The sequence below is a fragment of the Paenibacillus sp. PastM-3 genome (genome assembly GCF_029893965.1).
GTDB lineage: Bacteria > Bacillota > Bacilli > Paenibacillales > Paenibacillaceae > Paenibacillus_AQ.
The window spans coordinates 1-185,204 of record NZ_JARXXP010000011.1 but is presented as its reverse complement, the minus strand read 5'-3'; the positions used below and the strand labels follow the sequence as shown (position 1 = coordinate 185,204).

Annotated in this window: 171 protein-coding genes, 1 tRNA gene, 1 other RNA gene and 2 pseudogenes; 126 read left to right on the top strand and 49 right to left on the bottom strand. The window is 51.4% G+C overall.

Features of this window, described 5'->3' with window-relative positions; translation table 11 throughout:
- Positions 1-191: 191 nt before the first annotated feature.
- The 4 genes from M2108_RS17255 to M2108_RS17240 form a co-directional block, all read right to left on the bottom strand.
- Positions 192-1,562, bottom strand: a complete 1,371-nt coding sequence (locus M2108_RS17255) for an MATE family efflux transporter (RefSeq protein WP_277470609.1) — start codon at positions 1,560-1,562, stop codon at positions 192-194.
- 120 nt (positions 1,563-1,682) lie between these two features.
- Positions 1,683-2,909, bottom strand: coding sequence for a putative glycoside hydrolase (locus M2108_RS17250; protein ID WP_277470608.1), 1,227 nt, complete (start codon positions 2,907-2,909; stop codon positions 1,683-1,685).
- Between the two features lie 238 nt (positions 2,910-3,147).
- Entirely contained in the window at positions 3,148-3,342 is a 195-nt protein-coding gene (locus M2108_RS17245; RefSeq protein ID WP_068727877.1) for a hypothetical protein, read from the bottom strand.
- A 163-nt stretch (positions 3,343-3,505) separates the two neighbouring features.
- A complete protein-coding gene (locus tag M2108_RS17240; RefSeq protein WP_277470607.1) occupies positions 3,506-4,339 on the bottom strand; it encodes a YitT family protein in 834 nt (277 codons plus the stop codon).
- A gap of 314 nt (positions 4,340-4,653) precedes the next feature.
- Between M2108_RS17240 and cshA the strand changes: the two genes are divergently transcribed.
- The 4 genes from cshA (at position 4,654) to M2108_RS17220 (ending at position 8,222) form a co-directional block, all read left to right on the top strand.
- Positions 4,654-6,300 carry a degradosome RNA helicase CshA gene (gene cshA, locus M2108_RS17235; protein WP_277470606.1) on the top strand — a complete coding sequence of 549 codons (1,647 nt, stop codon included), beginning with the start codon at positions 4,654-4,656 and terminating at the stop codon, positions 6,298-6,300.
- Between the two features lie 186 nt (positions 6,301-6,486).
- The gene (locus M2108_RS17230; RefSeq protein WP_277470605.1) at positions 6,487-7,335 is read left to right on the top strand and encodes a YesL family protein; all 849 of its coding nucleotides are present in this window, start codon (positions 6,487-6,489) and stop codon (positions 7,333-7,335) included.
- 104 nt (positions 7,336-7,439) lie between these two features.
- Positions 7,440-7,632: non-coding RNA, 6S RNA (gene ssrS, locus M2108_RS17225), on the top strand.
- 200 nt (positions 7,633-7,832) lie between these two features.
- A complete protein-coding gene (locus M2108_RS17220; RefSeq protein WP_068727867.1) occupies positions 7,833-8,222 on the top strand; it encodes a DUF1499 domain-containing protein in 390 nt (129 codons plus the stop codon).
- A gap of 159 nt (positions 8,223-8,381) precedes the next feature.
- On the opposite strand, the gene tpx is transcribed toward M2108_RS17220, so the two are convergent.
- Positions 8,382-8,900, bottom strand: a complete 519-nt coding sequence (gene tpx / locus M2108_RS17215; protein WP_277470604.1) for a thiol peroxidase — start codon at positions 8,898-8,900, stop codon at positions 8,382-8,384.
- Positions 8,901-9,011: 111 nt separating this feature from the next.
- Between tpx and M2108_RS17210 the strand changes: the two genes are divergently transcribed.
- Both M2108_RS17210 and gltC read left to right on the top strand, forming a co-directional pair.
- Positions 9,012-9,638 carry a rhomboid family intramembrane serine protease gene (locus tag M2108_RS17210; protein WP_277470603.1) on the top strand — a complete coding sequence of 209 codons (627 nt, stop codon included), beginning with the start codon at positions 9,012-9,014 and terminating at the stop codon, positions 9,636-9,638.
- A gap of 13 nt (positions 9,639-9,651) precedes the next feature.
- Entirely contained in the window at positions 9,652-10,563 is a 912-nt protein-coding gene (gltC, locus tag M2108_RS17205) for a glutamate biosynthesis transcriptional regulator GltC (protein WP_221795724.1), read from the top strand.
- Between the two features lie 48 nt (positions 10,564-10,611).
- On the opposite strand, the gene M2108_RS17200 is transcribed toward gltC, so the two are convergent.
- Both M2108_RS17200 and M2108_RS17195 read right to left on the bottom strand, forming a co-directional pair.
- A complete protein-coding gene (locus tag M2108_RS17200; RefSeq protein ID WP_277470602.1) occupies positions 10,612-11,277 on the bottom strand; it encodes a zinc metallopeptidase in 666 nt (221 codons plus the stop codon).
- A gap of 33 nt (positions 11,278-11,310) precedes the next feature.
- Positions 11,311-11,742: a MerR family transcriptional regulator gene (locus tag M2108_RS17195; protein WP_277470625.1), complete on the bottom strand. Its 432-nt coding sequence runs from the start codon at positions 11,740-11,742 to the stop codon at positions 11,311-11,313.
- A gap of 615 nt (positions 11,743-12,357) precedes the next feature.
- Between M2108_RS17195 and M2108_RS17190 the strand changes: the two genes are divergently transcribed.
- From M2108_RS17190 to M2108_RS17180, 3 genes are read left to right on the top strand one after another with little or no spacing between them, the layout of a single operon-like run.
- On the top strand, positions 12,358-13,752 hold the full coding sequence (locus M2108_RS17190; RefSeq protein WP_277470601.1) for an ammonium transporter: 1,395 nt from the start codon (positions 12,358-12,360) through the stop codon (positions 13,750-13,752).
- A 35-nt stretch (positions 13,753-13,787) separates the two neighbouring features.
- Positions 13,788-14,861 carry a DUF294 nucleotidyltransferase-like domain-containing protein gene (locus M2108_RS17185; RefSeq protein ID WP_277470624.1) on the top strand — a complete coding sequence of 358 codons (1,074 nt, stop codon included), beginning with the start codon at positions 13,788-13,790 and terminating at the stop codon, positions 14,859-14,861.
- Positions 14,858-15,607, top strand: a complete 750-nt coding sequence (locus M2108_RS17180; protein ID WP_277470600.1) for an exonuclease domain-containing protein — start codon at positions 14,858-14,860, stop codon at positions 15,605-15,607. The genes M2108_RS17185 and M2108_RS17180 overlap by 4 nt, the downstream gene beginning before the upstream one ends.
- Here M2108_RS17180 and M2108_RS17175 read toward each other — a convergent pair.
- Positions 15,589-16,065 (bottom strand): M67 family metallopeptidase, encoded by a 477-nt coding sequence (locus tag M2108_RS17175; RefSeq protein WP_277470599.1) that lies wholly within the window; start codon positions 16,063-16,065, stop codon positions 15,589-15,591. The two genes, M2108_RS17180 and M2108_RS17175, sit on opposite strands and share 19 nt — an antisense overlap.
- A gap of 135 nt (positions 16,066-16,200) precedes the next feature.
- On the opposite strand from M2108_RS17175, the gene M2108_RS17170 reads away from it, so the two are divergent.
- Positions 16,201-16,758, top strand: a complete 558-nt coding sequence (locus M2108_RS17170; RefSeq protein ID WP_277470598.1) for a TlpA family protein disulfide reductase — start codon at positions 16,201-16,203, stop codon at positions 16,756-16,758.
- 101 nt (positions 16,759-16,859) lie between these two features.
- Here the strand turns inward: M2108_RS17170 and cimA are convergent, their stop codons facing one another.
- Positions 16,860-18,479 (bottom strand): citramalate synthase, encoded by a 1,620-nt coding sequence (gene cimA, locus M2108_RS17165; protein WP_277470597.1) that lies wholly within the window; start codon positions 18,477-18,479, stop codon positions 16,860-16,862.
- Between the two features lie 298 nt (positions 18,480-18,777).
- Here cimA and M2108_RS17160 point away from each other — a divergent pair, with 298 nt between their 5' ends.
- The 3 genes from M2108_RS17160 (at position 18,778) to M2108_RS17150 (ending at position 22,096) form a co-directional block, all read left to right on the top strand.
- Complete coding sequence (locus M2108_RS17160) at positions 18,778-20,070, top strand: DNA polymerase IV (protein ID WP_277470623.1); 1,293 nt, start codon at positions 18,778-18,780, stop codon at positions 20,068-20,070.
- 159 nt (positions 20,071-20,229) lie between these two features.
- Complete coding sequence (locus M2108_RS17155) at positions 20,230-20,472, top strand: ferredoxin (RefSeq protein WP_039872044.1); 243 nt, start codon at positions 20,230-20,232, stop codon at positions 20,470-20,472.
- Between the two features lie 178 nt (positions 20,473-20,650).
- A complete protein-coding gene (locus M2108_RS17150; protein ID WP_277470596.1) occupies positions 20,651-22,096 on the top strand; it encodes a L,D-transpeptidase in 1,446 nt (481 codons plus the stop codon).
- Here the strand turns inward: M2108_RS17150 and M2108_RS17145 are convergent.
- Positions 22,093-22,230 carry a hypothetical protein gene (locus tag M2108_RS17145; protein WP_167360562.1) on the bottom strand — a complete coding sequence of 46 codons (138 nt, stop codon included), beginning with the start codon at positions 22,228-22,230 and terminating at the stop codon, positions 22,093-22,095. The genes M2108_RS17150 and M2108_RS17145 overlap by 4 nt on opposite strands.
- 210 nt (positions 22,231-22,440) lie before the next feature.
- Between M2108_RS17145 and M2108_RS17140 the strand changes: the two genes are divergently transcribed.
- From M2108_RS17140 to M2108_RS17115, 6 genes are all read left to right on the top strand, one after another.
- On the top strand, positions 22,441-23,535 hold the full coding sequence (locus M2108_RS17140) for a quinone-dependent dihydroorotate dehydrogenase (protein WP_277470595.1): 1,095 nt from the start codon (positions 22,441-22,443) through the stop codon (positions 23,533-23,535).
- Positions 23,536-23,563: 28 nt separating this feature from the next.
- On the top strand, positions 23,564-24,376 hold the full coding sequence (gene yjbM / locus M2108_RS17135) for a GTP diphosphokinase (RefSeq protein WP_277470594.1): 813 nt from the start codon (positions 23,564-23,566) through the stop codon (positions 24,374-24,376).
- A complete protein-coding gene (locus tag M2108_RS17130) occupies positions 24,366-24,818 on the top strand; it encodes a DUF309 domain-containing protein (protein ID WP_277470622.1) in 453 nt (150 codons plus the stop codon). Before yjbM ends, M2108_RS17130 begins: the two co-directional genes overlap by 11 nt.
- Positions 24,819-24,917: 99 nt before the next feature.
- Positions 24,918-26,435 (top strand): RsmB/NOP family class I SAM-dependent RNA methyltransferase, encoded by a 1,518-nt coding sequence (locus M2108_RS17125; protein ID WP_277470593.1) that lies wholly within the window; start codon positions 24,918-24,920, stop codon positions 26,433-26,435.
- A gap of 2 nt (positions 26,436-26,437) precedes the next feature.
- On the top strand, positions 26,438-27,208 hold the full coding sequence (locus M2108_RS17120; protein WP_277470592.1) for a pseudouridine synthase: 771 nt from the start codon (positions 26,438-26,440) through the stop codon (positions 27,206-27,208).
- Between the two features lie 122 nt (positions 27,209-27,330).
- Entirely contained in the window at positions 27,331-28,128 is a 798-nt protein-coding gene (locus M2108_RS17115) for an HAD family hydrolase (protein ID WP_277470591.1), read from the top strand.
- 917 nt (positions 28,129-29,045) lie between these two features.
- Here the strand turns inward: M2108_RS17115 and M2108_RS17110 are convergent.
- Together M2108_RS17110 and M2108_RS17105 are read right to left on the bottom strand one after the other, a co-directional pair.
- On the bottom strand, positions 29,046-29,135 hold the full coding sequence (locus M2108_RS17110) for a sporulation protein YjcZ (RefSeq protein ID WP_197073075.1): 90 nt from the start codon (positions 29,133-29,135) through the stop codon (positions 29,046-29,048).
- A gap of 117 nt (positions 29,136-29,252) precedes the next feature.
- Positions 29,253-30,650, bottom strand: coding sequence for an RsmF rRNA methyltransferase first C-terminal domain-containing protein (locus M2108_RS17105; protein ID WP_277470590.1), 1,398 nt, complete (start codon positions 30,648-30,650; stop codon positions 29,253-29,255).
- A 185-nt stretch (positions 30,651-30,835) separates the two neighbouring features.
- On the opposite strand from M2108_RS17105, the gene M2108_RS17100 reads away from it, so the two are divergent.
- The 3 genes from M2108_RS17100 to M2108_RS17090 are packed head-to-tail and all read left to right on the top strand — an operon-like array spanning position 30,836 to position 36,531.
- Entirely contained in the window at positions 30,836-31,972 is a 1,137-nt protein-coding gene (locus M2108_RS17100; RefSeq protein WP_277470589.1) for a glycosyltransferase family 4 protein, read from the top strand.
- A 6-nt stretch (positions 31,973-31,978) separates the two neighbouring features.
- Positions 31,979-33,367 (top strand): metallophosphoesterase family protein, encoded by a 1,389-nt coding sequence (locus M2108_RS17095; protein ID WP_277470588.1) that lies wholly within the window; start codon positions 31,979-31,981, stop codon positions 33,365-33,367.
- Positions 33,364-36,531, top strand: a complete 3,168-nt coding sequence (locus tag M2108_RS17090) for an AAA family ATPase (RefSeq protein ID WP_277470587.1) — start codon at positions 33,364-33,366, stop codon at positions 36,529-36,531. The genes M2108_RS17095 and M2108_RS17090 overlap by 4 nt, the downstream gene beginning before the upstream one ends.
- Positions 36,532-36,537: 6 nt before the next feature.
- Here the strand turns inward: M2108_RS17090 and M2108_RS17085 are convergent, their stop codons facing one another.
- Positions 36,538-37,653 carry a YkvI family membrane protein gene (locus tag M2108_RS17085; RefSeq protein ID WP_277470586.1) on the bottom strand — a complete coding sequence of 372 codons (1,116 nt, stop codon included), beginning with the start codon at positions 37,651-37,653 and terminating at the stop codon, positions 36,538-36,540.
- A gap of 190 nt (positions 37,654-37,843) precedes the next feature.
- On the opposite strand from M2108_RS17085, the gene M2108_RS17080 reads away from it, so the two are divergent.
- From M2108_RS17080 to M2108_RS17070, 3 genes are all read left to right on the top strand, one after another.
- Positions 37,844-38,416 carry a xanthine phosphoribosyltransferase gene (locus M2108_RS17080; protein ID WP_277470585.1) on the top strand — a complete coding sequence of 191 codons (573 nt, stop codon included), beginning with the start codon at positions 37,844-37,846 and terminating at the stop codon, positions 38,414-38,416.
- A 106-nt stretch (positions 38,417-38,522) separates the two neighbouring features.
- Complete coding sequence (locus M2108_RS17075; protein WP_068728180.1) at positions 38,523-38,840, top strand: hypothetical protein; 318 nt, start codon at positions 38,523-38,525, stop codon at positions 38,838-38,840.
- Positions 38,841-38,925: 85 nt separating this feature from the next.
- The gene (locus M2108_RS17070) at positions 38,926-39,144 is read left to right on the top strand and encodes a hypothetical protein (RefSeq protein ID WP_277470584.1); all 219 of its coding nucleotides are present in this window, start codon (positions 38,926-38,928) and stop codon (positions 39,142-39,144) included.
- Between the two features lie 74 nt (positions 39,145-39,218).
- Here M2108_RS17070 and M2108_RS17065 read toward each other — a convergent pair whose 3' ends face one another.
- A complete protein-coding gene (locus M2108_RS17065) occupies positions 39,219-39,674 on the bottom strand; it encodes a YhjD family protein (protein ID WP_277470583.1) in 456 nt (151 codons plus the stop codon).
- 179 nt (positions 39,675-39,853) lie between these two features.
- Here M2108_RS17065 and M2108_RS17060 point away from each other — a divergent pair.
- The 3 genes from M2108_RS17060 (at position 39,854) to M2108_RS17050 (ending at position 42,468) form a co-directional block, all read left to right on the top strand.
- Positions 39,854-39,937: transfer RNA gene (locus M2108_RS17060), tRNA-Leu, on the top strand.
- 187 nt (positions 39,938-40,124) lie between these two features.
- Positions 40,125-41,150: an ROK family protein gene (locus M2108_RS17055; protein WP_277470582.1), complete on the top strand. Its 1,026-nt coding sequence runs from the start codon at positions 40,125-40,127 to the stop codon at positions 41,148-41,150.
- 118 nt (positions 41,151-41,268) lie between these two features.
- Positions 41,269-42,468: an MFS transporter gene (locus tag M2108_RS17050; protein ID WP_277470620.1), complete on the top strand. Its 1,200-nt coding sequence runs from the start codon at positions 41,269-41,271 to the stop codon at positions 42,466-42,468.
- 11 nt (positions 42,469-42,479) lie between these two features.
- Here the strand turns inward: M2108_RS17050 and M2108_RS17045 are convergent, their stop codons facing one another.
- Positions 42,480-43,346 (bottom strand): SDR family NAD(P)-dependent oxidoreductase, encoded by an 867-nt coding sequence (locus tag M2108_RS17045; protein ID WP_277470581.1) that lies wholly within the window; start codon positions 43,344-43,346, stop codon positions 42,480-42,482.
- Between the two features lie 131 nt (positions 43,347-43,477).
- Between M2108_RS17045 and M2108_RS17040 the strand changes: the two genes are divergently transcribed.
- Complete coding sequence (locus tag M2108_RS17040; RefSeq protein ID WP_277470619.1) at positions 43,478-43,942, top strand: MarR family winged helix-turn-helix transcriptional regulator; 465 nt, start codon at positions 43,478-43,480, stop codon at positions 43,940-43,942.
- A gap of 218 nt (positions 43,943-44,160) precedes the next feature.
- Here M2108_RS17040 and M2108_RS17035 read toward each other — a convergent pair whose 3' ends face one another.
- Entirely contained in the window at positions 44,161-45,006 is an 846-nt protein-coding gene (locus tag M2108_RS17035; RefSeq protein ID WP_277470580.1) for a YihY/virulence factor BrkB family protein, read from the bottom strand.
- 154 nt (positions 45,007-45,160) lie between these two features.
- On the opposite strand from M2108_RS17035, the gene M2108_RS17030 reads away from it, so the two are divergent.
- A complete protein-coding gene (locus M2108_RS17030; protein WP_277470579.1) occupies positions 45,161-46,087 on the top strand; it encodes a hypothetical protein in 927 nt (308 codons plus the stop codon).
- Between the two features lie 113 nt (positions 46,088-46,200).
- Here M2108_RS17030 and M2108_RS17025 read toward each other — a convergent pair whose 3' ends face one another.
- A complete protein-coding gene (locus M2108_RS17025) occupies positions 46,201-47,070 on the bottom strand; it encodes an SDR family NAD(P)-dependent oxidoreductase (protein WP_277470578.1) in 870 nt (289 codons plus the stop codon).
- A 221-nt stretch (positions 47,071-47,291) separates the two neighbouring features.
- On the opposite strand from M2108_RS17025, the gene M2108_RS17020 reads away from it, so the two are divergent.
- From M2108_RS17020 to M2108_RS17010, 3 genes are all read left to right on the top strand, one after another.
- The gene (locus M2108_RS17020) at positions 47,292-47,798 is read left to right on the top strand and encodes a MerR family transcriptional regulator (RefSeq protein ID WP_277470577.1); all 507 of its coding nucleotides are present in this window, start codon (positions 47,292-47,294) and stop codon (positions 47,796-47,798) included.
- A gap of 108 nt (positions 47,799-47,906) precedes the next feature.
- Positions 47,907-49,010: a glycerol dehydrogenase gene (locus M2108_RS17015; protein ID WP_277470576.1), complete on the top strand. Its 1,104-nt coding sequence runs from the start codon at positions 47,907-47,909 to the stop codon at positions 49,008-49,010.
- Between the two features lie 84 nt (positions 49,011-49,094).
- Positions 49,095-49,991 carry a divergent polysaccharide deacetylase family protein gene (locus tag M2108_RS17010; protein WP_277470575.1) on the top strand — a complete coding sequence of 299 codons (897 nt, stop codon included), beginning with the start codon at positions 49,095-49,097 and terminating at the stop codon, positions 49,989-49,991.
- On the opposite strand, the gene M2108_RS17005 is transcribed toward M2108_RS17010, so the two are convergent.
- A complete protein-coding gene (locus M2108_RS17005; RefSeq protein WP_277470574.1) occupies positions 49,978-50,751 on the bottom strand; it encodes an N-acetylmuramoyl-L-alanine amidase in 774 nt (257 codons plus the stop codon). The genes M2108_RS17010 and M2108_RS17005 overlap by 14 nt on opposite strands.
- A gap of 181 nt (positions 50,752-50,932) precedes the next feature.
- Here M2108_RS17005 and M2108_RS17000 point away from each other — a divergent pair, with 181 nt between their 5' ends.
- The gene (locus M2108_RS17000; RefSeq protein ID WP_277470573.1) at positions 50,933-51,121 is read left to right on the top strand and encodes a YqzE family protein; all 189 of its coding nucleotides are present in this window, start codon (positions 50,933-50,935) and stop codon (positions 51,119-51,121) included.
- 566 nt (positions 51,122-51,687) lie between these two features.
- Here M2108_RS17000 and M2108_RS16995 read toward each other — a convergent pair.
- The 3 genes from M2108_RS16995 to M2108_RS16985 form a co-directional block, all read right to left on the bottom strand.
- Positions 51,688-52,764, bottom strand: a complete 1,077-nt coding sequence (locus M2108_RS16995) for a hypothetical protein (RefSeq protein WP_277470572.1) — start codon at positions 52,762-52,764, stop codon at positions 51,688-51,690.
- Between the two features lie 154 nt (positions 52,765-52,918).
- On the bottom strand, positions 52,919-53,998 hold the full coding sequence (locus M2108_RS16990; RefSeq protein ID WP_277470571.1) for a YqhG family protein: 1,080 nt from the start codon (positions 53,996-53,998) through the stop codon (positions 52,919-52,921).
- Positions 53,995-55,740: a DEAD/DEAH box helicase gene (locus tag M2108_RS16985; RefSeq protein ID WP_277470570.1), complete on the bottom strand. Its 1,746-nt coding sequence runs from the start codon at positions 55,738-55,740 to the stop codon at positions 53,995-53,997. The genes M2108_RS16990 and M2108_RS16985 overlap by 4 nt, the downstream gene beginning before the upstream one ends.
- 331 nt (positions 55,741-56,071) lie before the next feature.
- On the opposite strand from M2108_RS16985, the gene M2108_RS16980 reads away from it, so the two are divergent.
- Both M2108_RS16980 and M2108_RS16975 read left to right on the top strand, forming a co-directional pair.
- Complete coding sequence (locus M2108_RS16980; protein WP_277470569.1) at positions 56,072-59,842, top strand: LAGLIDADG family homing endonuclease; 3,771 nt, start codon at positions 56,072-56,074, stop codon at positions 59,840-59,842.
- A gap of 363 nt (positions 59,843-60,205) precedes the next feature.
- A complete protein-coding gene (locus M2108_RS16975) occupies positions 60,206-60,643 on the top strand; it encodes a hypothetical protein (RefSeq protein ID WP_277470568.1) in 438 nt (145 codons plus the stop codon).
- A 153-nt stretch (positions 60,644-60,796) separates the two neighbouring features.
- On the opposite strand, the gene M2108_RS16970 is transcribed toward M2108_RS16975, so the two are convergent.
- On the bottom strand, positions 60,797-61,969 hold the full coding sequence (locus M2108_RS16970; RefSeq protein ID WP_277470567.1) for an alpha/beta hydrolase: 1,173 nt from the start codon (positions 61,967-61,969) through the stop codon (positions 60,797-60,799).
- A gap of 166 nt (positions 61,970-62,135) precedes the next feature.
- On the opposite strand from M2108_RS16970, the gene M2108_RS16965 reads away from it, so the two are divergent.
- Positions 62,136-62,975, top strand: a complete 840-nt coding sequence (locus tag M2108_RS16965) for a polysaccharide deacetylase family protein (protein ID WP_277470566.1) — start codon at positions 62,136-62,138, stop codon at positions 62,973-62,975.
- A gap of 31 nt (positions 62,976-63,006) precedes the next feature.
- Here the strand turns inward: M2108_RS16965 and M2108_RS16960 are convergent, their stop codons facing one another.
- The 3 genes from M2108_RS16960 to M2108_RS16950 all read right to left on the bottom strand — a co-directional run bounded on the left by M2108_RS16960 (position 63,007) and on the right by M2108_RS16950 (position 65,915).
- Positions 63,007-64,494, bottom strand: a complete 1,488-nt coding sequence (locus M2108_RS16960; protein ID WP_277470565.1) for an oligosaccharide flippase family protein — start codon at positions 64,492-64,494, stop codon at positions 63,007-63,009.
- A 79-nt stretch (positions 64,495-64,573) separates the two neighbouring features.
- Complete coding sequence (locus M2108_RS16955) at positions 64,574-65,698, bottom strand: amidase domain-containing protein (RefSeq protein ID WP_277470564.1); 1,125 nt, start codon at positions 65,696-65,698, stop codon at positions 64,574-64,576.
- An 88-nt stretch (positions 65,699-65,786) separates the two neighbouring features.
- Positions 65,787-65,915 carry a hypothetical protein gene (locus M2108_RS16950; RefSeq protein ID WP_277470563.1) on the bottom strand — a complete coding sequence of 43 codons (129 nt, stop codon included), beginning with the start codon at positions 65,913-65,915 and terminating at the stop codon, positions 65,787-65,789.
- A 214-nt stretch (positions 65,916-66,129) separates the two neighbouring features.
- On the opposite strand from M2108_RS16950, the gene galA reads away from it, so the two are divergent.
- The 13 genes and pseudogenes from galA to M2108_RS16885 all read left to right on the top strand — a co-directional run bounded on the left by galA (position 66,130) and on the right by M2108_RS16885 (position 81,806).
- Positions 66,130-68,517 (top strand): beta-galactosidase GalA, encoded by a 2,388-nt coding sequence (gene galA / locus M2108_RS16945; RefSeq protein WP_277470562.1) that lies wholly within the window; start codon positions 66,130-66,132, stop codon positions 68,515-68,517.
- A gap of 28 nt (positions 68,518-68,545) precedes the next feature.
- The gene (locus M2108_RS16940) at positions 68,546-70,279 is read left to right on the top strand and encodes a sensor histidine kinase (protein WP_277506255.1); all 1,734 of its coding nucleotides are present in this window, start codon (positions 68,546-68,548) and stop codon (positions 70,277-70,279) included.
- 41 nt (positions 70,280-70,320) lie between these two features.
- On the top strand, positions 70,321-71,883 hold the full coding sequence (locus M2108_RS16935) for a response regulator (RefSeq protein ID WP_277470560.1): 1,563 nt from the start codon (positions 70,321-70,323) through the stop codon (positions 71,881-71,883).
- 184 nt (positions 71,884-72,067) lie between these two features.
- Positions 72,068-72,994 (top strand): ABC transporter permease, encoded by a 927-nt coding sequence (locus M2108_RS16930; RefSeq protein ID WP_277470559.1) that lies wholly within the window; start codon positions 72,068-72,070, stop codon positions 72,992-72,994.
- 17 nt (positions 72,995-73,011) lie between these two features.
- Positions 73,012-73,938: a carbohydrate ABC transporter permease gene (locus M2108_RS16925; RefSeq protein WP_277470558.1), complete on the top strand. Its 927-nt coding sequence runs from the start codon at positions 73,012-73,014 to the stop codon at positions 73,936-73,938.
- Between the two features lie 71 nt (positions 73,939-74,009).
- Positions 74,010-75,590 carry a DUF3502 domain-containing protein gene (locus M2108_RS16920; protein WP_481856922.1) on the top strand — a complete coding sequence of 527 codons (1,581 nt, stop codon included), beginning with the start codon at positions 74,010-74,012 and terminating at the stop codon, positions 75,588-75,590.
- Positions 75,591-75,727: 137 nt separating this feature from the next.
- Positions 75,728-79,339 carry a glycosyl hydrolase 53 family protein gene (locus M2108_RS16915; RefSeq protein ID WP_277470556.1) on the top strand — a complete coding sequence of 1,204 codons (3,612 nt, stop codon included), beginning with the start codon at positions 75,728-75,730 and terminating at the stop codon, positions 79,337-79,339.
- 168 nt (positions 79,340-79,507) lie between these two features.
- Positions 79,508-79,687 (top strand): hypothetical protein, encoded by a 180-nt coding sequence (locus M2108_RS16910; RefSeq protein ID WP_090711386.1) that lies wholly within the window; start codon positions 79,508-79,510, stop codon positions 79,685-79,687.
- Between the two features lie 214 nt (positions 79,688-79,901).
- Entirely contained in the window at positions 79,902-80,210 is a 309-nt protein-coding gene (locus M2108_RS16905) for a PadR family transcriptional regulator (protein WP_269322741.1), read from the top strand.
- Positions 80,207-80,554 (top strand): DUF1048 domain-containing protein, encoded by a 348-nt coding sequence (locus M2108_RS16900; RefSeq protein ID WP_277470555.1) that lies wholly within the window; start codon positions 80,207-80,209, stop codon positions 80,552-80,554. Before M2108_RS16905 ends, M2108_RS16900 begins: the two co-directional genes overlap by 4 nt.
- A gap of 11 nt (positions 80,555-80,565) precedes the next feature.
- Positions 80,566-80,916 (top strand): DUF1048 domain-containing protein, encoded by a 351-nt coding sequence (locus M2108_RS16895; RefSeq protein ID WP_277470554.1) that lies wholly within the window; start codon positions 80,566-80,568, stop codon positions 80,914-80,916.
- A 15-nt stretch (positions 80,917-80,931) separates the two neighbouring features.
- A pseudogene (locus M2108_RS16890) lies at positions 80,932-81,147 on the top strand (ATP-binding cassette domain-containing protein); the annotation flags it as partial.
- An 8-nt stretch (positions 81,148-81,155) separates the two neighbouring features.
- A complete protein-coding gene (locus M2108_RS16885; RefSeq protein WP_277470553.1) occupies positions 81,156-81,806 on the top strand; it encodes an ABC transporter permease in 651 nt (216 codons plus the stop codon).
- Here M2108_RS16885 and M2108_RS16880 read toward each other — a convergent pair.
- The 4 genes from M2108_RS16880 to M2108_RS16865 all read right to left on the bottom strand — a co-directional run bounded on the left by M2108_RS16880 (position 81,803) and on the right by M2108_RS16865 (position 86,681).
- Positions 81,803-82,120, bottom strand: coding sequence for a hypothetical protein (locus M2108_RS16880; RefSeq protein ID WP_277470552.1), 318 nt, complete (start codon positions 82,118-82,120; stop codon positions 81,803-81,805). The two genes, M2108_RS16885 and M2108_RS16880, sit on opposite strands and share 4 nt — an antisense overlap.
- 486 nt (positions 82,121-82,606) lie before the next feature.
- A complete protein-coding gene (locus tag M2108_RS16875) occupies positions 82,607-85,072 on the bottom strand; it encodes an FAD-dependent oxidoreductase (protein ID WP_277470551.1) in 2,466 nt (821 codons plus the stop codon).
- Complete coding sequence (locus tag M2108_RS16870) at positions 85,069-85,383, bottom strand: ArsR/SmtB family transcription factor (protein WP_221802983.1); 315 nt, start codon at positions 85,381-85,383, stop codon at positions 85,069-85,071. The genes M2108_RS16875 and M2108_RS16870 overlap by 4 nt, the downstream gene beginning before the upstream one ends.
- Positions 85,384-85,493: 110 nt before the next feature.
- Positions 85,494-86,681 carry an ROK family protein gene (locus M2108_RS16865; protein WP_280768011.1) on the bottom strand — a complete coding sequence of 396 codons (1,188 nt, stop codon included), beginning with the start codon at positions 86,679-86,681 and terminating at the stop codon, positions 85,494-85,496.
- A 280-nt stretch (positions 86,682-86,961) separates the two neighbouring features.
- On the opposite strand from M2108_RS16865, the gene M2108_RS16860 reads away from it, so the two are divergent.
- The 35 genes from M2108_RS16860 (at position 86,962) to hflC (ending at position 123,604) form a co-directional block, all read left to right on the top strand.
- Positions 86,962-87,597 carry a chromate transporter gene (locus M2108_RS16860; protein ID WP_277470549.1) on the top strand — a complete coding sequence of 212 codons (636 nt, stop codon included), beginning with the start codon at positions 86,962-86,964 and terminating at the stop codon, positions 87,595-87,597.
- Between the two features lie 13 nt (positions 87,598-87,610).
- Positions 87,611-88,144, top strand: coding sequence for a chromate transporter (locus M2108_RS16855; RefSeq protein WP_277470548.1), 534 nt, complete (start codon positions 87,611-87,613; stop codon positions 88,142-88,144).
- A gap of 39 nt (positions 88,145-88,183) precedes the next feature.
- Complete coding sequence (lgt, locus tag M2108_RS16850) at positions 88,184-89,098, top strand: prolipoprotein diacylglyceryl transferase (RefSeq protein ID WP_277470547.1); 915 nt, start codon at positions 88,184-88,186, stop codon at positions 89,096-89,098.
- Positions 89,099-89,632: 534 nt separating this feature from the next.
- Positions 89,633-90,010: a hypothetical protein gene (locus tag M2108_RS16845; RefSeq protein ID WP_277470546.1), complete on the top strand. Its 378-nt coding sequence runs from the start codon at positions 89,633-89,635 to the stop codon at positions 90,008-90,010.
- A gap of 233 nt (positions 90,011-90,243) precedes the next feature.
- Positions 90,244-91,791: a response regulator transcription factor gene (locus M2108_RS16840; RefSeq protein WP_277470545.1), complete on the top strand. Its 1,548-nt coding sequence runs from the start codon at positions 90,244-90,246 to the stop codon at positions 91,789-91,791.
- Entirely contained in the window at positions 91,788-93,521 is a 1,734-nt protein-coding gene (locus tag M2108_RS16835; RefSeq protein ID WP_277470544.1) for a cache domain-containing sensor histidine kinase, read from the top strand. The genes M2108_RS16840 and M2108_RS16835 overlap by 4 nt, the downstream gene beginning before the upstream one ends.
- 144 nt (positions 93,522-93,665) lie before the next feature.
- Entirely contained in the window at positions 93,666-95,021 is a 1,356-nt protein-coding gene (locus tag M2108_RS16830; protein ID WP_277470543.1) for an ABC transporter substrate-binding protein, read from the top strand.
- A 74-nt stretch (positions 95,022-95,095) separates the two neighbouring features.
- On the top strand, positions 95,096-96,025 hold the full coding sequence (locus M2108_RS16825; protein ID WP_277470542.1) for a carbohydrate ABC transporter permease: 930 nt from the start codon (positions 95,096-95,098) through the stop codon (positions 96,023-96,025).
- On the top strand, positions 96,022-96,834 hold the full coding sequence (locus M2108_RS16820) for a carbohydrate ABC transporter permease (protein ID WP_277470541.1): 813 nt from the start codon (positions 96,022-96,024) through the stop codon (positions 96,832-96,834). The genes M2108_RS16825 and M2108_RS16820 overlap by 4 nt, the downstream gene beginning before the upstream one ends.
- A 128-nt stretch (positions 96,835-96,962) precedes the next feature.
- The gene (locus M2108_RS16815; protein ID WP_277470540.1) at positions 96,963-97,202 is read left to right on the top strand and encodes a DUF2935 domain-containing protein; all 240 of its coding nucleotides are present in this window, start codon (positions 96,963-96,965) and stop codon (positions 97,200-97,202) included.
- Positions 97,199-97,348, top strand: a complete 150-nt coding sequence (locus tag M2108_RS16810; RefSeq protein WP_346780778.1) for a DUF2935 domain-containing protein — start codon at positions 97,199-97,201, stop codon at positions 97,346-97,348. Before M2108_RS16815 ends, M2108_RS16810 begins: the two co-directional genes overlap by 4 nt.
- A gap of 166 nt (positions 97,349-97,514) precedes the next feature.
- Positions 97,515-98,198, top strand: a complete 684-nt coding sequence (locus M2108_RS16805; protein ID WP_277470539.1) for a response regulator transcription factor — start codon at positions 97,515-97,517, stop codon at positions 98,196-98,198.
- Complete coding sequence (locus M2108_RS16800; RefSeq protein WP_280777117.1) at positions 98,185-99,621, top strand: HAMP domain-containing sensor histidine kinase; 1,437 nt, start codon at positions 98,185-98,187, stop codon at positions 99,619-99,621. Before M2108_RS16805 ends, M2108_RS16800 begins: the two co-directional genes overlap by 14 nt.
- A 2-nt stretch (positions 99,622-99,623) precedes the next feature.
- The gene (flgB, locus tag M2108_RS16795; RefSeq protein ID WP_277470537.1) at positions 99,624-100,034 is read left to right on the top strand and encodes a flagellar basal body rod protein FlgB; all 411 of its coding nucleotides are present in this window, start codon (positions 99,624-99,626) and stop codon (positions 100,032-100,034) included.
- A gap of 129 nt (positions 100,035-100,163) precedes the next feature.
- Positions 100,164-101,675, top strand: coding sequence for a spore germination protein (locus M2108_RS16790; protein WP_277470536.1), 1,512 nt, complete (start codon positions 100,164-100,166; stop codon positions 101,673-101,675).
- Between the two features lie 24 nt (positions 101,676-101,699).
- A complete protein-coding gene (locus tag M2108_RS16785; RefSeq protein WP_280777115.1) occupies positions 101,700-102,959 on the top strand; it encodes a Ger(x)C family spore germination protein in 1,260 nt (419 codons plus the stop codon).
- Positions 102,960-104,051, top strand: coding sequence for a GerAB/ArcD/ProY family transporter (locus tag M2108_RS16780; RefSeq protein WP_277470534.1), 1,092 nt, complete (start codon positions 102,960-102,962; stop codon positions 104,049-104,051).
- A 470-nt stretch (positions 104,052-104,521) separates the two neighbouring features.
- Entirely contained in the window at positions 104,522-105,535 is a 1,014-nt protein-coding gene (locus M2108_RS16775) for a LacI family DNA-binding transcriptional regulator (protein ID WP_277470533.1), read from the top strand.
- Positions 105,536-105,553: 18 nt separating this feature from the next.
- Positions 105,554-106,471 carry a ribokinase gene (gene rbsK, locus M2108_RS16770; protein ID WP_277470532.1) on the top strand — a complete coding sequence of 306 codons (918 nt, stop codon included), beginning with the start codon at positions 105,554-105,556 and terminating at the stop codon, positions 106,469-106,471.
- 146 nt (positions 106,472-106,617) lie between these two features.
- Positions 106,618-108,129: a sugar ABC transporter ATP-binding protein gene (locus tag M2108_RS16765; RefSeq protein WP_277470531.1), complete on the top strand. Its 1,512-nt coding sequence runs from the start codon at positions 106,618-106,620 to the stop codon at positions 108,127-108,129.
- On the top strand, positions 108,126-109,088 hold the full coding sequence (locus M2108_RS16760; protein ID WP_277470530.1) for an ABC transporter permease: 963 nt from the start codon (positions 108,126-108,128) through the stop codon (positions 109,086-109,088). The genes M2108_RS16765 and M2108_RS16760 overlap by 4 nt, the downstream gene beginning before the upstream one ends.
- Complete coding sequence (locus M2108_RS16755; RefSeq protein ID WP_277470529.1) at positions 109,085-110,029, top strand: ABC transporter permease; 945 nt, start codon at positions 109,085-109,087, stop codon at positions 110,027-110,029. The genes M2108_RS16760 and M2108_RS16755 overlap by 4 nt, the downstream gene beginning before the upstream one ends.
- A gap of 5 nt (positions 110,030-110,034) precedes the next feature.
- A complete protein-coding gene (locus tag M2108_RS31630; protein ID WP_277470528.1) occupies positions 110,035-110,514 on the top strand; it encodes a substrate-binding domain-containing protein in 480 nt (159 codons plus the stop codon).
- A 44-nt stretch (positions 110,515-110,558) separates the two neighbouring features.
- Positions 110,559-110,933, top strand: coding sequence for a substrate-binding domain-containing protein (locus M2108_RS31625; RefSeq protein WP_481856921.1), 375 nt, complete (start codon positions 110,559-110,561; stop codon positions 110,931-110,933).
- A gap of 27 nt (positions 110,934-110,960) precedes the next feature.
- Entirely contained in the window at positions 110,961-111,470 is a 510-nt protein-coding gene (locus tag M2108_RS16740; protein WP_277470527.1) for an ureidoglycolate lyase, read from the top strand.
- Positions 111,471-111,482: 12 nt separating this feature from the next.
- Positions 111,483-111,632, top strand: a complete 150-nt coding sequence (locus M2108_RS16735) for a hypothetical protein (RefSeq protein ID WP_277470526.1) — start codon at positions 111,483-111,485, stop codon at positions 111,630-111,632.
- A gap of 6 nt (positions 111,633-111,638) precedes the next feature.
- Positions 111,639-112,877 (top strand): ArgE/DapE family deacylase, encoded by a 1,239-nt coding sequence (locus tag M2108_RS16730; RefSeq protein ID WP_346780568.1) that lies wholly within the window; start codon positions 111,639-111,641, stop codon positions 112,875-112,877.
- Positions 112,878-112,961: 84 nt separating this feature from the next.
- Positions 112,962-113,690 carry a glutamine amidotransferase gene (locus M2108_RS16725; RefSeq protein WP_277470525.1) on the top strand — a complete coding sequence of 243 codons (729 nt, stop codon included), beginning with the start codon at positions 112,962-112,964 and terminating at the stop codon, positions 113,688-113,690.
- A gap of 539 nt (positions 113,691-114,229) precedes the next feature.
- Positions 114,230-114,694, top strand: a complete 465-nt coding sequence (locus tag M2108_RS16720; protein ID WP_277470524.1) for a phage tail protein — start codon at positions 114,230-114,232, stop codon at positions 114,692-114,694.
- A 95-nt stretch (positions 114,695-114,789) separates the two neighbouring features.
- Positions 114,790-116,016, top strand: a complete 1,227-nt coding sequence (locus tag M2108_RS16715; protein WP_277470523.1) for an MFS transporter — start codon at positions 114,790-114,792, stop codon at positions 116,014-116,016.
- Position 116,017: 1 nt separating this feature from the next.
- Positions 116,018-117,328, top strand: coding sequence for an alkaline phosphatase family protein (locus tag M2108_RS16710; RefSeq protein ID WP_277470522.1), 1,311 nt, complete (start codon positions 116,018-116,020; stop codon positions 117,326-117,328).
- 300 nt (positions 117,329-117,628) lie between these two features.
- Positions 117,629-119,707, top strand: coding sequence for a beta-galactosidase (locus tag M2108_RS16705; RefSeq protein ID WP_277470521.1), 2,079 nt, complete (start codon positions 117,629-117,631; stop codon positions 119,705-119,707).
- 358 nt (positions 119,708-120,065) lie between these two features.
- The gene (locus M2108_RS16700) at positions 120,066-121,523 is read left to right on the top strand and encodes a sensor domain-containing diguanylate cyclase (protein WP_277506252.1); all 1,458 of its coding nucleotides are present in this window, start codon (positions 120,066-120,068) and stop codon (positions 121,521-121,523) included.
- Positions 121,524-121,718: 195 nt separating this feature from the next.
- Entirely contained in the window at positions 121,719-122,741 is a 1,023-nt protein-coding gene (gene hflK / locus M2108_RS16695; protein ID WP_277470615.1) for an FtsH protease activity modulator HflK, read from the top strand.
- Positions 122,738-123,604 carry a protease modulator HflC gene (hflC, locus tag M2108_RS16690; protein WP_277470518.1) on the top strand — a complete coding sequence of 289 codons (867 nt, stop codon included), beginning with the start codon at positions 122,738-122,740 and terminating at the stop codon, positions 123,602-123,604. Before hflK ends, hflC begins: the two co-directional genes overlap by 4 nt.
- An 89-nt stretch (positions 123,605-123,693) precedes the next feature.
- On the opposite strand, the gene M2108_RS16685 is transcribed toward hflC, so the two are convergent.
- Together M2108_RS16685 and M2108_RS16680 are read right to left on the bottom strand one after the other, a co-directional pair.
- Complete coding sequence (locus M2108_RS16685; protein ID WP_277470517.1) at positions 123,694-124,458, bottom strand: helix-turn-helix transcriptional regulator; 765 nt, start codon at positions 124,456-124,458, stop codon at positions 123,694-123,696.
- Positions 124,459-124,500: 42 nt separating this feature from the next.
- The gene (locus tag M2108_RS16680) at positions 124,501-125,646 is read right to left on the bottom strand and encodes a family 8 glycosyl hydrolase (RefSeq protein ID WP_277470516.1); all 1,146 of its coding nucleotides are present in this window, start codon (positions 125,644-125,646) and stop codon (positions 124,501-124,503) included.
- A gap of 281 nt (positions 125,647-125,927) precedes the next feature.
- On the opposite strand from M2108_RS16680, the gene M2108_RS16675 reads away from it, so the two are divergent.
- The 4 genes from M2108_RS16675 (at position 125,928) to M2108_RS16660 (ending at position 130,417) form a co-directional block, all read left to right on the top strand.
- The gene (locus M2108_RS16675; RefSeq protein ID WP_277470515.1) at positions 125,928-127,352 is read left to right on the top strand and encodes a glycoside hydrolase family 43 protein; all 1,425 of its coding nucleotides are present in this window, start codon (positions 125,928-125,930) and stop codon (positions 127,350-127,352) included.
- A 26-nt stretch (positions 127,353-127,378) separates the two neighbouring features.
- The gene (locus M2108_RS16670; RefSeq protein WP_277470514.1) at positions 127,379-128,893 is read left to right on the top strand and encodes a glycoside hydrolase family 43 protein; all 1,515 of its coding nucleotides are present in this window, start codon (positions 127,379-127,381) and stop codon (positions 128,891-128,893) included.
- Positions 128,894-129,045: 152 nt separating this feature from the next.
- Positions 129,046-130,206 carry a glycoside hydrolase family 27 protein gene (locus tag M2108_RS16665; protein WP_277470513.1) on the top strand — a complete coding sequence of 387 codons (1,161 nt, stop codon included), beginning with the start codon at positions 129,046-129,048 and terminating at the stop codon, positions 130,204-130,206.
- Positions 130,207-130,255: 49 nt separating this feature from the next.
- The gene (locus M2108_RS16660; RefSeq protein ID WP_277470512.1) at positions 130,256-130,417 is read left to right on the top strand and encodes a hypothetical protein; all 162 of its coding nucleotides are present in this window, start codon (positions 130,256-130,258) and stop codon (positions 130,415-130,417) included.
- On the opposite strand, the gene M2108_RS16655 is transcribed toward M2108_RS16660, so the two are convergent.
- The gene (locus M2108_RS16655; protein ID WP_277470511.1) at positions 130,414-131,214 is read right to left on the bottom strand and encodes an AraC family transcriptional regulator; all 801 of its coding nucleotides are present in this window, start codon (positions 131,212-131,214) and stop codon (positions 130,414-130,416) included. The genes M2108_RS16660 and M2108_RS16655 overlap by 4 nt on opposite strands.
- Before the next feature lie 112 nt (positions 131,215-131,326).
- Positions 131,327-131,725 carry a cytidine deaminase gene (locus M2108_RS16650; protein WP_277470510.1) on the bottom strand — a complete coding sequence of 133 codons (399 nt, stop codon included), beginning with the start codon at positions 131,723-131,725 and terminating at the stop codon, positions 131,327-131,329.
- Positions 131,726-132,059: 334 nt separating this feature from the next.
- Between M2108_RS16650 and rhaM the strand changes: the two genes are divergently transcribed.
- The 6 genes from rhaM (at position 132,060) to M2108_RS16620 (ending at position 139,902) form a co-directional block, all read left to right on the top strand.
- On the top strand, positions 132,060-132,374 hold the full coding sequence (gene rhaM, locus M2108_RS16645) for an L-rhamnose mutarotase (protein WP_277470509.1): 315 nt from the start codon (positions 132,060-132,062) through the stop codon (positions 132,372-132,374).
- Between the two features lie 632 nt (positions 132,375-133,006).
- Positions 133,007-134,353: an ABC transporter substrate-binding protein gene (locus M2108_RS16640; protein WP_277470508.1), complete on the top strand. Its 1,347-nt coding sequence runs from the start codon at positions 133,007-133,009 to the stop codon at positions 134,351-134,353.
- A gap of 102 nt (positions 134,354-134,455) precedes the next feature.
- Positions 134,456-135,346, top strand: a complete 891-nt coding sequence (locus M2108_RS16635) for a carbohydrate ABC transporter permease (protein ID WP_277470507.1) — start codon at positions 134,456-134,458, stop codon at positions 135,344-135,346.
- Positions 135,347-135,358: 12 nt separating this feature from the next.
- The gene (locus tag M2108_RS16630) at positions 135,359-136,183 is read left to right on the top strand and encodes a carbohydrate ABC transporter permease (RefSeq protein ID WP_039872287.1); all 825 of its coding nucleotides are present in this window, start codon (positions 135,359-135,361) and stop codon (positions 136,181-136,183) included.
- 37 nt (positions 136,184-136,220) lie between these two features.
- Complete coding sequence (locus M2108_RS16625; RefSeq protein WP_277470506.1) at positions 136,221-138,224, top strand: beta-galactosidase; 2,004 nt, start codon at positions 136,221-136,223, stop codon at positions 138,222-138,224.
- 25 nt (positions 138,225-138,249) lie between these two features.
- A complete protein-coding gene (locus tag M2108_RS16620) occupies positions 138,250-139,902 on the top strand; it encodes a glycoside hydrolase family 43 protein (RefSeq protein WP_277470505.1) in 1,653 nt (550 codons plus the stop codon).
- A gap of 648 nt (positions 139,903-140,550) precedes the next feature.
- Here M2108_RS16620 and M2108_RS16615 read toward each other — a convergent pair.
- Complete coding sequence (locus tag M2108_RS16615) at positions 140,551-142,155, bottom strand: response regulator transcription factor (RefSeq protein ID WP_277470504.1); 1,605 nt, start codon at positions 142,153-142,155, stop codon at positions 140,551-140,553.
- On the bottom strand, positions 142,148-143,962 hold the full coding sequence (locus M2108_RS16610; RefSeq protein ID WP_277470503.1) for a sensor histidine kinase: 1,815 nt from the start codon (positions 143,960-143,962) through the stop codon (positions 142,148-142,150). The genes M2108_RS16615 and M2108_RS16610 overlap by 8 nt, the downstream gene beginning before the upstream one ends.
- Positions 143,963-144,194: 232 nt before the next feature.
- Here M2108_RS16610 and M2108_RS16605 point away from each other — a divergent pair, with 232 nt between their 5' ends.
- Both M2108_RS16605 and M2108_RS16600 read left to right on the top strand, forming a co-directional pair.
- Entirely contained in the window at positions 144,195-145,289 is a 1,095-nt protein-coding gene (locus tag M2108_RS16605) for an AI-2E family transporter (protein ID WP_277470502.1), read from the top strand.
- 28 nt (positions 145,290-145,317) lie between these two features.
- Positions 145,318-145,665 (top strand): Asp23/Gls24 family envelope stress response protein, encoded by a 348-nt coding sequence (locus tag M2108_RS16600; RefSeq protein WP_277470501.1) that lies wholly within the window; start codon positions 145,318-145,320, stop codon positions 145,663-145,665.
- An 86-nt stretch (positions 145,666-145,751) separates the two neighbouring features.
- On the opposite strand, the gene M2108_RS16595 is transcribed toward M2108_RS16600, so the two are convergent.
- From M2108_RS16595 to M2108_RS16585, 3 genes are all read right to left on the bottom strand, one after another.
- Positions 145,752-147,179: a sensor histidine kinase gene (locus tag M2108_RS16595; protein ID WP_277470500.1), complete on the bottom strand. Its 1,428-nt coding sequence runs from the start codon at positions 147,177-147,179 to the stop codon at positions 145,752-145,754.
- Positions 147,160-147,870 (bottom strand): response regulator transcription factor, encoded by a 711-nt coding sequence (locus M2108_RS16590; RefSeq protein WP_277470614.1) that lies wholly within the window; start codon positions 147,868-147,870, stop codon positions 147,160-147,162. Before M2108_RS16590 ends, M2108_RS16595 begins: the two co-directional genes overlap by 20 nt.
- 83 nt (positions 147,871-147,953) lie before the next feature.
- Positions 147,954-148,805 (bottom strand): sugar phosphate isomerase/epimerase family protein, encoded by an 852-nt coding sequence (locus M2108_RS16585; RefSeq protein ID WP_277470499.1) that lies wholly within the window; start codon positions 148,803-148,805, stop codon positions 147,954-147,956.
- 303 nt (positions 148,806-149,108) lie between these two features.
- Between M2108_RS16585 and M2108_RS16580 the strand changes: the two genes are divergently transcribed.
- Positions 149,109-150,347 (top strand): RICIN domain-containing protein, encoded by a 1,239-nt coding sequence (locus M2108_RS16580; RefSeq protein ID WP_481856919.1) that lies wholly within the window; start codon positions 149,109-149,111, stop codon positions 150,345-150,347.
- A 120-nt stretch (positions 150,348-150,467) separates the two neighbouring features.
- On the opposite strand, the gene M2108_RS16575 is transcribed toward M2108_RS16580, so the two are convergent.
- Entirely contained in the window at positions 150,468-151,019 is a 552-nt protein-coding gene (locus M2108_RS16575; protein WP_277470497.1) for a hypothetical protein, read from the bottom strand.
- A gap of 141 nt (positions 151,020-151,160) precedes the next feature.
- On the opposite strand from M2108_RS16575, the gene M2108_RS16570 reads away from it, so the two are divergent.
- Complete coding sequence (locus M2108_RS16570; RefSeq protein ID WP_277470496.1) at positions 151,161-151,748, top strand: TetR/AcrR family transcriptional regulator; 588 nt, start codon at positions 151,161-151,163, stop codon at positions 151,746-151,748.
- A gap of 269 nt (positions 151,749-152,017) precedes the next feature.
- Positions 152,018-152,278 carry an IS3 family transposase gene (locus M2108_RS31620; RefSeq protein WP_277470495.1) on the top strand — a complete coding sequence of 87 codons (261 nt, stop codon included), beginning with the start codon at positions 152,018-152,020 and terminating at the stop codon, positions 152,276-152,278.
- Between the two features lie 263 nt (positions 152,279-152,541).
- Here M2108_RS31620 and M2108_RS16565 read toward each other — a convergent pair whose 3' ends face one another.
- Positions 152,542-154,281 carry an SGNH/GDSL hydrolase family protein gene (locus tag M2108_RS16565; RefSeq protein ID WP_277470494.1) on the bottom strand — a complete coding sequence of 580 codons (1,740 nt, stop codon included), beginning with the start codon at positions 154,279-154,281 and terminating at the stop codon, positions 152,542-152,544.
- A 264-nt stretch (positions 154,282-154,545) separates the two neighbouring features.
- Between M2108_RS16565 and M2108_RS16560 the strand changes: the two genes are divergently transcribed.
- Positions 154,546-157,401 (top strand): glycosyl hydrolase 115 family protein, encoded by a 2,856-nt coding sequence (locus tag M2108_RS16560; RefSeq protein WP_277470493.1) that lies wholly within the window; start codon positions 154,546-154,548, stop codon positions 157,399-157,401.
- Here M2108_RS16560 and M2108_RS16555 read toward each other — a convergent pair.
- Together M2108_RS16555 and M2108_RS16550 are read right to left on the bottom strand one after the other, a co-directional pair.
- Positions 157,367-158,146 carry a helix-turn-helix transcriptional regulator gene (locus M2108_RS16555; protein WP_277470491.1) on the bottom strand — a complete coding sequence of 260 codons (780 nt, stop codon included), beginning with the start codon at positions 158,144-158,146 and terminating at the stop codon, positions 157,367-157,369. The two genes, M2108_RS16560 and M2108_RS16555, sit on opposite strands and share 35 nt — an antisense overlap.
- Before the next feature lie 197 nt (positions 158,147-158,343).
- The gene (locus tag M2108_RS16550; RefSeq protein WP_090711524.1) at positions 158,344-158,577 is read right to left on the bottom strand and encodes a ferredoxin; all 234 of its coding nucleotides are present in this window, start codon (positions 158,575-158,577) and stop codon (positions 158,344-158,346) included.
- A gap of 259 nt (positions 158,578-158,836) precedes the next feature.
- Here M2108_RS16550 and M2108_RS16545 point away from each other — a divergent pair, with 259 nt between their 5' ends.
- Entirely contained in the window at positions 158,837-159,739 is a 903-nt protein-coding gene (locus tag M2108_RS16545) for a hypothetical protein (protein WP_277470490.1), read from the top strand.
- 85 nt (positions 159,740-159,824) lie between these two features.
- On the opposite strand, the gene thiD is transcribed toward M2108_RS16545, so the two are convergent.
- The 3 genes from thiD to M2108_RS16530 all read right to left on the bottom strand — a co-directional run bounded on the left by thiD (position 159,825) and on the right by M2108_RS16530 (position 162,732).
- The gene (thiD, locus tag M2108_RS16540) at positions 159,825-160,637 is read right to left on the bottom strand and encodes a bifunctional hydroxymethylpyrimidine kinase/phosphomethylpyrimidine kinase (protein WP_277470489.1); all 813 of its coding nucleotides are present in this window, start codon (positions 160,635-160,637) and stop codon (positions 159,825-159,827) included.
- Positions 160,638-160,840: 203 nt separating this feature from the next.
- The gene (locus M2108_RS16535) at positions 160,841-162,199 is read right to left on the bottom strand and encodes a DUF4850 domain-containing protein (RefSeq protein WP_277470488.1); all 1,359 of its coding nucleotides are present in this window, start codon (positions 162,197-162,199) and stop codon (positions 160,841-160,843) included.
- The gene (locus tag M2108_RS16530; protein WP_277470487.1) at positions 162,196-162,732 is read right to left on the bottom strand and encodes an RNA polymerase sigma factor; all 537 of its coding nucleotides are present in this window, start codon (positions 162,730-162,732) and stop codon (positions 162,196-162,198) included. Before M2108_RS16530 ends, M2108_RS16535 begins: the two co-directional genes overlap by 4 nt.
- A 210-nt stretch (positions 162,733-162,942) precedes the next feature.
- Here M2108_RS16530 and M2108_RS16525 point away from each other — a divergent pair, with 210 nt between their 5' ends.
- On the top strand, positions 162,943-163,305 hold the full coding sequence (locus tag M2108_RS16525) for a DinB family protein (RefSeq protein WP_277470613.1): 363 nt from the start codon (positions 162,943-162,945) through the stop codon (positions 163,303-163,305).
- Positions 163,306-163,316: 11 nt separating this feature from the next.
- Here the strand turns inward: M2108_RS16525 and M2108_RS16520 are convergent, their stop codons facing one another.
- Positions 163,317-164,153, bottom strand: coding sequence for a sugar phosphate isomerase/epimerase family protein (locus M2108_RS16520; RefSeq protein ID WP_277506249.1), 837 nt, complete (start codon positions 164,151-164,153; stop codon positions 163,317-163,319).
- 121 nt (positions 164,154-164,274) lie between these two features.
- Between M2108_RS16520 and M2108_RS16515 the strand changes: the two genes are divergently transcribed.
- The 4 genes and pseudogenes from M2108_RS16515 to M2108_RS16500 all read left to right on the top strand — a co-directional run bounded on the left by M2108_RS16515 (position 164,275) and on the right by M2108_RS16500 (position 166,259).
- Positions 164,275-164,673: a YkvA family protein gene (locus tag M2108_RS16515; protein WP_277470485.1), complete on the top strand. Its 399-nt coding sequence runs from the start codon at positions 164,275-164,277 to the stop codon at positions 164,671-164,673.
- Positions 164,674-164,776: 103 nt separating this feature from the next.
- Positions 164,777-164,962: pseudogene (locus M2108_RS16510) on the top strand (nitroreductase family protein); the annotation flags it as partial.
- Positions 164,963-165,156: 194 nt separating this feature from the next.
- Positions 165,157-165,573 carry a CidA/LrgA family protein gene (locus tag M2108_RS16505; protein WP_277470484.1) on the top strand — a complete coding sequence of 139 codons (417 nt, stop codon included), beginning with the start codon at positions 165,157-165,159 and terminating at the stop codon, positions 165,571-165,573.
- On the top strand, positions 165,570-166,259 hold the full coding sequence (locus M2108_RS16500) for an LrgB family protein (RefSeq protein WP_277470483.1): 690 nt from the start codon (positions 165,570-165,572) through the stop codon (positions 166,257-166,259). The genes M2108_RS16505 and M2108_RS16500 overlap by 4 nt, the downstream gene beginning before the upstream one ends.
- Positions 166,260-166,272: 13 nt before the next feature.
- Here the strand turns inward: M2108_RS16500 and arfA are convergent, their stop codons facing one another.
- On the bottom strand, positions 166,273-167,784 hold the full coding sequence (gene arfA, locus M2108_RS16495) for an arabinosylfuranosidase ArfA (protein ID WP_277470482.1): 1,512 nt from the start codon (positions 167,782-167,784) through the stop codon (positions 166,273-166,275).
- A 146-nt stretch (positions 167,785-167,930) separates the two neighbouring features.
- On the opposite strand from arfA, the gene M2108_RS16490 reads away from it, so the two are divergent.
- The 7 genes from M2108_RS16490 (at position 167,931) to M2108_RS16460 (ending at position 172,075) form a co-directional block, all read left to right on the top strand.
- Positions 167,931-168,833 (top strand): ArsR/SmtB family transcription factor, encoded by a 903-nt coding sequence (locus tag M2108_RS16490; RefSeq protein ID WP_277470481.1) that lies wholly within the window; start codon positions 167,931-167,933, stop codon positions 168,831-168,833.
- Positions 168,834-168,943: 110 nt separating this feature from the next.
- Positions 168,944-169,117 (top strand): hypothetical protein, encoded by a 174-nt coding sequence (locus tag M2108_RS16485; RefSeq protein WP_167347609.1) that lies wholly within the window; start codon positions 168,944-168,946, stop codon positions 169,115-169,117.
- A 187-nt stretch (positions 169,118-169,304) separates the two neighbouring features.
- Positions 169,305-169,490 carry a hypothetical protein gene (locus M2108_RS16480; RefSeq protein WP_277470480.1) on the top strand — a complete coding sequence of 62 codons (186 nt, stop codon included), beginning with the start codon at positions 169,305-169,307 and terminating at the stop codon, positions 169,488-169,490.
- Positions 169,491-169,690: 200 nt separating this feature from the next.
- Positions 169,691-170,263, top strand: coding sequence for a putative ABC transporter permease (locus M2108_RS16475; RefSeq protein WP_277470479.1), 573 nt, complete (start codon positions 169,691-169,693; stop codon positions 170,261-170,263).
- A gap of 181 nt (positions 170,264-170,444) precedes the next feature.
- Entirely contained in the window at positions 170,445-170,921 is a 477-nt protein-coding gene (locus M2108_RS16470) for an NUDIX domain-containing protein (protein ID WP_277470478.1), read from the top strand.
- Positions 170,922-171,275, top strand: a complete 354-nt coding sequence (locus tag M2108_RS16465; RefSeq protein WP_346780567.1) for a ribosomal maturation YjgA family protein — start codon at positions 170,922-170,924, stop codon at positions 171,273-171,275.
- A 5-nt stretch (positions 171,276-171,280) separates the two neighbouring features.
- Complete coding sequence (locus M2108_RS16460; RefSeq protein ID WP_277470611.1) at positions 171,281-172,075, top strand: lipid II flippase Amj family protein; 795 nt, start codon at positions 171,281-171,283, stop codon at positions 172,073-172,075.
- Between the two features lie 30 nt (positions 172,076-172,105).
- Here M2108_RS16460 and M2108_RS16455 read toward each other — a convergent pair whose 3' ends face one another.
- Positions 172,106-172,888, bottom strand: a complete 783-nt coding sequence (locus M2108_RS16455; protein WP_280777102.1) for a hypothetical protein — start codon at positions 172,886-172,888, stop codon at positions 172,106-172,108.
- A gap of 226 nt (positions 172,889-173,114) precedes the next feature.
- Here M2108_RS16455 and M2108_RS16450 point away from each other — a divergent pair, with 226 nt between their 5' ends.
- The 5 genes from M2108_RS16450 (at position 173,115) to lepB (ending at position 176,833) form a co-directional block, all read left to right on the top strand.
- On the top strand, positions 173,115-173,981 hold the full coding sequence (locus M2108_RS16450) for an SDR family oxidoreductase (RefSeq protein ID WP_277470476.1): 867 nt from the start codon (positions 173,115-173,117) through the stop codon (positions 173,979-173,981).
- Between the two features lie 38 nt (positions 173,982-174,019).
- Positions 174,020-174,697, top strand: coding sequence for a response regulator transcription factor (locus tag M2108_RS16445; RefSeq protein ID WP_277470475.1), 678 nt, complete (start codon positions 174,020-174,022; stop codon positions 174,695-174,697).
- Positions 174,694-175,746, top strand: coding sequence for a sensor histidine kinase (locus M2108_RS16440; protein WP_277470474.1), 1,053 nt, complete (start codon positions 174,694-174,696; stop codon positions 175,744-175,746). The genes M2108_RS16445 and M2108_RS16440 overlap by 4 nt, the downstream gene beginning before the upstream one ends.
- A 144-nt stretch (positions 175,747-175,890) precedes the next feature.
- Positions 175,891-176,295 (top strand): DUF4265 domain-containing protein, encoded by a 405-nt coding sequence (locus M2108_RS16435; protein WP_277506248.1) that lies wholly within the window; start codon positions 175,891-175,893, stop codon positions 176,293-176,295.
- 40 nt (positions 176,296-176,335) lie between these two features.
- Positions 176,336-176,833: a signal peptidase I gene (gene lepB / locus M2108_RS16430; protein ID WP_277470472.1), complete on the top strand. Its 498-nt coding sequence runs from the start codon at positions 176,336-176,338 to the stop codon at positions 176,831-176,833.
- A 27-nt stretch (positions 176,834-176,860) separates the two neighbouring features.
- Here lepB and M2108_RS16425 read toward each other — a convergent pair whose 3' ends face one another.
- Entirely contained in the window at positions 176,861-177,166 is a 306-nt protein-coding gene (locus M2108_RS16425) for a Dabb family protein (RefSeq protein ID WP_277470471.1), read from the bottom strand.
- Between the two features lie 295 nt (positions 177,167-177,461).
- On the opposite strand from M2108_RS16425, the gene M2108_RS16420 reads away from it, so the two are divergent.
- The 7 genes from M2108_RS16420 to M2108_RS16390 all read left to right on the top strand — a co-directional run bounded on the left by M2108_RS16420 (position 177,462) and on the right by M2108_RS16390 (position 185,076).
- The gene (locus tag M2108_RS16420) at positions 177,462-178,448 is read left to right on the top strand and encodes an HD-GYP domain-containing protein (RefSeq protein WP_277470470.1); all 987 of its coding nucleotides are present in this window, start codon (positions 177,462-177,464) and stop codon (positions 178,446-178,448) included.
- Between the two features lie 169 nt (positions 178,449-178,617).
- Complete coding sequence (locus M2108_RS16415) at positions 178,618-179,355, top strand: GTP pyrophosphokinase (protein ID WP_277470610.1); 738 nt, start codon at positions 178,618-178,620, stop codon at positions 179,353-179,355.
- A 200-nt stretch (positions 179,356-179,555) separates the two neighbouring features.
- A complete protein-coding gene (locus M2108_RS16410) occupies positions 179,556-180,422 on the top strand; it encodes an HAD hydrolase family protein (RefSeq protein WP_277470469.1) in 867 nt (288 codons plus the stop codon).
- Entirely contained in the window at positions 180,415-182,052 is a 1,638-nt protein-coding gene (locus M2108_RS16405) for a glycoside hydrolase family 9 protein (RefSeq protein ID WP_277470468.1), read from the top strand. Before M2108_RS16410 ends, M2108_RS16405 begins: the two co-directional genes overlap by 8 nt.
- Complete coding sequence (locus tag M2108_RS16400) at positions 182,049-182,723, top strand: HAD family hydrolase (RefSeq protein WP_277470467.1); 675 nt, start codon at positions 182,049-182,051, stop codon at positions 182,721-182,723. The genes M2108_RS16405 and M2108_RS16400 overlap by 4 nt, the downstream gene beginning before the upstream one ends.
- A 33-nt stretch (positions 182,724-182,756) precedes the next feature.
- Positions 182,757-183,305 carry a YfiT family bacillithiol transferase gene (locus M2108_RS16395; protein ID WP_277470466.1) on the top strand — a complete coding sequence of 183 codons (549 nt, stop codon included), beginning with the start codon at positions 182,757-182,759 and terminating at the stop codon, positions 183,303-183,305.
- Positions 183,306-183,483: 178 nt separating this feature from the next.
- Positions 183,484-185,076 carry a sensor domain-containing diguanylate cyclase gene (locus tag M2108_RS16390; protein WP_277470465.1) on the top strand — a complete coding sequence of 531 codons (1,593 nt, stop codon included), beginning with the start codon at positions 183,484-183,486 and terminating at the stop codon, positions 185,074-185,076.
- Positions 185,077-185,204 lie beyond the last annotated feature (128 nt).

The following is a 185,204-nucleotide window of genomic DNA, read 5'->3' as shown; positions in this document are numbered from 1 at the left end:
AATAACAGGAGAATCGCTGCTCTGTTTAAATTTTAGACTTTTGAGAAGAGAATGAGCCTGTCACTACCAGTAGAATATCTACTTATGGGACAGCCTCTTTTACATTTCGGAAACATAATGCAGAGGATGAAAAAACGGCCCTGTCCTTCCCGGAGTCAGGAGGAGGACAGGGCCGCTCTGCGAGAGTGCGGTCAGCCGTTATTTTGCTCAACGGTCCGGGCGGAAAAATTACGCTGGACCTTAACGAGGCGGCCCAGCAGCAGAATGGCACCGATGGCGAGACCGGTTATCAGCCCGATCCAGTAGCCGTATGCCCCCATGTCTGTATAGGTGGCCAGCAGATAGCCGGTCGGAAGACCGATCACCCAATAAGCAATAAAGCAGATGATGAAAGCCGGATTTACATCCTTGTACCCTCTCAGCACGCCTTGGGTCGGTGTGGCTATTGCATCGGAAATCTGGAAGAAGATTGCGTAGATCAGGAAATGCTGGATCAGGGCAATCACCTCGGATTCGTCCGAATAGAGACCGGCTACGTGATTGCCGGCGAATAACAGGACAAGTGCTGTTAGCAGCGACAGTACAGCAGCGGAGCCAATGCCCATAATGCTGTATTGGCGGGCATCCTTCAGCCGGCCGGATCCGCTCTCAAAGCCGACGAGAATGGTCAGGCTCATGCAGATGCTCAGCGGGATCATGTACAGAGTAGAGGCAAAATTGATGGCTGCCTGATGAGCAGCTATCGTAACAGTGTCGAAGCGGCTCATCAGCAGTGTGACGGCAGAGAACACAGCTGTCTCAAAAAAGATGGAGAACCCGATCGGCACGCCGATCTTGAGCAGCTCCTTGAAGCTCTTTAGAGAAAGTCCGTAGAACTTGCGGAACAGCTGCAGGCCCTTGAACGGCTCAAACCGGTAAATGAAATGCAGGGCGACTGCAAAGATAACCCAATAGGTAATTGCCGAGGCAACACCCGCCCCTACACCGCCCATCTCAGGGAAGCCAAACTTTCCGAAGATCAGCAGATAGTTCAGGCCGACATTGACCGGAAGTGCAATCAGCGTAATCAGCATCGATACGCGGGTCTGTCCCAGGGCATCAATGGTGCTGCGCAGTACGGTATACCCGAACAGGGGGATAATGCCGACAGAGATGGCGCAGAGGAAACGGAAGGCAATATCCCTGACCTGCGGCTCCAGATTCATAAAGTTCAGAACCGGGGACAGAACAAGGCTGCCTGCAGCCAGCACGAGGAGTGAAATAAGCAACGAAAGCCAGATGCCCTGGGTTACCTGATAAGCTACATCTTTATTTTTCCGGCTGCCGATCAGGTGGGATACGATAGGGGTAATGCCCATCAGAATCCCGCTGAGGCCGGTCTGGATAGGAATCCACAGGCTTGTGCCGATTGCTACACCGGCAAGATCATCCGTGCCGTATTTGCCGGACATATTGGTGTCGAAGAAGGTAATGGCCGATAAAGCGATTTGGGTAATCAGAATGGGAAAAAGAATATGTAAGAATTGCCCGGTCTTTTGTCTGAGTGAATGCGTTTGGTTCATGGATTGCTGCCTCATTATCTGAATAAGATTTTTAAAGATTTTTTCCAGGAAAAGACCCGGCATAGGCCGGGTCCGGAATCCGCTTAACTGCCGCATATAATGGTTATGATGGCTTAAACGTTATTGCTCGTAATCAACATCTGAGGTGTAACGGTTATTGGCGTTCCAAAGCAGGAACTCATCCACGTTCTCGTCTTTCAGCGCACGGATCTGATCTTCAACCTGCTGCTTGCCGTATTTAATGAAATGACCGCTTCCCAGCCAGCTGGCGGTAAAGTCCTGAATCCACGGCCGTATCACCGGCTTGTAGCTGCCCAGCGGGTCCAGCTTTTTATGGGTATCGACCATTGAGCCCTTGATTGTAGCGTATGGATCCTTATCGGGATCCTTAACATCAAACCAGCCGGTGGAGTAATGGCTCGGATATACCATCGGACTGATTACATCGACATTCTTGGAGATTTTGACGAAATCCTGGCCGATGCCTTCTGCTGCAGGGACAGATGCCGCATAACCGAAGATATCAACGGATACTCTGACACCGAGCGGGGCAAGTTCAGCCTTGGCATATTTGACGAAGTCAGCAATGATTTCGACGCGGGGCCGGTCGCTCTTGGTGTATTTCAGCACATCGGCACGCTTTTCAAAACCCTCAGGGAAGCGGACGTAATCGAATTGGATTTCCTTGAACCCGAGCTTCGCCGCTTCCTTGGCAATGTCCACATTGTATTTCCATACATTCTCATTATACGGGTTAACGAAGCTGTCGCCGCCTTTGTTCTTCCAGACGCTGCCGTCAGAATTGACGAAGGACAACTCCGGATGCTTCTTGGCCAGCACGGAATCCTTGAACACAACAACACGGGCAATCGGATAGACGTCATGCTCCTTCAGCCGTGTCATAAGCTTGTTGATATCGCCGATGAAATTCTGGGGTGTGCCCATTTCCTGCAGCTCGGCATTGTCAGTCTTATATGTGATATATCCGGCGTCGTCCTTAATGTCGATGACCATCGAATTGAGTTCAGTCTTATCAAGGAGAGCGAGGAGCTGCTCCATCCGGGAGCCGCCTGCGCTGTAAGCCGTGACGTAGATGCCTTTGACCTTTGGCGCATCAGGCTGCGGATCGGTATGAAGTGCGCTGTCAGCTGCAGGTGTAGCATTTGGGGCAGGGGATGGTGATGCATTGCCGGCTGACGTATTCGGTGCAGCGGATCCGGCCTGTTCAGCCGTGACAGGTGGATTAACAGCTGACTGCAGGGCTGCGGAGACGTCGGATTCATGTCCGCCTGACTGGACGCCGACGCTTCCCAGAGCCATCATAAGTAATGCCCAGGTGATGTTCATTGTGTATTCTCTCCCTTTATGTACATTCCTTTAAAGTATAATGGAACGGCAGCATCCAAAAAGAACAGACTTGTAACAATCCGTGTAATTTTAGAACGCCAGAATATTTTCCGTCCTTTGAGTTTTTAAACGGTCTGTACCGATTCTAAACCTCCATATTAAAAGTAAATGCCGCCCGGAGCGGCAATTGCTGGCTCCGGGCGGCAACAAATCAAAACTTGCCATCAAGCGGTTGTGCTTATTGAAGATACGCAGGATTCTGATGCTCACAAATGCTGTAATGGATGATATCCATGGCATCCGCCGGTTCCAGAATGCTTAGACCGTCGCGCAGCACGATTACAGAATTCAATTCGTCCTGCTTGAGAAACGGCATCATATCGGGATACCACCTCATGACGATTGCTGACAGTTTTACCGTTTCCATTTCCATAATAGTCACCCTTTCCTTTTTCGAATGGTGCTGAACGGTTCATTCAGGGAACATCCGTAAAACGAAGTGCCTGGAAAAAAGAGGGGTAAAGCACAATCCTCATGAATTTATTAGGTCCTGCGTGAATCTAATATATCACAATTTTAAAATACGCGCATATCTTTCAGCTGGATCTTCTCCGGAAGGAGCCCATGACGCCTACGGTTTCCACAATATTGACAAAGGCCTGCGGGTCGCTGGCTTTGATGATCCGTCTCAGCTCTGCCAGCTCATAACGTGTTGTCACAGTCATTAGCATGTCCCGTTCGATATGAGAATAAGCGCCTTCGGTCTTAATCTTGGTTACGCCCCGCTGAAGCGGAAGGAGCTGCTCAAGCAGCTCTTCTGTGCGGGTTGTTACAATATATACCGTAACTTTGATGTGGCTGACGTGAATCAGATCGACAACCTTGCCGGTTACATAAATCGAAACCATGGAGGCCAGCGCCAGGTTCCAGTTATTATCGAAGTAAGCGGCCGCCAGAATGACCAATCCGTTTAGCCCCACCAGGATATTGCCGATTGGAAAGTCCCGGTAGCGGGTAATAATGGAACCGAGAATATCAAACCCGCCGGAAGATCCGCCCATGCGGAAGGAAATGCCAGCGCCTACACCAACAAGCACTCCGCCGAATACGGAAGCCAGCAGCATATCGGAAGCTACGGTAACTTCGGGTATCAAGGCCATGAGCCAGGTGGTGGAGCCGACAGAAAGGATGCTGAGAATGATAAATCTTCGTCCCAGCTGAAACCAGCCGGCAACGAGCAGCGGCACGTTGAACAGCAGATACAGCAGGCCGATATTGAACGGGGTAAAGTAACCGACCAGCATGGCCAGACCCGAAACCCCTCCGCTAAGCAGTCTGTGCGGGATCAGAAACAGATTAAAGCCGCAGGCAATCATTGCTGAACCGAAGATTACAGCAAGGCAACTGCCGATTTGTCTAAGTTTTAACAAGCGTTTCACCTCTGACATGTAATGTAAGTAATGAAAGAAAGGAATACACTGGTATTCCTAAATAGGTTTGTGATATAATGTATAGGATATTCTTGAGTAGAACGTTACAATGGTATTTTTGCATTGCTTCGGATGTGAAGCTACAATTGTTCAGGCGTTAATCAGACCTGATCTAAGGACATTTTTTCGTCCCATACGCGTAAACCCATGCAGAGATTACGGCATGATTGGACAGCCTATAAAGGTGTTTACCGCTACTTAAGAATACAGATAAGCATGTGGAATGTCCACTGTATAGAAGGAGCATGAATAATTTGAAAACATTCGCAGAATTCGGCCTGGAGCCCAAAGTGCTTCAGGCAATCACAGAGCTAGGATTTGAGGAATCAACACCGATTCAGGAGCAGGCGATTCCGATCGCGCTGACAGGAGCAGATATGATCGGCCAGGCTCAGACTGGTACCGGTAAAACCGCAGCGTTCGGTATTCCCCTCATCTCCAAGATCTCCCGGGAAGACGAAAGAATTACAGCACTTGTTATGACGCCGACCCGTGAGCTGGCTATCCAGGTTGCTGAAGAGATCGGCAAGCTGTCCCGCTTCAAAGGTCTCCGTTCCCTGGCCATTTACGGCGGACAGGATATCGGACGCCAAATCCGCGGATTGAAGAAAAAACCACAGATTATTATCGGTACACCAGGCCGTCTCCTGGATCACATCAACCGCAAGACGATCCGCCTGGACGACGTTCAGACCATCGTATTGGATGAAGCTGATGAAATGCTGGATATGGGCTTCATGGAAGATATCCAGAGCATCCTTAAGCTGGTTCCTGAAGAGCGCCAGACTATGCTGTTCTCGGCGACAATGCCTCCTAACATTCAACGTCTTGCCCAGCAGTTCCTGAAGAACCCGCAGCATGTATCGGTTATTCCTAAGCAGATCAGCGCACCTCTGATCGACCAGGCTTACATTGAAGTTCCTGAACGTCAGAAGTTTGAGGCTCTGAGCCGCCTGATCGACATGGAATCTCCAGAACTGGCTATCGTCTTTGGCCGGACCAAGCGCCGTGTAGACGAGCTTGCTGAAGGCTTGCAGAAACGCGGATACTCCGCTGACGGACTTCACGGTGACCTTTCACAGAACCAGCGTGATGCAGTAATGCGCAAATTCCGTGACGGCAGCATTGATGTCCTGGTAGCTACTGATGTGGCAGCACGCGGACTCGACGTATCCGGTGTAACACATGTAATCAACTTTGACCTTCCGCAGGATCCGGAAAGCTATGTACACCGTATCGGCCGTACCGGCCGTGCCGGTAAAGAAGGTACAGCATGGTCATTCGTAACACCGCGCGAAATTGATCACCTGCACCTGATTGAACGTGTTACGCGTCACCGCATCACCCGCAAACCGCTGCCTACAATGGCAGAAGCGATTGAAGGCAAGCAACGCATTACAGCAGAACGCCTGCTGGCGATGGTTGAAACCGGAGATCAACTGAACGAATATAAAGGTATTGCAATTCAACTGCTGGAGCAATATGATTCCGTACAGCTGCTGTCTGCAGCCATGAAGCTGCTGACTGGTGATTCCAAGGATGCGCAGGTTGAACTGACACCTGAGGATCCGATCCGTGCTAAACGCCGCGGCGGCAAGTACGACATCCGCAGCGGACGCAAGCCTAACGGAGGCTATGGTGGCAACCGCTCCGGCGGAAGCGGCGGCGGTTACAAGGGCAACCGCGAAGGCGGAAGCTACGGCGGCGGTTACAAGGGTAACCGTGACAATGCCGGCGGAACAACACGCGGCGGTTACAGCAGCGGCTATGGCGGCAACAGCAGCAGCGGCGGCTACAAAGGTAACCGTGATGATGCAGCCCGCAGTTCCGAGCGTAAGCCATACAACCGTCCAAGCGGTACTGGCACACGTCCAGCTAAGCGCGAAGACTCGGATAATTAAGCAGCAGCCGGTAATCCGGCATTAAGAAGGCGAGAGACCGCTCAGCGGCTCTCGCCTTTTTTTGCTGATCAAATATAAAAGGGTGTTTAAAACCCGGATTCGCAAGAATGGGCGCTGGAAAAGTCCGGGTCAAATAGGTTATAGTTAAGGTACGCAGTATGCGCGAGACAGACAGGAGGAAGGGAATTGGAGTTTAAAGGAGCTATGGGCGGTTTATACCGCATCACGGAATGGATTTCACGTATTGCCTTCAGCAATATACTATGGGGGCTGTGTTCAATTCCGTTTTTGTTTATCGCTGTGATGAAGATCATTATGCTGGGTTCATCAGCAGGCGGGCCCAACGAACAGATTACGCTTAACTGGGCAATGGGGATTTTGGCACCGTTTACGGTATTCCCGGCTACGGCTGCGCTGTTTACGGTTGTGCGCAAGTGGGTGATGGGCAACACCGATGTCAGCACGTTCCGCACTTTTTTTCAGGGATACAAAGAAAATTATCTCAAGAGCATGCTTGGGGGACTCATCTATACCGTGCTGTTTGTTGTAATGTACGTTGATGTGACCGTATACATGACTCAAATGGCCAATTTCAGAGTCGTCGGTATTCTGATGCTGGTGCTGATGATTATTCTGTTTGTGTCGATGTTTAACTTCTTCTCAATTGTCGTTCACTACCAGATGACATTTAAGGAAGTTATTAAGAACTCTGTCCTGCTGACCATCGCCCGGCCTATTCGTGTATTCTCTACATTGATCGGTTCTGCGTTGCTTGCATATATAGGTCTGCGGTACCCTGTGCTGTATGTAATCTGCATTCCTACACTGGTTGCTATGCTGGCCTTCTTTAACTTCTTTGCTACATACAACAAGCTGCAGCTGCAGGTTGAGAAAAAGCAGCAGCAGGAGCTGGAGGAAAAGGAAGCAGCGGAAAAAGAAGCGGCCGAGCGGCTGCTTGCGGAAGACGATGACGATGATGACGACGATGATGATTTCGATGATAAGGATAATTCCAGATCACCTAAACGGATTTAACATCGGCGTTGCAATCACAGGCAAAAAGGGACGAGAATTTTATTCCAGTGTTAATTAAAGCGCATACAGGTTTACATTTTCGTCAAAACGCAATATAATAGTTATAAATCCTGCGATGTACGTTACGGTTGCTCGTTGTTTTGAACCAATGATAATGTCTCGGGAGACTTAATACGAAGCGCAGCTGAACAGCCCTGTCTATACGACTTGGGGAATTCAAAAACGACTTCTGCGGTCACCCACCTGCTCTCGCAGGTTCAGAAGACACTGTAGCCGGACGGCATAGGCGGGTTTTCTGCTGATTTTGACAAGGTGCCCTGTATCCCGCAATTGCGGATTCAGGGTACCTTTTTGTTTGCTGCGCCTTTTTGGAAACGGTGTCTGCAGATGCCTTTCTTACATAGAGGTCCAGGAAAGTGAGCTATGCTCTTTTGTTCCTGGGTTAAGAATGTTACACTGATAATAATGAACTTGGGACTAAAAGAGGGGGAAATATTTTGTCGCTCAAAAGAACATTGGTCGGTATATTCCGCAGTCATGACGGAACTAGCGACCGTGCAAAGGATCCGGCATTAAAGACACGTTATTACACTCTTTCGAAAGACAAAGCATGGGATGAAGTGTCTTCAACACTGAAGAAGATTCCCGGTTACAAGGTTCTGCATGAGGTGCAGTCCGTAGGAGAAATTACCCTGGAGAAAAGAACGGGTTTTGGACGTACGCTGGACATAACAGTATCCGTACTGAATACCTCACCGGTACGCTGCGGTATCGATATATATTCTGCATCCAGAGGCTCGCTTGGCGACCTGGGTGCCAATTACCGTGTAATTCAGCGCCTGTATGAATCGCTGGACAAGAAGCTGGGCAAGTACAAAACAGACTAATGACCCGCCGGGCTTGCTGTCCAGTGATTGTATGCGGTTTCCGGAATAACCCGGCTATATAATAGGATGCGTTATCTATAGCAAAAAGCGGCGGAAGGAAAGCCTTCTGCCGCTTTTTTAACATATCGTATTTCTTTTATATCGTCCGGCTTTGTAGATCTACAGCAATTCCTTAACGGCGGCAATCGCTGCTTCGTAATTCGGGTGCTCGGACATTTCGCCAAGGTACTCAACATAAGTTAATTTGTCGTTCTTGTCGATAACGAAGATGGAGCGCATATCCAGGCGGAATTCTTTGATCAGTACGCCGTAAGCTTGTCCGAAGGCGGCTTCCTTGTGGTCGGACAGGGTGATAACCCGGTCAATGCCGGCAGCGCCGCACCAGCGGGCCTGGGCGAACGGCAGATCTGTGCTGATGGTGAGGATGACTACGTCGTCTCCAAGCTCAGCTGCTTCACTGTTGAAGCGGCGGGTCTGGGCGTCGCATACGCCTGTGTCCAGGGAAGGCACAACACTGATCAGCTTGATTTTGCCGGCATAATCGCTCAACGAAGCGTTCTCCAGCAGATTCTTGCTTACTGTGAAATCCGGAGCGCTGTCTCCGGCTTTGAGCTCAGGTCCCACCAGTGTAATCGGATTACCTTTGAATGCGGCTGCGCCTGTTCTTTCTTGCGTCATGTCCTTGTTTCCTCCTCAGGTTACAATATTGGATTGTTACTGCCAGAATAAATTATAATCGTTTTAGAAGGTTGATGTCCAACTGGACAACATACATAAAGGATGGGTGCCATGATATTCATACGTTACGAAAACTGGAAAAGCTATCTGCGATACTATCCCGTAACCGTTATTCTTCTGTTAGCCAACCTTGTGATGTTTATTGTAGCATCGCTAAACGGCGGTTCAACAAATCTGGATACGCTTGTAAAGCTCGGTGCTGTGGTGGATAACGGGCCGGAAAAAGAAGAGCTGTGGCGATATTTTGCTGCTATGTTCCTGCATAACGGATTTTCCCATCTTTTCTTTAACAGCTTTTCGCTGCTGGTGTTTGCCCCTCCGCTTGAACGGCTGCTGGGCTGGTGGCGTTATGCGATCCTGTACGTAATCGGCGGGTTCCTGGCCAATGTGCTTTCGGTTGCGCTCGGCGGGACGCCGGATCCTTATACCGCTACTGTATCTGTAGGCGCCTCGGGCGCGATTTACGCGATTTACGGCGCGTTTCTGTATATCGCCACCCTGCAGCGCGGTATGATGGATGAGGGCTCTCGTAAGACACTGTACGGGCTGCTGGTGATGGGGATTGTGATGTCGTTTGTTACTCCATATGTTAATTGGATGGCTCATCTGGGCGGACTGGTCGCCGGGTTTTTCCTGTACGGGCTGATTATCCGTCTTTTAAAAAGAAGCAGGCGATAGGAGAGGTTTGGAAGTGGAACTTAGACAGCTGCAATACTTTCTGAAGGTTGCCCAAAAGGAGCATGTTACCAAAGCGGCGGAGGAGCTGCATGTAGCCCAGTCGGCGGTAAGCCGCCAGATTCATCAGCTGGAACAGGAGCTTGGGGTGGATTTGTTTATGCAAAAAGGCCGAAATCTGCAGCTTACGCCTGTAGGACAGCTTTTTTGCAAGCGGGTCGAAACGCTGCTTAAAGATCTGGAGCGCTCTGTAGCGGAAGTGCATGAATTCCTGGACCCGGAGCTGGGGGAGATCCGTATCGGCTTTCCGCACAGTCTGGGAACACACCTGATTCCCTCCATTGTGGCAGAGTTCCGCAGGCATTACCCTAATGTCAGGTTCCGCTTCAAGCAAGGGACCTATGCGTCTCTGATCAAGGACGTCTCGTCGGGTGAGGTGGATCTGGCGTTTATTTCCCCTTTTCCGGAGAATGACGGCCAAGTTGCCGGAGATATTGTAATGACGGAGGAGCTGTTTGCCATCCTGCCGCAGCATCATCCGCTGGCCGGCGAAACGGTGATCCGGCTTGAGCAGCTGCGCGATGAGAAATTCGTATTGTTCAGCCAGGGGTACTCCCTGAGGCCGATTGTCTGGCAGGCCTGTATTCAGGCTGGCTTTAAGCCCCAGATCGCTTTTGAAGGCGGGGAGACGGATACCATCCGCGGTCTGGTTGCCGCCGGCATGGGCGTCAGCCTGCTTCCGGAGACGGCACTGTACCAGACGAATCCGATGCAGCCTGCCCAGGTCAGAGTTGTAGAGCCGGCTGTTACCCGGACGGTGGGGATCATTCACCGCAGCGACGGTAAGCTGCCGCTGGTAGCAAGATCGTTCAGGACTTTCCTGCTTACCTATTTCAAGGACAAAAACAACAATAACCCGGAAGGCTAGAGCCTTCCGGGTTATTTGTCTCAGCTGCGCTTTGCAGTGGAGAGGGTATTATTCACGATTGCCAAGGAACATGGTGATTAGACGCAGAAGCTCAAGCAGGGAGACCAGAGCGGCAGCCACATAAGTAAGAGCGGCGGCATTCAGTACCTTGGCAACACCGCGTTCTTCCTCGTTGCGGATGAAGCCTTGCTCAACCATAACCTGACGTGCGCGGTTGCTGGCGTTGAACTCGACCGGCAGCGTAACAAGCTGGAATGCTACGGCAGCAGAGAAGAAGATGATACCAAGACCGACAAGGTTGGTTACACTGAAAATGAAGCCTGCCAGCAGCATGAACGGCGCAACACCTGAAGCGAAGTTAACGACCGGGAACATCCGGTGGCGGAGCGTCAGCATCGGATAGTGCACCTTGTGCTGAATAGCGTGGCCGACCTCGTGGCAGGCAACGGAAACGGCGGAAATAGAGTTCTCATAATATACCGGTTCTGACAGGCGGACTACCCGGTTAATCGGATCATAGTGGTCAGACAAAGCTCCGCGAACAGGTTCAATAGGGACGTCGTGCAGGCCGTTGGCATCCAGCATGCGCCGTGCCGCTTCATAACCGGTTAATCCGTTTGCGTTGGGAACCTTAGCCCATTTATTAAAAGTACCCTTTACTCTGAACTGGGCCCACAAAGAGAACAGAAAGGCAACAATGACTAATAAAAACATATCTCATTCCTCCATCATGATGTGTGTGAGTAATTATATTGGCGGATTCTGCGTCAGCAGCAGCTTGATCGCCTCCATGCAGGCAACGCCTTGCGGAATGAGGGCAGCCAGTGCGCGTCTGGCCTGTACAGGCTTCAGACCGTTAATCATTGGCTCCAGCGCCTTGACTTCGCGTTCCAGACGCTGCATCTGAAGCTCCAGCTCCGCCAGTTTGTCCGAAACATCGGCTTCAGGAGTGGCTGCATTCCATTTATCCATCATGGATTTGATTTCTTCCAATGTATATTTCTCTTGCTTTAGCTGATTAATACGTTCCAAGGCGGCTAAGGTTTCATGGCTGTACAGCCGATAGTTCTTCATGCTTCTTGATTCCGGCTTGATCAGGCCGAGCTTCGTATAATAGTCGATGGTCCGTTCGCTTAAACTGGCGGCTTTGGCGAGCTCGCCAATCCGGTAAAGGATCATATCCCCATGTCGGTTCACCTCGCTGTATAATCCTCCCGCTAAATGAAGCGGAAGTCTCTTACTTAATGATTGATAATATCTATATCAAAAGGATACCAAAAATCGAACCATACAGTCAAACGTCATACTTACTTTAAGTATATGCGGTATTAACAGGAATGATGCTGCTGGTAATTTTCCCGATATAATCTTCCGAACATAACATGTTTATGTCATATATTGAACTCCTGGCTTGTTTTATATATGCACGTGCTTTGTTTTAAAGCTTGAAAACGAAGCGCAGTTGTCACAGTTTTACTGCGATGTCAGCATGATTGAGAAAATAATACTGCAAATAGAGCAGCATGTTTAAGCGGGCTTGTTAATAAAAATACAATACATAATGTATAATGGATGTATGCGTTTGCAGGGGGAAGGCTTAAAATTGCGGATAATGCGCTGCTTCACCTGTTGTATTGCTTCAATGCTATCCAACTGTGCAGAAATAATGGTATTCAAAAATAAAAGGACAGACAATCAAAAAATAGTCTTGTCAATTTACCTGACTTCTGATTATAATGACATTAAGAGTTTCACGCTTTGTTAGAAAATATAACATTGGGGAGTGGGGTTAAGATGAAGAAAAAGTTATTGATGATGTTTCTGGCCATGATTACCTTGATGATCTATCCGGTCAGCGCTTTTGCTGCCGACGGTCCGACAGCACCGGATTTGCAGATCGGACTGGACACTGCGTTTACGTTTTTGGCATTCATCTTAGTATTCTTTATGCAATCAGGATTTGCACTGCTTGAAGCCGGTTCGGTCCGGATGAAGAATGCCGGTCACGTAGCCGGTAAGACAGTGCTGACACTGGCGATTGCCAGCTTATGCTTCTGGGCTGTCGGTTTTGCCTTTGGCTTCGGTAACGGTAACGGCTTAATCGGACTTGATGGTTTCTTCTATGGTGGAGATTCAATGTCCGCAGCATTTGAGTCGCTGGCCTTCTCCGATGTAACGCTTAACACTAAATTCCTGTTCCAGATGGCTTTCGCTGCAGTATCATTGGCTATCGTATCCGGTGGTATGGCTGAACGCGCTAAACTGAGCGTGTATATTATCTTCGGGATTTTGTTCTCCGTTATTATCTATCCTGTCGTAGCACACTGGGTGTGGGGCGGCGGCTGGCTGGCAACGCTTGAAATGCAGGACTATGCAGGTTCTACAGTTGTTCACCTTACCGGTGCAACGGCTGCTGTAATAGCGACCATTCTGCTTAAACCGCGTCTCGGCAAGTTCAACAAAGAAGGCAAGCCGGTTATTATCCCTGGTCACAACCAGGTGTTCACCGTACTTGGTGTAATTATCCTCTGGTTCGGCTGGTTCGGCTTTAACCCTGGTAGCGCATTGTCTCCTATGGGCGGTTTCTTCGGACACGTAGCACTGACAACTAATATTGCGGCTGCTGCCGGCGGTCTGGCCGCACTGGTTGCTTCCTGGCTGTACTTCGGTAAATCAGACATTCCGGCAATGCTGAACGGCGTACTGGCTGCACTTGTTGCCATCACCGGTGCCTGCGCATTCGTAGAGCCTTGGGCAGCAATCGTTATCGGTCTGGTTGCCGGTGCATTTACCTTCATGACTTCGCAATGGCTGGAACGTGCAGGTCTGGATGATCCGATCTATGCTTTCTCTGTACACGGTATTGCAGGTATGTGGGGTGCGTTGTCCACAGGTCTCTTCGCAACTCCTGAGTTGATTGAACAAGGAGCACTTGTAGGTGAACCTGGTCTGTTCTACGGCGGCGGCTTACACCAGCTGGGCGTTCAGGCACTTGGTGTGGTCGGGACCTTCGCATTCGTAGCTGTACTGTCCTTTGTAATCCTATATGTTATGAAATTGGTTATGGGCATCCGCGTTACTGAAGAAGAAGAATTGATGGGTCTGGATATCAGTGAGCACGGTACTTACGGCTATCCTGAGCAGATGAAGCTGATTGCAGATTCCGAATCCAAAACCCAGAAGATGTAATTATAGACAGATGGGGGGCGGACCGCGTGGCTTGGATGGAAATGACAGAGTGGAGTAAAGATAAAAGAATGCTATCCATCGCAACGGCCGGTTCGCCGCAAGAGCTGAAAGGCAGGCGTAGCGCCTGCCAGCAGGCACTTCTGGAGCAGTTAAATGTGATTCCGATAGAGGAATGGGTGTCCAAAGTCAACGCAATGCATGATCTGATTGCTGCGGCTGCGGTGAACATTTGTGAGGCGCAGATGAAAGAGGCGGGCTACGGCCCGCCTCCCTGCGCCTATTCCTTTATTGTATTCGGCAGTGCTGGCAGACAGGAATCCACCCTTTGGAGTGATCAGGATAACGGCCTGATTGTGGAGGGAGAACCGGATAACGTCAAGCTGACCTATTTTACTGCTTTTGGCGAACGGCTGTCTGATATGCTTGAGGCAGTCGGTTATGAGAAATGTGAAGGCAGAGTTATGTGCTCCGAGCCGCTCTGGCGGAAGACGCTGCCGGAGTGGAAGGAGCAGCTGAACAGCTGGATGAGCCAGCTGGAATGGGAGCCCATCCGTTATCTCATTATTGCTTCGGATATGAGGCATGTGGCTGGAAGTGCGGAGCTGTCGGCTGAATGGAGGGAAGCCTTTCACGCCGGCTTTGTAGACAATGATAAATTGACTACGGCTGTTTTACGCAACACTGTCCGCCACAAAGCAACTTTGAACCTGCTTGGACAGGTTCTTACCGAACGTTTTGGCGATTATGCCGGCGGCTTTGATGTTAAATATGGCGTTTATATTCCGCTCGTTAATATAGTCAGGCATTTAGCGTTGCTGAATGCGGTCAAGGACAGCTCAACCCTGAAACGGCTCGCAAGATTGGAAGTGCTCGGGGAATACGGGCATCTGAAGGAGATCCGTGAGGCCTTCCTGACCGCTTTGCGGATGCGTGTGAATACCCCGCATACGGTACAGGACGGACTGTTGTTGAGCAGTGATTATATTTCCGAAAATGATCTGAAGAATAAACAGCTTATGTCCGAGCTTCGTGAAAGTCTGCTGCTGGTCAGAAGACTGCATAGGGCCTTACAGCGCCAGCTCCGGTCAGCGGAAAGGAGGCAGTCATGAAGGAGCCGAATAAAGGCGGCGGATTCTGGAACAACTTACGGCAGGGCGGAATGCCCTCCGCAATTGCATCTATAAGAGGCGGCGAATCCGCCCAGCAAACAGCGCAGCAGATGGCCTTTATCAGGTCGCTTATGCGTGAAAAGCGGCGGCCGGAAGTACTGCACACTCCGCTTTCCGAGCTGGAGACGGTCATATTTGATCTGGAAACGACCGGTTTTTCCCATCAGCATGGCGATGAAATTATGTCATTTGGCGCAATCCGGGTAGTTGGTGAGGAAATAAAGGAAGAGGAATGCTTTTATACGCTGGTTAAATGCCAGACAGCCATACCGGAGAACATTACCAGACTGACAGGGATCACAGAGGAGATGACGGCTGCAGCTCCTTCATTGATTGACGGCCTGCATAACTTTATGGCTTTTGTCGGCCAGCGTGTGCTTGTGGCGCATGGCAGTGCACATGACAAATCCTTTCTGAATGCGGCGCTTTGGAAAACCTCCAAGGTTCAGCTGACCCACCGTGTACTGGACACGATGATGCTGGCCCGCTGGCTGGAGCCGCAGCGCAGCAATTATACGCTGGATGAGCTGCTTGCAGTTCATAATATTCCAATCCAGGGGCGGCATCACGCACTGGAGGATGCCAGAATGACGGCCCAGCTATGGGTCACTTATCTCCGGGAGATCGCTAATAAACGTCAGGTTGATACGCTGGGTGACCTCTACGCCTATTTGAGCAGAGCCTGAAGCGCTGCTGGCAGCAATTGCGCAGCGGTCTTGCCTTCAGCACTGCCCTCCCGGCTGATAATAAAGCCGTTAAGAACCGGAAGCGAGCCGTTGCCTGTTCCCGGGGAACCGATCAGATATACCTTGAATTCCGGCCCCAGGGCTTCAAGTCCCTGCATATCTGCAGGGGAAGGCCACGGCGGTGAGGTTGGATGGGAATGGAACAAGCCGATGGGGGCAGGGTCACTGTAAAGCGCCTTGACCCACTCCCGCGGATCCGGCTCAAAAGCATGCAGCGGGTCAGGCGCTACGTTGCTCATAGGCACATAGCTGCTTATGAGTATGCCTCCCGCTGCGGCAGTACCCAGCAGTATTCCGCATGCTTCGTGCGGAAGACAGGTCAGCAGATGCTTCCCCAGCATGAGCTGTACGGATGAATCCAGCCAAACCGGCAGGGTTGATCCCTGGAATGCTGTCATGTATTGACCCCTCTCTCTTCATGGGATTCCGTCTTTGGACGGAGTCCTCTTTTTTGTGTCTGGATGGTTTGAAATGGACGGCAATGGGGGTACAATAGGAGCAACCCATCCCATATGTAAAGGAACAGACATCTGATGAGAGCTGTTAATAGACGGAATGTTGCAGTCCTGGCACTGGTTGTCCTGGTTACAGCAGTCGTCCTGGTACGCTGGCTGAATGATGAACCGGAAGCTGTTCCGGCAGTCCAGCCGGCCTCTGCAGGCGGGATTGGCGTCGGCCAGCCGGCCCCTGCCTTTTCACTCAAGGATAACGCTGGCCGTGAGTATGCGGTTAGCGGTCCGAGGGATAAGGCGCTGATTGTGAATTTCTGGGCTTCCTGGTGCGACCCCTGCCAGCAGGAGGCGCCGGAGCTGAATGCGGTGGCACTGAAATACAGGAATGTGCTGGATATCTACGGAGTTAACGTGACCAGCCAGGATTATAAACCGAATGCCGAGCGGTTCATCAGGAAGTATATGCTGGCTTTTCCGGTTATGTTTGATCTTAAAGGCGAAGTGTTTGACCGGTACCGCGGCCAGGTCTTCCCGACCAATGTGCTGATTGACAAGAACGGTAAAGTCACCGAGGTTGTACTGGGTACCCTGACCAGAGAAGAGCTGGAGAAAAAAATAATCGCTCTGACCGGCTCCTGAGCATTCAGCATCCGGAAATGAAGCCCCTCTGCCAGTTCGGGAATTGTAGTCTCCCGCTGCAGAGGGGCTTCATGATGTGAGGCTTGGGAGGCAGTCTACTATTAGTGATTGACCAGACCTCGCGGCTCACTGCTGTGTGTAGTTTCATTCTCCAAAGAGATCTGTCCAAGCAGGGCATACCGCATACTGTCTACCAGCGCTTCCCAGCTGGCCTCGATGACATTGCTGGATACACCGACCGTACTCCAGGTATTATTGTAATCCTTCGATTCAATCAGCACGCGTACCTTGGCGGCGGTCTGATCCTGCTCATCAAGAACACGTACCTTATAGTCGGAGAGATGCATTTCATCAAGCCGCGGGAAATAGGTCTTCAGCGCTTTGCGCAGCGCATTATCCAGCGCGTTGACTGGACCGTTGCCCTCGGCAGCAGTATAGAGGCTGTCACCGCCTACGCGGAGCTTAACGAAGGCCTCGGAGACTACAGGCTGGCCGGCATTTTTTTCAACAAGCATCTTAAAGGATTCAAAGACAAACAGTTCGTTCAGCTCACCGGTTGCTTCACGCAGCAGCAGTTCCAGGGAAGCATCGGCGCCTTCAAACTGATAGCCCTGATGTTCAAGATTCTTAATCTTGTCAATGACTTTGCGGGCCTGCTCGCTGGTCGGATCAAGACTCAGCCCCATATCCTGGGCTTTGGAGAGCACATTGCTCTGGCCGGCAAGCTCGGAGACGAGTACCCGTTGCTTGTTACCGACCAGCTCCGGGGCAATATGCTCATATGTGCGGGAATCACGGAGGATTGCCGAGACATGGATGCCGCCTTTATGCGCGAACGCGGCTGCTCCGACATAAGGCTGATTCACAGGCATATTCACATTGGCAACTTCGCTTACATAACGGGCAGTGTTGGTCAGCTGCGGCAGAGAGTCGCCCGGTATGCAGTGATAGCCCATCTTGAGCTGAAGCGTCGGGATGATGGAGCACAGATTGGCATTGCCGCAGCGTTCGCCGTATCCGTTGACGGTGCCCTGTACCTGGCGAGCTCCCGCATTGATTGCACTCAGTGCATTGGCAACAGCAAGCTCGCAGTCATTATGGGTGTGAATGCCCAGAGCAGCGCCGGGAAGATGGCCCGAAATAGCAGTTACGATGTCGTATACTTCATTAGGCAGGGTACCGCCGTTCGTATCACACATGACGAGCCAGTCTGCACCCGCCTCCCGGGCTTTGGCAAGCACGGCTGCAGCATATTCCGGATTGTTTTTGTAGCCGTCGAAGAAATGCTCGGCATCGAAGATGACCTCAAGGCCTTTTTGCTTGAGATAGGAGATAGAGTCGCCAATCATCGCGAGATTCTCCTCGAGCGTAGTCTGCAGTGCAGTATGCACATGGAAATCCCACGATTTGCCGACCAGCGTTGCTGCAGGCACACCGGCATCGATCATTCTCTGCAGATTGTCATCATGCTCGGCGATGGAGTTTTTGCGGCGGGTGCTGCCGAAGGCGGTGATTTTGGCATTCAGATACAATTCCTTGACCCGTTTGAAAAACTCAATGTCTTTATTGTTGCTCCCCGGGATGCCACCTTCAATGTAATGCACACCGAGATCATCGAGCTTCTTGGCAATTTTCAGCTTGTCATCTGCCGACAGACTGATGCCCTCGCCTTGTGTGCCGTCGCGAAGTGTCGTATCGAAGATGGAAATGGACTTAGACATTAAGTCTCCTCCTAAAAGTTTTGTGAGCATCTGCTCCATTGATTTAGCCTCGGGCAAAACTGGCTTCGGAAGCATATACTTAGTTTTGTGAGCATCTGCTCCATTGATTTAGCCTCGGGCAAAACTGGCTTCGGAAGCATCAACTACGTATTGAAATAATTTTTATATTATAGCATTTTTACGCGGGAATGTAACAAAGAACTTTACAGTATTGATACGTCTTTAATTGACCTCCTGCAGACAAAAGCGTTATGCTGAATTGAACAATGGAAACCATGTAGATAAGAAGGTAGATATTGTGCAGAATGTAGACCAGTATTATCCGACAAGCGGAAGGGTTATCCTTCATGTGGATATGAACGCATTTTACTGCTCTGTGCATGAAGCGGAGGACCCGGATCAGTATAAAGGCAAGCCTACTGCCGTTGCCGGGAGTGTCGAACAGCGCAGGGGGATCATTGTGACCTGTTCCTATGCCGCCCGCAGATTCGGGATATCTACAGGAATGCAGGTGCAGAAGGCGCTGCGCATATGCCCGTCCTTAACTCTTATTCAGCCGAACTTTCATCTATACCGCAAATATTCCAATGCTTTTATGCAGATTGCCTATAGCTATACCCCGCTGCTTGAAGCCGTCTCGATCGATGAATGTTATCTTGATATTACCGGCTCCAAGCAGTTTGGGACTCCGCTTGAAATTGCCGGGGAGATACAGCGGCGGATTATGGATGAGCTGGGTCTTCCCTGCTCGATCGGCGTCGCCCCCAACAAGCTTCTGGCCAAAATGGCCTCGGATCTGAAAAAGCCAAACGGCATATCTGTGCTGCGTCTGCGTGATGTGCCTGAGGTGCTGTGGAACAAGCCGTGCGGTGAAATGTTCGGCATCGGCGGCAAGACAGCTGAAAAGCTGCGCAAGCTGGGAATCTACAATATAGGACAGCTTGCGGCAGCCGACGAGCGGATGCTTACAGACCATTTCGGGGTGATGGGCTCCTGGCTGAAACGGGCCGGAAACGGCATTGATTACGGAGTGGTTAATCCTGAGCGTGAACAGAGCAAGTCCATCGGACATACGACAACCTTGCCCAAGGATGTGGTCGGACTGGCAGATGCCAGGCCAATCCTGCTCAATCTCAGCGACCAGGTGGCAAGGCGGCTGCGGAAGCAGGGGCTGGTGGCTTCAGGCGTGCAGCTTACGATCCGTACCCCTGATATGAAGACCATCACGCGCTCCCGGCAGCTTGAAGCCCCGACAGAAACCGCCGAGGACATTTACAAGGTTGTATGCGATCAGTTTGCCCGCCACTGGAAAGGCGACAAGCCCGTAAGGCTGCTCGGCGTAACCCTGCAGAACCTGAGCCCCAAGGAGGAGTCCGCGATTCAGCTTGATCTGTTCGATTATGAACGGCAGCCGAAGAAGGAATCCCTGAATAAGGCCATGGATATGCTGCGGAACAAATTCGGTGAGAATGCCGTGCTTACCGCCGGTATGCTCAGTGACAGCCATTCCGCCCGGCTGCGTAACCATAAGGAGCGCGGTACCTCACTGCAAAAAGATAATCTGCGACAGGTGGACCCTGATAAAGACTGACAGAATCCCGCGGATGCAAAGGCTTATATCCGACAGATTATGCGGCAAAACTGTAAACATGTTGAAAATTCATTGAAATTGTATTCTTTTTATATTAATATGAGTGAAATAACAGGCTGCTGCTGCAGGCTGTATTGTTCAACGGGAGGCAGAGATAAAATGGCTAAGTACACTTGGGTCGAGAAAGACACTTGCATCGCTTGCGGTGCCTGTGGCGCAACGGCTCCTGATATTTTTGATTACGATGATGAAGGTTTGGCAGAAGTGATTTTTGAAAATGACGGGAACCGCGGATGCACAGTGATTCCTGATGATCTGTTCGACGATCTGCAGGATTCAGCTGACGGCTGCCCGACCGATTCCATTAAAATTGCGGACGCTCCTTTCAATAAGGAAGGCTAATCTTACAGGCTGGCGGTTTCGCACCGGATATGAGGGCCGGATATAAGATACAGGCTTATATTTGATTCTTGTATGCACATAAAGACATCTTTACGCCGGCTTTGACCGGCGGGGATGTCTTTTTTTCATGGACAAGCCGATATAAGGTATAAAGAATCCATTACCCGCGGAGGCCCCGATGAAAAATTCGCAGCATCTCAAGGCTTATGTCCAAATGCACCCCGATAACAAGATGGCATGGTACTTGCTTGGTAAGGAATACTATAAGAACGGCCAGCAGGGAAAGGCAAACTATTGCTTCAATCAGGCCGGAGAAGTGTATGAAGCATTTGAACGCAGTAAAGTTCCGGCAGACATGCTGCGTGAATATGAGGATGGCCTGCTCAAGGCGGAGCATGAACGCCACCAGGCCAGGCTCCGCAAACGCCGGCTGCTGGTTGCGCTGGCACTTGCCCTGCTCGTGTTCCTGCCGTCCGCAGTTCCGGCCGGCACGGACGTGGGGGCAGGGGCAGCTCTGGCGTCGTTGCTTAGTGAAGCGGCCGACGCTTCTGCAGAACCTGCAGCGGATAAAACCGGAACAGATCAGACGAATGCACCTGAAGAGCAGGAGCCAGGGCTGGCTTTCACGGCGCTGGGCGGTGGCACCGCAGCCTCAGGCGCGGCGATTGCGCAGCTGCTGAAGGACGGAGCCCGGTCAGCTACAGCAATCCTGGCGATGGAGCGCTCCGGGAAATGGCTGCTATGGAAAGAAAAGCTTCCGCTGGCCGCAACCGTGGTCCAGAGCGGCCAGGGCCGCGCAGTATACCAGTCCTATGACAAGGCGACCTGCTACTGTGAGCCGCCCGAAGCCGAAGCCTTGCAGCAGCAGGCTGAACAGTGGCAGCGGCAGCAGGAGCAATTGGCTGTGCTGTGGAGCGCTATGCGTGCTTATAAGGGCAGCAAAGGCAATCTTCCGCAATCCCTCGCCGTACTGACCGGTGCTTTTCCCGGTAATTGGCTGGGCGGAACTACTCCGCTGATGAAGGAGAAATTCGCTTCTGTACGGAGTGCGGCAGCCAAAGGAGCGGCACAGCAGCTTCCGGCAGACCCGGGCGGTAAGGAACCGGCTGCCGGCAGCGGGGAAGCCGCCGGAGGTAATGCTGCCGCCGCCGGAAGCGGAGGGCAGGAGCTGCCCTTTTTTACCGGACCGCTCACTATAATAGTAGATAAGCAAAATCACCGCCTGGCAGTCACCAGCGGCTCCGTTATTCTAAGGAATTATGAAGTGGGACTGGGCGGCGCCAGGACGCCGGAGGGGGCTTTTACCATCACAGATAAGGTAGTGAACCCTAACGGGCGCGACAACGGGGAATTCGGCAGCAGGGGAATGCAGCTCTCGGACAGCAATTATGCCATTCATGGAACAGATGAGCCGGAGAGCATCGGCAAGGATGAATCGCTGGGCTGTATCCGGATGAGCCGTGAGGATGTGGAGGAGTTATTCGCCATGGTTCCGATGGGCACGAAGGTGCAGATAAGTAAAGGGGGTCTGCCTGAAGAACTGCTGGTTCCTGCGGATCGTTATCCTTCAGAAGCACCCGGCAATCAGACGAACCCCAATAAAGTCTACCACTGGCTAAATTAGTTGCCCGCTACCAGAAACAGAACGATAATCAGAAGAATCAGCAGGACCAGACTTGCACTAATCCACAGAATTGCTTTGCGGTTCACTTCTTCTTTCTTCTGCTGAAGTGTTGGAGGTTTGCGTTTTGTTGACATAATAGCCATCCCTCTTTCTCTCTTTATCGGTGATTACCCTTACATTGTAATGGGTTTGGATGAAAATTACTATACTCCCGGCCTCAGCATGGAAGATCAGCAGGGTAAAAAACTTTTCTTTTCGCCCGGAAACGGATAAAATTAAGAAGAAAACTAATGAAACGGGGAATCGGAGGACGATTCGGGTGATCCCTTGAAGGAGCGAGAACGTTGCTGTATCGGCATTTAGGCAAACCTATTTTCTTTAAAATGGACCCGGAAAAAGCGCATCATCTCGTAATCGGCGGATTAAATAAAGCATTATTTGTTCCCGGCGGCAGCGCAGCAATGCGGCTTATGTACGGAGTCCCCGAAACTGCGGATATGGCAGTTGATTTGTTCGGTGTGCATTTCCCTACACCGGTCGGCCTTGCGGCCGGTCTCGACAAGAATGCGGAGGCGGTCGGCGGCTTCTCCTCCATCGGCTTCGGCTTTATGGAGGTCGGCACAGTAACGCCGGTAGGACAGCCGGGCAACGACAGTCCAAGACTGTTCCGTCTGATTCCTGACGAAGCGCTCATCAACCGGATGGGCTTCAATAATGAGGGTGCTGAGGCGATGGCGGATCGCCTGAAAGGGCTCAAGCAGCGCAGAATACCGGTAGCAGTCAATATCGGGCGCAACAAATCCACTCCGAATGAAACAGCGCATGAGGATTACCGCAAGTGTATCCGCACGCTGTATCCGTACGGTGATTTTTTTGTGGTTAATATCAGCTCGCCGAATACGCCGGACCTGCGAAGTCTGCAGCATGGCAGTGAATTGTCGAAGCTGCTCTCTGAGGTGAAGGAGGAAATGGCGGTCCAGCACAGCAAGAGCGGAAAAGCCAAAAGCCTGCTGGTCAAGATTGCTCCGGATGTCAGCGACAGCGAGCTGGAATTTATGGTACATACGCTTTCAGAAGCTGGAGTAGACGGTGTTATTGCCACTAACACTACGCTAAGCCGTGAGGGGCTGACCAGCGATAAAGCCGGAGAAACGGGAGGGCTGAGCGGCAAGCCGCTCAGGGACCGGTCAACGGAAATTATCCGCAGCATTTACCGCCAGACCGGCGGCAAGCTGCCGATTATCGGCTCAGGCGGAATATTCAGCAGCCAGGATGCGTATGACAAGATCCGGGCAGGCGCAAGCCTGGTTGAAATTTATACGGCGCTCATCTATGAAGGACCGGAGGTTAACCGCCGGCTGCATGCCGGATTACGGCAGCTGCTGCGGCGGGACGGATTCTCTCATATCCGGGAAGCGGTGGGCGCCGATCATCACTGAAGGATGAATGGACAGGAGGACGAAGGCGATGGACGGCAGGGACTGGGGAACATTTTTGCTTCCATATGAACAGACTGTGGAGGAACTCAAGGTTAAATTCAAAACAATGCGCTCGGAGCTCAAAAAGAGAGAGGAATACACGCCGATCGAATTTGTAACCGGACGTGTAAAGCGGCTGTCCAGCATTCTGGAAAAAGCCAAGCGCCTGAACGTGAAGATGGAGGATCTGGAGACAGGCATTGAGGATATCGCCGGCATCCGCATCATGTGCCAGTTCGTCGAGGACATCCGCAGAGTGGCGGAATATATCCGTGCCCGCAAGGATCTGGAAGTGCTGTATGAGAAGGATTACATCACCAATTATAAGGAAAGCGGCTACCGCAGCTTCCATATGATTATTAAATATCCGGTACAGACTGCCCTGGGACAAAAGATCGTACTGGCCGAAATTCAGATCCGCACGCTGGCAATGAATTTCTGGGCCACCATCGAGCATTCCCTGAACTATAAATACCGTGAAAGCCTGCCGGATGAAATGCGGGTACGCCTGAAGACGGCAGCAGAAGCCGCGTCGATTCTGGACAGTGAAATGTCCAGCATCCGCGAAGAAATTCTGGAAGCGCAGAAGCTATTCGAGGAAAACTCCAATACAACCACACAGGTTCTCACCGCGATTCACCAGCTGTATTTCTATCATCTGGTGAATGAGGCGATTGAGAGCCAGAACCGCTTTAATGAAATCTGGCAGACCCATGACATGGAAGCGATGAAGCAGCTGCTGGAGCATGTGCGTGAACTGATCTCGAATGCCAAGAAGGATAGTCTGCCGGATGGCCTATGAACCGCTGTACCTGGCATACCTGGTCTACTTCAACCGGGACAGGGATTATTTCGAATGTCATGAGGTGCTGGAAGAGCTGTGGCTCGAAAAAGACAAAGACCCTCTATACAAAGCGCTGCTGCAGGTGGCGGTCGGATTGTATCATTTCCGTAACGGCAATGTGCGCGGCGGCATGATCATGATGAACCGGTCGTACGGCGTGCTGGGAGCCTATCCGGGCGACACGCTGGGCATTAATCTAGCCAAGCTGGTACAAGAGGTAGGGCTGTATGCTTCACAGCTTAACCATTACGCTGAAAGGCCGTTTGCCTATTACGACCTGACGATTGAAGTTCTCGACCCTGCGCTTGCGCAGGAAGTAGAGCGGGCTGCCTCAGGCATCGTGCCTAACAACCCGCAGCGGCGCGGCCCGCAAAGACCAGCGGGGAAGCACCGCAAATAACCACGTATTAATAGGAACACCTAATCAGGAGCACCCGCAGGGGTGTTCCTTGATTATTAATTCCCAAAATCCAGGTAATACAAGCAGGAGGACGGCATCATGGCAGCACAACTGCCCGGCACTTTCACAGAGCGGATGAAAGAGCTGCTGGGAACAGAATATGAGCAATTTGCGGAAACCTATAAGGAGACCCCTTATGCGGGTATCCGTGTCAATACACTGAAAATTACGGTTCAGGAGCTGCTCGAACGCTCGCCGTTTGGCCTTGAGCCTATCCCATGGTGTCCTACAGGCTTCTATACGGAAGAAGGCGCCCGGCCGGGCAAGCATCCATATTACCATGCCGGTCTGTACTACATTCAGGAGCCAAGCGCAATGGCGCCGGTTGAACTGCTGGATGTGCAGCCCGGTGACCGGGTACTCGATCTGTGTGCTGCGCCCGGAGGCAAGTCCACCCAGATCGCCGCGAAGCTGCAGGGCACAGGACTGCTGATCAGCAATGATCTCCATCCGGACCGGACCAAGGCACTGGCCAAAAACCTGGAGCTGTACGGCGTAAGGAACGGTATCGTGCTGAACGAGAGCCCTGAGCGGATTGCTGCGGCTTTTCCCGGTTTTTTTGACCGGATTCTGATCGATGCCCCCTGCTCCGGAGAAGGCATGTTCCGTAAAGACGAGGACATGGTGAAGCAGTGGGAGCCGGGCACCCCCCGGAAGTATGCCGACATGCAGCGGGAGATTCTGCTCGCGGCAGCAGATGCGCTGAAGCCGGGCGGTACAATCGTATACTCAACCTGCACCTTTGCCCCGGAGGAGAATGAAGGGTCGATCCTGGAATTCCTCGCCGGGCATCCGCAGTTTACGGCGGTCCCGGCGGGCGGGGCCGGCTGGTTCGCGCCGGGCCTGGGCGGGCTCCCCGAGGCCGCGCGGCTGTGGCCGCACAAGGTCAAGGGCGAGGGCCATTTCATGGCGGTGCTGCGCCATGAAGGCAGTGCTGCTGCGCCAGGAAGTGCCGGGGACGCGGATACCGCGCTCCAGGCTTCCGTGCGCAGCAAGGGCGGTTCAGCCGCCCGGCCGGCCAAGGCGGGCGGCGGCAGGGACCGCGAGGCCAAAGCCGGCCGCGGTCAAGGCAAAGGCGGCGGCGCGCGCGGGCAGCGGCCGCAGGGCTCCGGCGAGGAAGCGGCGCTGGCCGCGTTCGCCGGGTTCTGCCGGGAGCAGCTCGGCTGGCAGCCGGCGGGCTTCCCGGTGCTGTTCGGCGAGCATCTGTATCTCTCGCCGCTGCCTTCCTCTGCCCTGGACGGACTCAAAACCATCCGTCCGGGCTGGTATATGGGCCAGCTGCGCAGCGGCCGCTTCATTCCCGGCCATCCGCTGGCGACAGCGCTGAAGCCGTCTGAGAGCCTCCGCAGCCTGTCCCTGGACAGCGCAAACGGTGAAGCCGTGTCCTATCTGAAAGGCGAGACACTGGCTGTTCCCGAACAGCGGCTGGCTGTGCGGCCTGGCAGCTCCCCTAAAGGATATGTCCTGGTCTGTATCGACGGATTCAGTGCAGGCTGGGCCAAATGGCAGGACGGTATGCTGAAGAATGAATATCCCGCAGGATGGAGGTGGACCTAAGCATGAGCGCATCAGGAAATGCCGGCAAGAAGCAGCGCATTGATAAAGTGCTGTCCCATATGGGCATCGGCTCGCGCAGCGATATCCGCAAGCAGGCCAAGCAGGGCTTGATTACCGTGAACGGCACTGTCGTTAAAGACAGCGGCTTTCATGTCGATCCTTATAAAGACTTAATTGAGGTGGGCGGCGAGGTTGTCTGCTACCGGGAATTTGTGTATCTGATGATGAACAAACCGGCCGGTGTCCTGTCAGCTACAGAGGATAAACGGGACCGGACGGTTCTTGATCTGCTGAAGCCGGAGCATGCCCTGTTCGAGCCTTTTCCGGTCGGCAGGCTGGATAAGGATACGGTTGGGCTTCTGCTGCTGACCAATGACGGCAAGCTGGCTCATGAGCTGCTCTCCCCGCGCAAGCATGTGCCCAAGACTTATGAAGCTACCATAGAAGGGGATGTGGATGCTGCGGATGTGGAGGCTTTTGCCAAAGGGGTTGAGCTGGAGGACGGTTATGTGACCCTGCCCGCGCAGCTGAGCATTCTCAGCCGCGAACGCGGAAGCAAGACCATCTCGTACATTTCGCTGACGATTACGGAAGGCAAGTTCCATCAGGTAAAACGGATGTTTATCGCTGTCGGCAAAAAGGTGACGTTTCTGAAGCGGGTCTCGATGGGCGAGCTGAAGCTGGATGAGCGCCTGCCGCTGGGAGCCTGCCGGGAGCTGACAGACGCTGAACTAGAACTGTTAACCGGCGGGGCTGGAGCGGTTGCAGAGTGATGGCATGAGCGTCAGGGAAGATTTTATATAAGATTAATATAATTACGGGTCATCATTGACCTGAATTTGATAAGCTTGCTTAATACAGCCGGATAGAAATAGACAGACAAGGATGGTGGGGTATGAAATACAAGCTGATTGCGCTGGATGTTGACGGAACGCTCTTGAATGATGACCATAAGCTGAGTGACGAAAATAAAGAAGCCATTGCCGAGGTTACGCGCCGTGGAGGTCAAATCGTATTGTGCACCGGCCGCAGCCCGCAGAATTCGATTCCTTTTATGGAGGAGCTGGGGCTCACCGGGTATGTTCTTGGACACAACGGCGGGGCGACGGTATCGGTCAGTGACCGCAAGGTGCTCGATCAATACGGGATGGACGGCCGCGGCCTCGATCCGTATATTGAATACTGCCGGAAGCACGACATTCATTTTGACGTCAGCACTGCCTTCGAAATGTATGTGGACAACGTGGAGAACCTGACCAAGGAAGCCAACTATATGTATGAGCACTTCCGCATGATGCCGGCATCCCTGCCGGCGTGGGAGGAATTCCGCGAGCCGATTGTCAAATTTACAGTGTTCACCAAGTCTGCGGTACTGGATGAAGCCATGCGGGAATGGGGCACCTGGACCCAGCAGTATAATATGCTGCGCAGCGGCGAGTTTTTTGCCGATTTCATGCATCATGAAGCCTCTAAGGGCAATGCGCTCAAGAATCTTGCCGCAAGGCTCGGAATCGCGCAGGAGGAAGTTATGGCTATCGGTAACTATTACAATGATATTTCCATGCTGACCTATGCAGGCCTGGGCGTTGCCGTAGATAATGCTCCAGTTGAGGTTAAAGCGGCCGCTGATGCAATCACAGGAACAAACAATGAGCATGGCGTACGGGATGCACTTGTGAAATATTGCCTCTAGTAACTCTGGCCATAATTGCATTATAATCATCCCAAGCATAAACCAGTGCCGTACGGTGCTGATTTATGCTTTTTTTGAGTTTGGCTTGAGTTGCGTGAGGAAATGTGATGTCTAGATGGGAATGGACGGACCGGTGACGGATGAATTTGTGCTGGATAAGAAGGCCGGTATGTGTTATCTGATCTGACCGCCATGTATTGGTAGCCATCGAAGTATTAAGTGGAAATTTGTCACTTAATACTTCTCCTAACAATAATAATAGAATATTAGTTGGAAAAACGGCACTTAATTATCCGACTTTAGTGCTAAAAGGGGTTTGTGGTCTAAATTAGATGACGATTTTCCACTTAATGAGTTGAAATACTGGAAAACTGAGAAATTAAGTGGCAAAAATCCAACTAGATTCGGGAGGTGAGAAGCGGGAAGTGGAGAGCGGGAAGTGGAGAGCAGGTAGGTGAGAAGCGGGAAGTGGAGAGCGGGTAGGTGGGGAGCGGGAAGTGGAGAGCGGGTAGGTGGGGAGCGGGAAGTGGAGAGCGGGTAGGTGGGGAGCGGGAAGTCGAGAGCGGGTAGGTGGGGAGCGGGAAGTCGAGAGCGGGTAGGTGAGAAGCGGGAAGTGGAGAGCGGGTAGGTGGGGAGCGGGAAGTGGAGAGCGGGTAGGTGGGGAGCGGGAAGTCGAGAGCGGGAAGTGGAGAGCGGGTAGGTGGGGATCGGGAAGTGAGAAGTGGGAAGTGGAGAGCTGGTAGGTGAGAAGTGCATAGTGCATAGTGAAAAGTGGGAAGCAGATTACTGACACTTGCCCATTCTCCACAAACCGAGCGGCCCGCCCGGCGCAGCCTCAGACCAAAAAGGGGCTGCACGGCCCCGGGAAGGGCGGCACAGCCGCTTGGTGTCACTGTCGCATAAACCTGCGGACGGAATTAGACAAACAACGATCGGGAAATGATGACGAGCAGAATAAAGAGCACCAAAATTGCACCGGTCGAAGTAAAGCCTGGCACTGCACCCATGTCTGATTCCTCCCTTAACTTATGTCTGATCCCCCATTGCTGCGTCTGCCCCAGCTGAGGCGTCCTTGGGATAATGACATCATATGCATATAAGGGAGGTCTGAACTGGTCAGCTGCCTAAGATTCGTCAAGATGGGCTTTCAGGATTCTCAATCCCTTGGGCAGATGGTTCTTCAGCTGGCCCGAGCTGGCTTTGCCCCAGCCGACGGGCAGGCCTTCCACGCAGACGAGCGTCCAGCCGTGCAGCTCAGCGGGAACCGGCAGGCTCTCGCCGCGCAGCCAGGCCTGAATGTCCAGGCTGTCAGCAGACAGGTCGAAGCAACGTGCAGCCTGCTCCGGTGAAAGTGCCATAGCCAGGGCGTGGGCCGGTTCGATCCGGTTTTTCTTCAAATGGGCTACATGCAGCCCAGCGCGCGGGACCTTAAGGCCTTCCAGCTGGCCGGTATGCAAACGTTCATTAAATGCTTCAGGCAGCAGGTAAAGCGACTCTCCAAACAACACAGGTGTACCCTGTACGTTGTAGCCGGGCAGCTCCTTGGCGGCCCAGTCCAGGAACTGCTGATAAGCCTCACGGACCGAAGCGTTTATTCGCGGCCCGTGTTTGCTTTTTCCGCCGCTGCGTTTATTGCGGGTGCTGGCTGGGTCACCGGATGCTGAAGCTGGTGCTTTATGCAGCAGCGCGACGAAATGCCCCTCACCTTTCTCAAGATGAGGCCAGAGCCGTTTGGCAGTAATGAGCTCCATATCGGGATAAGCTGCTGTAAAACGGGCGATTGTCTCCTCGTTCTCCTGGCGGTTAAAGGTACAGGTCGAGTAGACCATACTGCCGCCCGGCTTCAGCATGATATAGGCATCCTGCAGAATATCCCACTGCCTGGATGCACACATCCGGACATGATCGGGGGACCACTCACGGATTGCTGCGGGATCTTTGCGGAACATGCCTTCACCGGAGCAGGGAGCGTCAAGCATAATCCGGTCGAAGACCTCCGGGAAACGCCGTGACAGCTCGTCCGGAGCAGCGCTGGTTACGAGTGCATGGGGGATACCCAGACGTTCGACGTTCTCGGCCAGAATTTTGGCGCGCTCGGGATGAATCTCATTGGAGACAAGCAGGCCCTGTCCCTGCATCAGGGAGGCGAGGTGGGTTGTTTTGCCGCCTGGCGCAGCAGCCAGATCGAGTACGGTCTCACCAGGCAGCGGCGCCAGCAGCTCGGCCGCGGACATTGCCGACGGTTCCTGAATATAATATAGTCCGGCGGTATGGAAGGGGTGCCGGCCGGGCCGGGCCGGATCCTCATAATAATAACCTGTTTTGCACCAGGGGACCGGAGTCAGGCTGAACTGTGCCATAATATTGCTGGCAGTAGCGCTGCCGGGGGGGCTCTTTAAAGTATTAAACCGCAAGCCCTGGGTCCGCGGCATCATGTAGCTGTGCAGAAAAGCGTCCGCCTCCTGCCCCAGCATCTCTTTCATGGCAGTGGTAAATGCAGCGGGCAGCCGTTCTTCATTCATAAGTCATTCTCCTCTTGTTGATTTCAAAACAGGCTCAAGTGTTCTTATTCCTTGCTGTTTCAGGTGGATACCGATAAAATCAAGATATGGGACCTCAGCGTTGCCTGTATATGTACATATATATAACTATATCATAATTGCCGAGTCTCACCGTAATCGGGGCAATCGAAAAGGGGATGTACCTTATGAATTTGCTGCAAGCGCTATTCTTCCCGCCGGAGCAGCCCGGCGGCGTATCTTCCATGATTCCTTACCTGCAGGAGCGGTTCCGCTCCAGCCGCTGGGAAATGGATTTGTTCTGGCTGCCTAAGCGGATTCGGAACAAGGGACGTGAAGAGATTGTCTTTGAAACGTTTGACTGGACGGTGTACGGCGAAAGTCCGGTTGTGCAAAAATATATCCAGACCTACCGTGACTACATCTGGTGGACCAAGCTGCGGATGAGCAAGCAGTATGATCTGATTCATGCCCATCATCCGATTGCCGGCCTGGCGATGAAGAGAATCTATCCGGAAATTCCGCTGATTCAGACGCTGCACTCCAGTTACGAACGCGAGCTGATCCTTAACGGCGTTATCCAGGAAGGCGGAATAGAGCATCAGTTTCTGGTCTCCATTTACCGCGAGCTTGAGCATGTCAGCGACCGGCTGATGACGGTATCGCACGCTTTTGCCGATTATCTGGCACCTTATACAGATCATCCTGCGAAGATCGGCATTATCCCGAACGGTTTTGACGAAAAAAGATTTAAGCCGGTTCCGCATGATAACAATATTCCGCAGCTGGTGACGGTTACGCGCCTGGTTCCTGCCAAAGGTCTGGATATCCTGTTCAGAGCTTGTGCAGAGCTGAAAAACCGCGGTCATGAATATGTGCTGCATATTATCGGAGACGGACCTTCGCGCGGGGAGCTGGAGTCGCTGGCGCAGGAGCTCGGAATTTATAATGAAACGATTTTTTACGGCTATACGCTGCATCCCGAGGAATTCATGCCGTTTTTTGATATTTTTGTACTGCCGTCGAGGGCGGAAGCATTCGGTTCCGTGTTTGCGGAGGCTGCGCTCAGCTGTCTTGCCCTGGTCGGTACAAATGTCGGCGGGATACCGGAGCAGATAGAAGACGGGGTCAACGGTCTGCTGGTCAACCCGGATGACCAGAATGCACTTGCAGATGCACTCGAAAAAGTGATTGCAGATCCCGGCTACCGTTATGAGCTGTCGAGATCCGCATGGGATAAAGCAAAGAGCCAGTATTCCCTGACCCGGGTCGCCAATGAGCTCAAAAAAATCTATCTGCAGTACCAGCCGGAAACGAAAGGGTGAGCTCAGGTGATCCCTTTCCGATTCCTGCATGCTGCGGATCTGCACCTGGACAGCCGCTTCGTTGGTCTGGCGCAGCTTCCGCAGGCTGTCCGCTCCTATCTACGGGAGTCCACCTTCGCCGCCCTCGGGCGGCTTGTTGGCGTAGCTGTAGAGGAAAAAGTCGATTTTGTAGTCATCAGCGGTGATGTATACGATGTTTCGGATGCTTCGCTGCAGGGCCAGCTGCGTTTTCAGGAGGCCCTCAGGGAGCTGGCCGCACGGGGCATACAGGTCTACCTGATTCATGGCAATCATGATCCGCTGGACGGGCCGCGCCTCAACATGGAGCTGCCTGCCGGAGTCACCATGTTCGGAGCCGGAGAGCCGGGACAAGCCGTAGCCTGCCGCCGGAGTGACGGGGCGGAGCTGGCTGTCATCAGCGGTATCTCTTATCCCACGGCAAAAGTAACGGAGAATACGGCATTGCGGTTCAGCCGCAAGCCGGGCAGCAGCCTGTTCCATATCGCGCTTTTACACGGCAATGTGGACGGGGATCTGCAGCATGAAACCTACTCGCCGTGCACCCGCAGGGATTTGATCGGACGGGGCTTTGATTACTGGGCCCTGGGGCATATTCATAAGCGCAGTATTCTGCACGAGCGTCCGGCCATTGTTTATCCGGGCAACATTCAAGGTCGCAGTGTCAAGGAGACAGGACCAAAAGGCTGTTACATAGTGGATGTAAATGAAGAAGGCCATACCGCTCTGCGGTTTCGTGAGCTGGATACGGTCCGCTGGCAGGTGAAGGAAATACCGATTGACGGTCTGGCAGATGAGGCGGAGTGGACAAATGCCGTGGAACGGGCAGTAGAGGAAATCCGTGATGAGCTTCCGCAACTGATGTCCGTCGTGCGCTTCAGACTTACCGGCCGGGGGAACGTGCACAGAATATTGTCTGAAAAAGGTGCCGCTGCCGACCTTCTGGCCGAGCTGCAGCGGCGGGAGGCGGTGCGAGCCGGGCAGCAAATGTACGCGGGTCTGGTGTGGACCGAGGGCTTCTCAGTAGAAACAGGACTGCCGGTTGACCGGGAGCGTCTTGTGCAGGAGGATAGTTTCCTCGGCGAACTGCTGCGGCTCTCCGGCCGGAGCGGACAGACTCCAGACGGGCTGGAGGACTTGCTTTCGGCAGCGCTGAAGCCGCTGATGGAAAACCGCGAGCTGCGCAGGCTGCTTAGCGCTATTGACAGCGATGACAAACGGGACTGGCTGCGCAGTGCCGAAGAGCTGGGCATTACACTGCTGAGTGGTGCGGAGGAAGCTGCGCGGGCTGGCAGCCATCATCCGGTTTATGGTGAAGAGGCAGCGGGAGACGCAGGTACGCCGGAAGACCGGCAGAAGCGGGGGAATGCGGAATGAAGATAGAGCAGTTGCAGATTAGCGGCTTTGGCCGGCTGCAGCAGCGGGAAATTGAGCTGAAGGAAGGCGTCACTGTACTGTACGGGCGTAATGAGGCCGGCAAAAGCACCACACTGCAATTTATCCGGGCTATGCTGTTCGGGATTCCCGGCAGGGCGCATCCGGCGGAGCGGTATGAGCCGCTGCAGGGCGGTCAGCACGGGGGGATTCTAACGGCATGCGACCGTTCGGGGGCAAGCTGGATCATCCGGCGCTACGCTGCCGGAGGGGAGCAGGCCCGGAGCGAAAGGCTTAGTATTACCGTCCGGCATCCGGACGGCCGGACGGAAGAGGCGTCACAGGAGGAGCTGGAACGGCGGCTGCTGGGCGGCATCTCGCGAAGCATGTTCCGGCAGCTGTTCGCTGTGTCGCTGGACGAGCTGCAGGAGCTTGGCGCGCTGCAGTCCGAGGAAATGAGCAGCTATCTGTTCCACGCGGGCATGGGCGGAGGCGGTGATATTATGCGCGCCGAACGCAAGCTGCTCCAGGAAGCGGAGAAGCTGTATAAACCGCGGGGCAAAGTGCAGGAGGCGGCCAAAATCCTTCAGCAGATTGAGAAGCTGGAGCGGGATATGGCCGAGAGCCGGTCTTTGCTTCCCCGGTATAATGCGAATCTGGCTGCGCTTGAGCTTGCGGAACAGAAGCTGGCAGAGCTTGAGCTTGCGCGGAACAGTACAGGCAGCAGACTGAAGCTGCTGCGCAAAGCGGCAGATATCCGTGAACTGTGGCTGAAGTGGCGTGAAGCCAGGTTTGAGCTGGAGAGCCTGCCGGAAATCGCGGATTTTCCCGAAAATGGCACGGTACGGTGGCAGACGCTGGAGGCGGAAATCCGCAGTGCGGCTGGTGCTGTAGAGCGGCTTCAACGGCAGCATGACGAGCTTGCCGCCGAGCTGGCGCTTCACCCGCCGGATGAGCTGCTCCTTGCACAGGGACCTGTGCTGGATCGTCTTGACCGCAGGCGTGCGAGCTATGAAGACCGCCGGGCAGAGCGGCAGCGCCTGGAAGCCGACCTTGCCGTACATGAGGCTCATCTGGAGCGCATTCTGCGCAGTATCGGCGCCGGATGGGGCTATCCGGAGCTTGCCGCTTTTGCGGTTACTGCGGCGGAGCGCGAAGCTGCGCGGCGCTTCGCCGCCTCATTCGCCGGCTACGACCGGCGCATGGAGGCCCGGGAAGCGGAGCGGCAGAGCCTCCGCTCCCGCCTGGCCGCCGCCGCCGCTGCGCTGCAGGCGGCGGAGCGCTCGCTTGCGCGCGAGCACGCAAGCGGCGCCGCCAGCTTCGCGGGCCTCGCCCCGCGCAGCCCGCGTGAACTGCTGCAGCTGTGGGACGAGCTGCAGCAGGCTGCCGAGCGCTGGCGCGAAGCCCAGCTCGGCACAGCCGGGCCGCGCAGCGGCCCGGAAAGCGCCGGCCGCCGCAGCTCCGGCGCCGGAAACCGCCGGGCGGCACGCTACCGGCGGTGGCTGGCCGCAGGCACAGCGCTGACGCTGCTGCTGCCGGCGGCCCTGCAGCTGAGCGGGGCTCCGCCGCTCAGCGTCTGGTCCGCGCTCGGCCTGCTGGCCGCAGCGGACCTGGCCCTGTGGGCCGGCCTGCGCGCAGCGGGCCGGCAGGGCACCCCGCCGGAGCATGGCGGCGGGGATAGCGCAGCGGCCGCAGCGGAGATGCTGCGGCTGCGCGGGCTGCTGCTCTCCGGAGCGGAGCCGGAGAGCGGGAACATGGATGCCGGCGTGCTTGAAGCCGGCATGCGGGAGCTGCGCCGCCTGATGGAGGCGTGGAACGCCTGGCAGCTGCGCATGGACCGGCTGTCCGGCGAGTGCGAAGCGTGCCGGACAGAAGCAGAGGCGCTCGCCGGGCATGAGCGCGCCCTGGCAGAGGAGCTGGAGCGCGCCGAGGCGGAGTTCTCTGAACTCGACGTCCGGTACACAGACTGGCTGCGTCAGCGCAAGCTGCCGGAAGGCTTGTCCCCGGAAGGGCTGCCGGATCTCTTCGCGCTGGTAGAGCAGGGAAATGAGCTGCTCCGCCAGCGTGACAAGCTGACTGCGCGGCTCGGGGAGCTTGGAGCAGAATGTGAAGCCTATGAGCATGAAGGCTTGTCACTGCTGCAGCAGGCCGGAGGGAACAGTAGCGGTGAGGTCTCCCTGTTCACCTTGCTCGGCTGGCTGGAGAACCGGAAACGGGAGTGGGATGTGCTCCGGGGTGAGCTGCTTCGCAGGGAGGGATTGTCTGCCCGGATGGCGGAAATGCATGAGGAACTGTTGGAGAACAGGCAGCAGCTGGAAGGTCTGGTGCATCGCAGCAGTGCTCTGCTGCGTGAAGGCGGAGCCGGGGACGGCGAAGACTTTCTGCGGCGCGCTTCGGCAGTGCAGCGGCGGACGGAGCTTGTGAGAGCGATCCGTCAATGGGAGCTGGCGATGTTCACCGGCTGGGAAGGCGCCAGAGCGGATCAATTGCAGCAGCTGCTGGAGCAGCATGATGCATCTGCGCTTGAAGAGGAACGCACTGCAGCCGAAAATGCTGCGGTGAACCTGGAAGAAGAGCGGAATATCCTTTTGGAGCAGAGGGGCAAGCTGCTGCAGGAGCAGGAGCATTTGCATGAACGCTGCATGGGGGACACTGTCAGCCAGCAGCTGGAGGAGCAGCGGTCGGCACTCCGCCAGCTGGCTGGCCAGTATGCCGTGACGGCACTGGCAGCAGAGCTGATCGGGCGGACGAGAAGGATTTATGAGCAGGAGAAGCAGCCGCAGGTCCTGCAGCTGGCTTCTGCCTATTTTGTAAAGCTGACACAAGGGGAATACCGGAGAATTGTAATGACCCTTGGCCATAAAGAGCTAAAAGCTGAGCATGAAGCGTTAGGGCTGCTCGACAGCGGGCTGCTGAGCCGCGGCACACAGGAGCAATTGTATCTTGCGGTCCGGCTGGCTCTGGCCGAAACCATGAGCCGGCAGATCAGGCTGCCGCTGATGCTGGATGATCTGTTCGTCAATTTTGATGAAGGCCGCTTGTCTGCAGCACTGGCCTTGATAGGCGAACTGTCGGCAACCAGGCAGATCGTAATGATGACCTGCCACCGCTATGTTGCGGATGCGGCCATGCGGATTATTCCTTCCGCGGCGGTAATATCCGTCTAACTTCCCTCATTTCCGCCCCCGTATAACCGGCTTGACGGCAACAATGGTTATGCCTTTAGCCTTGTCTTTCCCTTCAGGGCAGGGAGGCGGGGGAGACAGCGGTGCGCGCAGCAGCATGCTGACCCAAACTAGGGCCAGAGCTCCGAAGATCGGGTAGAACACCCCGAGCAGCGAGCTGAAGCCGAACTGGCTGAACAGATAACAGAACAGCATGAGCAGCGGAGTGACGAGGGCAGGGGCGACAGGCAGACGCTGCTGCAGCTGTACGCTCACGCCGTAAATGTTGGCTATGAAAGTGCTGAAGATTTCCAGAAAGATCAGCAGCAGATAGATCAGCTGAACGGCTGGGCCGAGTCTGAAGGCGATGCTGCCCATCGGGACTTCATACTGCAGAATGCCGGGCATCTGCGAGCTCATGGCGAAATGCGCAGCCAGCAGCATGAAGCCGATGCCGATGCCGCCCAGAATACCGCCGCGTACAAGCGACTGTTCGTCCTCGGTATGCCGGGCCAGCGGGACAAGCACAGCCTGGGCCATACCCAGGTTAAAGGCGGTATACAGCAGCGGTGACATCCAGGCGCCGAAGCTGCTGCTGTCCGTCTGCAGGAATAGAAACCGCCCCGCTTCCGGCAATCCGAATGTATTAAAAATAATGATAAGCGACAGAGTAAGCATCAGCGGCACAACCAGGCTGTTAAGCTGCATAATGCCTGACATCCCCCGCTTCAGCAAAAAAAACGAGCCGGTCAGTGTAATCAGCAGTCCTGCCTGATAAGGGAAGCCAAGATGCTCCTGAAAGATGGCCCCTGCACCAGCCAGCATAATGCTGTTGACCCCGATCAGGATAACCAGGGTGAACAGGCTGATGCGGCTGCCCGTTTTTTCACCGAACAGATGACGGTTGAAGTCTTCATACGAATCGGCACCGATCCGGCGCGCAATAACCATCATCTTGGTGCCGAGCCAAACGAACAGAACGGTTGAGAGCATAATGGTAAGCAGAGCCCAGTGGCCGTACCGGGTAAAAAAGCGGAGAATCTCCTGGCCGGTAGCAAACCCTGCGCCTACTATGGTGCCGATATAGGTAAAAGCAATCTGCAGCGTGCGGACATACGATTTCATGGCTTCACTCCTCATGTGCTCTGATTATACTCTGATTATAAAAATGGGCTTTGCCCGCCGGATTGCCTTGTGCAGTCCATATAGTACAGGTTATGATGATAGCCAGAGGGACATGACTTCCGCACAGGTGAAATGAAGGTTTGCGGAAGCGGAGCGTCTGGAATTATTAAGGTAATGGGGGTACTAAGTCATGGAAGTATTGAAACAGCGGATATTAGAGGAAGGGGTCGTCCATTCCGATCAGGTGCTGAAGCTGGATGCCCTGCTCAACCACCAGGTTGATCCGATCCTGACGATGGAAATGGGACGGGAGTTTGCCGGGAGATTCGCGGATGCAGGGATCACACGGGTGGTCACTGTGGAATCCTCGGGTATTGCCGTGGCGTTTGCCACCGCTTTGGAAATGAAGGTGCCGCTTGTATTTGCCCGCCGCAAAAAAACGCTGCTGGCTGATCCTGATGCCCTGTGCGAACGGGTTCCGTCCTTTACCAAAGGGATTGTTACCGACATCATGCTGTCCCGCCAGTATATTTCCCGGGAAGATAAGGTTCTTTTTATTGATGATATTATTGCCAACGGTGATGCTGCGCGCGGGCTGATCAAGATTATCCAGCGTTCCGGCGCTGAGCTGGCCGGGATGGGAGTCGTCGTGGAGAAGTGCTTCCAGGCAGGCGCCCGTACGATCAGGGATCAGGGTATTCTGTTGGAGTCGCTAGTCCGTATAGAGTCTCTGGAAGACGGAAAGGTTCATTTCGCCGATTAATTCAGTGACAATTATCGAAACAAAAGCCTATTTTTAAAACATCTTCTTTTCACCCTATAACTTTTCCTTTATAATAAAGATTAGACATAGGAGAGGAGGCGTCACAATGGGGAAAGAACCGGTGACAGAGCAATTTTTTATTGATAAGCTAACCGAGGCCAAGGATCATTTCGAGCGTGCCCTGGATTGTAAACACACAGAGTTCGACGATCTGTATCCCTATATGATTGAACATCCTCAATTTTTCTGGTATAAACGTTATGTTGCCTGGTCGGAGCTTTTAACGATCACCAGTCTGTGCCAAGAGCTGGAATTCAACTGGAAAGAGAATTTCACAGACAATCAGGTTGAATACCTGGAACAACGTGTGATGTCCGCTAAAGTTCTTGATTTCTGGTTTGAGAAGAATGAAGCGCTGATATAGGATCTTAGTCAAGCAAGACCCAAATGGATTCTCATTTGGGTCTTTTTTTGAAGGGACAAGCTTTTTTGTAAAGGAGGGTTAGGAAATGATCAGTGATGAAGAATTGGATGCTTACCGTTTGTCCGGTGAGAAGGTGCGTGTCATTCGTGACGCAATCCAGAGCAATGATGTAAGAGGCATAATCCTGGCCTGGAATGAGACTCAGGTAATGGTGCGCCGTCCAAATAAGCATGTAGTCAAGCTCGACCGCAATTACATTTTTCAGCCGTACTCGGAGCCGCGTAAAGGGCTGGAGGATTTATAAGATAAAGCGCGTTAAACGCGAGAGAAGCCCCGTCCGGGTATGGACGGGGCTTCTCGCATACAGGCTGGTAACAATCAGATGGACATAGCCATCTGTTCAACGCTCTCGTTCTTGGGCAGTACGGCGAGCTCGGGATTCAGTCCGAGATAAGCGCGCATGCGCTGCATCATCTCATTACGGAAGCCGGGCCACTGGATGTTGATCTCGCCGGTATAGCCCCGGCAGGCATAAGAGGCTTCAACGCCGCGCTGATCCTGACGGATCGTGGTAATCTTCAGATTGTGGGAGGTCAGCTCGCGGGTTACCTCCTGCAGCATCAGTGAAGTCTTCTTGGTTGCGCCTGTAACCAGCTCCATGTAGAGCTGGGGAGTCTTGAATAAACCGCTCTTGCCGATTACCCGGCAATCACGCTCGAATACTTTATGAATAAACGTCAGCAGCAGATAGCTTCTCACAAGGGACAGTTCGTCTTTGGTTATATCTTCAGGAATAGTTGGTGTGTTCAGAGTGGTTCTGGTAGTAGTCGCCATATAAATCACCTCATTTATAGTATGCGAACTTTTGTTCTTATTATACCTTGAATTTATAATGAAAAGCAATAATTATCCAAAAAAATAATGAAAAGAAATGAAAATAAAAAAGTGTTGACTCTTATATTTGTACATGGTAAGATCTATTTTGTGGCCGCGAGAGTGGCAATACAGAATTTGCGGTCGTGGCGGAATTGGCAGACGCGCACGGTTCAGGTCCGTGTGGTAGCAATACCGTGGAGGTTCGAGTCCTCTCGACCGCATCCTAATGAAGAAAGACCCGTAATGCCTCAGGCGATTACGGGTCTTTTTTTGCGTGAAATGAGCTTTAAGTATATCCTCCATATACATCCATTGTTTACTGTCCCCCTTGACAGCAGAGCCCAAAGCCACTATATTTGCACTTATTAAAAGAGTTGTAATAACTCAGGGAACAGGAAGGGGACAGCAATGCCAATATCTCATAACACCGCTCAAGTCAAGAAGATCAATGTTGAGCTGGTCAAAAATACGTTGAAGGCTGCCGGTACAGGCACGAAGGCGTCAATCGCCAATATGACAAGGCTGAGCGTAGCCACTTGCGGCAGTATCCTGAATGAGCTGGTCGGCAGCGGTGAGGTGATTGAACTGGAGCTGGAGGAATCGAGCGGCGGGCGTCCTGCCAGGCAGTATATGTTCAATGCTGATTATGCCTGTGTGCTGTGTCTGATGGTGAAGACGGAAGGCGGCCGTCATTCCATAACCTACCTTATTGTCAATCTGGCAGGTGATCAGGTGGAGGAGGGGATACGGCATTGTGACTATATAGATGCCGATACCATTGATTCTCTGGTCGGAGAGCTTGCCGGGAAACACCGCGATGTAAAAGCAGCCGGCATCGGCATTCCGGGAGTTGCGCACCGCGGGGTTATCGGAATCTGTGATGTGGCTGCACTTGCCGGAGTGCCGCTGGGTGAGCAGCTAAATGAGAAATACAATATGGACATCATCATCGAGAATGATATGAATGCTACAGTGTACGGCTTTTATCAGCTTCAGAACCTGGAGGAGGATCAGCCGTTTGCCGTGGTGACCTTTCCTGACAATCATTTTCCGGGAGCGGGCTTTATCGTTAACGGGCGCATGGTGACGGGCTCAACCAATTTTGCAGGGGAGATCTCTTATTTTCCGCTTGGCCTTTCACGGGAGGAGCAGCTGGAAAGGCTGCATAACAAGGATACGTTCGTGTCTGTAGCGGCCCATATGCTGTCTTCCATAATAACGGTCCTTAATCCGGTCTCCATCGCGGTCACAGGCGATTTGACCCATCCTTCGATGACAGAGGAGCTGCTTGACGGCTGCCGGCAATATATTCCGGAAGAGCATCTGCCGGCGCTGCTTATCAAAAACAATACACAGGAAGAATACAGGGCCGGTCTAACTGCGCTTACGCTGGAGAGCCTCACTTACCGGCTGCAGCTGGTGGAACGGAGATAACGGACGGGCCCTCTGCGGCCCTTGCCCATTCTAATATCTTTTACCAGAACAACATCTAATCCTTCAGGAGGCCATCAAGTTGAAACAGCGCACAACCTCATTCAATAAAACCTATGCCATGCAGCTTGTAACGATCTTTTTAGGCTTTATTATCTTCGGTATTTCGGAAAATATTAAAGGGCCGGCTATCCCGCGGATTCAGTTTGACTTTGCTTTGAACGAGGAGCAGCTGGGGAGTCTGCTGTCCCTGAACGCCCTCGGCTATCTGATTGCCTGTTCATTCACCGCTATACTGGTGCGTAAGTTCGGAATCAAAGCGACAAGCATCATGTCCTTTGCCTCCATGCTGCTGTCCGGTATTTTTATCTTTGTATCCCATGCCTACCCTGCGTTCGCGGCATCTTATTTCCTGATGTACATCGGTAACGGGATGCTGGAGATTGCCCTGGCTATCCTGGGGGCACGTATTTTTGTTAAAAATGTCGGGACCATGATGAACCTGTCCCACTTTTTCTATGGACTAAGCTCCACGGTTGCCCCGCTGATCGCTACAGGCATGATGTCTGTGCACCTTTTTGGCCATGAACTGGACTGGCGGGGAATGTATCTGGTCATGCTCTCACTCTCGCTGCTGCCGATCCTGACTGCGCTGCGCAGCTCCTTTCCTGGAGATGATATGCCGGCTGAGCACCGTACGCCATTCAAGGAACTAAGGCGGGACCCTGCCCTGTGGTGGATGGTGCTGATCCTGTCCTTCGGCGTTGTATCTGAGCTGGCCGTCGGCGGCTGGCTGGTTAATTTTCTGGAGAAGGCATACGACTGGGATACTGTTAAGGCATCCGGCCTTCTGTCTGTGTTCTTCCTGCTGTTCTCAGTCGGCAGGCTTGTGCTCGGACCGGTGACGGACAAAATCGGCTTCACCCTGTCGCTGATTATTTTCTCGGGCTTCTCTGCTGTTTGTACCTTTGCGGCGATTGCAGGGGGAGAGTCCCTGGCGTTTCTGTTCGCGGCTGCAGGCTTAGGGATTGCGATGATCTATCCGACCGTCATGGCCTTTATTGCCAAGCGTTATCCTAATGGAAGCGATACAGCCATTACCTTTACGGTTACCATGATGGGACTGGGAAGTGTAATCGGGAACTATGTGATCGGCTTTGTAATCGAAGCGGTGAAGAAGCTGTACGGTGACAATAACCCGAATGCCCTGCTGCACGGGTTGCAGGCGGGGTACGGATTTATCGGCCTGTGTGCCCTGCTGTGTGCGGTATGCGCCTTTGTGCTGTACCGGTTCCTGAACAAACGCGGTGAGCTGATCTGATCCGGCTTCCGTTAATCCCTTTTGCAGAGCAGGTCTTCAGTAGCCTCCCACAATTTTTTCTGCTGCAGCGGATCATTGCCAGGGGAGACGGGTTCAATGGGCCTGCCGGTTCCGACATTGAAATATCCGCCGGTTACCTTACCGTATTCAGGCTCCAGAATGAGCCGGATCATGATTTCTGTTCCTCTGCGTGGATCGCCGATATGAAGCCCTTTTAACAGCCGTTCGATTACCCCGGCAAACCTTAGTTCACGTCCAAGGCCTGTGACGTTAAATCCCGGATTCAGAGCATTGACAGTAATTCCGCTGCCGGACCATCTGCGGGCAAGCTCAGTGGTGAACATTATGTTCAGCAGCTTGGTTTTGCCGTATAACGCAGATGAGCCGCGGGCTGTAAACGGGCTGGTGTCACTTAAATCCTCTGGCAGCTGCAGGGTTCCGTGACGGCGTGAAGCTTCGGAGGCAACATTGACCACCCGGGCCTGTCCGGCCTTCAATAGAGAGGGCTGAAGGATTTGGGTCAGCAGCCAGGGCGACAAATAGTTGACAGCAACCATTTCAGCATAACCTTCAGAAGTGACACGCGGTTCAAAAGCATGGATACCGGCATTGTTTAACAATACGTCGATTGCTGGATGAGAGGACAGGATTTCTTGTCCGATTCTGCGGACTTCTTTCATTAACGAGAGGTCACCGTAATAAAAGTCGATTTGCGCACCGGGGGCTTGTTGTCTGATCAGGAGTGCTGCAGCTTCGGCGCGTTCCTTGCTCCGGGCTGTCAAAACTAGCCTGAAGCCGCGTTGCGCCAGCGTAGCGGCAGCCAGCTGCCCGAGTCCGCTGGTAGCTCCGGTAATGACTGCAACAGGATTTGTAGACATGAGTTCGGTCTCCTTCGTGTGATATAATGGTATAGCAACATAGTTGATATATGTCCATCATAATAATATAGTTGATATATGTCAACTACATTGGGCGTTCATTCTGAACTGAAGGAAGAAAGGTGAACAGATTGAGTAGAGATTCCTTGGCTGATGCAGGGAGAGAAGCGCTTGAAGCAGCGCTCGGAGAACAGCTGAACGCGCTGCTTAGCGCGTCCCATGCCATCAATGTGAGGGCGGCGTCCCGGTTCGATGATTCTTTGCAGCCGGCTGCTTTTCACCTCATCCGCTGGCTGTATTCTTATGGACCGGCCAGTGCTGCGGTGCTGGCGGAATCCACAGCAATGGACCGCAGTTCGGTAAGCCGCCTGATCAAACAACTGGAAGCCTTGGGTTATGTGAGGAGAGAGTCGTCTCCGGAGGACGGGCGGGCCATTCTGCTCTCGCTCACCAGACATGGGCAGGAGAAGATCGTGGAGGCGCTTAAAGAGAAGGGCACTGTTTTTTATGAGCGGATTGCGGGCTGGAAGGATGAGCAGCTATATGATTTTGTTGAATTGCTTAGGCAGTTTAACGGCTTAAACCCCCGGATATAGACGGAGTATCCTGTGTGTGAACGCAGAAAATGAACAGTCAAAGGTGCTGTATACCGTATACCGGTGAGGGCTTCAGGGAGGCTGAATCTGCAGTCTGCTTTTAATATAATTTACTTCCAGCTAGGCTATGGTTCAACACATGCATCATCTGATACTGCTGAAATAAGGTGCTTTCCATACGTGGAGAGCACCTTTTTGTCATGCTGCGATATACAAATTCAGGTCCGGCTGTGCGGAGCAGTCCTGCGGTTCAGCAGAAGCGCATTGATCTCTCCGCCCGCCAGAATGATGATTGAGCTGATATAGAGCCAGATTAGCAGGATCATGACCCCGCCAAGGCTGCCGTAGGTTTTGGTGAAATCACTGAATTGATTGACATAGACGGAAAAAAGTACAGAGGTGACGATCCAGCCGACGGTAGAGAAGAGCGCACCCGGCATAACCTCCCTGAGGTGCAGCCTGCGGCTGGGGGCAATCCAGTAGAGCAGCGTGAATACAACGAACATAACGAATAGGGGAACGGCATACTGCAGCAGATCCCAGAGCTTTTGCAGACCATAAGGCAGATCAGTAAGCAAAAAGACCTGTGTCTTCAGCCAGCTCCCGAATACGAGCAGCAGAATGCTGAGCAGCACCACCAGGCCGATGGACAGCGTAGCCAGAAAAGCGATCCCCCTGACTTTCCAGAAGACCCTGCTCTCGTCAATATCGTAGGCGCGGTTGAGACCTTTGATAATGGCGTTGATTCCCTTCGAGGCGGCCCATAGCGTAGCCAGCATACCAAACGACAGCAGGGCCTGGCTCCGCCCCTCGGAGACATCCTGCAGAATTTCTTCAATAATAGAGTAGGCTTCGGCCGGCATAATCGGCTGTAGCTGCTGAATCTTGTCCTCCAGCGAAATATGGGCGTACCCGATCAGCGTCATGATGAAGATCAGGAACGGAAACAGGGAGAGGATGAGATAATAGGTTAATTGCGCACTGACGCCCTGCACATCATCATATTTAATTTTGGTGAACAGCTCTTTGGCAAAAGCGTACATCCCGGCGGCATTCTTCTTCATAATTCCCTCCTCTGCGTACTCTATAATATGCACTGGTATGTTTATAATATTAACCAGCTTGAACAACATCACAGCTAAAATGTAGCCTGTCAGGTATATAATACAGGGGGATGGGCTGCTTGGGCAGCGTAAATTGAATAAAAGGGGAATGAGAATGAAGCTTGCACGGGAGGATTTTCAAGGGATCAGAAACTGGTTTTACCGTAATGCCCGTCCGCTCGAACTGGCAAAATGGCAGTTTCATTTCGGGAATGGCGGACAGACTGCTGTGCTGACGGCACTGGCAGCCTACCAGAATGAAGACGGCGGATTCGGAAATGCCCTCGAGCCGGATGCCTGGAATCCGTATTCCTCGCCGCTTCAGACCGCAACCGGGGCGGATATGCTGATGGAGATTGGGTTTGAGGACAAAGATCATCCCGTTGTGCAGGGCATACTCAGGTATCTGGAGAGCGGAGCCAAAATGGACGGTAACACATGGAAGAATGTGATTGCCTCTAACAACGATTATCCGCATGCACCCTGGTGGAATATGGACTCGGACAGCACAGCCCGCAGCACCTTTAATCCGACTGCGATTCTGGCCGGCTTCATTCTGCGGTTCGCTGACAGGAACAGCGCGCTTTATGCACGCGGCTTCGGGATTGCGAAGGAGCTTGAAGATCTTTTTTTACAGGAACCGGAGATCGAGATGCATCCGCTCAAATGTGTCCTTACGCTGCTGGAGTATATCACCTTGGCAGGTCTGCAGGAGCAGTTCGCTTACCCTGAGATGAACGCAGCTGCAACGCGGCGGATTACTGCCCTGCTGCAGCGGGATGCCGGTGACTGGACCGGGTATACCTGCAAACCTTCGTTTTTCATCCAAAATCGGGAAAGCTTGGGCTACGAATACAATGCAGCTATCGTGGAGAAGGAACTGGACTATACGCTTGAAAGCCGTAACAGGGAAGGCATCTGGAACTTGAACTGGAGCTGGGCCGGCTATGAGCGGGAGTTTGCCCTCAGCGAAAATTGGTGGAAGGGCTGGATTGCGCTGGAGAAGCTGCAGTTTTTGCGGGCCTTCGGGCGGCTGGACTGAATACGGGGCAAATAAATAAGGCGGCGGCGCAGCAGTTCTCCCGGGGGAGACGGCTTGCGACGACGCCTTTGTTGTTGCCTCGTTAGCAGGAAAGTTCAATTGCTGGAACGCTATTAGGAGCTTTTGCGGATGGCTGAGAACTCCTGGGCATAAATATCCCGGACCTTACTTAGAACGGCAGGGGCATGCTCGGAGAATTTCAGGCCGGATACCTTATCCTTCTTCAGGAATATACCCGTCTGATCTTTGTGTCTGCCCAAAGCGGCATTATACAGCAGACCGGCACCGTAGCTCGGATGGTGAAAGAACATTTTCATCAGAGGCTTGATATAAAAGGGCAGGCCTGAATTTTTATCCTTGCGGAGCGTGTTGTTGCCTCCCGGGTCGGCACTGCGGATCATAATGCCCTCAGCAGCGAGCTGTGGTGCTAGTTCCTTGGTCCACAGGGAGAGCGCCAGTTTGGAGACTGCGTACGGACCTAACAGCTTTTTGAAGGAACGGGGCCGCTCCAGCAGGGCTGGGTCGAAGGATTGTACACTGGCGATCGCATTGGAGGACGTGTTGATGACGGTTCGTTCAGAACCCTTCAGCAGCAGCTCCTTCAGTTCCATGGTGATAATATACGGGACAACCGTCTGCAGCTCGAAATGCAGCTCACGGCCCTGTGCGGAATAGCTTAGTTCCGAAAAACTGCCTCCGGCATTATTAAAGAGCAGATCAAGATTGGGCTCGCTGGCTTTAATTGCATCCAGAGCCTGGTGCAGACTGGAGAAATCGGTCAAATCCGCGTTGTAAATCCTCAGCCTTTTGCTGGCTGCAGCTTCAGTTATCAGGGGATCACCGGAGGGAAAAGCGGAGCGGATCAGCGCGGCGACCTGCCAGCCCTCGCCCAGCATTTTACGTGTCAGCTCAAGTCCGATGCCGTTGTTAGCTCCGGTAATCAGCGCGGTTCCGCGGCTGGCGCGATTATAATGTTCATTCATTGATATCTCTCCTTCGTTTGATATTAGGGGCCAGGATAGCGGTGCGTCAACACCGTGTATCTGATGGTGGGCTCATTCTATAACCTGGAGCCGACTCCAAGTCAAGGGATGTTTTGGCGGAAAATGTAGCGCTTGACTTGGAGCTGACTCCAAGTTATACAATAAGTTAATTGGATATTACAGGCTCAAGAATTGGCCGGGAAATTCTGGAGGTGCAGGAAATGATAGAGGCGTCGGAAGCAAGAATGGAATTGGCGGAAGAAGAACGGGCAAAGGAAGAACAAGCAGGGGAAGCGGAACAGGGAGTCCAGGAGGGCTATTCCATTAAAAAAGCAGCGGAGCTCACCGGTATAGCCGAGGATACGATCCGCTACTATGAAAAAATCGGGCTGCTGCCCCGCGCTAAACGTAAAGGAAATACGCACCGGATCTATAGCGGGCAGGATGTGGAGCGGATGAAGCTGATTGTCTGCCTCAAAAAAACCGGAATGCCGCTGGACGAGATGCGTCCCTATCTGAGCCTGACCCCGGATTCCGACCTGAGCGGATACCCGGAGCTGTATGACAAAATCCAGACCCATAAGCAAAATATCCTCGATCAGATTGCTTCGTTGCAGCAGATCGTGGATTTCATCGATAACAAGGTTACCGTCAGCGGCATTGGAACCCGCAATGAGGATTGTACGCTGACCGGAGATGTCAAACGGATGCCTGCCCGGAAAAAATAGATAACTGCTCACTGAAGCTCCATCCCGCCGGGATTGGGGCTTTTTTAATAGCGCAGGGAGCAGTGCTTCTTTACAATGAAGTTCAATTGGAAAAAGGAGGGAATTGGCATGAGACAGGTTACATATGCTCCGTCAAAGTACATTCAGGGGGAGGGCGAGATAGCCAGGCTTGGAGCTTATTGTGTACAAATGGAGGCCGGAGAGGCTTATGCAATCGTTGACCCTTATATTTTGTCTGTATATGGTGAGGAGATCCGGAGCAGCTTTGCCCGGGAGGCGCTGGGACTCCAGGTGCGGGAATTTCTGGGTGAGTGCAGCTTGGCGCAAGTGGAACAGATTGTTTCTGAGCTCAATCTTGACAGGATAGGGGTCATTCTGGGGATCGGCGGAGGCAAAACACTGGATACCGCCAAGGCGGTCAGTCACTACGCCAGGCTGCCGGTCATTCTGGTTCCGACGGTTGCTTCAACGGATGCGCCGTGCAGCGCGGTAGCGGTGTTGTACTCGGAACAAGGAGCATTTGACCGTTACTTGTCCCTGCGGCGCAGTCCTGATGCTGTAATCGCCGACACCGGGCTGATTGCCAAGGCACCGGCCCGGCTGCTGGCAGCGGGGATGGGGGATGCGCTGTCGACCTACTTTGAAGCGAGAGCCTGCCGCAGGTCAGGTGCTGTCACTGAAGCCGGCGGCGCGGGCTCGATCGCTGCCTTCGCTCTCGCCCGGGCCTGCTATGATACCCTTCTCCAGGACGGGCCTTGCGCCCTGGAAGATGTCCGGCAGGGCAGAGCCTCCGCACAGGTCGCCCGTATTATTGAAGCGAACATCTACCTGAGCGGGATAGGCTTTGAGAGCGGGGGCCTCGCCGCAGCCCATGCCATTCATAACGGGCTGACCGTGCTTGAAGAATGCCGGCATATGCTGCACGGAGAGAAGGTGGCGTTCGCCACCCTGGCGCAGCTGATGCTTGAGCAGGCGCCGCAAGAAGAGACTGCTGCCGTTGCCGCCTTCTGCCGCGAGGCCCGGTTGCCCCTTACCCTGGATCAGATGGGGCTTGGAGGTGTTCCTGCGGAGAGGCTTATGGCTGCTGCTGCGGCCAGCTGTGCCGAAGACGGGCCGATGAAAAACATGCCGTTTACAGTAGTGCCTCAGGATGTATATACGGCACTGCTGGCAGCTGACCTTCTTGGACGGCAGACTGAGCAGGACTGTTAATTATTGCGCATCCCGCCTGTACATATTACTCCTGCGGATTCCAAACAATGAGAGTATCAGTTATAGACGAAGGAGGCGTTTCTTATGAACAAAAGCAAGTACCAGCTGCCTAACTGCCGCAAGCTGCTCTCCTATGTTGCCGTAGCTGTCCTTATGACATCTCTGATTCCGGGAGCCCCGTCAGCAGCGGGAGCAGCTTCTGAAATAAGGGCCGAGGGAGAGCGGTCCGGGATCAATGGTGTGCAGGCAACTGTAGCTAAGCCGGCACAGGCAGGCCGCGGCAAGGTAGCGATCATCATTGACGATTTCGGCAACAGGATGCGCGGCACAGATGAGATGTTGGCACTGCCGATCAAAATTACGGCTGCCGTCATGCCGTTCCTGTCCACCACAGAGCAGGATGCCAAGAGAGCGCATGAACGCGGTTATGATGTACTCGTGCATCTGCCGATGGAGCCGCGCCAGGGCAAGCCGGAGTGGCTGGGACCGGGAGCTGTCCTGACCAGTATGAGCGACACTGAGGTACGGGAACGGGTGGAAGCGGCGATTGATAATGTCCCTTACGCCATCGGCATCAACAATCACATGGGCTCCAAGGTGACCGGGGATGAACGGGTAATGGGAATTGTGCTGGCGGTCTGCAGGGAGCGGGGGCTGTTTTTTTTAGACAGCCATACCAATTACCGGTCAATAGCGGGTAAGCTTGCCCGTGAGCAAGGGCTTCCCCCGGTGGAGAACCACATCTTCCTTGATGATGTCCACTCCGCAGGCCATGTCCTCAAGCAAATGCGGCTGGTGCAGGAGCATGCACAGGACCAGCGGTATTGTATAACCATCGGGCATGTCGGCATACAGGGCAAAGAGACCGCTGCGGGCATCCGCAGCGGCATTGAAGAACTGAAGGACACTGTAGACTTTGTCGGCATCTCTGATCTGGTTAAGGAAGAATGGAAATGGAATGCGCGGCTTACACTTCCATAAGGTAGGCTGCGATCCCGGCGGCGATGGCCTCAGCCAGCTCCTCCTGCCCATGAGGTGTACAAAGACGGCTGCGGTCCTCCGGACTGCTTATGAATCCCGCCTCAACGATTACCGTTGTGGCGGTTATTTTGTTAAGCAGATAGAACGGTTTGCCGGGTCTGGGGTCAGTCTTCATGCCATACAGCTTGTTCAGCTGATCCTGGATCGACCTGGCCAGCAAAAAGCTGCGCCCTTCCTGCCGGTACAGCACCAATGGCCCATGCTTGGCGGGTGAAGGCGCCCAGTTAACGTGTACGCTGACGACTACATTTGCAGGCAGAGTCTCGGCCAGCTCCTTGCGCTGGGCCAGATCGCGCAGATGGCGGGATTTGCTGCGCAGCCAGAGGTTCTCGTCGCTCGGGGCGTAATCCCCGGTGCGGTTCAGGATGGCATCGAAGCCGTCGCTGCGCAGCAGCAGAAACAGCCGGCGCGAGATCGCGAGTGTAATGTCCTTCTCCAGGATCTCGCCGTGGGAGGTTCCGCCGTCAATCCCGCCGTGCCCGGCATCAATCAGGATAATCCGCTGATCATGGCCCAGCACCTGCCGGCGTTCATCTTTCGGCAGAGGCGACAGGTCTGAAGCTGCCATTTGCGCGGCATCGGCAGGTCCGGCCAGCAGCGCCATCAGTCCCGCTGAAGCAAGCAAAATGGTCCATCTGCGCCATCTCGGGTATACAGTCTTTTTATCAAAGCCGGCTGACCGCAAGCTTGCATTTTTCAAGTGTAAGACCTCCTTGCACGTTCTACTGGTTTATCCAGTGGAATCTTTGTTAGATTGTGCTGTAAAAGGCAACTTTATACGGTCAGCTGCCGGTTTAGAGAGGTCACCTTTCGAGCACACTAGATCCATAGAGGTCCGGCACGGACCGGATGAAGTGCAGATCTGAAAGGAGGTATGGACAATGGCTTCCAGCGGAGATGATCTGGTAAAGTACATTACCGAAAAGGTAGTAGTCTATATGGAGGACCCGCGGGCCAGCCGGGAACGGCGCAGAGCGGAGAAGCAGCCGTGGGCGCAAAAATGGTTCGGCATGCTGCCGCTTGGCCTGTCGATCTGGCGGAGCAAATGGACCCGGGAGGGCCGCAAGTGAGCTTCGGATACAAGGAGCGCAGCATGGATTTAACGCCAATAAAACAACCTTCCCGGCCGCATTACGGCAACTAACCGGGAAGGTTGTTTTGTAGTTTAGAGATAAGCTTATTTGGATCGTACGGACTGTAGAACCGGTGATCCGCTGCATAGAGGTTGCGGATGTAAACCCGAATTTTGGATTCTCACACTGTCAATCGTCAACTGCAACGCGCGTCTGCAAACCGCTAACGGACCGTAATGACGCTATTCGTGTTATATGAGACAATTTGAAAATCTAACGGACCGCAGCGCTCTTATTGGTGCCAAATCTGCCGAATGGAAGGTAAAGGCCGCTTATTAACGGCGCTGGAGTCCGTTAGAGTATAGGATAGTTAGTCTTGCCGTGAATAACGGCGCTGGAGTCCGTTAGCGTGACTAATAGTAATCGGCGATGAGCAAATCCTGATGAACCGCTGATGTTACGAAGTCATCTATATCAGGCGCTGCAGCCAGTGCACTCGTCCACCAGTAAACACAAGCTTTAGCAGTTACACCTTAACAACAGCAGACGCGAAACTTCACCAGCTAACGCAGCATCGTAATAGCGTCAGTCTCAGTCCCGTAAGCCAAATCACTGCCCTGTGCATCAGGAAGCTTATGCAGGGTTCCTGTCTTTTGCAGCAGGGCGAAGGGCAGATAGCGGCGGCCCTTTACGCCTGTAGCGGCATAGATCACTGTGCGGCTGTTTGTGGCCTTCTCCTGGACGGAGGGACGCCAGCTCTGATAGCCGGTGATCATAAAAGGAGCGCCGGTCGTATCATTCGCTCCAGGCGACTGGTAGGCCAGGGCCCGTCCCTTGCCAAGCAGGACGGCAACATTGCCGCTGTCTACAGCCTTCAGCCTGGAGCTGGCCAGCCACCGGATGTCCGCATACGGATCATCCTGGCCGCCGCTAAGACTGGCCTGCAGCGGAGACAAGCGGCTGCCGGAGCTGGTTACCGCATCGGCCGACGGCAGGGCTCCCTTCAGGACAGCGTCAGCCTTGGCTGAATTCCAGGGCAGAAGCTGCAGGCTTACAGCATTAATATAATAGGTCTGTTTATCCACGGTCAGCTTCCATACCGGCAGCATGGGAGCATAAAGAGCTGTGAGTTCGGCGTTGCCTGAATAGGATGAAGGAATAAGGGCCTCCTGCACCACAAACTGGCGCAGTTCGGTCAAGCTGTATGGAAGTCCGGTCGTTCCTGCACCGTATTCGCTGAGCATATAGCCGCCGTCTTCAGCAGCGGAGATGATCAGATATCCGATGCGCTGCCCGCCGCTGAGCACATTGACCAGCCAGCTGTGTGTGCCTGGTCCAAGCGGGTAATATTCCGTTTCGGCATTCTTCCAGGCTGTAAAAGGAGCGGCTGCAGATAACCTGCTGATTGTATCGGCAGTGAATTCCTGCAGGGTTTCGGGTGACGGCAGAGGCTTTATGGAGAGGTCAGGCTGAAGCGCCTGGGAAACGGCTTGCAGCACAAGAATACGGCTGCCCTGGGCGGTTGCTTCACCAGCTGCCGGAACCCACGCAGCCGCAGGCAGCAGGGCCAGTCCGAGACACAGAAGGGGGAACAGCCGGCGGCGCCATGGCACTGCCTGTGGTCTTGCAGATGCTTTCATCTCATCATTCACCTTTCTTGTTCCAAAATCATACAGGCTTGTCCTCTACAGCTATTGTAGAAGACAAGCCCTGAAAAGGCTGTTGCTTGCTGTCGCGCAGTTGCGGAGAATACGGCTTGTTTTTTTGCCTGCTTTTAGCAGACCTGGTCGTATTCTATGAGCTGCGCAGATGAAACAGACCATATGTGACAGCGGAAACTGCAATTTGCGGCTCATATTGCCAGCTAGTCTCGGTCCGCCGGGCGTTATATTGCTCCTCGATGGCCTGCTTCTTCTCCTCGTCCGGCTCCTTCAGCAGCTCGGAATAATAAAGATCCACGATGCTCAGCTCCAGCCTGAGCCGCTCCCGCGCTTCTTCAGCCCAGCTGTAATCCAGTCCGGCGAGCTGGTTAGTCAGATAGCTCTCCAGCCTGTCAGCTCCGCCTGAAACGGTCAGCTCATACGGCTGGATATGAATATTCTCCGGCAGGCGGGGAGTCAGCTCCAGACTGCCCAGCCTGGTATCAAAATCAGCGACAATTCTCCCTGTGGTCAGGGAGATGCCGAGGAAATGCAGCTCCTCCCGCTTCAGGTCACAGGTCATCTCGACCTTGTAACACACGCCAAGCCAAGGCTCATAGGCTGCCGAGAATAAAGTCATGCGCTGTCTGCTGCCGGGGTCCTCGAACAGCTGCAGGCACTTGCCTTCATCTCTTGCAGCGTCCCAGATTTGCTTGAGCCGCTTGCTGCCGTAGGTGACATCCTCACGGCGGATCAGGCCCGGACCCAGCCGCGGCAGTGCCGGCACGATGCCGAAGTAGCGGGCAAGGATGCTGTCCTGCGGGTCCGTGGAAACTCCGGGCGGCGCACCGTTCGGGGAGCCGCCAAAAGTGCCTGCAGGCGCTGTATCCGCGGCAGGCTCTGACGCAGCCTCCATCTCTGTGCTGCCCGGCTGAACCACGGGAGCTGGCGGAAGGTTCATACCGCCGCGTGGCCGGGCAGGGGCTGCAGCCGCCTGAGTCGCGGCATGATCATATTGCTCGGGATCAAATACGAAGGTGAAGGAAAGTGTCTCCGGCTCCGCGCCTGTCCGCTCAACGAAACCCCAGTAATAGGGCCTGTCGGTCAGCATCCGGTCGGCGCGGGGCGAGAGCTTGACCGTTACATGCAGCGGTGAAACCTCGATAACGGTGCAGCCGGTAGCCTCCAGATAATCCATCACATGCCTGCGCACCTCCTGTGCAGTTAGTGTCATGGCGAAACCCCGCTTTCCTGCCGGGTTTCGTGAGACAGCTCGCTCAGCGATTCGCCGATATGATCCAGTCCGCTGCGCAGCTCCTCGTCGCTGCGGGCTTCCAGCATGATTTTATAAAGGCTTTTTTCCAGCGACTCCTTCTGTTCAAAGCGTTCGAGAATAACATCCAGCCCCCCGATAACCATTTCGAACATGTTGATTTTCTCATGCAGCAGATGGAGGATATGCTCTTCGATCGTTCCCTGGGTAGACAGATTATAGATGACGACATCATTCTGCTGTCCCAGCCGGTGTACCCGGCCGATCCGCTGCTCCACCCGCATCGGGTTCCAGGGCAGATCGAAATTGATCATATGGTGGCAGAATTGCAGGTTAATGCCCTCACCGCCCGCTTCGGTGGCAATCATGACCTGGGCGCGTCCGCGGAACAGATCCATCATCCAGTCTTTTTTGCCGCGGTTCATTCCGCCCGAATAAGGCACACATTGCAGCCCGTGATCACGGAAGTACTGCAGTAGATATTCCTGGGTGGCCCGGTACTCCGTGAAGACAATCACCTTTTCATTCATTTCCCGGATCAGCTCCATCGTCTTCTCCGCCTTGGTGTTCGTCTTGACTGTGCGGATACTCTGCAGCAGCTCCATCATCCGCTCACGTTTGGGCGAATCGGCAGGCAGCTTTTTGATCAGATTAACGAGAGTGATGAAGACGGCGTCACGGCTGCTGCAGACTTCACGTTGCAGTGTCACAAGAGAGAGCATACTGCTGAGATTACCGCCGGATTCCTGGTACGTATCTTTGACAAATGCGGTAACCCCGTCATAGAGTGCTTTTTCCTCAGGTGATAGAGTAAGCGGAATATTGCGTACTTTGCGCTTCGTGAAGGTAACAGGCCCCTCGCCGCGGCGGTTGCGGATCATCACCTTGGAAAGCTCGCCGCGCAGCTGCACCTCGTTCTTCGGCTGACGTTTATCGACGACAAAGTTGGCGGCAAAATCGCCCTGATTCCCCAGCTGTCCCGGCTTCAGCAGCGTAATCAGATTGAACAGCTCGCCGAGGTCGTTCTGGACAGGCGTCGCGGTGAGCAGCAGGCAGTATTTTTTGCGGAGCTGCTGAACGAACTGGTAATTGGTCGATTTCTTGTTCTTCAGCTTGTGAGCCTCGTCAATAATCAGCATGTCGTATTCAGCGCTTAGCAGCAGCTCCTTATGCGGATCACGCTTGGCCGTATCCAGGGAAGCGACAACGATGTCATTGCTCCACGAATAGGCTTTTTTCTGGGCGACGGCGTTAATTCCGAACTTGGCGTTAAGCTCCCGGACCCACTGCAGGACAAGAGAAGCGGGAACCAAGATCAGTACCTTGCCCACCAGACCGCGTACCAGATACTCTTTCAGGATCAGTCCGGCTTCAATCGTCTTGCCAAGCCCCACCTCATCCGCAAGAATGGCCCGGCCTGACATTTCAAACAGTACTTTATGAGCGGTATCAAGCTGATGGGGCAGCGGGGACAGGCCAGACAGATGCTTCGTGCACTGCAGCTCGTCAAAGCTGGTGACAAGGCCGCATTGTTCCCCCTGCACAGCCAGCCGGGATAATTTCCAGTCGCCCCAGGGGCCGCCTTTTTCCAGCCTGGATTCCAGATCCTGCAGCCAGTTCCGTTCAAAGGACAGGGGAACCGGCAGCAGCGGGGCGGATATGCCCCCCTCCTGCGGTAAGGAATTGCGGGATAATTGCATCATGTTGCAGCCTCCTCCGGCAAGGTCTCATATCGGAATGCGTAAAAGTAGTATGCTCGTAAAAAAGAGAATTCATAACAGAGACTAAAAAACCGAGATTTCGCCAGAAAATGCCGCCGAAAACGGTTGTTTTTGCGCTAAGGCTTCTATTTTTGAAAAGGAACTCTGGTACAATATGTGGTATATTGTTAAAGCATATTTACACAATATATTGTTACAAAAGCTTGAAATGTTGGTTTGCAGGATGCTTTTGGCGTTAATTTGTTATTGACAAGCCGAGTCTGGCATTGCTGCAATATTTGTGTTACATATCACATACCGGGAGGTTTTTCTATTGAGTACAGTGGAACCCAAGCAGCGCCTTGAGGGACTGAGCGAGAAAATATTTTTGGACCGTTACGCCTGGAAGGATGCCGACAGCAATAACGCCAAGGTGGGCGATGTTGTGCTGGTGCTGACCAAGGATGACCCGAAATTTCCGACCAAGGAAGTTGGCGAAATTGTCGAGCGCAGCGGACGGATTGTAACCGTCAAGACCCGCAGCGGCGAGCTTGTGCAATCGGATGTGGAGAAGCTGACCCTTAATATAGAAAAGACTCCGGAGGAAATGTGGGATCGTCTGGCTGCGGCCATGGCATCAGTTGAGAAGACACCTGAACTGCAGGAGGAGTGGACCGGCAAATTCCGTTCCATTCTCGATGACTGGAAGCTCGTTCCGGGCGGACGGATTGCTGCAGGAGCGGGGGCGAGCGAAGAGCTCACTTTGTTTAACTGTTATGTTGTCCCTTCGCCAAAAGACAGCCGTGGCGGGATTATGCAGACCCTCTCCGAAATGACGGAAATTATGGCCCGCGGCGGCGGTGTCGGCATTAACCTGTCCTCGCTTCGCCCGCGCCGGGCGATTGTCAGAGGCGTAAACGGCTCATCCAGCGGTTCCGTATCCTGGGGCGGCTTGTTCAGCTACACCACCGGACTGATTGAGCAGGGCGGCAGCCGCCGCGGTGCGCTGATGCTGATGATCAACGACTGGCATCCGGACGTAGTCGATTTCATCACCGTGAAGCAGACAATGGGGCAGGTGACCAATGCCAACCTGTCGGTGTGCGTGAGCAACAGCTTCATGAAGGCCGTCAAAGAGGACCTGGATTGGGAGCTGGTCTTCCCGGATACAACCGATCCGGATTACGACGAAATCTGGGACGGCGATCTGGACAAATGGAAGGCGGCCGGCCGTGCAGTTATCCCTTACCGGACTGTCAAGGCCCGCGATGTCTGGCATACGATTATCGAATCGGCCTGGAAGTCTGCGGAGCCGGGCGTTGTGTTTATGGAGTATTACAATCAGATGTCGAACAGCTGGTATTTCAATCCGATTATTTGTACTAATCCTTGTTTCCACCCGGACACCCGGATTGCAACAGAATATGGACTCCTTACTATAGAGGAATTATATAAAAAGACGGCGGGAGAATCGTTCCTTGTCGGAACCGATTTGAGACTGGTCGAGCAGGCAAAAGTGGTCGGCGGCCGAGGCTATGAAATTCCGGGGCTGCAGATGAGAAGGGCGACGGTATTCCCTACGGGAACCAGAGAGACCTTGAAAATTTCCCTGCAAAATGGGGTTGAACTATCCGTAACGCCTGAACATCGTCTGTTTACCGATTCCGGCTGGAAAGAGGCTCACGCATTAACCGCTGACGATCGTGTCTATCTGCAGTCCGGTGAAGGCAGCTTTGCGGCTGAAGACACACTTGGGGAGCAGTGGGGCTGGTTCTTGGGGTGGCTGACTGGAGATGGCTGGATCTCAAGACGCGGCGACATCGGTATGGTATTCGGTGAGGCGGACAGTGAAGTCATCCCGGCACTGATTGCTGCTGGCGAAAGTATTACCGGCGTAACCGCAAAAGTGTTTAACCGGAACAACGGGACCAAGCAGGCATACTGGTGGCGCAAATCGTTCCGCGAACAGCTTGAAGAGCTTGGAGTCAAGGCTGTCAAAGCGGCAGAAAAAGAGGTTCCGGCTGCCCTGTATACCGCTTCACGCACGACTGTTGTGGCTTTCCTGCAAGGATTATTTTCGGCAGACGGAACGGTGTATGAGAATGACGAGATGCACCGGACTGTGAGGCTGACATCCGCATCCAAGAAGCTGCTGCAAGGGGTTCAGTTGCTGCTGCTTAATTTTGGGATTAACAGCTCCATTTATAACCGTCCGAAGAAAGCACAGGCTGTCTTTACTTACACAACTCTAGGCGGAGAAGAACGAATCTACGAGGGCAGCGGATTCTATGAGCTGATTCTAAGCGGAAACAACATTGTACAGTTCAAGGAAAAGATCGGCTTCAAGCTGATTACCAGAAAACAAGAAGCGTTGGAACGGATCGCCAGACCTTCGCGCAAATCAGAGAAGTTCATGTCCAGAGTCGTTGGTATTGAGACTGGAGAGGTTGTAACGGTCTATGATATCACCGAGCCTGTAACGCACTCACTGATTGCCGGCGGAGTAGTTGCTCACAACTGCGGGGAACAGGGACTTCCTGGCTGGGGCGTGTGCAACCTGTCGGCGGTCAATCTCTCCAAGTTCTATGATGCCGAGAATCATGATGTGGACTGGGCGGATCTGGCCAGAACGACCCGTTATTCCGTCCGTTTCCTGGACAATGTCATCGACAAAACCCCTTATCATTTCCCGGAAAATGAAGCGAACCAGAAGCTGGAGCGCCGCGTAGGTCTCGGTACGATGGGCCTGGCCGAGCTGATGATTAAGCTGAACATCCGCTACGGCAGCCCGGAATCACTGGAATTCCTGGACAAGCTCTACGGCTTTATGGCAAGGGAGGCCTATCTGGCTTCTTCGGCAATCGCAGGTGAGAAGGGATCATTCAAGGCTTTTGATGCAGAAAAATATCTGCAGAGCGGATTTATGCGCAATATTGCTGATGTGTATCCGGAGGTTGGCGAATCCATCCGTAAGCACGGTATGCGTAACGTCACTGTAATTACCCAGGCACCGACAGGCAGCACAGGTACAATGGTCGGTACATCGACCGGGATTGAACCGTACTTCGCCTTCAAATATTTCCGCCAGAGCCGGCTCGGCTATGACGAGCAGTTCGTGCCGATTGCCCAGGAATGGCTGCAGGCCAACCCGGGCGAGGAGCTGCCGGAGTACTTCGTAACCTCGATGGATCTGTCCGCCAAGGATCATATCCGTGTACAGGCGGCAATTCAGCGCTGGGTGGACAGCTCGATTTCCAAAACAGCCAACTGCCCGTCCGACTTCACCGTCGAAGAAACGGCTGAGCTGTACGAAATGGCCTTCGATCTGGGCTGCAAAGGCGTAACCATCTACCGCGACGGCAGCCGCGATGTGCAGGTGCTGGAAACGTCGAAGAAGGAAGACAAGAAGGACGAACCAGTCGCAGCAGAGCCGGCTGCAGTTGAACCGGCTCCTGTACCGGCATCGGCACCGGTAGCAGAAGCAGCTCCGGCACCGCAGGCGCATGTGGTCGACAAGCAATACAAAAAACGCCCGCAGGTACTGCGCGGCGCAACCTATAAGATCAACACGCCATTCGGTATGGCGTATATCACCATCAACGACCTGGACGGCATTCCGGCTGAAATCTTCCTGAATGTCGGCAAGGCCGGCTCCGACGTCTTCGCCATGGCCGAAGCCCTGGGCCGTGTCTGCTCGCTATTCCTGCGCTACGGCGACCACGGCGAGAAGGTTGAGCTGCTGATCAAGCATCTCAAAGGCATCGGCGGCTCCGGCGCCATCGGCTTCGGCGCCAACCGCGTCGAGTCCATCGCCGACGCGGTAGCCAAAGCCCTTGAGACCCATGTGCAGAACAACGCACATGACGACCACGTAGCCGCTCCGATCGCGGCCACCCTGGAGCTCGATTTCAATGAGGCGCTGAGCGCCGAGCTGAAATCGAGTGTGCCAGCTGCGGCTCCTGCAGATGCCGGGCACGGCGGCCATGGGGCGCATAGCCACTCGGCGGCCTCGCGGGATCTCTGCCCTTCCTGCGGCAGTGCTTCGCTTATTAACATTGAGGGATGTAAGACTTGCGGGAATTGCGGGTATAGCCGGTGCGGGTGATGAAAGGCGGGGCTGATGACAAGCAAGTAATGTTGTATGGCGTCAGTGTTAACTTTCAAAGATAATGCAAAACACAACAATTGCAAAATATACTTGAACATGAGAAAAGCAGCGCCAAATCAACATTCTTGGCGTTGCTTTTTCTTAGTGTGAGGGCGAATACGTTTAAAGAATACGGGAGGAATTAAGATGACAGATAAACGAAAACAGCATTTATAAGCTATAGCTGGGATGATACTGTACATCAAACGGGGCCTGCTTTTGAATGGAGTTACATCGTGTTTCCTTAACGATAACAGAGTGTAAAATTATAGAATAGATATAAACAATAAAAATAGTATTAAATTACAAATGAAGTTTCTAATGTCTCTGCTGATATTAAGTTTAACAGCAATCCCAACCTCAGCATTTGCCGAGGACACTTCAACACCAATAGATTTGGAGTTGTCAGGTGTAAACGTCGCTCATCAAGAAACTCAGGAAGTTTCAGTTGACAAATTAGCAGGTATTTTAGATGTTGCAATAGATGCAATTGCAGAAGAAAGAGGTGCTGGGGTTAGTTTTGCAAGATCTTCTGATCAAAAAACCTATGATTACATAACGTTTGATGAACAATATACTTACTTCTATGAAGAGGCAGCTAATGAAGAACCGCAACTTATCGTTGTAGATAAAGCTGACACTAATGCAGAGAGTATGCTAAGTACGAATCCTATTAATAACAGTCCTAGTGCCTTTACTACTGCGGCGGATGCAGGCGGTAGCTCTCAAACGATAGATCGTCTCCTCGACAGGTTATAAACATAATTGCGTTCTATATAGCTTCCTTTATTAAACTGCGGTAGACTATAATTTCGAAAGATATATACAGGCATATCAAGATTATGATTTACACACCAATAATCCCGACCAGGAATTATCCTGCATCGGGATTTTTTTTAAATATAAACAAACTCACCCTCTATCAGGCACTGCCGAATAGATCCGCACGGTAAGCCCGTCGGTATATCCTTCCAGCACTGCGGTTAAATCCTCCTGATTCAGAAAAACCAGTGCCTTGCTGTCGGTTTCTATTGCAGGCTTCCACTCTCCGTTCACATTCTGGTTGACAATATGTATCCGGCACTCTTCACCCGTATAATCCGTTCCTTCCAAGGTGTAGTCGGCCCTCATGCTGACTAATTGATCATCGGTATACTCCTGCAAATCTTCTGCTCCTGGTATAATATGTCCTTTGAAATAGGGGCTGTCACTGTTTCCCGTAAAAAGAACAGCTATCTGCCTGCGCGGACCATCCTCCTTGCGGAGTTCTTGGCCTGTAATCTGGACATGGATGGTTAAAATCTCTTTTTTATCCTGCAAAAACTGCTGTATCGACACCAAGGCACCGGCACTCTGATTCTCGGTAAAAGAATGGCCAGCCTCCTGGATCAGCTGCAGGTGACATTGCTCCGGCGCATAGGATTCCTTGGCTTTAACGGCGTATGTGTAATTTACAACCTGATCATCCGTTCCATGCATCAGCAAGACAGGGCCTTTGTAGGATACGATCTGTTCGAACGGGTCCATCTCAACTACAGCGTCATGGAATCTTTTACTGATCTGCATATGTCCGCAATCGATTACCTCGGGCACATGATTGACATCATAGGAGGCGCCGGCCAGAGCACCCTTGCGGGCATGATCCGGTATACAGAGCGCGGGGTAGATGAGTATCAGCGCTTCAACTTCATTCGGACGCTTGGCTGCGGCCAGTGCCGAGACGAACCCGCCCTGGCTGAAGCCCATAAGCGTTATTTTATTTGCATCAACAGTATCCAGACCTTTAACGTAATCCATAACGGCCAATAAATCAGCGCGTTCTGTCAGCACAGTCATCTCTGTGGTTGCTCCGTCACTTGTACCTTGCCCGGGAGCACTGCCCCCGCAAAAATCAAAACAATATGCTGCATAGCCCCAAGACGCCAAGGTCTGGCAGTATGTATAGAGATCCTTTGAGTTCCCGCCGAATCCATGGCTGACAATAATGGCCGGAAGGTGATCCCCCGCCGGAAGAAACTCCCTTCCGCGAATCGTTAACCCTTCCCGGGTACAGCTGAAATCACGTTCAGCAATGTTTGTGTGCATCTCATAATCGCCCTCCTTATGTTGGTATACGCTTTCATTATACCTGATAATGTGACCGGAAAACGAAGGAATTAATGAGTGTTGCGTACAGGAGACAACTGAGACTATATTGAATTAGTACAGGAAACGTTATGGAAAATAAAATTTTCTGCAGAAGGAGCCCCCTATGAAACGAATAACCAAGCTATGGCCCGGCGGCAAAACGAAAGCCTTTACACTCAGCTATGACGATGGTGTGGAGCAGGACAGAAGGCTGATCGGAATTTTTAACAAGTACAATCTCAAAGCAACGTTTAACTTGAACTCCGGAATTCAGCATGAAGGCAGCTTCTGGGTGGATAAGGGGCATACGATTAGACGGATGAATCCGGAGGGGCTTAAGGCGCTATATGAAGGACACGAAATTGCCGTTCACAGCCTGACTCATCCCGTACTGCCTGATCTTCCGCGTGAGCTTGTTCTGACTGAGCTGCTGGACGATAAGCAGAATCTGGAGCGGCAATTCGGCTATCTGGTGACGGGGATGGCTTATCCCTATGGAGCATACAATGCTATGACTATCGAGGTGCTTAAAGCATGCGGGCTGGAGTATGCCAGAACGGTTAACTCGCACTTGAAGTTTAATCTGCCGGCCGATCCGTATGAATGGCACCCGACCTGTCATCATAACCATCCTGAGCTGATGAATCTGACGGAGTCTTTTCTCACTGAAGCTTCCGGTTCCTTATCTTTGTTCTACGTATGGGGACACAGCTATGAGTTTGACGTGCAGGGTAACTGGGAGCTAATAGAGGAATTCAGCCAAAAGATCAGCAATCATCCTGAGGTCTGGTATGCAACGAATATTGAAATTATCCATTACCTTGAGGCTTACAGCAGGCTTAGATTCTCGGTTGATTGCACCCTGGCTTACAATCCGAGTGCCTTGACCGTGTGGGTTTTGGTTGATGGTCTAGTGGTGGAGATTCCGCCCGGGGGGACACATCATAATTTTGATCTTAGATGAATTACCAGAATACGAAGATGACCGATGGTCCTTAAAGTGACTTACGGTAACATCTAAGATAAATATAAAAGACCGCCGCAGCGAAATAAAAGAAACTAATGGATAGCAGATGCGGCAAGCTAATAAGTCCGGTATGACCGCGAGCAAGGAGGCTTATCCAAATTCCGGCTGCAAGAAGAGTGGTAAGATCGCAAAGCAACGGTTTAATATGAATGCGCTGCGGCATGACCCGGGTAATCGCCCATACATTTATTATGCAAGCTGCTGTTTCTAGCACCAGAACCGCGATAGCCGCCCCTATATACTCCAGGCCCGGAACAGCTAGAAAAATATATTGGACTGTAATGGAACACAGTAAACCGCTTAGCAGTCCGAGAAATGGAGGCTTCCGGATATCCCGTGCCCACAAAATGCTTGTCGTCAGCTCACGGATTCCTACAATGATCGGAATTGGCGAAAGATACCTGATTACTTGTGCAGCAGCTTCTGAATGAAAAATGTAGAGGGATAACTCGTCCGCAAAAACATAGCAAAAAAAACTGCATAAACCACCCCATAGCCAGGCAGCGCATAATGAGTTCCGGCTTAGAGTTTTGAATCTTGCATGATCATCTGCCTGCCATGCTGAAGCAAGCTGAACCGAGTATGTATGACTGATAGCGCCGGTAACCAGAGTAGGCGCATAAACGATAATAACAGCCATTCCGTACACTACTCCATAAATGGCTGTTGCTTCAGAAGGATTATGTCCTGCGGCTATCAGCCGGCTAGGTACGATCAGCGAGTCCAAAAATTCGGAAAGGGGAATAAAAAGCCGTGTTGCCGATATTGCCAGTGCAGTCCGGATAAACCACATAGGTGAGAAGGCATCGTGTCTGTTCTTTATCTTTACAGTATGTAATTTCCGGGAACGCTGGAAAATAATAAAGCAGGTTAATATAAGAAACGCGGCAGCCGCTCCTGCTGAGCTTCCGTAAAGACCGTATCCCACTGCACGCTCTACCCCGAGCGGAAGCAGCTGTATCACCAGCATAAGCATAACCGCATACCGGAAGGCTTGTTCGATAACTTCCGAAGTAGCAATAACGCCGATAGATTTAATGCCCTGCAAATATCCTCTTATTAGCCCCAGGACCGGAACGATGATTACTGCCGGACAGAGACTTATAATGGCATAGCGCAGCTCAGGGGTACCAATCCACCCGGCGATATCATCTGCGAAGCTAAGCAGCAGAAATGAAATCATTGCTCCCCAAATAAGTAAACTGACGGATAACCGGATAAGCAGCTTTATACCTTTATCAGGCCTTCTGGCCGATGCAAGGGCAAGTGCCGTTGGTACGCCGCCGGTCAAGGTAACCATTAAACCGAAAAAAGAGTAGGCCATTTGATAAAGACCAATGCCCTCGGCACCGACCAGCCGGGTAAGAACTACCCGGCCAAGGAGGCCAATGCCCCTGACGATGCTCAATGCGCTAATCCGAATAGCGGATTGTTTGAAAAGCTGATTTGACTTCATTTCACTCCAGCACCTTACTTATGGTTTCTATTTCATTTAAATTTATGAAATAAATTCCGGTTTATGATAATGTCATAGGCTAATCCTGGATATGAAACAGCTGGTATACAGTATTGCGATCCCAGCCTAAGTCAAAAGGAACCCGATAACGGTCGGCAGTATGCGAATTGACGAGAGGATAGCCGTTATCGTCGTAACCTACAACAATGGAGAAATGGTCCGTATCGTCGTTATGCAGAACATAACCGATTAAATCCCCGGGCTTCAGCAAAGCTAAAGCCCCGTCCGGATGCTGCTTAGTGGGAGTGGTAATTTGTTCATACTTGCCTTTGGCTACGAGTTTTGCGTAACCGCTGCGGCTCAGAAAATGGCGTAGAGCATCGGTTTGCACCCAGGTTTTGGTTCCGCCGGCACCAGCGAAATAGCGCCAGCCTTCCCGCATGGCCAGACCGCCTCCAGCCTCAGGATCTCCGAGCACCTGTGAGGCGAAATTTGTACAATCGCCGCCCTTGTCGGTATAATCCTTATATTTGTTATTATAATGGTGCTTATTGCCCGCTCCCCAGGCTGCCCCGGCATAGAGGTTGGCATATTGAACTGCACGTTTTCTGTTATATCGTTCACCAGAGGTTAGTGTAGATGAGGAGCGGCGAACAGAAGGAGCCTGACCATCCGGGGAGACAGCTATAAGCTTTGGATTTTCATCCAGCGGATCCAGATACCACTCCTTTGAGATCTTCCATGCTCCGCCGAGCTTTTTCAATGTAATGGCATGCCTTGTTCCTACCCCGAAATCCTGCTCAGGCAAAATACGATTCATATACATGTAGCTTATTTTATGGGATTGGACTAAAGACACCCGGGCAAAGTCGCCGTCTACATTTACTCTAATGATGCGGATGTGGCTTTTTGACTTGGTTAGTTTAAGCGCCCTATGCTCCGCCCAGGCATTCATATACTGCATCCGCCTAAGTTCATGTCTGAATGCTTCCTGACCAGCAGGGTCTGAGGTATATTCATTTTCTAAACGTCCTTTATCGTGTGTAACTATAATTTCTGAACGCTGCTCAAAGATTCTCTCCAACGCTTCTTTTACTTCACCCTGCCGCGCGTCGGTCAATTTTGACGCTTGCACATCCTGAACAGGAAACAGAGCTATTAGAAATACGACTAAGAGATGTAGGAATATCGTTTTTCTTTTCATAGCGCCTCACTCAATGTGGTGAAAACCACCAGTCTTTTTTCATGTTCTTTTTTCTTGCGGCTGTACCTTCCGGTGCATGTGATTAAATTCAGATGATAACCGTCAGCTGTTCCGAATATTCGTTCAATAGGAGCATCCTGGATGGTGCTGCCGATACCGCAGATGCTGCTGACATCAACAAACAAGCGGATAAGATGGATACGGCGATTTTTTTCATGTGTTTCCCTCCTTTATTTTTTCCCCGCTTGTAATATTCCCGGTGGCTCATCTTTTATTGATTCCAATGGCTGGAAATGGCAGCGACTGCCAATGTCTATATTGGATTATGTAATGTTCATTTTGTACTATTGGAAATGAGTTTTTTACTAACTGTATTCTGCGAATCTACTCTACAATTAGGTATATTAATTCAACAAGGAGGTTCTTGCAGAATGAGGATTGGAAAAGGCAGAACCAAAGAAATATTTGATGATAGGTGGAGCTTCCATAAAGGGGATATCCGAATTCCTTATGCCGTAAAGGCCGGAATGACAGGCGGCATTACTGACGCAAGCATCCGCAAGGATGGGGAGTGGCTGGATATCGCGTTTAACGATAAAGGAATGGGTGAGCAGCAGCTGGACTGGTCCGCGGTCAGCCTGCCGCATGACTGGTGTGTGGAGCAGCAATATGTCCAGGATGAGCATCTGGGAGCCAGAGACGGGAGCCATGGTTATTTGCCGGGCGGGATCGGCTTTTACCGCAAGGTGTTTGAGCTGCCGGCCGAGGCTGCGGGAAGTAAATGGCTGATCCGTTTCGACGGGGTGTCCGGCACCAGCACGGTATGGGTTAACGGGCATTTAATCGGCAGCCATCATGGCGGATATATAGGGTTCAGTTATGATTTGTCGGATGTGCTCCGTTACGGGGATGAAGGCAGAAATGTTATCGTGGTTAAAGTGGATGCAACGGAATGTGAGGGCTGGTGGTACGAAGGCTGCGGCATTTACCGGCATGTCTGGCTGGAAAATATGGATCTCCTGCATGTGGCGGAATATGGTACGTACATAACGACTCCTGAGGTTGCCAAAGATCAGGCAACGGTAAATATCCGCACAATCATCCGCAATAACTATACGGAAGGGCTTCAGGTATCGCTGCAGACCGTGATTTATGACGGCTCCGGGCTTCAGGTCTGTGCCAGGTCCGCAGATACCTACGCCGAGTGGTTGTCCGAGACAGAGCTTGCGCAAAGCTTCCAAGTGGAGCAGCCTATACTCTGGGGACCTGATTCGCCGTATTTATATAAGGCAGTATCTATAGTTCTCCATGAAGGACGGGAGCTGGACCTGTATGAGACAGTGTTCGGCATCCGCAGTATCCGTTTTGATGCGCAGGAGGGGTTCTTCCTGAACGGTGAGCCGCTGCTGATCAAAGGGACTTGCAACCATCAGGATTTCGCCGGAGTTGGCGTGGCCTTGCCTGATAGTCTGATAGAATATAAACTTAAGCTTCTGCAGGAGATGGGCTCTAATGCCTACCGCAGTGCACATCATCCGCCAACCCCGGAGCTGCTGGATATCTGCGACCGGATCGGAATGCTGGTGATGGATGAGAACCGCAAGCTGGACAGCAGCCCGAACGGGATAAGCCAGCTGGAGCGGCTGCTCTACCGGGACCGCAACCATCCAAGCGTGATTATCTGGAGCATGGAGAATGAAGAGGTGCTGGAAGGCACCCTGACAGGCGCCCGGATTCTTAAGACGTTAGCGGATACGACACGCCGTATTGATCCGACACGTCCGACCTGCGCTGCTATGAACCACGGCTGGAATGAAAACGGCTATAATGATGTCGTTGAGATCACCGGCTACAACTATGGACACCGGGATCATCTTGATATCCGTGATCATGAGCAATATCCCGGACGTCTGATGATTGGTAGTGAATGTGCCAGTTACACTGCAACCAGAGGCATTTATGAAGATGATCCGATAAGAGCCTACTGCTCCGAATACGGAACGAATATTCCTTCATGGGGCTGCACTCCGCAGCAGGCCTGGACAGATCTGGTGAACAACCGCTTCCTGACCGGGGTCTTCATGTGGACTGGCTTTGATTACCGGGGAGAGCCGACACCGTATCTGTGGCCGTGCATCAATTCCCATTTCGGCCTGATGGATACTTGCGGATTCCCGAAAGACAGCTATTATTATATGAAGGCTGTGTGGACGGAAGAGCCAATGGTTCATCTGCTGCCGCATTGGAATTGGCAGGGCTCGGAAGGGAAGGCTGTCGAGGTTCGTGTATTCTCCAATACCGACACAGTGGAGCTGTATCTGAACGGCAGGAGCCTGGGAGAACAACAGGCGAATAGGAACGGGTATCTGACCTGGAAAGTGATCTACGAACCAGGACAGCTTGAAGCTGTCGGCAAACAGGGCGGACAGGGAGTTGTCCGCAAATCTGTTGTAACAGCCGGCCAGCCTCATCAAATTCAGTTAATCCCTGATCGGCATAAGGCACGGGCGGACGGAACAGATACGATTCCGGTTCGCGTTGCTGTCCTCGACAAGGATGGAAATATTGTACCGACAGCCGATAACGAAATCCGCTTTGAGGTTTCCGGCGCCGGCTCCTTGCTGGGTATAGGCAACGGAAATCCGAGCAGCCATGAGCCGGACAAGTCCTCCCGGCGCTGCGCCTTTAACGGCTGGTGTCTGGCTCTGGTTCAGACATCCTCCCGCGGCGGAGCCATTACATTAAGTGCTGTGTCCGATGGGCTTGCGGCTGCGGAGCTGAACCTGCAGGCTGTATCCGGAGATGATACACAAATATAAAAATTTCGAACAGAGGATGGCTTGAACAATGCGCAGGCTTACGACATACATGCCTTTCACCTACAAAATGATGATACCCTATTTGCTTCTGGTACTGCTGACAGATGTCTTCATTGGTTATATCTCCTACTCCATGCTCACGGATTCCCGTACAGAGATGGCAGAGACCAATATCCGGACCGGGATGGAGCAGGCCAGAAATAACATAAGGTATCAGATGGATGAAATCCAGAGGATGTCCGATAACCTGTTCTCAAACCAGCCTTTTCAGCGGGCGATTGAATTAAAAGGGACGCCGTTCGAGAATTATCTGACCTTGATTGATGATATTCTCCCCCAGCTGACAGCGCCATTGCAGCTGTTCGGGAACAAGATCCGCTTCATGCTCTATACACCAGACAATATTCATAATGTGATTCCCGGAGATAACCTGGATGAGCCGATAGCAGACAGTGACTATTACATTCTCCCTCTGGAGGAGATTACCAGCCAGGAGTGGTTTCGGTCTCTTCAGGACTCCAAGCGGGATAATATATGGCTGCAGATTGATACGGATCAGAAGCTTAACAATATCTCACATGTCCGCAGGCTAATAAGCTTCAGTGATAACAAAACAATGGTTGGATTTATCCGGATCACCGTTCCGCTGGAGGATTTGTTTGGCGGATTTGAGACATTCCCTGTCGAGGAGGGAATTACGATTCGTTTGGTAGACAAGGCTGCCGGAACAGCTATATTTCAACGCGGAACAGCCGATTATGATGCCGGACACGAGAAATATCTGAGCCTGCATGAGCAGATTCCGGGTAGTGATCTGGTCATTGAAACCCTTGTTCCTCAAAAATATTTGACTCAGGATGCCGGCAGGCTGCGGATGGTGATTCTGGCTGCCTGTACGCTCAGCTTTGTGGTCATGACCCTGATTGGATTTGTAGTGGCACGTATTTCAGGGCGCAAAATGAGCCGGATCGTAGGACTGGTGCGTTCATTCCAGGAAGGTAATTTTCAGAAACGGATCCGGTTCTCGGGAAATGATGAATTTGTACAGATTGCTGATTCATTCAATGATATGGCTGCTAACATTCAGGAGCTTATAAACAGGGTTTATGTGCAGGAGGTTTCGAAAAAGCAAGCTGAGCTGGAAGCCCTGCAGGCGCAGATTAATCCGCATTTTCTGTATAATACACTCTCGACCATAGGCAGTCTGGCTAATCTGGGTGAAATCGGGAAGGTTACGCAGATGGTGGAAGGATTGTCCCACTTCTACCGTCTGACCTTGAATCAAGGCAATGTGTACATTGAACTGGAGAAGGAAATGGAGCAGGTACAGACGTACCTCGAAATCCAGCGGGTCAAATATGCCGATGCCTTTACTCTGTATGTCGATGTGGATGAGGACATTATGCATATGCAGGTAATCAAGCTGGTATTGCAGCCTTTTGTGGAAAATGTATTCAAGCATGCCTGGTTTGGAAAATCCATTTCGATCCGTCTGACAGGCCGGAGGGTCGGCGATAATATTGAGCTTAAGGTTATTGACAATGGCGTGGGCATGCGGCGCGAAGAGATTACGAGTATGCTGTACGGTCAAAGCCAGTCAGGCGGATACGGGGTTAAAAATGTGAATGAGCGGATTAAGCTCAGGTACGGGGACGAATACGGTGTGACCATTGCAAGCATTTACGGGGCGGGAACAACGGTCCGGCTCCTGCTGCCGGCCGGGGTTACAGGCCGCATGGAGATTGAGGAGCAGTCCCGGTGAAGAAAAGTGTGGTGCATCACAAGCAACAGGAGGAACCCATAGTGAGGACAATCAGTGTACTGCTCGTTGACGATGAAGCCGTTGATCTGGAATGGCTGCGGCGCAGAGTGTTGTCCAGCGGATTTGATATTGAAGTAGCGGGAACAGCAAATAACGGCTTTGATGCGCTTGAAATGCTGGAGCAGGAGCGGGTAGACATCATTCTGTCTGATATCCGGATGCCGATTATGACCGGAACGGAATTTGCCAGAAGAGCCAAAACCATCAATCCCAACGTAAAAATCGTATTTATCAGCGGCCACGAGGATTTCAGCTATGCCAAGGAGGCGATTCAGATCAGTGCCTCGGGGTATTTGCTTAAGCCTGTGAAGGATAAGGACCTGTACGATATGCTGGGTAATTTATGCCATTCCATTGAACAGGAACGGGAGCAGAACCGGTCCTTGAGCGAAGCCCTGTCTCTTATTAACAAGGAGCTTATCCTGAGCTGGTTCGATGAGGCTTCACCTGAACCTGTTGAGCCGCAGCTGCATGCCGCACTGCTACCGCTGTTAGTTAACGGGGCAACGGCAGCAATCATAGAAATCGATGATCTGGAATGGAAAATGCAGGATGTCTCCGAAGAAAATGCGCGCATGATGATACGGCAAACCCAGCAATTGATTAGCTCTCTGCTTGAGGAGAACAAGAGCGGAACGATGATTATAGGGTCCCGCCAGAGATTCATTATTCTGTGCAGCCTGCCGCAGGAGGCGTTTCTGCAAATCATGGAGGAGCTGATCCGGAAAACGGCAGAGTCCTCGCTGTGCACAGTAACGATAGGGGTCGGCCGTTATGCCCGGATGGAGGCTGAGCTGCATGCCTCGTACAAACAGGCGCAGGCTGCACTCAGTGCGAAATGGCTGCTTGGCAAAAACCGGCTGATTCGTGATAACATGGAGCCTGTGCTGCGCGGGACGCCGGGCACCGACATTGACCCGACGTTAGACCAGCTTCTTGAGGCGATCATCACGTATGATCTGGTAGCCATTGATGATCATTTATTGAAGCTGCTGATGAATGCCGGCAAAAAGGATGTTTATGATCTGATTATCCGGATCACCTCCAAGCTGCACGCGGATCTGCAGCAGCAGAACGAGAATCTGTACGAGCTGCTGCAGTGGGAATCCCATCAGCCGGAAATTCTGTTCCAGTTCGAGACGATACATGACATTGTATCCTGGATGAGACGGAGATTCTTCGAATTGTCCGAACTGCTGTATGTAAAACGCCAGCGCCAGAAGCGTAAGCTGATTGATGAAATCATTCATTACGTGGAGGAAAATCTGGAAACGAAGATTACACTGAAGGAAGTGGCGGTCCAGTTTAACTTCACGCCGAACTATCTGGGTTATCTGTTCAAGGAAGACTACGGGATTCCGTTCATTGACTACGTCAAAGAACGCAAAATGAGCCGGGTATTAGAGCTGCTGAAGGACCCTACCCTGATGATTTATGAGATTGCCGAACGGATGGGCTATAAGAATCTGATTTATTTTAACAGGCAATTTAAGCAAATGACCGGTATGACACCGGGAGAGTACCGCAAAAAAAATAAAGTATAGTCAAATAAACGCTGCCATGGGCCGATTATCGCCCGGGGCAGCGTTTTTGTATGAGTTAACTATATATAATTTAAATTATCGTTGGAAAAGTACTAGTATTTGTTGGCGCGCTCAATCCACAGGAGTGAAACGCTTTTTTATAATACATATATAGAGATATTGAGGAGTGGAGAGGGGATTCGAGATGAAACAGAAACAATACGGATTCTGGCACAAAGTAAAAAAGAATAGAACCTTGCTGCTTATGCTGACTCCGGCAGTTTTGTTCTTCCTGGTGTTTGCATACGTGCCTATGGCCGGGATCGTACTGGCATTCAAGCAATACAACTATAGCGGAGGTATCCTGCACAGTCCGTGGAACGGGCTTGATAACTTCCGGTTTTTCTTCGGCTCCGGCGACGCCTGGCGTGTAACACGGAACACTGCGCTATATAATATTGCTTTTATCATCGTTAATAATGTGCTGCAGATCTTTGCGGGCATTCTATTATTTGAGGTTGCGGGCAAGTGGTTCCGGAAGATTACGCAGACCATCCTGTTCCTGCCATACTTCATTTCCTGGGTAGTCGTTGGCGCCATTGCCTACAACTTGTTTAACTTTGATGTGGGTACTCTGAACGTAATGCTGAAGGGACTGGGAATGCAGCCGATAGATATTTACAACACCGCATCCTATTGGCCGATTATTCTTGTACTGGTATCTGCCTGGAAAGCTCTGGGCTACGGCACCATTATGTATCTTGCGGCAATTACCAGTATTGATACTGAAATGTATGAAGCAGCCGAGATTGACGGAGCGAACATTTTCCAGCGCATTATGAAAATTACCGTTCCGAACCTGATTCCTACCGTTATTATTCTGGTGCTGCTGGCTATAGGTAATATCTTCCGCGGAGATTTCGGAATGTTCTATAACATGGTTGGTAATAATGGCCTCCTGTTCTCTAACACGGATGTTATCGATACTTTCGTATTCCGCTCACTGACTACATCCAATGAAATTGGTATGTCTGCAGCGGCCGGATTCTATCAATCCCTGCTGGGCTTTGCGACGATTATGCTCGCGAACTACGCCGTGCGCAAATACGATAAAGATCGTGCTCTATTCTAAACAAAGGAGGCAGCTTAATGAGCCCTACTACTGTAAACGCAGATATTCAAAAAGTACGCAAGCGTACCAATGTTGACAAGTTAACCTTGTCCATTATAGGATATGTAACTCTGACCATTCTCGCAATTTTTTGTATCGTGCCCTTCCTGCTGGTTATCTCTGCTTCCTTGAGTGAGGAAAGCTCTATTATCCAGAATGGATTCCAGATTATTCCGTCGACCTTCTCGACCGAAGCCTACAGGCTGCTGTTCGAATATCCGGCTGAAATGCTCCGGGCTTACGGAGTAACGATTACTGTTACTGTAATTGGTACTATTGTCGGATTGTTTCTTACTTCCATGACTGCCTACGTGCTGTCCCGCAGAGACTTTGAATGGCGCAGCCGCTTCTCGTTCTACTTCTTCTTCACAACCCTGTTCAGCGGCGGCCTGGTGCCTTCTTACTTGCTGATCATTAATTTTCTGCAGCTTAAGGATACGCTTCTGGTATTGATTCTGCCGATGCTGATGAATGTGTTCTATATCATCGTCATGAAATCGTTCATGAGCAGCATCCCTGATGCGATCACCGAATCCGCCAAGATTGACGGCGCAGGTGACTTCCGGATCTTCATGCAGCTGATTGTCCCGTTGTCCAAGCCAGCTCTTGCTACCATTGGTTTGTTTATCGCCCTAGCTTACTGGAACGACTGGTATAACGCGCTGCTCTATATCTCCAAGTCCGATCTGATGCCGCTCCAGTACTATCTGTACAAAATGCTCGGCAATATGGACGGAATGCGCAAAGCCATGATGGCTTCAGGAGCGGTTGTGAACTCGGATCTGCCGACGGAAAGCTTGAAAATGGCGATGACCATTGTGGCTACCGGCCCAATTTTGCTGGCTTATCCGTTCATTCAGAAATATTTTGTACAAGGCCTGACAATCGGTGCTGTCAAAGGATAACCCCGGGCTATCCCGGTTATCAATATATCTCATTTTATTCACTACTTCATTAGGGGGAAATACCTGTCATGATGAACAAGAAAAAGAAACTTACTGTTACACTGGCAACAATGATGACACTGGGGACAGTCCTCAGTGCATGCGGAGGCGGCAATAATGCCGCCAACACTGGTGCGGAAGCAACCAACAGCGGAGCGAATGCTGCCAATACAGCGACCGATTCCGGCGCTCCTGATACTTCCAAAGAGGTTAAGCTGAAGATGATCCTGGTCGGCGGACAGCCTGGCGACTATGATAAGGTATTCGGAGAGCTGAATACCAAATTGAAAGAGAAGATCAATGCTACTGTAGAAACAGAATTTCTGGACTGGTCGGACTGGACGCAGAAGTATCCGCTGAAATTCGCGGCTAATGAGGATTTCGACCTGGTGTACACTGCGAACTGGGCCTTCTATAACGACCAGGCGCTCAAGGGCGGATTCATGGAGTTAACGGAAGACATGCTTTCCAAGTACATGCCGCAGACCTGGGCAGCTATGCCGAAGGTAAACTGGGAGCAGGCCAAGGTAGACGGCAAGATCTTTATGGTTCCGAACAATAACGTGGAAGTAACAGACAAAGTGGTATTATACCGTGAAGATCTGCGCAAGAAATACAATCTTCCGGAAATCAACAGTCCTGAAACCTACGCCAATTATTTGAAAACGGTTGCTAAGGATGAGCAGGGCGTTACAGCATTCGGAGCAAAGCCTGCTGACGGCTGGAAGTTCCATGAGCTGGACCAGATCCTGCTGGAGCAGAACAACAATTTCAATCTGGTAGATGCCAACCTGCTGCCGCTGGCTTACAAGCTGGATGATGCTACAGGCCAAATCTTCAACATCTACGATACGCCTGAGTTTACTTCCCTGCTTGAATACTATAAAGATCTGGCCGACAACGGCGCATGGTCGAAGAACGTAGTCAGCAACAAAAACGATGTTTGGCAGGATATCAAAGCTGGCAAGGTTTCCTCCTATGCCCACAACCTGGGTACTGTTGGTGCCAACCTGTCTGAAATGCGCCGTGATAAACCCGATGTGGAGCTGGGAATCGCTGATCTGACACCGGACAAAAAGAAAATTGCTGCAATCGCCACACAGAACGGTATGTCCATCCATGCAACCTCGAAGAATCCGGAACGTGCCCTGATGCTGATCGATTTGCTGCAGAACGACAAGGAAATTCATGACCTGACTATGTACGGAATTGCCGGAACCCACTATAATCCGGAAGGCGACGATAAGTTCTCTGCAGGTCCTGCAGCCGGAAATTACACCGGGTTCTCGAACTGGGGCTGGAATTCCCCGCTGAACCGTCAGGATGCCGCTTATCCGAAGGAAGCTGACGACATGTTCAATGCATGGCAGGCAAATGTCTATCATTTCCCGCTTGAAACGTTTGTGTTTGACACTGCAAAAGTGAAAAATGAAGTAGCGAACATCGGTAATGTCATGCTGCGTTATGCGATTCCGCTGGAATACGGTTTGATCGATGACCTTGCAAAAGGTCAGGAAGATCTGATCAAACAGCTGAAATCGGCTGGAATTGACAAGGTTCAGGCTGAAATGCAGGCTCAGGTAGATGCCTTCCTGGCAGCTCAAGCCAAATAAGATCAGTGCTTCGGGGCTGCGCCAAAGTTCGGCTTTGGCGCAGCCTTTTATATACAAGCAGACCCGGGTCGCTATCGTACATAGGATGAGCGTTATCCGTATGCTGCAGGCTTTACCACATTCGGGGAGGTTGTTATGTGAAAAACAGAAAAAGAGTTCTGGCAATCATTCTCTTTATTTCAATGATGCTGTCAACGGTATTTACCGGTTTACCCGCAAAAGCAGAGGCTTCGGCTGCGCCCGGATCATTCGCCAAAGGCGCAGATATCAGCTGGCTGCCGCAATTAGAGGCGCTTGGGTATAAATTCTATAATGATAACGGGGAAGAGCAGGATCTTCTGTACATCCTAAAGGATCATGGAATTGATTCCATCCGCATCAGAGCCTGGGTTAATCCTTCAGATGATCCTTCAAACGGACATAACAGTACAGAAGAAGTTGTTGCTTTAGCATCACGTGTAAGCGCTCTCGGTTTCCGGGTGATGATTGATTTCCACTATAGCGACAGCTGGGCGGACCCGGGGAAGCAGGTCACGCCAGCAGCATGGGCTGACGCAGATCTGGAGCAATTAAAGGTCCATGTATCGGAATATACTACCGATGTTATGAAAGCGCTGCAAGAGGCGGGCGTTACCCCCGAGTGGGTGCAAATCGGCAATGAGATCAACAACGGCATGCTGCACCCGCTGGGGAGCTACAGTAATATATCTAACCTGGTCCAGCTGATTCAGGCCGGGTCAAGTGCAGCCAAAGCCGTTTTTCCGGACATCAAAGTGATTATTCATAGGGCAAATGGAGCAGAAGCGGGCGTAGATCCTTTTTATGCTGGTCTGGTAGCTGCCGGTCTTAAGGATAGTGATTACGATATTATCGGGTTGTCTTATTATCCCGAGGCCACCTTTACCTCTTCCATTGATGAATTAAGCGAGAATATGAATAAGCTTGAGCAAAATTACGGCAAGGAAGTTATGATTGTCGAAGTCGGCGGCAATGTCTCCGAGGATGTTGACAGCGTTCACAATATGCTTGTAGCGGCGCAGAATAAACTGCACGCTGTACCAAACCAGAAGGGAACCGGTATATTCTATTGGGAACCGACAGGGATTATGTTTGACTATCCGTTATCTGCTTGGAATAAAGACGGAAGCCCAACCATTGCGATGGATGCTTTTATCGACGGTGCTGCCGAAATTAACCGTTATCCGGTTCAATCCCTTACGCTGGATCAGCCTGAAACGGTGATTGAGGTCGGCGGAAACGGTAAATTATCGGCAATCCTCAGCCCTGAGAATGCTACCTACAAGGGCGTGAAATTTACCAGCTCCGAGCCTGATGTTGTCAAAGTGGATCTTTACAAAGGAACGCTCTCCGGAATCTCTCCCGGAACGGCAACGGTAACAGCAGTTACCTATGACGGCGGATTTACAGCCACCAGCGAGGTTACTGTTATCCCGAGCACAAGCCTGGTTCAGAACCCCGGTTTTGAGGACGGATTGGCTTCGTGGACCCTTACAGGGGATGAAAGTGCAGTAACGATTGATAAGGACGTGTATTCCGGTTCGTCGGCATTGCACTATTACAGTCCAACACCTGCTGAATTTACTGTATCCCAGACCATCACGGGACTGGAGAACGGAGTCTATACCTTATCAGCCTGGGTCTCCGGCGGCGGCGGCGAAGAGATTTCAGAGATTTTTGCTGGCGATGCCGTGCAGAGCTTTACCAATACAGGCTGGCAAAAATGGAGTAAGCCTGTCATTAATGACATTGAAGTTACAGATGGGACGCTGACGGTCGGAGCGCATTATAAGCTTTCCGACGGTCAATGGGGTAACCTTGACCATTTTGAGCTGAAAGAGAAGGATAACACTGAGTATATTACGGTAATCAATCCCGGCTTTGAAAATGTTAAGGAAGACGGCACCCCTGAAGGCTGGACCATTCCGGATACCACTCCGTTAACGGCCGGGACCGGTTATACCGGTGAAAAGTCACTTGGATTCTGGAAGGCAAGCGCGTTCACCTTTGAAGCCTATCAGGAGCTTACAGGTTTAACGGATGGAACCTACACATTGTCGGCCTGGTCGCAGGGCGCCGGAGATGAAGTGAAGAATCAGTTATATGCTGTGAGCGGCGATCAAGCGCCATTAACGGCCAGCTTTGCGAACAAGGGCTGGAATAAATGGAATAAGGCTGTTGTAGAAAATATTAAGGTCACGGGCGGAACACTGAAAATAGGCGTTTCCCTGGATGCAAAAGCCGGGGATTGGGGCTCTTATGACGATTTTGTGCTGATTAAAAACAGTGAAGAGCCAGATACGGATCCGGGTACAGAGGTTCCACCGACAGAGCCAGGTACAGATCCGGGCACAGAGGTTCCACCGACAGAGCCAGGTACGGACCCGGGTACAGAGGTTCCACCTACAGATCCGGGAACAGATCCAGGAACGCAGGTTCCGCCGACAGAGTCGGTTAATCCTTCTCCGGGGAGCATTCCGGGCAGCATTCCGGGGGACAACAGCACTCCGGCAGTAAGCAATACTCCGGCGACTGAGCCTACTACTTCTGTTATTGACAATACCATGGTCTACAGTGTCATTATCAAGACGGCAGCAGATACGGTTAAAGGGGTATCAACAGCCAAGCTTGATACAAGCGTGATCAGCGGTCTGCTGCAAAAAGTGAAGCAGTCTGAAGCGGCCGGACAAAGCGCAGCAGTTGAGATCAAGCTGGATAGTGCAGCAAATGTACAGGCTGTCCAATTATCCGTTCCGAAGGAAGCGCTCAAACTGCTGGCTGACGGCACTACAGCGGATTTAAAGGTGGAAGCAGAACTTGGCGCAATCACCTTCGACCATAAATCGGTAACGGCCATGGGCAGTGCGGCAGCGGACAGCGAAATCAGCATTACCCAGCTTGCTGCATCAGGACTGCCGGAGAATGTCCGGAGCGTGATCGGCGACAGGGCGGTATATGATTTCTCTGTAAAAGCAGGCAATGCTGAAATTACACAATTTAACGGCGGAAAGGTAAAGATCAGTCTGCCTTATACTCCGCATACGGGTGAGCAGACTAATGCAATTGTCGCCTACTACATTGACCCGGCTGGCAGCCTCAAGCCCGTCAGGGGAGGGTATGATGTTTCGACCGGAAGGGTAAATCTTCTGACCACCCATTTGTCGCAATATGCAGCGGGATATAACGAAGTGAAATTCAGCGATGTCAGCTCCGGTCACTGGTACAGTGATGCAGTCGGTTATATGGCAGCTAGAGGGATCGTTAACGGCACAGGCGGTAATGTCTTTGCCCCTGAGAGCAAGGTGACGCGGGCTGATTTCCTGATGATGATTATGAACGCTTACGGGATCGAAGCAGATTCCGCAGTTACCGGCAATTTCGCAGATGCAGGGAACACATACTACTCGGGGTATGTGGGAACGGCCAAGCAATTAGGATTGGTTTCCGGTACCGGAGATAACCGGTTCAAGCCGGAAGCGGTGATCAGCCGGCAGGACATGTCCGTTATTTTCTATAATATTCTGAAGCATCTGGGTGAACTGCCATCCGGCAAGACCGGCCAGAGCTACGGGAACTTTGCTGATACAGCAGCTGTATCAGGTTATGCAGCAGAAGCCATGAGAGCATTAGTGGAAGCGGGAGTGATTACCGGAGACGGAATTAAGCTGGCTCCTATGGCCAATACTACCCGGGCTCAGGCGGTACAGGTTATATATAATGCTATAAAGTAAACCGGCAGGTTTGAGCCGCAATAAACGTTAAACCCTATTGTTAGCCATCCGGTCTTTTCAGACCGGGTGGACAGCATTCACGCATAGTTCCTCAGGTTGAGGCACACACTATCAGGGTGATTTACCAAAAAAAATGATTCGTGTACAGGATCAGGAGGCCCGGAGTGAATGTCCAATAAAAAAAGTTACTATGCATTTGAGGATCCGCGCGGCACCACCATTGAATTTCAGGCTACCAGCCTGCAGCAAGCCATGGTGATCAAAAAGAAGAGGGCGCAGGAGCTGGGAATTCCGAAAGAGGCTTTTGAACTTACAAGCATCCGCAAGAAACCAAGCCAGAGCGCTTAGTCTTTTTTGAGCGGCTTCCTCATAACTCTAAGAATGTCATAGGACATGAACAATAGTCCCTTAAGAACCCGCGCTATGCGCGGGTTTTCTATTTTTAGGGAGCCGGATATTGACATCCGCACTACTCAGTGATACTTTATAGTAGTACTAAGTAATACTGCATACCAGTCATACAGAATAGTAAAGGATGATTACATTGGATAACCTGACAGAAATGCTCAAAGGCGTGCTTGAGGGCTGTGTCCTGGAAATTATAAGCCGCAAGGATACCTATGGCTACGAAATCACACGGCAGCTGAATGCCCTCGGCTTCGCGGATGTTGTGGAGGGAACGGTGTACACGATCCTGGTTCGGCTTGAAAAAAACAAGCTGGTGGAGACCACCAAGAAGCCCTCCGAGCTGGGGCCGCCGCGGAAGTTTTTCGCGATCAATGCTGCAGGGCGTGAGGAGCTGCAGAGGTTCTGGGATAAATGGGCCTTCGTATCATCAAAAATGAGCGAGTTAAAGGAGAGAGCAGAATGAATCTGTGGGAAAAAATGACCGGCAGGGATATGACTAAAGAATTCAAGGCCTTTGAATTACGGGTAAAGGAGCTCCCTGCGGATTACCAGGCTGCCTGGGCAACCATGCAGGAGAATCTATGGGCACACTCCGATTTCACCGGCCGTAATCTGATGCCGATCTTTGACGGTGTGCTTGGCCTGCTGGAAACATCGGCGGCTGACGGACAGAGCATCGGTGAGGTTTTGGGCGACGACATCAAGGGCTTCTGCTCAGCGCTGACCGGCGAAGAAGGGGCAAAGTCTTACCGCGACAATTGGCGCGAGCAGCTTAACAATAACATAGCCAAAAAATTAGGCAAATAGGAGGGGCTCACATGAGTATACGGGATATGATCGAGGGCAGAAAAGAGTGGAAGGCGCATGTGGCGCGTGTTAAGGCACTTCCGCAGGATTACCAGATTGTATATAAAGAGATGCAAAAATATCTTTTTAAAGTCGGTCCGGTGGACATGGGTGAGGGAACAGAGCTGCTCTCGGGAATCGTTGATCTGTTTGAAGAAGGTGCTTCTCTGGGAAAAGGCGTGCTTGAAGTGACCGGCAAAGATGTTGCAGCGTTCTGTGACGAGCTGATCAAGGATTCCAAAACCTACGCTGACCTTTATCAGGAGGCGGTTGACCAGAAGACAGCCAAGGCCATGAACAAGGCAACGGATAAACTGAAGTGAAGGGTGGTTAACGGGATGGGAAAAGCAATTCAAGTGCAGGGTCTGCGTAAATCCTTCAGGAATACCGAGGTGTTAAAAGGAGTCGATTTTGAAGTGGAGCGTGGTGAGATTTTTGCCCTGCTCGGCAGTAACGGCGCAGGCAAGACGACGATCGTCAGAATTCTCTCCACGCTGCTCAGACAAGATGAGGGCACTGCATCCGTTAACGGCTTCGACGTGATGTCAAATCCCGCACCGGGATGCTGCTGTTCGTCTATGTATTTGGCGGTGCTATAGAAACAGATACAGATAATTATGTTAACTACCTGTTGCCCGGCATCCTGCTTATGGCGATTGCCAGCGGTGTGGCATACGTTGCCTACCGGCTGTTCATAGATAAGCAGCGCGGTATTATCGAACGGTTCAACTCTATGCCGATTGCCCGTTCCGCAGTGCTGTGGGGGCATGTGCTGACCTCTGTGGTATCGAACATTCTCTCCGTTGCTGTCATCATCCTCGTTGCCCTGCTTATGGGTTTCCGCTCTCCGGCAGGAATTTTGGCCTGGCTGGCTGTAGCAGGTATACTTGTGCTGTTTACACTGGCCTTGACCTGGGTGGCAGCCATCGCCGGATTATCCGCCAAAACCCTGGAGGGCGCAAGCGCCTTTTCCTATCCGCTAATCTTCCTGCCCTTCATCAGCTCGGCCTTAGTTCCGACCGGTTCGATGCCCAAAGCTGTGCGTGTCTTCGCCGAAAATCAGCCCGTGACCCCGATCGTTGAAGCCATCCGCAACCTGCTGTCTGACCAGCCGGTAGGCACTGACATATGGGCCGCTCTGGCGTGGTGTACCGGAATCCTGATTGTTGCCTATCTGTTTGCGGTACATGTGTATAGACGGAATGCGGTTTAATCGCGTAATTTATATTCCCGCCATGCTTTTTCATAGTCTTGGCTTTTTATGAAATAACGGTCTTCGAAAAGATTGCTTTTATAGATTTTAAGACCAAGTTGAATACCATCTTCACTATCTGTTACGTTTCCCGTATCAACCAGTTCGGTCTCATCCATACTGTCATAAGTAGTTGTGTAATAGTATTTGTTTCCATCCATTGTGAGCCAAGTCACCGGATCGCTGTTGGACAAATTATTGCTACTGTTAACATTGTCATTTGAGCACCCCATTAAAAGAAAGCAAACAGATATAATACAAAGAAGTTTCTTCATTGTATCAACCCCTCTAGAATTTTTAAAAAGCGCCACAAACTTAGTTTATGACGCTCACGAGGATTAGTTTATGCTAGTCCCATACCAACCAGCCCTTATGGCAATTTGGTTAGAATGGTCTGTATCCCAAGATGATGTACTATACATGGTTCCATAATTCATGATGCATAAAGGCGTAACTCCCGTAATGTCGTGTTGTAGCGAATAAAGATTATGTAACAAGGAGATATTACTATTCTACTAAAGTCACGTATATATAAAAATCTAATATAGATTATGGAAAATTATAGGACATGATGAAAACAAATTGCTGTAAAGCGAATATAGAAATTAAAGTGAATGGTTTGAAAGGAATCATACGCCTGGCATATGGAGCTAACTTAGGGAAACGGAATGGACAATCTTATGAAGCTCTTTGAATAGAACGGCAAAAAGGCCCCGTCAAATGTGCTGACCGGGGCCTTTTTGTATTGTATTATGCAGCTTTTAGATAAACAGATTATGGTTCGCTGAAGCCGCCTCACCCAAATAGTAACCGACTCCGCCAATTTTGATCCCGTCCATCAGCTCCTCCTGCCGGATGCCCATAAGATCCATAGACATCTGACAGGCCACCATCTCTACTCCCTGAGCGGCTGCGCTCTGAATGAGCTCTTCCAGAGAGGCAACATTATTGCCCGACATGATGCTGCGGATCAGCTTCGGACCTGCACCGAACATATTCATTTTGGACAAGCCGAGCTTGCGGCTGCTCCCCGGCAGCATCATGTCAAACATCCGGCCGAGCATTGTTTTAGGTAGCGTCTGCGTCTGCGGCTTGCGAAGGATGCTTAGCCCCCAGAAGGTGAAAAACATCGTCACTTTGCGGCCGCTGGCAGCTGCGCCGTTGGCTATGATAAAAGAAGCGATGGCTTTGTCCAGATCGCCGCTGAAGACAACCATGGTACTTGCAGGCACAACAGCAGCAACGCCTGAAGAGGGTGGAGAGGAGGGCAGTTGTTTGGCAATCACCGCCTCAATAATGCCGCCGTTACCCCGTTCCAGCTGAAGAAGCTGAGAGCCGGACATGGCCGTCCATGCCTTCACATCCTCATAGAATCCCGGATCAGATGCCTTTACACGGAGAGTCTGGCCTGCAGCAAGATGATCCATGGCCTGTTTGACTTGCATTAACGGACCGGGACAGCTTAATCCGCATACGTTCAAATCGTTGTCTATCTGAAGGGCAGGCTTGCTTTCAGCAGAAGAATACCCGTTGTTCTTCTGCTCTGTTCCGCTGCTGCCGTCCGTTCCGGAGAAGGGAACAGGCTTAAACTGTGACTCCCGGTAGGTTTTATATCCGCCGCTGAGATTTTTTACTTGATAACCATGCTGCCGCAGAATTTGGGCAGCTGTATAACCGCGCAGGCCAACCTGACAATAGACCCAGATCTCTTTGGAGGCATCCAGTTCATGCATCCGCTCACGGAGCTCATCTACCGGTATGGACAAGGAATCCGGGATATGTCCGTTCTGATGCTCCAGCGCACTGCGCACATCCAGAAGTACCGTTAGATCCGGCTCACGCAAATCCAGCTGATCATACGTGAAAAGCTGAACACGGCCAGCTGCATTATTGTCTGCTGCGTAACCCGCCATGTTAACGGGGTCTTTTGCAGATGAATAAGGGGGGGCATAACACAGCTCAAGCTCTGCCAGATCGCTGATATGACCGCCAAAATGAATAGCTGTGGCTATCGCATCAATCCGCTTGTCAACCCCGTCATAGCCGACTGCCTGTGCGCCAAGAATTTTCCCTTCCGGCGTATACAGCAGTTTAAGTGTTATCGGACTGGATCCGGGATAGTAGGATGCATGTGACCCGGGGTGGACGATGACCGACTGATAGCTGACGCCAAGACGTTTCAATGTCTTCTCATTACTGCCTGTTGATGCTCCGGTCAATCCGAACACCTTAATAATCGACGAGCCTTGAGTTCCTCTATAAACGGAATTGAGTCCGGCAATCCGGTCTGCAATAATCCGGCCTTGTTTGTTGGCAGGGCCGGCAAGCGGAACCGCGGTTTTGGTGCCATGAACGTAATCCGTAACCTCAATGGCATCACCTGCAGCATAGATATGCGGGATATTGGTTTCCAGCGTTTCATCAACAAGGATATGTCCGCGTGCGCCCAGCGCGACTCCGCTGCTACGCAGAAAAGCCGTGTCCGGAGTAACTCCGATTGCCAGAATGACCAGATCTGCAGTCAGCATACGGCCGCCGGCAAGCTCTACGCCAATACCTTGGTCAAGTGAACGGAAGCCCTGGACCCGCTCTGAGAACAGCAGATTTATGCCATGCTGTTCCATTTCCCGGGCAATGGATGCTGCCAGCTCGGGATCAAAAGGTGCCAGCAGCTGCCCGTTTCCTTCAACCAGCGTCACTGCTAAACCGGCTTCCTTTAAATTTTCGGCCATTTCAACACCGATGAACCCGCCGCCGATTACAATTGAAGACTGGTTGTTATGAGAAGTAATGAGCTCTTTGATACGGTCAATATCCGGAATATTGCGGACGGTATGAATGAGCGGATGGTCCTTTCCGGGCAGATCGGGAATGATGGGACGGGCACCCGGTGACAGGATCAGCTCATCATAGCTTTCTTCATACAGCCCCCGTTCCTCGCTCTGGACTTGGACCGTACGTTTGACCGGGTCAACGCCTATGACTTCGCTCTGAATCCGCACATCAATCCGGAAACGGTCTGCCATGCCTTTAGGGGTCTGAACCAGCAGGCGTTCGCGGTCAACAATTGTACCGCCTATATAATAAGGTAAGCCGCAATTGGCAAATGAGATGTAAGGGCCTTTTTCAAAAAGAATAATGTCGGCATGCTCATCCAGACGGCGCAGGCGGGCTGCTGCGGAGGCACCTCCGGCAACTCCGCCCACAATCAATACTTTTTTGCTCATGATTCACAATCTTCCTCTCCGAATAAAATAGGTATCATTTGTTCAATCCGCTGATCTGCAAGGACGTAGTTCACTTCCAGGCCATTGCGCTCGGTCGCAACAATGCCTGCACTGCGCAGCTTCTGCAGATGCTGGGAAACGGTCGACTGCGGAAGGTCCAGGCATTCCTGCATATAGGATACATTGCATTTCTTCTTGCGCATCAGGCCGCGGACAATGCACAGCCGGACGGGGTGTGACAAAGCTTTTAATAATTCAGCCAGTTCGTTAAATTGCTTGGAATCACTATTATGAAAAGCGGTATTATTCATGATATTCCTCCCGGGGGTTATATCCTTATATTCGAATAATACGATATAGTCGGCGCAAAGTCAAACTTTTTTACAAATTAGACTTTGCCCTACCAATAGCTAAACATCTTTTAGATCTCCAAATCTGAAAGAAGCTGGAGTGCCGCGCCGGTCATAACGCTTTCTTCTCTAAGGATACCGGGGGTGAATACAGGCTTGTAGCTTGAAGAGTCATATATATTTTTCTGTGCCACGTTAACCGCCGTTTCATAGACTATGGGGTCAGCATTAATAAGTGCCCCGCCGACAATCACATACTGTGGAAGAACCGTATTGATCATATTGGCCAGGCCGACTCCCAGATAGGAAGCTGTTTCAAGGAACATCTCCCGTACAAAAGTGTTTTTACGTTCCAGAGCCTCCAGCAGGGTAGAAAAGGTGATCTGTTCAGGCGGAACAGACGGCAGGGAGCTTTCGCGGCCGATCCTGAGCTGGGACTGGACTCGTTCCTCCAGGGAAGGAAGGGAGACGTAAGCTTCCAGGGCACCGTAATTCCCTTTATCCCCGAGTCTCCGTCCGCCTGTCTGAATGATCATCTGACCGATGGCTCCCTCCGTATCAGCGGAACCCCGGATGATCTGTCCGCCGGACATGATGGATGAGCGGATATTAACTCCTGCGTGTACATACAGCATATTTTTGCAGGCTTCATCCCGCAGTGCCCAGTGTTCGGCCAATAGCGCTGTGTTAGCCCCGTTATCAAGCTTTACCGGAACCCTCAGCCGATCTTCAAAGAGTCTGCATATAGCAACATTGCTCCAGGCATCTGACAAAAAGTATTCCGGCTTCAGAATAACCCCCGTCTGTGCATCCAGCGGGCCGACTGCCCCTATTCCTAAACCGAGTAACTGTTCATATTGTATATTATGCTTTTCCAGCATGGCATCCGTTTCTTGTCCTACAAGTTCAATGAGACGATCAGGCGAAAGCTCAGGACCCATCTCCCAGCGCACAGAGGATAAACAGTTAAGCTGAAGATCGAACAAGCCAAGGGAGGAACTGATCCGCGAGATATCAAGTCCCAGAAGATAGCGGTAAGAGGGATTGGCCTGAAAAAGAATAGGCTTGCGTCCGCCGGTTGATGAACCCAGTCCGGAAACAAGGATCAGCTCCTGCGCGAGCAGCTCTTCGAGAATACGGGTCATACTGCTGCTTGTAATGGAGAAATGCTCGAGTAAATCGGCTTTGGAGACGGTTCCCAGGTAGGCGATCCGGTTATAGATTTGCTTTTTGATCGAAAAAAGGGAAGGATTAGGCATCAATATCTGCTCCATTTCCAAGTAGGTAGGTCGGGATATGCCCAGTATAGCGGATAAAAGGAGTTTTATCCAGTTATTGATATAGGAATAATGAAGTTAATTTCATTTTGGATGAAAGTTAGCGGGGTTTCCCGGATAATAATCAAGGATATGCCAGAAATCCGAATGTTAACAAGAAAAACACAATGAGATGGGCATACTTTTTACCAAAATGGAATTAACGTGTTATACTTTTAAAGTCTGAACAAGTAAATGGGCAATATGGGTACGGAGGTTTGCAATGAAAGCACGGAAAAAGGAAGATATTAAAGTTCTGCTGCAGTTATTTACTATTTTTTTAAAACTGGGGCCTTCGACCTTCGGGGGCGGGTATGCCATGATTGCAGCCATTGAGCGGGAAATTGTAGACAAAAAGGCCTGGCTGAAGCCGGGAGAGATTGGCGATATGGTTTCAGTTGCCGGTTCTGCACCGGGAGGGGTTGCGGTAAACTCGGCTGCTTTTGTCGGGTATAAGCTGGCCGGTGTCCTGGGAGCCGTCGTGGCTGTATTCGCCATTACTCTGCCGACTTTTCTGATTGTGCTCATTCTGAGCATTTTAGGTATGCTGTTCCAGGATGTTCCCAAAGTGCAGGCTGCCCTTAAAGGCGTTCATGCTGCGGTTGTCGCGTTGATTATTGTGGCCGCTTATAAAATAGGCAAGGCGTCGATCATGGATATCCCTACGATGCTGATTGCCTGTATCAGTGTTCTGCTGCTGCTGTTCACCCCGCTGCATTCCGGATATCTTATTCTGGGTGGACCTGTTGCAGGAGTCGCTATTATTGCCGTCAAAAAGGTGCTTGGTCTTTCGGCCCAAACCGAAAAGCAGATGAAGGACCAGCAGCCGGGTTTGAATTATCTTGAATATTACATCTGAAGGTGCTGGTAGCATGTTGCTGGAATTATTTGTTCTGTTCCTTAAGGTTGGACTGATCTCATTTGGCGGCGGGTATGCCGTGATTACGCTGATTCAACGCGAAATAGCAGAAAAAGGATGGCTTACCACAGGGCAATTCCAGGAGCTGGTTGCTTTGGCGGGAATGGCTCCGGGCTCCATAGCGACCAATACAGCCACACTGATCGGCTATTCACAAATGGGGATTATAGGCGGAATCGTTTCCACGATTGGCATTATCCTGCCTTCATTGCTCATTGTCATTTTGTTTACAGCCTTTTTTCTCCGGATGAAAAGTAACAACTGGGTGCGTTCCTCCTTCTACGGATTACGTCCCATCATTACCGGGCTTATTGTATATGCCGCTATTCATTTCGGCCTGGGGAGCGCAGAGGCGTCCTGGCTGAGCTGGCAGAGCTTCGGGATGCTGCTGATTTGTGCGGCGAGTCTTATAGCGGTAATCCGGTATAAAATCCATCCTTTTGCAGTCATTCTTTTGTCGGCGGTAGGCGGAATCGTTTTATTTTAACTCATCCTCAGACAAACATAATAAGGAGGTGACAGCGGCATGCTGAACCCGATTGCTTTTTCCATTGGGCCGGTCCCTGTCCACTGGTACGGTATCATTATTGGGGTAGGGGCTCTTTTAGGCTTAATGCTTGTTATCCGTGAGGGAAAGCGGTTTGGAATCGAAAAGGACTTTTTCTACGATCTGCTGCTGATTGGCTTTCCATCGGCTATTGTCGGTGCAAGAATCTATTACGTGGCCTTTGAGTGGGACAGCTATAAAAATAATATTGCCGAAATTTTCATGATCTGGCACGGTGGAATCGCCATCTACGGGGCTTTGATAGGAGCCGTAATTGCAGCGGTTATTTATACAAGAGCAAAGGGATATTCGTTCTGGCGGATTGCCGATATTTGCGCACCGGGATTAATTACGGGGCAAATGATCGGCCGCTGGGGGAACTTTGTCAATCAGGAGGCCCATGGCGGCCCTGTATCACAGGAATTTCTGAGCAGCACGCTGAAGCTTCCTTCTTTCATTGTGAAGCAGATGTACATAGACGGCCAGTATTACCATCCGACCTTCTTATATGAATCCGTATGGAGCTTGACCGGACTTATTCTGCTGCTCATTCTGCGGCGGAGAAAATTCCTGAAATCCGGTGAACTCTTTATGGGCTACTTCATATGGTATTCCCTCGGACGCTTTTATGTGGAAGGAGTGCGTACAGACAGCCTGTCCTTTGCCGGACCTGATTGGCTTGCCGCTCTATTAAAAGCCTTATGGAGCCCGGCGGCTTTCCTGGGCTGGGGCACTATGCAGGCCGGAGAAAATATCCGGACCTCCCAACTGCTGGCTGTTCTTATTCTTTTGGCCGCTACCGCTTTAATTATCGTTAGACGAATCCGGAAAACAGCGGTGCCGTATAGCTCGGAGATTGAGCGAAAGAAAGGAACTAAAGGCATTGCCAAGTGAGGTTTCCCTCAGATCATGTTTGTGTTAACACAAATTCATACACAGTTTATACAGCAGCCGGATATTCAAAGCCGGCTGCTGTATTTGTATTGAAACGTTTAGGGACGTGTCAGATTCCAGACCGCGACACTGTGACTTTTTTTCATAATTCTATGGTGAACTGCCATAGTCTAGGCCAAAAGTATAATTTTGCAGCACTTTACATATTTGTGGGTATTACTTGATTCTTGCATGCTAGCATATAAGACGACAAACGGTGGACAATTATGGAGAAGACCGCCGATTTATATCCTAAGGAGGCAGGACATGTAGGAGAAGCATTCAGGTTGGAAAAAGAAGCTGCTTAACGGCATACTAGCTGCAGCAGTTACTGTGCCGCTGCAATGGTTCGCATTCGGGGCCTGACCCGCAGCGTATGCCGACGGACCAAGCGATCCCGCGCCGTTTATTGAAGCGAAGGAGACACTGAACGTTAATATTGACACTGCTCCACCGGCAGCGGAGCTGAAGGAGTCCGGTCATGCGGTTGGCGATGTGACAGAGGAAGCGCAGCTGAAATTTGAGCTTGCTGCAGAAGACAGGCTCTCCGGTGTTGCCACAAGCCAGCTTCTGCTGGATGGACAGCCGGTTGCTGAAGGACAGACCCTGAGTGCTGCGGCACTGGATGCCGGGCCCCACGTAGTGAAATACATCGTGAGCGATGTAGCGGGCAACATTGCCGAGAAGAGCTACACATTCCAGATTACAGGCGGAGCGGTTCTCGCAACCGACAAGCCTGGACAGGCTGTGCTGTCCTCGAACAGCGGCCACAGCAGCGGCCGCGCTTCCGGGGAGTATGAATACCGGGCAGAGCTGGTCAATGCAGCGGGCGAGACGGTAAGTGACATTATTAAGGTAACCGTCAGCAAGTAATATGCCGGGTAGTGTTAGAGGAGCGGCCGAGGATAAACCGGCTGCTCTTTTTTTTATCCGGTAGAACCATACAACGGTAAAGTCCCGTTGCTTCCGCTGGTTCCGACCGGGTAGCCATCTGATCCGAGTTAATGCGAACAGCTATACAAGAAGGGATTTTGATTGACAGCGCCTTCACCTTCCGTTATACCTGCATATATATCCGAAATTCGACAGGAACGGAGATTTCAACAATGAACAATACACTAATTTCGGTCATGCTTGTCGATGATGAGCCAATTGCACTTGATAATGTATATGAGATGGTCCCATGGGCAGAGAACGGTTTTCAGGTCGTTGCCAAAGCTACCAGCGGACGCATGGCGTTGCAATTATTTGAAGAATTTGAGCCGCAAATTGTCATCACAGACATATCCATGTCGCCGATGGACGGATTGAAGCTGGGCCGGATGATCATCCAGCGTGCACCCAAAACTCGTCTGATCTTTCTGACAGCCTATCGTGACTTTGATTATGCGCGTCAGGCGCTGGAAATGCGTGCTGCCCATTATCTGCTTAAACATGAAATTAGCCGCAACCGTTTGCTTGAACAACTTAAACTGCTAAAGACTGAATTGATAGCCGAAGCAGCAGAAGAGGAAGGCCAAGGACAGGTGTTACATATCGTACTTAAGGATATGCTGTCAGGCAAACATACGGATTTTCCCGGCAATAGGGAATCTCGTCTGCATCGTCTCACTGCGGAATATCAGCAAGGACAATATGCCATGATTTATTTTGAACTGGATACCATTATCTTTCAGGATGGAACACGAAAGAGCTCACGCTGGCCGGCTGCCGTGAGTAAGCGCATTATCGAAGACATCCGTATCCAATCAGAGGAAGTTGAGGATCTTCATTTTCTGGAGATGGATGAGGGAGGCTACTTAGTGTTGGTGAAGTTAATCTCTTCAAGCAGTGTATTGCTTCAAATTTATAACTTACGCCAGATTTCAACCATTATGCGGACTAGCATAAAGGTGCATTATCCTTCTACTCTTCCACGGTTCATCATTTCTACAGGAAGTGCCGAATACCAAAGCAAAAAATACCTGGCAATGAGACAAGCGTATGATTATTTATTGTTTATGTCTCCGGGAACCATATTTCTGCTGGATCAGATTCCTGTGGACATAGGCGATTCCGTCATTGCAAATGAAATCAGACAGTATTTCGTTTCTCCTGACAGAAATCAACTTGATTTACTGAAGCTCAAACTTGAGAACATTGTCTCCCATAAAAACGTAAGCGATTTGCACGCAGTCATTGATGAGATCAGCAATGAGAGGCGCAGGGACGGAAGCAGCGGTCCCGTTGAAGAGCTTGGCAATGATGCCCGGCAGATTATCAATTGTAGTTATCGATTTATGGAAGAACGTCTGGAACGTGATCAGTTGAGACAAAGATACTCGCGTTGGGTGAACAAAGCAATGGATTATGTTGCAGACAATTATGCCGATCCGGATCTGTCTCTGGAGACTGTTGCAAGCCATCTGCAGATTAGCAGCATTCATCTTCGCTCTACTTTCAAGCGGGAGACAGGTCAATCCCTGCTGGATTATACAACTGAATATCGGATTAAGCTGGCTAAGCAGCTCCTGCAGACCGGCGATTACAAGATTTATGAGGTGTCTGAAAAGGTAGGATATAAAACTAGTCAATATTTTAGCCAAGTATTTAAAAGAAACACCGGTATGCAGCCCAAAGACTTCCTGCAGCAGAAGGGCGGAAGATTCCAATGAGCAAAATAAAAAACAAAATCCTTGGCAGTGTAATTCTAATCGTTACGCTTTCGGTTACTGCCATCAGTGCATTGGCCTATGAGCAGTTCTCCTCGATTCTTGAAGCGCAAGCGCTGCGTGAAGATACCATCCATTTAGAGCAGACAACGAATCAGATGAATCACCTGATAGATGATGTGCAGAAATATGCAGCCAATATGGTGAATGATGAACTGCTACAGAATTTCGCAGAGCAGCTGGAATATAAGTCTACATATGATGAACTTAGCGCATACCGGGATGTGGTTATACAGCTTACAAAATTCAATGTGCTGCGAGACTATCTCGAAAGCTCGGCTATCGTTCGCTCTGATGGCAAAGTGTTCTGGTCCTCACTCTATGTGGATCCATATTTTGAACGGCTTCTCCAAGAAGACTGGTACCAGAAGGCAATAAACAGCAATGCCAAGAGCGGATTTACAACTCCACATATCATTCTAGACCCTGACAACCAAAAGATCGTCAGTTTCTTTATCCGATTCGATCCACAATATGGTGGTGTGCTGCTCCTGAATATTGATTATGCGGCATTTGAGAGTCTGTTCCAATACTTGGGCCAGTCTTTCGACCAGGTAGCGTGGATTGGGCCGGATCATACCTTCCTGTATAAGCAAGGCATTAGCGTTGAACAACCTTCTGAAGAAATGCTGACAACTGACGGTCAGGTAATTAGTGTAATCAAGCATGATAAGGGATATTATATGGCCAGCGCTTTTGAAAAATCACAGTGGTCTGTGTTCACTTTTACCTCCAAGAGCCGATTTCATGAATGGGTTGGGTATATTTTACGCTACTGGGCCATCTTCCTGGCATTGTGTCTGATACTCTGCTTTCTTTTGTTCCTCCCAATAATATCCAGTATAATCCGTCCGATTCTGCAGATGACAAAAGCGATGAAGCAGGTATCCATGGGTAACTATAATGTTCAGTTGTCATTCCGCAGCAATGATGAGCTATCGGTGCTGAAGAACGGTTTTGAAAAGATGCTTGCAGATATTCAGCGGCAGATGGATGAGAAGGTGGCTCAGGAACGATGGCAGCGGAAAATGTCAGCAGAATTGTTGTTTGCTCAGATTAATCCTCATTTTATATACAATACGCTAAATACGGTAGTTTATCTGGCACGTAAAAAGAACTTCGCGGCGATCGAAGAAATGACGGAGTCCTTCATCGGGATTTTGCATGACGCGGTAAATATTGGCGACAACGGTCTTTATGTCACTGTGCAGCAAGAGATAGAGATCATAAATCACTTCGTCCGAATCCAAAAATACCGATATGCTGATCGATTCGAGCTGATATGGAATGTGGAAGAGCAGGCAATGAATAATGCCATTCCAAAAAGTTTGATTCAACCGCTGGTGGAAAATTCCATATTTCATGGTTTTGCGGAAAAAGAATCGATTGGACATATTGAGATTATTATCCGAAAACGCAGCGGCAGGCTGGTGATCTCTGTCAGAGATGACGGATGCGGGATGAGCAAGTCAAAGGCTCAGGCGATTATGGACGGAACATTGCCACCAGTAAGCCGTCCTTCTGGAGGCATGAAACAGATTGGGCTATGGAATATACGCGAACGAATTGAATATCTGTATGGACAGGAAGGCCGTCTCGTCATCCGTTCAAGCGAGCAGAGAGGAACCAAGGTTACTGTTCTCCTGCCATCTTGGAATATTTCCGCAGAATAAAGGTACTATCATAATTTGTACAAAACCATCAGATCGTCTTGTTGTTGGGGGATATCATCAAGCTTAATATACAACTATACAGCAGACGGCCTGGAGTTCCCAGGAAACGGAGGCTGAAACAACAGCTGTAAGGGGGAAGAAGAATTGCGACAAATATTCAGTAAAAAATCATCGCTCTTCACACTTGTTTTAACATTATGCTTCATCTTGGTTCTCGCTGGCTGCGGCAATGGTAATAACAGCGGAAACGGTGCTTCCGGGGAAGTAAGCGGGAATACAGGCACAAACACTTCACCCGATTCTGCAAGCGTTTCCGGTAAGTTGACGGTTTGGGGTTGGGACAAAGTCTGGTTTGAGGGTACTGCAGCTAAATTTAATGAAAAGTATCCGAATGTCACATTGAGTTTCGTAGAGGTATCTGCAGGAGATTATTTAAAAAAAATTCAGACCTCGATTGCCTCTGGTTCTGAGCTTCCGGACATTATCTGGGGAGAGGCCGCATTCCGTGGCGCATTGTATGAGCTGAATGTACTTCAAAGCTTATCTGAAGAACCATACAAATTTGATACATCCAATCTGCTTGACTTTGAGCTTCCACTGCTTACGAACAGCAAGGGAGAACTTGTCGGTCTGGAACAATCCGGATCTCCGGGTGCGCTGGCCTACAAGCGTGATTTGGCGAAAGAATACTTTGGTACTGATGATCCCGATGAATTATCTGCAATGTTCGCAGATTGGGATACGTTTATAGCAAAGGGCAAAGAAGTGTATGAGAAAAGCGGCGGTAAGAGCTTCATGCTGGGAAGCCTGATGGATGCATACACGATCTTCTCCAACCAGGGTACAACTGCAATCGTTGACGGTAATAAAGTGAACACAGCTGAAGTATTACGAATATTTACTCAACTGCAGGCCGTTCGCGACAACAATACGGAAGGCAAGCTAGCTATGTGGTCGCCAACCTGGAATGCATCCTACTCTCAAGATAATGTCATCTTTTATCCAGCAGCAAACTGGTCACCTGAATTTGTAATTAAGCCCAACGATAAGTCCAGCACTGGCCGCTGGGGACTTATGGTGCCTCCTGAAGGCGGGTTCCCTTACGGAGGCACGACAATCGGCATTTGGAAAGAGAGTAAGAACAAGGACGCAGCTTGGACATATCTTAACTGGCTCTTAGGCACTGACGAAGGAGCAGAAGCCAATTTTGCCACATCCGACTATATCTTGCCGTTGAAATCCTTCTTTAAGGATACCTCCAAACTTTCCTCTGGGGCGGATGAGTTTTTCGGCGGACAGGACCTTGGGAAGTTTTGGGTTGAAAAAGTATTCCCGAATATGAAATCTAAAGCGGTTACTAAATATGACCAGGATATTTACAGTTCCTCGGAGCTGGTGCTGCAGGTCATGGCTCAAGATAATAGCTTTGATGCCAAGCAAGCGCTGGAAAAATGGGAAGAACAGCTGAAGAAGAACCATCCTGAATTAGTTTTCGAATAATTAAATATAAAAACAGCGGCAGCCCGCTCGAATAGATCAGGCTGCCGTTTTAACGGACGGGAAGTGAGAGTATCATGCAGAAAATGCAGGGTATCAGCAGTAAAAATAAATGGCCCTACCTTTTTATAACCCCTTATTTCTTATCATATGCAGTCCTGAGCTTATTTCCGATAGTATTTACCCTTTATATCAGTCTGACGGATTGGGATTTATACGGGAATCGCAATTTTATCGGATTGGGCAATTATACACAGTTGTTTCTTCATGATTCCTTTTTCTGGAAATCTTTGCTGAATGTCATGATCTTTATGGCTGTATATCTGCCGGCTCTTGTTCTTATAGGTATGCTGGTGGCAAGTTTAATTGAAAGCAAGCTGATTCGCCATAAAACCTTTTTTCGGCTTAGCGTATTCAGTGCCTATATGACAACTCCAGTCGCTGTCGGCATTATTTTCTCGTTGTTATTCGACTGGCAGGGCGGCTTTCTCAATAATATGCTTATGGAACTAGGCATTATTCAAGAAAAGATAAACTGGCTTGGTTCAGTTGCTACCTCCCGATGGGTCGTCATTTTGATGGTCTTCTGGAAAAACCTTGGCTATTTTGTCATGTTCTATACGGCAGGGATGGCAAGCATAGATACCTCTGTTTATGAAGCAGCCATGATAGACGGGGCATCATCCAAAGATGTGTTCACACGAATTACAATACCGCTGTTAAAACCAATCAACCTGTTTTTGGTGATCACTTCAATTATTAGTGGATTGCAGCTGGTGGAAGAGCCTATGTTGTTGTTCAGCGGCTGGTCTTCCGGTTCGAGCATGGTAGGCGGGCCTGATGGCTCAACCTTTACACCGATCTGGTATATGTTTGATGCTTCTTTCAATGGCAGCGCATTTAAGTATGGCAAAGGTGCGGCGATCGCTTATGGCACTTTCCTGTTTATTGCATTGTTTTCGGTAGTTGGCATGAAATGGATCAACAGAGGCGGTGACGAATCATGAGAGTAAGGAGATTCTTCACCTTAGTGCTGCTATGTGCGGTAGCCGCCGCCTTTCTATTTCCATTCTATATGATGATTGTAATGGGAACTTACTATTCTGAAGATTTGTTCAAACAGCTTCCGATTCTGCCCAGCAATTATCTGCTTGAAAATCTGAAAACGATTATTTCGGCAGATTTCTTGTGGAATTACTGGAACAGTCTCTATGTTGCCGTTCTGTTCACTCTTGTAACGGTTAGTGTTGCCTCCATAACCGGCTTTGCTTTCGCTAAGTATGAGTTCAAAGGAAAAAATGCGCTCTATAGTTTTATTCTGCTGACCATGATGATTCCCGGCCATTTGGGACTGATTGCTTACGTTATGGAAATGAAGTGGTTTCATCTTAACAACACTCATGCGCCGCTGATTCTGGCCGGATTGAACAATGCATTTGGAGTCTTTTTTATGACACAGTTTATCCGATCATCCGTTCCAACGGAAGTAATAGAAAGTGCGCGGATCGATGGTTGCACGGAGCCGGCCATTCTCATTAGAATCGTCATTCCATTCCTGATGCCAGCAATCAGCACCTTGGGGCTGATCTCATTTCTTGGCTCCTGGAACGGTTATCTGTTACCTTTAGTAACGATCAATAAACCGCAGTTATACACACTCCCGTTAGGGATTGCAAATTTGTCAACTGTGTTCCGGACGGATTATTCTGCCAGTATCCTGGGCCTAACACTGGGTACACTTCCGCTAATCATTCTTTTCCTTTTTGGCTCCAAGACATTGGTCAGGGGACTCACCGGTGGTGCGGTCAAAGGATAATTTTACTATGGTGGTTGCCGAAAATGGATCGTTATGGAAACATGCATGCCTGCAATGCATATAGCCAAGCCGGACCCCGTATACTTTCTAGGTAGCTTAAATCCGGAAAATATGCGGGAGGGATTCAATTGTCCGATCCTTTTGTAGTCCGTTCACTGGAAGAGACGCGGTTTTGGTCACGTATCATGAAGGAGCATTCACTGTTCCTGCGGCTGGGATTCCGGTGTGAAGACACACAGTTAATCAATGAAGCCAGTCAATTTCAAGCCATTTTTGAGGAAATCGAGCGGAAGGCTTATACGTATACTGCAGACACAGATCCGCAGACCATCAGGGCATTCAATGTTGAGGTTCATAAGGCGATCTGATTGCAGAATGCCGGATCAAGAGCATTATTCATCCGCTGCTGGCTGATCATGTGTACCGGGAGGCGGAGCATTTCCTGTTCATCCTGGATATGTTTGAGAAATCGTTAACGGGAGCCAAGATCAACAAGCGTGAAATTTTGTTCTGAAGGAACCCTTTTTATTCAGCAGACAGATCCGTCCGTAACAGGAGGTCTGTCTATTTTTTGTGTAGACCACGGATTATGAAAAAAATTTCATTTTCCATTAAGCGCGACGTTATTTTAACAGGTTATAATGAGAGCAGTAAGTGATGTCGGTATTGGAGGCCTAAGGATGCGCATCCTGGTTATTGAAGATGAGGAAGGGTTGTCCGATTTTATCATACTGGAGCTGAAGCATGAAGGTTATGAGGCACGGCCGGTCTATGATGGAAGAGAAGGGCTGGAGCTGGCCCTGAGCGAGGACTGGGATATCATCCTGCTTGACCTTATGCTGCCGAATCTGAACGGAATCGAAATCTGCCGGCGTGTGAAAGCAGTGAAGGATACACCGATCATGATGATTACGGCAAGGGACAGCGTGATGGACAGGGTCATGGGACTTGATACAGGCGCTGATGATTACATCCCGAAACCGTTTGCCATTGAAGAGCTGCTGGCCCGGATCAGGGTGATCGCCAGAAGGGTGGAGAAGCTGGGCAGCCAGCCGCCACTGGTGCTTACGTTCAAAGATCTGGAGCTGCATATCGAGTCCAGAATGCTGAAAAAGGGCGACCGGTGGATCGAGCTGACCAAAAAGGAATACGAGCTGCTGTTTATTTTGCTGAAAAATATCAACCGGGTGTTAACCCGGGAAATGCTGGTCGGGCAGGTCTGGGACTATGATGTCGGGATCGAAACCAATGTGGTTGATGTCTATATCAGGCATCTGCGCAACAAGCTGGACACCGCTAATAAGGAAGAATATATACAAACGGTCAGAGGAATAGGGTATTTAATACGGGATGATAAAAGTTAAAAGACTCTCACTCAGAAATATGAATATCAAATGGAAGCTGACCCTGTGGGCAGCTGTTCTTATGCTGCTTCTGTTTCTCTCCTATAATCTGCTGCAATTTACTGTGATCCAGAACTGGGTCAACAATCACGAAAAAGAAATTATCCGCAATAATATGGACGAGGTCGTGGCTTATCTGCAGGGGTTTGAACCGGGACGCGATCTTACAGGCAGCGGGGATTATCTGAAAATACTGAACGAGCGCTATCAGCTCATCCGGATTGTTGACGGAAATGATTCTCCCATCCTCACCATAACGGATAAAGTACCGGAGCACTGGGTTCAGCCCAAATATGTTACGTCCGAGGAGCTGCTGGAAATCTCGCCGGGCGGAGATACGCTGTTAATCTACAGACAGCCTCTGGAAATCAGCGGATTCAGCGGTTCTGTAGAAATTGTACGCAATCTTGAAAATTTCGAAAGCCTGATTAATCTGATCACTACGCTGTTCATCATTACAGGCTTTGTAGCCATTATACTCAGTCTGATCGGGGGCCGCCTGATCTCGTTCCAGCTGCTGAATCCGATCAATTCCATGATCAGAACGATGCGAAGGATCAGGGAAAACGGGCTGAAGGAGCGGGTTCAGATCAGCGACCAGCAGGATGAGATGACAGAGCTCTCCCTGATGTTCAACGAGCTGATGGACAGCCTGGAGCAATCCTTCCGGCAGCAGCAGCAGTTTATTGAAGATGCTTCGCATGAATTAAAGACACCGTTGTCGATAATCCATGGACATCTTTCGATGATCAAACGTTGGGGCAAGGATGATCCGGAGGTTCTGAACAGATCGATTCAACTGAGCCTGAATGAAACGAACCGGCTGATTCAGATGGTCTCCGAGCTGCTGATTTTGACCCGGGCCAACCACTCCGCTGCCATTGCAGAGTTTTCTCCTGAGAACATCCGGGTAAAGCAGGTTATCGGGGAAATCATTGAAAATTTCAAGTTTGTGAACCCCGAATTCAGGATGCTCACCCGGCTGGAGATTAGTGATGATTGTGTGCTGCCTGTGCAAAAGAACCATTTTCAGCAGATGATGATCATTATTCTGGACAACGCGATGAAGTACACCAGAGATCAGAAGGAGATCCGGGTCAGTGCGGCGGCGGAATCCGGCCTGTTAGCCATTTCGGTCATGGATTACGGTATGGGCATACCGGAGGATGAATTGTATCTGGTCACCAACCGTTTCTACAGAGTGGATAAGGCGCGCAGCCGCAAGCATGGAGGCAACGGGCTCGGACTGGCTATTGCAAAGCGGTTGATGGAAGGCTACGCCGGTGAGCTTCAGATCGAAAGTGTGTACGGGGAATGGACGAGGGTGACGCTGAGGTTTCCCCGCAAAAATGAGCTGGCAGCCCGCAGCGGAAAGGAGGTGTAATCTTGATCGAGAGCAATTCTTCCAGACTTAATGAATCCTTTTTACAGATACTCAACGTACGGCATCAGACGATCGCCGAGAACATTGCCAATGCAGACACGCCCCACTATAAGAAGAAAACGGTAGTGTTCGAAGACGAGCTCAGACGGGCAATCAGCGGCAGTTCACGGGATGACCTGGAGATCAGGCAGACCCATTCCAGGCACTTCGGAATTAAAGATAACAATGCCTCCCTGATCCCTTATCAAATTGTCCGGAACACGGACACAGCGATGAACAATAACGGCAACAATGTGGACATGGATCTGGAAATGGCGAATCTGGCGGAGAATCAGCTGATGTATAACTATATGGCCGATAAGGTCAGTGGTCACTACACGAAGATAAGGGATATGCTGCAAAATTTGAAGTAGTTATAATGTCTGAAAGAGTGCAGACCGCGGGGTGCGGCTGTGCTCTTTTTATTTTGATTGGCTGAAAATGCCTGTATCAACGCATAATTCTCTCATTCCCTGCAAATACCAACCATGGGGGGATGGCACATGAAACAGCAGACAACATTCAGTAAGCGCGAAGAGCCGGAAATGCTGTCTCCGGATCTGGCATTCAATATAGAGCGGATGAAGCTTGAATTCCTGAATTGCTCGGATATTATGTACCGTAACTGCAGTATCGGCGGACTGGACCGGGCCACGCTGATCTATGTGGATGGGATGTGCGATGTCCTGGCCGTGGATGAGTTTGTGCTCCAGCCGCTGTTTGAGCATTTCCGCAGCAGCTCCAGGGTGGATGAGGCCCGGAAGGTGGAGCTGAAGGACATCTTTATTCCATCGCTCAAAATCAGCATGGCGTATGAGACACAGCAGGTTATCCAGGCAATCCTGCGCGGGGAAACCGCTGTTTTTACAGAGGGAAACGCCTTTGTGCTGCTGGCCGATCTGGTCAAAATGGAGCAGCGCGCGATCGAGGAAGCCACCTCGGAGAAGGTCGTCCGCGGACCGCGGGATGCATTCATGGAGTCTCTCCGGACCAACACCTCCCTGCTGCGGCGGCGGATCCGCTCCTCCAGTCTGAAGCTGGAAAACATGAAGCTGGGCAGGCTGACTGAAACGGAAGTTGTGATCGCCTACATGGAGGGCGTTGTCAAGGAAGACCTGGTTAAAGAGGTGAGAAGCCGTCTGCAAAAAATCGAGCTTGACGGCATTATCCATTCCAGCAATATCGAAGAATATATCGAGGATAATAGGATCTCGCCCTTTCCGCAAATCCAGAATACAGAGCGGCCGGATGTAGCGGTCTCCAGCCTGTTTGAAGGCAAAGTCGTTATCATCACGGACAATACGCCTTTCGTGCTGATTTTGCCGATGACGTACTGGTCCGGGCTGCAGGCAGTAGATGATTATACGGACAGGTATATCTACGCTACGTTTGTGCGCTGGATCCGGTATACATTTGTCCATATTTCACTTTTGCTGCCGTCACTGTATGTGGCATTGACCACCTTCCATCTGCAGGTCATTCCGACGCCGCTTGTCGTCAGCATTGCCTCAGCCCGTGAAGGCGTGCCGCTTCCGGCTGTAATAGAAGCGCTGATTATGGAATTTATCTTCGAGGGGCTGCGTGAGGCCGGTATAAGGCTGCCCCAGCAGGTGGGGCCGGCGGTCAGTATTGCGGGAGCCCTTGTAATCGGACAGGCGGTAGTAGCTGCAGGGATCATCTCCACGCCGATGGTCATCATCGTTTCACTGACGGGAATCGCGTCCTTCGCATTTCCGGTCTATAACCTGGGGACAGCCTACCGGATGCTCCGGTTTCCGCTGCTGATCGCCGCAGGCGTATTGGGTTTCTACGGTATTGTATTATTTCTAATTGCGCTGTCCGTACATATGGTAACGCTGAAGCCTTTTGGGGTTCCTTATATGGCGCCCTATGCGCCAATGTCAATCCGCAATCTGAGTGATGTGCTTGTCCGGGCACCCAAATCCAAAATGCGCTGGCTGCTGCCCTGGCTGGCTCAGGGCAGGACCGCGCGTTTCCCCAAACGTACCAAATAACAGGCAGGAAAGGGAAGCTGGCCTATGTACAGGAAAATGATAATCTTATTCCTCATCGCGCCGCTGCTGCTGACCGGATGCTGGGACCGGCAGGAGCTGAACGATCAGGCGATTGTGCTGGGCTGGGGGATGGATTTGGCTGAGGACGGAGGATACCTGGCAACTGCCAATCTGGTGCTGCCGCTTGCCTCCAAATCAGGGGGACAGCAGGGCGGGGAGCAGGGCGGCCGGTCTGGCTTCATGACGGAAAGCGCGTACGGCAAAAATAACAGGGACGCCGAGCAGAATATGCAAAGAAAGCTGTCAAGGGTGCTGTTTCCGGGACACCGGCGGAATATCTTTGTCGGGGAGAAGCTGGCGGAGCAGGGCGTTTTCTCCATCCTGGATGAGTATGGCCGCAGCCCGATGGTCCGGCCGCGGACGAATATTTTTGTCGTCAGAGGGGGGACCGCGCAGGAGGCGATGAGCCTGGCTTATCAGCTTGAGACCAATCCGGCGATCGCTGTGCAGAAAATCCAGGAGAAGAGCGGGGCATCGATCAGCCGCTCCCTGCTGGACTTCTATATCATGGCTAATGGCAACGGCTGCGGGATCATGCCCGCACTCACGATTCTGCCCCCGGAAGTAAAGACGGACAAGAAAAGCAAAAACGACAGTCCGCCGCAGACGACACTCGGTTTGTACGGGGCGGCTATTTTTAACAGTCAGCTGAAGCTGGCCGGTTATTTGAATTATGATGAATTCTGGGTCAGACTCTGGATTGCAGATCAGCTGTCCACCCGGAGTTTTACTACGATTATCAATTCAGTAGATGCGGATAAGCCGGGCGGTTCGGCGGAGGATGCACTATCGGGGGCAACTAGCGGAAAGACGGTAACGGTTAATGTGGATACCTTCAAAAGTCACATTACACCTGTTTTTGACGGCGGACTGCCAAGGTTCCGGATCTTGCTGGAGGGCAAAGGCTACATAGAGGAGAATGAATCGCCGCTGAATCTGTCCAAGCAGGAGAATGTGGATAAGGTCGAGGCCCGGATGAACGATTACCTTAAGGCGCGGGTTGAAAAGGTTGTCGAAAAGGTGCAGAAGGAGTTCAAAACGGACGTTTTCGGGTTAGGAGATACGATCCACCGCCGTCACCCTTACCGCTGGAAGAATCTTGCCGCCGACTGGGAAACGGTCTTTCCGGAGGTTGAGCTGGACATTAGGGTCAAGCTTAATATCACCGGAACGGGGATTACGGGAGCATCCCTCCTTCCTGCCAGAGAAGGGGGTGAGAAGTAGATGAAGATCAGCAACCGGCAGCTGTTCTGGATGATTATAATGATGGAGATCGGCATTAACCTGCTTATTACGATGACGGCTACGATCCGGAGCGCCAAACAGGATGCCTGGATTTCTTATATTTTGGCCGGGATCTTGGCGCTGGTCATTACATACACTGCGGCGAGGCTCAGTTCCCGGTATCCGCAGAAGACTTTAATAGAGTTCAGTGCTGTAATCCTTGGAAAATGGGGCGGCAGGCTGATTGTCATTCCCTTTATCCTCCAGTGGTTCTGGGTTATGAGCCTGATACTGCGCGACGAGTATCTGTTCATCCGCCTGAATGTCCTCTATAAAACACCGGACTGGGTTGTGATCGGAACGATGATCGGGGTGGTGCTATACACTGTATACCATGGCGGGTTAGAGGCGATCGGAAGGGTCAGTGAGCTGTGGGGGCCGATTCTGATGATCATCCTCGCGCTTACCTTTGGCCTGACGTTTAATAATCTGAGCTGGCCCATGCTGCTGCCCGTATATGCAGACACCGGACTGTGGACGATTGCCGGGGGGTCGCTTGCCCCGGTCTCCCTGCTCAGCGAGGCTGTGCTGCTCATGATGCTCTTCCCCTTTACGGATCATCCCGGCAAAGAAACACGCAAGGCGCTGCTGCTGGCGGTCGGCTTTTCATCAGTCATGCTGCTGTTTGGCGTTCTGTGGGTCATCATGACCTTTGGCCCTGCCGTTGGCGGGCGGCTGCAATTTCCTTTTTTTGAGATGGTCAAGCTGGTCTATCTGATGGAGTTTATACAGAATATGGATATTTTTGTGATGGCTGTATGGCTGGTCTGCATCTTCGTCAAGCTGTCGATCTATATGTTCATTACCAGCTACGGAGTCGCACAGTGGATTGGAAAAACACGCAGCTGGAAAAAAATAACCTGGGTTGTGGCTCCCGTCACTTTTATCCTCACCCTGCTGGTTATTAAGCTGAATCCGCCGGCCGGACTTCTGCTGAAGGGAATATGGGTGCGTTACGTGCTGCCGCTCAATATGATCGCGATTCCTCTGTTTCTGCTGGCGGTTTCCTTTTTCCGGCAAAAGCGGCGTTAACCATCTGGATTTTCCTGTCAAAAAGACGACAGCATGCCCGCTATGCTGCCGTCTTTTTGCGTGCGCTGCTTCAACATTGCGTAAACGTTTTTACACTTTTTCTGCAAAATTTATCTATTTGAGATTGAAAAAAAGAAGCTGCATAACCAGTAAACGGAAATATGATTTTACAGTAGGATAGTCTATTAGTCAGCACTTAATGTTATTTAATATGACATTAAAAACTGAAAAAACTCTTTAATGTGGAAAATAGATCCACTAAACATAACATATAAATGTTATATATTTCATTTGAAACCGTTTTTATTTTAATTTTTTTGTAAAAAGGGATTGTAATCCTGAAAAGCCTATACTAAAATGAACCTAGAAATTGCGTAAACGTTTTTGCAAAGATGAGGATACTTTACCGATCATAACGCTGCTGCAAAGAGGAAATAGGTTGCGTAAACGTTATGACAGAGAGGAAGAATATGGCGGAGAAAGAAATAACGATCAAAGATGTAGCCAGGCTGGCCGGAGTCTCCGTGGCTACCGTCTCACGGGTGATGAACGGCAGGGACCGCGTAAGTGATGCCACCCGCAAAAAAATTCAGCGGATTATTGAAGAGCTAAATTTCGTGCCGAATACGATGGCTGCATCCATGGTGAACAAGAAAACGCATATGCTGGCGGTCGTTGTTCCGGAAATCCAGAACCCGTTCTACACGGCGGTTATCGGCGGTACGGTCGAGGCGGCCAAGAAGGAGGGATTCTCCACCCTGGTTGTGTCTACTTATAATGACGAGGCGGAGGAAGAGGAATTTTTTGAAGGCTTTCTGGGACGGAACGTAGACGGCATCATTCTGATCGGTACACACAAAGAGGCGGGCTTTTACCGGAATATACGCAAGCCAACCATACTGGTAGACCGCTATATCAATGATTGCGGACATGACGGGGTGCTGATTGATAACTTCCGCGGTGCGTACGAGGCGGCCAAACATTTTGTGGAATACGGCCATGAGCGGATTGCCATTATTGACGGGGCGCATGACTTTAACGACGGTAAGGACCGGTACTGGGGGTATCATCAGGCTTTACATGAGCATGGCATAGTACCAGAGCCCGGATATCATAAGCAGGGGAAGTGGCTTGAGGAGGACGGATACAGGTTCACAATGGAGCTGATGCAGTCCGCTGAGCCTCCGACGGCTATCTTTGCCACCAACAACGTAATCTGCACAGGTGCCATCAAGGCTATACGGGACCTGAATCTCCGGATCGGAGAAGATATTTCCCTAATCGGCTTCGACGAGAATGAGCTTGCCCAGTTTGTCCAGCCCCGGGTCACTGTTGTTGGCAGACCGATGAGAGAGATGGGGATACAGGCAACGGAAATGCTCATCCAGAAGATCAAGACACCGCCGGGTGAGCAGACGAAGCTGAAAAGGATAGTGCTGGATGTGGAACTGATCAAGCGCGGGTCGGTTAAAAAGCTGAACTAGCAGCCCGAAGGAGGACATATGGCCAACATACTTGTCGTAGGCAGCATGAATATGGATATTGTTACCCGGGTCCGGTGTCTTCCTGTTCCGGGCGAGACGATACAAGGTCTGGGTACCGGCTTCCACGCCGGCGGTAAAGGAGCGAACCAGGCCTGTGCCGCCTCCCGCCTGGGAGCGACCGTAACGATGGCAGGCGGTCTCGGTTCGGACGCCTTTGGCCGGCAGATGTATAGTCAGCTTGAGGCGGAGGGAATTGACACCTCAGCAATTGCTGTAAAGCAGGAAACGAGCGGGATCGCGCTCATTACCACGGATGCTATGGGGGAGAACAGCATCATCCTGTCGCCCGGCGCGAACTTCACCTATAGTGCAGCGGATCTGGAAGCGCTTGATTTCTCCCGCTATGATGTGATCCTGCTGCAGAATGAAATTGCGGGCTCTGTGAACGAAGCGGTGCTTACAAGGGCGGAGGAGGCAGGGGTTCCAGTCTGTATGAATCCTGCTCCGGTAAACGGGTTTGAGCCTGGCCGGCTTAGCCGGATCAGGCTGCTGATTGTGAATGAGACTGAAGCGGAGGCGCTGAGCGGACTCCCGGTTGAAAGCTTCGCGGGAGCCCGCACAGCCGGATACCAGCTGATGGAGGAAGGTATCACTCAGCTGATCATTACACTGGGCAGCAAAGGCTCGCTATATATGGACGCAGACGGAACGGTAATAGAGACTCCGTCTTATCCGGTAAAGGCAGTGGATACCACCGCAGCAGGAGATACATTCATCGGGGCGTTTGCGGCCACTTACTACGGGGGAATGGAACTGGAGGACAGTCTGCATTATGCATCTGCGGCAGCAGCGCTTGCAGTATCGGCTGCCGGAGCCCAGAGCTCCATACCGGTAAAAGAGCAGGTGGATGCTTTTCTTGGACAGGCTGAGTCCTAACGGAGAGGCGGAATATTCTCTTGACCGCTTTTCCCGGCGGCGTTGCAATTGTGTACCTATGAACTTTTACGAATTAACGCTTAATCTCAATAAAGCATCCTGCAAACCCGGTTTCAGCACTGTGAATGAAGAAGGGGGTCAAGACCATGAGTAAGCCAGTACTGTCCATGCAAGGGATCAGCAAAGAGTTCCCGGGTGTCAAAGCTTTGACGGACGTCGATTTTGAGCTCTATCCAGGCGAGGTGCACGCCTTGATGGGAGAGAATGGCGCCGGCAAATCGACGCTGATGAAAATTCTGTCCGGTGTCTATTCGCCTACCAAGGGAGTAATCAGGCTGAAAGGCAAAGAAGCGGTCTTCGGCAATCCGCTGGATGCCCAGCTCCAGGGCGTGTCCATTATCCACCAGGAGTTCAATCTGTTCACCAACCTGTCTGCAGCGGAAAATATTTTCATTGACCGTCCCGAAATGGCTGGCAGATTCGGCCGGATCAAGTGGTCGAAAATGGTTGAAGAGGCACAGGCGCTCGTAGATTCCATCGGAGGCGGAGAGATTGATGTGCGCCAGGAGGTCCGGCATCTGGGTGTACATAGCCAGCAGGTGGTCGAGATTGCCAAAGCCTTATCTTTTAAAGCTGATGTGCTGATTATGGATGAGCCGTCAGCCGCGCTGCCAGAGAATGAAGTGAAAAAGATGTTTGAAGTGGTGCGGAAGCTGCGGTCACAGGGAGTAGCCATTGTATATGTCTCCCACCGGATGAAGGAAATCTTCGAAATAGCCGATAAGGTCACCGTTCTGCGGGACGGCCGCAAAATTGACACCAGGCCGATCGGCGAAGTAACGGAGCAGAGCCTGATCCAGATGATGGTCGGCAAAGAGGTTCAGCGGCTGTACCCTGAGCGGGAGCAGCCGCACGGACAGGAGGTTGTGCTTAAGGTTAACGGGTTGTCGCTGGATGCCAGCCACAAGATTTCGTTTGAGCTGCATAAAGGCGAAATTCTGGGATTGTTCGGCATACCGGGGTCGGGGTCACATACCGTTGCCGAGCGGCTGTTCGGCCTCAAGCGGGGAACCGGCGGGCTTGAAATCAACGGAAAGCCGGTCAAAATTGCCAGCCCCGGCGATGCCAAAGCCCAAAAATTAGCCTACGTCCCGCCTGACCGGCACCGCCAGGGCATCATTAAGCCGATGTCGATCAGGCAGAATATCTCTTTTCCGACACTGCCCGGTTTGTCCAAGGGGCTGGTACTGGACGGTGAAGCTATCCGTGAGGTGAGTGCAGAGTACATGGAGAAGCTGCGGATCAAGGCACCGGGAGACGGACAAAGCGTAGATTTTCTCAGCGGAGGCAACCAGCAGAAGGTAGTTATCGCCAAATGGCTTGCCGTGAAGCCTGACATTCTGATTCTGGAGGAGCCGACCCGGGGTGTGGATGTCGGTGCCAAGGCGGAGATCTACAGCATTATTCACGGGCTGGCTCAGGAGGGGCTGAGCATTCTGCTGATTTCCTCCGAAATGCCGGAGGTGCTGGGCCTGAGCGACCGGGTGCTCGTGATGTACAAAGGGGACATTGTTCATGAATTTGCCCGCGGTGAAGCCGATCAGGAGCAGCTGCTGCAGCGGGCATCCCATCCCCGGACGGAAGGAGCCGCCATATGAAGCGAATTTTTAATGTGCATGAAGCGCCGATCCTGATTTTCACGATACTCGTGATCATATTGTTCTCACTTATTTCACCGGATTTTTTCGCAATTGCTAATTTCAGGCTGATCCTGGACCAGAACATCACCATGTTCATTGTGGCAATCGGAATGACAATGGTTATTCTGCTCGGGGGAATGGACCTGTCCGTAGGCTCCGTCCTGGCGGTAACAGCTACCTCGGTCGGCCTGTTTCTCAGCAAAGGGATGTCCCCAGTTGTTGCGGCTTTGCTCGGGGTTGTAATCGGTGTTCTCTGCGGGATGGTCAACGGTTATTTTATCGCCGTCCGCCGAATTCCTGACATCATTGTCACCTTGGCTACGATGTATATATTCCGGGGCGTGGCAGTCGGCATCAGCGGCGGGACCTGGATGAACAATTTTCCCGAAGGCTTCCGCTTTTTCGGACAAGGGACGGTGGCAGGCGTTTCGTTTCCGCTCCTGGTAGCAGTCCTGCTGATTGCCGCCTTCATCTATCTGCTCAAATTCACCCGGGCGGGCCGGCGAATCTATTCGGTCGGGGGCAACAGCTCTGCAGCCAAGCTGGCGGGGATCAGCGTCCCCCAAACAAAGTTCATGGTTTACGTATTAACCGGACTGCTGGTCGGGATTGCCTCTGTGATTTTTGCAGCCAAAGTCGGCAGTGTCCAAGCCTCAACAGCAGGCAACAGCCTGTCCTTTGAGGTCATGGCGGCTGTGCTGATCGGCGGCGGCAGCATCTTCGGCGGGGTAGGGACGATTGCCGGCACGATGCTCGGCGTGCTGTTCATGGGCATTGTCAAAAACGGGCTGATTATCGCCAAGGTATCCCCGTTCTGGGTAGACGCAACCACCGGGTTTTTGATTATCCTTGCTATCGTAATCAATACGCTGCAGCGGGCACGCCAAAATAAAGGGAAAGAAGGGGATCTGGTATGACAACATGGACAAGCCGTCTGCCGTTCAAGTCGGGTACGCTGCTCGTTCAGCTGGTGCTGCTGCTGTTCATTCTGATCCTGTTCAGCTTTCTGTCACCCTACTTCCTGTCGGTAACCAACTTCATGAATGTGCTGAACCAGATGGTCGAGGTCGGGCTGATCGCCATTCCGATGACGATGATCATTATCTCTGGTGCGATGGACCTGTCGGTAGGCTCGATCCTCGCTTTTTCCGCGGTGTCGATGGGGGTTGCTTTTGAACGCGGCTATAACATCTGGGTCTGTGTGATCTTCGGCCTGCTGGCCGGTCTGCTGTGCGGAGCCATTAACGGTTATCTGATTGCCCGGCACCGGATGCAGGCGATTGTAGTCACGATCGGGATGCTGGTGATGCTCCGCGGGCTGGTCTATGTGGTCAATGAAGGCAGACCGATCAGCGGCTTCCCGGATTCCTTCTACTTTCTGGGACAGGAATACATTGCCGGCATTCCGTTTAACGCCATCGTCCTCGTTGTTATGTTCCTCATAGCCAGCTTCTTTATGAAAAAGACGAGGTTCGGCACCTACATTTACGGGATCGGCAATAACGAGGAGGTTGTCCGGTTCTCCGGGATTTCCGTAGTCCGCGTCCGGTTTATTCTCTTCATGCTTAGCGGATTGTTCTCTGCACTGGCGGGTGTATTCCTGGTGTCACGGCTGGCAAGTGCCGAAGCGACCTCGGGTACCAATATAGAGCTTGATGTCATCACAGCTACCTTAATCGGGGGCACTCATATTTTTGGAGGGAGGGGAAGCCTTACCGGCACGTTTGTCGGTCTGCTGATTATCGTGTTCTTGCGCAATGGTCTGAATTTGCTGGGTGTTTCTGTACTGTATCAGGCGGTTATTCTGGGGGCGCTGCTGCTGCTCGCAGTAGCCAATAAAAAAATTAGCGGAGAGTGAAACCTATGAAAAAAATGACATTGGCTGTATTGACTGGCGTACTTGCTTTGACCTTGACTGCTTGCGGTGCAAATTCGGGTAATTCTCCGGCTAATAATGCCGGAGTATCAGGCAATGACGGGGCGGCCGATTCCGGCACCAGAACCTACTACTTCATCAATCCGAAATCGATCGGGCCTGCTTACTGGGCGGCTGCGGAGAAGGGTGCTCTTCAGGCAGGGAAGGATATGGGCGTTGAGGTGATCTTTAATGCACCGACTGAAGCGGATTCTTCCAAGCAGATTAACATGATTCAGGATATGCTTACCCGCAAGGTGAGCGGAATCGGTGTATCGCCTAATGATGCTAAGGCAGTAGGGCCGGTATTCAAAAAAGCAGCCGAGCAGGATGTGCAGATCGTGACCTGGGACAGCGATGCTCCCGAGACGGACCGCCAATATTATGTAGCTCCGGCTACTGACGAGGAAGTGGGCGAACTACAGTAGCCAGTGACGATGATCAGCAAAAGGCTTATGCCAATGCCCAGAACCTGATCCAGACCTATCCGGATCTTAGAGGGATCATCGGCTTTGCAGGCGGCGAACCCCCGGCAGCGGCTGAGGTGGTTGAACAGGCAGTCAAGGCAGGCACCATTGAGCAGGGACAGATCGCCATTACCGGTATTGCTGTACCAAGCGTTGTGAAGAACTACATCGAGAGCGGCACGATTAAGACCGATATCATCTGGGATCCGGGCAAGCTGGCTTACACTACTGTATACATTCTGGATCAGCTGGCTCAGGGCAAGGAAATTACGGACGGTATGGAAATCCCGAACGTGGGAGCAGTCAAGGTAGACGGCCAGAACGTATTTATCGGCACACTTGAGGTGACCAGCGAAAATGTGGGCAGCTTTGACTTTTAGTCAGAGCTGTTATAGGAGGCAGCTTGCATGGAACATACAATCATTATTGAAGATTTAACGGCAGACAGCTTTGCCCCTTACGGAAAAGTGGTGGATATCCCTGCGGGGGAGCCGTCCAAGAGCGGCGACGGCTGGGACTGCTGGAGCTATATCCAGATGTTTGACGTATCGGAGCCGATCGGGTTCGGCCTGGTGGACACGAAGCAGCGCGGGTTCACAGTGACGGCAATGGAGCGGCATGTCAGCCGCGAAGAACTGCTGCTCACCTTTGACAAGGAGATTATCCAGCCGGTTGCCCGGTGTCTGGATATTGACGACCCCGAGGAGCGGCCTGATCCTGCTACAGTGAAGGCATTCAGGATCAAGCCGGGACAGGCCATCGTGATCGGCCGCGGCGTCTGGCACAGCCCTGCTTATCCGGCGGCTGAGGATGCAAGGTACCTCTTTGCGATTGAGAAGAAGAAGGATAAGTTCGGCGATGAGATGATTAATCCGTGGGTGGACTTTACCGGCGGTGACAGTGTTACTTTTGGATAAGCAGCGAAATATGTGAATGGAAAACCCTCAGGACTACAGCTGATTCCGCAGCGCCGGGATATTCCCGGCGGTGGCGGGCAAGAAGGAGCAGAAGACATGACACAGGAACAGCAGGTAATGAAATGGATCGATGAACATCAGGACGACATCCTCGGCTTTTAGCAGCAGCTGATTCAGATTCCCAGCGTTAATCCCTGGTTCTTCGATGAGCCGGGTCCATCCAAAGAGAAGGAAGTGCAGGAGTTTATCTCCCGTAAGCTAGAAGGTCTGGGTGCCGAGATTGAAATGTGGGAGCCGGTTGCGGATGACCTGAAGCAGTACGAGGGGATGGCCGGGTATTATCCGGGGCGTGATTTTACCGGCAGACCGAATCTGGCAGCTACCTTTGGTAAAGGTACAGACGGCAAGTCGCTCCTGCTGTTCGGCCATATCGATGTCGTTATGGCAGGCTCGAAGTGGACAGTAGACCCGTTTGCGGGCCAGATCATTGACGGTAAAATGTACGGCCGCGGCACCGTCGATATGAAGGGCGGCGTGGCCGCGATGATTATGGCGGTCGAGGCTGTTCTGCGCAGCGGCTTGAAGCTGAAAGGCCCGGTTGTCGTGGGGACCGTTGTCGATGAGGAGGCCGGAGGCATGGGTGCGCTGGATTTCATCCACCACGGCTACCGGGCGGATGCCTGCATTCTGACTGAACCGACCTCCCTGACCATTGCACCGCTATGCCGCGGCATTCTGTGGGGCAAGATCAAAATCCAGGGCCGCAGCGGGCATATTGAAATGCCGCAGGCAGACTGGAAGGACGGCGGAGCAGTCGATGCCATTAAGAAAGCGCGGTACATTCTGGATGCGTTCGACCGGCTGAATGAAAAGTGGGCTGTAAGCAAGACCCACCCGTATTTATCTATCCCTTGCCAGGTGCATGTAGCACAATTGAATTCGGGAGAGTACCCGACCTCTTTTGCCAATGAAGCGGAGATCGTCTTTAATGCCCAGTATCTCCCGTCGGAGCGTGACGAGAAGCTGGTCGGCGGCCATGTGAAGAAGGAGCTGACTGACTTCCTGCGCGCAGCAGCTGAACAGGACCCGTGGCTGAGTGAGCATCTGCCGGAAATCGAGTGGATGGTCGATGCTGACTGTGCTGAAACCGATGTGGCTCATCCATTCGTACAGACCTGTGTCCAGTCACTGCAGGTGATTGGTGAAGAAGGCATAATTGAAGGCCTCGGCTTCCATACCGATATGGGCTGGCCGGTCAACGTCGGCATTCCGACGATCAACTTCGGTCCCGGCGACCCGAGCCTCGCACATCATAGCGACGAGTTCACCCCAACCGTTGAGGTCATCCAGGCGGTCAAAATGATGGCCAAGACGATTCTCGACTGGTGCGGTGCGGAAGAGACTTAATGGAAGGCTTAGTGAAAAGACCTAAAGAAGAATATTAAACGGCTGCAACGGCCTTTATAACATACACGGAGGTGCCATAACAACATGAAAATTCTATTTGTCGGCGAATCCTGGGTGGTTCATATGATCCATACCAAGGGATATGACAGCTTCACCTCAACGAAATATGAGGAAGGGGCGACTTATCTGCTGTCCTGCCTGCGGGCAGAAGGGATTGAGGTGACTTATATGCCGGCGCATGAGGTGCAGGTCCGCTTCCCCCAATCACTTGAAGAGTTAAAAGCCTACGATGCCATCGTGATCAGTGATGTGGGAGCGAACACGTTCCTGCTGCAGAACCCGACCTTTTACCAGATGCAGATTATCCCGAATGCACTGGACAACATTAAGCAGTATGTGGCCGAAGGCGGTGGGCTGCTGATGGTCGGCGGGTATCTGACCTTTATGGGCATTGAGGGCAAGGCGAACTATGTAAACACTGTTCTCGCAGAGGTGCTGCCGGTAGTGATGCAGCCGGGCGATGACCGGGTAGAGATGTCGGCCGGCTTCTCGCCGGTGGTGGCGCAGGAGCATCCGCTGGTGGGCTATGGCGAATGGCCGCGGCTGCTCGGCTACAACAAGCTGGCTGCCAAGCCGGACGCCGAAGAGCTGCTGAGCTATAACCGCGATGCCATATTGACCGTGGGCACATACGGTGAGGGCAAAACCGCCGCTTTTGCCAGCGACTGCTCCCCGCACTGGGGCTCGACAGAGTTCATGGACTGGCCGCACTATTCCGCGTTCTGGTCCAATCTGGTGAAGGCGTTGAAATAGAGTAATAGGTAACAAATTTAAGCGTTCTCCGCTTGCGGGGGGGCGCTTTTTTGCTGATATGTGGGCGTGCGGATTAATGTGAGGAAATACAGCTGTAAGCAGCTGCCATATGGTGTATGGGAGGCTCGGAGGGAACGACCGGGCAGCCAGTTCGGCTTGAAAGCTTGTGAAGGAGTTACCGGATGATGATTTCTCAGAACATTAAGTGGAAAAACGTCATCTATTTCGCAGCCGGCTATGGGGAAGGAGGAGTTTAGTTGGAAAAATGCCACCTAATTATGCGGATTTCGCGTCTATAAGGGGTTGGTGGCCGAAATAAGTGACGATTTTCCACTTAATTCCTTGAATTGGTGAGAATCTCTGGAATTAAGTGGTGAAAATCCAACTAAATTATTCAGCTTCCTATTAGCCTGTATGGTTTTTGTTTATGCGCGGGTAAAGGCGTAAATACTAACCCTACAAATCAAGTTTCTGGTATCATAGTAAATATCAAATTTGATTGAAAACGAATACACCTTTGAGAAAAGCGAGGAATGGACATGCCGTATACCGTTGATTTTAAAGAGGTGTCTACAGTGGGGCTGGAGTCATCCCCTGTGGCAGAGGCGCTGGCCGGATTGCGGGCGAATGAAGCTCGTTATTTTATGAACAAGTACAAGCATGCATTTACAACCGTACCGGCCGGTGAGAGCCAGGAGAACCTTGATTATGTGAACCGGATTTTGAAGGAAGAGCGCAATATTGAATTTGCCGCCAAACCGCTGGAAACCTCAAGCTTTCAGGTGGAGAATATCCTGTTCACTTATGTCTTCTACGAGGACGGCCTTGCTATTAATGTAATGTATACCGTGGATGACCCGAAGAAGCGGGCTGTCGGCTTCAAGCTGTCCGAAGGGATGGATGTGCCCAAAGAGCTGGAGGAGAAGTTCAAGTTCGCGCGGCAGAAATCGAAGCTGGCCGGAACGATCCGCGGGTCTTTTTTTGTGATCAAAGGAGAGTACTGAAGCAAGGCAGCTTCCACGATTTAACACCGGCTTAATATGCTCCATATCTTCACGTGATATAACAGAACCATTCGGTTATAAGAGGAGAAGATCAGATGAAGCTGAGCAAAGAGGAGAAATCATGGATTCTGTATGACTGCGGCAATTCGGCGTATTCGATGGCGGTGACGACGGCGCTGCTGCCGATTGTGTTCGGCATGTTCAAGAATGTGGACAGCAGTATGGATTTGGGCTACTTTAATTCCATCGCCAGTATACTGGTGGCCGTACTCAGCCCGATCCTGGGCACGATTGCCGACTACAAGGACCGGAAGAAGCGCTTTTTTATGTTTTTTGCGGCGTCAGGAATCCTGGCTACGGCTTCATTGGCGTTCGTCTCACCGGATAGCGGGCAGTGGCAGCTGCTGGTTGGTTTTTACATTCTGTCAGCGATCGGGTTTGCCGGGGCCAATATTTTCTATGATTCCTTCCTGGTGGATGTTGCTACGGATGAGCGGATGGACAAGGTGTCAACGAGAGGTTTTGCGTTCGGGTATATTTTTAGCGTAATACCGTTCGGGATCAGTCTGGTGCTGATTTTTGTCCTGGGGATGGATAAGGCTATCGGCTACCAGATCGGGTTCATTATTACGGCACTCTGGTGGGGACTGCTGACGGTGCCGATGATCCGGGATGTGAAGCAGAGATATTATATTGAGCCGGAGCCGAAGCCTGTTGCCAAAAGCTTTAAGAGATTAGCCGTTACCTTCGCTAACATCCGCCAGCACAAAATTGTGTTCGTGTTCCTGCTTGCCTATTTCTTCTACATTGACGGTGTCGATACGATTATTAAAATGGTCGTGCCGTATGCAACCTCCGTGCTTGGAGCCGACGCCATGGACACCTTTACACTGCTGGGGATTCTGCTCATCATTCAGATTATTGCTTTTCCGTGTGCGATTATTTACGGCAATCTGGCCAAAAAATACTCCGCGCGCACCATGATCATTGTCGGTATTTTTACATATATCATTTCCTGTATTGCTGCTTTCTTTATCTCGTCCGTGTGGCATATCTTTGTTCTGGGGGCGCTGATCGGCTCTGCCCAGGGAGGGATTCAGGCACTCAGCCGGTCGTATTTTGCCAAAATCATTCCGAAGGAGAACTCCAATGAGTTCTTTGGCTTCTATAATATTTTTGGAAAATTTGCCGCGATTCTCGGGCCTGCCCTGATGGCTCTGACCACAACGTTGACAGGCAACGCCAGCTACAGCATTCTGTCGATCATTCCGCTGTTTCTGATCGGATTCTTTATCTTTATCACATTGCCTAAGGGGAACTAATATGGAACCGAACACGGCGCTTACGCCAAAAGCGAAGCATCTGATCGTCATCTCCTACGATGCCTTTTCGGAGGACAACTGGGAACTGGCAAGCTGTCAGCCCAATCTGGCTAAATTAATGCAGAGCGGTGCTTACAGCAGCCGGCTCCGCAGCGTATATCCTACGCTCACTTATGTCGTTCATACCACTACCGCTACCGGAGTTTATCCGGCGAGGCACGGCATTCATCATAACAATCCGCTGCAGCCGTTCATCCCGGAGGAGGATCAGCGCTGGTTCTGGTTCCGCGAGGCGATTACGGCTCCGACGATTTATGATGCTGTGCGAAAGGCCGGGCTGATCACCGCAGGAATTCTCTGGCCGGTGTCCGGCAAGTCATCCATTCAATATAATATCCCGGAGATCAAAGCCCTGAAGGGGGAGAATCAGGCTCTTAAGGTGCTCCGCAGCGGCAGCCCGCTGTACTCCATCCAGATGGAGCTGAGGTATGGAAAGCTCAGGAAGGGCATTCAGCAGCCTTATCTCGATGATTTCACCGCCAAATGTGCTGCGGATACGATCAAGCGCAAAAAGCCTAACCTGCTGATGCTGCATCTGATCGATCTCGATGATGCCAAGCACCAGTTCGGAACAGACAGCGAGGAAGTAAAGCAGGTCATCCTGCGGATGGATAACCGGCTGGGCGAGATTATGCAGGCTGTCGAGGACGCCGGGATCAAGGACGATACGGTGATTATGGTGCTCGGGGATCACGGCCAGTTCAATGTGCGGTACAAGGTGCATTTGAACAAGCTTTTGCAGGACAAGGGCCTGATCTATGAAGAGAACGGCGAGAGGAAATGGCGGGCATACTTCCAGTGCGGCGGCGGTTCGGCTTACCTGCACATTCGGCCGGGGGATGCTGAAGCGGAGGGGCTGGCCCTTGAAGCTGTAAAAGAGTATATGGAGTATGAAGCGTCAGGCGTTGAAAGTGTATATACGAGAGATAGGCTGGACTCGCTCCAGGCCAGTCCGGCAACCAATATTATGCTGGAAGCCAGGAAGGGCTACAGCTTTGACGAAAGGATGGACCAGCCGCTGCTGGTTGATCTGGAGGCACAAGGCATCCGTTATGCCACACACGGTTATTCTCCCGATAAAGGCGGTTACCGCTGTAACATCGTTGTCTCCGGCAGGCAGATCAGGCAGGACTATGCCTTCGGGGAGCTCGAAATGGTCGACATCGCGCCGACAATGGGCCGGATTCTGGGTGTCGAGTTCTCTCACGGGGACGGACGGGTGCTGGAGGAGATTTTTACGGAAGCCAAATAAGGAACAGGATACAGCCTGACGGGATTTAGCCGGCGGGCTTTTTTTGTGCGGAGTGCAGCTGATTGTTACATACACGTTTACCGGAAATGTTCATTCTATACTAGTTTTTAAGTCTTATAATCCTAACAGCCCCCTTATCCTCTGCGTTACAATGGCAATGTAGTCAAGAGAGCCCCAGGAAGAGACAGATACGCAAGAATATAATCCATGCTTAGCCGAAGATGATCGATTGGCTTGTGCGCAGGCCTGCGTTACATTAGGGTTATCTTTGAAGGGAAGCTACAGAGAGGGAGATTACAAGTGTATACATTTAAAAACTACAAGCAGCCTGAGATCCTCAGCAATCATTTAAAGCTTGGAGGAGATAACCCGGCTGGAGAGACAATCGATGTAACGAGTTTATATATTACCCGGGACGGCAAGCCCATCATTCCGGTAACAGGCGAATTTCATTATTCCAGATGTGCAAGAGAAGACTGGTATGATGAGCTGTGCAAAATGAAAGCAGGCGGTATAACGCTTGTATCTACTTATGTGTTCTGGATTTACCATGAGGAGATTGAGGGCGTATTCGACTTCTCCGGCGACAATGATTTGCGTGCATTTATACTGGAGTGCCAGAAGGCCGGCCTGGAAGTTGTCCTGCGGATCGGTCCCTGGGCGCATGGCGAATGCAGAAACGGCGGATATCCGGATTGGCTGCTTGCGAAGCCGTTCAAGCTGCGCGAGAATAATCCGCAATACCTGGAGAAGGTAACGATCCTGTATGAGAAAATCGCCGGGCAGGTGCAGGGACTCTTTTACAAGGATGGGGGGAATATCATTGCCGTCCAGTTAGAGAACGAGCTGACGAATGATGCCGGGCATCTGGCTAAACTGAAAGAGCTGGCCATAGCGTGCGGGATGATTGCCCCTCTTTATACGGTAACGGGCTGGAATGCAGTCTCCGGTGCCAAGATTCCTGTCGATGAAGTGGTTCCCGTATTCGGGGGCTATTGTGAAGCTCCATGGGAGGAACATATGAATCCGCTTCCACCGTCACCTCATTATTTCTTTACCGGTATGCGTAATGATACAGGCATAGGAGCAGATCTTCTTCCCCGGGGCAGCGAAGAAGACGGCGAATGGCAGCTGCCGTACGAGCGTTATCCTTTTGCAACCTGTGAGCTCGGCGGAGGCCTGCAGGTAACCCATCACCGCAGACCGATTATCCGCGAGATGGATATCTACGCCATTTCACTTGTGAAGCTTGGTGACGGCAACAACCTGATCGGTTACTACATGTATCACGGCGGGACGAATCAGATCGGCAAGCTGTCCACGTTCCAGGAGTCAAAGGCAACGGGCTATCCGAACGATTATCCGATCCTCTCCTATGATTTTCAGACTGCTCTTTCCGAGTATGGCGAGGTGCGCGGTCAATACAGGCTGCTGAATCTGCTGCATCTGTTTGTGCAGGAATGGGACCAGACCCTGGCGCCCATGACCAGGGTAGAGGCCGAGCATACAGTGAAACGGGAGGATACAGCTTCCTTGCGTTATGTAATGCGTACAGACGGTACAAGCGGATTTGTTTTTATCAACCATTACCAGCGGCTGTCGCAGCTTGAAGATATCCGGGGGGCTGTGATAGATACAGGAACCGTTACCTTCCCGCCGATTGACGTGAGCGGAGATGTCAGCTTTTTTATGCCGTTCCGGATGGACCTGTCTGGCAACCTGTTGAAATACGCAACGGCTCAGCCGCTATGCAGACAGGGCGATACCTATTTCTTCGTACAGATTCCAGGCATTGCTGCTGAATATCAGTTTGAAGATGGACAGACATTCACTCCAGAAGCGGGACTGGAATCAGGTTTCCGGGTAAATAGCGTCAACGTTATTACACTCACCTGGGAACAAGCGAAATATTTGCGCAAGCTGGATGGGGAAATATATGTAGGTGAGGAGAGCGATCTGTACAAGGCTGGCGGCGAAATCCGTTCCGTTACCGAAGGTGATTTCGGGTATTGGCACTGGAACGGCGAGGGCTTTGAATATAACACTGTCCAGAAGCCCTACACTGAACCTGTCCTATCTCTTGAAGATGTGGAACATGCGCCTTTTGAGCCTAAATATGCAGAGGAGCTGCATATCGGCGGGGAGCGCAAGGTCACCTGGCAGAAAATAAAGGTTACAGGCTCCCAAGGCTTCGTAAACCTTGATTATTACGGTGATGCTGCACAGATCTATGCGGATGGAGAATTAGTGGCGGACAACTACTATTACGGAGAAGTCTGGAGAGTGCCGGCAAGGCTGCTGGAGGGGAAAGAGTGTTACCTTGCGGTATCGGAAATGCGGAATGATTTCTATAGAGAATTTAGCAATGAAGTGAAATAGGCATAACGTTCAATATGTCAGTGGCTGCTGTTTAATTATTGCCCCTCTCCTTGCTAGAGACCCATCATCTACAAGGAGAGGGGCTCTTTGGGTTTATAGGATAACAGGACTGAATCCTGGAATATGATTGGATGATTTGGTTTAAAGTGTGCTACTATTTGGTTTGGAAGAGGATAGTTTGTTTCTTTTCTGCAGAGAGTTCGGCATAAGAGGAGATAGTGTTATGATTTCGCAAGAGCATTCATTCAGGAAAAAAAAGATCAGCTTATCGGTTGTATTTGTAAGTTTCATTAGTCTGTCAATGCTTTTGACGATCATAATTGCTCTTATCTCTTCGACCGAGACGCAGAAGGAATCATTGATTAATAATACGCTGGAGCTTAACTATTCCACAGCCCAACAGATGAGCCAGACTATGGATACCTTATTTGAATCCATGAGCGCAAGTCTCGGGAATGTCTCCCTGTTGTTAGTGGGGAACGATGGGCTGTTGAGTAATGCTGATCTGGCATTCAATTTGGATCTTGCCCGGAGCAGCAGCAGTTCCTTTAATTCCCTTATGGCTGTTGACGAAAAGGGTCAAATTCTGGCCGTATCTCCTGCATCAGTGGGGGGAGTCGGTGCGTATATTTCATCTGAACAAGCGCTGCATGCCTTGGACTCCAGAAAGCCGTTTATTTCGGAAGTCTATACGACTCCGAGAACGAAACGGAGAATTATTCTGGTGACAGAGCCTGTTTTCGATAAACAAGGGAACTACAGAGGAATGATTGGAGGAACAATCTATTTAGAGAACAAGAACATTCTGAATGAAATTTTTGGCAGCCAGATCAAAAAAGACAGAAGCTCGTATTTCTATATTGTTGATTCCAAGGGTGTAGTTGTATACCACCCTGATAAGGCCCGTATTGGCAAGGATCTTAGCTCACTGTCAGTCATTCAGCAGCTGAACAATGACCGGGAAGGGAAAGGGCAATATATAAATCTGAGCGGCGTTGATTTACTGGCGGGTTATACCAAGGTTCCTTCCACGGACTGGGGACTGGTCGTAGTTTCGCCTGCCCAGACAATATATAATCAGCTTTACCAGCATGTGAAGATCATGCTCTTGTATATGGCCGTTCCCCTGCTGCTATTGCTGTTGGTTGTGATATGGTCCGCATACAAAATTGTTAATCCTTTTATCCTGCTGGCAAATCTCGTCCAGAGGTTTGATCAGGGAAACACAGAGATTCCGGAGCTGCGTGCGCACTGGAACCGGGAAGCGGATTTGTTAACACGTACGGTAATGGGGGCACTGCGAAATGTTCAGAGGCAGAATGAACGGCTGAGCCAAGAGGCTAAGACGGATACATTGACCGGACTGGCTAACCGCAGAATGTTTGAGGGTACTCTGAACCATTGGACGGAGCAGGATATTCCTTTTGCCATTCTGGTGCTGGATATTGACCGTTTCAAAACGATTAACGATACCTATGGACATCAGGCGGGAGATTCGGTCCTGAAACACGTGGCAGACATCATACAGGAGAATATTGCATCTCCTGATTTGAGTGTGCGTTACGGCGGAGAGGAGTTTGTAGTTTTGCTTAAGAATAAGGATAGTACCTTGGCCTTCCGGGCAGCAGAGCAGGTCCGTTCAGCGGTGGAGAAATCCGCTGTTCCCGGACAAATTCCTGTCACGGTTTCCATTGGAATCGCCCTTTATCCTCAGCATGCAACCGATTCATCCGAGCTGTTTCATCTTGCCGATAATGCTATGTACCAGGCAAAGACGGAGGGGCGTAATCGTACAGTCATCATTCAAAATCCTTAGAAGGCTGCAGCCTAATTTCAGCTTGCGAACGTAATCATGTCATGCAGCACAACGAGCTTTATAAAGAGAGAAATGCAGTAAAATACAGCAAGAATGAAAAAAGTCGCGAAAATTGCGACTTTTTTGTTTTATTTACGTATATGTATCTCTATAGAGACTTAAATACGCAAAAAGGAGCGATGCATCTTGAATTTCATGAATGGGGATGGCGGGAATCCGGTGCCGGGGCGCAAGCTGCCCGGGCTGAAACCGGGAAATTTTAAGAAGGTTGGACTATGGGGAGCCGCTGCTGTAGTGTTGATTTACCTGGGCTCGACATCATTTTATACGGTGCAGGAGCAGGAGCGTGCAGCTATCCTGACCTTCGGCAAATATACAAATGAATCCTCAGCCGGACTGCATTTCAAATGGCCTTATCCCATACAGGAAGTCATTACAGTGCCTGCGGAGCTGACCCAGAGAATACATATCGGGTACCGTCAGGAGGCCGATGGAGCTGTACCCGTTGAAGATGAAGCGATGATGATTACCGGCGATGAGAATATCGTATCTGCCGATGCTGTAGTCCAGTGGAAGATCAGCAATATCCACGATTATCTGTATAACATTGATGATGCGGAACAATTCCTGCGCAACTCGGCCAGCTCATCGATTCGCGCTGTGATTGGTTCCGAGAAGCTGGATTATGCAATTACGGACGGAAAGACAGTGATCCAGGACAAAGTCCGTGAGCTGCTGGTCGAGCTGCAGAATAAATACAGCACGGGCATCCAGATCATTGATATCAAATTCCAGGATATTGAACCGCCGAGCGGTCAGGTAGAGGAAGCTTTCCGCGAGGTAACCAATGCCCGTGAAGAGAAGAACACGAAGATTAACAACGCCAAGAAGTATGAGAACGATATCATTCCCAAAGCACGCGGTGAAGCGCAGGCGCTGCTCGAGAGAGCAGAGGGGGAGAAGAAGTCGCGTATCCTGAACGCGCAAGGGGATGTAGCCCAGTTCAATGCCATTTATACTGAATATGTCAACAATAAGAGTGTAACCGAAAGCCGGCTGATTCTGGAGACGCTGGAGACGATTCTGCCTAACGCCAAAATCTTCATCACCAACTCGAGTAGCGATACAGTCAATTATCTGCCGCTGAATGAATTGATGCGCAGTACGACGTCCAGCCCGTCCGCTTCAGCAGCGCCGCAAGGAGGAGATGCACAGTGAAAAGAAACCAGATCATCACCCTGATATCAGCTGTAGTTCTAGTTATACTGCTAGCCGGCTCGATGTATGTAGTGAAGGAAGGCGAATACAAGGTAGTCCTCCGCTTCGGTGAAGCGATGCGTACCGTCGAGGAGCCCGGACTGAAGCTGAAGCTCCCTTTTATCGAAAATGTCTCAGCGCTTCCTAAATATCAGATGACCTACGAAAGCTCGCCTACCAACATTCTGACCAAAGACCAGAAGCCGATTGTGGTCGATAACTATACCGTCTGGAGAATTACTAACGCCTCGCAGTTCCTGAGAACCGTACAAACGGTAGGCGGCGGGATTCAGCGGATTGATGAAGCGGTGTATAACTCGGTACGCCGCAAGCTGTCGGAGATCAATTATGAGAATATTATCAGTGAGGACACCGGGCGGGGCAATATTAACGATGAGATCACCAAAGACGTCATTTCCGCCTTAACCCGTGATGACTACGGAATTGAAGTGATTGATGTACGGATCAAACGTACCGATCTGCCGGAAGGGAACAAACAGAGCGTGTATAACCGGATGATTTCGGACCGCCAGTCCATTGCTGCACGATACCTGTCCGAGGGCGACGAGGAGTCCAAGAAAATAACCTCCAGAGCTGACCGTACCTCCACAGAGCTGATGGCCCAGGCCGAAGCCGATTCCAAGAAAATAATCGCTGAAGGCGAAGGGGAAGCGGCCAGAATCTACAATCAGGCTTACGGCAAGTCTCCGGAGTTCTACAGCTTCTACCGTACCTTGGAAAGTTATGTGACCACGCTGCAGAATGAACCAGTGATCATGATCCCGATTGATTCACCTTATGCCAAGATACTGCTGGGGCAATAGCCCCTAAAAGAAATCCCCTCATGCACACAGCGCACAAAGACATCTGCCAGATGTACTTGTCGCTGTTCGGCCGGAGGGGCTTTTATTATTTAATTTTTTGCATACTTTTGGAAATTGCCCGGTGTGCGCCCGGTTATTTGCTTGAATTGCCTGCAGAAGTGCTCCACATTCTGATATCCGCACCGGGAGGCCACTTCAGCGATACTCTGCGCATTGTGAATTAAATATTCTTTTGCCATACGGATCCGGCTGTTGATGACGTCATCCATACATGAAATTCCAAATGTCTTTTTGTAAATGTTCTGGAGATAGCCCGGACTGATGCGCAGAAAATCAGCCATTCTGGACACAGTCCAATAATCGCCGGGATTACTCTGGATAGCGGTCCGCAGCTTCAGTAAGTTGTAGTGTTGCGGTGTGATTTTATCCTGGAAGTACGACTCCCAGAGCTTATTAAACAGTGTCCGCAGCAGGTGATCGGTGGAAGATTCTTTGCAGTCCAGGTTGAAACTGCGTTCAACGACAAGCAGCTCTATCAGCTTCTCGCAGTATTGCGGGTCACTAAGAGCAAAAGGAATGCCGAACGGCAGCGGAGATTCTGTAATATAAGCCTCATCGGATTCAAAGCGGATCCAGTCATTGACGAAATGACCGGTGCAGGACCGGTAATAGACTTTCTGCTGCGGGCGGTAGAGGACTGCACTGTGGGCAGGGTATTCCTTGAGTCCGCCGTTTACCCAGAATTGCGCCGGTGTCTTGGTGATAACAAGGAGCCAGTGATGGCCCGCCGGAACATCAATAGCAAAATTGCCAGTGTGCGCGGTATTGCACTCAACAAAGTGAATATGGGCCATCTTATTTCCTCCTGACCAGTCATGGTGTCATTCTTGCGATCATTAAGAATAAATACGATAGTTTCCGCTGAGAGCCAGCAGACTGAAAAAATACAGGCAGTTGTCGTAATACCGGCGGGCTCCGGTGCGCAGCGGTGTATCCCAGAACAGCTTGACGAAATGTCCGGCATCAGGTCCGTCGGCAGCGAGCGAAGCCATGGCCAGTGTTGCCAGAAGGCCGACCGGATGAAGAGACGGCTCTTCAAAAGGCTGGCCGTCTATCGTGTAGCGGCGGTAATCGGCAACTTCAATGTCCCGGAAGAAGGCCTGAATCCGGTTGGATTGCTCCACCTGCCAAGGGTCGCTGCGGAACCATTCATAATCCAGCCCGATATTAGCCGCTACCCGGTAAGCATCGCTGAAGAAATGGCGGAAGTCCCCATGCGGCTGCGGTTCAGCCGGGGTTCCGTCATAGTTGGCATATTCGGGAGACAGGCCGGTTTCCGGGTGACAGGCTTTGTGCAGATAAGCTCTGCTTCTGTCAGCAGCTTCTTTCCAGAAAGCCCTGTCCTGTTCATCCGCCTGCAGGGCAAATAATTCATAGAAATGCGGCAGATGATAGGAAGGATCGCTAAAAGGACTTTCAGGAACGAATTTAATCAGCCTGGTCGCCGGATCCCACATCGGATCGCCTTCACCATCTTCCCCTTTGTGGACGCAAGCTCTGAGAATGATCCGTGCCTGCTCGGAATAATTGAATGGTTCGGCACTGTCTCCCCAGCGGTTAGAGGCAAAGAACAGGGCCATGGCAAAAAACTCTTCCCCGTCCGGAGCCGGACCCGGCGACAGCTGTGTTCCGTCCAGTGTGCAATGCCAGGCGAAATAATCCTTGTAACGGCCCTCCTTGTGCTGCATATGCACCTTGGCGAATTTCCAGAGCCGGTCAAATTCCTCTTTTTTGTTCATTTGAACAGCCATCATCATTCCATAGGACATGCCTTCAGTCCGCACATCCGTATTGCCGGTATCGACGATGTATCCCTTATCTTCACCCATCGGATGGTAGATCCGGACATCGGGAGCACCATAAAACAGTTCGTTCCAGGTATCCTCAAGTCTTTTTTGGATAACCTCCTCCGGTACTCCCGATTCTCTGAACAAGCTTCTATATTCTCCGGTATAAAAGGAACCCTCTTGGACTATTTTCATAACCGCCCTCCAATAGATCTGTATTTGCCACAAAGTATAACATGGACGGAGGTGAAGAAATTAAAGCGTTTTCTTTAAAAAGTATAGGATATGTACGTCTCCCGGAATCCCTGCGAAGGACATCGGATGACAGCTGCACGAATATGACAATAGATCAATTCTGAGTGCTGATCTGTCATGGACTTCATGAAAAACGTCTGACTATAATCATTATGAACCGGGCCAGGCCCCATCTCAGGCAGAAAAATACCACCCTATATTTAACACTTGGAGGAGATAAAATGAGAATTCAGTTCAATCAAGCAACCGGAAAGGTTCCTCCTAATGGTAATCCGCTGGTTGCACACAGATACGGGGCTGATCCTTATGCCCTTGTGTTCGGTGACCGGGTCTATCTCTACATGACCAATGACGCGCTGGAATACGATGAGAATGGTACGGTAAAAGAAAATACTTACAGCAGTATCAATAAGATAGCGGTTATTTCCTCAAGTGATCTGGTCAACTGGACTGACCACGGTGAGATCAAGGTGGCAGGACCGCACGGCGAAGCCAAGTGGGCAACCCAGTCCTGGGCGCCTGCAGCGGTGCATAAAGTTATCGGCGGCAAGGATAAATTCTTTTTGTATTTCGCCAATAATGCCAGCGGTATAGGCGTTCTGTCGAGTGACAGTCCCGTGGGACCATGGATTGATCCTATCGGCGAAGCCCTCATCCTGCGTTCGACTCCGGGAGTTGAGGAGGTAACCTGGCTATTTGATCCGGCGGTTCTGGTAGATGATGACGGCAATGGTTACATTTATTTCGGAGGCGGGGTGCCGGAAGGAGAATATGCGGAGCCCGGCACGGCACGGATGATGAGGCTGGGAGAGGACATGATCAGCGTTACAGGCTCAGCAGAGGTTATACCTGCCCCGTTCATGTTCGAAGATGCCGGCATACATAAACACGGTGGCGTCTATTATTTTACTTACTGTTCAAATTTCTATGACGGTGAACGTCCGGAAGGCAGTCCTCCTGCAGGAGAGATTGCGTATATGACAAGCAGCCATCCGATGGGGCCCTGGTCATATCAAGGGACGATACTGAAGAATCCGGGACATTTTTTCGGAGTGTCAGGCAATAACCACCATGCGATTTTCCAATTTCATGATGTGTGGTATATCGCCTATCATGCACAGACCTTGTCCAAGGCACAGGGAATTGCCAACGGCTACCGTTCTACGCATCTCAACCGGCTGTTTCATAACGGGGATGGTTCCATCCGTGATGTTGAAGCTGATTATAAAGGCGTAGAGCAGATTCGATGCCTGAATCCGTACGAACGTGTCCAGGCTGTCACCATAGGGTGGAGTGCCGGAATACAGACAGAAGGTAAGGCAGATACAACAGAACGGCGGGTAACCGGTATAGGCAATGGCGACTGGATCGGATTGTCCGGTGTTGATTTTGGGAAAAAGGGTGCAGCAGCATTCATTGCCGTTGTCGTAAGCCTGGAGGGCGGTTCTATAGAGCTTCATCTGGATGATCCGGCGGGGCCATTGATTGGTGAGCTGTCCGTTCCTGCTGCTAACGGGCCGGAGATAGAGGGTGAGTGGAGGACAGAGGTCAGCGGAGCAGAGGGCATCCATGATCTCTACCTGGTATTTGCGGGTCCAAATGAGGCTGAACTGTTCGGGCTTGTATCCTGGCAATTTACCGAGTAGATCTGCATCTTAAGGAGGGTAAATTAGTGGACACCGCTACTATATCGAATCCAGTCCTGTGGGCTGATGTACCGGATGTTGACGTTATCCGGGTTGGACCTTTTTTCTATATGGTCAGTACCAGTATGCACTCCATGCCGGGTTGTCCGATTATGAAATCGGTTAATCTCAGAGATTGGGAGATTGTAAATTACGTATATGATACCTTCGAGGATAACGATGCCCACCGGCTGCTGGATGGTAAGGGTATCTACGGCAAGGGATCCTGGGCAGCTTCGCTTAAATACAAAGACGGGTTGTTCTACGTCTGTTTCTCATCCAATGATATGGATCAGTTCTATATTTACCGCACGGATGATATTGAACGAGGCACCTGGGAACGTTCAGTCATACCGGGGCTGCACCACGATCCCGCCCTGCTGCTAGATGACGATGGCCGCAATTATGTGATCTATGGTAATGGTGATATCCGCATCAAGGAGCTGACGGGAGATCTTACGGCTGTGGAGCCGGGCGGAGCCGATCAGCTGCTGCTTGAGGGCGAACGGACAGATATGGGGCTGCGGATCGAAGGCTGTCATGCCTACAAGCTAAACGGTTACTATTATTTATTCTTTATAGAATGGCCAACAACCGGTAATAAACGAAGACGTCAGGTCTGCTACCGTTCACGTGAACTTCTGGGCCCTTACGAGCACAGAATCATTCTGGACGATGATCTGGGCTACCATAATAACGGTGTGGCGCAGGGCGGAATCGTCGATACTCCGGATAACGACTGGTATGCAGTGTTGTTCCAGGATCATGATGCTGTCGGGCGGATTCCCTGTGTGCTTCCTGTGCGCTGGGATAAGGATTGGCCGGTCATCGGGGATGATGGCACGGCACCTCAACGCTTTGAGACGAGGCTTCCTGCCGCAGAAGCAAAGCCGCTTGTCATCAGTGATGAATTTGACTATGGCACGAATAAGCTGGCCTTGAATTGGCAGTGGAACCATAATCCCGACAACGCGTTATGGTCTGTTACCGAGCGGCCGGGCTATCTGCGCCTGCGCACCGGCCAGCCGGCAGACAGCATCCTGACGGCGCGCAATACATTGACGCAACGGACGGAGGGACCGGCTTGCCGCGCGGAAACGGTGGTAGAGATTTCGGGCATGCAGCCCGGTGACCGGGCAGGTATGGCAGCCCTGCAAAATCAATTCGGCACCGTAAGGATTGCAGCCGGAGAGCACGGGCAGTTCACTGTCGACATGTGTGTTAACGGCGGCGACGGCCGCGAAGAGCGGGTGGAACGTGTGAGCTTCACGGGTGAACGAATTTTTCTCAGGATTGATTTCAATTTCAGGAATAGCCTGGATGAAGCAGCCTTCTTCTATTCGGAGGATGGGATAGCGTGGAACCCGATCGGCCGGACACTGCATATGAAGTACACACTGGATCATTTTATGGGCTATAGAATCGGACTGTTTCATTATGCGACCCGTCAGGCCGGCGGTTATGCAGATTTCGATTATTTCCATTATATCAGGCAGCAGTAGTTGTTCAGAGCTTGCCATGTACAACTAAATTACAGATAAAAGCATCAAATGTCCATATGAAAGCAACGCCAGGTTATAGTTCTAATGCACCCGGATATGATTAAATACACTAAGATTCTATACTTGAACTAAAGAAAGGAAGCGCATTTCAAATGAACATACAACAGCTCGGCCTTAAGCCCCCTTTAGGATGGAACTCCTGGAACACCTTTACCTGGGACATTAATGAGCAGCTAATCCGGGAGGCCGCTGATACCTTTGTTGCTGAGGGATACAAGGCTGCCGGCTATGAGTACATTGTGATTGATGACTGCTGGAGCCTGAAGGAAAGAGACGCAGAGGGCAATTTAGTCGCCGATCCCGAGAAATTCCCGAGTGGAATGGAGGCGCTTGCAGATTATATCCATTCCAAAGGGCTCAAATTCGGAATGTATTCCTGTGTAGGCACCCACACCTGCGCGGGATATCCCGGCAGCTTCGAGCATGAATTTCAGGATGCGGCATTGCTGGCAGCGTGGGGTGTGGATTTCCTGAAGTATGACTACTGCTTCAAGCCAAGACATATTTCAGGGGAGCTGCTGTACAAACGCATGAGCCTGGCGCTTAAAAACTGCGGCAGAGATATACTGTTCTCGGCATGCAACTGGGGCGAGGATAATGTCTATCACTGGATCCGGGAATCAGGGGCGCATATGTACCGGTCTACAGAGGATATTCAGGACAGCTGGGAATCGATCAAGAAGCTTACATTGTCCCAGCTGGATAAAGCGAGCACTACAGGCTCGTATTGTCATAATGACCTGGATATGCTGGTGGTCGGCATGTATGGCGGCAGCAACAGCAGCTTTATCGGAAATCAGATCGGCGGCTGCAGCGATGCAGAATACAAGACCCATTTTTCGCTATGGTGCATGATGGGGTCTCCGCTGATGATCGGCAGCGATATCCGTTCAGCCAATCAGGTAACCAAGGATATCCTTCTGAACAGGGAGCTGCTCGCCATCAACCAGGATGCGGAGGGGCGCGGGGCCTACCGTATCAAACCGGAGCCGCAGTGGTTCCATACAGATGATGTATTTATGCTGGTAAAAGTACTGGCAGACGGAGACCTCGCGATCGGCTTCTTCAATCTGAGTGACGGGCAAAGGGAAATTTCCCTGCAATTCTGGGATGTCGGGCTCCCGTATGCGTCAGGGAAATCGTTGTCGTTATACGACTGTTGGGAACACAAAGAAATCGGCGTATTCAAAGAAAGATTTGCTCCGGTAGTTGCAGCCCATGACTGTCTGATTGTACGGGCTAAACTGGTGTGAGGGCAGCATGAATATAAACCGGATATGCCGGACTTGCGGGGTTCCGCTAATGACGGATGATGTGGCCATTTATCTGAAGCTTGTTACACGCAATGCCAAGGACTTCCTGTGTATAGACTGTCTTGGCGAGCAGCTGAAATGCGGACGCGACCCTATTGAGCAGCTGATCAGGTATTTCCGGGAATCCGGAAAATGTGTGCTGTTTCGCTAAAGGGCCCGGTGAACTGATCTATATTCCGATGGAGTGTATGCGGTTGCTTTTTTGAATACCTTGGAGAAATATAACGGGTCCTGATAACCAACGGAATATGCTAATGACTTGACGGATAATTCGGAATAAATTAACAGCTCACAGGCACGCTGAATCCGGAAGGCCGTCAGGTAGGCGGATACGGACAGGCCGTTAACTTCCTTAAACAGCCGGAACAGATAGCTGCGCTCAATCTTCACGTAATCGACTACATCAAGAACGGATAAAGAAGATTTCCAATAGTTGCTTTCAATGTATTCCTTTGCTGACAATGCGTAATCTTTTTTGAGCAAAGCCTGGGCACTCGGATAGTATTCCATGTAATAGGACAAAAGAAGCTGCAGTCCTGCATCCGCACGCTCCCGTTCAAACGGCTCTGTTCCGGCTGTTTTAAACAGTTGAAATAATGCCTCGAAATCCTGCGGGGAAGCCTCCGCCACCGGATGGTCCGGGGCAATGCTGATCATCGACAGCAGACGGGAGGCTTCCGGCCCGCTAAACTCAATCCAGTAATACTCCCACGGGTCCTGGTGATCAGGATAATAATACACTTCCATGTGCGGGAAAATGATAAAGCTCTCGCCGGCTTTTAATGGATATGTAGCCTGACCTGTCTTTAAATAGCCTTTGCCGCTGACAATATAATGCAGGGCATATACATCGCGGACACCAGGTCCCCATTTATGTAAATTTGCCGGTTTATATCCGTTCCCCTTGCTGATTGAACCCTCAGTGAAGCTGTAATACATAGTCTTCATAGTCAGCACCTGCATCCTATCAAGTTATCCGTTCGATTTATCCATAATTGTACTATGCCAAAAGAAGCTGCGCAAAGATGCGCAGCTTCTTGCTTTTTTACAAGTTGCTATATTACATATCCAGTTCAGTAAACGCATAAGGGAGCAATTCTCTAAGCTTCAGTTCCAATATATCCTGTTTGTTGTTGGTTAGGTAAACCGGCATTTCAGGCGAACAGAATTCAGCCATGACCTGTCTGCAGATACTGCAGGGCGGCAGGAAATCCTCCGTATCACCGGCTATAGCGATAGCCTTAAAATCACCTTTGGAGTAGCCGTTAGTAATAGCCGTGAAAAAAGCGGTCCGCTCAGCACAATTTGTCGCGCCAAAGGATACATTTTCTACGTTAACCCCGTTAATCACAGTTCCGTCCTCCAGCAGTAGTGCTGCACCGACCGGAAATTTGGAATAGGGGATGTAAGCCGCCTTTTTAACCTTGCGTGCGCTTTCCATCAGTTGCTCTTTATCCATTCAAACCACCCTTTTCAATAAGAATGAACCTGTAAAGCCAGATCCCCTTATCGCCAGCAAACAGCTGGCAGGACTTCTAATATTATAGTCAGGCTGGTTATTTGTCAATGTGCACCTGGTTGCAGAGGCATCAGGGTGTTTGGGCGTGAGGGCAGACGGGCGACACCTAACCCAATCTAAGAGAGTATTCGACATCTATTTCCGGGATACTTGTCTGCAAAGAGAGTTTATTTTCGTTTGTTTAACTTCAAAAAAGTTCATTTATCTAATATAATGTTCAATATAGTTCATTTATGTTTTTTTAATAAACCAAACAGGTCTGGAGTGCTGAACAGTGATTAGAAAAGCGAGCATTATGCGTGTTTACCCGGATTGCTATGAGGAATACAAGCGCCGCCATGATGAGCTGTGGCCGGAGATGGCTGAAGAGCTGAGAAACCACGGCTCACACAACTATTCTATTTTTCTTGACGAAGAAACCGGCAATCTGTTTGCCTACGTGGAGATCGAGGACGAAGCCAAGTGGGATCAGATGTCCCAGACCGAGATCTGCCGGAAATGGTGGGTCTACATGGAGCCGCTGATGGAGACCAATCCGGATAACAGCCCGGTGTCCAAGAGCCTGAAGGAAGTATTCTACCTGGAATAGCTGGTGGTTTGAAATGCCCTTTGACGAGAGTCAGGGGCATTTTTGTTTTATGCCTTCAGTTATATTAGAAGACCTTGTCAGGTAATAAGTCTTAGTGTTAAACGGTCAGCTGAAACAATTCGGCTGGCTTATTTACGTTGAGTGGGGAGCGGTACGGCGGTGCTATGGCAGGCGGAGGGGGAAAAAGTGGGTTGTGTGGAATGAGAGGCAAAAATGCCTTTGATTCCGGCGCATAGTGCGGAATGTGCGAAATGAAAGGCAAAAATGCTCTTGATTCCTTCGCAGGCGCTCGTTACTCCCTTCGCAGGCGCTCGTTACTCCCTTCGCAGGCGCTCGTTACTCCCAGCCTAGTGGAAACAATCCATTAAGTCCGCCACATGTAGCCCGCATGAACGTTACGCCGTTCTAATGAGACCGGAAAAAGGGGAAGCTATAACAAAAAATCGCTTGTTCTATCTAAAATATAGTACAGTATAACTTTGCTGCAAACTTGAACGGTCTCGATAAATTTCAACCTTCCTCACTTTTTCTCTACTGCCGCCGGGGGACTGCTCTGATAATATGAGGTCAGAAAGAACGAACACCACTTAGCTAAACAAACCAAACATACCGATCTTTGAGGGGGATTCAACATGAACAAAGGTTTACTCTCAGGCAGAAACGCATTTTTGGCCGGGGCACTTGCAGCAACAGCTGTACTCAGCGCATGCGGCAACAATAACAGCGGCAATCAGGCGGCATCCGAAGGAAATAATGCACCGGCAGCAGGCGGGGAGCAGGTAACGCTGCGCGTCTTCTCCAACCTGCCGGACCGTAAATCGGGCCAGGGGTTAGCAGAGCAGATGGTCATCGACAATTACACCAAAGAGAATCCGAATGTCAAAATCGAGCTGGAAACACTGGCCGAGGAGCCGTTCAAAAACAAGCTGAAAGCCTACATGGCCTCCAATGAGCCGATCGATGTTACGATGGTGCACGGCGGCGCCGAGCTGAACACACTGGTACAAGCCGGTTATGTAAAGGAGCTCGATCCTGCCGAGTATGAAGGAGAAGCCTTCAGCTTCCTGCCGGGCGTATACACCTCCTTCACGTTCAACGATAAGCTGTACGGCCTCCCGCGCAACAGTGACTATGAAGTAATCTACTACAACAAACGGCTGTTTGAAGAAAATAACATCAAAGTACCGACCACTTACGCTGAGCTGATTGAAGCAGGCAAGCAGTTCCGGGAAAAGGGCATTGAGCCGATGTCGATCAACGGTAAGGATCTGTGGAGCTTCGGCGCATTCTTCCAGGATCTCGTGATCCGTGTCGGCGGAGACCAGAACCTGATGCTGGATGCCGTTGCCAAGAAGAAGGATTTCACCACAGACGAAACCTTTAAAAAAGCGGCTGAGCTGCTGGGCGAGGCCAGAGACAGCGGACTGTTCCAGGCATCGTACATGACCTCCGACTACGGTGCATCCCAGAACCTGTTCACCCAGGAGCGGGCAGCCATGTGGTACATGGGCTCATGGGAAGCAGGGATGGCGACTAATGAAAATCTTCCGCAGACCTTCCGCGATAATGTAGCGGTGCTCAAGTTCCCGGTAGTAGACGGCGGCAAAGGCAAGAACACGGACCTGCTGGCGTGGAACGGCGGCGGCTACTCCCTGGTGAACAGCTCCAAGCATCCGGAGGAAGCCAAGAAATTCTTTGATTATCTGATGAGCGCGAATCAGTGGGCCAAAACCGTATGGGATATCGGTGCTGCGGTTCCGGCTCAGACCTATCAGCTGAACGGTAATGAAAGCAGCCTCCAGAAGGAGCTGACTGAAGTGCTCACCGGCGCGACTACTACTGCGGGCTCGCTGGGTCTTGACTACGGAACACCGAAATTCAAGGATGATTCCCAGAATGCCTTCGGCAAATTCTTTGCCGGCGGCTCCACGGCGGAGCAGCTGCTGAGCGATCTGCAGGCTGCGGCGGCTTCCCAGTAAGACGGCCCCTTTTACAACTATAAAGATAACGGTACGAACAAGGGCAGGGAACATAAGTGAACACCCTGCCCTTTGTCCGTCCGGAGGATGGAGGAAACGCCCATGCATAAAGTGCTTAACAACAAGCTTGCCATCTTTCTGTTTGTTTTTCCCGGCATTTTACTGTTCGCATTAACCTTTCTGGCTCCGATTGTTCTGAGCGGTTACTACTCATTCCGCGATACGCTTGCACCTGGAACGAATTCGACTTTTATCGGACTGGCTAACTATACGGAGCTGCTGTTTCATGACAGCCGGTTCTGGCTTTCCTTACGCAATGCAGTTCTGCTGGGCCTGGGCTTTATTATCATCCAGCATCCGATTGCCATCTTCTTCGCTGTTATGCTGGACCGGATCGGCGGCAAAGCCGAAAAGTGGTTCCGGACCATTTTCTTCATTCCCAGTGTCATCTCCGTCGTGGTTATTTCAAAAATGTGGCTCTCACTGCTTGATCCGACCTTCGGCGTGCTCAATAAACTGCTCGACTCTGTGGGGCTTGGTGCCCTGAAGCATGCCTGGCTGGGCGACAGCAGCACTGCGCTTGTCTCCATGCTGGTCATTCTGATCTGGGCCGGCTTCGGCTGGGGCCTCTTGTTCTACTATGCGGGAGTCAAGGGTATCCCGGAAGATCTCTATGAAGCGGCATCCCTCGATGGCGCATCCGGCTTCAAACTGCACCTGCGTATCACCGTTCCGCTGCTTATGCCGGTCATTACAGTTCAGATAACACTGGCAATGATCACTGCCTTGAAGCAGATGGAGATGGTATTCCTGACAACCAACGGCGGACCCGGCGACGCTACCCAGTTCCTCGCTGTGTATCTGTATAACAAAGCTTTTTCGGCCAGCCAGTACGGCTATGCCAATGCCATATCCATCCTGTTCATTGCCGTGTGTCTGCTGTTCACTTACCTGAGCAACAAGCTGACCCGCAGCGATGCTACCGAATACTAAGGGGGAAGCACCATGAAGAAAAACACAAAAATCATGCTCTGGCTGTTCTTCCTGATCATCGCCGCTGTTCAGCTGTTCCCGTTCATCTGGCTGGTGAATTTCTCTTTTACAAGCAGCAGTGAGTTCTATTCCTCCAGCATTCTGAAATGGCCGGATGCTCCGCAGTGGCAGAACTATATTAACGCGTGGGTGGACGGCAAGTTTGCCCGGTATTTCTTCAACAGCTTTTTTGTAACGGCGGTTACGATTGTACTGACGGTTGTTCTGTCACTTACGCTGGGCTATGCGTTTACACGGATGCAATGGAAGCTGCGCTCCCTGTTCTTTACCGTGATCCTCCTCGGGATTATGATTCCGATTCATGCGACGCTGCTGCCTAACTTTGCTATTTTTAAATCGCTGGGCTTAACGGATTCCTATCTCGGGCTAATTCTTCCTTATACTGCAGTCTCTGTTCCGCTCGGGACCTTTATGCTGACAGGCTTTCTGCGCTCTATTCCTAAAGCGATGGAAGAATCGGCTGTAATTGACGGCGCGAACATTTACCGGATCGTATTCGGCATTATTGCTCCGCTGACGGCTCCGGCGCTGGTGACGATCGTGGTGACGACCTTCCTGAACTGCTGGAATGAATTTATTATGGCATCCACCTTCCTGAGCAAGGATTCGCTTAAAACGCTGCCGTTCTCGGTCATGAACTTTACCGGTCAATATTCCTCGGATTACGGTTCACAGTTTGCGGTAATGGTGCTGACCTCGGTGCCTGCGATTATTATTTATGCAATCTTCAACGAGCAGATTACCAAAGGGGTTACAGCTGGCGCTGTGAAGGGCTAAGGGATACGTTACTTTTTGACAAAAGGAGAATAAAGCAATGGATAAGCTGCTATACGGTGTCGCCTACTACGATGAATACATGCCTTATGAACGGCTTGCTGAAGATATCCGCATGATGAAAGATGCCGGGATTAATACTGTCCGGATCGCCGAATCCACCTGGAGTACGCATGAGCCGCAAAACGGGGTGTTCGACTTCACATCCGTAGACCGCGTACTTGACGCTATGCACGAGGCTGGCATCCATGTCATAGTCGGAACACCGACCTATGCCATTCCTGCCTGGATGGTCAAGGAGCACCCGGATGTGCTGGCGGTAACCACGGCGGGACGCGGCAAATACGGTGCCCGGCAGATCATGGACATCACACATCCGGTCTACCTGTTCTATGCCGAGCGGATCATCCGCAAGCTGCTGGAGCGGGTGCATAAGCATCCTGCAGTCATCGGTTACCAGACCGATAATGAAACCAAGCATTACGATACGGCAGGCGACAACGTCCAGCTGAAGTTCGTGAAATATATGCGTAACACGTATGAGACACTGGAAAAAATCAACCATCAATTCGGTCTCGACTACTGGAGCAACCGGATCGACAGCTGGGAGGATTTCCCGTCTATTGTCGGTACGATTAACGGCAGTCTGGGTGCTGAGTTTGCCCGCTTCCAGCGCGGCCTGGTGAATGATTTTCTGGCCTGGCAGGTAGCAATTGTCAATGAATACAAGCAGCCGGGGCAGTTTGTGACCCAGAATTTCGACTATGAGTGGAGAGGGCATTCCTTCGGCGTTCAGCCTTCGGTGGATCATTTTGCAGCGGCTGAGCCGTTCGATATTGCCGGTGTGGATATTTATCATCCGTCGCAGTCCGAACTGACCGGGGCCGAGATCGCTTTTGGCGGAGATATTTCACGCTCCGTGAAGCGCAGCAATTATCTGGTGCTGGAGACACAGGCGCAGGCATTTCCGCAGTGGACGCCTTATCCGGGGCAGCTCCGTTTGCTGGCATTCAGCCATATCGGCTCTGGTGCGAACATGGTCGCCTACTGGCATTGGCACTCGATCCACAATTCCTTTGAAACGTATTGGAAGGGGCTGCTCAGCCATGATTTCCTGCCAAATCCGGTGTATAAGGAAGCTTGTACAATCGGTGCGGATTTCAAGCGGCTTAGTCCGCAGCTGACCGGACTCGTGAAAAAGAACAAAATCGCCTTTATGATCAGCAACGAGACGCTGTCGGCGATAGAATGGTTCAAGCTGCCGGACGGCAAGAATTACAATGATGTGGTGCGCTGGCTGTATGATGCGTTCTACCGGATGAATGCGGAATGCGACTTTATCCAGCCTTCCAGCCCTTATCTCCATGAGTATTCCCTGGTGGTTGTACCTGCTCTGTACGCGGTATCGGATGAAGCGCTGCTCGCACTTAATGAGTATGTGCAGGGCGGCGGCCATGTTCTCTATACCTTCAAAAGCGGCTTTACGGACGAGCAGGTCAAGGTGCGCACCGGGCAGCAGCCAGGCATCATCAGCGAAGCCTGCGGAATCGGGTACAGCATGTTCGTTACGCCGGGTGCAGAGACCGGACTTACAGGCGGACTGTTTCCTGAAGGCGGGACCGGTACAGTGAACAGCTGGATGGAGCTGCTGGTTCCGGGGACCGCAGAAGTACTCGCCTCCTATGACCATCCGGAGTGGGGGAATTGTGCGGCCGCTACACGGAACAATTTTGGCGAGGGTACAGCAACTTATGTCGGCTGTATGATGGACGCCGCCGATCTGGCAGTTATCATACGTGATACGCTGCAGACAACCGGATTGTGGGCAGAGCAGCAGGAATATGCTTTCCCGCTGATCGTGAAATCGGCGTTAACACGTGAAGGGACCCCGGTGAGATTCTATTATAATTACTCCGGCAAGCAGGTAGCAGGATTGCGTCCGGTCAGGGGCGGAACAGAGCTGCTCTCAGGCAGCGCGGTGTCTGCAGACGCTGAGCTTCAGCTTGCGCCTTGGGGAGTGCAGATTATTTTGGAGCAGAAATAGCGGATAGAGAGGAGGAGAGAGAAAATTGACTACCATAAAGATTCAAAATCCGGTACTGAAGGGCTTCAATCCCGATCCGTCGATACTCCGCGTCGGTGACGATTATTATATGGCGACATCTACCTTTGAATGGTACCCCGGTGTGCAGATTCATCATTCCAGGGACATGATGAACTGGCAGACACTCAGCTATGCGCTGGACCGGCCGGATCAGCTGGATATGAAGGGGATTGAGGCATCCGGCGGAGTTTGGGCACCGTGCCTGTCCTACGATGAGCAGGAGCAGACCTTTTATCTGATCTACACGATTATGAGAAGCACGAACGGCAACGCGTTTGATCTGGACAATTATGTGGTAACGGCCAAGGACATTCTTGGCCCCTGGTCGGAGCGTATCTATCTCAACAGCTCGGGCTTCGACCCTTCATTGTTCCATGACGATGACGGGCGCAAGTGGCTGGTCAATCTGGAATGGGAGACCCGCAAAGGGTACGAGCATCCGGGCTCCATCGTTATTCAGGAGTACGATCCGGTACGTCAGGAGCTGACCGGCACTGCTCGGAGCATCTTCCGCGGGGCAACGGATATGGGCTGCATGGAGGCTCCGCATATCTACAAGCGTGACGGCTATTATTACATGATGACCGCTGAGGGCGGGACCGGCTTCGGGCACGGTGTCACAATGGCCAGATCACGGGAGTTGTTCGGTCCTTACGAGTCTGATCCGTGCAATCCGATTATTACATCCGCCAAGCTGGTCAATCTGGACCGCCGGAATGTGGATGATTACCTCAAGCCATACCAATACAACCCGGATTCCCTGCTGCAAAAAAGCGGACACGGCTCGCTGGTGGAAACGCAAAACGGGGAGTGGTACATCGCCCATTTGTGCTCCCGGCCTGTGCTGCCGCAAATCCGCAGTATGCTGGGCAGAGAAACGGCCATCCAGGCATGTCAATGGACGGAGGACGGTTGGCTGCGCATGATTGGCGGCGGACAAGCCGCCTTGACCGAAGCTCCGGCTCCCAAGCTGGCTCCTCATCCGTTCGCACCGGAGCCGGCCAGAGAGGACTTTGACAGCGGAGAGTGGAACATTCACCTGAACTCCCTGCGGGTTCCGATTGATGAGGATTGGGCCACCCTGTCTGCTCGGCCGGGATTCTTGCGGCTGCGCGGGCGGCAATCCCTGTTCTCGCTGCATGAGCAAAGTCTCGTGGCGCGGCGGCTGCAGTCTGTTAATGCAACGGTGGAGACCTGTGCCGAGTTTACGCCGGAGAACTATCATCAGTCAGCCGGGCTTACCTTATTCTATGACCAGAACATGTTCTATTATCTGCGGATTTACTATAGTGAGAGCCTTGGAGGGAAGTGTGTTGGCATTCTGTATGCCGACAATGGTGCCAAGGTTGAGCTTACGGAGTCCCGGCTGCCCGCCGCGGACTGGGAGAGAATCTATCTCCGTGCCGAGCTGCGCCAGGGCATGCTGATTTTCCTCGCTTCCCCGGACGGAGAGCAGTGGCAGCAGGTAGGCCCGGAGCTGGACGGCACCAAATGCTCGGATGAATACTCTACCTCCGGACATTTCACCGGCGCCTTCGTCGGCATCAACTGCCAGGATTCCTATCGCAGGCAGATCACAGCCGATTTCGATTATTTCGAGTATCGGGAGCATAAATAATATATCAATGCAGAAGACCAGCCTCATTATCGAGGCTGGTCTTCTTTGTATAGCAAGCCAGACGGCAAGCATGCTTCCTTCACCGCACCATTCACACTTACCTGTACTTGGTACAACTAAACCCGCCTGTTTTTGCTCCGGGTAGCGGTTTAACTGCATTTCGTGCAGCTAAAAGTCAGCATAGGGGCTGATCTCGGCTGATTTATGCAACTTTAGTTGTACAGAATGCAGTTATCCGGGTGCTGCCGCTCCTTTCAGCTACTTTTAGTTGCATAAAATGCATTTATATTGATCCGGCGTCCTCAACCTCAGCTTCAAACTACCCTCACTGTAACTCTCAGCTGACTCTGCCGAGAGCCTGGCATAACGAAAAATTTAGTAATCTATTGTACTTTGTACAACAGATTAAGCTTAAACGCGCCTGAAAATTGAATCTAATGTACTTTGTACAACAGATTCTCGGGTTTTAGGTAATTTCCCCTCATTTTTCAAAAATCAATTGTACGAAATACAATAGAATGGGTTTTTCGGTCATTTAATAAGAATTTTATTGCACAAAGTGCAATCACTTAATCGCCCCGCTGATCCGGCGGCCGGAAGTCCAAACCTTCCTTGGACTCACGGCGGAGCCCTGGATTCAGAGGATTATCAGTTTAATCCCGTCTCATCCAGATTATTGCGGTACTGGTTGGGCGTGAAGCCGGTGTATTTCTTGAATACCTGAAAAAAGTACTTTTCATCGTTGTAGCCGACCTTCATCGCGATGTCGCCGATTTTGCGGCTGCGGTCCTTGAGCAGTAGGCAGGCCTGGTCGATGCGGATTTTGTGCAGATAATCAAGGAAGTTGGTCTTGATCTGCTGCTTGAACAGCAGGCTCAGATAGCCGGGCGTAATGAACACCTCATTTGCTACAGTTTCGCGGCTGATGTCCTTATAGTAGTTTTCCTCAATATAGGCGAGAATGGACTCGAACAGCTTGTTTTTGTTCTTTTTGGCATTCAGCAGCTCATTGACCTTGACGGCAGCGGTAAGCAGCTCACTTTGGATGCCCTCGGGGTCCTCCTTGGAAATGTTGTGGATGCTGTCCTGCAGGCTCAGGCCGAAGTCGTCCATCCCGCCGGCATTTTTCTCGATATACAGCTTATACAGGGCAAAATAAAGCGCCAGCGAGCAGCTGACAATCTGTTCCTTGGAGGAAGGCAGCGCCGACATGAACGTGGCGAGACTCTCCCGGATACTGCCCGCGTCGCCGTTCATAACACTCAGCAGCACGGTTTTTTCCTGCAGAATAGGATAGGACCAGCTCCCGTGCTCAGCCGTCCGGTTATCCTGGGCATTCACAATTTTGCCCGGTCCGAGGGCGTAGTGATCGTCGAGAGCACCTATGGCCGTGCTGTAGGAAAGGTTCAGGCTGGCCAGCTGGGTGCCGGTGACGCCGATGCCGACAGAAATGCCAAGCTTGAGATAATTTTTGGCATTGGACTGAAACTCCCCGGCCAGCGCCGCCAGTTCGGTGCTGCCCAGCTCAACAGGCATGTTAAGGATAGCGATGATGTCATCCTGATGCTCAAAGCTCAGGCCGATATTCGGCTGGCAGACCGTTTCCTCACTGATATTTTTGAGCCCGTATTTCAGCAGCTCCAGCTCAAAGGCCGTGTAGCTCTTCTGCAGGGAATGGAGATTATCCAGCTGCATGACGAAGACAGCGAAATAGTCGTAGGGGAAGGAGATCCGGTTCAGCTCCAGGCTGTCCCGGATTTTGTCATAGGACACCTCCTCGGACAGCACCAGCTGGCTGAGCGTACGCTCCTTCAGCAGCGGCAGGCTCTCGCGGAAGCCTTCGGTTAACCGCTTCAGATGCGCTGTCTGCCGCTTCTCCTCCAGAATCCCACCCACTACATTAACGATCGTATCTGTGATCTCCTGGCGCCTGCTCGGCTTCAGCAGGTAGTCGGATGCGCCGAGTGCGATTGCTTTTTTAACATAATGGAAATCATTGTAGCCGCTCATAATCACCGATTTCACATGCGGGAAGTCGCGCTTTACCTGCTCAATCAGGGCCAGACCGTCCATCTCCGGCATCCGGATGTCGGCCAGCAGAATGTCCACATGGTGCTGATGCATAAGCTCAAGAGCTTCCGCGCCGTCCCCCGCCTCGGCAACGATCTCCACATCATGGCTGGCCCAGTCGATCAGCGTTCTGATCCCGGTTCTGGCCCGTTCTTCATCATCGACGATCATTAAGTTAATCATGGTTTTCCTCCAAGGGTTCTGATGTGACTGGAATGATAAGCTCTACCCGGGTACCTGCTCCGGGCTCACTTGAATACTGAATCCTGAACTGATCCTTATAATAGAGGCGGAACCGCTGGATCACATTAACTACCGCATAGCCGCCGGTATTCGCTTCCGTGTGAATATCGCCGTCCTCCTGAACATCCGTAATCTTCGCGATTGTCGCTTCATCCATGCCGATTCCGTTATCTTCGATGACAAAATGCAGATACCCGCCGTCCTGTACTCCGGTTATGCTGACTGTCCCACCTTCACGTTTGCGCTCAATGCCATGGACCAGGGCATTCTCGATAAATGGCTGCAGACTCAGCTTCAGGATAACATAGCTGTCTAAATTTTCCGGAATGTCGATGGAATAGCTGAGCTTGTCGCGGAAACGCATCTGCTGCAGGGACAGGTAGAGCTGGATCAGCTCCTTTTCCTTGGCTACGCTGGTGAAGCTTTTGCCGCGGTTCAGACTGAGCCGGAACAGCCGGGACAGATTGATGACCATTTCGCTGATTTTGTCCTGGCCGGCGCTTTCCGCCTCCCAAAAAATCGTATCCAGCATGTTATATAGAAAATGCGGATTGATCTGCGACTGCAGCGCCTTGAGCTCGGCTTCCTGTTCCTTGAGCTTCAGGACGTATACTTCATCCACCAGCGTCTTGATATTGCCGACCATCGTATTATAGCCGCGGCTTAACAGGCCAATCTCATCGCGGTAGCGGACCTCCACCTTTTCATCAAAGTGCCCGTTCTGGAACCGCCGCATGGAATACAGCAGCTGCTTGATCGGCGCAGTCAGAAAATTGGACATAACCAGCATCAGGGGTACACTCAGCAGCAGGCTCACCAGAATGGCAATAAAGACAAACAGCTTGATGGAGTTGAGCTCTTTGGTCAGTGTATCGAGCGGAACCGCATAGAGGATCTGCCAGCCGGCGTTGCTCTGTGTATACGTCAGCAGCAGGTCTTCACCGTTCAGGTTAATAATCTGCGAGCCGTCTTCATTACCGTCCCCCGCTTCGGGCAGCTGCAGCGGCTCCTGTTCATTATAAAAAGGCTTGCCGGCAGTAAGAAACGGTATGCCATTCTGATCGAGAATCACGATTCCGTGGGAGGCGTCATACAGATCCTTCAGATACCGTTTGCGGATCGTTTCGGTGTTGATGCCGACAAAGATCAGCCCGATATTCCGGCCGTTCAGCGTGCTGCGGACAATCCGGCTCATGGCGATTTTCTCATTGCGGTTCACATCGATAAAGACATTATTGGCACTGTTAAGCGGGTACCAGTAGGAGGCTCCGTTAAATTCGAGCGTCTGCTTATAAACATCACTAGCCGCAATCCGGCTGTAGCTGCCCGGACCGCTGCTGTCATCAGTGGCCACCTGATAGAGCGGCAGCTCATCCTGCCCGTAAAGGGACAGGTAATCGAAATTGCCGGTAACCAGCATCTGATTCATAATCGCCGACATCGTGCCTGAGTAGATCTGTGATTCCAGATCGACATTGTCACCGGGTTCATTTTGCAGCGCGTTCTGCACCACAGGGGAGAGGCTAAATACCGTCACCCAGTCTTTAATGCTTTTCTGCATTTCTACTATGTTACTGTCAATCAGCCGGATCACAGACAGGTTCGTTGCGCTGACCTTGTTGACAATCTGTTTTTTTGAGGTTTGAAAGGAGTACAGCCCGAGGGCCGAGGTAATCAGGGTAATCATCACAATAAAGACAATGACAATTTTTGTTTTCAGGCTGGTGTTGAAAAAAGTGTCAACCATGCTAGGCCCCCTCTATCTTCATTCCAGTATATCGTTCAGTAATATGGAGGACAATCATCCCCGGTTAACATTCGACAATCTTCAACTTTATGCACTTTTTCTCTACTCCATATTATTTAGCTAATCTTTAGGTTCAGCTTAGACAGCATTAAGATTGCTGGGGTACAGTTGTAAAAAAACAGTAATCGGCGGGCTCCGGCTGCCGGGTTGTAAACGGAGCAGGAGGAGGCAGATGAAGCAGCTGAACAAATTTTTAACGATAGGTAAGGCAATACTGCTGGTTCTGCTCATTGTATATGTGGGGTCAATGGTCGATTTTATCTTTGAACCGTTTAAATCGCTGACCGGCGTAATTCTTATTCCGGTGCTGCTGGCGGTGTTTTTCTATTATTTATTGCGGCCGCTGCTGGCGCTGATGGAGCGCTGGAAGATCAAGCGCTGGAAGCTGAAGCGGACGCAGGCCATTCTGCTGATCTATCTGGTGCTTGGCGTGCTGCTGATCGGATTTTTTGGCGGGGTTTGGCCTCCGCTGAAATCGCAGCTGCTGACACTGGTGCAGAATGCCCCGCAGCTGTTCGACGCCGTAAATGATAAAATCACAGAGCTTGAGCAGTCGGGCTTTTTCGCCAAGCTGTTCCCTGAGGATTTCAGCCTGCTGTCCCAGTTAAATGACTATTTGAGCCAGGGCTTTACTTTGCTGACCAGCTATGTGTCCGGATTGTTTTCAGCAGTGTCCAATCTGGCGATCATTCTGTTCACCTTTCCGATTCTGCTGTTCTATATGCTTAAGGAAGGGGACAAGTTCGGCAAAACCTTTGTCAAAATGGTACCCAGGCGTTTCCGGGAGCGGGCAGGCATGATTACAGGTGAAATCGATGGCGCACTGAGTAACTATATTGTGAGCAGAGTCATCATCAATCTGGCACTGGGCGTGCTGATGTATCTTGGTTTCTTAATGATCGGGCTGCCGTACGCCCTCGTACTGACCCTGATCGCCTTCATTATGAACTTTATTCCTTTTTTCGGAGCGATCATTTCCTCTATTCCGATTGTAATCATCGGCCTGACCGTTTCGCCTATGGTCGGCTTATGGTCACTCATCATTATTTTGCTTGCCCAGCAGATTCAGGATAATATCATCTCACCGCTGGTATTTGGCAAAAGCCTCGATATTCATCCGATTACAACAACGGTGCTTGTGCTGGGAGTGGGGAATTTCTTCGGGATTATCGGTATGCTGATTATTATCCCTGTGTACATGGTAATCAAGATTATATCCAGGCATACATACCAGCTGTTTCTCAAGGAGAAGTGGGAGGGACTGTAGGCATTTGAGAGTTGAAGGAGGAAGCAGAATGAATCAACCGGAAAAGGACTTAAGTTGTGCAGGAAAGCTGACGGTGTCACAGCAGGTTATATCGAAGATTGCCGGTATGGCTGTCCAGGAGGCAGAGGCGGTTCAGGCGCTTGTGGAAGGCAGTACCAAACGGAAGAAGCGTGAGGAATTTTACAAGGCGATCAAGGTGAAAATAAGCGGCAGCGAGCTGTCGGTCCAGCTCTTCCCGATTATCACCCTGGGCACACCGCTTCACCAGCTGGCCCAGCTTCTGCAGCAGAGTATCAAGAGCCGGATTGAAAGGCTGACCGGGCTGCAGGTGACAGATGTGAATGTGACGGTGGTCGGTGTTGTGGCAGCTCAGTAATGGCACTGATCATAAGCAGAACCAAAAAGCGGCAGTCCAAGGATGATGTATTCTCCTTGGCTGCCGCTTTTGCTGTGCCTGCGGTTTTATTCGGAAATAGTGAGGGTGAACACAGTTGCTTCCTGCTTGGAACTGGTCAGGACAAGGGTTCCGCCCATCCGCTCCGTATTTTTCCTGGCAATAGCCAGTCCCAGGCCAGTCCCGCCGGAGGCTGTTCTTGCTTCATCGCCCCGCACAAACGGATCAAAAATGGTCGCCCTCAGCTCTTTAGGGATGCCGACTCCATTATCGGCGATTTCAATGACTACAGCATCCGGCCTTGGAGCCAGCCCGACCCGCAGCGTCGTACCGGGCGGATTGTACTCAAGCGCATTGTCGATCAGGTTCTGGACTACCCGTGACAGCAGCTCGGGATCGAACTGGGCGTAGACATCATGGTCAGGCACCTCAAGCCGCAGGGTGAACTGCTTCTGTTCGATTTCCCCGTAGGCGCCGGCAATAATCTCACGCAGGAAATCACCGAGCTCATGACGGCCCATTTTCAGCAGAAAATCAGGAGAGTCCGTCTTGAGCAGCTCCATCATATTCTGGATCAGCCTGGTGACCTGGAAAGACTTGTTGTAAATGTAGAGCAAATATTTCCGCTGCCGCTCGGCGTCTTCAACGCGCCCTTCATACAGAGCCTGCGCGTAGCCCTGGATGCTGGTAATCGGCGTTTTGAGATCATGGGACAGATCCATAATCATCCGCTGTTTACTGTCCTCGGCCTGCTGCTTGGCAATGGTGGTCCGCTCAATCATGTCCGCCATGTAATTGAAGGTTTCGGCCATCTGTTCAAATTCCTTCTCGGCATGAACTGTCAGGCGGGTGCTGTAATTCCCCTGGATCATTTCCTTGAGTCCTTGAATAATCGTCTTCAGCGGCTTCAGAATACGGCGGGCCACAGAGTAACTGTACGTAACAACCAGCATCAGGAGCAGCATGGCGCCGAGCATAATATAGAAGGTTACGGACTGGTTGAAATAAGACATGAACGGATAGCTGTTAATCGTAATATCAATCCGGTCCCGGGGAAGCTTCAGCAGCAGCCAGCCTGCAGCCCCGTCCTGCGGATAATCTGCAAGTGAGACGTAGTAAGGCTGATCCGGATCATTCTCAAGCAGCTTGTACAGCTGCTCTTCCGAATAGCGCTGCGGATCATCCTGCTTGCTGCCGATCACCATGCGAACCGTCTTGCTGCTGTCCAGCACTTCCAGCCAGCCTTCGCTGCGCAGCAACCTGGCCGTTTCCGGACCGCTTTGCGGGTTGTCCCGATACCGGCTGGCCTGCGTCTTCAGATCCGGGTCGGCCAGCTGGTAATCCTGCAGCTTCTGGGCGACATCCAGCTGCATGAAGGCATAGGTGCCGAATATAATGATCATTACTGTAAACAGTACAATGAGCAGAAACTTCAGAAAATCAATCGCCAGCGATGCCTGCAGCGGACGCTGCTGTCTAGTTTTCCGCAGGCGCATTGATTTTGTACCCCAGTCCGCGGATCGTCTTCAGATATTCCGGCTTTTTGGAATCACGTTCAATTTTCTCGCGGATGTTGCTGATATGCACCATGATGCTGTTATCCTCGTACATGTAGAAATCCTCCCACACGGCTTCATAAATCCGCTTGCGGGTAAAGACCCGGCCCGGCTCCTCCATCATCAGCTTGAGAATTTTGTACTCAGTAGAGGTCAGCATCACAGGTTCGCCGGACACATACAGCACACACTCCTTCAAATCCAGAGTAAGCGCGCCCAGCACCAGCTGCTTCACTTCAGGCTCCGGCGGAAGTGCAGACACATCAAAATGATGGACCCGGCGCAGCAGGGCGTTGACCCTGGCTACCACCTCCAGCGGATTGAAGGGCTTGGCGATGTAGTCGTCGGCACCAAGCTCAAGCCCGAGAATTTTGTCATGATCCTGGCTTTTGGCCGATAGGAACAGTACAGGGAAGTGGTGCGATCCGCGAATGCTCTTCAGCAGCTGCAGCCCGTCCATCCCCGGCATCATAATATCGAGTATCGCCAGATCGACAGACTGCTCCCTGATTTTTTGCTGGGCTTCCACACCGGAAGAAGCGCTCAGAATATGGTAGTCTTTTTCAAGATAAAGCTGCAGTAATTCAACAATTTCAGGCTCGTCATCAGCAATCAGTATCGTATATATAATCCATCACCCCTGGCCAGTATAGCGGTCTAATCTTTATCTATTCTAAATCAAATCTAAGGTTTGGATAAAGTTTTAGCCGGCGGCTATCCGCCGAGCACCTCTTTTCTCAGGTTCAGCAGCCACTCTGCCGATTGTTTCATATACGCCAGCTGATCCTGCGCGCCGAAATGCTCGATGACAAAGGTGTCGTCATAACCGCTTGTGAGCAAGTAAGTAACAAGCTCTTTCATCGGGATACAGCCGCCTCCCGCAGGGGTCGCATACATGGCCCGGCCGTCAACCGTCAGCTTCGGCTCCTCACCCGGGTGAACCTCAAACGTCCGGTCCTTACAGTGGACATAGCCGATATAAGGCTTGCACCGGCTGTATGCTTCCAGCACATCTTCTCCGCTGTACAGAAAATTCCCGGTATCAAAGAAGCAGGACAGCTCCGGTATTTCCTCTACAAAAGACAGCAGCTGCGCTGTTGTAGCAAACGGTGCCCTGGAATCATCGAAATCTTCCATCCCGACGGTAATACCGAGCGTCTTGGCAGATGCGCACATGGCAGCTACGGCGTCCTTCATTGACCGGACACATTGCTGATATTCCCTAGAATCCGGGTCCTGCTCATGCTCCTCGAGAAAGCCCGGAATAACCAGCACACGCGAAGCCCCGGCCCGGCTGGCCATAGACAGAAAGGAGGTAATCTGTTCCTCTCTTACTTCACTGCTGGTGATGTGCCCAAAGTCAAAAAATCCGTACATGCAGCTTACCGTCAGCCCGGTCTTCGTACGCAGGGTCAGGATAGAGTCTTCCTCTGCCTTAAAGCGGTCTGCGTCCATCTCCAGCGCGTTAATGCCGAAGCTTTTGACGAGTGTACAGATTTCCTCCAGGCTCATGCCGCTCTGGTCGGCTGCTTCACGGATATGCTCATAGAATACAGATAGTTTCATCGCTGTTTCTCCTTGTGTGGTATGAATGGGTTTTAGAGTTAAATCGCTTTCATACATGGCACCAGCGGGTTTCTTCTATTAATCTTCTTAAATCTATGCTCCTGCCAAAGCGTTGTCAACAAGCGGGTGGACAGCCTTGGCCGGATTCCTGTCATATTGTTACCGGAAAGGATATACAATGCAAAGGGGTGGAAATAAAGCGGTTTCGTTAATGGAGATCCTGCTGTTACAACGATTTCAAGGCACGTTACGCGCGGCGTGTATTGAAATAAGCAGCTATCCGAAAACTTTAGGAGGAATATGATGCGTAGAAGGAAATGGGCAGCGCTGTTTATGACACTGGCACTACTGATTACGTTATTCCCGGCAGGAAAAGCGGCTGAAGCCGCAACAAGCTGGAATCTGGTGTGGAGCGATGAATTCAACGGAACGTCGCTGAATACGGCGGACTGGACTGCCGAGATCGGTACCGGCAGCAGCGGCTGGGGCAATAACGAGCTGCAGTATTATACGAACCGTTCGCAGAACCTGCAGGTGACGGGCGGCAATCTGGTCATTACAGCCCAGAAGGAATCGTATAACAGCAGCAGCTACACCTCGGCCCGGATCAAGACGCAGGGGAAAAAGAGCTTCACCTACGGTAAAATCGAAGCCCGGATGAAGCTGCCTTCAGGCCAGGGCATCTGGCCGGCTTTCTGGATGCTCGGCTCCAATATCGATACAATCGGTTGGCCGAAAAGCGGTGAGATCGACATTATGGAGCGGGTGAATAACAATACTTATGTTAACGGTACCGTTCATTGGGATGCAAACGGCCACGCCGAGTACGGCAAGGTGTCGGGCAATCTCGATTTCTCGCAGTATCATGTGTACAGCGTCGAGTGGGATGCCAAATACATCAGATGGTACGTAGACGGCAGCCTGTTTAATGAGTTTTATATTGAAAATAACACCGGCAACACAGAGGAATTCCAGAAGCCCTTCTTCCTACTGCTGAATCTAGCCGTGGGCGGCAACTGGCCGGGCAGCCCGAATGCCTCGACTGCCTTCCCGGCACAGATGCTGGTGGATTATGTACGGGTCTATCAGGCGGCTTCATCGGCCAGCATAGTCAGCGGGGGCGTATACACCTTTGCCTCCAAGGCAAGCGGTAAGGTAATGGATGTGGTGGACGTATCCACGGCGGCCGGAGCCAAAATCCACCAATGGACCAATTATACTGCTGCTAACCAGCAGTTCCGGGTAGACAGCACGGGTGACGGATACTACAAGCTTACAGCGGTACACAGCGGCAAGGTGCTTGATGTTCCGAATTCCTCCACAGCTACGGGCGTTCAATTGCAGCAGTGGAACGATAACGGGACGGATGCGCAGAGATGGCGGATTGTTGATGTTGGCGGAGGCTACTACAAGCTGATTTCCAAGGTGAGCGGCCTGGCGGTGGATGTATCCGGCGCCTCAACGGCTGACGGTGCGGCTGTGCAGCAGTGGAGCGATAACGGAACGGATGCGCAGAAATGGGCATTGACCAAGGTAAACTGACGAAGTTTTAGGGAAAAGGGTGCTGTTTTGTTGGAAGTTTCGCCCGTTTTAGCGGCAGCAGGCCTGTTTACGAAAAAACACACCGAAAGGTGTGTTTTTCTCTGTTTATTCGGCTGTCTATTAAACGGATATTTTCGTTTTTTCTTTGCGCGGCCAGAGGAAATATGAGCCCGCGATCAGCAGATCAATGCCGACAACGATTGTCCAGAGGCCGAGAATACTCTGCAATGCTTCTGTACGGGACGGGACATCAATCCAGACAATCAGACCGTAAAGGAGCCCGGCTCCCAGCAGAAAAGCTAACAGATGCAGCAGCCAGCTTTTGAAGTAATGCAGCGCATGGTCACGGCCGGTACGTTTGAGCGGGGGCGGGCCCTGCTTGGTGACATAATAACGAAAGCGTTCGTCTGCCCAGCGGATCATGCTTTTGCCAAAAACAACAGAAACAGAAATGTAGACGGCCGCGAGTGCATGGGCAACGGTAGCCGTTGCACCGTTAGACAGGTCAACTCCTGCAATAACCAGCAGAACAAGATCAAGCAGCGGAGTCAGCGCAAGGAAGAAGAAGCCCAGCCGCTTGCGTTTAAAGAGGTAACGTACGCTCAGACCGGTAACAATGACAACCCAAAACAGGATTTCGCAGGCAACAATGGCCCATGCTACAACATTCATTTTGCACCTCACATACGCAAATAGATTATGGGAATAAATGTAGAACAGGATTAATTAAGGAGATTATAACAGCAGGATTTAAATAATACAACTGTATTATTTAAATTGCAGCGGAAAGTTGCAGTATGCTACAATACAGACATGCCCAAATTAGTCGATCATTCAGAGCGGAAATCACATATTGCCGAAGCTACCTGGCGTGTCATCCTGAAAGAGGGCATGAAGGGGGCTACGGTACGCAAAATCGCGCAGGAGGCTGGCGTATCGCTTGGGGCCCTGCGTCATTATTTCACCACACAGCATGAGCTGCTTGCTTTTGCCATGAAGCTTGTCAGCGACCGGGCCAATACCCGGATCAAAGGTGTTATTGCACTGGGGCTGCCGCCAAAAGAGCTCGTAACCAGGGTGCTTATGGAGCTGCTTCCTTTAGACGAAAATTCAATGGCGGAAATGGAGGTCTGGTTCGCGTTTGTGTTTCATCTTAAGTATGCGGGGGAGGATTATGGCGGGCTGAACGATGGCATTTACCCGGGGATCGTCAATCTGCTTGGCCATCTGGAGGAGAAAAGCCTGCTGCGGGAGGAGCTGGATATGAACATCGAAGCAGAGCGACTGTACGCGCTGCTTGACGGCTTGGCTCTGCACGCGCTGCTCGAGCCCAAGCGCCTTGACAGAGAGCGGATTCTTCGCGTGTTGCACAGCCACATGGATTCGATCTGCAGGGAGTAGGGTAGCGTAGCCGGTGCGGCGGGAGAAAACGGCAGGCAAAGGGAAAAATCCCTTTGTTCTGGCTGGAAACGGTCGGGAGGAAGGAATCAAAGGGAAAAATCCCATTAAAGGGGCAGAAGTTGCCCCGTCCGGGCCGAAATAGAGGGAATATTCCCTCTAAGTGGGCCAAGGTTGCCTGGATCATCTACACTTAGTTGGACATAAAAAATAAGGGCTTGTAGAATAAACCTATCCACACGGACCGTGGCAGTGAGTTTAAAAATGAAACGATGGACGAGCTGTTACTAACCTTTGAAGTCGGACGCTCCCTCAGCAAAAAGGCTTGTCCCTATGACAATGCCGTGGCCGAAGCGACATACAAAGTCATAAAATCCGAGTTCGTTAACCAAATGGAATTCCATAGTCTTCGGCACTGGGAAATCGAACTATACGATTACATCAATTGGTTCAACAAGCACCGTATTCATGGCACATTGGGTTGCTTGACGCCTATTAAGTATCACCAAGAAGCGCTTAAAAAAGTTGTCTGATTTACTGTTGACAATCCAGAGAGAGAAATCAAAGGGAAAAATCCCTTTGATAGAGGCGAAAACGAGCGAGAGGAAGAAACTGTTACTTAAATCCCCCCCCCCCGCTGGCCCCATATCACTACGTATAAAGCACCACGCACCACGCGCACCACGCACTATGCACCACACACCACGCACCTATCTGGCTCAATATCCCATCCTCAATATCTCATCCTCAATATCTCATCCCTAATATCCCACTTTCATCTGCACTCCCGCCGTCGTCAGCAATACCCAAACCCAAGTATAGTAAAGCACTTGTCCTGGTCGCCGTCTGCCATGGTGATTTCCACCGTATGCTCGCCGCTCGTCTCCTGATGGTAGACAATGACTGCATTGCAGTGGGTCCAGTTGTTCTCGTGCGGGTCGGCGGTGAGCACAGGCTTGCCGTCCACGCAGATTTCGGCTTGGCCGAAGCTTGCGCTGCCGGAATCCTTGAACACCAGAATGAGGATTTTACTGGTTATTGTCAGCTTGAAAGGCTCAGGTCCGGCTCCCTCCGGACGCATCCAGTTATAAGGGAACTCCGGCGTTCCGTGCGGATTGTCATCCAGCTCTACCATCTGCAGGTCCATGTCAGATTCTGTGAAGCTGCCCGGTTCGATCCGCACGTTACTTAAGGCATGTGAGCGGTCCAGCAGGCGTATTCCCGTAAAGTCATTCCCGATGGCCGGGGGCACGTTAAGGTCAATATCTTCAGCATCTGCCGGCGCTTCAGCGGCCCGGATAAACAGATGGAGCAGGCAATCCGCCATGACCCGGTGCCCGTCGCCGGTTGGATGATAGATATCGTAGAAAAACTGTCTTTTCGAGATCGTATTTCCACTGGCCTTGGTCAGCTTGAACTGCTCTGTCACAGCATCTTTTATACTGACCATCGGGAGGTTGTAGCGGAGTCCGACAGGGGAGAGCCGCTCCTGAAGGTTCCAGTCATTCACAAAAACACTGAACAGCAGCACGACCGCAGGCTTGTTACCGGCTGACAGAATCTTCAGACACAGGCTTTCATAGCAGTTGCCCCTGGTTTCATCCCCCGCGTCGTTGACGGCAAATTCGACAATAACGATATCCGGCTGGACAGCACCGTCTCTGAGCACATCGCGTTCATAGCGGATAATTCCAAGCTCGGACGGTGTGCCGCCGACCCCGGCTTTGATAAAATGAACATTCCCGCCTCCGTCTTTACCGTACAGCGCTTTAAATCCCAGATAGGACTGATAGGCATAACATTCACTATGGATCGGTTTGGCTCCCGCACCCTGGGTAATGGAGCCTCCGATATAGGCAATCGTAACATCTTCTCCGCGGGAGGCTTTGTCTATGGCTGCTTTCAGCCGCATATTATTTCCCGGGTGCATCAGGGAGCGCGCGATCATCTCCCGGTACTGCTCCGAACCGAAGGGTACCGGCGTTTCCGGGGTCAGCTCAGGTGCCGTATACCCGTCATTCAGATAGAAAATAATACTCGCCACCGCCAGGCTGCCCGCCTCTTCAAACTCAAAAGCAAATTTGCCGGGGACGTCATCGTCTGCCGACCATTCAATCTGATCCAGCTGCAAAATAAGCTCAGTCCCGTCCGCCGGACAGGGGACCTGGAGACAGGTGCCGGATGTAAATTTGTCTGTTTTTCCCCAGTTCTGCAGCAGAAATGAGACCCCGCCCCGGCCATCCTCCATTTTTACCGATATACCGATGCTATGGACGAGCTTGCGGAATCCCGCACAGGTTCCCAGCAGGGCCAGCATATGCCCGTCCTCTACACCGCCAATATATTTGGCCTTATCAATCAGATAGCTGCCTTCCAGATAAACCTCCTGAGAGGGCTTGCCTGAGGCCCGTGCCGTAGCTTCAATCTGGGTTTCAAACAGCACAAAAAATCCGCTTCTGCGCTCAGCAGGGTCTTCAGGAGCTCTGGGTCCAGGGCCGGTGGTGTAGCTGTCTGTTGAGCTTAATGAATCTGACATGTAACGATCATCCTCACGGCTGATATTTTGAAGGCGCTTACCATTTGTGATCGGGCATAAGGGGCATGTGCGCCATACAATGCCTGCATTTTATCAGAATTCGGTCTTCCCTGAAATGGATATCCGCTCGATTTGAGCTCTTTTATGAAATTCATATCGGTTAATTACAAGAAGTATCCGGTTTATACATGGCTGCTGTAACCGCTTAACTTATATAATGTGCCTGGATAGCCCAAAAAGCCGACACGGAAGGAAGAGGAATCAATGATCGTTGTGGAGCAGGGAACAGCAGCAGGAATTTATCTTGACGCAGCAGCAGAAGAGGATGACGGCTTGCGCAGGGTCGCGGAGTCTTTTGCCGCAGATATAGAGCTGGTAACCAGCACAAGGCCGAAAATAGTCACTGAACCAAGGCAGCTGGGCAGCACCGCTATAGTTATAGGAACCGCTGACAGAAGCCGGCTGATCGATGAGTGGATTGCCGCGGGAAAGGTGGATGTATCCGCCATTCAAGGTAAACGGGAATGCTACAGAATTCAGCGGATTGAGCATCCGGTTGACGGGGTGCAGCAGGTGCTGGTTATCGCGGGCAGCGACAAACGGGGGACTATCTACGGAACCTATGCTGTCTCTGAAATGATGGGAGTGAGCCCGTGGGTTTATTTTGCCGATGTAATGCCTGAGCGAAGAACACTGCTGGACCTGCCGGACTCTAAGCTGGATGTCAGCTCCAAAGAGCCTTCAGTTAAATACCGGGGATTTTTTCTGAATGATGACTGGCCTTCTCTCGGTTCCTGGGTAACCGGGGCGTTCGGGGATTTCAACGAAGCTTTCTACGAAAAGATCTTTGAGCTGCTTCTCAGGCTGAAGGGCAATTATCTCTGGCCGGCCATGTGGAGCGCTGAGTTCAGTGTGAACGGGAAGAGCCATCCGCTTGCGAATGCAGAGCTTGCCAGAGAATACGGCATCATCATGGGAACCTCGCATCACGAGCCCCTGTTCCGGGCCGGCAGTGAATGGCAGAGGGTGTATAAGGATTACGGGACAAGCAACCTGTGGGATTTTGCCCGGAACCGGGAGGCGATTACCGCGTTCTGGGAGGACGGCATCAGGCGGAACAAAGATTTTCCGAACCTGATTACGCTGGGTATGCGGGGGGAAAGTGATTCCGAGCTGGAAGGCAGCGACCACTACAATATCGAACTGCTGAAGGATATTATCCTCACGCAAAAAGAAATGCTTAAACGGTATGGGCTTGATCAGGCACCGCAGGTACTGGCCGTCTATAAAGAAGTGGAGAAATACTGGTACGGCACAGCTGACACGGAGGGGCTGAAGGACTGGGCGGTGCTCGACGATGTGACGATTCTGCTCTCCGATGATAACTTCGGCAACCTGCGCAAAATTCCGGCAGGGCAGGAGCAGCAGCGCAGCGCCGGCTGGGGGATGTACTATCATCTGGATTATCACGGTGGTCCGCATTCCTATGAATGGGTGAATACGACGCCGCTGGAGAAGATCTGGGAGCAGATGAGTATGGCTTTTGATTACGGCATCCGGGATGTGTGGATTGTTAATGTCGGAGATTTGAAGCCGATGGAGCTGCCCGTATCTTACTTTCTGGATTTGGCTTATGATTTCGAAGCCTGGGGAACTGCCGCGATGAACAAGACAACAGAATATACAGAGCGGTGGGTGCGGAAGCAGTTCGGCCATGCAGCGGATGAAGCGGCTGTGTGCGGAATTGCCGGGATACTGGCAGATTACACAAGGATGAACGGGCGGCGCAAGCCGGAAATTATCCGGCCGGATACCTTCAGTTTCGTGCATTACAATGAGGCACGGCGGTTGCTGGAGCAGGCTGGCAAGCTTGTGGAGACTGCTGATCACTATAGAAGGCTTATCCCGGAGCAGCTGCAGGATGCTTATTTTCAGCTTGTCTATTTTCCCGCTGCGGCTTCGGCTAACGTCCTGCAAATGCAAGTGTATGCCGGGCTTAGCCGGCTCTATGCAGAGCGGGGGAGCGTTCTTGCAAATACGTATGCAGGGCTGACTGCAGAAGCTGTCGAACGGGATAAACAGCTGGAGCAGACGTATAACAACGGAATCTCCGGTGGAAAATGGCGGGGCATGATGAGCTCGGCGCATGTCGGCTACATCAACTGGGATGCGGCAGGGTGGAGTTATCCCCAGGCGGCTGCCGTGGTACCGGTAAAAGGACCGCTTATGATCGTCGATGTGCAGGGCACGGAGCAAGGGTATACTTCAGGAACAGCGGCCCTGCCGGTGTTTACGAATCTGCAGAGGGAGACTTATACCATTACGGTCAGCAACGGCGGAGACGCGGGATTTGCCTACGAGGTGGCCGGAAGTAGAGACTGGATCAATCTGGATCGGAGCTGCGGCTGGACTGAGACAGGAGAGGCGATTACCGTATCGGTTGACTGGGATAAGGTGCAGGGGGCGTGCAGCGGCGATATTGTCATTAGCGGAACCGGGGGAACAATAACCGTCAGTGCAGAGATAGACTGGATTGATCTGAGCGGAGTGCCGCGGGGGACCTTTGTTGAAACGCATCATGTTATATCCATTGAGGCGGAGCATACCGTTAATCGCATTTCGGCAGACGGGGTGGAATGGAAGACGATCAGCAGCTACGGAAGAACCTTATCATCTGTCAAAATGTACCCGGACACTGTATCCTTCAGTGAACCGGAGCGATCGCCTTACCTGGAGTACCGGGTATTCATCCGGCAGGACGGCGAATACAGCCTGACGGCCTACGCTGCACCGACGAATCACCTCTCGCCGGTCAGCGGCTTGAAGTATGCAGCGGGCTTTGACGGTCTCAATCCTGTCATCGCCGATGCTCTGCCTCCAGGCTTTGAGGGCGGCAATCATGATAACGGGCCCTGGTGCCGGGCAGTAATGCATAATATCCATGTTACGTCCACCACCCACACCCTTTCAAAAGGTATCCGTACACTGCGTTTCTATGGACTGGATGCCGGACTTGTGCTGCAAAAGCTGGTGCTGTCCGCCGGACCCCTGCCGTATTCCTATCTCGGGCCGGAGGAAAGCTATATTACTTCAGCAGAGCTGACGGAGGATAGCCTTTGATCTCTTTGAATACATTGCTGAAGTAGGCGGCATCCCGGTAGCCGCAGTGGGCGGCGACTTCGGAGACATTGAAGCCGCCGGCCGACAGCAGCATCTCGGCATTATTGACCCGCACCCGGTTGATGTATTCCTTCAGGGCCACCCCGGTGTTCTGCTTGAACAGCTTGCCCATATATTCGGGGTTTAGCCCGGCTGGTGCAGCAAGCTCGCGGATCGTGATTTCTTCCGCATAGTGATCCATGATATAAGCGGCAGCTTTTTGAATCCGGGGATCTACGAGCGGGGCAAGCTGATGGTGGGCGATACTAAGCAGACGGTAGATAATATGCTGAAAAACGGCTCTGGCCTTCATCCGGTAGAGAGGCTGCTTGCCCATCCAGACATGGGAGAATTCGCGGATATCGTCCAGAACCTCCTTGGTCCGCCAGTTGCGGGTCACCGTCTGAAAGGGGAGCTGCACTTCATTGTGCCCGCCCAGCCAAAAGAAGTTAAACGCATAGGAATGCATCGGCGCTTCTTTGAAGGTATGAGCTTCACGGATGCTGCCCGCAGGAGCATACAGCAGATCACCGGCCTCTACGGTGAACTTGTCACCGTTGATATAATAGTTGGCCCTGCCTTCAACGATAAAGGTGAGATCATGAAAGTCGATGGTGCTCCGGCCGATTCCCCAGCCTTCAAAGCATCTGCGGTCAACAAACAGAAAAACATCCGGCACCAGCTGCTCGTACTGATTGATATCCATGCTTGACTAGCCTCCTTCTGCTAAATCATAGCATTCCTTTTCCAGCTTTTTCAATTCTAAAAAGCCGCTGGCACCCGCCTGCCGATAGCGTTTCTGCCCGGATTCAATAAATGATAGCATAGCAGACAGGGCAGCAATCCGGCTTAACGGGAGCTGCCCTGCTGCTGTTTAGTTGAAGGCTGGCCCAGGGCATTCTCTTATGCAAATGGGGCATCCGATAGCTGGATGCACTGGGTCGGACAGCTGTCTATTGCATCCTGCAGCTCCTCCTGCAGCTCCTCGGCGATAGCAGTAACTCCGCGGTTGTTGTCCCCTGCAAAAATGACTGAAGCAATTCCGCTGTCATCCAGATCAAAGATATCCGGAGCCGCCGAATTACAGGCACCGCAGGCGATGCATTCCTCCTGATTAACACTGGCGAATGTGAACATTTTCTCAAGCCTCCTTATGACTTGTAAAGACAATTTAATGTTTTGCCTAGTGGGATGTATATGTAATAAAGCGCTTTATATGCCTGGATATGCCGGGAACCCGCTGTTGTGGCCATTCTTTTGTGACGTCTTTGTTGACGGATCGGATGAGAAGATACCAATCCGCAGGTAAACTGGAGTATTGGGGCCAATGTCTGCTAGAATAAGGGTATCTGCATTTATGAAGTTGGCATTATACATATTTAAAGGAGAAATGAATGTGAACGAGAAGCTGAAGCAGGCCTATGAACGGTTAGGTTTATCTGAAAACGTATCCAGGGAAGAGATCAATAAACGCTTTGACCTGCTGCTCAAACGGCGGAAATCGAAAGCTCAGGATGAGGAGCGTTCGGCGCCGGAGGAGGATTTTCAGGCGTTCAAGTTTATTCTGGACACTCTGGACAAGCAGGAGATTGATGAAGCCGAGCAGCAGCGGCTGGCTAAATACGGCAAATTCTCAGGTACGGCCAGCAAGTGGGAACGGTTCTTCCGTCTGTACCGGACGCATGTCATCGTATCGGTGATCGCGGTAATTGTGCTTGCCTTTGCCGGGAACGCCATTTATAACAACTGGCAGCACCGGAAGTACCTGGCTTCCCTGCCGCCGCTGGATGCCAAGATCATGTTCCTGGGTAATTTCGGCGTGAAGGATCCCAACGGCCAGACGGCCGATCTGGATGCCGCTATTATTGCGCAGTATCCGGAGTGGAAGCGGGTGGAGAGCAATATGATCTACCTGCCAAGAACCGGTGAGGGCGCAGACTCCTTCGATATGAACTATATGCAAAAAGCGGTCGTGGAACTGGCGGCGAACCATCCTGATATTATTATTCTGGACGAGGCTACACTGGAATGGATCGGCGGGCAGGACGGCTTTCAGGATCTGAGCGCTATTGTAGAGAGCGGGAGTGTGGATAAGGATGACCCGCGGCTGAAATGGGGAACCAATCCGGAGAGCGGGCAGGAAGAGCTGTATGGCGTGGATATTACGGATTCAGCCTTTGTAGCTGCATTGCCGGTTAATAAGGCTGAGGATGAGAATATGATCATTGGAGTCCTTGGAGTGGATGAAGCCAAGGATAAAGCCATTCCATTCATTGAGCATATTGCCGGCGGAAAATAATAAGATTCGAAAAAACCGTGTACCCACTAATCGGGTACACGGTTTTTTAGCAGACAATCAATGGCTCTTCCATTCAGGGCTTGTCCTATTTCTCCAGTCGGTAACCGCCGTGGAATACAGGTCCGACATACTGGTTGAAGGCATAGCCGCTACGGATTGCGGCAGAGACGAAGTCTTTAGCCTTGGCCACAGCTTCATGTACCGTCAGACCGTTGGCCAGTCCGCCGGTGATCGCCGCAGCAAATGTGCAGCCAGCACCGTGGTTGTAAGCCGGCTCGATCTTCGCCGTTTCCAGAACGGTATATTCCGCGCCGTCGAAGAAGACATCGATCGCCAGATCGCCGCCGAGCGCCTTGCCGCCTTTTACGACGACATTTTTGGTTCCCAGTTTGTGTATCAGGCGGGCTGCTTCCTTCATACCTTCAAGGGTTGTGAGCTTGCCCAGTCCGGACAGCACCCCGGCTTCGAACAGGTTGGGCGTAGCTACTGTTGCCAGCGGCAGCAGCAGATCGCGGATTGCATTGGCACTCTCAGGATTCAATACTTCATCTTCGCCTTTGCAGACCATAACAGGGTCAATGACTACATTTGTCTGCAGGTTGTCTTTAATCGCTTTTTCAGCGACGTGGACGATTTCGACACTGCCCAGCATGCCTGTCTTCATGGCATCGACCGGACCGCCGGCAAAGACCGTCTTGAGCTGCTCGGCTACGATTGCAGCGTCGACCGGGTAAACGTTGTGGTGCCATCCGTTATCCGGGTCCATTGTAACGATAGTGGTTAATGCGCTGAAGCCGTAAGTACCATATTCCTCAAAGGTTTTGAGATCAGCCTGGATGCCTGCGCCACCGCTGGAGTCACTACCGGCTATAGTTAGGGTTTTAACGATTTTTGACAAGGCGAACGTCTCCTTCTGTATATAAAGTTCTGAAGCACTGATTCTGGTGGAATCATTGTATATTTCCCTCAGAAATAGCTGCCGCCCTTATTGACGGCAGAGCCGTTTCTGCTTGCACTACGATATTATAACAAAAAACACCGCTATCGTCGTCAAAAAAGCGCAGCACTATTTTCAGTACTGCGCCGCCTGTATATTATTGGCTATTCACTGCTGTTGAATCCGGCCAGGGCCGTCTTTATCGCCTTGTCATATTTGAAGCCGCCTTCGCCGCCCGGACCCATCCAATACACAACCAGGAAGTTGCCGCCTCTGAAGGCGTGCGGATAGTTACGGGCCCCTCCGTCATAGGTGGTGCGGTTAATCTCCAGCTTCAGCGCCTCTAGCCCGTCGGCACATGCTTCCGCACTTTCATAAGTGTAGATCGACAGACGGTCGGAAATGGTCAGCGGCCCTTCATAGTCGATAAGCTGCTCTGCAGGCCATACACCGGCCAGCTCTTTGTTGAACATATGCTCTTCACCGGAACCTACGAAGGTAAGCCGGAGGCCTTGCTGCTCAAGGGCGGCTAACAGGTCGCTGGTTGGATCCGGACTGGCCCCGGACAGAAGCATCGCCCCGTGATTGGCTGCGAAAAAGCCCATGATGCTCTCCAATGTATCATTTTCTGAAGTATTGGAGGAGTGGCTGAGCTCCAGCCTGCGGAAGACATGCCCCCAGCTTCCTTCTTCATAGTAAGCCGCCCCGTCGGCCTGCAGCCCGTCCTGGTCCGGCTGCAGGGCATAGCGTGCTGTACGTGCAGCCGCCCCTTCAGTACCCAGTACCTGCTGCTTAGTGAATTCCAGCGGCACGTAGACAGGAAAACCCTGATCCTCCGCCCAGCCTGCTTGTTCCGGAAAATACAGCCCGATATTGCCAACCGCACAGCCCTGGCAGCTCCAGTTAGTATCAGAGTAGGCCAGCGTCTGTGACGGATCGGACGGGTCCTGGAAGGTTGCGCCATAGGAGCCGTTGGCGCCGATAACCGCAGACGCTTCCCAGCCGGCAGGCGAAAGCAGCAGATAGCTGTCTTTGCCGTCTGCCCCGTAGATCAGCGACGCCTGCAGCAGGCCTGCCATCGCGGCAGAGAGCGGAAAAGTCATTTCCGGCAGAGGAGGAACCGGATTTTCCACTGCCGGGAAGCCGCTATCCACACTGGGACGGGCAAGCACAGTAACAAGCGGTAGTTGCACAGTTCCGCCGGCAGTGTCTGCTGAAGGAAAGGAGAGTATGGCCGCCGGTGTGCCAGCGGATCCGGCGTCGCCGGGATTTTCCCCGTCAGCAATTGAACCGTGATCCGGCAAGGCCGGTGCACTGCTGAAGCTGCCGCTGCTATAGCCGATCACCACTATCAGCACAAGCAGTGGCAGCAAGGCAGCAGCATAAGTCCAGCCGCGCAGCTTCCGGGCTGGCGGATTGTTCAGACGCTCATTCACATTCTGCTGCAGCTGTCCGGTGAAATGCTTCCCGGTGAACGGCTTTTCCTTAAGCCTCTGCTCCCAGTCCTGCGGTAATTTACTCATAAGCGGTTCAGCTCCTTATCCCAGCATTCACTTGCTTTTTGCCGTGCCCGGCGCAGTCTCGACTTGGCAGCTGACAGGCTGATGTTAAGGGTATGGGCCAGCTCTTCCATAGACATTTCATAATGGGCATGCAGCATCAGAATTTCACGGTATTTCCGGGGCAGCCGGAGAACCAACTGCCAGATTTCACTGCTTAGTGATTCATCCATAACGGCATCCTCAGCGGACTGCTCTGTACGAGCGGAATCCGGCTCTGCCTGTAACGTTACCCGTTTCATGAAGCTGCTGCTGCGGTACGTGTACCAGCGGTTGCGGGTAATCCGCAGCAGCCAGGTTTTTACCGAAGCTTCGCCCCGGAAAGCATGCATATATTTATAAGCCCGGATGAAGGTCTCCTGCGCGATATCGTCGGCTGCACTGCTGCTGCGCGACAGGAAGAAGGCATAATTCCAGACATCCTCACCATAGGTTTCCATCAGTGTTTTTAATGCGCCAGCGCTCATCGTGGCGACTTCATTCCGCTCCATTGACATGCCTTGCCCCCCAGTCTCTATAACATTGACCCTTCTGCAGCAGAAAAAGTTGCTTTTTTTTAAAGAAACTTTTTGCCCGGCCTATTCCGCAGAGGATATCGGCGGTATCCGGCAGCAGCATAGGTAGGATCAGGGTTGCAAAACGGCAGGGCTGCATATCCATATCTTATGTATGATTGTCCGCAATGAAGAAAACAGCCTGCAGCGCATATCGCGGGAAGTGAGCATCAGCATTTAGTCATTGCAATAGGAGGCTTGCCTACCCTTAGAGACAGGCCGGGCGAGCTGCTGCAATCAGGCGGATATAGTAAGGAGGAGCTGATCGCCTTGATGAGGAATGTGAGGCAGGAGAGCCGGTCAGTGGCCCTAAAGCTTACAGCCGGAGATCTTGAGCGGATTGTAACCGTCAATTATCCGGAAGACTCGGGAATGGAAGGATACAGCTGGAGTATTCAGAAAATCCTGATCGGTGCGGCAGAGCATTACGCCTACCACACCGGTCAGATTGTGTACGCCTCAAGATGGCTGCAGGATGAAGATGAGCATCTGCTGGCCTGGAAGCACTATACTTGAAGCTTACAGCACTAGCTGCGCAGGCTGTGCAGCAGGGCAACCGTTTCGTTAAATACCGGCAGCGTGATCTCTTCCAGTGACACATCAAGCATCGGCTTGCGTGCCTGAAGCTTCCTGAAGAAGTCAGCCGTGTGGAACAGCCCGCCGCCCGGAACGCCATGGCGGTAACCCTCGCTGCCCGCATAAATATCCTTCAGATGAGCGAGAATGATCCGGTCACCGAACAGGTCGAGGGAGCTGTCCACAATCTCATCCTGACGGCTGACTTCCTGTCCAATCAGATTGCAGGGGTCGAATACGACGCCGATGCTGCTGGAAGGCACCTCGTCCAGAATACGGCGCATATGCTGCGGGGAAGCCAGCGTGTGTGTGCTGACGCCTTCGATACCGACGAACACCCCCCACTTTTCCGCTTCTTCGGCCAATTCCTCCAGAGTAGACCTGAAGGTCTGCCAGCCGATTTCCTCATAGCGTACCGGATCAGCCGACTGATAGGTGGTTAAGCCCCCGCTTTCGGTGGCTACCATAGGTGCCCCGAACTGCTTGGCGAAGCGCAGATGCTCCTTGAAACGGTTAATCTCAGCCCTGCGTATTGCCGGGTCCGGGTTAATCGGGTCAATGTAGCAGCCGAGCACGCCGATGCGGATGCCTGCCTTGTCGAATTTTTCACCGATATAATTAGCCAGCGCGGGGCTGAACCTGCCCGGAGAAAGATCAATATCCTGTATAGCTTTGGTCAAGGCGAGCTGCACGAAGTCAATGTCATGAGCCTGCAGAGTGGAAACCAGGGTGTCTAGGGGCAGGTAACCTGCCGTATGGGCCAAAGTTCCGAAGCGAATGGGTAACATCTCCTTTTATTATAATAAATGCGTATACCTATTAATAATAATTACGCTTTCATATACTTGCAACTTCTAACCCGCGACAAAATAGCGCTGATTAGGGTAATTGACAGTGGGAGGGATTGATATGGAACTGGAAAATGATAAGCTGCCGATGGTGCTGAAGGCGGAGGAATTTAAGTACAGCAAGGAGAATGAGCAGATCGTCAAAAAGGATTTCTGGCGTAAAATGAAAAAGTTCGCCGGTAAAATCCCCTTTACGAAGGATGCGGTTGCCATGTATTACTGTGCCATTGATGCCAAAACGCCGCTCTGGGCCAAGGGTATAGCTTTCGGCGCACTGGCTTACTTCATCGCTCCTATTGATGCTATTCCGGATGCGTTTATCGGGCTAGGCCTGACCGATGATGCAGCAATCATAGCTGCCGGTGTCCGGGCAATTGCCGGTCAGGTGACCGAGGAGCACCGGGAGAAGTCGGAGCAGTTTTTTGATGATGAACCAAAAGCAGAAGGGGCACGGCGTTAAGCCTGCCCCCCTGCACCGGCTTCCTGCCGGCTGCGGCTGTCCTTTTCGCCGGAAAGCTGCTTGGTCTAAATAGGCCTCGCCCCAATCCCTCATTAAATGGATGATCGGCATCGATTCCTGCCCGATTGAAGGCTTCAACATGGAGCTGATTGAGCAGACGCTGGAAGCTGAAGGTATTCTGGACCGTGAGCACTTCGGCCTCGCCTGCATGGTCGCCTTCGGATACCGGAAAGCTGAACCCCGCGCCAAAACAAGACAGACTGCCGGACAGGTTATTCAGTGGGTATAAGATAATAACATGACAAAAAACCTCTTCGCAGAAGCCGGTGCTGCGTGCGCCTTCCTTGCAGAGAGGTTTTTCTTATTTGTGAAAATATTGAGAAGGTGCGAAAAACAATTGAAAATTTGCTGAAAGGCCGCTAGTCTAAGAAGGTAACGGTTACCGGTGATATACTTAATTTAGACTGAAGGGATTCCTGCAACATGAAAATAATCCGTGTTATAGCCGAGGTCGGAGTACTGTATGTGTTCTATCTGGCAGGCGATGTTCTGCAGAAGCTGCTGCATCTGCCCGTTCCCGGCAGCATCGTCGGCTTGTTATTGCTCTTTGTACTCTTATTGTTAAAAATTGTACCTGTTAAGCTGATTGAAAACGGCTCGTCGTTTATCCTGGCCTACCTGCCCATGTTCTTCATTCCGGCAACCGCCGGGATTATGAACCATCTGGATATCTTCAGCGGCCGCGGCCTGCTGCTCATTGCGGTTCTGGTTGTCAGCAGTGTGATCACAATGGTTGTGACTGCCCATACCAGCGAGTGGATCGCCGGCTTTAGCGCAAGCCGTGCCGCGAGACAAAGCCTTCCTGCCAAGAACCTGAATGAAAAGAGGAAGGGCGCATGAGACTGCTGCTTGCCGCAGGATTCATCCTGTTTAATATTGCCATTTATCTGTTCATGGCTATGCTGTACAAACGGTACCGTCTGCCTGTCCTTTTACCTGCTCTGACGGCCACCTTTACGGTGGTGGTACTACTGCTCGGATTCGATATTTCGTATGATACATACATGATCGGCGGCGAATGGATCAACCGGCTGCTCGGGCCTGCTGTTGTCTCACTGGCTTACCCGCTGTATAAGCAGCGGCATGTGCTGCGGGAGAATCTGCCGGCGGTGCTGGGAGGAACTGTGACCGGCCTGCTGGTTGGCATGCTTAGCGGCCTGCTGCTGGCAGCCGGTCTGGGCTTCTCCAAAATTTATGTGCTCTCTATTCTGCCCAAGTCCATTACGACGGCCGTTGCGATTCAAATTTCCGGCAGCCTGGGCGGAGATTCTTCACTGACCTCCGTATTCGTGATGATTGCCGGCTTCACCGGGGCAATCGGCGGGCCATACATCATCAAGCTGTTCAGAATCCGCAGCGAGTCCGGCATCGGCATCGGGCTGGGCACCGCATCCCATGCGCTCGGCACTGCCAAAGCGCTGGAATATGGTGAGCAGTCCGTCTCTATGAGCTCTGTTGCCATGACCGTCTGTGCCATTGTCGGCTCCATTGTTTCGCCGCTCGTCGTCTGGATCATGTATCACTAGCTATTACCGGCTGCTATTCAGCTTTAACCTTCAGGCGGATTACGTTCCAGGAGGCCTTCGGCAGCACCGCGCTCACGCGCCCGCCGTCTGCAGCAGCATTTCCGCGGTCATGCGGCAATACGTTGCCCGGATTCTGGCGCGTGTTGGCTGCATACAAATCTTCATGCTCAAGCACTGTGTGCTGAATGACAGAGGCTTCGCCGAAGCTGCGCAGATCAACTGAGAATTCCATACCTTCGCTCAGGTGTCTGTTCACAGCGAATACAGTAACTTCGCCCAGCTCTTCATTGTATACGCTGACTGCTTCAAGGTAAGGGACATCTGTGAAGTCCTTGGAATCATATTTCGGGCTGGTAATGAGCGGGTGAAGGACGGTTCCCCGGCCGAACTGTGAAGCATGCATATAAGGATAGAATGTTGTTTGCAGCCACAGCGGTCCGCCGTTCTCGGTCATGATTGGCGCGATGACATTGATCAGCTGGGCAATGCAGGCCATTTTCACACGGTCAGCATGCTTGAGGAGACTGATCAGGCAGCAGCCCACCACAAGCGCATCCTCGAGATTGTATACATCCTCAAATTCCGGCGGAGCTACCTGCCAGTAGGTTTCGGCGCGGCTGGACCCCTGGGACTTCCATACATTCCATTCATCAAGCGAGAGGTAAATTTTCTTCTTGCTTTTCTTTTTGGCCTTGATATAGTCGCACACAGCGGCTACACTGTCGATGAACTGATCCAGATCCAGCGAGCTGGCCAGGAAATTCGGAGTATCGCCTTCATTGTTATTGTAATAAGTATGCAGGGACAGGAAGTCTACATTGTCATAGCTGAGATCAAGCACAGTAGCTTCCCATTCGGCAAAGGTAGCCATGCTTCTGCCCGAGCTGCCGCAGGCGACAAGCTCCAGGTTAGGATCAACCCAGCGCATAGCCTTGGCCGTTTCGTTAGCAAGTCTGCCATATTCAACCGCTGTTTTGGCACCGATCTGCCACGGTCCGTCCATCTCATTCCCAAGACACCAGGTTTTGAAGTTGTGCGGGTCTTTAACCCCGTGGGATATCCGCAGATCACTGTAGTAAGATCCTGACGGATGGTTACAGTACTCCACCAGATTACGGGCTGCGTCGATGCCGCGTGTGCCCAGGTTTACCGCCATCATAACTTCAGAGCCGACCAGCTTCGCCCACTTGGCGAATTCATTGGTGCCGACCTGATTGGTTTCTGTAACCCACCAGGCCAATTCAAGAGAGCGCTTACGCTCTTCCTTGGGTCCGACACCGTCTTCCCAGTTATAGCCGGAGACAAAGTTGCCGCCCGGATAGCGGATAATCGGAACATTCAGCGAACGGATAGCCTGCAGGGCGTCTCCGCGGAAGCCGTCCTCATCGGCAGTCGGGTGTCCGGGTTCATAAATACCGCCGTACACAGCCCGGCCAAGATGTTCAATGAAGGAACCGTAAACTCTCGGGTCAACTTCACCCAGTCTGAAATCCTTGTCAACGATCATTGTCGATTTTATTGTCATCAGTGCAGCTCCTTTGAGATGGATTAATGATTTTGTTAATTAATTAATCTTTATATGATTACATAATACGAATTATGCGTTAAAATAGGCAATATAAATCTTTAGGATTAATATAATTACTAATCCAAGAGGGGTAGAGGATAAGGATGTACTTAACTACTGATTCAGAATCGCTAAAAGTGTATGAAGCGCTGGCCAGTGAGGTCAGGCTCCGGATCATTGATCTGCTGGGTACGGAAGAGATGCATATTAAAGAGCTGGCCGAAAGGCTGTATCTCAGCAGCGCTATCGTCAGCTCGCATGTCTCCAAGCTGCAGAAGGCCGGAATTGTCAGCTCGCAGATGAAACGGATTGACGGCGGAACCTATAAATACTGCTCCCTGTCGGCTAATTTTCTGCAGATCAAATTATCGGGGGCGAAGGGCATTGCCCGTAAAGTGGTTGAGGTATCCGTTCCGGTGGGGCATTATACAGATTTACAGGCCTCCCCGACCTGCGGAATTGCCACAACCGACAAGCTGATCGGATACTATGATGATCCGCGTTATTTTCTTGATCCCGAGCGGGTTGATGCGGGCATTCTGTGGTTTGCTAAAGGTTATGCCGAATATAAAGTGCCTAATTATCTGTTTATGGACCAGAAGGTTCAGGAAATTGAAATATCCCTGGAGCTGGGTTCAGAAGCGCCTAATGTTAATGAAAAATGGCCTTCGGAGATTCTGTTTGCGCTGAACGGGCATGATCTGGGCAAATGGACAAGTCCCGGCGACTTCGGGGTGATGCGCGGACGTCTTACTCCTTCCTGGTGGAATTCCGATGTGAACCAGTACGGGCTGCTGAAGGTGCTGCGGGTGAACCGCAGAGGAACCTATATAGACGGACAGCAGATTTCATCCGTAACCCTGGATGATGTATGCTGGCAGAAGGACCAGTGGACGTTCAGGCTGACGGCAGAAGACTCAACCCGAAGGCGGGGCGGGCTGACGCTGTACGGACGGGGCTTCGGCAATTACGAGCAGGATATCGTGTTCAGGGTTTATTATGAATAAAGTGAAGCGGTCTATGAACCTTCTTACTCAGAATTTATGTTTGCAAATCAGTCTTACGGGTAACTATAACTAAGTGAACAAAAAACTGTTAAGCCTGAGGAGGAATTCACATGACGGATCACATTCAGAACGAAGCGGATCTCCGCAATAAAGAAAATAAAGATGGTGACTCGCTGGCAGAACGCAAGAAGATGGAGAACGGCGTGGATATTGAGCCGGAGGCTGATGACTGGGTAGCCAAACCTGCGGAATCCGCCCATCCGGACCCGCTTCCCAAAAACTAAAGATATGCACTCAAGGCAGGCTGTCCTATAGGACAGCCTGTTTCTACGTACATGGCACATGGTGTATTGAGTATTGCGTGGTGCCTGTTGTATACTCAGGTCAAGTACAGCCATTAGTCTTCATCATTCAGCACAGCAGCGCAGATTTCCCGGGACTCAGGCAATTGAACTTGAGGGAGGTAAAGAAATGCGTAGTCGGAACGATAACGGCAGGTACAGGCAAAAGCGGGGAGAGGCTCTCGCAGGCCATTTCGAGAAAAAGTACGGCTCGGACTTTGGCGTGCGCAGTGAAGTTTCGCTGGAGGCCCTGAGAAAACAGCATGACAGTCCTTTAACGGCACAGCTTGTAAAGGAACAGCAGCAGAAGGAGTGAACCCTACAGTGTTCAGTTTTCAGACAAAGTTAAGGATGACAAGGAGATGTCCCATGTAGCCGTGATTTAAAGGCTGCGGGGACATCTTTTTGGTTAGCACTAATATAAAAGTCTCTTGTATAAGATGAAAGGAGCAATGGCATACTACCTCCCGGAACCATCTGTATAAAACTAAACTTACAGTGAGGGAGGCAGTGCCTGTGAATCTTTTTCCGCTGTTGTCGCCTGGAAGCGATTCTGCTTTTGCGGCGGCAGGCCAGTATTTCTTTTACTTTGCAGTCTACTCCTTCTTGGGCTGGGTCCTTGAAGGGACATATAATCTCTACAGCCGGGGAACCTTCCGCAAAGAAGGGTTTCTAAAGGGGCCGGTTAAACCGATGTATGGCTTTGCTCCGCTGCTGCTGCTGTCGGTTCAAAGGCTGGAGCTGCCGCTTCCCGTGTACCTGCTGCTGGCGCTGATTATTCCGTCACTGGTCGAATACGCCAGCGGCTGGCTGCTCAAGACCTTTTTCCGCAGGCAATGGTGGGATTACTCGGACATGCCCCGCCAGCTCCACGGTCACATCTGCCTTAAATTTTCACTGTACTGGTGGGTATTGTCTGCCGGATGCATCTATGCGCTTCACCCGCTGATCGAGCTGCTGTACCCTTTAATGGAGCCTGTGTGGTTGCCTGCTCTGCCGCTGATTGCTGTGATGTTCCTGGCCGATATGCTCTGGACTTTCCGGATACGCAGGCGCAGCCTGGCTGAACTGGAGCATGGTGAAGGCTAACGTCTAATCATAAGGACATGTTAAAATTCAGGACCTTTCTTTGACCATGCGGCAAAGGAAGGTCCTTATTTGGCATGCCTGCAAGGAACCGGGGTATGTGATGTCTAATATAGATAGAGGGTGCTGTACTTCCTGAACCTTTATTATCATACATTAGTACAAAATAGAGGGGGACGTTATCATGCCGATATCTGATTATTACCGTGAGCTGCGCAGCCGGATAGGTACAAGCCTGCTGATGATGCCGTCTGTAGCTGCAGTCATTCGTAATGACGCCTATGAGATTCTCTTCGTCCGCAAAAGCGGAGAAACGCTGTGGGGTCTGCCGGCCGGTGCAGTTGAGCCCGGGGAGACTCCGTCCAGGGCAGTGCGCCGCGAGGTGTTCGAGGAGACTGGGCTAATGGTAACCCCATTAAGAGTCAGCGGCGTATTCGGCGGGGCAAAATATGCCTATGAGTACAGTAATGGTGACCGTGTCGAGTACTCTGTTACTGTATTCGAGTGTACTATCGTCAAGGGTACACCAAGAAATATGGACGGAGAGTGTGAGGAGCTCAGGTTCTTCAGCGAAGAAGAGCTGCCGCAGATCGCCATTCCTTATCCGCCTGAGCTGTTCAGGAGACCGTCAGGCGAAGCTCAGCCGGCAATATTCGAGTAGATTCTTGTTGAGTATCTGCCTGAATTTGCCGCAGCCCATCTGGGAGATGCGTTATGGGCGGCAATGGTGAATTTCGGATTCCGCCTGCTGCTCAGCCGGTGTTCAATGGCAGTTGCGCTGGGGCTGAGTATGCTGTTCAGCTTCAGCATCGAGTTCAGCCAGCTGTACCAGTCAGCATGGATTAACGAAGTACGGGCTACGCTGCCTGGCGGGCTGATTCTGGGCAGAGGGTTCCTCTGGATCGACCTGGTGCGCTATACAGCAGGAATCTGCGGAGCCTGTATACTGGACCGCTGGTGCCTGAACAGAGCTTCACCCGTGATAAATAAGCTTGATGGAGATGAGATTTCCTAATGACCATGACCAACAGCTTAATCGTGGTATGCCTGCTGACTCTGATCATTAATACGGCAGAAACGTTATCCTATTCGATCCGTTTTGCCGGTGTGAAGCTGAACAAGATTGCGATTGCCTTATCCCTGACCGGTATTATTGTACTGATCTCAAGAACAGCCAATATGATTCAGGCCCCGCTGACAGCCAAATTTGTGGACTACTCCAACAATCAAGATCCAAGCTTTCCGCTCGGCAATTATCTGCGGATTATTATGCTCGCTTCCACCCTGGGTACTCTGATTGCAATTGCGCTATTCCCGACCTTTGTCGGCCTGTTCAGCAGGGTGATTTCCAGGCTGGAGATAGAGGGCTCCATTCCCAAGCTGCTCAGCAGCGTGACAGTGGAGCAGCTCAAGAACACCCGCAAATATTTCAAACGGCCCGGCCTGCAGCTGCCCAGCTTCCGGTATCTCGGCATCCCCAAGCGGTTCATTATTATGAACATCTTCGTCACGGGATTCTATACTGTCGGTGTATTGTCTTCCCTGTATGCTGGCCATCTGTCTCCCCAGCTGCTTGCCACCGCCTCGAACGCTTCAGGGCTGATCAACGGTCTGGCTACGATTCTGCTGACCATCTTTATTGATCCGCAGCTGGGGATTATCACCCATAAGGCTACAGAGAGTGTAGAGTATCGTGACCAGCTAGGGAAAATCTATGTTCTGCTAATGTTCTCCAGAGTTCTCGGAACATTGCTCGGCCAGCTTGTATTTGAGCCGGCAGCCTATTTCATCAGCTGGATGGTTCAGCTGATCTGACAGAGCCTGCAGGCTTCAGCCCAGAGATCTTCATTCCGGAAGCCTGGATTCGGCAAGCCGGAGTGCCGCAGTAATCTTCTGCTCAAGTACATAGACCTGCTGCAGATAAGTACGGATTTCCGTCATCCGGGCGCAGGAAAGCTTCATTCCGGCTGCAGCAGTAACAGCGTCTCCTGCCTTTACTGCAGCCTTATATTGTTTGTCCGCTTCTGAGCGGAGAGCCTGAGCTTCGCTGATCTGCTTGTTCCCGGCAGTGATTTGCTTTCTTAATCCGGATACAGGCGACAAAGCATCTTTGGCAGGCTTGTTCTTCGCAGCAGCAGCACTTGTAGCTTCGGTAAGCGCCGTATTCTTACTCTTAATCTCAACCCGCGCTGCAGTCGCAGCAGCCTTCAATTTATTGCGCTTCAGATCGAATGAAGTAGCGCTCTTGAGATTGCCCGCTTTACGTGCAGCAGCAGCTTGTTTGCCCAGCGAAGCATATTGCTCCAGCAGTGCAGCATGCTTCTTCCTGGTAGCATCAGCCTCTGACTTGAGCAGGCTCAGCAGACTCTTGTCGGTTGCCTGAAGCCTTACATTAACGGCAGCGAGATCGGCTGTGTTCTGCTTGCGCAGCTCCTGATTGCGCTTGCTCTCAGCCTTAACAAAGGCCTGCAGGCTGATGTAGCTGCCGTACAGGTCATTAATCTGGTCAAGTCCCTCATCCCAGTCAGAGGCTGCGGCAGCCCGGGGGGCGTTCCCGGATAGAACCGCCAGAATGACCAGCAGGACAGTAAGGCTGCGGATTCTGCTTGTCATAGAAGGAATGTTCATTTCAATCATCTCCATTTCTGCATGTTATCAGCGAACGCCAAAAAGCACCCCCAAGAAAGGCATAGATGCCTGTCCTGCGAGGTGCTTCGCCCGCTCAACATGTATAATTTATACACACTATAGCTTGAATTTATTGGGAAGTCAAGAGATAAAAGAACACCAGTTCGCCATTGCAACAATACAGAATATTGAATAGAAGTGACCAGTCACAGCACAGGAGGCTTAAATGAATCAAATACATGAAGAAGCCCGTGATCAAGTCGCGCTGATTACGGGAACATCCAGCGGTTTCGGGCTGCTGACGGCAGTCAGGCTGGCTGGCCAGGGATATCAGGTGGTTGCGTGTATGCGTGATCTGCAGCGCAAGGACGAGCTGCTCCGCCAGGCGGATGCGGCCGGAGTAACGAAGAGAATTCATCTGGTGACGATGGATGTTACGCGATCAGACTCCATTGAAGCGGCCGTATCAACGGTTACCGAGCGCTTCGGAGTGATTGATGTGCTGGTGAATAATGCAGGCTTCGCTGTTGGCGGCTTCACGGAAGAAGTAAGCATGGAGGAGTGGCGGCGGCAGATGGATACGAATTTTTTCGGTCTGGTGGAGGTTACCAAGGCTGTTTTGCCGGTTATGCGCGGACAGCGTGAAGGCTGCATTATCAATGTCAGCAGTGTGAGCGGCCTGTTCGGCTTTCCCGGCTATGCGCCGTATGCCGCATCCAAGTTTGCAGTGGAGGGCTTCAGCGAAAGTCTGCGCCAGGAGCTGCTGCCTTTTGGGATCAGGGTCATTCTGGTCGAACCCGGCTCCTTCCGTACACCGATCTGGGGCAAAGGGATGGAGGGCATCCGCACCAGTGACGCTTCTCCTTACAAAAAGCAGCTGGAGCAGGTGCTTAGCTACTCCCGTAGGACTGCAGAAACAGCGCCGGATCCTGCACAGGTAGCAGAACTGATCGGAAGACTTGTCCGGAAGCGTTCTCCCAAGCTGCGCTATCCGGTCGGCAAGGGTATTCACGGCCTGATCATCGGCAAAATCCTGCTCCCCTGGAAAACGCTCGAACGCTTCATTGCCAAATCCCTGGCGGGGATGAAATAGATGGTGTACATCTCCCCATATAGAGAGAAGGGTATGACTTGAAAAGAAATATTTTATACATTGAAGATAACGAGAAGATTGGCGGCTGGGTAAAGGAAGAATTGGAGCAGCGGGGATTTTCAGTTCAGTGGCTGCTTTCCGGCGAAGGCGCTGAACAGGAAGTAAAGCAGCATGAAATTGTGATTTTGGACATTATGCTGCCGGGTTTGGACGGATTCACTGTGGGCAGACGCTTAAAAAAGGCGGCTCCTGCCGTTCCTATCTTGCTGTTAACTGCCCGGACATCAATAGATGATAAGGTAGAGGGGCTACAATTCGCGGATGACTATTTAACGAAACCGTTCCACACGGATGAACTGGTTGCAAGATTAGAAGTATTAATACGTCGCAGCAGCGGAACAAGTTCAGGACGGATTTTATTAGGTGAACATATTGAAGTTGATCCGCAGCTCCAGCTGATCTTTGACAAACGCAACGGTGAAGAGATTATTTTGACTGGGAAGCAGCATCAGATTTTAATGTATTTTTTACGCCATCCGAATCAGGTTCTGCCGAAGGAACAAATTTATGAGGCTGTTTGGGAAGAAGCTTATATTACAGGCGATAAAACGTTGATGGTACACATCCGCAGACTGCGTCAAAAGCTGGAGCGTAATCCGGATTCACCGGAGATTATTGAAACGCTGAAGGGAATCGGCTACCGGGTGAAGCTATGAAACAGGACAGGTCGTTATTCCGCCGTTATCTGAAAGTCCATTTTATGTTTATCTTTTTTCCTCCTATGGTGCTTATTGTTCTCTCAGCGTTTGTCGGGGTTTCTGTCAATGAAGTAAATCTGAATACGTTAAATCAATTTTATACAGTACTGTTTGTGTTTGGCTTTATTATTGTTGCCTTTGTTCTGATATCCTGGCTGTTTTTCCTGAAGCTCCGCAAACGACTGACCAGCTTACAGGAAGCCATGGCATTTTCGGCTAAACATAACTCGTTTCCACAATCCGTAACTGTTCAAAGTGACCGTATGGATGAAATAGATCAGTTAGGCAGCTCTTTCAACTGGATGATTCAGCAGCTTGAAGACAGCCGCACGCGGGAACGGGAAGAGGAATTATTGCGCCACCGGCTCATTGCGAATTTATCACATGATTTGCGGACACCGCTGACCATATTGAGAGGACATGTTACCAGATTAAATAAAGAATCAATCAGTTCAGAAGGACAAAGCTCGTTAGCCGAGATGGACCATACGATTACAAGAGCCGGAGAGCTGATGGACGATTTGTTTTCCTATACCCTGCTTACTTCAGGGAAACATCCTTTTGAGCCTGCTTCAACCGATATTACACGATTGGTAAGAGCATCTGTTGCTGCCTGGTACGCTGTGTTTGAAGAACAGGACATCCAGATCGATGCTGATTTGCCGGCTGAGAAGACTTTTTATTGGGAAGCAGACCCTAAATGGCTGACACGGGTGCTGGATAATTTATTTCAGAATATTATTCGGCATGCGGCAGACGGAAAATATGTAAACATCGCGGTGGATATAGAAAAAGAAGTAATCCTTGTTGCGGACAAAGGACCGGGGATGGAGAACTCAGCTTATGAGCGCGGGGCGGGGATCGGTTTGTCGGCGGTAAGTTATATGCTGGCAAAAATGAGGCTGAAGGCTGAATTTACATCGGATATAAATGGTACAAGTGTAACGATTGGCAAAGCTTCACCTAAAAGTAACCCGGAATTAAACGGGCTGATACCCGGGATGTAACCTTGCTTGTATATAATAAGCGTAACCGGAAGGAGGTGTTATGAAAGCAGCCCGTAGGCAGCGGTCCGTTGATCACGCTCATTGCCAAACTATGAAAGTTTGAATACAATGAAGGTTCACGGATTTTGTTAAGAATTGAGGTGTATGATGCCGGATACAGTAGGGCTGCATATCTGTTTTGACGAGTCAGGGCGTGAGATAGAAGTAATTGATGTGACTCCAGTAGCGCAGGACAAATACAGGATTGAAGAGACGCCGATTTTTAACCCGGGCATAACGCTCGGAGATATTATCCGGGTCAAGGAGAAGCAGGGGATCTCCTATTATGTGGAGACTGTGCAGAAATCAGCCTATCAGCGGTATGCCTGGCTGCTCAGCAAGGAAGCGGCGGGTTCAAGAGAGATTTCAGCGCTGAAGCAGACGGTCAAGGAAAATGGCGGGCGTTATGAACATATTTTTGGAGGCTTTCTTGTTATACATATCCAGAAGGGCACTGCAGTTGATGTCGAGGCTGAAATGTCACGGATATTAGCTAAGTTTGAACTCTAATTCCAACTTTATATCTAAATCGGACAAGCGGAGGGCCAATATGAAAAAAATTCTGAAGCAGTGGCTGCCCAGTATCGCGCTGGGTGTAATCCTGTCCTTGTTTATCCGGTCGTATGTTGCTGAAGCGATGAGAGTCCCGACGGATTCCATGGTCCCGACAATTGAGGTGAATGACAGGCTGTTTGTGGAAAAAATGCTCTGGATGACGAAGCTTGCGCATGGTGATATCGTTGTTTTCTACCCGCCGGTACCCGGCGAGGAAGGGAAACGTTATGTAAAACGGCTGATCGGACTGCCGGGTGATACGATTGAGATCAAGGACGGGGCACTTTACCGGAACGGCAGCAAGATTGATGAGCCGTATCTGAAGGAAACGATGACCTATACCTTCGGACCGGTTACCGTGCCGGAAGAGCATTATTTCTTCCTTGGCGACAACCGGAATGTCAGCTATGATGCCCATTTGTGGCCGACTCCGTTTGTAGCCAAGGATCAGCTGGTCGGCAAGGTGCTTGCCGATGTGAACGATATCTTTTAGAGACGCTACCTTCCGGCCTGCCCGGAATCAGACCTGTACAGGATAATCCACTACAACAACACTCTCAATAATCCCCTCAAGCATGGCTACAAATTGCTGGTGGGCCGGATGCGGCCCGTATGCGCGCAGGGCTTCCTGATCTGTAAAGGTCACACGGAGCCCCAGCGTATAACCATGGATATTCTCCGTCTCCTCGGTTACATTCCCACCTGCCGTTAATCCGATAATTCCCGGAATCTGATCCTTCAGACCCAGAAGTGCCTGTACCAGCTGCTGCTCCTGCTCCGGGTTAAAGCTGCTGTTAAACTTAAATACAACCAAATGCTCGAACATAATGAACCTCCTCAACTGAAAGAACTGGAATTGATTATACTATTGATTACAGCAATAAAGATAGATATGAGAAAAGACTTCGCTTAACAACACTATAACGACTCTGGATTAAAGCGCGGCTAAAGTAGGGTTACATTAGAACTAGGCCGGACCAATGAATGTGACTTTAACCATATTGTTACCAGGAGGGCATTTGGCTATGATCAAAGAAGATAAGGTTTCATTATTTGTAATTTAAAAGGAGTGCTGCAACTTGAAGGTTCATGTCACAGATTTGAAACCAGGTGACCGCCTCATGACTGACACTTTCAATCGTGTAGGCTTGCATATACTGCCAGGCGGGACTGTCGTCACGCGTGAAGAAATTTCCCTGCTGATCAGACACAGGGTCGATTACGTATCGATTCAGGTCCGTGAACTGTACGAAAGTGCTGAGGAGCCCGGACATGGGCTGCATAATGAATTCGACCAGGTCATTATGAATTATGAGGCGACTTTTCTGGAGGCATTGTCCCAGGGATGCTTCACTCCGGCTCTGGTGGATGCTACGCTGCAGCCGCTGCTGGAGACTCTGGATAAGCAAAAGGATGTGGTCTCTCTGCTGCTCCTGCTTGACCGCGAAGATATTGATACATACCAGCACTCGCTTCAGGTGGGCCTGCTGTCTTACTATATTGCCAAATGGCTGGGGCACTCCAAAGAGGAATGTTACCGGATCAGCCGTGCCGGCTATCTGCATGATATCGGCAAGAGCCAGGTATCCTTGTCCATCCTGAACAATCCCGGCCTGCTGTCGGCTGAGGAAATAGAAGAACTGAAACGCCATACCGCCTACGGCTACGATATCATCCGCAGCTCGATGCAGGATGAAGCCACAGCGCTGGTTGCGCTGCAGCATCATGACTATGAGAGCAGCTCCGCTCATTCTGCAGGTAGCCTCAAGAACGAGCTGCATCCGTATACGGAGATCGTTACAGTCGCCGATATATATATGAAGCTGACCACCTCCAGACTCAGCCGGCCCAAGCAGGGACTGGTAAGTGTGTTGCGCCAGGTGCATGAATGGGGCTTCGGCAGACTGAACGGCAATGTGGTTCAGGCTTTAACCGGCCATCTTCTGCCGGGCTTTGTAGGAAAGACTGTGCAGCTCAGTAACGGGGAGACCGGCACTATTGTAATGAACAATGCCCTGGATATTTTTAAGCCGCTGATTAAAGTGAATGAGGGTTACAGGGACTTGTCCCGGGAACGCACTTTGACTGTTGATGAGGTTCTGGTATAAGCCCGGTTAATCACGCAGCTATACTCAAATAAAGTCACCCTTCAGGCCCTGTGCGGGACTAGGGCGGCTTTTTTTACATTTTGGGCATATTTGAATTCCTCCGGCTGACTGGCTATGATTAATAGAGAACCTGCCAATCCTATTGGCAGCAGAAAGAGGAGAAATGAAGATGAACGCTGGCAACCAGATTGAGAATTTTAAGCAGATCAAGTATGAGCTGACCCGGTTTATGATGATTTACAAGTTCGCTCTGGAAGAAATTGAGACCAAGATAGAAATCCTGAAGCAGGAATTTCAGATGCTACATGACTATAGCCCGATCGAACATACCAAGTCCCGCATCAAATCCCCGGAGAGCATTATGAACAAAATGCTGCGCAAAAACAAACCGTTCTCCCTGGATGCGGTAAGATCAAGCATCAAGGACATTGCGGGCCTCCGGATCACGTGTTCATTCATTTCAGATATCTATCAGGTCAGCGAGATGCTGCAGAAGCAGGATGACCTGAAAGTGCTGCAGGTGAAGGATTATATTAAGAACCCTAAGCCGAACGGTTACCAGAGTCTTCACCTGCTGGTGGAAGTGCCGGTGTTCCTGTCAGACTGTACAGAGCTAGTATGTGTAGAGGTTCAGATCCGTACCATTGCCATGGACTTCTGGGCCAGCCTCGAGCATAAAATTTTCTATAAGTATAGCCAGTCTGTTCCTGAACACTTGACCCTTGAGCTGAAGAATGCAGCCATAAAAGCGAACGAGCTGGATCTGCAGATGGAACGCCTGCACCGGGAGATTCAGGAAATTAAGGATGCCCAGGCGGATGAGGATTCCATAGAGTTCCAGCGGATCATGATTAATAACCAGCAGTTCAATCTGCCTGCCGGCTTTATGAAGCTGCTGGGCGAATAATCACAGCGGTAGTCAGCCGCATCGTATAGCATGTTTTGTATATGTAGCAGCTGCTATCAAAACGAAGTGAATGCTTCCGGAGCAGTTTTGCGCTGATATTCCAGTGCAGCAGCTGCTATCAAAACGAAGTGAATGCTTCCGGAGCAGTTTTGCGCTGATATTCCAGTGCAGCAATGCTATCAAAACTTGTAGGAGGATGTATGATAACAGAGGCCTATATTACGGATCTGGACGGAACACTGCTCACCTCGGAACAGAAGCTTACAGACTATACAGTGCAGGTAATTACAGAAGCGCTTGATCAAGGCGCTATAATCAGTTATGCAACGGCCAGAGGGTATGTCAGCTCAACCCGTGCGGTTTCGCAGATACCCTGGAAATATCCGCTGATTCTGTATAACGGGGCGCTGATCTATGACGGGATCAACGGCAAAGTAATCGACGGATATTGGCTGGACCCCGTTATCTCCGGGGAAATTATCGCTCTCGGACGGGAGCTGGGCGGCATTTCACCATATTATTTCTCACTGGATGAAGCGGACTGTGAACGTGTGCTGCATGAACCGCTGTCGAGAAGCGGTGAGGTACAGTTCTTTAACAGCCGGCCGGGGGACAAACGGTTCCGGGAAGTGAACAAGCTGGAATGTCCTGACGGCTTCAGGACACTGATTATCAGCTACATCGGTTTGCTTGAGGAGCTTCAGCCAATCCGCCAGGCGGTGCAGGAGCGGTTCGGGAATCAGCTGCAGGTCCATTTCATGAAGGACATATACATAGAGGATCATTACTTTCTTGAATTCAGCCATCCAAGGGGCAACAAGAGTGAAGGGCTGAAATTGTGGGCACAGCATGTGGGCGTTGAGACAGGCAACATCACTGTATTCGGTGATCATATTAATGATTTTGGGCTGTTCTCGGCAGCCGGCCGGGGAATAGCTGTGCAGAATGCCCAGCCGGAGCTCAAGGCTCTTGCACATGATGTAATTGGCTCCAATAATGAAGATGGTGTAGGAGCATATCTGGAGCAGACACTGAAATTAAAAAGGGAGCGTGTATCAGGTGAGTGAACACATTATCCGCGCAATTACAGTGAATCAGATTGGATATCCGGCAAAAGGGAGCAAGATTGCCCTGTTTACGGGCGGGGAGCATCAGTTCCGGGTGCTGGATGCCAAAACCCGTACAGCCGTGTACAGCGGAGTGACATCTGCAGCAGCTTGGGACAAGACCAGCGGTGCTGATGTGCATACAGGAGATTTTTCTGCGGTTACGGATTCCGGCAGCTATCTCATTGAAGCAGAGGACGGGACGGTTTCTGCTGAGTTTGTTATTAGAGAGCGTCCTTTTGAGGAGCTGCAGCAAGGATTGTTGAAAGCCTTTTATTTCTACCGCTGCGGTGTGGAGCTGGGCGGAGAATATGCCGGATCTTGGGGGCACGCAGCCTGCCATCTGGCTGAGGGGGCTGTAATTGGCCAGCCCGGCCTGAAGCTGGACAGCAGCGGAGGCTGGCATGATGCCGGGGATTACGGCAAGTATTCCGGTCCGGGGGCCAAGGCTGTTGCCGACCTGCTGCTTGCCTTTGAATGGTATCCTGCTGCATTTACGGATCGCTTCACACTGCCTGAAACCGACGGCAAAACGCCAGATGTGCTGCTGGAATGCAAGGTTGAGCTGGACTGGCTGTTCAAGATGCAGGAGGCTGCCGGCGGCGTGTATCACAAGCTGACCACCGCAAGCTTTCCCGGGCTTGACGTGATGCCGGAGGATGATACGGACGGGCTGTTTTTCTCGCCGGTATCGGCGGCGGCCACCGGAGACTTCGCTGGAGTGATGGCAATGGCTGCAAGAATTTATAAGCCTTGGAATGAGGACTTTGCGGCACGCTGCCTGGCGGCGGCAGAGGCAGCCTGGCAATGGCTGGTGCAGCATCCGGAGGAACCGGGCTTCACCAATCCACCGGAAATATCCACCGGTGAATACGGTGATGAAGTGGATCATGATGAACGCTTCTGGGCCGCGGCTGAGCTCTACCGGACAACGGGCGAAGAGATGTACCACGAAGCTGTTCAGGCGCTGGCCCGGCTGCCCTTCCCGAAATTCGCCCTGGGCTGGGCGGATATGGGCGGCTACGGCACATTTGCTTATCTGCTTACCGGCAAGGATGAGACGGATGAAGAATTATACCGGACACTGCAGGAAGGACTCCTGGCTGAGGCGGACCGGCTGGCTGCGGTAAGCCGACAAGACGGATACCGCATCTCCTTGCGGGAAGAAGATTACATTTGGGGCAGCAATATGCTGGTAATGAATAATGCGATGCTGCTCCTGGCTGCAGAGCGCTTCAGCGGGGAGGCATCCTATGCGGAATGTGCACTGGATCATCTGCATTATCTGCTCGGCCGGAATGTACTGGACATCAGCTACGTGACCGGCTACGGTGACCATCCGGTCCGCCATCCACATCACCGTCCGTCTGTGGGGGACGGGGTGGAGGAGCCGGTTCCGGGGCTTGTGTCCGGCGGGCCGGACCGCGGACTGCATGATGAATATGTCAGGGAGCATCTGCAGGGCAAGCCTGCCGCGCAGTGCTTTGCCGATCATGACCTCAGCTACTCAACGAACGAGGTTACAATCTATTGGAACTCTCCAGCTGTATTTGTGGCAGCGAGGTTTAATGGCGGGTCTTGGCAGGGATGAGCCGTTACAGCGTAGTCAGCCTGGATATGTTTCAGACGCTGGTCAATATTGAAGGCCGGAGAGAGCATGTATGGAGGCCTATTCTGAATCACGAATACAGTGAAGAACGGGCTTTGGAGCTTGGCAGCCTGCTGCTGCGAAGCTATTATGAAACGGCGGCAGAGGTTAGGGAGAAGGGAAGCTTTTGGACCAGTAAAGAGATATACTCTCGCGGCTTCCGGCAGGTTTTCCGGCAGCATGGGGTGGATTTCGATGACATGCAGGCTGTAGAAATCCTGTTTGCACAGCATCGGCTGTCTGCTTTGTATGAAGATACGGAACGGTTTATGGAAAAGGTGTGCCAGGAATATCAGGTTTGCATTGTCAGTGATACAGATACCCTGATGCTTCCGGAATTCTACCTGAACTATCCTGTCACGCTATTTACCTCTGAAAAGTACAAATCCTACAAAAACGACAGCCGCAATCTTATGTTCCATGAGGTCATTACCCATTACGGAGCAGCACCGGAGCAGATTATTCATATCGGAGATACACCGTCAGATGTTTTGGGGGCAGCAAGGGCAGGAATTACTTCATGCTGGATTAACCGGACCGGAGCGTGCTGGGAGCATACGGTGAAGCCGGATTATACCGTGGCTTCGCTGGATGAATGCTATGGCCTCTTATAGCCTGCATTAGTTCTATATTAGGAGGCGTACAATATGAGTGAATATACACCGGATGAGCTTGAACTTTTGTGTTATCCTGCAGGAAGATTTGAGGCGAGGATCTATCTGAATACGGAGGAACGAAATCAGGACATTCAGAAGACCAGCCGGCTGTCGTCAGAATTAAAGGATGCAGTGCTTCCGCTTACTCCCGAGCAGTTGAATACTCCCTATCGTGAAGGGGGGTGGACCGTAAGGCAAGTCGTTCATCACCTGGCAGATACCGGGATGTACGCCTATCTCCGCTTCAAAAAAGGGCTGACCGAGGAACTGCCTCAGATTCCGTCTTACCGGCAGGATCTGTGGGCTGAGCAAAGCGATTATACAGGTGAACCGGTGGAGTCTTCGCTGCAGCTGATAGACAGTCTTAACCGCCGGTTCGTGACCTTGCTGAATTCTTTGCAGGAGGCTGACTTCGAACGGAGCTTTGTGAGTGCCGGTCTTGGAACGCTGAGCCTTGATGCTGCACTGCAAAGATATATCTGGCATAACAATCACCATACTGCCCAGATTATCTCGCTTATCCAGCGAAGCGGATGGTGAATCATACCAAAGAGCAGGCTGCCGGCGGCTTCCCCTGGCACCTGCTCTTTGATTTGTATGCCGTTTCAATAATGTGCAGTCGGCAATGGAACTGGAAAAGAAATCTGGAGGTAGATTCTCCATTCCAATCGTATATAATTAAAGCAAATAAGTCCGGCTGAATAGGGGGTTGAGAGAAATGCCCGGACCAGTAAGAGCAGAGCCCAGACCCAGGAAGAAACTCAGCCTCACGTTGCTGCTCATGGCACTGGTGACTTTGGTGTTCCTGTTAACCACAACCATTCTGCTGATTGGTTCCTACCAGTCCAAAAAGAAATCTCTTATAGAGACAACGCTTAATCTGAATTACACCAATGCGGAAAGAATGAGCAAGACAGTGGACTCGCTGTTCCTTTCGATGCGCAGCAGCCTGCTCTTCAGTGCGGACCAGATTGCCAACCTGGGAGCCGTACCGCCGGCCAATATAGATGCTTATCTTGAGCTTACGCGCAACACCAGCAATTACTTTAACTCGATTGTTCTGATGGATGGCGACGGGAATGTTTTGAATAATTCACCTTCAGATCTGGGTATGGCAGGCCGGCACATTTCTTCTCCCGAGATAAAAGAAATGCTCAGACTAAAAAATTCTTATCTTTCGGCGCCTTTTATTGCCCCGTCGACCGGCAGGATGCTGTTCTTAATGAGTGAGCCGCTATATAACAAAGACAGATATTATCAGGGGCAGCTGGTCGGCGCGGTCTATCTCCAGGATTACAATATTCTGAATATGATTTTCGGAAACAATGAGATAGATGAGACAGGGGCTTATTACTATATCGTCAGCAGAGAAGGACGGTTGCTTTATCACCCGGAGACCAGCAGACTAAATGAGGATGTAACCAGAAACAGGGTTGTCGCGCAGCTGATGCAGGGCAAGAGCGGCAGTATGCAGGCGGAAAATACTAAAGGTGTATCCATGCTTGCGGGTTTTTCATCTGTTCCCTCCAATGGCTGGGGTGTTGTTGTTGCTTCACCGGCTGACGCTATCCAGCAGCAGCTGTTAGGGCATATGCACAAAATATTAGTGTATACCCTTGTTCCGTTCGTCGTTTTGCTGTTCTGTGTATTTGTCCTTGCACATCAGCTGGCCAAGCCGTTTGTGGTACTTGCTGACCTGGTCAACAGAATCGGCAAAGAAAAGGTCGAGCTGCCCGAGCTGAAGCCTCATTGGAACCGTGAGGTTGATCTGCTTACAACGGCTGTGGTGCTGGCCTTGAAAGATATCCAGAAGCAGACAGATCTTCTGACCCAGGAAGCGAGGACAGATCTGCTAACCGGCCTGACGAACCGCAGGGCGCTGGATAACAGCATCAGCCAGTGGATCGCCGCGAGAGTTCCGTTTTCAGTTATTGTTCTAGATGTGGATAGATTCAAATTTGTAAATGATACGTATGGCCATCTGGCCGGTGACGAGGTGCTGCGCCGGGTAGCTGATATTCTCGCAGCCAACATCCGTCCCGGCGATGTCTGTGCCCGTTACGGCGGTGAGGAGTTTGTGCTGCTGCTTCCCCGGACCAAGGCGGAGAATGCTTACATCGTGGCTGAACGAATTCGTAAGACGCTGGAGGTGACGGAGGTTCCCCTGCCGATGACGGTTACCTCCTCACAGGGCATTGCCCATTACCCTACGCATGGAAGAAACCGGGAGGAGCTGCTGGGAAGGGCGGATGAGGCCTTGTATACAGCCAAGCATAACGGAAGGAACCTGACGGTTATATATGGTGAATAAGGCAGAGGAGCATCTTTTCCCGGAAAAGATGCTTTTTGTGGTACGCCCAGCATGGGCGTCATCTCTAGGGTGAAAGTCCCGAACGGGGGCTGGCAAGCGCCTACCGTTAGCCAAGGGCAAGGGTGTCC

Excerpts from the sequence above, each read along its gene's own strand:
- M2108_RS16720 (WP_277470524.1), top strand. The coding sequence starts at position 114,230 with ATGCCGTATACCGTTGATTTTAAAGAGGTGTCTACAGTGGGGCTGGAG.
- M2108_RS16595 (WP_277470500.1), bottom strand. The coding sequence starts at position 147,179 with ATGCGCCTGCGGAAAACTAGACAGCAGCGTCCGCTGCAGGCATCGCTG.
- M2108_RS16950 (WP_277470563.1), bottom strand. The coding sequence starts at position 65,915 with ATGAAAAAAATCGCCGTATCCATCTTATCCGCTTGTTTGTTGATGTCA.
- M2108_RS16825 (WP_277470542.1), top strand. The coding sequence starts at position 95,096 with ATGCAGAAAATGCAGGGTATCAGCAGTAAAAATAAATGGCCCTACCTT.
- M2108_RS16650 (WP_277470510.1), bottom strand. The coding sequence starts at position 131,725 with ATGGATAAAGAGCAACTGATGGAAAGCGCACGCAAGGTTAAAAAGGCG.
- M2108_RS17100 (WP_277470589.1), top strand. The coding sequence starts at position 30,836 with ATGAATTTGCTGCAAGCGCTATTCTTCCCGCCGGAGCAGCCCGGCGGC.
- M2108_RS17130 (WP_277470622.1), top strand. The coding sequence starts at position 24,366 with ATGGCCTATGAACCGCTGTACCTGGCATACCTGGTCTACTTCAACCGG.
- M2108_RS17115 (WP_277470591.1), top strand. The coding sequence starts at position 27,331 with ATGAAATACAAGCTGATTGCGCTGGATGTTGACGGAACGCTCTTGAAT.
- M2108_RS16570 (WP_277470496.1), top strand. The coding sequence starts at position 151,161 with ATGCCCAAATTAGTCGATCATTCAGAGCGGAAATCACATATTGCCGAA.
- M2108_RS16920 (WP_481856922.1), top strand. The coding sequence starts at position 74,010 with ATGAACAAGAAAAAGAAACTTACTGTTACACTGGCAACAATGATGACA.
- M2108_RS16560 (WP_277470493.1), top strand. The coding sequence starts at position 154,546 with ATGATCGTTGTGGAGCAGGGAACAGCAGCAGGAATTTATCTTGACGCA.
- M2108_RS16610 (WP_277470503.1), bottom strand. The coding sequence starts at position 143,962 with ATGGTTGACACTTTTTTCAACACCAGCCTGAAAACAAAAATTGTCATT.
- M2108_RS17045 (WP_277470581.1), bottom strand. The coding sequence starts at position 43,346 with ATGTCTACAAATCCTGTTGCAGTCATTACCGGAGCTACCAGCGGACTC.
- M2108_RS16685 (WP_277470517.1), bottom strand. The coding sequence starts at position 124,458 with ATGGCCCATATTCACTTTGTTGAGTGCAATACCGCGCACACTGGCAAT.
- galA (WP_277470562.1), top strand. The coding sequence starts at position 66,130 with ATGAGGATTGGAAAAGGCAGAACCAAAGAAATATTTGATGATAGGTGG.
- M2108_RS16605 (WP_277470502.1), top strand. The coding sequence starts at position 144,195 with ATGAAGCAGCTGAACAAATTTTTAACGATAGGTAAGGCAATACTGCTG.
- M2108_RS16785 (WP_280777115.1), top strand. The coding sequence starts at position 101,700 with ATGTACAGGAAAATGATAATCTTATTCCTCATCGCGCCGCTGCTGCTG.
- tpx (WP_277470604.1), bottom strand. The coding sequence starts at position 8,900 with ATGACGCAAGAAAGAACAGGCGCAGCCGCATTCAAAGGTAATCCGATT.
- M2108_RS16490 (WP_277470481.1), top strand. The coding sequence starts at position 167,931 with ATGTACTTAACTACTGATTCAGAATCGCTAAAAGTGTATGAAGCGCTG.
- M2108_RS16710 (WP_277470522.1), top strand. The coding sequence starts at position 116,018 with ATGGAACCGAACACGGCGCTTACGCCAAAAGCGAAGCATCTGATCGTC.
- M2108_RS16755 (WP_277470529.1), top strand. The coding sequence starts at position 109,085 with ATGACAACATGGACAAGCCGTCTGCCGTTCAAGTCGGGTACGCTGCTC.
- M2108_RS16930 (WP_277470559.1), top strand. The coding sequence starts at position 72,068 with ATGAAACAGAAACAATACGGATTCTGGCACAAAGTAAAAAAGAATAGA.
- M2108_RS16450 (WP_277470476.1), top strand. The coding sequence starts at position 173,115 with ATGAATCAAATACATGAAGAAGCCCGTGATCAAGTCGCGCTGATTACG.
- M2108_RS17125 (WP_277470593.1), top strand. The coding sequence starts at position 24,918 with ATGGCAGCACAACTGCCCGGCACTTTCACAGAGCGGATGAAAGAGCTG.
- M2108_RS16460 (WP_277470611.1), top strand. The coding sequence starts at position 171,281 with ATGACCAACAGCTTAATCGTGGTATGCCTGCTGACTCTGATCATTAAT.
- M2108_RS17155 (WP_039872044.1), top strand. The coding sequence starts at position 20,230 with ATGGCTAAGTACACTTGGGTCGAGAAAGACACTTGCATCGCTTGCGGT.
- M2108_RS17085 (WP_277470586.1), bottom strand. The coding sequence starts at position 37,653 with ATGAAATCGTATGTCCGCACGCTGCAGATTGCTTTTACCTATATCGGC.
- M2108_RS17145 (WP_167360562.1), bottom strand. The coding sequence starts at position 22,230 with ATGTCAACAAAACGCAAACCTCCAACACTTCAGCAGAAGAAAGAAGAA.
- M2108_RS17175 (WP_277470599.1), bottom strand. The coding sequence starts at position 16,065 with ATGACAGCATTCCAGGGATCAACCCTGCCGGTTTGGCTGGATTCATCC.
- M2108_RS16470 (WP_277470478.1), top strand. The coding sequence starts at position 170,445 with ATGCCGATATCTGATTATTACCGTGAGCTGCGCAGCCGGATAGGTACA.
- M2108_RS17035 (WP_277470580.1), bottom strand. The coding sequence starts at position 45,006 with ATGAAGAAGAATGCCGCCGGGATGTACGCTTTTGCCAAAGAGCTGTTC.
- M2108_RS16435 (WP_277506248.1), top strand. The coding sequence starts at position 175,891 with ATGATGCCGGATACAGTAGGGCTGCATATCTGTTTTGACGAGTCAGGG.
- M2108_RS17105 (WP_277470590.1), bottom strand. The coding sequence starts at position 30,650 with ATGAATGAAGAACGGCTGCCCGCTGCATTTACCACTGCCATGAAAGAG.
- M2108_RS16765 (WP_277470531.1), top strand. The coding sequence starts at position 106,618 with ATGAGTAAGCCAGTACTGTCCATGCAAGGGATCAGCAAAGAGTTCCCG.
- M2108_RS17075 (WP_068728180.1), top strand. The coding sequence starts at position 38,523 with ATGGGGAAAGAACCGGTGACAGAGCAATTTTTTATTGATAAGCTAACC.
- M2108_RS17010 (WP_277470575.1), top strand. The coding sequence starts at position 49,095 with ATGAACAAAAGCAAGTACCAGCTGCCTAACTGCCGCAAGCTGCTCTCC.
- M2108_RS17200 (WP_277470602.1), bottom strand. The coding sequence starts at position 11,277 with ATGTTTTTATTAGTCATTGTTGCCTTTCTGTTCTCTTTGTGGGCCCAG.
- M2108_RS16725 (WP_277470525.1), top strand. The coding sequence starts at position 112,962 with ATGAAAATTCTATTTGTCGGCGAATCCTGGGTGGTTCATATGATCCAT.
- M2108_RS16940 (WP_277506255.1), top strand. The coding sequence starts at position 68,546 with ATGCGCAGGCTTACGACATACATGCCTTTCACCTACAAAATGATGATA.
- M2108_RS17170 (WP_277470598.1), top strand. The coding sequence starts at position 16,201 with ATGAGAGCTGTTAATAGACGGAATGTTGCAGTCCTGGCACTGGTTGTC.
- M2108_RS17090 (WP_277470587.1), top strand. The coding sequence starts at position 33,364 with ATGAAGATAGAGCAGTTGCAGATTAGCGGCTTTGGCCGGCTGCAGCAG.
- M2108_RS16875 (WP_277470551.1), bottom strand. The coding sequence starts at position 85,072 with ATGAGCAAAAAAGTATTGATTGTGGGCGGAGTTGCCGGAGGTGCCTCC.
- M2108_RS16425 (WP_277470471.1), bottom strand. The coding sequence starts at position 177,166 with ATGTTCGAGCATTTGGTTGTATTTAAGTTTAACAGCAGCTTTAACCCG.
- M2108_RS16870 (WP_221802983.1), bottom strand. The coding sequence starts at position 85,383 with ATGAATAATACCGCTTTTCATAATAGTGATTCCAAGCAATTTAACGAA.
- M2108_RS16530 (WP_277470487.1), bottom strand. The coding sequence starts at position 162,732 with ATGTCAATGGAGCGGAATGAAGTCGCCACGATGAGCGCTGGCGCATTA.
- lgt (WP_277470547.1), top strand. The coding sequence starts at position 88,184 with ATGCTGAACCCGATTGCTTTTTCCATTGGGCCGGTCCCTGTCCACTGG.
- arfA (WP_277470482.1), bottom strand. The coding sequence starts at position 167,784 with ATGACAATAAAATCGACAATGATCGTTGACAAGGATTTCAGACTGGGT.
- M2108_RS17015 (WP_277470576.1), top strand. The coding sequence starts at position 47,907 with ATGAGACAGGTTACATATGCTCCGTCAAAGTACATTCAGGGGGAGGGC.
- M2108_RS17055 (WP_277470582.1), top strand. The coding sequence starts at position 40,125 with ATGCCAATATCTCATAACACCGCTCAAGTCAAGAAGATCAATGTTGAG.
- M2108_RS16990 (WP_277470571.1), bottom strand. The coding sequence starts at position 53,998 with ATGACACTAACTGCACAGGAGGTGCGCAGGCATGTGATGGATTATCTG.
- M2108_RS16925 (WP_277470558.1), top strand. The coding sequence starts at position 73,012 with ATGAGCCCTACTACTGTAAACGCAGATATTCAAAAAGTACGCAAGCGT.
- M2108_RS16555 (WP_277470491.1), bottom strand. The coding sequence starts at position 158,146 with ATGGATATCAATCAGTACGAGCAGCTGGTGCCGGATGTTTTTCTGTTT.
- M2108_RS17070 (WP_277470584.1), top strand. The coding sequence starts at position 38,926 with ATGATCAGTGATGAAGAATTGGATGCTTACCGTTTGTCCGGTGAGAAG.
- M2108_RS16660 (WP_277470512.1), top strand. The coding sequence starts at position 130,256 with ATGACGGATGATGTGGCCATTTATCTGAAGCTTGTTACACGCAATGCC.
- M2108_RS16575 (WP_277470497.1), bottom strand. The coding sequence starts at position 151,019 with ATGAATGTTGTAGCATGGGCCATTGTTGCCTGCGAAATCCTGTTTTGG.
- M2108_RS16515 (WP_277470485.1), top strand. The coding sequence starts at position 164,275 with ATGGAACTGGAAAATGATAAGCTGCCGATGGTGCTGAAGGCGGAGGAA.
- M2108_RS17120 (WP_277470592.1), top strand. The coding sequence starts at position 26,438 with ATGAGCGCATCAGGAAATGCCGGCAAGAAGCAGCGCATTGATAAAGTG.
- M2108_RS16835 (WP_277470544.1), top strand. The coding sequence starts at position 91,788 with ATGAGCAAAATAAAAAACAAAATCCTTGGCAGTGTAATTCTAATCGTT.
- M2108_RS31620 (WP_277470495.1), top strand. The coding sequence starts at position 152,018 with ATGGACGAGCTGTTACTAACCTTTGAAGTCGGACGCTCCCTCAGCAAA.
- M2108_RS16965 (WP_277470566.1), top strand. The coding sequence starts at position 62,136 with ATGAAACGAATAACCAAGCTATGGCCCGGCGGCAAAACGAAAGCCTTT.
- M2108_RS16585 (WP_277470499.1), bottom strand. The coding sequence starts at position 148,805 with ATGAAACTATCTGTATTCTATGAGCATATCCGTGAAGCAGCCGACCAG.
- M2108_RS17245 (WP_068727877.1), bottom strand. The coding sequence starts at position 3,342 with ATGGAAATGGAAACGGTAAAACTGTCAGCAATCGTCATGAGGTGGTAT.
- M2108_RS16900 (WP_277470555.1), top strand. The coding sequence starts at position 80,207 with ATGAATCTGTGGGAAAAAATGACCGGCAGGGATATGACTAAAGAATTC.
- M2108_RS17255 (WP_277470609.1), bottom strand. The coding sequence starts at position 1,562 with ATGAACCAAACGCATTCACTCAGACAAAAGACCGGGCAATTCTTACAT.
- M2108_RS17195 (WP_277470625.1), bottom strand. The coding sequence starts at position 11,742 with ATGATCCTTTACCGGATTGGCGAGCTCGCCAAAGCCGCCAGTTTAAGC.
- M2108_RS17185 (WP_277470624.1), top strand. The coding sequence starts at position 13,788 with ATGGAAATGACAGAGTGGAGTAAAGATAAAAGAATGCTATCCATCGCA.
- M2108_RS17190 (WP_277470601.1), top strand. The coding sequence starts at position 12,358 with ATGAAGAAAAAGTTATTGATGATGTTTCTGGCCATGATTACCTTGATG.
- M2108_RS16505 (WP_277470484.1), top strand. The coding sequence starts at position 165,157 with ATGAAAATAATCCGTGTTATAGCCGAGGTCGGAGTACTGTATGTGTTC.
- M2108_RS16675 (WP_277470515.1), top strand. The coding sequence starts at position 125,928 with ATGAGAATTCAGTTCAATCAAGCAACCGGAAAGGTTCCTCCTAATGGT.
- M2108_RS16780 (WP_277470534.1), top strand. The coding sequence starts at position 102,960 with ATGAAGATCAGCAACCGGCAGCTGTTCTGGATGATTATAATGATGGAG.
- M2108_RS16910 (WP_090711386.1), top strand. The coding sequence starts at position 79,508 with ATGTCCAATAAAAAAAGTTACTATGCATTTGAGGATCCGCGCGGCACC.
- M2108_RS16640 (WP_277470508.1), top strand. The coding sequence starts at position 133,007 with ATGAACAAAGGTTTACTCTCAGGCAGAAACGCATTTTTGGCCGGGGCA.
- M2108_RS16485 (WP_167347609.1), top strand. The coding sequence starts at position 168,944 with ATGACGGATCACATTCAGAACGAAGCGGATCTCCGCAATAAAGAAAAT.
- M2108_RS16535 (WP_277470488.1), bottom strand. The coding sequence starts at position 162,199 with ATGAGTAAATTACCGCAGGACTGGGAGCAGAGGCTTAAGGAAAAGCCG.
- M2108_RS16985 (WP_277470570.1), bottom strand. The coding sequence starts at position 55,740 with ATGATGCAATTATCCCGCAATTCCTTACCGCAGGAGGGGGGCATATCC.
- M2108_RS16480 (WP_277470480.1), top strand. The coding sequence starts at position 169,305 with ATGCGTAGTCGGAACGATAACGGCAGGTACAGGCAAAAGCGGGGAGAG.
- M2108_RS16790 (WP_277470536.1), top strand. The coding sequence starts at position 100,164 with ATGAAACAGCAGACAACATTCAGTAAGCGCGAAGAGCCGGAAATGCTG.
- M2108_RS16855 (WP_277470548.1), top strand. The coding sequence starts at position 87,611 with ATGTTGCTGGAATTATTTGTTCTGTTCCTTAAGGTTGGACTGATCTCA.
- M2108_RS17025 (WP_277470578.1), bottom strand. The coding sequence starts at position 47,070 with ATGAATGAACATTATAATCGCGCCAGCCGCGGAACCGCGCTGATTACC.
- M2108_RS16680 (WP_277470516.1), bottom strand. The coding sequence starts at position 125,646 with ATGAAAATAGTCCAAGAGGGTTCCTTTTATACCGGAGAATATAGAAGC.
- M2108_RS16895 (WP_277470554.1), top strand. The coding sequence starts at position 80,566 with ATGAGTATACGGGATATGATCGAGGGCAGAAAAGAGTGGAAGGCGCAT.
- M2108_RS16580 (WP_481856919.1), top strand. The coding sequence starts at position 149,109 with ATGCGTAGAAGGAAATGGGCAGCGCTGTTTATGACACTGGCACTACTG.
- cimA (WP_277470597.1), bottom strand. The coding sequence starts at position 18,479 with ATGTCTAAGTCCATTTCCATCTTCGATACGACACTTCGCGACGGCACA.
- M2108_RS16565 (WP_277470494.1), bottom strand. The coding sequence starts at position 154,281 with ATGTCAGATTCATTAAGCTCAACAGACAGCTACACCACCGGCCCTGGA.
- M2108_RS17065 (WP_277470583.1), bottom strand. The coding sequence starts at position 39,674 with ATGGCGACTACTACCAGAACCACTCTGAACACACCAACTATTCCTGAA.
- M2108_RS16440 (WP_277470474.1), top strand. The coding sequence starts at position 174,694 with ATGAAACAGGACAGGTCGTTATTCCGCCGTTATCTGAAAGTCCATTTT.
- M2108_RS17020 (WP_277470577.1), top strand. The coding sequence starts at position 47,292 with ATGATAGAGGCGTCGGAAGCAAGAATGGAATTGGCGGAAGAAGAACGG.
- M2108_RS17150 (WP_277470596.1), top strand. The coding sequence starts at position 20,651 with ATGAAAAATTCGCAGCATCTCAAGGCTTATGTCCAAATGCACCCCGAT.
- M2108_RS17180 (WP_277470600.1), top strand. The coding sequence starts at position 14,858 with ATGAAGGAGCCGAATAAAGGCGGCGGATTCTGGAACAACTTACGGCAG.
- yjbM (WP_277470594.1), top strand. The coding sequence starts at position 23,564 with ATGGACGGCAGGGACTGGGGAACATTTTTGCTTCCATATGAACAGACT.
- M2108_RS16455 (WP_280777102.1), bottom strand. The coding sequence starts at position 172,888 with ATGAACATTCCTTCTATGACAAGCAGAATCCGCAGCCTTACTGTCCTG.
- M2108_RS16760 (WP_277470530.1), top strand. The coding sequence starts at position 108,126 with ATGAAGCGAATTTTTAATGTGCATGAAGCGCCGATCCTGATTTTCACG.
- M2108_RS16995 (WP_277470572.1), bottom strand. The coding sequence starts at position 52,764 with ATGAAAGCATCTGCAAGACCACAGGCAGTGCCATGGCGCCGCCGGCTG.
- M2108_RS16805 (WP_277470539.1), top strand. The coding sequence starts at position 97,515 with ATGCGCATCCTGGTTATTGAAGATGAGGAAGGGTTGTCCGATTTTATC.
- M2108_RS16600 (WP_277470501.1), top strand. The coding sequence starts at position 145,318 with ATGAATCAACCGGAAAAGGACTTAAGTTGTGCAGGAAAGCTGACGGTG.
- M2108_RS16740 (WP_277470527.1), top strand. The coding sequence starts at position 110,961 with ATGGAACATACAATCATTATTGAAGATTTAACGGCAGACAGCTTTGCC.
- M2108_RS16885 (WP_277470553.1), top strand. The coding sequence starts at position 81,156 with ATGCTGCTGTTCGTCTATGTATTTGGCGGTGCTATAGAAACAGATACA.
- M2108_RS16410 (WP_277470469.1), top strand. The coding sequence starts at position 179,556 with ATGATAACAGAGGCCTATATTACGGATCTGGACGGAACACTGCTCACC.
- M2108_RS16550 (WP_090711524.1), bottom strand. The coding sequence starts at position 158,577 with ATGTTCACATTCGCCAGTGTTAATCAGGAGGAATGCATCGCCTGCGGT.
- M2108_RS16625 (WP_277470506.1), top strand. The coding sequence starts at position 136,221 with ATGGATAAGCTGCTATACGGTGTCGCCTACTACGATGAATACATGCCT.
- M2108_RS16960 (WP_277470565.1), bottom strand. The coding sequence starts at position 64,494 with ATGAAGTCAAATCAGCTTTTCAAACAATCCGCTATTCGGATTAGCGCA.
- M2108_RS17210 (WP_277470603.1), top strand. The coding sequence starts at position 9,012 with ATGATATTCATACGTTACGAAAACTGGAAAAGCTATCTGCGATACTAT.
- M2108_RS17250 (WP_277470608.1), bottom strand. The coding sequence starts at position 2,909 with ATGAACATCACCTGGGCATTACTTATGATGGCTCTGGGAAGCGTCGGC.
- M2108_RS16655 (WP_277470511.1), bottom strand. The coding sequence starts at position 131,214 with ATGAAGACTATGTATTACAGCTTCACTGAGGGTTCAATCAGCAAGGGG.
- M2108_RS16880 (WP_277470552.1), bottom strand. The coding sequence starts at position 82,120 with ATGAAGAAACTTCTTTGTATTATATCTGTTTGCTTTCTTTTAATGGGG.
- M2108_RS31630 (WP_277470528.1), top strand. The coding sequence starts at position 110,035 with ATGAAAAAAATGACATTGGCTGTATTGACTGGCGTACTTGCTTTGACC.
- M2108_RS16905 (WP_269322741.1), top strand. The coding sequence starts at position 79,902 with ATGCTCAAAGGCGTGCTTGAGGGCTGTGTCCTGGAAATTATAAGCCGC.
- M2108_RS16865 (WP_280768011.1), bottom strand. The coding sequence starts at position 86,681 with ATGCCTAATCCTTCCCTTTTTTCGATCAAAAAGCAAATCTATAACCGG.
- M2108_RS16820 (WP_277470541.1), top strand. The coding sequence starts at position 96,022 with ATGAGAGTAAGGAGATTCTTCACCTTAGTGCTGCTATGTGCGGTAGCC.
- M2108_RS16520 (WP_277506249.1), bottom strand. The coding sequence starts at position 164,153 with ATGTTACCCATTCGCTTCGGAACTTTGGCCCATACGGCAGGTTACCTG.
- rbsK (WP_277470532.1), top strand. The coding sequence starts at position 105,554 with ATGGCCAACATACTTGTCGTAGGCAGCATGAATATGGATATTGTTACC.
- M2108_RS16635 (WP_277470507.1), top strand. The coding sequence starts at position 134,456 with ATGCATAAAGTGCTTAACAACAAGCTTGCCATCTTTCTGTTTGTTTTT.
- M2108_RS16390 (WP_277470465.1), top strand. The coding sequence starts at position 183,484 with ATGCCCGGACCAGTAAGAGCAGAGCCCAGACCCAGGAAGAAACTCAGC.
- M2108_RS16775 (WP_277470533.1), top strand. The coding sequence starts at position 104,522 with ATGGCGGAGAAAGAAATAACGATCAAAGATGTAGCCAGGCTGGCCGGA.
- M2108_RS17030 (WP_277470579.1), top strand. The coding sequence starts at position 45,161 with ATGAAGCTTGCACGGGAGGATTTTCAAGGGATCAGAAACTGGTTTTAC.
- M2108_RS16955 (WP_277470564.1), bottom strand. The coding sequence starts at position 65,698 with ATGAAAAGAAAAACGATATTCCTACATCTCTTAGTCGTATTTCTAATA.
- lepB (WP_277470472.1), top strand. The coding sequence starts at position 176,336 with ATGAAAAAAATTCTGAAGCAGTGGCTGCCCAGTATCGCGCTGGGTGTA.
- M2108_RS17110 (WP_197073075.1), bottom strand. The coding sequence starts at position 29,135 with ATGGGTGCAGTGCCAGGCTTTACTTCGACCGGTGCAATTTTGGTGCTC.
- M2108_RS17050 (WP_277470620.1), top strand. The coding sequence starts at position 41,269 with ATGCAGCTTGTAACGATCTTTTTAGGCTTTATTATCTTCGGTATTTCG.
- M2108_RS16420 (WP_277470470.1), top strand. The coding sequence starts at position 177,462 with ATGACTGACACTTTCAATCGTGTAGGCTTGCATATACTGCCAGGCGGG.
- M2108_RS16415 (WP_277470610.1), top strand. The coding sequence starts at position 178,618 with ATGAACGCTGGCAACCAGATTGAGAATTTTAAGCAGATCAAGTATGAG.
- M2108_RS17000 (WP_277470573.1), top strand. The coding sequence starts at position 50,933 with ATGGCTTCCAGCGGAGATGATCTGGTAAAGTACATTACCGAAAAGGTA.
- M2108_RS16400 (WP_277470467.1), top strand. The coding sequence starts at position 182,049 with ATGAGCCGTTACAGCGTAGTCAGCCTGGATATGTTTCAGACGCTGGTC.
- M2108_RS16860 (WP_277470549.1), top strand. The coding sequence starts at position 86,962 with ATGAAAGCACGGAAAAAGGAAGATATTAAAGTTCTGCTGCAGTTATTT.
- M2108_RS17080 (WP_277470585.1), top strand. The coding sequence starts at position 37,844 with ATGGAAGTATTGAAACAGCGGATATTAGAGGAAGGGGTCGTCCATTCC.
- M2108_RS16500 (WP_277470483.1), top strand. The coding sequence starts at position 165,570 with ATGAGACTGCTGCTTGCCGCAGGATTCATCCTGTTTAATATTGCCATT.
- hflK (WP_277470615.1), top strand. The coding sequence starts at position 121,719 with ATGAATGGGGATGGCGGGAATCCGGTGCCGGGGCGCAAGCTGCCCGGG.
- M2108_RS16975 (WP_277470568.1), top strand. The coding sequence starts at position 60,206 with ATGTCTCTGCTGATATTAAGTTTAACAGCAATCCCAACCTCAGCATTT.
- M2108_RS16665 (WP_277470513.1), top strand. The coding sequence starts at position 129,046 with ATGAACATACAACAGCTCGGCCTTAAGCCCCCTTTAGGATGGAACTCC.
- M2108_RS16615 (WP_277470504.1), bottom strand. The coding sequence starts at position 142,155 with ATGATTAACTTAATGATCGTCGATGATGAAGAACGGGCCAGAACCGGG.
- M2108_RS16630 (WP_039872287.1), top strand. The coding sequence starts at position 135,359 with ATGAAGAAAAACACAAAAATCATGCTCTGGCTGTTCTTCCTGATCATC.
- M2108_RS16970 (WP_277470567.1), bottom strand. The coding sequence starts at position 61,969 with ATGCACACAAACATTGCTGAACGTGATTTCAGCTGTACCCGGGAAGGG.
- M2108_RS16715 (WP_277470523.1), top strand. The coding sequence starts at position 114,790 with ATGAAGCTGAGCAAAGAGGAGAAATCATGGATTCTGTATGACTGCGGC.
- M2108_RS16840 (WP_277470545.1), top strand. The coding sequence starts at position 90,244 with ATGAACAATACACTAATTTCGGTCATGCTTGTCGATGATGAGCCAATT.
- M2108_RS16395 (WP_277470466.1), top strand. The coding sequence starts at position 182,757 with ATGAGTGAATATACACCGGATGAGCTTGAACTTTTGTGTTATCCTGCA.
- M2108_RS16800 (WP_280777117.1), top strand. The coding sequence starts at position 98,185 with ATGATAAAAGTTAAAAGACTCTCACTCAGAAATATGAATATCAAATGG.